This is a genomic window from Antarctobacter sp., from assembly GCF_965277915.1.
Classification (GTDB): Bacteria; Pseudomonadota; Alphaproteobacteria; order Rhodobacterales; family Rhodobacteraceae; genus Antarctobacter.
This window is the reverse complement of sequence record NZ_OZ255849.1, coordinates 2374626-2595000: the sequence shown is the minus strand read 5'-3', so window position 1 is coordinate 2595000 and position 220375 is coordinate 2374626. Positions and strand designations below refer to the sequence as shown.

Below are 220375 nucleotides of genomic sequence, written 5' to 3'. Positions count from 1 at the left end.
GCTCAAGCCATGAGCCGAAGCTTAGGATGCCGTAAGGCATGGTAGCGGAGCGTAGTGTGATATAGGACTTATCCTTTACTGCCGCCGGTCGTACGGAGCGTGGAAACGCGCTCAAGTAGCCGATAGGCGGTAGCGCAGGAGAAAGTCTTTTCTGTGAAGCCGGCCTGTGAGGGATCCGGTGGAGAGATCACTAGCGAGAATGATGACATGAGTAGCGACAAAGAGTGTGAGAGACACTCTCGCCGAAAGTCCAAGGGTTCCTGCTTAAAGCTAATCTGAGCAGGGTAAGCCGACCCCTAAGGCGAGGCCGAAAGGCGTAGTCGATGGGAACCAGGTTAATATTCCTGGGCCAGGAGGATGTGACGGATTGTGGCGGCGTGCGTGCCTTATCGGATTGGCACGTATCCAAGACAGTCCCAGGAAATAGCCCTCCATGAGATCGTACCCTAAACCGACACAGGTGGACTGGTAGAGAATACCAAGGCGCTTGAGAGAACGATGTTGAAGGAACTCGGCAAAATACCTCCGTAAGTTCGCGAGAAGGAGGCCCGGTACACGACTACCGGGGGCACAAACCAGGGGGTGGCGACTGTTTATTAAAAACACAGGGCTCTGCGAAGTCGCAAGACGACGTATAGGGTCTGACGCCTGCCCGGTGCCTGAAGGTTAAAAGGAGGGGTGCAAGCTCCGAATTGAAGCCCAGGTAAACGGCGGCCGTAACTATAACGGTCCTAAGGTAGCGAAATTCCTTGTCGGGTAAGTTCCGACCTGCACGAATGGCGTAACGACTTCCCCGCTGTCTCCAACATCGACTCAGCGAAATTGAATTGCCTGTCAAGATGCAGGCTTCCCGCGGTTAGACGGAAAGACCCCGTGCACCTTCACTACAGCTTCGCACTGGCATCAGGCACAACATGTGCAGGATAGGTGGTAGGCTTTGAAGCAGGGACGCCAGTCCCTGTGGAGCCTCCCTTGAGATACCACCCTTGTTCTGCTTGATGTCTAACCGCGGCCCGTTATCCGGGTCCGGGACCCTGCGTGGTGGGTAGTTTGACTGGGGCGGTCGCCTCCTAAAGCGTAACGGAGGCGCGCGAAGGTTGGCTCAGAGCGGTCGGAAATCGCTCGTTGAGTGCAATGGCAGAAGCCAGCCTGACTGCAAGACTGACAAGTCGAGCAGAGTCGAAAGACGGCCATAGTGATCCGGTGGTCCCAAGTGGGAGGGCCATCGCTCAACGGATAAAAGGTACGCCGGGGATAACAGGCTGATACTGCCCAAGAGTCCATATCGACGGCAGTGTTTGGCACCTCGATGTCGGCTCATCTCATCCTGGGGCTGGAGCAGGTCCCAAGGGTATGGCTGTTCGCCATTTAAAGAGGTACGTGAGCTGGGTTTAGAACGTCGTGAGACAGTTCGGTCCCTATCTGCCGTGGGTGTAGGATACTTGAGAGGAGTTGCCCCTAGTACGAGAGGACCGGGGTGAACGATCCACTGGTGGACCTGTTGTTGCGCCAGCAGCAGTGCAGGGTAGCTATGATCGGACAGGATAACCGCTGAAGGCATCTAAGCGGGAAGCCCCCCTCAAAACAAGGTATCCCTGAGGACCGTGGAAGACCACCACGTCGATAGGCCGGAGATGTAAGCACAGCAATGTGTTCAGTTGACCGGTACTAATGGTCCGATAGGCTTGATTTGATCCAGTAACAGCAAGGTTCCAAAACCATGTTACGGACATCAAGGCATACACCATAGGTGTACTGACGCGGACAACGATGTTGATTGACGTTGCGCCAGGATTGGAAAGGCGTGGCAACGCGGTATCGCTTCGCGAAACGCTGCCTGCCACCAAACCCAATCCCCGCAGCGATGTGGTTTTTCCTCGGTTTGGTGGTCATAGCGTGAGCAAAACACCCGGATCCATTCCGAACCCGGCCGTTAAGTGCCACCGCGCCAATGGTACTGCGTCTCAAGACGTGGGAGAGTAGGTCGCCGCCAAACCTAGTAAAAACCACACCTCTCTATGCAGTCAGCCAGTACCGACCAATGGTGCCCCAACAACGGGCGCACAAGATACCGGAAAACAAGTCCGGAATTGGCGCGGGGTGGAGCAGCCCGGTAGCTCGTCAGGCTCATAACCTGAAGGTCGCAGGTTCAAATCCTGCCCCCGCAACCAGCTTTAGCGAACAGGCCGCACCCGAAAGGGTCGCGACCTTTTTGCTGTCTCCGAAACTCAACAGTTCCAACAGCTTGCCACGGATCTCCGGCGTGTGGCGGTCCGCTTCCTCGTCCCAAGACACGACCACCGTCTCGACCAGCGTGTGCAACTCGTCAGCCGCCGGGCCTGCAACGGCCGCGTCCGTGAGCTTCCCCACCAGATCCTCGACATGGTCCCGGTAGAGTGCGGGAATATCATCTGGCAGTTCGATTGGCGCAGGGATGAGCGTCTCGCGCTCGGCCCGGAGTGCCGTGAGTTCAGCGTCGGCGGCGTTCAGGCGCCTGATGACCGGGGGCGAATAGTCGCCGTTCTCCACGGCAGCCATCATCTTGTCGTATGTCTTCTGGACCTCGCGGATGCGGGCGTCGTGTCTCTGGAGCACTTGCCCGCTTTCCTGCTCGTCAGCCTGCATCCTGGCGATGTAGCTCGACCGGAATTGCTCGTATTCCTTCTCTTGCATCAGCCCCTCGCGCAGGCCACCGAGGATCGTCTCGGCGGCGTCGGCCTCCGAAAGACCGGGCATGCCGGTGCAGACGGCCTCGCCCTTCTCCTTGGCATTGGCGCAATAGTAGCGCCGCCGGGCACCTTTGCCGGCCACGGTGAGATTGCCGCCGCACTGGCCGCAGGTCAGCAGCCCCGAGAGCAGATACTTGCGCCGCCGCGCGCTCTGTGCCGCTCCGGCGCCGGTCTTGCCACCGGCCTCGGCCCGGGTGCGCGTGGTGTCGATCAGGTCCTGCCGCGCTTTTACCTTGTCCCACAACGCCTCGTCGATGATCCGCAAGTCGAGCTTCTCGGTGGTGAGCCATTCTTCGGGTGGGTTGGGCTTGGAGACCCGGCGTCCTGTCTCGGGATGCTTGGAGTAGCGCTGCCGGTTCCAGACGTGCCGCCCGATGTAGAGTTCGTTGTTGAGGATCCCGGTGCCGCGCGCACGGTGGCCGTAGATCGTGTTGGCCTTCCAGTGACCGCTTCCTTCGCCGCGTCCGCGCGGGGCAGGGACCGCGGCCGCATTGAGATCGGCAGCGATCTGTCGCGGCGATTTGCCGGCGGCGTATTCCTCGAAGATAAGGCGCATAATCGCAGCCTCTTCCTGGTCGATCCGCATGATGCTGCCGTCCGACTTTCCGTCTCGAGGCGGTAGGGCCTCGGAGCGATAGCCGTAGGTCCGCCCGCCGGTGTTCTTGCCGGCCTGAACGCGGCCGACGAGGCCGCGGCGTGTCTTGTGCGAAAGCTCTTCCAGGAATAGCTGTGCGAAGGTCCCGAGGATCCCGATATCGAAGATCCCCAGCTTGCCGCGATGGAGCTGGTGCATCTCGACATAGGCGTAGTTGGCCTTCTTGTAGAAGAGCATCAACAGCTCGAGGTCGCGCGCCAGCCGGTCGAGATGTTCGAAGAGCACGATGTCGCAACCGTCCTCCGCGATGAAAGCCTGCAATGCCTCGAAGCCAGAGCGGCCGCGCGTCGCGCCGCTGATCGCCACGTCTTCGAACACCTGCACGACGGTCCATCCATCCTGTCGCGCCGCGTGCTGACGGCAGAGCCGCACCTGATCCTCGATCGAGGTCGGGTTCTGCAGATCGCTGGAATATCGCGCAAAGATGGCGACGCGGACGGGCTTGGCGGCTTGGATCATTCGAAACCTTCAACGGCGAGCGAGCGACAGAAGTTGACGCATTCGTCACGCGCTGTCCCGTCTCCCTCCAAACACTGAAATCCGGATGAAAATATGACGGGCGTTCCATAAATCGGCCCGAATCGACCGGCACAACGCGACTACTGCGTCCGGAGTGCCCGCCTTCGTATTGCCCTCCCGGGCAGTCCGCTTGGCGGCAACTTCGGCGATGAGGTCGATCAGGTTCGCGAGGGCCATGCGCTTCTCCTTCGGCTGTGGACACCGAAAACTGACAGACTGGCGAGAGCCGAGCCCTCGTGTGTGATTGACGAGCCCGTGCAGGCAGGACCTGCACGGGCTTCTCTTTGGCGGGCGCGCCGACATCTGTAGCAGCAGAAGGTTCGCCGGCGCGCCCTGACGCGGGTGTTCCGGCCCGCGTGTCTCATCAGGCTGCGGCGCGCAGCCCCTCCGGGGCCTTCTCGGCGCGCAGGATGTCGTGCACCGCCGAGAGGGTGGCGTAGAGCTCGATCAGCACCGCCAGGGCGTTCGAGAGTCGGTCAGCCTCCGGCGTGAGCCGTTCCTGGCCCCAGGTCTTGTAGTCGGAAACGTTATCCGGGCTGAGGTCGTAGCGCGTCTCGACATAGGTGCCCTCGGCGATCTCGGCGTCGAGGACGCCGACCAGCTCGTGCAGCATCGCCAGGATGCCCTTGTCGAAGATCTTGCCTGTCAATCGGCAGGCAATCTTGCCCCCTTATCGGCGCCGAAAATTGATCCCCTCGGAGCTGAGCTGGCCCGGCGCTGCGTAGTCCTCACACAGCGCAGCCGTATCGGGCCAGCGGGTTCTCGGTCATTCACGGGTCTTGAAGCGCCAACTCTCGTTGCCGGTTTCGACGATGTCACAATGATGGGTCAGCCGGTCGAGCAGCGCAGTGGTCATCTTGGCGTCGCCAAAGACCGAAGGCCATTCGCCGAAGTCGAGATTGGTCGTCACGATGATCGAGGTGCGCTCGTAGAGGCGGCTGATGAGATGGAACAGCAGCTGGCCGCCGGTCTGGGCGAAGGGAAGATAGCCGAGTTCGTCGAGGATCAAGAAGTCGAGGCGGCACAGCAGGTCTGCGGTGCGCCCCTGTCGATCGGCACGGGCTTCGGCATCGAGCTTGTTTACCAGGTCTACGACATTGAAGAAGCGCCCCCGCTTGCCGCGCCGGATGCAGGCCCGGGCGATGCTGACGGCAAGGTGGGATTTGCCGGTCCCTGTGCCGCCGATCAGCACGACATTGCGTTGATGCTCAAGGAACTCGCCGGAGGCCAGGTCGCGCACCAGCGTTTCGTTGACAGGCGTGCCCTCGAAGTCGAGCTCCTTGACCTCTTTCGCCAGAGGTAGCGTGGCGATCGTCATCTGGTATTTGATCGACCGGGCCTGCTTCTCGCTGATCTCGGCGGCCAGGAGGTCGCCAATGATCTGTTGTGGCTCGTACTGGCGCTTGATCGCCGTGGTGATGATCTCGTCGTAGGCCGTCCTCATGCCGTAGAGCTTCAACTGGCCCATGGCGTCCAGCACCTGTGATCGTTCCATCGGTTTTTCTCCGGAGACTGTCATGGCGATCGCAATTGGCAGCAGGCTCGCAGGCCAGCTTCAGCGCATCCGGCGTCGTGATTGTCAACGGCGGTGGCGGTTCGCGGTGGCGCGCCAGAATGTTCAGAACGACCGGAATAGACGTTGTGCGCCAGCGCCTCCGAGCAGGCCGCTTCGACGGCTTCGATGCCATCACTGAGCACGGCACCGAGGATCTCGACCAACTGGCGGTCGCCACCGGGCTGGTGCTCCAGCTTGCGCCGCACACGGCGCAGTGCCGGCGGCAATTCCCATTCTTTGAAGGGCGCGCCGTTGCGCAACGCGCCAGGTTTGCGCGCCAGGACGGGTACGTAATGCACGGGATCGTAGACGGTGGTGTTTCGCCCGAAGACCCGATCATGGCGAGCGACAACCTGCCCGTCCTGCCAGCATTCCAAACGGTCGGCGTAGGCCCTGATCTCGACCGGCCGCCCAACAGTCCGAGCATCGACCGAGTAGAGGTTCTTGTCGAAGCGCACGAGGCAGGGTGAAGGGCGTCCAGGAATTGGTACAGTGGACCAATTCAGCCCTGAACGGGCGGAGCCCCGGGCTTGGACACCGATGCCGGCACCGCGTGGAAGCCATCGAACGGGCCGACATAAGGGATCAGGCTCGGCCGCTCGGCTTGGGACACCTCCCAAACCGTCTTCTCCGGTATGTCGGGATGTTTGTTCGCTTTGGCGTGGGCCATACACGGTCCTCGAGCCAGGCGTTCAACTCGGCGAGGGATTTGAACTTGGGGCGCGGTACAAAGAAGCGCTGCCGGAGGACGCCGACCTGGTTCTCGACCTGGCCCTTCTCCCAGCCCGATGCGGGCGTGCAGGCGACCGGATCGACCAAGTAGTGCCCGCACATCTGCTGGAACCGGCGATTGTAGGCGCGGTCCTTGCCAACAAAGATCGTGTCCACCGCCGTCTTCGCGTCCATTGTCCTCGGACCATGTATGGATGGCCCCTTGGCAAGAGCTTTGTTCGGGTCCGGCAATCTGGTCGGTCGCGGCCATGTATTCGGCGTCTGTGTGCAGCGGTTTTACGGCTGCGCGCCCTGATGAAGTCAGCCGGCGGGCGGGTCCCGATCAATGGCACGCACTTCGAGGTGCTCCGGTCCGAACTGGGTATCCCGTTCCGCTTCTTACCGTCCCTGTGCCATCACCTCACGCTGCGCCTCACCATCTCTGGGCCTGCCGGTTCGCGACCGGCTTGGCCGTTCTTTGCCTGGCCGTTCTTTATCGTCTCAAGCCATGGTGTTCCGGTAGCTGTCGCCCCGCCTTATCAGCGCCCAGATCGTCCGGGCCATGCGGTTAGCCAGTGCGATAGCGACCACCTTTACGGGCTTGCGGGCGAGCATCCGGTCGATCCAGTCCGGCACCCGGCCTGATGCACCCTCTCTACGTCCGCGCCGCGCACTGATCTGGGCCATGGCGCCGAGGTAAAGCAGCCTGCGCAGGTACCGATTGCCAGCCTTGGAAATCCGCCCGAGCCTCTCTTTCCCGCCACTGGAATGAGCTCGCGGCGTCAGGCCGAGCCACGCCGCGTAGTCGCGCGCGCTGCGGAAGGCGGCCACATCGGGGGTGGTGGCCGCAAACGCGCTGGACGAAATCGTACCCACCCCGGGTACCGTCGCAAGTCGACGCGCCAGCGCGTCTTCGCCCTGCATCTCCCCGATCCGCGCAGTGACCTCTTCGATCCGGGCCTGTGTGTCGCGCAGTTGACCGGCCAGCATGTCCAGCGCCGGACGCGCCGTAGAATGCACGTCGCGGGCTGCGTCGAGCAGGCGATCGACGTGATGGATTCCCTTCGGCACGACGATCCCGAACTCGCCGAGGTGCGCACGGATCGCGTTTACGATTTGCGTTCTCTGCCGGACGAGGAAGTCCCGTGCCTTGTGATCGAGCAGGGCCGCCTGCCGCTGCGCCGACTTCACCGGCACGAAGCGCATCGTCGGGCGGGTCACCGCCTCGCAAATGGCCTCGGCATCAGCGGCATCAGTTTTGCCCCTCTTCACGTAGGGCTTCACATAGGCGGGCGGCATGAGACGGACTTCATGGCCAAGGGTTGCCAGTTCTCGCGCCCAATGATGGGCCCCCGCGCAGGCTTCCATGCCAACGAGGCAAGGGCCCAGCCGGGCAAAGAACACCAGGACCTGCGACCGCCGCAACTGACGGCGGCAGATGACCGTGCCTTCCGTGTCCACTCCGTGAACTTGGAAAACGTTCTTGGCCAGATCGAGGCCGATGGTGTTAGGTTGGTCCATGGATGGCTCCTCTCAGGTGCGGGCTTTCACAGACCCACCTTGGCACAACGCGAAGCCGCTGGTGGAGCCATCCACACCATCAATGGCTTTCCAATGGCTCAATCCTGAAAATACGCCCGACGGATCTTTGCAATCGTCTCCACGACCAACATCCCACACTGTGCTCCCCGATGACCTCGGGGGCATCATCCACATCAGTGTAAGGGGGTCATTTTTGGACGCCGATAACCCCTCTAAAGGGTCAAAATTGCACGCCTGTTCACACCCCGCCGCCTTCGAACGGAAAGTGGCCTAAACGAGCACCTGGGGCGGCACGAAAAAGGGACAGGTCCAGACGTATGTCACCGAAAGATCGAATTTCGTACCCGTTCTCCTTCGCAAGAGGTGACATGAATCGCTCCGCGATCAAGCCAATGGCAATGACCACCGGTGACGCCGCCCGAAAAACATGCGGTCTATAACGACGCTTTCTGTCAAGTCCTGCCCGCTTTCCCGTGCGGGCTATCAAGGCTGGCCTGCGTCAGTTGCGCGCTCTTCTCGCGAACAGGTCGAACAGGCTCCGGCGGTCTGCTGCGAGTCGAGCGATCTCTGTCTGCAGTGCCTCGATGCGGTCGGGGTCGGTTGTGCAGACGTCCGAAACCCTGCTCAGGCCGCGGATGCGATGGTCGGCCTCTTCGGGGGACATGGCGGGCTGGCCAATTTCGGGAAAGCGGAGGCCGAATGTCCGTTCCAGCCAGTCGAGGTCCAAAGCCCGGGCTTCGATTGCCTCTTTCAGTCCCTTGCGCAGACGCGGCCGCGAAAAGCCACTGCACTTGCTGTCGGCCTCTTGCACCAGCGCTTTCATCCTTTGTGTGCGTCTCGCGTGGTACCGGGTCGGGGCCTCGATCTCGCCGCGTAGATAGCGCTGCATGATCTCCATCGCTTCAGGGCTGAGGCTCGTGTTGTCCTCGGTTGCCGAGCGTCGTGCGCTGGCGGGATCCACCCCGACAAAGCGTCGGCAGAAATCGGTGACGACGTCCTGGTCTGCCAGTTCGGATCGGGCAAAGCGGATACAGGTCAGAGGGCCCGGGCCGTGAAGGCTCCAGGGTTCCAGTGTGTCACGGAAATAGCTGCGCGACGGGATGGTGAAATCGGGACGTTTCTTGAGGTCCTGCTGGGCGGACGACAGGAAGTGTGACGCCGGGTCGCGCAGGTAGGCACAGACGTCGATGCGGCTGAACAGGGGGCGCAGTTCATCTGTCAGGCGCTGAAGCGCCGCAGGCGCAAAAGGGCGGAACTGGTTTTCGCAGGACAGGACCACAAGCCGCGGGTTGGTCTTGTCCATTGTGTCGCGGGCCGCGTGCCAGAACGTCTTGCCCAAGGCCCGTTTGCGGTCGTCGGCCCGGGTCCCGCGCAGCCGGGGATCGTGCTGTTTCACGTCGTCGGTGAGATAGGAAAAGATGTCCTGGTGATTGGTGTGCTTGCCGGTCTCTGGGAACAGCACGCCCGCGTCGCGAAGCATCTCGGGGTTGGTGCGCAAGAAATTCTGGATCGAGGTCGAGCCGGTCTTTCCCTGGCCGATGTGGATCAGAAGATTGGGCATCCTGGACTCGCCTGACGACAGAGGAAAAATCGCTTGCCGGCAACGGAAAGCCGCCGCCGTGAACTGATACACGGCTGTGCGGTCGGCTGCAAACCGCGCCTTTGCCTCCCGCGTGGGCCGTCTTGGGCGTGGTCTCCCTCGTACACTGGTGGTCGGGACCGCGTGTGGCTTATCCCCACTTGTCGAGTGAGGCACGCAACTCGGGATGCTCCCGCGCCTTGTCCTGCAGCGACAGACCTTCGGCTGCGGCCTCCCAGGCCTGCCGGATCGCCTGAACGCCCGCGGCGGCGCCCATCGGGTGGCCGTGAATACCGCCGCCGCCCAGGTACATCAGGTCCAGTGTCTGACCGGTGCGGGTGTAGGTCTCGACCGCCTGTCCGCCCCATTGGCCGGAACAGACGACCGGCAAAGGCCTGTCATCCTCGGAAAAGATGGGGGTCATCACGTCGTGAAAGCTTTTGACGAAACTCTCGTCCGGCTCCCAGTACTTGGCCGCGAGTCCGTTGATCTGGAACTGGTCGACGCCCAGCAGGCGCCAGATCTTCTGGTAGGCGCGAAATTCCATTCCCAATGCCGGGTGGCGAGTCAGGATATCCCAGCCGTTACGATGCGCATGCAAACACAGTTGCGAGCGTTTGCGCAGGAAACTCATGCCGCCTGGCCCGATCGAATTGATGTTGATCACCGCCGCATTGCCGCCGCGTTTCAAGACGTAGTCATGTCCATGCATCATCTGGTCGGGGTCGGCCGAGGAAATGCCGAAGGCATACATCACCCGCTTGCCGGTCCTTTCGGCATGGGCGTCGATCACGGGCATGATGGCGTCGACCCGCGCCTTCAGCGGGGCGTAGCCGGGGTTCATCATCTTCTCGTCGTCCTTGATGAAATCGACCCCGGCGGCGCAGAGCTCTGCCACCACCTTGGCGGTATCCTCGGGCGTCAGCCCCAGAGAGGGCTTTATGATCGAGGCGATGATCGGCCCGTCGTCCACCCCGGTCAGGCGTCGTGACCCCTTGATGCCGAATTGCGGACCGGGATGGCAGGACCACGCCTCGGGCAGGTCGAAATCCATCACCCGCACCCCGGTCAGCCCGCGCGCGGCATAGACCCCGCCGACCGTCACCGTAAGCAGCGCCGCGATGTCCGTGCCGATCGCTTCCAGCGGATAGGCAATCACTGCGTCGCCACGGTTGAAGGGACCATGCGAGTCAGTGGGAAGTCCGGGCCGGTCCGCAGGGGGCAGGGCGGTCACGCTTTCCACACGCGCCGCGCAGCGTTTGCGCACCGCGTCGGTTTCGCCGGGCAATTCGGTGAAGGTCCCGGTGGACTGGTCCGAGGCGATCTTGGCCGCCATCGCCTCGACGCTGCCAGGACATTCGATGCGATAGGTCACACGGATGAAATCTTCGGTCATGGGCTCTCCTGTTGTAGTCGCACTGTAATGCTCATCATACCTGTTGACAATCATGTAATCATATCACAGGCTGGCGGCGATCAGGGAGGTAGAGCCCGTAACGGGCCGACTGATCTTTGGAGGAATGATTCATGAGCATTACACGTCGTCTCTTTGTATCCGGTCTGGCCATCACGGCGGTCCTGCCGACAGTCCGCGCCGCCTGGGCGCAAGACAAAGGCCTGATCGCGATCATCACCCCGAGTCATGACAACCCGTTCTTCAAGGCCGAAGCCGTGGGCGCCGAGGCGCGGGCGCGTGAACTGGGCTATGAGACCCTTGTGCTGGTGCATGATGACGACCCCAACAAGCAGTCCGAGATGTTCGACACCGCCATCGCGCGCGGCGCGGTTGCGATCATCTGCGACAATGCAGGGGCCGATGCATCGGTTGCACCTGTCCGGCGGGCCAAGGAGGCGGGTATTCCGGCCTTCCTCATCGACCGTGAAATCAAGGAAAGCGGCATCGCCATCAGCCAGATCGTGTCGAACAACTACCAGGGCGCACAGCTGGGGGCCGAGGAATTCGTGGCGCTCATGGGCGAAGAGGGCCCCTATGTCGAGCTGCTGGGCCGCGAGGCGGACACCAACGCGGGCATCCGCTCTGCCGGGTATCACGATATCATCGACCAGTACCCTGATCTTCAGATGGTCGCACAGCAGTCCGCCAACTGGTCGCAGACCGAGGGCTACGAGAAGATGGAAACCATCCTGCAGGCCAACCCGGGGATCAAGGGCGTGATCTGCGGCAACGATACGATGGCGATGGGCGCCTGGGCCGCGCTCGAGGCGGCGGGCCGAACCGACGTGATCGTGGTCGGCTTTGACGGTTCCAACGACGTGCGGGATTCGATCCTGGCCGGCGGGATCAAGGCGACCGTGTTGCAGCCGGCCTATCGCCAGGCGCAGCTGGCGGTCGAGCAGGCGGACGAATACCTGCGCACCGGATCGACCGGCCAGCCGGAGAAACAGCTGATGGATTGCGTGCTGATCACGCCGGACAACGCCGCTCGGCTGGAAACCTTTGCCCTGGCGGACGCAAGCTGATTGATCCCGGCGGCCCGGGGAGCCGGGCCGCCCCATCCCGAACAGAACCGGAAGTCCTATGCGCCAAGCGATCCTGTCGGGCGCACTGGTCTGCGTGTTGCTGCCTGCGGCGGCGTGCAAGATCGTGCCCAATCCCGACCCAAATGACCAATCCGAAGCCCTGGCAAGCCAGACCGACGAGGCCCGCATGGCGGCCTATGCCGACGCGAACTGGGAGACCAAGGTGCTGCCGGTCATCGCCGAACATACGGTGGAATACGACATCTGGCGGCAAGCGCTGTCACAAGGGCTGGACGCGGCCGGCGAGGCGCATGGCCTGCGCCCGGAAGGTGAGGCCAATCCCTGGAACTTCGTCGTCTCCGGTACGGGGACAGTGACCGAAGCCAAGCTCGACAGCCGCGCCGCCAAGATGCAGGTGGACATGGATGGCGACGGCGCCGCCGACGTGGTGCTGCAACTGGGCCCGATCATTCGCGGCACCGCCATGCGCGACGCCATGCCATTTGTCGTCTTTACCGATTTCCGCGACCAGATCGAATTCGCCAAACTGGCCCGTGCGATGAACGAACGCGCCAGCGACGGGCTGAACCGGCCCGAGGGCGACGTGATCGGCCATACGGTGAGTTTCACCGGCGTCTTCACTCTGCGCGCCGCAGGTGACACGCCCGAGGTCGTGCCAGTCGAAATCGAGATGGGGGCCGCCCCATGACTCTCTATCCCGAATCCGGCAGTCCTCATCCGATCGGGCTGTCGATCCGCGGTGGCACCAAGGTCTATCCCGGCACCATCGCCCTCAAGGAGGTCGATTTCGACCTGCGCATGGGCGCGGTCAACGTGCTGGTGGGGGAAAACGGCGCCGGTAAATCCACCATGATGAAGGTTATCGCAGGGGTCGAACAGTTGACCTCCGGCACTGTGACCATGAACGGCGAAGCGGTGCATTTCACCTCGACCGACGATGCCGAACGGCATGGCATCGGCATCGTCTTCCAGGAGCTCAACCTGTTCCCGAACCTGACCGTGGCCGACAATATCTTCATGGCGCATGAAAAGACCCGCGGCGGCATCGACATCGACATGTCGGCGCAGCGCGAGGCCACCCGCGCCCTGATGCAACGCCTGGAACATGACATCGACCCGGACACGCTGGTGGGTGATCTGAAGGTCGGGCAGCAGCAGATCGTCGAGATCGCCAAGAGCCTGTCACGCGACGCCCGCATTCTCATCCTGGACGAGCCGACCTCGGCCCTGTCCAACGCCGAGGTCGAGATACTCTTTCGCGTGATCGAGGAACTGAAGGCCGAAGGTGTCGGCATCGTCTACATCTCGCACCGGCTCGAAGAACTGATCCGCGTCGGCAACTACATCACCGTCCTGCGTGACGGGATGATCACCGGGGCCCAGTCGATGGAAGGCGTCGATATTCCTTGGATCGTACGCAACATGATTGGCGACAGCTCCAAGGATTTCGCCAAGGAGATCGAACATCCCTTCGGCGACGAGGCCCTGCGGGTCGAGAACATGCGCCTGGCAGACACCAGCGGCGGCTTTGCGGTGGACGGTGTGTCCCTGTCGCTGCGCGCGGGCGAGATCCTGGGGATCTACGGGTTGATGGGCGCCGGCCGGACCGAGCTGCTGGAAGGCATCATAGGCCGGCACCCCCATGCCGCCGGGGATGTCTGGGTACAGGGGGACAAGATGGGACGGCCCTCTGTCTCCGACCGCATCGCCAAGGGGCTGGCCCTGATCCCCGAGGACCGCAAGCACGACGGGCTGGTCCAGATCCTGTCGATCCGCGAGAACATGACGCTCTCTTCCGTCGGCAGCTTCACCCGGGGCGTGCACATGGACCTGGGAAAGGAACGCTCGCGCGTGGCGGATTTCGTGCGCCGCATGGTCATCAAGATCGTCTCGCCCGAACATCCGGTGTCCGCGCTCTCGGGCGGCAACCAGCAGAAGGTGGTGATTTCCAAGGCGCTGATGACCGGGCCCAAGGTGCTGTTGATGGACGAACCCTCGCGCGGGATCGACATCGGCGCCAAGGCCGAGGTCTTTCGCGTGATGCGCCAGCTGGCGGCCGAGGGGCTGGGCATCGTCTTTGTCACATCCGACCTCGAAGAGGTCATGAGCCTGTCGGACCGCATCATCGTGATGTCGGACGGACGGATCACCGGAGAATTCAGCAGGGAGGAGGTTACGGAAACGGCTCTGGTCAGCGCTTCCGCCGTGGGCCACGCCCCCCTGACAGAGCAGGACGCGGAAAGGGAGACCGCAAAATGACCGACATGACCGCAAACGGTGCCGGAGCCTCCAGCCCCAGTGCAACGCTGCTATTGATCCTGAAGGCGCGGACCTTCATCGCGCTGATCCTTGTCTTCGTATTCTTTTCCATCTTCGCCCCGAATTTCCTGTCGGCGGCGAACATGGTCATCATGTCGAAACACGTTGCCCTGAACGCTTTCCTGGCCATCGGGATGACCTTTGTCATCGTCTCGGGCGGGATCGACCTGTCGGTCGGGTCCATCGTCGGGCTTTGCGGGATGGTGGCAGGCTACCTGCTGCTCAACGGGATCGACATCGGGCTTGGCTGGTCGATCCAGTTCAACACATTGGAAATCTGCCTGATGGTCGCGCTGGTGGGGATTGCCATCGGGGCGCTGAACGGGTTCCTGATCACCAAGCTGAACGTGGCGCCCTTTATCGCCACGCTGGGAACGCTTTACATCGCACGCGGGGCGGCGATGCTGTCGAGCGACGGCAAGACCTTTCCGAACCTCTCGGGCAATGCGGAGTATGGATCGCAAAGCTTCCGGATGATCGGGTCGGGCGATTTCCTGGGCGTGCCGATCTCGATCTGGATGCTGATCGCGGTGGGTGTCCTGGCCGCCTATATCGCGCGCCGCACGCCCCTGGGCCGGTTCATCTATGCCGTCGGCGGCAACGAACGCGCGGCGGGGCTGTCCGGCGTGAAAGTCACCCAGGTCAAGTATTTCGTCTACATGTTCTCGGGTTTCTGCGCGGCACTGGTGGGGATCATCATTTCCTCGCAACTGGTCGCGGCCCATCCGGCCACCGGCGACACCTTCGAGCTGAACGCCATCGCGGCGGCGGTTCTGGGCGGCACCTCCATGTCCGGCGGGCGCGGGCGCATCGGCGGGACGATCGTCGGCGCCTTCGTGATCGGGGTGCTGTCCGACGGTCTGGTGATGATGGGCGTGTCAGCCTTCTGGCAGACTGTTATCAAGGGGCTTGTCATCATCGCGGCCGTGGTCATCGACCAGGCTCAACAAAAGGTCCAGGCAAAGGTCGCGCTGCAGGCCCAGGCCGCGTTGGGCAAATAAGAGGAGAGACAGTATGAAAGGCGCACTCATCGGCTGTGGCTTCTTTGCCCGCAATCAACTGCATGCATGGGCGGATGTGACCGGGGCAGAGATCGTGGCGATCTGCGATCGGGACGAAACCCGCCTGGCCGAGGCTGGCGAGGCATTCGGCATCGCCCGCCGTTACACCGACGCCGCAGTGATGTTCGCGGATGGCGGGTTCGATTTTGTCGACATTGCCACCACTGTCCCCTCGCACCGCCCGCTGGTCGAAATGGCGGCAGGGGCGGGCGTTCACGTCATCTGCCAAAAGCCCTTTGCCCTGAACATGGACGATGCCCGCGCCATGATCGCGGCGGTCGAGGCCACGGGCAAGACCCTGATGGTGCATGAGAACTTTCGCTGGCAATCGGCGGTGCGCGCGGCCATCGAGGCGCTGCGCGCCGGCGCCATCGGCACGCCCTTCTTTGGCCGGGTGAGTTTTCGGTCCGGCTTTGACGTCTTTTCCGGGCAGCCCTACCTTGCGGAAGGAGAGCGATTCATCATCGAGGATCTGGGCATTCACATCCTCGATATCGCCCGCGCTTTGTTCGGCGACGTCGAGCGGATTGCGGCCACCACCAAACGGATCAACTCGAATATCCGGGGCGAGGACGTGGCCACCATGCTGTTGTCCCACGACAGTGGCGTGACCTCGGTGGTGGATTGTTCCTATGCCACGCGGCGCATGCCTGAAACCTTTCCGGAAACCCTGCTGGAAATCGACGGCAGCGAGGGAACGTTGCGGTTGGATGCGGGTTATCGGCTGACGATCCAGCGCGGCGGGCAGGAAGAGGTGCGCGATGTCTCTCCGCCGGTGCTGCCCTGGGCGGAACGGCCCTGGCACAACATCCAGGAAAGCGTGGCGCTGATCCAGCAGCATTTCATCGATTGCATCGTCGCGGATCGCGCGCCCGAGACCTCGGGGGCGGATAACCTGCGGACCTTTGCGCTGGTCGAGGCCGCTTACCTGTCGGCTGCGGAGGGGCGCAGCGTCGCGTTGTCAGAGCTGTGAGCCCGGCGCTTTATGGCACCGATCAGCCGCCTGCAGCTTCCGGGGAGATCCAGCATGGCGATGTAACCCTGCACCTGCAGGACGGGGCGCTGCGCCACATCCGCGTGGGCGGTGTCGAGATCATCCGCTCTGTCGCCTTTCTGGCGCGGGATCGCGATTGGGGCACTATTGCGCCGACCCATGGGGCGTTGACCCGCGACACCCGGGACGGGGCGCTGCACCTGACCATGCCGATGCGTTTCGATACCGCGACAGCGCGGTTGGAGGCTGTCGTGGCCATGACGCTTGGGGCAGGGCGGCTGACGGTCCATGCCCGGGGACGGGCCTCCGGGGACTTCGAAACAAACCGCGCCGGGTTTACCCTTTTGCACCCGATCGACGGTATCGCGGGCTGCCCGGCGCGCGTGACCCATACTGACGGGCAAGTCGAGGACAGCCATTTCCCCGAGTTGATCGACCCCTGGCAGCCCTTCATGGACATCGCCGCGCTGGAGCATCAGGCCAACGGGTTGCGCGTATGCTGCGCCTTTCGGGGCGATACCTTCGAAATGGAAGACCAGCGCCAGTGGGGAGATGCCTCCTACAAGACCTACAACCGACCCTTGGCCTTGCCTTGGCCTTACGTTATCGCGGATGGCGAGGTGCTGGAGCAATCCGTCGAGATCACCTGGGAAGGCTGCAAGACGCGGCCTATCGCCAGTCGTCCCGCGCCAAAGGACGCGCGGTTTCCGGAAATGGCTTTGGTGCTGGATGCGGCGGACGCGACGCGGATGTCGGACAACCCCGGCGATCTGGACATGGTGCGCCCGCAGCGGATCTTGTGCCATGTGGATGCGGCGTCTGGGCCTGTTTCGCCTCAGATCGAGGCCTTTGCCAAGGCGCAGGCGGCGCGGCCCGACGTGGCCTATGACCTGGAACTGATCTGCCGGTTCGACGGCGAGCAAACGCCCGACGCCGAGTTGCAGGCGCATGCCGACGCCGTCGCGACCAGCGGCTTTGCCCCGGCCTCTGTCCTTGTCGTGCCTTCGGTCGATCGGCAATCGACGCCGCCAGGATCGGAATGGCCCGAATGCCCGCCACTCGCGGAAGTTCATGCCGCTGCCGCGCACGCCTTTCCCGGCCTTGTCCGGGGAGGCGGGATGGCAAGCCTCTTTACAGAGCTCAACCGCAAACGCCCGCCGCTGGAGATGCTGGATTTCGTCAGTCACGGGCTTTGCCCCATCGTGCATGCTGCCGATGACCTTTCGGTGATGGAAACGCTGGAGGCAGTGCCGTATATCGCCCGGTCTGCCCGCGCCATCATCGGGCAAGCCGAGTACCGCATCGGGCCAGCGACCATTGCCATGCGGCAGAACCCCTATGGGTCGCGCACGATCCCCAACCCGGACGCCGGGCGCGTCTGCATGACGGATGATGACCCAAGGCACCGCGGTGCCTTTGGCGCGGCCTATGCGCTTGGGCTGGCGGCGGCCCTGGCGCCCTTCGACATCGCGGTCTGGACACCGGCGGCGCTCTACGGGGCGCGTGGCGTGGTGGGCAATCCCGGCCCCTTGCCGCAGGCCCTGCGCGCCCTGGCGGGGATCGCGGGGCAGCCCGTCAAAGAGGCCACTGTCCGCGATGGGCTGGCGGTGCTGGAGGTCGGGCCCACGCGGCTGTGCGCCAACCTGACCCCGCAGGAGCGGCAAGGGCTGTCGCCCTTTGGCTGGTCCGGCGGAATGGATTGAGGCGCCCGGATGAAACGGCTACTTATCATGTTACCTGACGAGTTCGCGCCGGAGCCCAAGACATGGAGAGCCCATTGAAATCTGCACCCGACAAGATTGTCCGCCGCAAATTGTCGGAACAGGTGCTTGAGCGCCTGCACGAGATGATCCGGACGCGGGAGCTGAAACCGGGCGACTACATGCCCTCGGAGCGGGCCTTGATGGAACGGTTCGGCGTGGGCCGCCCGGCCGTGCGTGAGGCCCTGCAATCGCTGCACAACAGCGGGCTGATCACCATCAGCCACGGCGAACGCTCGCGGGTGAATGAACTCAACGCGTCCAGCGTCCTGACCCAGTCGGATGAACTGGCGCGGCTGGTATTGGATTCCGCGCCGGCCAACCTCGACCACCTGAAACACGCCCGTCAAATGTTCGAATTGGGCATGGTGCGCGTCGCCGCCGAAAACGCGACAGCCGACGACGTGGCCGAACTGCGCGCCCTGATCGACTTGCAGCGCAGCCAGCTGGGCGATGCCAATGCCTTCATCACCACCGATATGGCCTTTCACCGCAAGCTGGCCTCGCTGACGGACAACCCGATCATCCTGTCGGTGTCGGATGCGATGCTTGGCTGGCTGTTCGAATACCATGTCAGCCTGCTGCACCGGTCCGGCAGCGAGGACGTGACCCTGGCCGAACATGCCAAGATCGTCGATCACATCGAGGCGCATGACGCCGAGGGCGCGGTCGAGGAGATGCGCCGCCACCTGGAACGGTCACGCGTGTCCTTCGGACCGCACGGTTAACGCGGCCCGCCGCCGTCGCGAATCCAGCCGAAGTAGTCCTCGCTGCCCATCTGTCCGCCCTTGAGGGCGATTTGCAGCCCGTCATGCGCGCTGCCGCCAAAGCCCTGGCAAAGCGCCGCGCCCGGAATGGTCGGGGCCAGCGCCTGCAAAGCCTCCAGCCCCAGCGCCCGCATTCCGTGCCCCGAAGTGTCGCCGCCCGAGATGACGGCGCGGCGCAGGCCGGTCTGCCGCAGGGTGCGGTCCAGAATGCGCCCCAGCGACTGGCCGATCCGGGCGTTTGCCGTGTCCGCCGACACGCCGCTGGTGGCCAGGGCGTCGCTGAATGCCGCGACACGAGAGTCGTCGGGGCCTTGGGCCGAGGTGACAAGTGGGCTGGCGCCGTTCTGGGCGGCCTCGGTTGCTGCCGTGGCGCAACGGTCGATTTCTGCTTCCAATGCGCCGGGATCGCCCAGCACACAAACGGTCTCGAAAGGGATCACCGCAAAGCCATGCGCGGCGGACCAGTCCAGTTGACGCGCCGTGCTGGGCGAGACAGAACCGGAAACGGCGGCGATCTGCGCCACCTTGCCGGCGCCTTTCACCGGCGGTGCCGGTGGCAATTCGCCGGTTTCTTGCCAGTGGCGCACCAGCGCGTATTCCAATCCCTGAGAGCCTGCGGCCACGCGCAAGCGGTCGCGGTTTTCCCAGATCAGTTTCCCGACGGCGGTTTCGCTGACTGGTTCCATGCTGTCGCAGGACAGGATCCGCGCGCCCTGATCCAGCGCATGATCCAGCGCCGCCTGGGCCGAGCCCGACCAGAGCGCTTCGAGGTCCAGCAGGGCAGAGGGCAGGTCGGTCTGCGCCGAAAGGTGGCGCAAGAGGTCGGATTCCGTCATCGGCGTGACCGGGTGCCGGGACATCACCGGATGACGATCCAGCCGAAAAACACCGTCGAAGGTGCCCGCGAACAGGTGCCCAAACGCCTGGTAGCGCCGCATCTGCGGGGCCGCCGTGACTAGCGGCACACCTTTCGAGGCGCGCTGGGCCAGGCACAATTCAATGGCCGTGCCGATGTTGCCGCTGTGCGGTGCGGAATCGAAGGTGGAACAGACCTTGTAGTGCAGGATCGGCGCGCCCGTTGCATCCAGCCAGGCCAGGGGAGCGGGCAGGTTGGCCCGCATGGCGTCAGGGCTGTCGGTGCGTGCGGTGGTGGCGATGCCGACAGCGTCGACATCGGAAAACCGGGCGGTCAGAGCCTCGGACGGTGGGGCGGAATACAGGACCGTCCGCAGGCCGGCAAAGGCCAGCACCTCCATCACGGCAGCCGATCCGGTGAAATCGTCGCCCAGCCAGGCCAGTCGTGGCGTCATGAAATGTGGTCCTTCCTGTGGCAAGGGGCCTGTCGCCTGTTGACATTGTTCTCATGATATTATCTGATCATACCAGTTAAGCAAGCCCTACCGGAGGAATACACAATGACCAAAGTCGCGCTTTTCGGAGCTGGCGGCAAAATGGGGGTCCGTCTGTCGCTGAACCTCGCGAAGACGGATTTCGACGTCAGCCACATTGAAATCAGCGACCCCGGAAAGGCGCGCCTGAAGACCGAGGTCGGTGTCGAGGCCGTCGATGCCGAAACCGGGTTGCAGGGGGCAGACGTTGTCATCCTTGCGGTACCGGACACGGTGATCGGCAAGGTCGCGGCGAACGTCGTGCCGACGCTGGCACCCGGGACGATGGTGGTCATTCTCGACGCGGCGGCGCCCTATGCCGGGCACCTGCCGGAACGCGAGGACATCACCTATTTCGTGACCCATCCCTGCCATCCGCCGATCTTCAACAATGAATCCACCGAGGCCGGTCGCAAGGACCATTTCGGCGGCGTGGCGGCGCAGCAGGGCGTGGTGAACGCGTTGATGCAGGGGCCGGAAGAACATTACGCCCTGGGCGATGCCGTCGCCCGCGCGATCTATGCCCCGGTTGCCCGGACCTACCGCGTGACAGTCGAACAGATGGCCTTGCTGGAACCGGGCCTGTCCGAAACCGTCTGTGCCTCGCTGCTGGTGGTGATGCGCGAGGCGATGGACGAGGTCGTGAAACGCGGTGTCAGCTATGACTGTGCGCGGGATTTCCTGCTGGGGCACATGAACATTCTCGGCGCGGTGATCTTCGACGAGGTCGAGGGTCAGTTCTCGGACGCCTGCAACAAGGCCATCGAGTTCGGCAAGCCGGCCCTGATGCGCGACGATTGGAAAAACGTGTTCGAGATGGACGAGATCGCCGCCAGCATCCGGCGCATCACCTGACCTGAATGGGCTGCCCCGGTTCGGGGCGGCCACCTTGGCGTGACGGGGTCACACCTGTATCTGGCCTGCCAGTGCGATCAGCGCCCTGTCGCTGCCGCGCGGTCCGACAAGTGACAGACCGACAGGCAGGCCGGCGCGGGTGTGCAACGGCAGGCTGACTTGCGGCAAACCGGCATGACCCGCAAGGGAAAGAAGCGTCAGCGCGCGATTGCGGTAGTCTTCCATTTCCTCGCCCTTCACGGACAGCAGGGGCGCTGGACCCGGAGCCGTGGGCAGGATGAGGACGTTCCGCTCTGCAAGACTGGCGATCAGGTGGTCCTCGATCCGGGCGCGGTTCATGCGCGCCTGCAAGATCTCTTGGCCGGTCAAAGTTAGCGCGCCCTCGAACCGCTGCTGGATGCCGGGGCCGAAGGCGGGCGCGGTCTCTGTGATCCAGTCGCGGAAATTCGCGGCCACCTCCGCCCCCTGGCAGATCCGGAAGGTCGGCAAGAGAAGGCTGCGCAGTTCGTCGGAAAACAGCGCGGGGCCCAGGCTCTGACCAGGTGGCAGCAGCGCTTCTGCGGTCTCTGTGTCTGCCAATTGCCAAAGGTCACGGGGATACAGGATTGGACCATCCAGAGGGGCGGCTGTTGGCGCGAACTGGTCTGCCAAAAGGGCAAGCGTGTTCGCGTCCCGCGTCATGAATCCCGGCACGTCATAGCTCTGGGCCAGCGGCACCAGTCCCTCTGCCGGCAAAAGGCCGTGCGTCGGGCGCCAGCCAAAGACACCGCAAAAGGCCGAGGGCAGGCGGACGGACCCGCCGGTGTCCGTGCCCAGCCCGATTTCCACCGCACCGGAGCCCACCGCCACGGCAGAGCCGGAAGAGGAGCCGCCGGGCATCCGGTCCGGCGTGATCGGGTTCACGGGGGTTCCGTACCGCGCGTTCTGTCCCATCAGGGAATAGGCCAGTTCGTCCATCTGGGTCTTGCCGACGGCCTCGGCCCCGAGGTCCAGCAGGCGCGCGACAAGCGGGGCGGTCGTCTCGGCGGCCTCATGGGTCGCCGCCCATTCGGGGTTGCCGCAGCCGGTGACATGCCCGGCGACGTCAAAATTGTCCTTCACCCCGAGGCGCAGCCCCGTCAGCGGCCCCTGGCCCGACGACAGCGGCGGGTCGAAGATCGAAACGAAGGGCGCGGCGCTGGACTGCATCACGATCCGTCCTGCATCAGCGAGACGTGGGCCGCGATCACGCGCCAGCCGTCTTCGGTGCGGACCCATGTCTGGCTCTGGCGGCCCACGCGGGTCGAGCCGACGCGCTGGAACTGAAGGTTGCAGATGCCCACATCAGGCCCCAGTGTCGTGATCTCGCGCCGGATGACCTCGCGCTGGGGCGATCCGCCAGTGCGGCCCTTGCGGAAGGCGCGGATCTCCTCGATCCCATAGAGATTTTCGCCCACCCCGTACCGCAATGTATTGGGATTGTCCCAGAACAGCCCGTCCAGCACTTCCAGGTCATTCTCCATAAGGGCCTTCTCGTAGAGGTCACAGGCGGCGGTCAACTCTGCCAGCGCCGCCGACTGGTTCAATGTCACGGTCATGCGCCGTCTCCGATCGCTTTGAGGATGTCCTTGCTGTCGCCGACAAAGCCGAAACATTGGCGCACGTTGTACAGCGTCGCATCCATGCAATAGGCGGGCGAGGTCGTGCCCGAGCAGTCCTCGAGCATGATGACGTCGTAGCCGAGGAAATTGGCGTCCTGCAGCGTGCACAGCACGCATTGGTCGGCGTTGACGCCTGCGAACAGCACGGTGGTGATGCTGAGGTTGCGCAGGATGCTGTCCAGTTCCGTGTCCTGGAACCCGGACATGCGGTACTTGGATACGGCGATGTCGCCCGCTTCCGGTGCCAGTTCATCGACCACGGCGGCGGCCCAGCTGCCTTCCTCGAGGACATGAGCGCCGTTCGAGGGCAGCGGCTTGCCGATGCCGGTCGACCGACCGTCGGGATCGTAGACATGCAGCACCGAGGGCGGCAGGTTCATGCGGTCGGGCCGGTTTCCCCAGTTGAGCCAGATGACCGGAACATCCTGTGCCCTGAGTTCCGGCAACAGCGCCTGCAGCGGCGCAATCTGGGCCCGGGCCGGTGCGACGTCGACGCCAAGGTGGGCCAGCCAGCCGTCGCCGTGGCAAAAGTCGTTCTGCATGTCGATCACGATGATCGCCGTGCGCGACAGGTCGATGGTGACGGCACGGTCGCGGTCGCGCAGGGTGACGGGACGCACCGGCGGCAGGCTGCGGGTCATGTCGACGCTGGACTCGCTGACATGCCATGCGTTGCGCGGCGTGGCCCCAAGGGGCAGGGGGGTGTCGGGGGAATGTTCCGTCATCTCAGGCCTCTGTCAGGACACGCAGGTCTTCGTCGTCCAGTTCCACCCGCTCTCCCGAGCGGATCAACTCGGAGAAATCCTGGTTCGGGGTCATGACCGTCAGGGTATAGAGCTTGCCCGCGCCGGTGTTCTCGACGACGTGGACAGAACCGGGGTTCAGCAGCAGCGCGTCCCCTTTCGCGATGGGCAGGCGGTCGCCATCGGACGAGGCAAAGCCCTCGCCTTCGATGACATAAAAGAACTCATGCGCCTTGGAGTGGCTGTTCGGCGGTGTCGCGCCGCCCTTGGTGAAGATCTCGACGACGTAGATGTTGTCGGTGGGCGCATTTGCGGGATCGAAGAGCATCACGAAGTAGTTGCTGTCCGTGGGCGCGATCTTCCAGGCCTCCGCCTTGGCGACCTGTTCATGTGAGAAGGATTTGATCATCTGGGGAAACCTCTTGTCGGTACGCGGTCTTGCGGGATGGAGATGAAGTGGCAGACGTGCCATGAATGGCACCGAAAGCCGGGGTTTCGATGACGGATTGGCAACGGAGAGGCGGATGCACGCGAGGGTTCTGACCTATGTGGACGAAGTGGCGCGGCAGGGGTCGATCCGGGCGGCGGCGGACAAGCTGAACGTCGCGGCCTCGGCGATCTCGCGGCAGATCAAGTCGCTGGAGGATGACCTGGGTACGCCGATCTTCAACCGGGCGCCCCGGTCGCTGACGCTGACCGCGGCGGGGGAAATCCTGCTGGTCCATATCCGCGAAACCCTGCGTGAGATGGATCGCAACCTCGCGCTGATCGAGGACCTCAAGGGGCTGCGCCGGGGCGAGGTTTCGGTCGTCCTGATGAGCGGACTTGCCTCGAACATCGTGCCACGCGTGGTGATGCAGTTCCGCAAGGCGAACCCCAAGGTCGCGGTGCGTCTGCAACTGATGACCGACCCGGACGAGATGATCGCCGCCGTGGCCGAGGGGCAGTCGGACCTTGCCATCGGCTTCGACTTTCCGCAGCGCCCCAACGTCCGGCAACTGGCTGTGGCGATGGTCAACCTTGGCGTTGTCGTGCCGCCGGATCATCCTTTTGCGGGGCGTTCCAGCGTCCGGCTGGACGAATGCGCCGACTACACGATGGTGGTGGCGGATTCGAGCATGGTGATCCGCCCGCACCTGGAAAAGCTCTTTGCCCGTTCCGGCGGACGGCCCAGCGACCTGATCGAGACCAACTCGATCGAGATGATGCGCCACCTGACACGGCTGGGGGGCTGCATCACCTTCCTGACACCCTTCGACATCGAGACGGAGGTGGCCGCCGGCCAGCTTGCCTTTGTCCCGGTCGAGGAATTCGCCCGCGAGACGCAGCGGCTCATCCTGCTGGGACCAGAGCGAAACCCCTCCGCGCTGGGCAGCGTGCTGGCAGAGCATTTCCGTGCGGCCCTGGGCTGAGCGAGGCGCCATCGGGGTCACCTCGAATACAGCCGGTCAAGGCGTACGAACTTGCCCAGCAGCGCCAATGCCACGGTGGTGACGACGATCAAGAGGGCCGAGATCGCATGCGCCGTGGGTTCCAGCGCAAAGGTCGCCTCGGAATAGATCCGGACCGGCAGTGTCGTCAGGCGGGCGGTGGTCAGGAAGCTGGTCACCGTGACTTCGCCGAAACTCATCAGGAAGCCGACCAGCGCCGCCGCGAAAATCCCCGGCGCCATGCCGGGCAGCGTCACCAGCAGGAAGCAGCGTATCCTGTTCGCGCCCAGGCTGGCGGCGGCCTCTTCCAGGGACCGGTCGAGGGACATGGCAGAGGTGGTGAGCAGGGTGATGATGAAGGGCAGGATCACGACGACGTGGATCGAGACCAGCCCGGCAAAGGGCGGGATGATCAGGTAGACCTGCAGCAGCTTCAGCATGCCAACGGCGATGGCCACGCCGGGCAGCGACAGCGGCAGCATCCAGAAGGCGAGCAGAAGCGGGCGCATCCGGAAGGGATAGCGCGCAAGGGCAAAGGCGGCAGGCATCGCCAGCGTGACCGCGATGGCAACGGCCACCAGGGCCAGCTTGACCGACACCATGAAATTTGAGGTGTAGTCGCCCTCTACCAGGACGCGGCGATACCATTCCAGGGTAAAGCCCCTGAACCCGGCCGCGGTGGCAAGCGGCACGTCGTTGAAGCTCTGGACCATGACCAGCACCAGCGGCAGGATCAGCAGCCCGATCGAGCAGAACAGCAGCAGGTAGCGGATCGGCGCCCCGACGGTGTCGACCAGGGTCGCCACCCAGGCGGGGATCGTCCAGGGAGAGGACGGTACGCCTTGGCGCCAGCGCATGAAGCGGTTCAGCCAGAGGGTCGCCAGTGCGATGAAGCCCAGTCCGACCGTCGTCATGACCAGCGACAGGGCCGAGGCCATCGTCGCGTTGAGGTTGCTGATCGCCTCGTTCAGCACCAGCATCCCCATCGTCCAGACCTTGCCGCCGCCCAGCAACGTGGCCGAGACGTAGGAGGTGGTTGCCATCAGGAAGACCACGATCACGCCCGACCGCAGCCCGGGCAGCGACATCGGGAAATCGACGGTCAGGAAACGCATCCCCGGCGAGGCGCCAAGGCTTTCGGCGGCCTCGTGAATACGGGGCGAAGTGTTCTGAAGGTTGTCATAGAGCGCCAGTACCATGAAGGGCATGAAGACCTGCGCCAGCGCGATGATGACCGCCCCGTGGTTGAACAGCATGGTTTCCACGGGCGGAATGCCGAACCAACCCGTGAAGGTGTTGATCAGTCCCTGCGGCGACAGCAGCAGCATGATCCCCAACGACCGGACAACCACGTTGGTCAGCAGCGGGATGAGGATTACCGCGAAGGACAGCGCACGCCATTTCGATGGCATGCGCGCCAGCCAGTAGGCCAGGGGGTATCCGAGGAGAGCCGAAATGGCGGTCACGGCCAGGCCGAGCAGCACCGTTTCGGCGATCACCGAAAGATAGAATGGATCGGTCAGGATCTTGATGAATTGTACCAGGGACGGGCTCTGGATCACCGGGCCGAAGGGGCTGGGGTATTCGTGCAGCGACAGCAGCACGACCACGATCATCGGCGCCGCGAAGGCCAGAAGCAGCCAAGCGGTTACGGGAAAGGACAGAACCGGACCGATCCAACGTTTCATCCGGCGATCTCCCGGTCGTATTTCGCCTGCCACTCGGCGCGGTGGGCGTTGATGTAGTCCCAGTCGAAATCGACGAGGCTGTCGACATTGCCGGAGGTGATGACCTTGCCCTGCAGTTCGGGCGGGATCTCGACGTTGTTGACCGTGGGCGAGTAGTAGATCTCGTTCGCGTAGGCGAGCATGGTCTCGGGGCTGAGGTGCAGGTTCACCCATTCCTCGGCCAGCTTCTGGTTGCGCGTGCCCTCGGTGATGCAGGCCACGTTCATCGTCACGGCCTGGCCCTCGACGGGCGTTGCGATGGCGCAGTTCGGGTTGCGGCTTTCTGCGTACATCCGGGTGAACGAGGCGAACTCGACCGACAGGTCGGCGACGTTCTGGTCCAGCATGTCGAACAGTTGCGCCTGGCTGCCCTGGATGCCGGCAAAGGGTTTCAGTTCCTTGACCTTCTCGACAACCTTGTCGAACTCGTCGATGCCATAGCCCCAGGCCTTGGCGGTCATCATCAGGGCCGAGATGCCCTCGGCGCCCAGGCCGTTCGGCCAGGCGATCCGGCCTTTCCATTCCGGGTTCCACATGTCCTTCCACGAGGTGATCGGCGCCGAGGCGGCGGTCTTGTCGTAGATGATTGTGCAGGGGTTGAAGGCCACGCCGTAACCGCCCTTTCGGGCCAGCGGGTAGAGGTATTCGTAGTTCGGCACCGCCGGGCTTGCGGGCTGGGTCACGCCATCGGCGACGGCCTGACGGCTTTCGTAGATGTTCAGGTACAGCACGTCAAAGCTGGGCCGGCCACGTTCCGCGTAGGCGCGCGCGCGGCGTTCGCCGGTGCCGCCAAGGACGTAGGACACCTTGCAGCCGTATTTCTCGACCAGCTGGGGTTCGATGTGCTTTTTGACGATCTTTTCCTGTGCGCCGCCCCAGATGCCGACGACCAGTTCGTCACCGGGTTTGGGCTGGGCGTAGGCCGGGCGGATGATTGACGCCGGGGCGGCAAGGCCCGCGGCCATCAGGCCGGTAAACTGTCTGCGGTTCATAGCCATGTTTGGCACTCCTGTTGGTTGGTGGTTGGGTCGTTCAGATGAAGGTCACGGCGCCGGGCAATGCCTCGACAGAGGCGGTCGCGCCGGCGGGCGGGGCGGCCAGGTCCGAGGGGATGGTCAGCCGGACCGGGCCGCTGGCCGAGGCGAGGTCGATCTCGAATGTCTCGCCCAAGTAGTTGACCGAGGTGACTGTGCCCGAAAGGGACAGCGGCCCGGAGGGACTGTCGCCAAGGCGCAGGCGCGAGGCGCGCAGCACCATCTTGGTCGCGCCATCCGGCGCGCCTTCGCAGCGCACGCCCTTGGTCTGGAAGACGCCGTTGTCGACACTGCCGTTCAGCACCGTGCGCGCACCCAGGAACCTGGCCGTGAAAGCCGATGTCGGCGCATCGCAAAGCTGTTGCGGCGTGCCCAACTCCGAGATCAGACCGCCGTCCATCACGGCGATGCGGTCTGACATCGACAGCGCCTCTTGCTGGTCGTGGGTGACGAAGATGGTGGTGATGCCCAGGCGCTGTTGCAGGGCGCGGATCTCGTCCCGCATTTCGGACCGCAGGTTGGCGTCGAGGTTCGACAGCGGTTCGTCCAGCAGCAGGACCTCGGGTTCGATCACCAGCGCGCGGGCCAGGGCGACGCGCTGTTGCTGGCCGCCGGAGAGATTTCCGGGCAGGCGGTCGGCAAAGGCGCCCAGGCCCACGGTGTCCAGCGCCGCGCGGGCGCGTTCGTGCCGCTGGGCCTTGGGGATGTTGCGCATCCGCAGGCCGAAGCCCACGTTTTCCAGCGCCGAAAGGTGCGGGAACAGCGCATAGGCCTGAAAGACCACGCCGATGTTGCGCTTGTGCGGCGGCAGGCGGGTGATGTCCTGCCCGTTGACCATGATGTGCCCGGAGGAAGGCTGGATGAAACCGGCGATCATGCGCAGCGTCGTGGTCTTGCCGCAGCCCGATGGCCCCAGCAGGGACAAGAGCTCGCCGCGGGCGATTTCCAGCGTCAGCTGGTCGACCGCGACCGTGTCTCCGTACATGGCGGTAATCGCGTCCAGAATGAGATAGTTGCGGTCACGCATGGGGTGGTTCCTGATCTGCGGTAAAGACGAAAAGCCGGCTGGCGCGGTGGTCGATGGCGATGGTCGTGGCACGCAAGCCGGGATCGGCCAGTTCGGTGGCCGGATAAGGTTGGAAATCCGGTAAGGGGGCGGCCTGCAGGGACAGCCGCAGAGAGTGGCCCGGGCGCAGGCTGTGAAAGAGCCCCTCGAACACCAGGCGCAACGTGCCGCTCTTCAGGCGCGTGACCGTCGTGGCCAGCGCGGTGGCGGTGCCGTTTCGGTCCACCTCTGCCAAGGTGGCCGCCAGCCCGGGGTGGGGGCCATCGACGTCCAGCGCGATCTCGGCCTCGACCCGGTCGCGCAACTGGACGCACCCGGCCATGGGGGCGGTGGTATAGCAGGCCACATCCGACCGGTCGTGCAGAGGGCCAAGATCGACCGGGCCGCTGAAGGCGCCCCCGCACAGCGGCGCCTGCCGGGTCGGGTCGAGAACCAGCATGTCGCTTCCCGGCGTCGCGGGGGCGGTCGTCAGGCGGCCATCCGTCACCATCTGCGCCGCAAGGCCGTCCGACGCCAGGTGATAGACCCTGGAGCCGGTTCCTTCGAGGGTGTCGGTGTCATGCCAGCTGTCGGTGCCCGCGTCGTAGGCGGTGATGGCAGCGGGGCGCGGGCCACGGCCCTTTAGGTAGTGGTCGAAAAAGGCGAGCTGCGCCCGGTCGACAGAGAATTCTGCCCCCGATGCCAGCCGCGCCGCACCGGCGGAACGGTTCCAGCCGATGTGGCCCCAGGGACCAAGGACAAGATGCGTGGAGTCGGGCGAGACAGCGCGAAAGGCCCTGTCCGCGGCAAGTGTGCCCCGGAGGAAGAAATCGGCGGTTCCGGCGGTCTGGATCAGCGGCACGGCGAGGGGCGGGGCCAGGTCGGCGGCGGGGTCGGCGCCCGGCTCGCCCTTGGCCCAGCGGGACAGATGCGACAGGTCCGGACGCGTCATGAGAAAGTCGAAATGCGCCTGCCACCCCCGCTCTGGCGCCAAGGCCGCCAGCGCCGCTGAATCGCCCATCCGGCGGGCCTTCAACCGGGCCATCTGCGCCGCCCAGGAGGCCGACATCCGGCAGCGGAACAATCCGCCTTCGGAGAGCCAGTCGGTCAAGGGCGACCACGATGCCATCGAGACGGCCATCGCGTCGGGCCGCACGCCGCCGGCAAGCATCAGGAACTGCGTCGTGCCCTGGTACGAGAACCCGTAAGTGCCAACCTTGCCGTTCGATCCCGGCAGGTCGCGCGCCCAGTCCAGGGTCTCGGCGCCGTCCTCGGCCTCGTTGACCAAAGCGTCGAAATCGCCCTCGGAGTCGCCTGTGCCGCGCACGTCCTGGACGGTGACGACATAGCCGCGCGCCGCGTACCAAGCGGGATGGGCTAGCGTCACGGTCGAGGCGATGGCCCTCCCGTAGGGCTGACGCATCAGCAGCACCGGCAGAGTGTCCTGCGTGTCCGGCCTCCAAGTGTCGGCAACAAGCAGGGTGCCGTCCTTCAGGCGCAGCTCCTGCCGGACGGGGGCCTGTACAGGCAGGAGGGGCCGTAGTGGACTGTCCACCATGTCACGCATCGTTGAACATGGTTTTCTGGGTCACGCGGTCGATCGGGAAATCCCGGACCTCTTTCAACAGGGCGACAAACCGGTCGGCGGAGCGGTCCAGCGCGATCCGTCCCCGGTCCGCATCGGCGGTGGCGGCATTGCCGCAGGCGCCGGAAGGATGCAGGTCCTGCGTCTGCCAGCCATACCCGATGCGGCCTTCTGGGGTGAGGATGCCGCCGGCCTTTTCCATCTCGACGGAAAGCGGCTCGAAATCTTCGGCCAGGGTCATGTCCACGAGTTCGGGGTGCAGTTCCAGCAACAGGGAGGTTTCGAATTCGCCGCCGTGGATGCCGTGCTTCATCTCCCGGCTGTCGAAGAGGTCCGAGACATCGAGGTCCGCCGAAGCATTGGCGCTGACCGCGAACATGCCCAGCTTGACCCGCAGTTCGCGGCAGACGATCTCGACCACCTGCGGCTGGCCCCCGTGCCAGTTGGCAAAGACCAGCTTGCGGCAACCGGTGCGCGCGACGCTTTCGCCGATTTCGTACCAGATCCGGGCAAGGGTCTCGTAGCTGTGCGTCAGGGTGCCCGGGAATTCCAGGTGTTCGACCGATTTGCCCACTGCCTGCATCGGCAGGATCAGGGCGTGCAGGTCGTCAGGAATGCGCTGGGCGACACGTTCCATGATGCCGGCATTGATGGCGCTGTCGACGCGAACGGGCAGGTGGGGGCCGTGCTGTTCCACTGCGGCCGTGGGCAGAACGGCGACGACCTTGCTCATGTCCAGTTCGGCAAAATCCTTGGTGGAGAGATCCCACCACCAGTTCGATTTGAGCTTCATTTGCGCCGTCTCCGTCAGGTGTTCGAGTGATTCACCTGACTGTTGTCGAGGTTTTCGATGCGGTAAAAGCGGCGTTTTTAGAGGTTTGTGTTGCCTTAATGGCAACGAAGTATGAAGGCGCGCCCTCAAATGCCGGGACTGATCGCTGTCCAGACGACCGGGTTTCGGCATCCCAGCCGGCCAGGACGGCGCCGCTGTCCTAACTGTCCTGAGCGCAATATTGGCATGTTTTCCAAGCGGCTACGGGCCGTGGATATAAGAGGGCGCCATACCGTGGGGCCGCCTGCCTTCGGCTCGTTTTGAGGGTGTCCACAGTGTGCGCCGACCGCCTGAAAGGGCCTGTTCGGGCCGGGGCCGGCTCATGGGGGCCATTGCAAGTGGAATGCGGTGCTGACGCATTGCTGGGCGGAAAGCTCCGAGTTGCATAAAATCAGAGCGGAAGCGGGACGTGCCCCAAGGCGGTAGCAGGATGCGAAGCGAACTTTGCAGGACGTGTCGCGCTGCAGCGTGCCAGGTATCCCGAGATGTGCCGCAGAACTGGGCGAACCGTGGCACATGTCGAAAATCAAAAGACCCGCGACCGAAGCTTTTTGACTCTTCCGTAAGCTGTGCCAAAGTGACCGCAGCGAACGACCGTCAAAAAAACCGTTCGACGACAAGGGAGATACACATGAAACGATTTATCACGACAGCGCTTGTGACCTCGACTGCCTTGGCCCCGCTGAGCCTGGCAGCACAGGAATGCACCAACGATACCTGGAAAAAGGTCATGGAGAGCGGCACGCTCACCGTTGGGGTCAAGGCCGACTACAAGCCCTGGGGCTATCGCGACACGGACGGGACCATCATCGGGATGGAGCCGGACATGGCGCAGATGGTGGCCGACACGATGGGCGTCGATCTGGAACTGGTCGCCGTGGTCAGTTCGAACCGGATGCAGTTCCTGGAACAGGGACAGATCGATCTGATGATCGCCACCATGACCGACCGGCCCGACCGGCGCGAGATCGTGGGCATTGTCGGACCCAACTATTACACCTCTGGCACCAATGTCATGGCGCCCAAGCAGCTGGGCTTTACCGAGTGGAGCGACCTGACGGGCAAGCCGGTCTGCGGCATCCAGGGCGCCTTCTACAACCAGATCGTCGAAGACCGCTATGACGTCGAGGTCGTGGCCTTTGGAGGCACTGCCGAAGCCAAGCAGGCCCTGCGTGACAAGAAATGCGTCGCCTTCGTCTATGACGACAGCTCGATCGGGTCGGATATCGCCAGCGGAAACTGGGACGACTTCGAAATGCCGCTGCCCTCCGAGGACGACAGCCCCTGGGGTCTTGCCGTTCCCAAGTCCGAGGAAAACTGCGTCTTCGGCGCCTTCATGAAGGGCATGCAGTATCAATGGCATCTCGACGGCACGCTGGTCGAGCTGGAGGAAAAGTGGGGGATCAAGCCCACGGCTTTCCTGGCCAAGCAACAGGAGCTGATCCAGCAGACGACGCCGATGCCGGAATAACATGAGCGGATTCGAGGAGTTCTTTCGCGAGCTCGCCGCCGAGCATGTGCGGTGGAACTTCATCTGGCTCTACGACGAGAAACAGGCCGGGCGGATTCTGTCCGGCCTGTGGATGACCGTGAAGCTCAGCATCGCCTGTGTGCTGCTTTCGGTCATCATCGGCGTGCTGGGGGCCTGGGCGCAGGGCGCCCAGAACCGCGTGCTGCGCGGCGCGGTGCAGGGCTATATCCAGTTCTTCCGCAACACGCCGCCGCTGGTGCAGCTCTTGTTCTTCTACTTCGCGCTGGGCCAGTTCACGCCGTCCTACAGCCCCGACGGCTGGCTGGAGGTGCCGATCATCTCGAATGTCGGCTGGGCCATCATTTCGCTGTCCTTCTTCGCGGGCGCATTCAACGTCGAGATCTTCCGCGCAGGCATCGAGGCGGTGCCGGACTCCACCGTCGAGGCGGCGGAATCCCTCGGCATGACGCGCACGCAGACCTACCGCGAGGTCGTCTTTCCACTGGCGCTGCGGGTGTCGATCCCGGCGCTGAACAACAACCTGGTGAACCTGGTCAAGACGACGACGCAGGCCTATGCCATCGCCGTGCCCGAACTGCTGTATGAAAGCGTCTCCGTCTGGAACGATTTCCCTTCGGCCCAGAACCCCACGATGCTGCTGCTTTTCGTGACCTACATCCTGCTGGTCGGCATCCTCGTGATGGGCATGAACCGTTGGGAACGCAAGATGAGGATCCCCGGCTATGGACAGTAGGTTGCACGGGCAGACCGACCTGCCGGTCATGAAACCCTATGTCCTGCGCGGACACCAATATGACGAGATGTTCCTGGTGCGCTGGCTGGGAAGTCTGCCACCGTGGAGCTTTCTTGTCCTGCTGGCGCTCTGGCCCGCGGCAGCCTTTGCGCAATCGGCCACGTTCGGGACCGTGGATGCCTTTGCCGCGCTCTGGCGCTGGATCCCCTTCCTGACCTTCCAGGGGTTCCTGTTCAACGTGCTGATCTCGCTCTTTGCCATGCTGATCGGCACCACGCTGGGCGCGGTTCTGGGCCTTGCCCAGGTGTCGCGCAACAAGGTGACGCGCGGGTTTTCCTGGGCGATCACGCAACTTTTCCGCAATTCGCCCTGGCTGGTGCTGCTGTTCGTGGTGCTGCTGGCCTTTCCTTTCGAGATCACGATCCTTGGCCTGACCATCCCGATCCCGGCCTGGGTCAAGGCGGTGATCGGGCTCAGCCTGCCGGTCATGGCCAATATCTCCGAGATCGTGCGCGGGGCCGTCAACTCCGTGCCTTCGGCCCAGTGGGAGGCCGCGGAAAGCCTGTCCTTCACCCGCACCCAGACCCTGTGGCAGATCATCCTGCCGCAATGTTTCAAGCGGATGATTCCGCCCTGGATGAACTGGTACGCGATCCTGACGATGGCAACGCCGCTCTGTTCGCTTCTGGGCGTGGGAGAGATCATCACCTTTTCCCGCCAGGCGATGGAGGCCGAGAACAACCACCCCGAGCTGCTGATGCCCTTCTACGGCTTCGCGCTGGTGCTGTTCTTTGCCTATTGCTACCCGATCGCCCGGCTAACCATCGCGCTGGAACGGCGCTATTCCGTGAAACTCTGAGGCCGCCATGTCCGATCCCCACGCCATCGCCACCCGCGAAGACCTGCGCGCCATCACGGGCGAGCCCGGCGACAGGCCGGCGCAAAAGGTGATCGACCACATAGACCCGCTTTGCGCACGTTTCATCGCGGCCTCACCCTTTGTCGTGCTGGCGACACGGGGGGCGGACGGGTTGCTGGATCTTTCGCCGAAGGGCGATCCGGCAGGGTTCGTGGCCGTGCTGGATGAAAAGACGCTGGCGCTGCCAGACCGGCTGGGAAACAAGCGTTTCGACAGTTTCGAGAATGTGTTGCACGGCCCCGAGGCCGCGCTGATCTTTGTGATCCCCGGCCACAACGACACGCTGCGGGTTGCGGGCAAGGCCCGGCTGACCCGCGATCCCGATCTGTGCGACCGGCTGGCGGTCAACGGGCGCCCGGCGCAGTTTGTGCTGCTGCTGACGGTCGAGGAGGCCTACCTGCATTGCGCGAAATGCATGATCCGCTCGCGGATGTGGCAGCCTGACCACTGGCCTGACACCTCGGACGTGCCCAGCCTTGCAGAGGCCATGGTCGCCCACGGCAAGCTGGTCGAGAAAAATCTGGTCGCCGATGTCGACGAAATGGCGCAGATCATCGCCGACGACGCCAAGAACCGCCTCTACTAGGAGAGACAGGCATGAGCTGGACCCCCGATTTGCCCATCGTGTCCCTCAAGGACGTGCACAAGAGCTTTGGCGATTTCGAAGTGCTGAAGGGCGTCAGCCTGGACGTAATGAAGGGCGAGGTGATCTGCATCATCGGGCCGTCTGGCTCGGGCAAATCCACCTTGATCCGCTGCATCAACGCCCTGAACGACATCCAGGGCGGGTCGATCACCGTCGAGGGGCAGGAGGTCAGCGACCCGAAACTGGACAAGCTGGCGCTGCGCAAGAAGGTCGGCATGGTGTTCCAGCAGTACAACCTGTTTCCGCACAAGACGGCGCTGGAAAACGTCATGATGGCGCCGTTGAAGGTGCTCAAGGAAGACCCCAAGACGGTCGAGGAACGGGCGCGTTCGCTGATCAAGAAGGTGCGGCTGGAGGGGAAAGAGGACAATTACCCCGGTGAACTCTCCGGCGGCCAGCAACAGCGCGTGGCCATTGCGCGCAGCCTTGCGATGCGGCCCGACGTGATGCTGTTCGACGAGGTGACGGCGGCGTTGGACCCCGAGACGGTGAAAGAGGTTCTGGTTACGATCAAGGACCTGGCCGCAGAGGGGATGACCTGCATCCTGGTCACGCATGAGATGGGCTTTGCCCGCGAGGTGGCGGACCACATCTATTTCACCGACCGTGGCGTGATCGTGGAACACGGACCGCCCGCCACCTTCTTTGCCGAGGCAAAGGACCCGCGCACCAAGGAGTTCCTCAGCCAGATCCTGTAGAGGCTCAGCGCCCCTGGATCTGGATCGAGAAGCTGCGCCTTGCGCCGCTGGGCGGCTGCGGGAAAGGCGCCGCGCTGCGCACCACGCCCAGGGCCGCGCGATCCAGGGCCGAGGACCCGGAACTGCGCGCCAGCGAGACGGAGGCCAGGCCGCCGCCAGAAGAAATCGAGAAGGCAACGACCGCAGTGCCGCGAGCGTTCACCCGGGGCCTGCCGGCGCGGGACAGCTTGCGCATGACAAGCCCGGGATAGTTGCTGGCCGCCGAGTTTCCGGGGGCAGCCTTGCGGCCTTTGTTGCCGGTGTTGCGCGCCTTGGCGGCGGCGTTGCCGGTGGGGTTGCCGGCACGCGCGTTGCGGGTGGCGCCGCCGCCCTGGGGGGCGGGTTTCGTTCGTGGCTTGGCCACCGGCTTGGGTTTGCGGGCTGGCTTGTTTGCTTCCTCGAATTCCGGCGTGCGCATCTGCGGCCGAAGCGAGCGGGAGACCGCCGCGCTCTTCGGAGCTTCGCCGGTCACCCGTTCCGCGGAGGCGCTGTCCGGTGTGACGGGTGAGATCGTGGGCGCGGGCTCTGCCCGTTCCGGGGTGATCCGTTCCGGCGCGGGTGCCAGGGCGGCAAGTTCCTGCGTTTCGGGTGTATCGGGTTTCAGGGGCTCAAGGCGGGGGCCAGTATCGGCCTTTTCGGGTTCGATCGCCGCCAGAAGGCGGGCTGCCGGTTCCTGCGGCGCGGGATCGGGACGCGCGGTTTCGGTGGGGTCCCTGGGGCGTTCCACTGCCGCCGTTTCGGGGGCGGGGCGGTCCGCACTATCCGTTGTCCGGTCTGGTGGGGTCCGATCCGGTCTTGCCTGCTCGACGGGATCCTTGGCCCGCTCTGCCGTCAACCGATCCGGTTCGGCCTCCTCTGCCGGGGTCTTTGTCGGTTCGGGTTGGACCCGGCCCGCTGACATGTCGGCGAAGGATGATCCAAGCCGCACTTCGGCCCCGCCCGAGGCACCTTCGATCCGAGCTCCATCGGGGCTGGCAAGGGTCAGGGCAAGGGCGCCGTGGGCCAGCAGCGCCAGCGAAACGGCGGAAGTCTTGGCAAGTCGGGACGAGGAGATCATTCAAGGGCCTTCTCGGTAACGATGACGACGTTTTCTGCTCCCGCCCCGCGCAGGGCGCGGCCAATCCGGACAAGCTCGGCGGCGTTCAACTCCCGGTCCGGGATGAGGCGGACGCGGGCGCGGGCCTCTTCGGGCAGCTGCGCCATGAAGCCTGCGGCGCTGTCCTGCGGGACACCGCGCCATGTCATGCGCCCGTCCGCGTGGATGACCAGCGCATCGGCAGGCGCGGTCGTGTCCAGCTCTGCCGTGCGGACCAGCGTCAGGTCCTTGTCCAGCGGACGCGCCAGCGTGCCCGCCACGAGGAAGAAGATCAGCATCAGGAAGACGATGTTGATCAGCGCGATGGTCGGTTCACGCTCGGTTTTCTGGCGGCGCGCTCTCATGAGGTCTCCAGTACCGTAAGCCTGAGGCCGGGCAGGGCGCGGATCGTCACCAGCAGGTCGGTCAGTCGTTGGGCCGTGACCTCGCCGTGCAGGCCGACGACAACGGGCAGGTCGGTTTCCGCGTCGGTTCGATGCTGGCGCAGCGCCTCGGGCAGGGTGGACAGCTCATGCGAGGTGCCGTTGAGGCTCAGCCCGTCTGGCGCCAGCCGCAGGAACACCGGGCGCAGACCCGAAGCATCGCCGTTTCCCGCGCCGCCCGCGGCCAGTTCGACCTCGGCAAAGCGCGAAAAGGTCGAGGAAAGCATGAAGAACAGCAGCAGGAGAAAGATCACGTCGATGAGCGAAGTCATCGACAGTTTTCGCCGCCGAAGCCGCCTACGCATGGGCCGGCGTCGGGTTGGCTGCGGGGGCGAAGCCCTGGGCCTGACCGGAAGGCGCCAAGATCGTGCGCAGGGCTTTCTGCGCCAATACCCGCTCGGCATCCATCCGGCCTTCGAACCAGCTCAGCACAAGCGCGGTGGGCATGGCAACGGCCAGCCCCACGGCGGTCGTGAGCAGTGCGACCCAGATACCGCCTGCGAGGATCGAGGGATCGACCTGTGTCCCGGCCTCTTGCAGCGCCTGAAAGGCCGAGATCATGCCCAGAACCGTGCCGAAGAGCCCCAGCAGGGGCGCCAGCTGCGCGATGGAATCGAGCAGGCGCAGCCCTGACTCCAGCCGGGCAAAACGCGCTTCTGCTTCGGCTTCCAGCCGTTCGGCATCGCCTTGGCCGTCCAGCGCCATCGCCACCACCGGGCGCAAATAGCTGCGCGACAGGTCCAGGTGGCGGCGCGCTGCCAGCCGGTTGCCCATGTCCCAGGCCTCGACAGCCTCGCGCAGCGCACGGTGGCGCCCGACGCCTGCGGCGGTGAACTGCCAGAGCTTGTACAGCACGACCGCCGAGACGACGATCGACAGCGCACCCAGCAGGATGACGACAGGGCCGCCAAGATCAAAGATCCGTTGAACGGCTTCTCGCACTGTCTCGATCATCCGATGATCTCCACCTCGGTGCGGCTGCGCAGGTCGAGGTCCTGCGTGCAGGCGCCGGGGCTGGCGGCCTCGCAGGTTTCGGCACCGTTGATCAGCAGGCGGCCCAGTTTTGAACAGGCGAGGCCGGAGACGAGGAATTGGCGCACGCGGGGGCGGGCGGCAGGCAGGTCCCCGAAATCGAACAGGGTCATGCGGTCCACGCGGCCCTCGGTGTCGAACAGCACCGCCTCGTAGACGGCCTGCGCGATGTCGCTGTCGTGGCCGTTCTGGATCAAGAAGCTGATGCGGCAGGCGCCGTCGACCGGCTCCAGCGCGTTGAGTTCCAGGGAGACATGCGGGCCCTGAACGGTTTCTGCCCGCGCGGGCGTCGTAAGGGTCAAGGCAAAGGCGCAGAGCGCCGCAATGCCAAAGGACGGAAAGTTCATGAATCCAGCCCCCATCGGTGGGTTTTCGTGTCTGGCTGGGGTGGGACACCCTGGCTGGTTGGGAAAGTGCCTAGCAGGCAGAATTGGGTCAGGCAATACCTGACAGAAAGAATTGGCTACTCCGCATGGCGCGGGTCGGTACCCGGTCCGACCGCGCGTTGCAGGTCGATCAACTGTTCCAGCGCCAGGCCGGTGTCGGCAGACGGATCCGTGCCGGAGTTCAGCATCTCTCGCCAGCAGACCGTGCGAAAACGGTCCTCCTGATCCTCGCGGGGGGCGCTCATGCCGCCCGTGCCTCGATGCTCTGGATCGAGGTGAAGCCCTCGAACCGGGGTGCGCCCTCGAACAGCTTTCGGGTCTGGCCGGCGCGGGTGTGAGCCGCGCGGAATTCCTCGCTGCGGGTCCAGGCGCGGAAATGCGCCTCGGTTTCCCAGACGGTGTGCGAGGCATAGAGGATCTTGCCGTCCTCCTCGGGGCTGCGCAGCATGTCGAAAGCGACAAACCCCGCCATGTCGCGCAGATGGCTTTCGCGCGACAACCACAGATCCTCGAACTCGGCCGCGTTTTCGAGCAGGACGGTAAAACGGTTCATGGCCAGGTACATGGTGGTCTCTCCTCAGTTGGTCTGCAGGCTGGCGCAGGGATCGTCGCGCTGCGCCTCGGGAACGATGATCACGGTGTCGAAGGGCGTGTCGGTCTGCGTTTCGACAAAGCCCGTGGCATGGGTCGTCACCTCTGGCGCGGCCCGGGCGATCATCGCGGGAATGCCCCAGTCGGTGCGCGCATGGCCGTTGCCCGCGATCACCGCGACGGGCGGGCCGAAGGTATCCAGTGCCTCAAGCGCGGCGCGGGCAAAGACGGCGTCGCGATAGCGCTGGACCGCGACCATGCCCGCCATCATCTCGCGCGGCATGGCCTGACAATGGGCGTCGAACTGCATTTCTTCACGCAGGCTCTGCTGTGCCTCGGGCAAGGGGACATCCAGGCCGAACCGCGGCGCATCACTGCCAAAGAGCGCGGCGGCACCCTCGCCGTAGACCGTCCGCACCGTCTCTCGCGGCGCGGCAGCACCGACTATGCGCGCCACGCCCATGGCGTCAAAAATCGGTGCGTACAGGCTGTAGTCAGGCCAGCCGCCATTGTCCCAGATCTCCGGGATCAGGTCGCGATCCTGATTGGCGCGGAGCGCGTCTTCGGCGGTCAGCATTTCAAAGACCACGGCGGTGGGTTTCAGTGCGTCCAACGCCTGCGCCTGCCCGATGTGGGCATCGGGATTGTCGTGGACCTCTCCGAGGATGACGATGTCGGCCACGGGATCGGCAAGGGCCGGCGTGGCAAGGCAGAACATGAGGGTGGCTAGACGCATGAGTGATCTTTCAGGCCGATGCCGCGTGCGGCAGGATAAAGGGAATGTCCGCCGGTGGCGGGGCGGAAACGCGCAGCGCACAGCCATAGGCGCGCGACAGCGTATCGTCGGTCAGGACGTCGGCAGGGGTGCCAAAGGCCACGCGCTTGCCTTCTGCCAGGACGGCGATCCGGTCGGCAAACAGCGCGGTCAGGTTCAGGTCATGCATGACGGCCAGGACACCGCCGCCGCCGCGCGCAAAGTCCCGCGCGATTTCCATCACCTGCAACTGGTGCGCGATGTCGAGGCTGGAGACGGGCTCATCCAGTAACAGCCACCGGGGCGCATCGTCCTCGACCGGCGCCCAGACCTGCGCCAGCACCCGCGCCAGCATCACGCGCTGCGCCTCGCCGCCGGAGAGGTCCTGGAACAACCGGTCGGCGTAATGCGCCAGCCCGACCCGCGCCAGAGCCTGCATCGGCACCTCTGGCCGGTCGCCCGCCGTGCCTGCCTGCAAGCCGATGCGCACGACCTCGATCACCGTGAAAGGAAAGGCCAGCCGCGACGCCTGGGGCAGGACCGCGCGGGTGGCGGCCAGTTTCCAGGCCGGTTGCCCGGAAACGTCCTCTCCGTTCAGGCGTACGTGACCCTCGTGGGGCAGGGTGCCGTCGATGGCGCCCAGCAGGGTGGATTTGCCCGATCCGTTGGGGCCAACGATGGCCGTGACCTCTCCGGGGTGCGCGGCGAGGCTGACGCCGCACAGCGCCTCGCGGCGGCCATAGCGGACCCGGATATCCTGTGCTTCCAGAGTCATAGTTCGACCATCCCCCGTCGTTTCAGCAGGATCCACAGAAAGACCGGCGCGCCCAGCACGGCGGTGACGATCCCGATGGGCAGTTCGGCGGGGGCGATGATGACGCGGGCAATCACATCCGCCAGGATCAGCAGGCTGGCCCCGAGAAGCGCCGAGTTCAGCAAGAGCGTGCGGTGATCCGGACCTGACCCCAGCCGCAGCAGGTGCGGCACGACGATCCCGATGAAGCCGATGCCGCCCGAGACGGCGACCGCCGCTCCGGCAGCGCCCGCCACGGCAAGGATGGCAATGTTCTTCATGCGCTGGACGTTGATGCCGATATGGGCGGCGGTCGCCTCTCCGAGTGCCAGCGCATTCAATCCGCGCCCCAGCATCAGGGCCGCGCCGATGGACAGCAGGATCAAAGGGCCGGCGGCGACCACCTTGGCCCAGCTTGCCCCGGCCAGCGATCCCAGCCCCCAGAAGGTCAGGTCGCGCAATTGCCTGTCATCGGCGATATAAACGAGAATGCCCGAAAGTGCCCCGGCCAATGCCCCCAGAGCGATGCCTGCCAGCAGCATTGTCGCGACAGAGGTGCGTCCGTGTCGGGTGGACACGCGATAGAGCAGCAGGGTCGAGCCCCAGCCACCCAGGAAGGCCGCGAAGGGCGTCAGCTGGTTGCCGGTCAGTTCTTGCACCCAAGCGGGCAGCAGCGCGCCCAGCACGATGGCCAGGATCGCGCCCAGCCCGGCGCCTGCACCGACGCCGACGATGCCCGGATCGGCAAGGGGGTTGCGAAACAGCCCCTGCATCGCCGCGCCGGACACGGCCAGCGCGGCGCCGACCAGGATACCCATCGTCAGGCGTGGCAAGCGGATATCGAACAGGACAACCCGTTCCATCTGGGTCAGGGGCTCTCCGCTGACCAGTTTGCCCAGCAGGGCGGTCAGGGTCACGTCCGCGGCGCCAATCTGCAGGCTGGCCAGCGCGCAGAGCAGCAGGAATGCGGCCAGCATCCAGTGCAGAACGCGCGCGAGGGCAAGCCGGTCGCGCGGCGGGACAAGAGGGTCGGTGATCGCGGTCATCGGATCAGTTCGGCGTCCCGTAAAGCGCCGCGTTCAGCGCCTCGACCGCCTCTGCGGTGCGCGGACCGAACCCCAGCATCAACAGCCCGTCCATGCGCACGACGGACCGGGTTTTGGCGGCCGGGGTCAGGCGGATGGCGGGCATGTCAAACAGCTCGTCGTCCGCAGAGGCGTGGTCGCCCGTGCGGTCCATCATCAGGATCACGTCCGGCGCGGCTATGCCCACGGCCTCGTCGGTCAGTTGCTTGTACCCGGTGAAACCGTCGACGGCGTTCACGCCGCCGGCCATCCGGATGATCGCATCCGCTGCCGTGCCGGTGCCCGAGGCGTTGATCTTGCCGCCATCGGTGGACAACACGAACAGCACGCGCTTGCAATCCTCGGCGGGAATGTCCGCGCGGGCCTGCGCCGCGTCCAGTGCGGCACCGACCTCTGCGGCCAGGCCCTCGGCCCGGTCCGGAACGCCCAGGGCGCTGCCTATGATCTCGATCTTGTCGAGGATGCCGGCGGCGTCCAGTGCGTCGGGCACCTCGACATAGTCCACGTCGGCGGCGCGGATCACCTCCAGGGCCTCGGGCGGCCCGGCGCCTTCCTCGGAAAGGATCAAGCTGGGGCCGACCGAAAGCACGCCCTCAGGAGACAGCGCGCGCATGTACCCCACGTCCGGCAGGTTGGTCACCGCCGGGGGGTAGGTCGAGGTCGTGTCACGGGCCAGCAAACGGTGCTGCTGGCCCAGGGCCACCACGATTTCCGTGACCGCGCCGCCGATCGACAGGACATCGGCCTGTGGATCGGCGGGGGCGGGTTGCTGGGCAGAGACGGTCAGCGCCACAAGCCCGCCGAACATCGCGGTCGACAGGCCGGTGAACAGGGCCAGCCCGTTGGAAGATTTGCAGGCTGTCATGCCGGCACCACGTCGGCTGCGGGCAGGGCCGCAACGATCCTGCCCCATGCGGGCCGCGAGTCACGCCCTTCCTTGCCGACGCCGAACACCTGGAAGATCAGGGCACCTTCGGCATCGAACGCCTCGACAGAGACGGCGGGTCCGCGCTGGGTGGGCTTTTCCACGGCCCAGACCTCGGCCACCTTGTCCAGCCGCAGGTGCAGGTTGAAGCCGGGGTCCATGACGTTCTGCCAGGGGCCCATCGGATGTAGAAGGTTCACCGGGCCGGAATGGATCTGGATGCAGCCACGGTTGCCGACAAAGATCATCACCTCGATACCGGCGTCACGCACCGACTCCAGCATGGCGTTGACGGCCTCTGGCGCCAACGCGCGGACAAAGGGTTCGCCCGCGATCCGGTAGGCGCCAAGGCGGTTCATCTTGAGCTTGGAACACAGGCGCAGGAACTGGTGCGTGTCGGTCAGGCGCGCCCATTCCTCACGCAGGATGTCCAGCTTGTCGGGCCGCGATTTCGCGGCCTCGACGGGCTTGCGCGGTTCGACCGCCTGGCCGGGTGCCTGGTCGGGCAGGGCCAGTTCCGAGACCAGACCGACCCAGGCGTCATGGTTCGAGGTCTCGCGCAGGTGGATCTTGTGGATGGCATCGCCTGCGGCATCGAAAATCTGCAGGGACCGGCGCGGCGCGGTGCCGTCCTGGCCGGGCGTTTCGACCGCGTAGGCATGCACCCAGTGCGATGGGAAGATTCGCAGGTCGATGTCCTCGGCCAGCACCATCGCGGCATGTTCGCCGGGATGGTAGTTGGCATAGCCCCCGACCTTTTCATGCACGCAGGCCTCGACACGTGTCAGGGCCATGACTTCGCCCAGGCGCTCGGCCCCGGGCATGATCCAGTCGGGGTGGGCGTCGATCCGGGTTGTGCCGTCACCGACGCGGGCGGCCACAAGCTGGGCCTCGGTGATGCCCAGTTGCGCGGCAAGATCCCGCGCCCGCATTTTCGGGTTGTCTGCCTCGGCGGCACGGATCTGTTCTGGTGACGGCGTAAGCTGCTCGGTCATGACGTCCTCGGGTCAGGGAATGTCTGCTGGCTTCGCCGGGACCAGGCCCGACGTGGCTTACGGTATTTACTTGACTGTTTTAGTCTGGATAACCTAATGCTGCAACCCGTCACGATAAGTTTTATCGCCTAGGCAACAATCCGCCCGCGCCAGCCTTCGCAAGCCACGGCACCCAAACGGACACGAAGGAAGGCGCATATGCTCACTCACCTCCTGCGCGGGACCACCGCGCTTGTCTGCATGTCGCTGGCTTTGCCAGCGAGTGCACAGGACGCCCCCGGGTTCCTCGGGACCCTCATCCTCACCGGCGGCAAAAGGGATCTGACATTCGGGACGGCGCTGTCGCGCACTGTCATCGACGAGGAAGAAATCCAGGATCGGCAGGCCGGCACCGTCGCGCAGCTGATCGACTCGGTGCCCGGCGTGACGCTGGTCAACGGAACCACGCCGCAGGGGTCGGGGATCAACATCCGCGGGTTCGGTGCGAACACCACCTATGGCTCGGACCAGAAGATCGCGGTGCTGGTGGATGGTGCCGCCGTCGGGTCGGAGGAACTGTACCGCATCGGCACGCAGCTTTTCACCGATCCTTTGCTCTACAAGAACGCCGAGGTCCTGCGCGGCACGATCGGCAGCTTTGCCTACGGGTCGGGGATCGTCGGCGGGGTGGTCAAGCTGGAAAGCAAGGACGCCTCGGATTTCACCGGCGGTGTGCCGGGCTTCGCGGGCGCCCAAACCTTTGAATTCAGCTCTAACGGGGCGGGCACGGTCAGTTCGACGACGCTGGCCTGGCAGCCGACGGACCGCGCCGAGTTCCTGCTCAACTACACGATCCGGGACCAGGACGACCTGACCTCGGGCGACGGGCGGACCATCGGCAACAGCGCCTTCCGCACGCCTTCGGGACTGGCAAAAGCCAAGTTCACCTTTGGACAGGACGACGCGCATGAGCTGACCTTCAGCTATTCGCAGACCGTGGCCGACGACAAGGACGTGCCCTATGACCAGTTCGCCACCACGGGCGGCAGTTTCGGCAATGTCGACCGGTTGACCGACACCCGGCAGGCGGTAATCGACTACCGTTTCAACCCGGTCAACGACCTGGTGGACATGCGGGTGAACCTGTCCTTCGCGGACCAGGCGATCGAATATGACTACGTTCCCGGCTCTTCGCCGCTGGAGGGGACGCCGACCTTTCCATTTCTCGTCAGCACGGTCAACGCAGACCAGCGCTATCAGACGACCAAGTTGACCCTGTCGAACCGGGCCCTGTTCGGGTCGGATGCCATCGATCATGACCTGCTGGCGGGTGTCGAGTTCATTCACCGGGACCGCAAGGACAACGACGCCGCCGGCGCCCCCGGCGGGTCCGACCGGCGCATCGCGCTGTTCCTTGTTGATGAGATCTCGATGGGCGCATTCACCGTGACGCCGGCGCTGCGCTACGAGACCTCGACCGTCGAGAGCGCCACAACCTATGGCAAGTTCACGAACGATGCGCTGATGGGCGGGCTGGCGCTGTCCTATGACTTTGGCAACGGGGTGTCGGTCTTTGGCAGCGCGGCATACACCGAGGGCCTGCCGATCATCGACGACCTGGGCGCCAGCGCCACGGCGCTTGCCCGCATGGATACAACGGAAAAATCACATACCTTCGAGCTCGGCGCGGAATACACCGGTTCTGATGTCTTCGGCACGGGGGATACCTTCACCATTCGCGGCAACCTCTACGCCACCACCATGTGGGACATCACCAGCTACACCGCCACCGGATCCATCTCGACCAATCTCGACCGGGTCGAGACCCGCGGGCTGGAACTGGAGGCGTCTTACGGCCATGCCAGCGGGGCCTATGTCGATTTCGCGGGCCACGTCGGTTCGGGCGAGGAATTCGCCCCGGGCGCGGATGGCATCACCTGGCGCAACACCGCCGCCGACCGTGTGCAGCTGACGCTGGGCAAGAAATGGGATGACGGTTTGGACTTGAGCTGGGAGGTCGTGCATTCCGCCGACCGCCGCGATGCGCTGGGCGGCGATCTCGACAATGTCACCCTGCACAACCTGCGGGCCACCTGGCGGCCGGAGCAGGTGGCCTGGTTGACGGGCACCGAAGTGCGGTTCGGGATCGAGAATGCCTTTGACGTCGATTACGTCGGCCACCTGTCCTCGCCCACGCGCAAGGCACCTGGGCGGACCTTCAAGGTCAGCCTGACCAAGACGTTCTGAGCCATTCCCTCTGGCAAGGCACGGGCGGGCGGGTCCGGGGACATCTCCGGGACCGCCCGTTTTCCGTCGGGCTCATTTCTTGCGGGTGCCGTCGATGATGCGGACGCGGGTTGCGGCGCCTGCAAGTGGCCCGGCATCGCGCAGGATCGCCAGCAAGGCCAGGCGGTCGGCTGGGGCAAGCCGCGCGCCATCCAGTCCCTGCAAGGCCTGCACCAGGTCGGCGGGCAACACGGGGTAGATCAGGCAGCCCAGCAGAGTCTCCGCCGGTGGCCCCATCGCGGGCCAGTAGACACGGTTTCCGCCGGGCAGCGGTGGCAGGTCGTCCGGCAGGATGAGCCGTTGACCGGCGGCAAGGCGCAGGTCAGGGGCGTAGTCGGCGGGCAAGACGATGTAGAACTGGCCGTGTTCATCCAGCGACAGGCAAAGCAATACCCCGGCCCGGTCTGTCCTCAAGGTCAGCCGCATCAGGCTGTCGGTGCACTCGGTCGGCACGCGGGCTGGGTCCGTGGCGCGGCAGATCGGGTAGTGCCCGTCCCGTCCGCCGGAGGCCGTCAGGGACAGATGGCCCTTGCCCATCGCTGTCAGTGCTTCCGCGATGCCGTCCAACCCGGTGCGCCGCACCGTGGCGGTCGGGTCAAGCAACGCGCGCAGATGCGCCGGCATCCGCAGCGAGGACAGGTCCAGCGTGCGCGAGGCCCGCAATGCACCGTCCTGCGACAGTCGCAATACCAGTTGAAAGCGGTTGCGGTCGATCGGCCGGACGGTCCCGCCAAGGTAGTAGCCGTTGGCGGGCACCGGACCGCGCCGTACGCGGGCCGGCGGCGCATCGCGCAGCAGGGCGGTGACGGAATTGGCTGTGTCCAACCAGGCCTCGACCGCCATATCGGCCAAGGCCCGACCGAGGGGCGTTTCAAGCCCCGAGGTCTCGTTCGCGAAGGCGCCGACCGTGATCTCGGCCCGCGCGTCAGGCAGCATGTCCAGGAACTGGCGGATGGCGGCGCTGATGGCGGCGCGCGGGTCGCCTCCGGCCTGGCCTGTCAGCCCGGTCAGCGGCCTGTCCGAGGTCTTGACGATCACCCGCCCGTCGCTGAGATCGACCAGCGTGAGCCGCAGGGTCACGTCGCCGGCAACGATGCCGGTTTCCCCGACCAGCACGAAATCCGCCTCTTGCCGCAGGGTGGATTGCACGGTCTCCTGCCAGGCGGCAGTGCCCTGTCGGTTCAGCACCAGGGCCAGCGAGGCGCGCAATTCGGCACTTCCGGCCAGGATGCGTGGTTTGGCGGGCCAGTCTGCACACATCTCCTGCGCGGCGCGGCTCATGATTGCCTCGACCTGCGGCACGGGCAGGGGTGTTTCCGAGGCCAGCGGCGCCGCAAGCGCGATGCTGGCGCCTGCCGGGATCTGCCCCTCTGCCATGCGGCAGAGCTCCGCGCCCAACGCGGTTTCTGCCTGCGCCAATGCGGGGCGGGGCAGGGCCAAGGTCAGCGAGAGAAGGGCAGACAGGAGGGCAAGGCGCAACATGGGTCAGTCTTCCGTGACATATTCCGCCAGCACGTTGTCCTCGCTCCCGGGCAACAGGCTGGGTGATTGGCGCAGGTCCTGCTGGGCCAGTCTCTCGTCGATATGAGCGCGCAATTCCGACAGGCGAATACGCCCGTCTCCGTCGGCATCCGCCGCCCCGCGCAGCCCCTCCAGCGTGTAATAGCTGAAGGCGCCCTGTTGCTTGTCATCCAGCCAATGGGCGAACTGCGGCGTGCGGAAATCGGTGGCGGTCAGAACCGAAACGCGCGCCTTTTCCTGCGGCGGCGCTATCGCGACCCCAAAGGCGCCCGAGACGCCGGGCACCAGGCTGCCCTGCGTCGACAGGCCGGAAAAGCAGGCGTCCAGCAGGACCGTGACTGATTTCACCGGCAGGGCTTCCAACTGGCGGATCAACATGTCCAGCGGGTAGGCGCCAAAGCCCGGTTCGGCGGCGGGCACGTCAACGGGCAGAAGGTAGCCGCTGGGCAGGCCCTCTTCGTGGAAGACAGGGACACCGTGACCCGAGTAGATGACCACGATCTCATCGACGAACCGCGCGCGGCGGGCCAGCCGCCCGTCCGGTACATCATCTGTCCCGAACCAGCGCGCCATGCCGATCGAGTTCAGGTCCTTCTCGATGATGATGTTGTCCTGCGGGACACGCAGGATATCGCGGAAATAGCGGGCAAAGGCATCGGCGTCGTTATGGGCATAGGCGACAGGAGGCGCCTCGGCATAGCTGCGGTTGCCGATGATCAGGACCAGCGTTTCGGGGCGGGCGACGGCCAAGGTGACGGGGGCCTTTGGAGCGGGTCGAGGTGCCGCGATCACCGGCTGGCGTTCGGGCAGATCGGGCCAGTGCGTCTCTGGCAACGACCATAGCCGAACCGTCCCGTCCCAGCTGGCGGTCAACAGGCTGCGTCCGTCAGGGGCAAAATCAACCGCGTCGATCGAGGCTCCGTGGCCGTCGAAGACCAGCAGTTCCTCGCCCGTCTCGACATTCCAGAGATAGGCCTTGCGGTTCCATTCCCCGGTCAGCGCCAGCGCGCCATCCGGGCTGAGATCGACAGCGCGGATCGCGGCCTCGTGACCGGGAAACCGTCGCAGGACCTTGCCGGTGTCCACTTCCCAGAGGATCGCGCTCTTGTCCCAGCTGCCGGTGATCGCGCGCTTTCCGTCCGGGCCGAAAGCCACCGAGAGGATCAGCGCCTCGTGCCCGTCAAGGCGGCGGATCTCCTCGCCGCTGGCCATGTCCCAGAGCCGGGCGGTGCGATCGGTGCTGCCGCTCAGCAGGCGTGTTCCGTCCGGGCTGATCGCAAGAGAGGTGATGGCCTCCCCGTGGCCGGCAAAGGTCCGCAGTTCGGCGCCGCTGCGCAGATCCCAGAGCCGGGCGATGCCGTCATTGCCGCCGGTCACCGCTTGCCGTCCGTTGGGGCTGTAGGCGGCAGAGTTGAACCGCCCGCCATCCTGCGTCAGCTTCAGCACCTCCTGGCCCGTGGACAGGTCCCAGACCCGCGCCGTGCCATCCGCGCTGGCGGTCAGTGCGCGGGTGCCATCGGGGCTGAAGGCGACGCCGCTGACCCGGTGTTCGTGACCTTCGAGGATCGCCAGTCCGCGCTGGGTCGAGACCTCCCAGAGCTCGGCGGTGAAATCGGCGCTGCCCGTCAGGACATGCCGCCCGTCCGGGCTGAAGACGGCGGCGTCGATGGCGCCCTGGTGACCGGTCAGCACGGTCGAGGTCGGGTCGTCGGCCCAGAGTGGGCCGGTCGGGCCAAGCGCGGTCAAGGCAATCGCAAGGGCGAACCGGGGCAGGGGCGGGGTGCGTCGCATGTTGGTGGCTATCCTGTATGTCTCACCAGGTGATGGTGATGTTGCCGTCCTTGTCCTTTTGCAGCGTACCGGGCAGGGGCTGTTCGGGCGGCGCAACCGGCTCGACGCTTTCGGCAGGCGGCGGAGCCGTCGGCGCGGCTTTGGGGGCGTTCGCCTCTGGTCTTGCGGGCAGCAGCAGCGTCACCTCGACCCTTCGGTTGATTGCGGCGGTCGGGCTGCCCGGCGTCTTGAGCCGCGTCTCGCCAAAGCCCACGGTCACCAGGCGTTGCGGGTCGATTGGGAAATGTTCGACAAGGAAGCGCGCGACGCTTTCGGCGCGGCGTTCCGACAGCCAGAGATTGTAGGCGTCATCGCCCGAAGTGTCCGTGTGGCCCGCGATCAGGTAATGGTGCGGGCGCAGCGCCGAGGAGGCCAGCGCGTGCCCGAGCGCCGCCAGGTCCTCACGCGCGCGCCAGGTCAGCTCGTAGCTGTCGAGCGCGAAGTAGACCTGCAGGTCGATGCTGTGCTGAGGCACCACCCAGACCGTGCGTCCGCCGATCTGCACACCGCGTGCGGCCTCCTCTGCCGGGGCGGTGCTTTCCTGCTGGACCGGCGCCAGAGAGGTGATGATCTTCTGGATGTCCTCGGCTTGGTCTGCCTGCGCGGGGATGGCCGTCGCAATGGCCAAGCCCAGTCCGGAGAGCCATTTGGGGGCTTTGAGGTTCATGGGTTTTCTCCCTTCGATATGGCGGCGCGGGCGTCAGTTGCCGCGCAGGATGTCGGTGACGCCGCCGGAACTTGGCCCGTCGCCTGCCGGGGCGGGATGGCTTTCCACGGGCAGGGTGGCGGCGGGGTTGACGGGCGTTGCGACGGGTGTTGCCGCAGGCGCGGCGCCGGTGATCTCGCGCAGCAGGCCGGACTGTTGCAGGATCGCGCTCAACCGGGTGCTCCTGTTGAAGCTGCGGTCGTCATTTGGCGTCATGCCGCCGGAATGGTGCAGCGCGACGGGGCGCAGTTCACGGTCGAAGAGGATCGAGCCGGAACTGCCGGGCTGGGTGTCGCAGCGGTGGCGCAGGATGGGGCCGTCGTCCTGTTCGCGCAGGGCGAAACAGCGGAACCGCGTCATGACCTGTGGGCGGCCCAGCGGGTGATGGATCACCATGAGCGGATCGCCCGGATCGACGACGACACCCTCGATCAACAAGGGCAGGATATTCTGCGGCATGTCGGTCATCCGCACGAGGCTGAAATCCAGCACCGAATGCCAGTCAGCGGGATCGACGGAGAGATTGTAGCGTCGCGTGTCCCTGTCCCCCTGCACGAGGTAGCCGGTCAGGATCGAGGCGGCGAGCAGTTTGTGCGCACCGTCCTCGGGAATGCAGTGATGGTTGGTCAGGACCCAGCCACCGGGCAGGATCGCGCCGGTGCAGGTGACGAGGTCCCGCCCGCCACGGTCATTCTGTTCCAGCAGGTCGACGCGGCCGATGGCACCGGCCAGACGGCGGATCGGATCATCGGCGGGCAGTTCGCGGATCGGCTCGAACGCGCCGTCCTGTGCCGCGATATAGGCGCTGGCATTGCCGGTGCTTTCCAGGAAGACGAGATCGGTCTTGCCGTAGTCATCGGCGGAAAAGGTCGCCACCTGGGCCAGTGCCGGCGTCGTGGCCAGCGACAGTGCAAGGGCGCATGCGAGACGGAACATCCTGTGGGTCTTTCGATCTGCGGGAAATTGGGATGCGCCGAGGCACGGCGCATCCCTTTCGGCGACTGGGATCAACGGTTGCCCATCAACCCGATCTTTTGGATCTCGAAGCGGTTGCCCGACATCGCGATCCGGGCCTGAACGCCCATCGACTCGGCCATCAGGCGCAGGTTGCGGTTGAGCCGCGCCACGTCCGAGCAGGTTTCGTACCAGTAGTCCGCAGTGGTCATGGTCACGCGCACAGGGCGGTGGTGGTCATATCCCTTGAAGCCGGCCAGGTAGCCCTCGATCAGGGTCATTTCCTGCGGCTGGAACCCGGTGAAGGCCAGCGTGTAGGCGGTGGTCAGGCCGGTGCAGCCCGCGGGCGCCGGGACGACCGGCTGCTGCGCGACGGGAGGAGTCACGACAACCGGCTGCTGCGGCACGGGCTGTGGGCTGGCAGGCGAAAGCACGTCGAGTTTGGTGGCCAGGACGCGGCCCACCTCGGCGCCGATGGTCTTGGCCTCTTTGCCCACATGTTCCAGAACGCAGTCGCGGTTGCAGACACGCGGCAGCGAAGCGACCGGGATTTCGCCCGCGCCGGGGCCAAAGGCGACCTCGAAGTTGCCGAGGCTCTGCATGGTCTGAGCGTGCAGCATGCGGCCCGTGACCCGGATGCGCAGATCCAGCACGTCGGGGATATAGGGGTTCTGGTCGGCCGAGGCGTAGATCTGGATCGGCAGGATCACGTCGATCGGCACGTTGGGAACGCGCTGGGCCAAGGCGATCAGTTCGGCATCCGACCGGCGCACCCGGTTTGGATCGGTAAAGCCCATGATGACGCCGGTCTGGTCGTAGACGCGAAAGCCCATTGTCTGCATCTCGGTGATGACGGCGCGCAGCACGCGTTCGAACACGCGCGAATTGCCGGGCACCGTGTCCAGATCTGCGTCTTCGGGCACGGGCAGGATGTTGGGCTGGTCTCCGGCGTGGCTCGGAGCCGGAGCAAGGGAGAGCGCCAGAACAAGCGCAAGGCTCGCGAAGGCGCCCATCAGGGTCGTGGTCAGGGTTTTCATGTAGGGACTCCTCCAATGTGGTCCGGATTCCGCGCCGCGCCCGGAAAGGCGTGGCGCCAATTTTTCAGTGAAGAACGATGATGCGGCCGTCGGGCTGGACGATCACGCGGCCGGAGACCGGCAGGGCCGGGTCGCAGTCGATGCCCGGTTTGGGCGAGAAATCGTCGAGGTCCAGCGCCTTGCCGTCCGGGCTGACGACACCGGCGGGGCAGGGCGGCAGCGGCGGAACGTATTGCGCGCCGGTCCGGGGCGGCAGCACGGGTTGCGGTGACGGCTGCTTGTGCAGGTCGCTGGTCTGTGGCGCCGGTTGCGGCATGGGAACGGGCCGCGGAACCACCGGCTGCACCGTGTCGATCAGCGTGATCTCGACCCGCCGGTTTTCGGCGGCATGGGGATCGGCGGGATTGCGCGGATAGCGCTCGCCCCAGCCGACCACCTCCAGCCGCCACGAGGGGATCGAGTGATGACGCATCAGGTAGCGCTTGACCGCCCAGGCCCGGCGATAGGACAGGTCGACGTTGTAATCGTCCGGCCCGCGTGCATCTGTGTGACCGGCGATCAGGTAGCGGTTGTTCATCAACTGCGCCGACTGCAGCGCCTGGCCGATCAGGTCCAGGTCTCGCCGCGCGGGCGGCGTCAGGAAGGCGCTGTCATGGGCGAAATACACCGTCACGTCCAAGCTGTAGCCGTAGTTCAGGACGATGGGCCGCCGATCGATGATGATGGTCGTGGGCCGCCCAAGGATCACCGGCGGCAGGAACACATCCGGCAGGGGGTGCGTGACCACGGGTGGCGCTGCTGTCGGCGGTGTGGCGGGCTGACCGGCCATCGGCGCCAGCGACTTGATGATCGCGGTGACGCTGTCGGCCCGCGAGGTGTCCAGTTGCAGGGTTTCGGTATTGGTTTGCGCATGGGCCGCGGAAAAAGCTCCGACCGCGACGGCAAACAGAATGGATAGTCGTTTTCGGGTCTTGTGCATGTCGTCTCCCCCACGGCAATGCGTTGGACACCCGTCAAGGAAACCGTCTGATACTCGTACTGCACTGAAACCTGGGTGCCTGTGAGGTCAGCCTGTGCCAATCGGGACAGGGCGACCTTGAGGGAGATCAAGAAGCATGCGAATTTTGGAATATTGATGGGGTGCGGGCGGTTTCGGCCGAGGCCTCAGCTTCCGACGCCGTCCAGCCGTCCGGGCGGCCGATGAGGCAGCTACGGGGCCAGCAGCGCCTTGAACCCGGCGCGTGTCTTTGGCGCGTCGAAGGCGGCAAAGGTCTGCATGACACGGGCGCGTTCGGCATCCTGCCGCTGGTGCAGAACGGTGGTCAGCGCCCCTATGCTGCGGGCGATTTCCAGCTGACCATCATGATCGGTGTCCGCCAGCCTGCCGATGACGGCGGACAGGGCCTCCTGCTGGACGACGCTGTCGTTGAAATCGCCCAGGTTGTCCTGAAGTTTCTTCAGCGCCTTGATGAGGCGTTTCATCTCTGACTTGCCAAAGAGCGGGGCAAAGAACTCCATCAGGTAGCGCAGTTTCTTGCACTGGATGCGCAACTGGTGGATTTCCGCGTCCGGCGTGTCCGCGTCGATCGCACGCGCGATCTTGCGAACCTTGCGATAGCGCTTCCGGATCAGGCGCTGAGCGTAGTCCCTGGCGGGGTGATCAGCCTCGTCTCCCTGGGCCAGACGCTCTTGCGGATTGGCAAAGAGATCCTGCAGGGCCGTAATCTCGGCGGCGTATGTCTCGCTACGGAGATGGTGGCAGAGCGCGTCATGGGCGGCATGGCGTTCCTTTGTGAAATGGTCGAACAGGAGGCCGACGCCGGGGCGCAGGCTCTCGGGAACCATCTGAATGTAGCGGGGGCGTTCGATCAGGTAGACGTCCAGGTCACGCAGGGGACCCGTGACAGACATGAGGGCCGAAAACCGCGCCTTGAGGTCCGCGACCTGTTCGGGGCTGTAGACGCCCTTGAACAAGGACAGGACAGAACGGATCTTGCGCAGGGCGACACGGTAGTCATGCAGGAACTCGCTGTCGTGATCGTCGATGATGCCCGGTTCGTTGGCGCGGGCAACAGGCAGGTGCGCGGCGATGATCGCCGAAGCCGCGTCAAAGGCCGGCGTGTCCGGCGAGAACGGGACATCCGGTTTGGGCTGATAGGCGGTCACGCCGGGGGCAAGTGTTTCGAGCGCCTCGCGCGGTGTACAGAAGGACGGCGCGGATCGCAGGTGTTTCAGAATCCGCTTGTAGTGGCCTTTCTGGCCGGACAGGGGGCGCAGCCTTATCAGGCTGACCTGGCGCCCGCCCTCCGCTGTCAGGAGGCGAATATGGCCGTGACACAATAGCCTGTCCTTGGCGTCGCGCAGGGCAACGTCCTGTGCCCCCATCTCTGCCGCAACAAGCTCGAGGAGTTTGCGCAGCGGCGATATGTTTTTGGCAAGAATGCCGGTCACGGCACCTCTTGGCATCTCGTCGATGAAGCCGTGCTGCGCGCTGTCCTGCCGAGTCTCGGTTCCACTAGCGTCCAGCAGTGTCAGGGTGTCCTCCGCCGCAACAAGAAGCATCCCGCCATGCGCCAGTTCCGTGTCGAAGGTGTCGGCCAGCACGGCTGGTGCCCGTGTCTCGTGGCCGAGGGCCGAGACGCGGCAATCACCGGCCAGCGTGGCGCGGAGATCGCCCTGGAACAGCAGGGTTTTCGGTTCGGTCTTGCTCATCGCGCCCCGGTGGTCTGGTTTTGGGTTTTGTCGGTTGCTCTTGTGGTGGACAGACTGACACAGAAGCGCGTCCTGGTGAACGGGGGGCTGCGCCAGGGTTCAGAATTGGGGTCGATGTGTCTAGGTCTGCGCACCGGGCCGTTTCTGGGGTTTTATCGGATTGCCCTTGCCCGCGGCCTCTGCAAACCTCTGCAGCGGGGCGACCGACGACGCGTGCCCCGGCTTTGGGCACCCGGATTGGATTGCGGTGGTCGGGAGAAAGGAACCTGGTGAATGATGATCTCGCCCGAATACTGCCTTGTCATGGCGCGCTACAACGCCTGGCAGAACCGGCAGGTGAAACATGCCTTCGCAGCGTTGGACGAGGCAGAGCTGGGCCGGGACCGCAAGGCGTTTTTCGGGTCGATCCTCGGGACGGCGAACCACCTGCTGTGGGGCGACATGATCTGGATGTCGCGCCTTGCCGGCACCGCGCGCCCCGAAGGCGGGATCAAGGAAAGCCCGAGGTTGACCGCCTCACGGAGTGAATGGGAAATCGCCCGCTTCCGCACGGATGCCGAGATCCTGCTTTGGGCGGAACGGCTGCGGGCGGTGGATCTGGCGGGGGAACTGTCGTGGTACTCCGGCGCGGTTGGGCGCAACGTGTCGAAACCCATGTCGCTCTGTGTGACGCATATGTTCAACCACCAGACCCACCATCGCGGCCAGGTTCACGCCATGCTGACCGCAGCCGGTGTCGCGGCACCGGTGAGCGACCTGGCCTTCATGCCGGAAGAGGGCCCCTGGCTGTGACGGGCGGGCCGGACGGACGCTGTTTCGCCTGACGGCGAAAGACGCCCCGCCCGCCGTCCCGGAGGGGCGGTGCGAAACGAGAAACAGGGAAGGGAGTGACCCATGTTCAAGGCGATGGTTGTCGACAAGGACGAAGAGAGCGGCAAGACCACCGCTGCGGTTCGGGAGATCGGTCTGCAAGACCTGCCCCATGCCGAGGTGACGGTGGCGGTGGAATATTCGACCGTCAACTACAAGGACGGGCTGTGCATCGGGCCGGGCGGCGGGCTGGTCCGAAAGTACCCGCATGTGCCGGGTATCGATTTCGCCGGCACGGTCGAAGAGTCGTCGGACGATCGCTACAAGCCGGGTGACAAGGTCGTTCTGACCGGCTGGCGTGTCGGAGAGGCGCATTGGGGCGGCTATGCGCAAAAGGCGCGGGTCAAGGCCGACTGGCTGGTGCCGCTGCCCGAGGGGCTGGACACGCGCGCGGCGATGGCAGTCGGCACCGCCGGGCTGACCGCCATGCTGGCGGTCATTGCGCTGGAGGATCACGGGCTGGAGCCGGGTCACGGGCCGGTCCTGGTGACGGGCGCCGCGGGCGGCGTGGGTTCTGTTGCGACAGCGATCCTGGCGCGGCTGGGCCACGAGGTGGCCGCTGTCACCGGGCGTCCCGAACAGGAGGAGTACCTGCGCGGCCTTGGCGCGACGCAGATCGTCCCACGCGACGACTTGTCCGAAGTCACCCGCAAGCCGCTGGAAAGCGAGCTATGGGCAGGCTGTGTCGATGCGGTGGCGGGCGCCATGCTGGGCCGGGTGCTGAAACAGATGAAATACGGCACATCCGTCGCGGCCATCGGCCTTGCCGGGGGCGCGGCGATCGAAGGGGCGCTCATCACGCCCTTCATCCTTCGGGGTGTCAACCTTTTGGGGATCGACAGCGTGATGCAGCCCTATGACAACCGCGTCCGGGCCTGGCAGCGCATTGCGCGCGATCTGCCGATGGACAAGCTGGAGACAATGGTTCAGCCTGCGACCCTGTCGGATCTTCCGCACCTGGGCCGCGACATTCTCGAGGGCCAGGTCAAGGGACGCGTAGTGGTGGACGTGAACGCATGAGCTATGACGATCAGAACATCTTTGCCAAGATCCTGCGGGACGAGATCCCCTCGACCCGGGTCTACGAGGACGCGGAAACGCTATGCTTCATGGACATCTTTCCGCGGGCCGACGGTCATTGCCTGGTGATCCCGAAGACACCCTGCCGCAACCTCCTCGACGCCTCTGGCGAGCAAATGGCCAGCGCCATGGCGACGACGCAGAAGGTGGCAAATGCCGCGATGTCGGCGCTGGGCGCGGATGGGATCACTGTCCAGCAGTTCAACGAGGGGCCGGGCGGGCAGGAGGTCTTTCACCTGCATTTCCACATCCTGCCGCGGTGGGAAGGTGTCGCGCTGCGGCCTCCCGGTCAGCAGGGGGACATGGCGAAGATCGCGGAAATCGCCGGGAAACTGCGCAAGGCCCTGAATTGAAGCGCATGCCATGAGCCGCGCACGCCTGGGCTTGCGCTGCCCGTTACAGCCCCGCCTCCGGATTTCGGTGGCGGGGCTAATTTTCTGATTTGGCATCATTTTTTCGACCCCGGATGTCGCTTTTGGTCCGTCGAGTGTCTTGATGATTTGTCCTCACCTGTGTTTCCGGGTTAGGCTTTGAAGGTCGAGACGCCGTGCAGGTTGTCATGGACGTGCAAGTGCCGGATGGCCGTTCCGCTCAGAACGCGCGCTTCCGGCAAAAAATCAAAGGGAGTGGGACGTGTTCAAACGGATCATGGTGCCGGTCGACCTCAAGCATGCCGATCGCCTCGAAAAGGCGTTGGGCTGCGCGGCCGATCTGGCACGACACTACGAGGCGACGCTGGTCTACGTCGGCGTGGCGGCGGCGACGCCAAGTTCCATCGCGCATACGCCGGAGGAATTCGCCAAGAAACTGAAGGAGTTCGCCGAGGATCACGGCAAGGACTACGGCATCGCGGTCGAATCGCATGCCGTGACCAGCCATGATCCCACGATCGACCTCGATCCGACGCTGTTGCAGGCGGTGGACGATACGGGTGCGGACCTCGTCATCATGGCGAGCCACATTCCGAACATCACCGACTACATCTGGCCGTCGAACGGCGGAACAGTCGCCGGGCACGCCAAGGTGTCCGTCATGGTGGTGCGTTGAGCGTCCGGGGACGACGCCGACGCACGCTCGTGAAGAAGGAAACGCAAGAACAGGGAGCCAAACATGGCTGATACCACAGAGGGTCAGGGGATACCCGAACCGGAGGGTGCCTCTGACATCATCGAGACCGATTACGAAATCGGTCAGGACAACATCGAGACGCAGGTCGGTCCATTTCCGATCGACATTCACAACCCGGTCTTCATGATCTCGGGTCTGAGCGTCGTCGTCTTCGTGATATATGCCTTGCTGGCGCCGACACAGGCGGGCGAGTTCTTCGGCTGGTTGCGCCCGGCGCTGACCAGCACCTTCGACTGGTTCTTCCTGTCGGCGGCCAACATCTTCGTCATCTTCTGCCTCCTGCTGATCGTGACGCCCCTAGGGTCGGTCAGACTGGGCGGTGCGAACGCAACGCCGGACTACGGCTATCCCGGCTGGTTCGCGATGCTGTTTGCCGCCGGCATGGGCATCGGGCTGATGTTCTTCGGCGTTCTGGAGCCGGCCTACTACTTCGGCACACCCTGGGGAGACGAGCCTCTGGGTGTGGTCCGGCCGTTTGCCGAGGATGGGACCCTGATCCAGGAAAACGTGCAGGAAGCCCGCCGCATGGCGCTGGCTGCCACGTCCTATCACTGGGCGTTGCATCCCTGGGCGATCTACGCGGTCGTGGCCCTGTCGCTGGCGCTGTTCTCCTACAACAAGGGTCTGCCGCTTTCGATCCGCTCGGCCTTCTACCCGATCCTCGGTGATCGTGTCTGGGGCTGGTGGGGCCATCTCATCGACACGCTCGCGGTCTTTGCCACGCTGTTCGGCCTGGCGACCTCGCTTGGCCTGGGCGCGCAGCAGGCGAATGCCGGCCTGGAATTCGTCTATGGCGTTCCGAACAACATCACGGTGCAGGTGATCCTGATCTGCGGCATCACGGCAGTCGCCCTCGTGTCGGTCCTGCGTGGCCTCGACGGCGGTGTGAAAGTGCTGTCCGAGATCAACATGGTCATCGCGGCGGCCCTGCTTGTCTTCGTGCTGTTCGCGGCGGGTGCGGTCAGCATCCTCGGTGAATTCGTCTCGGGCATCGGCGCCTATTTCCGCGAGGTCATTCCGCTGTCGAACCCGATCGGGCGGACCGATGACGGCTACCGCGAAGGCTGGACCGCCTTCTACTGGGCCTGGTGGATCAGCTGGTCGCCCTTCGTCGGCATGTTCATCGCCCGCGTGTCGCGTGGCCGCACGGTGCGCGAGTTCATCACCTGCGTCCTGATCATCCCCAGCTTCGTCTGCGTGTTCTGGATGGCCGTGTTCGGCGGCGCCGCGATCAACGACATGATCGCCAACGTCGACGCTTCGGCGGTCAAGGCGAACGTGATCGACAACTACGCACCTGAACTGTCGCTGTTTGCGATGCTGGACAGCCTGCCGCTGGCGGCGGTCACCTCGACCATCGGGATCATCCTGGTGATCGTGTTTTTCGTGACCTCGTCGGACTCGGGTTCGCTGGTCATCGACACGATCACCGCGGGCGGCAAGGTCGACGCGCCGGTGCCGCAGCGGGTGTTCTGGTGCACCTTCGAGGGGCTTGTCGCGATCGCGCTGCTGATCGGCGGGGGCCTGACGTCCTTGCAGGCGATGGTGATTTCGACGGGTCTGCCGTTCACCATCGTGCTTCTGCTGATGTGCTTTGCCATCTGGAAGGGTCTGAGCTCGGAACGGGCCAACACCTGATCCGGACATCGGACGACGGAAAGGCCGCGGCATCGCCGCGGCCTTTTTCGTTTCGGCATCACCCGGGGCGGGTTGACGCCGGGCGCCGCAGGCGATTTCTGTCGGGGTCCAGAGGCTGGAGAGTATCATGCTGGATATCGATTTCGTGCGGGCGCAGTTCCCCGCCTTTTCGGAACCTTCGTTAAAGGGGCTCGCCCATTTCGAGAATGCCGGCGGGTCCTACGCCTGCCAGCAGGTGATCGACCGGCTGACGCGGTTTTATACCGAACGCAAGGTGCAGCCCTATGGCCCCTTTGCCGCCAGTGCGGCGGCGGGCGCCGAGATGGACGAGGCCCGCAGCCGGTTGGCCGCGCTTCTGGGCATCGACACCGACGAGCTGAGCTTCGGCCCCTCGACCACCCAGAACACCTACGTCCTTGCGCGCGCCTTCCGGCAGTTCATGCAATCCGGAGAGGCGATCGTCGTCACCAACCAGGACCACGAGGCAAATTCAGGGCCTTGGCGGCGGCTGGAGGCCGAAGGCATCGAGATCCGTGAATGGAAGATCGACCCGGACACGGGGCACCTCGATCCCGAGGCGCTGGAGCCGCTACTGGACGAGAAGGTGCGGCTGGTCTGTTTTCCGCATTGCTCCAACGTCGTCGGAGAGATCAACCCGGTGACGGAAATCACCGCCCGCGCGCATGCGGCGGGGGCCTTTGTCTGCGTCGACGGGGTCAGCTATGCCCCGCATGGCTTTCCGGATGTGGGCGAGCTGGGGCCGGACATCTACCTGTTTTCCAGCTACAAGACCTATGGACCGCACCAGGGGATCATGGTGATCCGCCGCACACTGGCCGAGGCGTTGCCGAACCAGGCGCATTTTTTCAACGGCGATGTGCTGACCAAGAAGTTCACGCCCGCGGGGCCAGATCATGCCCAGGTGGCAGCCTGTGCAGGCATGGCGGACTACGTCGATGCTCTGGCGGCGCATCACGGCTGCACCGCGCATGACCTGCATGACCTGATGCGCGGGCATGAAACCCGGCTGCTGCAGTCCCTGCTGGACGCGGTTTCGGGGCGCAACGGTATCCGCCTGCTGGGGCCGCGCGACGCGACCAACCGCGCGCCGACAGTGGCCTTGGCCCTGCCAGGTCCGGCCGACGCCGTGGCCGCAGAACTGGCCAAGCACGGGATCATGGCCGGGGGCAGCGATTTCTACGCGGTGCGCCCCTTGCAGGCGATGGGGATCGACCCGGCGCGCGGGGTTTTGCGCCTGTCCTTCGTCCATTACACCAGCGAGGAAGAGGTGGCCAAGCTGATCGAGGCGCTCGACGCGGTTCTCTGATCCGGGGGTTGCCCTTTGGCGGTTCGCGCTATGTCGCATCCGGCAAGCCAGTGAAGGAGCGCGCCTTGTCCGACACCTCTCCCGTCCTCCTTTGGATCCGGCGCGACTTGCGCCTGTCCGATCATCCGGCACTGGATGCCGCCTGCAAGGCCGGGCGTCCGGTGATCCCGGTCGTGATCCGCGATGCGGTGATGGATGGCTTGGGCGCCGCGCCGAAATGGCGGATGGGACTCGGCATCGATCACCTTGCACAACGGCTGGAGGACAAGGGGACGCGGCTGGTGCTGCGGTCGGGCGATCCGGTGAAGGTGCTGAGGGCTCTGGTGGAGGAAACCGGGGCAGGGGCGGTCTACTGGATGCGGGCCTATGACCCGGCCAGCGTGGATCGCGACAAGGCCGTGAAATCCGCGCTGCAGGAAACCGGTATCGAGGCCACCAGCTTTGCCGGACACCTGATGTTCGAACCCTGGACCGTCGAGACGAAACAGGGCGGCTTTTACAAGGTCTTCACGCCGTTCTGGAAGGCGGTTCGGGGGCTGGATGTGGCAGCGCCTCTGCCGACGCCGGGCCGGATCCCGGCGCCGGATACATGGCCCAAGGGCGAAGACCTGGAGGATTGGGCTCTGGGCGCGGCCATGCGGCGCGGCGCGGATGTGGTGCGCCCCTGGGTACAACTGGGCGAAGACGCCGCGCAGGGCAGGCTGGGGGCCTTCATCGCCGAGAAGGTGTCCGCCTATGGCGAGACCCGCGATCTCCCATGGACCGACGGCACCTCTTGCCTGAGCGAGAACCTGGCTCTGGGCGAAATCACCCCGCACCAATGTTGGCACGCCGGGCGGCGTGCGATGGAGGATGGCAAGAAGGGCGCCGAGATCTTTCTGAAGGAACTGGTCTGGCGCGAATTTGCCTACCACCTGATGTGGCACACGCCACATCTGCTGGAGAGCAACTGGCGCGAGGAATGGGAGGCCTTTCCCTGGAACGAGGACGAGTCCCGCCCCGAGGTCATCGCCTGGAAGCAAGGGCGCACGGGCATTCCCTTTGTGGATGCGGGCATGCGCGAGATGTACGTTACAGGACGGATGCACAACCGTGCCCGGATGATCGTCGCCTCTTACCTGACCAAGCACCTGCTGACGCATTGGAAGATCGGGATGCGCTGGTTCGAGGATTGCCTGATCGACTGGGATCCGGCGTCCAACGCGATGGGCTGGCAGTGGTCGGCCGGGTCCGGGCCGGATGCCACGCCCTATTTCCGGGTCTTCAATCCCGTCACCCAGCGCGACAAGTTCGATCCGAAGAAAAAATACATCGAGCGCTGGATCGCGGAAGGCCGCCGACACCCGTCCGAAGAGGCGTTGAGCTATTTCGATGCCGTTCCGGTCAGTTGGGGGCTATCGAATGATGACCGCTATCCCGATCCTGTGGTGGCGGTTGACGAAGGGCGCAAACGCGCCCTCGCGGCCTACGAAAACCGCGGGTTCTGACGCGGTGCCGGGTGTCTCAGTTTGTCACGCCGCCCATGCGGTCCATTTTGACCCAGCCGCTGGAATTGCCGGCATAGGCGATCTTGCAGACCGGCTTGGCATCGGAACATGTCTCGACATAGCCGCCCTCGCCAGGGGCGAGCGTGCCCACCTTCTGCGTGAACTCGACATCGCTGTAGACCGCGATGGGCAGGGCGGACATGTTGAAGTAGGGGATGTCGCGCGCCACGTTGCGTTCCCAGGATCCACCGGAAACCGGCTTGGGCTGCACTTCGCGGACGGGTTCGGACAGGGTCATGGCGGGTCGCGCCTGCGGAGCTTTGGTCTCTCCCTTTTCGAGGCCGACCATACTCATCATCTTGCCGCATCCAGAGGCTGCGAGGACCATGAGGCACACCACCACCAATTGATTCTTCATCTGTCATCTCCCGTTTTGAGGGAACGTATCGCTCCGGACTGATACCAGAAAACACCATGTTGAAGAAAATCCAAAGCACAAATCCTTGCCACAGGTGGTTTGGGCCATAAACTTCGATAAAATATCGGCTTCTCGAAAGAAACTTATGCTGTTGACAGACTTCCAGGGGCAGGCGGGGTTGCCCAGGTATTTCGCGCGGGTCTTCGACATGGCCCGTGGTATGGGCTGCGGCCGGCTGGATTTCGTGCTGGGTGACGGGCGCGTGTTTCGCGCCGAGGGACGTGTGCCTGGCCCGGTTGCCGAATTGCACCTGCACCACGACGATATCTTTGCCCGCCTGATCCGCGAAGGCGACCTCGGGTTTTGCGAGGCCTATCTTGACGGCTGGTGGTCCACCCCGGACCTGATGGCCTTCCTGGACCTCGTGCATGCCAACGAAGAGATGTTCGACGGCTATCCCGGCGGCGGGGTGGTACGCATGTGGGAGCGGTTCCGGTTCTGGCTGCAATCGAATTCCAGGCGGCAGGCGAAAAAGAACATCGCCCACCATTATGATCTGGGAAACGAATTCTACGGCCTGTGGCTGGACGATACTATGACCTATTCCTCGGCCCTGTTCCGCACCGGGCAGGAGAGCCTGGAAAAAGCGCAAGAGCAGAAGTACGCCTCGATGATCGACCAGATGGGGGCACAGCCCGGCGATCATGTTCTGGAAATCGGCTGTGGCTGGGGCGGTTTCGCCGAATACGCCGCCAAGGAGCGCGGACTGCGCGTGACCGGGCTGACCATCAGCCAGGAGCAGTATGCCTATGCGCGTGAACGGATCGCCAAGGCCGGTCTGTCTGACCGCGTGGAACTGAAATTGCAGGATTACCGGGACGAGCGCGGCCGCTATGACGGCATTGCCTCGATCGAGATGTTCGAGGCCGTGGGCGAGAAATACTGGCCCACCTATTTCGAGACCGTGCAGGCGCGCCTCAAGCCCGGCGGCCACGCCACGCTGCAGATCATCACCGTGCAGCACAAGCGGTGGGAGATCTATCGCCGGGGTGTGGACTTCATCCAGAAATACATCTTTCCCGGCGGGATGCTGCCCTCTCCCGAGGTGCTGCGCGCCGAGGTCGAGCGTGCCGGCCTGCAGGTGGTGCGCAGCCTGGAATTCGGCGAGAGCTATTCCCAGACCCTGCGCCGCTGGCACGAGACCTTCAACGACCGCTGGGAAGAGATTGCCGAAATGGGGTTCGATGCGCGGTTTCGCCGGATGTGGAATTTCTACCTGGCCTCTTGCGCGGCGACCTTTCACAGCGGTAACTGTGACGTGACCCAGATCACCATCGCAAAGCCCGCCTGACTGATGCCCAACGCCGCGAAACTGATTGCCGCCCTTGGCCTCGCGGCGCTGGGTTGGATCGTCTCGGACATGATCAAGCCGCTGGTGCCCTTCAGCGTCAATTTCGGCTGGTTCAACTACGTCAACGCAGCGATCGGTGTGCTGGTCGGCTGGATTTTCCTTGGACCCCGCTCGGGGCAGGGCATCACATCGGCGATCAACAACGGCATCACCGCCGCCATTGTCATGGTGATCGTGGGCCTGTTCGTGCAGGGCGTGAACGAGATGGTGCGCTTGTCCTTCGCCCGCCGTTACGACTCGCCCTTCGAGGCCATAGCGGCGATTTTCGAGATCAGCCTGGACTACGGGATGATCCTTCTCGACATGCAGGTGGTCCTGGCGCTGCTGGTCGGCGGTATCGTCGCCGCGCTTTTTGCCGAGACCATGGGCAGACGCTGGAGTTAATCTTGTCAGACCTGTTTTTTTACGGAACGCTGCGGCACCTGCCGCTGCTGGAATTGGTTTTGGGCCATGCGCCCGAGGTCGAACCGGCGCAATTGCCGGATCATGCGGTGCTCTGGGCCGATGGACAGGCCTTTCCGATGATCGTGGCCCAGCCGGGCGCGCGGGCCGAAGGGGTGCTGTTGCGCGGGGTCAGCGACGCGGACCGCGCCGCGCTGGATTACTACGAGGGCGGCTTTGCCTACGAGTTGCGCCCCGTGACGGTCGAAACCGCGGCGGGCCCTTGCGCGGCAGAGGTCTTTTTCCCTGTATCGGAGGACCGCTGGCAACCGGGGGCGCCCTGGTCGCTGGACGATTGGCTGGATCGCTGGGGCGAGGTGACAATGCGCGCCGCGCGGGAGGTCATGGACCGGCGCGGTGCCTACGCAGCGCAAGAGGTGGCGGGGATGTTGCCATTCTTCCGCGCGCGGGCCTGGGCCAATGAAATCGCGGCAGAGGGTGCGCCACAGACGCTGCGCCGGGCAAGCGGTCTGGAGGATATCGATTACCAGGGGCTGCGCGGGCAGCCCTTTCGCGGTTTTTTCCGGATCGATCCGTTCCGCTTGCGCTATCGCCGGTTTGACGGCGAGTGGAGCGCGCCGCTGGAACGGGAGTGCTTCATTGCTTTTGACGTTGCCCTTGTGTTGCCCTACGACCCGGTGCTGGACAAGGTGCTGCTGATCGAACAGATGCGCTTTGGCCCGATCCACCGGGGCGACCCGGCCCCCTGGGTGCTGGAGGCCGTGGCCGGCGTCGTCGACGCGGGCGAAAGCCCCGAGGAGGCGGCCCGGCGCGAGACCATCGAGGAAGCCGGGCTGGAGGTGAGCGCCCTGCTGCCGGCCTGCAAGGGCTATGCCTCACCCGGGTACACGACGGAATTCTACCACGCGTTCGTGGGGCTTTGTGACCTGTCCGGTCGTGAAAAGGGGATCGGCGGGCTGGACGAAGAGCACGAGGACATCCGCAGCCATGTCGTTACCTTGGATCACGCGATGGAGTTGATCGAGACCGGCGAGATCAACGCCTTGCCGCTGGCGATGCTGGTCAACTGGGTTGCGGCACGGCGGAGCGACCTGCGCGCGGGGCAGGTTGCACAAGCGTGAGGACACGCGGAGTGGCCCGGATTCAACGGGTTACAGGGGGGAATTGCGGAGGGCTGCCTTCGGCTGGTTGCCATGCTCCGACCTCGGTTCCAGCCGCGCGCCTTTGGTGTGCCGCCAGCCATGGCCCCGGCGCCGGCTGGCGCGGCTGTGATCAGCGCGCCGCTGCGTCTTGAGTTCCCCCGACCTCGGCCCTACACCAATGGGAACACGTTTCGGAAAGGACACGTCATGCGCAAATCGCAGGACCTCGCACAGGCTGTCGGGCAGACGCCGCTGATCAAGCTTCGCAAGGCATCGGAGCTGACTGGGTGCGAGATCTGGGGCAAGGCGGAATTCATGAACCCGGGCCAGTCGGTCAAGGATCGCGCGGCGCTCTACATCATCAAGGACGCCATCGCGAAGGGCCAGCTTGCGCCGGGCGGCACCATCGTCGAAGGCACCGCCGGCAACACCGGGATCGGCCTGGCGCTGGTGGGCGCCTCGATGGGGTTCAGGACCGTCATCGTCATGCCAGAGACGCAGAGCCAGGAAAAGAAGGACATGCTGCGTCTCGCAGGGGCCGAGCTGGTGCTGGTCCCCGCCGCTCCCTACAAGAACCCCAACAACTATGTCCGCTACTCCGGCCGGCTGGCCGAGAAGCTGGCCGCCAGCGAGCCCAACGGTGCGATTTGGGCCAACCAGTTCGACAACGTGGCCAACCGCCAGGCCCATATCGAGACCACCGGACCGGAAATCTGGGAACAGACGGGCGGCAAGGTCGATGGCTTCGTTTGCGCGGTGGGCTCTGGCGGGACGGCCGCGGGCGTCGGCATGGCGCTGCAGCCCAAGGGCGTGAAATGCGGGATCGTAGATCCGATGGGGTCGGGCATCTACAGTCTCTACAAGACCGGCGAGGCCAAGCCCGAAGGCAGCTCGATTTCCGAAGGGATCGGCCAGGGGCGGATCACCGCCAACCTCGAGGGGTTCAAGCCCGATTTCCTGACCCAGGTCAGCGACGAAGAGGCCCTGCCCATCGTGTTTGACCTGCTGGCCGAAGAGGGCCTCTGCATGGGGGGATCGACGGGCATCAACGTTGCCGGCGCGATCCACATGGCCCGCGAGATGGGGCCGGGGCACACGATTGTCACCGTGCTTTGCGACTATGGCACGCGCTACCAGTCTAAGCTGTTCAACCCGGATTTCCTGCGCGACAAGGGCCTGCCGACCCCGCCCTGGATGACGCGTGGACCGTCCAGCATTCCCGGTGTATTCGAGGACGCATGACCTCTACTTCCCGTTTCTTGATGCGGGCGCTGACTGCGCTCGCCCTATCGCTTTTCCTGTGGACAACCGCGGCGCTGGCCCAACAGGCCATCACGCCCGACTATTCCGCATGGGACACAATCGCCACCCGTGCCGAGTCGATGATCGACGCCGAGCGCGCCTCTGATGACCGGCTAGAGACGCTGCGCGCGCAGGTGGCTGACTGGCGTGAGCAATTCCTGGCCGCGCAGAACGCCAATGCCTCGCGTATCCAGACCCTGGAGGCCCAGCTCAACGCGCTCGGCCCTGAACCGGAAGATGGTACCGAGACGGCTGAAATCTCGGAACAGCGGGCGCTGCTGAACCAGCAACTTGCCCAGCAGCGGGCGCCGGTCCTGAGGGCCGAGGCCGCCTATTCCCGCGCCGACGCTATCATCGGTGGGATCGACCGGATCATTCGGGAACGACAGGCTGATGAGCTGCTGGAATTCGGGCCGTCACCGCTGAACCCGGTGCACTGGCCCGGGGCTCTTCAGAATGTCCAGACCACCTTTGTCACGCTTTGGCAGGAGATCGTGCAGAACGTCAGCACCCCTGCCAACCGCCGGGCGGCGCTGCAGAATGCGCCCAGCGTGCTTTTGTACATGGTGATCGGCATCATGCTGATCGCGCGGGGCCAGTACTGGGCGCGCGCCGGCGTGGACAAGCTGCGGGCAGGCACGCGGCGCGGCACCGGGGTGTTCCGGTTCCTCGTCTCTCTCGGGCATATCCTGCTGCCCTACCTGGGGGTTGTCGCCCTGTTGCAGGGTGTTGCCGCAACGGGTTTCGCCATCGACGAATGGAACGTGCTGCTGAACAAGCTGCCGCTCTGGGCGGCGATGCTGTTCGGCATTCGCTGGCTGGCAGACCAAGCTTTCAACAAGGATGACGAGGTGGCGGCGGTGCCGCTCCCGGCAGAGGAACGGCCCAAGGCACGGCGCCTGTCGAACCTGCTGGCCGTGCTCTACGTTCTCGAATCCCTTGTCGCCACGCTGATCGAGCTGGACGGCTATTCGCCCGAGACCACGGCCGTGGTGCAATTCCCGGTCCTTGTTCTGGCGGGCTTTCTGCTGTTCCGCCTTGGCCGCTTGCGCAACGACGCGGCAATGGTCGGATCCGAGGCGGCCCGCGACGAAGGCGCCGGGGATTTCCGCCTGCGCTTTGCCAAGCTGCTGGGCCGGATCACCCAGATCGTGGGTGTCGTCGGCCCGATCATGGCGGCCATCGGCTATTTCAAGGTGGGCGAGGCGCTGGTTTACCCGACCATCGCGACACTGGCCCTTGTCGGCCTGGTCATCGTTCTGCAGCGTTTCATCAACAACCTGTACGAACTGATCCTGGGCCGCCAGCCGGACCACTCCGAGAGCCTGCTGCCGGTGCTGGCAGGATTCGTACTGTCGCTGGCCGCACTGCCTCTGCTTGCGCTGATCTGGGGCGCACGCGTGGCCGACCTGACAGAGATCTGGGCCCGCGCGCAGGAGGGGATTTCCCTGGGCGACACCCGCATCTCGCCGACCTCGATCATCGTTGTGGTGCTGGTCTTTGCCGCCGGCTACATGCTGACCCGGCTGATGCAGGGGGCGCTGCGCTCCTCCGTCCTGCCCAAGACCAAGATGGATCAGGGTGCGCAAAACGCCATCGTCTCCGGCGTGGGCTATGTCGGTGTCTTCCTGGCGGTCATCATCGCGGTTACGGCCGGGGGGCTGGACCTGTCCTCGCTTGCGATCGTCGCCGGTGCGCTGTCCGTCGGTATCGGTTTCGGCCTGCAGAACATCGTGTCGAACTTCGTTTCGGGGATCATCCTGCTGATCGAACGTCCCATCGGCGAAGGAGACTGGATCGAGGTCAACGGCACCCACGGGATCGTCAAGGACATCTCTGTCCGCTCGACCCGGCTGGAGACCTTCGACCGCTACGACATGATCATCCCGAATGCGGATTTGGTTTCCGGAACGGTATCGAACTACACTCGTGGCAATTCCCTGGGCCGGATCATCATCGACGTGGGCGTGGCCTACGGCACCGATACGCGCAAGGCCGAGCGTATCCTGCTGAACGTCGCGCGTCAGCACGACATGGTCCTGATGAACCCGGCGCCGGCGGTCGATTTCATGGGCTTTGGTGCGGACTCGCTGGATTTCCGTATCCGGGCGATCCTGTTCGACGTCGGGCAGGGTCTGGCGGTCAAGACAGAGATGCGCCACCAGATCGTCGAGGAATTCGCCCGCGAGGGTATCGAGATTCCCTTTGCGCAGCGCGATCTGTGGTTGCGCAATCCGGAGGTTCTGGCCGATGCGGTCGAAAGCCGCTGGACCGCATCGCAGGACCGGGATGCTCAATCGGGACAGCACCGTTCGTCAGAGCGCAAGTCCAACGCCGTCATGGGGGATGAACGCGCGGACGACGACGGAGAAGATGCATGAGCGAGGATCTGCTCTACCGCGAGGACCCTTACCTGCGCGATGCCCCCGCCGAGGTCGTGTCCCTGACCGACGAGGGTGGCATCGTGTTGTCGCGGTCTCTCTTCTATCCGACCGGCGGTGGCCAACCCGGCGACAGCGGCTGGCTGGAATGGGATGGCCGCACGCTGGAGATCGCGACCGCGGTCAAGGGCGAGGGGGGCACCTCTGTGCTTGTGCCTGCCGAACCTGCGAAATTGCCGGCGGTCGGGACGAAGCTCGTGCAGATGCTGGACTGGGAAAGGCGCCACAAGCACATGCGCATCCATACCGCGCTGCATCTCTTGAGCGTGGTGATCCCCTTGCCGGTGACAGGCGGGCAGATCGGGGCCGGGACCGGGCGTCTTGATTTCAAGATGCCCGAACCGCCACAGGACCGCGACGCGGTCGAAGAGGCCTTGAACCGCCTGGTGGACCGCGACCTGGAAGTGACGGAGGGCTGGATCACCGAGGCGGAACTGGACGCACGACCGGAACTGGTCAAGACGATGTCCGTGCAGCCTCCGCGCGGTGCGGGCCGGATCCGGCTGGTCCGGATCGGGTCGGGCAGCGAGCAGGTGGACCTTCAGCCCTGCGGTGGCACCCATGTCGCGCGCACCGGGGAGATCGGCGCACTGAAGCTGGGCAAGATCGAGAACAAGGGAAAGCAGAACCGGCGCGTGGCCATCGCACTGGCGTGATTGCGCGTGTGCGCGGTTGCGGAAATGACCGCTTCAGCGCGTTTCCACTTGGCTTTGGTCCGGTTGTCGGCGGTCCGGGGCGGGGCGCCGTCAGCGTTTCTTGATCGGCACGCCGTATAGCTCCATGCGGTGCCCCTTGAGCCGGTAGCCCAGCTTTTCCGCGATCTTCTCCTGCAGAGCCTCGATCTCCGGGTCGACGAACTCGATCACCTCACCACTGCTGAGGTCGATCAGGTGATCGTGGTGTTCGCGTTCCGCGTCTTCGTACCGGGCACGGCCATCGCCGAAATCCACCCTTTCGAGAATCCCGGCTTCTTCGAACAGCTTGACCGTGCGGTAGACCGTGGCAATCGAGATATTGGGATCGCGCGCCGAAGCGCGGGCATAGAGATCTTCCACGTCCGGGTGATCCGTTGCGCGTTCCAGCACCTCGGCGATGGTCCGGCGCTGGTCGGTCATGCGCAGGCCCTTGGCGGTGCAGCGGTCTGAAATGCTATCGGTCATGGGCCCGGAGTCGTTGGTCTGGCGCCCGTTTTAGGCAATGCGGCGGGCGAGGCCAAGCCTCGAACGCGGCGCGCACGTGCGACGTAGACGGCCAGAGTGATGATGACCACGGCGCCTCCCAGCAGCATGCGGCGCGAGGGGGCCTCGCCAGTGCCGAGCCAGACCCAGAGCGGGGCAAGCACGGTTTCCAGAAGCAGGAGCAGGCTGACATTGGCGGCGGCGGTGTGACGGGACGCCTGGCTGAGGGCGAAAAAGGAGAGCGGGAGCACGAGGATGCTGGCCACGAGGATCGCCCAGAGCGTTCCTTGCGCCATTGCTCCGGGTCCGGTGACCATCCAGCCAACCGTGCCGGCGATCAGCGCACCGAGGCCGATGGCCAGCAGCAGCGGCATGTCCGGATTGTAGCGCAGGGTGACGAAATTGAGCGCCAGAGCAAAGGCCACGCCAAGACCACAGGCAGCGCCCGTCAGCGCGGCCGCGTCCAGCGCCGCCGCGCCCTTGTCGGTCACCGCGATCGCCAACCCGCCCAGCACCAGCACGATGGCGGTCCATGTGGCGCGCGAGGTCGCCTCGCCATGCAGGAGGCGTGCCAGCAGAGCGGACCAGACCGGAACCGTCGCCACGCCCAGGAGGACCGGTGCCACAGGCGACACCGCGATACCCACCGGGAACAGCATGGCGTTCACTGCGTGGCAGGCGATCACCATCAGCGCGGCCGGCGCGACAACACTATTCAGGTCGGCTCGGTGGGTCCGGCTGGTCAGGGTCCAGGCGGCGAAAAAGATGATCGCCATGCAGATCCCGCGCCAGCCCAGCATCTGGAATCCGGACATGCCTGACAGGCGCATCAGCAGGGCGTCGGGCGTCAGGATCAGCGCCCCGGCCAGCGCAAGGCCGAGGCCGAAGGCCGGGGAACGTGTCATGGATTTCCTAGCCGTAGAGCGGTTGCATTCCCATCTGCATGTGCAGCATGTTCACCACCGCCTCGTCGAGTTGCATGGCCTTGGCAAGACTGTCGAGGTAATCGGCCTCGGCCTGGGTATCGACCCGGATCGTCATCAGCGAGGCGGAATAGACCTGCATACGCTGCGCTTCGGGGACATCCGCGGCCAGTGCTTCGGGATCGACAGGGGCCTTGAGCTGCTGCTGGATGAAGGCGCGGTCTTCGGGATCTGCATCCTCGCCCAGGGTTTCAAGGATCTTGGCCTGCTCGGCTTTGTCGATGCCGCCATCACTCTTGGCGGCCTGAATCATGGCGCGCAGCATCAGGGCGGCGGCGGCTTCGGCCTCTGGCGCGGTGGACTGGGCGTTCATGGCGTCCATCAGACCGGCCGCGCCCTTGCCCTGTGCTTCGGCCGTGGTACCTGCAAAGGCCGCAAGCATCCCCGCCATGCCGGTGCCGCCTTCGCCCAGCTGTGACAGAAGCCCGCCGCCTTTCGTTGTCCCCGCCTGCCCGGTGAAGGCCGAGAAATCCATGCCACCGGTCTGCATGTTCTTCATCATGTCTGCCAAGGGATTTGCCCCTGCGCTACCGGCGCCGGGCATGCCGGGAAAGCCGCTTTTCTGCGCCGCTTCCATCATCTCCTGCCAGCCGCCGCCCTGGGGCGCCTGTCCACCCATCAGCTTGCCCATCTGCGCCTGCAGCGTCGCAGTCGGCGTTTTTGCCGGAACCTGCGCGCCGCCGCCGAGGAGACCGCCAAGGCCTTGACCTCCGGACAGTTGGTCGACCCCGCGCGCGGCGGCATACCCGATGGCGAGTTTTGCCAGTGTTCCCATCAGACCCATGTGCTTTCTCCTCTCAGCCGATGATCTCCCTTGGCCGACTGTGACAGATGTTCGCCTCCGCGCACAGGGGGAGCGTCCGCTTTGGATTGACCTTGCCCGCGTCCGGGTGTCCAAGACGGCATGGAACGCAAGCAACAGATGGACCTCGCCGGTGCGGTGGGGATGGTGGTTTTTGCCAATCTCCTGGCCTTCAACCAGGTGGCGATCAAGCTGACCAACGCCGGGATCGGACCGGTTTTCGCGGCGGGGCTGCGCTCGGCCCTGGCGCTGGTGGTGCTGGGGATCTGGCTGTGGGTCAGCGGGCGCCGGATCAAGGGGTTGCGGCGCACGCTATGGTCGGGGTTGGTGCTGGGCGGGTTGTTCAGTCTCGAGTTCATCCTGCTGTTCAACTCGCTGGACCTGACAAGCGTCTCGCGGGCCTCGATCACCTTTTACGCCATGCCGGTCTGGCTGGCCCTGGTGGCGCATTTCACCTTGCCGGGTGAGCGCCTGTCACCCAGACGACTGTTGGGGCTTGTGCTGGCGATGGCGGGGGTGGCCTGGGCACTGGCCGATCCGCAAAGCCGTGGGGCGGGGAACATCCGCGGCGACCTCTTGGCGCTACTGGCCTCCTGGGCCTGGGCCGGGATCGCCTTGACCGTGCGCCTGACGCGGGCCTCGGAACTGAACGCCGAGGGGCAACTGTTCTGGCAACTGGCGGTTTCGGCGGTGGTGCTTTGCGTGTTGGCGCCGCTCTTCGGGCCGCTTTGGCGCGGGGCCGACGTGCTGAGCATCTTCGGTCTTGCCTACGGCACCTTGGTGGCCTCGCTGGGGTTTCTGTTCTGGTTGCGGCTCATGGGGATCTACCCGGCGTCGGACATTGCCTCTTTCAGCTTTCTGTCTCCGGTCATGGCCGTGGTCTTTGGCTGGCTGGTCTTCGACGAGCCGCTGGGGCCGGATTTCCTGGGGGCATTGGCGCTCACGGCGGTGGGGATCGTTTTGATCAACCGCCGCCGCAAAACCCGGGGAGAGGTCCCGCCCGGACCCGGGCAGGAGACATTGCGCAAAGAAGGTTAGGCCTGGAGAAAAGGCCCCGGGACTTGCCCGGGGCGCTGGGGCTACCCCCGTTGTCTCAGGTGCCGCAGAAGGTGGCACGGACCTTTTCGCCGCTCGACGGCGGACGGCGCAGATCCGCATAACTGTCGTCCACGTCGAATGGTGCCGAAAGCGCGGCATTCAGGCGCTGGAAGGGCGCGTCGTCACCGGCGACGGCGGCCTCGATCATCTGTTCGATCCTGTGGTTGCGCGGAATCAGGACCGGGTTGACGGTCCGCATCAAGGCCTGCGGGTCGTCCTCCTGTTCCAGCCGGGTCTGCCAGCGTGCCTCCCATTCGTCGAAGGCCGCGCGGTCCGTGAACTGGTCGCGGGCGCCGCCATCCGACAGGGCGCGGAAGGTGTTGGTGAAATCCGCGCTTCCCTCGTGCATCATCGTCAGCAGGTCACCGATCAGGGACAGGTCTTCCTGTGTCGGGGCGGAAAGGCCTATCTTGGCGCCAAAGCGGGCCAGCCAGAGCGCACGCAGCCGGTCGGGCATGGCATGCACGGCCTTGGTGAAATCCTCGACGGCCTTGTCCGTGTCGGGCATCAGCGGGACCAGGGCCGTGGCCAGCTGGGCCATGTTCCAGACGATGATGTCGGCCTGCGCCGCATAGCCGTAACGGCCAAAGCGGTCGATCGAGGAAAACACCGTGTCCGGGTCATAGGCATCCATGAATGCGCATGGCCCGTAGTCGATGGTTTCGCCCGAAAGCGCGCAGTTGTCGGTGTTCATGACCCCGTGGATGAAACCGACGCCCATCCATTGCGTCACCAGCTGCGCCTGCCGTTCGATCACGGCGTTCAGCAGATCCAGTGGATCCCGGGCATCCGGGTAGTGGCGGTCCACCGTGTAGTCGTAGAGCGTTTGCAGGCGGTCATTGTCCTGGCGCGCTGCAAAAACCTGGAAGGTGCCCACCCGGATGTGGCTTTGCGCCACCCGGGTCAGGACGGCGCCGGGCAGGGGGCGTTCGCGGATGACTTCCTCACCCGTGCGGATCGCGGCAAGGGCGCGCGTGGTCGGGATGCCAAGCGCATGCATGGCCTCGGACACGACGTATTCGCGCAGGACCGGTCCAAGCCAGGCCCGTCCGTCACCACGGCGCGAGAAGGGCGTCGGCCCGGAGCCCTTGAGCTGGATGTCCCGCCGGACGCCATCGGTGCCCACGACTTCGCCCAGCAGCAAGGCGCGCCCGTCGCCCAGTTGCGGGTTGAACTGGCCGAACTGGTGGCCGGCGTAAAGCTGGGCCAGCGGCTCGGCCCCCTCGGGCAGGCTGTTGCCGCCGAATTGGGCCGCCAGCGCAGGATCATCTGCACCGGTGATGCCAAGGAGACCGGCGAGATCGTGGTTGAAGGCCACGGTCTGGGGCGCCTTGACCGGGGTCGGGCCGAGACGGGCAAAAAAGCCCTCTGGCAGGCGGGCATAGGAGTTGTCGAAAGGGATGTGCAGGGTCATGCCCGAGATATAGGGGCGCGATCACGGTTACGCCAGAAGTCTTGCCCCCGCCGCTCGAGGGCTAGGGTTGTTCGGGACGCAACAGACAGGAGCAAGACGATGCAAACGGAAAATGCCTACGCGATGCGCCTCATGGATCGGCCCGAGTTCGCCTCGAAGCCGCGCCCTCTGACGTTTTCGCCGGATACCACGGTGACGGCCGCCGCGCAGGCGATGGACGAGCGCAATTTCGGTTCCGTCGTCGTGGTTGATGCGGAGGACAAGGTGCTGGGCGTGGCGACGGAACGCGACATCCTGCGCAAGGTCGTGGCCCGGAACGGCGATGCCGCCAGCCTGACGCTGAAAGACATCATGACCCGAGATCCGCGCGTGGCGCGGGAGACCGACGAGGTCATCGACTGGCTGCGCATCATGTCGAACGAACGGTTCCGCCGTCTGCCAGTCGTGGACGAGGACGAGCGGATCAAGGCAGTCTTTACCCAGGGCGATTTCGTCAGCTACACATGGCCGGACCTGATCTACCAGGCCAAGGAACTGGCCAAGGCAAGCGTGGGCCGCAACTATCCGATCTGGCTGATCGGCGGAGGCATCATGCTGTACTCGATCCTGATGGTGATCGTCGTGAGCGCGATGTGAGGAGCGCTCAGAGCACCCTGCTCATGAAGATATAGCGATCCCGGGGCTCGAAACGCGCGCGGCCATAGAAGCGCTGCGCGCGTTCGTCCTCTCGGTCGACTTCAAGGTGCAGGGCGCGCACGCCTGCCTCGCGCATGGCCTTGGCAATGCCGTCCAGTGCCTCGAGCCCCATGCCGCGCCCGCGCACGGCGGGGCGGACGTATAGCTCATCAACGATGGCATCCAGTCCGCCAAACTCGACCGACCAGCCAAAGGTCAGAACGATATATCCCACCGGCGCGCGGCGCGGTCCGATCAGCCAGGCTGCACCGTGGGGCGATCCCTGCAGCAACGGCGAGATGGCGGCGGCACGGTGCTCGTCGTCGGTGCCATAGCCCATTTCGGTATGAAAGGCGGCCACGAGCGGCAGGAGTTTGTCGGCATCCGCCGCGCCAGCAAGATGGAGGGATTTCATAGCCGTGCCAGCCTTTCGGTCAGCAGTGAGAAAAAGCCGTCGGCGTCCAGGTCGCCCATGAACATCGCGTTGGGCGTCCGGTCGGTGACACGCCACCAGTCGGCCACCGTCATGCCGCGGGTCAGGTCCGAGCGGGTCTCGATCTCGACGTTGATGAACCGGCCCGAGAAGAGATCGGGTTGCAGCAGGTAGGCGGTGACGCAGGGATCGTGCAGCGGGGCGCCGTTCGAGCCGTATTTCTCCTTGTCGAAACGTTCGAAGAAATCGGTCATCTGGGCCACGGCGATGCCGACCGGTGTGCCGAGTGCGCGGAAGGCTTCGTTGCGGGAGGAAGTGACCAGCGCCTTGTGGGTGACGTCCAGCGGCATGACCGTGATCGGCGCCCCGCATTTGAACACGATTTCAGCGGCTTCCGGGTCGACGTAAATGTTGAATTCGGCGGCGGGCGTGATGTTGCCCACCTCGAAATAGGCACCGCCCATCAGGACGATTTCCTGGATGCGCGCGACTACGTCGGGCGCGCGTTGCAGGGCTGCAGCGATGTTGGTCAGGGGACCAAGCGGACAGAGCGTGACGGTCTTTTCCGGCTGGGCGCGCAGGGTTTCGATGATGAAGTCGACGGCATCGCCATCCTGCAGGGGCATGGATGGCTCGGGCAGGTCGGGGCCGTCCAGGCCGGTCTTGCCGTGGACATGTTCCGCGGTGACGAGGTCATGTGCAAACGGCCTGTCACATCCCGCGAAAACAGGGGTCTCCGGCTTGCCGGCCAGTTCGCAGACCATGCGGGCATTCCGTGCGGTGAGTTCCAGCGGAACGTTTCCGGCGACGGCCGTGATTCCCAGAACCTCAAGCTCTTCAGGCGATGCAAGGGCCAGGAGGATGGCCACGGCGTCGTCCTGGCCCGGATCGGTGTCGATGATGATCTTGCGCGCTGGCATCTGTCTCTCCTGCTCGGTGCCGGAGGAGTGACACGGGGCACGGGGCGGCGCAAGGTGGATCGCCGGCTCGGCGGGGGCTTGCCGGCGCGTCCACTTGAACTGTCAGGCGGAACAGCTGGCCCCACCCAGGACGCAGAACTTGGCGCAATGGGGGTGGTTCAGCGAGACGTCCTGTTCTGCCGCCTCCAGCGTTTCGCCCAGCTCGAACTCCTTCTCGTAGGGGAGCAGCGTGCAGGCCACGACGGAGGGGCGCGCCGCGCCCTTCCGCTTGACCACCATCCGCGAAGACGAGCACATCACCTCGGTCGGTTGCTTGCCGAGGATGCCCCAGCAAGCCGTGGTGATTTCCGGCACTTCCACGTTGACGTCCATTTCCGGGAACAGGACCGTCATGCCCGGATCATGTGCATTGATGTCGAACCCCTCGGCCCGGTACAGGCGGTCGAAGCCTTGGCGCGACTGCTCTTCGGTTTCGTCCCACATGGTTCGGCCGGCAACGGCCATGCGAATGCCGGTGTCGCGCAGCCAGCGCATGCCTTCCAGTGATTTCTCGAAGGTTCCCGCGCCGCGTTCGGCGTCATGGTGGCGGGCCGACCAGTGATCCAGGGAAATACGCAGTGTGAGGCGGTCGCCGTATTCCGCCTGCAGCGCCTGCAGCCCCTGGCGCACGGAGGGACGCATCATCGGGCGCATGGCATTGGTCAGAATCAGGACGTCGTAGCCCCGTGCAAGGCTGCGACGGGTCATTTCGAGCATCTGGGGATTCATGAAGGGCTCGCCCCCGGTGAAACCGATCTCGGCCACACCCCAGTTCCGCGCCTCGAGCTGGTCGAGATATTCGGTGACCTCGTCCGCGGTTATGTAGACCAGCCGGTCGTTTTCAGGCGAGCTTTCAATGTAGCAGTTCAGGCATTCGATGTTGCAGAGCGTGCCGGTGTTGAACCACAGCGTCTGCGGATCGGTCAGCGCCACATGGGCGCGCGGCTCACCCTTTGCGGTGCGGGCCGGGTTCTTGAACTTGTCGATATTGGCGGTGGAAGCGTCTTTCATTTCCGGTCCTTCAATTCGTCACCCAAGGCGTAAGCAGTAGGCAAAGCCGGTTCCAGTCACAAGATTCCGCCTGACGCCATTGTGATGCATCAATTGGGTGTTAGACTTTGAAACGAACATGGGGTATGCGGAACGCGAACAGGATGCGTTAGCGCTAACGGCGCAGTGCCGAAGGCAAGAGGCGGCCCGCTCCGCCGAACAGGAAAGGCAGGGGACTCATGGTTTCACGCGTAATTCCGGTCGACCCTTTCGATCTGGTGATTTTCGGGGCAACGGGCGATCTGGCCCGGCGCAAGATCCTGCCTGGGCTGTACAGGCGCTTTTGCAGCGGCCAGATGCCCGAGGACGCAAGGATCATCGGCGCCGCGCGCAGCGACATGGAGACCGAGGACTTTCGCCGCATGGTGGCGGAGGCCACACGCGAGTTCGGCGGCGGCCGTCATTGCGAGGATGGCACGCTGGAGCAATTCCTCGAGCGTATCGACTACGAGGCGGTCGACGCGATGGGGGATGGCGGCTGGGAGGCGCTGAAAGCGCACCTGCGACCAGGCACGGTGCGGGCCTTTTACTTCTCGGTTGGTCCGGCGCTGTTCGGTACGCTGGCGGAACGACTGCGGCATTTCGGTCTGGCCGACGATGAAAGCCGCGTTGTTGTCGAAAAGCCCTTCGGTCATGACCTGGACAGTGCCAAGGCCCTGAACGCGACCCTGCGACAGCATTTTCACGAAGACCAGATTTATCGGATCGACCACTATCTGGGCAAGGAAACGGTTCAGAACCTGATGGCGGTCCGGTTTGGCAACATGCTGTTCGAACCGCTATGGAACGCACAATACGTCGATCATATCCAGATCACCGTGGCCGAGACCGTCGATGTGGGCGGTCGTGGCGGCTACTATGACAAATCGGGTGCGATGCGGGACATGGTGCAGAACCACCTGATGCAGTTGCTGTGCCTGATCGCGATGGAACCCCCGGCACGGTTCGAACCGGATTCGGTAAGGGACGAAAAATTGAAGGTGATCCGGGCGCTGGACCCGGTGGATTACCACCATATCGTGCGCGGCCAGTACGATGCGGATGATGACCAGCCGGGCTATCGCGCCCACGTCGAAAATCCGCGCTCCACCACCGAGAGTTTCGTGGCGATGAAATGTCATATCTCGAACTGGCGTTGGGCCGGGACACCCTTCTACCTGCGCACCGGCAAGAAACTGCGGGCACGGGCCAGCGAGATCGCCGTGGTGTTCAAGGATGCCCCGCATTCGATTTTTGGCCCGGAAGCGGGCACACATCGAAACGTGTTGGCGATCCGGTTGCAGCCGAACGAAGGCATGACACTGGGCGTGACCATCAAGGAGCCGGGGCCAGGCGGCATGCGGCTGGTGGACGTGCCGCTGGACATGAGCTTTGCCGAGGCGCTGGGGCCGGAGGCGGAAGAGGTGCCCGACGCCTACGAACGGTTGATCATGGATGTGATCCGGGGCAATCAGACCTTGTTCATGCGCGGTGACGAGGTCGAGGCCGCCTGGGCCTGGACCGATCCGATCATCGCCGGTTGGCAGAGCCGGGGCGAGGTGCCCAAGCCTTATGATCCGGGTTCGGCCGGGCCGGACGACGCGCTGATGCTGATGCATCGCGACGGACGCCGCTGGCGCGACATCCGCGCATGAGCCTGGCAAGGCAAGGGAGGCCGGGAGCATGAGTTACGAATTCATCGAGTACCAGGATCGGGAGATGCTGGTCATCGACCTGGCAAATCAACTGGCCGGCGATTTGCGGCAGGCCCTGTCCCAACGGGACCGGGTCGGGTTCGCGGTGCCGGGCGGGACCTCGCCCGGGCCGGTCTTCGACGATCTGAACACCGTCGACCTGGATTGGTCGCGCGTGGACGTCTTGCTGACCGATGAACGCTGGGTGCCAGAGGACAACCCGCGGTCGAACACCGGGCTGTTGCGGGAACGGCTGCTGATCAACCGCGCGCAGGCGGCGCGTTACCTTCCGCTGTACGCTCCGGAGGCAGAGCCGGAAGGGGCGCTTGATGCGTTGCAGGCGCCGATTGCCAAGGAACTGCCACTGGCGGTGGTTCTACTGGGCATGGGAACCGACCTGCACACGGCGTCGATCTTTCCGGGGGCGGATCGGCTGGAAGAAGCCCTGTCACCCAAGGCGCCCGTGCTGTTGCCGATGCGTGCGCCGGGAGCGCCGGAACCGCGTATCACGCTGAGCGCGCCGGTGCTGAATGGGGCGCTGTCGAAACACGTCCTGATCTTTGGCGAGGAAAAGCGCGCCGCTCTGGAAAGCGCGCGCGGCAAGCCGGTCGCAGAGGCGCCGATCAACGCGGTCCTGTCCGAAGCGCGGGTGCACTGGGCACCCTGAACAAGGCGCCGGGGTCGCACGTCTGTCATTTTCCACCTGCTATGAGGTGGGCACATGTTCAAAGGGCCGCATCACGGGCGGCGAGGGGGATGGAATGTTCGAAGAACTGAAGACACTGGCGGCAGGCATCGGCGAGCGCCGGATCGAAGCGCTATTTGAGGATGAGGGCCGGGCAGGGGCGTTCTCGCTTTCGGCAGAAGGCATGCTCTTCGACTATTCCAAGACGCAGATCGACGCCGAGGTGCGTGCGGGCCTGCTGACCCTTGCCGAGGCGCGCGGGGTGGCAGCCCGGCGGGACGCGATGTTTGCCGGGGAAAAGATCAACGAGACCGAGGGACGCGCGGTGTTGCACACGGCGCTGCGCAATCTGGACGGGGCCGAGGTTCTTGTGGATGGCGAGGACGTGATGCCGCCGGTTCTGGACACGCTGGGGCGGATGGAGGCGCTGGCGCGCGAGGTCCGGGCCTCCGGCATCGCGGATGTGGTCAACATCGGCATCGGCGGCTCGGACCTTGGGCCGGTCATGGCGACGCTGGCCTTGGCGCCTTATCACGACGGGCCGCGCACGCATTTCGTGTCGAATGTCGATGGCGCGGATATCGCGGACAAGCTGGCGCTTTGTGACCCCGAGACGACGATGTTCATCGTCGCCTCCAAGACCTTCACCACCATCGAAACGATGACCAATGCACGCACGGCCAAGACCTGGCTTGCCGAAAAGGGCGTGTCGGACGAAGGGCGTTTCATCGCCTTGTCGTCGAACCAGGAAAAGGCAGCGGAATTCGGGATCCCGGCGGACCGCGTGTTCGGCTTCGAGGACTGGGTTGGCGGGCGGTATTCCGTCTGGGGGCCGATTGGCCTGTCGCTGATGCTGGCGATTGGACCGGATGATTTCCGTGCCTTCCTGACCGGCGGCATGAAGATGGACCGCCATTTCCAGTCGGCGCCCCTGGCCGAGAACCTGCCGGTGCTGCTGGCGCTGGTGGGGATCTGGCACAATCAGGTGCTGGGTCATGCCACGCGCGCGGTGCTGCCATATGACAACCGCCTGTCGCGGCTGCCCGCCTACCTGCAACAGCTGGAGATGGAGAGTAACGGCAAGGGCGTCAGCATGGATGGCGCCGATCTGCCCTATCACTCCGGCCCGGTGGTCTGGGGAGAGCCGGGCACCAACGGCCAGCACGCCTTTTACCAGTTGATCCACCAGGGCACGCGGGTGATCCCGGCGGAGTTCCTTGTCGCCGCGAAAGGCCACGAAGCAGATCTGAAGCATCACCACGAGCTGTTGGTTGCCAATTGTCTGGCCCAGTCCGAGGCGCTGATGCGCGGGCGCGATCTGGACGAGGCCCGCGCCAAGGTGGCGGACAAGTTCGAGGGCGACGAACTTGAGCGGCAGGCGCGGCACCGGGTCTTTCCGGGCAACCGTCCGTCCACAACGCTGATCTATCCGCTGCTCGACCCCGAGACGCTGGGCAAGATCATCGCGCTGTACGAGCATCGGGTCTTTGTCGAGGGCGTGATCCTTGGGATCAACTCCTTCGACCAGTGGGGGGTGGAACTGGGCAAGGAGCTTGCGACCGCGCTCGGGCCGATGGTGACGGGCGCAGCGCCTGTCGACGGCAAGGATGCGTCGACGGCCCAGTTGTTGAAGTTCGTGCATACGCACGGACGCGGCTGAAGTTCCCGCAAATGAAAAAAATTTCGTGAGGAACAGGAGCGGAAAAAGGCGCGTTCCCTAGGCAGATAGAACGGAAAAACAGAAGGAGTTCAACATGAAACGCTTCATGACAACCGTCGCTGCAACCGCTCTCATCCCCGCCGTCGTGCTGGCGGAAAGCCACGAAACCGGCGATGCAATGGACCCGGCCGCAGAACCGGCACCGATGGAACAGGCCGACACCGCCGATCCTATGGTCACCGACAAGGACATGGCCGAAGGCGATGATCCGGCCGCTCCCAAAGCGGACGTCACGGATATGGCCAAGTCGGACACCGGTCTGACCGCGCCGGTCAAGGCGTCGGTCATTGTCGGCGCGCCGATTTACACGCTGTCCGCGAACGAAAGCGTCGATTGGGACGTGAATGTGAACTACGATACCGTGGCCGACGAATGGACACGCATCGGGTCGATCGACGACTTCATCGTCGATGAGAACGGCGAAGTCATGGGCCTCGTGGCAGAGGTCGGCGGTTTCCTGGGCGTCGGTGACAAGTACGTCATGCTGCCGATGGACGAGACCAAGATGATCATGGTGAGCGAGGCGGATTACGCTGTCGTCACGCCGTTCACCAGCGATCAACTGTCCGATATGGAACGGGTCGAGTAACCTTCGGCAGAGACGAAGAAATTGCGCCCGGGGCCCAGTGCCCCGGGCGTTTTTGCGTGTATCATCCCGGGATGTCGAAATCGGGCGGCGCCAGTTCGAAACCGTCGAATTGGAAACCCGGGGAAACGGTGCAGCCGACCAGGGTCCAGTCCCCCAGCGATTGCGCAGCCTGCCAGTGACCGGGTTCGACGATGCCTTGCGGGCGCTGCCCCTGTGCCAGATCCGGCCCCAGCACCATGTCGTCGCGCGGGCCTTTGTCGTTTGCGGCGCGCATCAGACGCAGCGGGCTGCCGGCGTAGAAATGCCAGATCTCGCCGGCATCCACCCGGTGCCAGTGGCTGCGTTCGTCTCCTTTCAGCAGGAAATAGATACAGGTTCCGGGTGCGCGTTCGCCGCTGTCGGCGGCGGCCACCCATGTCTGTCGATAGTGCCCGCCTTCGGGGTGCGGCGACAGGCCCAGCAGGGTGATGATCTCGTCAGCGGTCATGCAACGTACGGTCCCGTGAGGATTGGTTAAGAGCTGGGTCGCACCCTCTGGCCATCGAGAGTGAACCGAGCAGGAGAGACTGGATGTCGACTCTGACCCCCCGCGTCCGCAGGATGGCCGAGGAAATCGTTGCCCGCGAGGGCGGATATGTCAACGACCCGGACGATCCGGGCGGTGCCACGAAATACGGTGTTACGATTCACACGATGCGTCGTCTGGGTCTGGACCTCGACGGCAACGGGCGCGTCGATGCCGCCGATGTGCGCCAGATCACCCGCGAACAGGCGGTGACGATATTCCTGACACATTACTTCTTGAAACCGCGTATCGCGGAACTGCCGGAGTCTCTGCACGCCACCGTTTTCGACATGTATGTCAACGCGGGCGGCAACGCAGTGAAGATTCTGCAACGATTGCTGAACCAGATGGGCGAACAGGTAACGGTGGATGGCGCCATTGGCCCACAGACCATTGCCGCGACGGCGCGCGCCTACTCCAAGGCGCCGCATCACATGGCGGATGCCTACGGGATCGCGCGGCGCAACTATTACTTCCGCATCGCTGACAACCGCCCGGCGTCGCGCAAGTACGCGCGGACCCGCGCAGGCGGGAAGGGCGGCTGGATCAAGCGCGCCGAGGAGTTCATCGCGCCCAAGTACCACATGTCAGAGGCCGAGTTTCGCGCCCGGGTGGCAGCATGGGACTGATCGGTCAGCTTTTGAATGCCCTGTTCGGCTCTGGCCGCAACGTGGTGACAGAAACGGCGGAAGTGTTCCGCGTCAATGCTGAAGCACAGGCGCAGCGCGGCCACGAGGCCCAGGCCGCAGCCCTTGCACAAATGGCGGGCGAGTTCCGCATTCGTCGTCGCGGCTGGTTCGACAGGCTGATGGACGCACTGAACCGCGTGCCGCGTCCGGCTATGGCGCTGGGGACGCTGGGCATGTTCGTGGCGGCGATGGTCGACCCGGTCTGGTTTGCGGCGCGCATGGCGGGCATCGCGCTGGTGCCAGAGCCTCTGTGGTGGTTGTTGGCGGCCATCGTCAGCTTTTACTTCGGCGCGCGTCACCAGGCCAAGGGGCAGGATTTCCAACGCGACCTCGCGGTGACGATGGCGGCGGTCCCAAAGGTGGTGCAGACGGTCAAGGACGTCGAGGCGCTGCGGGATGTCACGCCCGATGCCGCCGCCCCCGTCGAGACTGAAATGTTCGAGGTGCCGTCGGACAACCCGGCACTGGCGGACTGGCGCCGAACCGCCGGCTAGCGGACGTCCTGAATTTGTTGCGAATGCCGCGCCCCTTCTAGGGAGCGCGGCTTTTTTTGGGGCAGGGCAGCACGCATATCATTGCGACAATGTGATCTGCACATCCGGGCGAAAACGATTGGCCCGGAAGGGCGGCGCAACTATAACTCCGGACATGATTACAGAGCTCGGACACTTCGCCCTGATCCTCGCCTTCCTGGTATCGCTGGTTCAGATGGTCATGCCCCTGGTGGGCGCGCACAAGCGATGGCCCGGGTGGATGGCCGTGGCGGAACCGGCAGCAACGCTGCAATTCCTGCTTGTGGCCAGCAGTTTCGCGGCGCTGACCTATGCCTTCGTCGTCTCCGATTTCTCGTTGAAGCTGGTCTACGAGAACAGCCATTCGGCCAAGCCGATGATCTACAAGATCTCGGGCGTCTGGGGGAACCACGAGGGGTCCATGCTGCTCTGGGTTCTGATCCTGGCGCTGTTCGGGGCCTGTGCAGCTTGGTTCGGTAGCAATATCCCACCGACACTGCGTGCCCGCGTGTTGGCTGTCCAAAGCTCTGTCTCGGCGGCGTTCTATGCCTTCATCATCTTCACTTCGAACCCGTTCACGCGTCTCAGCGTCCCGCCGATTGATGGCACGGACCTGAACCCGTTGTTGCAGGACCCGGGGTTGGCGTTTCACCCGCCGTTTCTCTACCTGGGGTACGTCGGTCTCTCGATCTGCTTCAGTTTCGCGGTCGCCGCACTCATCGAGGGACGGGTGGACGCGGCCTGGGGTCGGTGGGTGCGCCCCTGGACCCTGGCAGCCTGGATCTTTCTGACGATCGGTATCGCTCTGGGGTCCTGGTGGGCCTACTACGAACTGGGCTGGGGCGGGTTCTGGTTCTGGGATCCGGTCGAAAACGCCAGCTTCATGCCCTGGCTCTTTGCAGCCGCCTTGCTGCACTCGGCCATCGTCGTGGAAAAACGCGAGTCGCTGAAAAGCTGGACCATCCTGCTTGCGATACTGGCCTTCGGTTTTTCGCTGATCGGCACCTTCATCGTGCGGTCCGGCCTGCTGACCTCGGTCCACGCCTTCGCCAATGACCCGGTCCGCGGCAAGTTCATCCTCTACATCCTGCTGTTCTTCACCGGTGGCGCGCTGACGCTGTTTGCTGCGCGGTCGAACGTGATGGAATCGAAGGGCGTCTTTGGTGTGGTCAGCCGCGAAAGTGCCCTGGTGCTGAACAACATCCTGCTCGCGGTTTCCAGTTTTGTCGTCTTTGTCGGGACCATGTGGCCCTTCGTGGCCGAAATGCTGTTCGAGCGGAAACTCTCGGTGGGTGCGCCTTTCTTCAACATGGCATTCACGCCCTTCATGGTGGTACTGGGCCTGATCCTGCCGGTGGGCGCGATGATCAGCTGGAAGCGCGGCAAGCTGGATCGTGTGCTGCGGTCTCTGGCGCCTGCCTTCGTTCTTGCTGTCGCCTTGATGGGACTGGTCTGGGCGATGCAGACCGGACGCAGCCTGATGGGGCCGATCGGCGTGTTCCTGGGCACCTGGATCGTAGCCGGCGCCGTCACCGACCTGATCGGGCGCACCGGACAGTCGCGCGATTTCTCGCGGCTGCTGCGATTGCCGCGCGCGGAATGGGGCAAGGCCGTCGCCCATGCGGGCCTGGGGATCACCATGCTGGGCATTGCCGGGTTGCTAGCCTGGCAAGAGGAAGACATCCGTGTCGCCCAGATCGACGAGCCCTGGACTGTTGGCGATTTCGAATTCACCTTGTTGAGCGTGAACAGGGTGCAGGGGCCGAACTACAACTCCACGATGGGCGAGGTTCGGGTCACGGCCAATGGGCGCGAGATAGCCGTGCTGAACCCCGAGAAACGGGTTTACCCGGTGGCCCAGATGCCCACGACCGAGGCGGCCATCGACTATCGCGTCATGCGTGACGTCTACGTCGTGATTGGCGATCCGCAGGACAACGGCGGATGGGTCATGCGGGTCTATATCAAGCCGCTGGCCAACTGGATCTGGGCCGGGGCGATCATCATGGCCCTGGGCGGCTGCCTCAGCCTGTCCGACCGCCGGTACCGGATCGCCGCCGGGGCTCGGAAAACGACCCCGGCACAGGGAGTGCCCGCGGAATGAAGGGGATCACCATGCAGCGGGAAGGAACGACGTCCTGCATTCTTGGTATGCTGTTCGCCCTCATGGCCACCGTGGCCCTGGCGGTTCAGCCGGACGAGATACTGGATGACCCGGCGCTGGAGGCCCGTGCGCGGGATATATCCGCCGGGCTGCGTTGCCTCGTTTGCCAGAACGAGAGCATCGACGAAAGCAACGCCTCGCTGGCGCGGGACCTGCGCATCCTGGTGCGCGAGCGGATCATGGCGGGCGACACGGACGAGGAAGTTGTGGCCTTCATCGTTGACCGCTACGGCGAATTTGTCCTGCTGAAACCCACGACGGGCGGCTGGAACTGGTTGCTCTGGGCGTCGGGCCCGGGGTTGTTCCTGCTGGCGCTGGTCGTGGGCATTGCCTACGTGCGGCGCCGGTCACTTGCGTCCGGGGCAGGGGATGAAGGGCTGTCACCGGACGAGCAGAAGCGCCTGGACGAATTGTTGAAGGGCGAGGAAGGCTGAGGCCCTCCGGGCGGGGTCACGCCGGCGCGCCCATCTGTTTCGCGACGAACCACTGCGTGCCGCAGGGGGTGCGAAACCCGCCGCGACGGTCACCGTCGCCCTTGTCCATCATCGGCTGGATTTCTTCCGCCCCAAGTTCCATTGCCTTGGTGAATGCCGCGTCGGGGTCTTGCAAATAGAGATGGACGAGCGCACCTGCGGCGCTTTCCGCCCCGCCCATCATCAGCACGGAATCCCCGATCCTGCACTCGGCGTGCATGATCCTGTCACCATCGTGAAAGACCCGCAGTCGGCTGGCGCCAAAGACAGCCTCGCAGAACTGCAGGACAGCTTCGGGATCGGGCACGACGAGATAGGGCGAAAGATCTGTATAGCCGTCCGGTTTGTAGCTCATGGTCCCAAGATGACAGGCCGGGGGTGCCAGGGTCAACGGCGATGGACCCGGTCCCGACTTTCTGCTAAGCGGCTTTCACGGGTCCGCAGTTCACCCAGGCGCCGCCTTTCGCTAAACCTGCGATAGCATGATCCCGTGGATTGCCTTCGCGATACCCCTGGACAAGGGCGGCCCTCCTTTCCCCGACACAGGGGATGCGGTATCGGTGACGGAGGATACACATGTCTCGTGTTCCCATTTCCCTGACCATTCCCGACCTGTCGGCCTTTGCCAAGTCCCTGCGCGCGGGACTGGACAGTCCGCCCTCGCACCTCGAGATGCTGGGGCTGATTGCCCGCGCCGCGGGGTATCGCAACTACCAGCACATGCGCGCGCGGCTGGGGGACAGCCCGGCAGAGCCGCTGGACGACCGTGCGGTTGCCCGCGCGGCACGGTTCTTTGACGATGCGGCCCGGTTCACGGACTGGCCTGGGCGTACCTCGGTGCAGGGCCTCTGTCTCTGGGTGATCTGGGCGCAATTGCCGCCGGACACCACCTGGACGGAACGTGAGATCAGCGCCCGGATCGACACCCTGTGCACCTTTCGCGATGCGGCACAGATCCGCCGGGCGATGATCGAACACGGGCTCTTGCGGCGCGAACGGGACGGCAGTGCTTATGCTCGTCTGGAACGGCGCCCCAGCGCCGAGGCGCGTGCCCTGATTGCCCGTGTGTTGCGGCCGTGACGCGGCGTTTGGCTTTGCCATTCGCCCGCCTGCGATGTTTGATGCCGCCAAGGTTACAGGGAGCATACCCATGCAGTACGACATGATCACCTACGCGGTGGCCGAGGACATCGCCACCGTGACGCTGAACCGGCCGGACGTGATGAACGCGCTGAACACCCAGATGCGGGCCGAGATCACCGACGCGGTCGAGCGCGGCGGGCGCGAGGCGCGGGTCGTGGTGTTGACCGGCTCCGGCCGTTCCTTCTGTTCGGGACAGGACCTGGGAGATGGCGGCAATGCCGCCAACCTGGATCTGGAGCGGACACTGCGCGACGAATACGTGCCGATGCTGAGAGCGATCTATGACTGCCCGGTGCCGACGATCAGCGCGGTCAACGGCGCGGCGGCAGGGGCAGGGGCCAACCTGGCTCTTGCGGCCGATGTGGTGATCGCGGCGGAATCGGCCTTTTTCCTGCAGGCCTTCACCCGGATCGGGCTGATCCCGGATGCGGGCGGCACCTGGCTTTTGCCGCGGCAGATGGGGCTGGCCAAGGCCATGGGCGCGGCGCTCTTCGCCGAAAAGATCACCGCGGCGCAGGCGGATGCCTGGGGCATGATCTGGGAGGCCGTGGCCGACGATGTCTTCGGCGCCCATGTCGCGGCCCGCGCCCGGCACCTGGCGCAGGGCCCCACGGCGGCCTATGCGCGTGTGAAACAGGCTCTGCGGGCCTCGTACGACAACGACCTGGAACGGCAACTGGGTGTGGAGTCGAAACTTCAGGGGGAATGCGGCAAGACGCGGGACTTCAAGGAAGGCGTGGTGGCCTTTCACGAAAAGCGCCCGGCGGTCTACGAAGGGCGGTGAGCGGGCAAAGGGGGCTCTGCCTCCCGCCTTCGGCTCCCCTCGGAGGTATTTAACGGCCCAAAGAAACACGAAGACGGCGGACCGGCACGATTTCCGAGGCGCATGGAGGCTCAAACGGAAAAGGCCCGGGCGGTGTGCCCGGGCCTTTCGCGTCCGTGAAATCCGCGTTCAGCGGTTTTCGATGTCGACGTAGTCGCGCAGGGTCTCGCCCAGGTACAGCTGGCGCGGGCGGCCAATCTTGTTCTGCGGATCGTTCAGCATCTCTTTCCACTGGCTGACCCAGCCGACGGTGCGCGACAGCGCAAAGATCGGCGTGAACATCGAGGTCGGGAAGCCCATCGCCTCGAGGATGATGCCCGAGTAGAAATCGACGTTCGGGAACAGTTTTTTCTCCGAGAAGTAAGGGTCCGCAAGCGCCTGCTTTTCCAGTTCCTTCGCGGTGGCGAGGATCGGGTTGTTCTCGACGCCCAGAAGGTCCAGCACCTCGTCGGCGGACTGCTTCATGACCTTCGCACGCGGGTCGAAGTTCTTGTAGACCCGGTGGCCAAAGCCCATCAGTCGGAAGGGGTCGTTCTTGTCCTTTGCGCGGGCAATGTACTCGGGGATGTTCTCGGGCGAGCCGATTTCCTTGAGCATTTCCAGGCAAGCCTGGTTGGCGCCACCGTGCGCCGGACCCCAGAGGCAGGCGATGCCGGCGGCGATACAGGCAAAGGGGTTCGCGCCCGAGGACGAGGCGAGGCGCACCGTCGAGGTCGAGGCGTTCTGCTCATGGTCCGCGTGCAGGGTAAAGATCCGGTCCATGGCACGGCTCAGGATCGGGTCCACGACATATTCCTCTGCCGGAACCGAGAAGCACATGTGGAGGAAGTTCGCCGCGTAATCCAGGTCATTGCGCGGATAGACGAAAGGCTGGCCGACCGAGTACTTGTAGGCCATGGCCGCGATCGTCGGCATCTTGGCGATCAGGCGGTGGCTGGCGATCTCGCGCTGGCGCGGGTCGTTGATGTCGGTCGAATCGTGGTAGAAGGCCGCCATCGCGCCGACCACGCCGACCATGATCGCCATCGGATGCGCGTCGCGCCGGAACCCACGGAAGAAGTTGTACATCTGTTCGTGGATCATCGTGTGGCGGGTGATCGTGTTCTCGAACTGCTCCAGTTCTTCCGCCTTGGGCAGGTAGCCGTAGAGCAGCAGGAAACAGACTTCGAGGTAATGCGACTTGGACGCCAGCTGGTCGATCGGGTAGCCGCGGTGCAGCAGTTCACCCTTGTCGCCGTCGATGAAGGTGATGGTCGAATCGCAGGAGGCGGTCGAGGTGAACCCGGGGTCATAGGTGAAGACACCGGCCTGGCCATAGAGCTTGCGAATGTCGATCACGTCCGGACCGGCGGTCGGCGAGTGCATCGGCAGTTCAAATTCCTTGCCGTCGATCGAAAGCGTCGCGGTCTTGCTGGTCTCAGCCATGCTAGTCATCCCTCTTATGTCGTGAAGCGGGGCCGTGAGACGGCCCAGCCGGTTGAAGTCACATGGCCGGTCCGGGGCCTCAGCCCTCTTCTTCGGCCGCGGCCCGGGCCAGCCGTGCAAGGCTTTCGTCGCGGCCCAGGACGAGCATCATGTCGAAGACCGAAGGGGTCACGGCGCGCCCGGCGAGCGCCGCCCGCAGCGGGCCGGCCAGCTTGCCGAACTTGGTCCCCTGATCCTCGGCGAAACGGTTGAGAACCGCCTCCAGTTCGTCTCGAGACCAGCTAGCATCTTGCAGGTGCGGCGTCAACGCGGCCAGTATACCACGGGATACCGCGTCAAGGTTCTTTGCCGCCTTCGCATCCGGCCGAACCGGGGTATCCGTCAGGACAAAGTGCGCCTTTTCAAGAAGTTCGGGAAATGTCTTGGCCCGGTCTTTGAGGCAATACATCGCACGATGCAATCCGTCGCGCTGAGCCTTTGTCAGGGCGGTTTCACCTGTGGCTGCTAGAAACGCCTCGATTTCTTGCAGCAGTGCAGCATCCTCGCTGATCGCGATGTGCTGGCCGCAGAGGTTTTCGAGCTTCTTGAGATCGAACCGGGCCGGCGACTTGCCGATCCCGCCCAGCCCGAACCAATCCCGCGCCTGCGCATCGGTAAAGAACTCGTCGTCGCCGTGGCTCCATCCCAGCCGCGCCAGGTAGTTGCGCATGCCGGCCGCCGGGTAGCCCATCTTCTGGTATTCGTCGGCGCCAAGCGCGCCATGACGCTTTGACAGTTTCTTGCCGTCCGGCCCGTGGATCAGGGGGATATGGGCGTAGACCGGCAACGGCCAACCCATCGCCGTATAGATGCCCATCTGGCGCGCGGCGTTGTTGAGGTGATCGTCGCCCCGGATCACATGGGTCACACCCATGTCGAAATCATCGACCACGACGGCCAGCATGTAGACGGGCGAGCCGTCCGAGCGCAGCAGCACCATGTCATCAAGCTGGTCGTTGCGGATGGTGACGCGACCCTGAACCTGGTCCTCGATCACCGTCTCGCCGTCCTTCGGGGTCTTGAGGCGCACAACGTAAGGCGCGTCCGGGTGCGTCGCCGGATCGGCGTCGCGCCACGGGCTCTGGAACAGGGTCGAGCGGCCATCGGCCCGCGCGGCCTCACGGAAGGCCTCGATCTCTTCTTGTGTCGAGAAGCACTTGTAGGCTGCGCCCTTGGCGAGCAGTTCATGGGCAACCTCGGCGTGACGGGGGGCGCGTTCGAACTGGCTGACGACCTCGCCGTCATGGTCCAGACCCAGCCAGTCCAGCCCGCGCAGGATCGCCTCTGTCGCCTCGGGTGTCGACCGTGCGCGGTCCGTATCCTCGATCCGCAGCAGGAACTTGCCGCCACGGCCCCGGGCATAGAGCCAGTTGAACAGCGCGGTGCGCGCGCCGCCTATGTGCAGGAAACCGGTGGGTGAGGGGGCAAAGCGGGTGACGACCTGTGCGTCGGACATCTTGGTTAACCTTTTCATAACGGCATCGGGGCTAGGCTTTGCCGTTCCTTAACGAGCCGCCCAACGGGGGGCAAGCATGGGTCAGGTCGTGACGTGGCTGGCCGCCCTTCTCCTGGGGCAACGCGGTCATCTCTTTCCCTGGGCGCCGGTCTGCCTGGCAACCGGCATCGGGGTTTATTTTGCGCTCCGCGCCGAACCTTCGGCGACGGTGCTCTGGGCCTGTGGCGGGATTGGCTGTCTTGCCCTGGTGCAACACCGCGCCGGACCGCTCTGGGGGCCGTTGCTGGGCGCGGTTGCGCTGGCGGCGGCGGGGTTTGCGCTTGCCGGTGTGCGGGCGCAGCAGGTGGCCGGGCCGGTCCTTGATTTCCGGTACTACGGCGCGATCGAGGGGCGAGTGATCCAGATCGACCGCTCGGCCTCGGACGCGCTGCGGTTGACGCTGGACCGGGTGGTGCTGGAACGCATGGACCCGGACGAGGTGCCGCTGCGTGTCCGCGTTTCGCTGCATGGTCAGCAGGGCTATCTTGACCCGCGCCCGGGGCAGGTGGTGATCCTGACCGGGCACCTCTCCCCACCCGGTGGCGCGGTCGAGCCGGGCGGTTTCGATTTCCGCCGCCATGCCTGGTTCCTGCGACTCGGTGCGGTGGGCTACACGCGCAGTCCGGTCCTGCTGTTGCAAGAGGCCGATGACAGCCTGCCCGTGGCGCGGTTGCGGCTGTGGCTGTCGGCCCGGGTTCAGGCGGCCCTGCCGGGAGAACGGGGTGCCTTTGCCGCCGCCATCATGACCGGAGACCGCTCCGGTATGGGACAAGAGACGCTGCATGCCTTGCGGGACAGCAACCTTGCGCATCTGTTGGCGATTTCCGGGCTGCACATGGGGCTGTTGGCGGGCTTTGTGTTCGCGGCCCTGCGACTGATCCTGATCCTGCCGCGCCACGCCCGCCATCACTGGCCGGGCAAAAAGCTGGCCGCTCTTGGCGCGCTTTTGGCCGCCGCAGGCTACCTGGCGCTCTCCGGCGGCAACGTCGCGACCGAGCGCGCCTTCATCATGGTGGCGGCGGCGCTCTGCGCTCTGATGCTGGACCGCCGGGCCTTGAGCCTGCGCAGCGTGGCCATTGCGGCGCTGGTTGTGCTGGTGATGCGGCCCGAAGCGCTGCTTGGCCCGGGGTTCCAGATGTCCTTTGCCGCCACCACCGCGTTGGTCGCGGTCTTTGAACAGGTCAGCCTGCTTCAGCGCGACCGCAAGTGGCCACGCTGGATCGCGCCGATCCTTTCGGTGGTCGTGTCCTCGGCCGTGGCGGGGGCGGCGACGGCGCCGGTGGGCATGGCGCATTTCAACCAGGTTGCGCATTTCGGCTTGGTCGCCAACCTCGTGGCCGTGCCGGTCATGGGGATCTGGGTGGTTCCGCTGGCGGTTCTGGCGGCGCTGCTGATGCCCTTGGGTGTGGACTGGATCGCGCTGGAACTCATGGCGCTGGGACTGGGCTGGATCCTTGGCGTCGCGCATACGGTGGCGGATTGGGAGGGCTCCGTCGGACATGTCGTTGCGCCCGGTCCTTGGGTGTTGCCGCTGATCGCCTTTGGCGGGCTTCTTATGTGCCTTTGGCGGGGCCGTGGGCGGCTGGCCGGACTGGTGCCTTTGGGGCTGGCGGTGGCGCTCTGGGTCGGAACCGACAGGCCCGGAGTGCTGATCTCGGACAGCGGGACGCTGGTCGGGATCATGTTGCCGGAGGGGCGGGCTCTGTCACGCGACCGCGGGTCGGGCTTCGTGGCGGGCGTCTGGCTGGAAAACGACGGACTTGGTCATGTCCAGCCCGAGGCGGCGGCGCTTTGGCCCACGCCGGTCGAGGGGCGCGTGGCGCGGGCAATCATCGGGGACCTGGAGATCCTACACCTGCAGGGCAAGCGCGCCGCGCGCGGTGTTTCCGGCTGTCATTCCGGACAGATCGTGGTGTCCAGTGTGGCGTTGAGCCTGCCGGGCGACTGCGAGGTCTTCGATCCGCCGCGCCTGAAGGAAAGCGGATCCGTCGCGGTTTGGCTGAAGGATGGTGTGAACCTGGTGACCGACCGTGACCTCTCGGGTCACCGGCTCTGGCATGGCGGCGCGCCGGAACCGGTGCGGCTGGCGCGTTCTGCGGTAGCTGGTCAGTAGGTGCGGATCAGGCCGACAAGACGCCCCTGCACGGTGACGGCCCCCCGGGGCAGTACCCGCGGTTCGTAGACCGGGTTCGCGGCCTCGAGGACGATCATCTCCCCCTTGCGGCGAAACCGCTTCAGCGTGGCCTCGTACCCTTCGATCTGGGCCACGACGATGTCGCCGTCCGAGGCGTCCGAAGTCTCGCGGATCACCACCACGTCGCCGTCGTTGATGCCCGCCTCGATCATCGAGTCACCCTTGACCTCGAGCGCGTAGTGACGCCCCTGGCCGTGCAGCATCTGGCCAGGCACCGAGACACCGGGCGCGGGGTCATTGATCGCCTCGATCGGCCGGCCGGCGGCGATGCTGCCGACCAGCGGCAGTTCGGCCAGATTCGCCGGCCCAAGGTCAAAGGCTTCCGAAGGCCGGTTGTCGGGACGGTCGCCCTCGATCACCTTGGGAGAGAACCCGGCAGGCTGGCCGCCAAGGCTTTCGGGCAGTTTCACGATCTCGATTGCCCGCGCCCGGTGGGCCAGGCGACGGATGAACCCGCGCTCTTCCAACGCGGTGATCAGGCGGTGAATGCCGGACTTGGACCGCAGGTTCAGCGCGTCCTTCATCTCGTCAAAGCTGGGAGGGACACCGTCACGGGTCATCCGCTTGTTGATGAAATCGAGAAGGTCGAGTTGTTTTTTTGTCAGCATGCTCAGCCCCGCAGTTGTTAACTTTTGTTCTACGGCTGTTCATGTTTTGTGTCAACGATCATGTGGATAAGCCCTGCGTCCTGTTGCGCATTGGCGTCAACAGGACGCAGGGCGCAACCTGACCGTCATGGGGCGTTTCGTGCGGCGCGACGGCCGTTATAGCGGCAGGTAGTCCACCATTTCGCCGGTCTTGCGTGCCGCATCGCCTACGGGGCGCACCAACAGCGCGTTCGCCTTGCCCAGAACGCTGAGCAGACTGGAATCCTGCCGGTCCAGCGCCCGGATCCCGTCGCCGTCCAATTGCGCGCGCATGTAGTGTTCGCGAGGTCCGTTCTGCATGAGCGGCGCGCTCAACCGGGCTTTGAGCCGTGGCGAGGCTGCGGTGCCCAGTCCCAGCATTGCCCGGATCACGGGCGCCAGGAAGACATGACCACAGACCATCGCAGACACCGGATTGCCCGGCAGGCCCACCATCATGGCACCGTTCAAGCGGCCCGACATCAGCGGTTTGCCGGGGCGCATGGCAACCTTGTGAAAGGCCCGCTCCATCCCGAGTTCGCCCGCCACACGCGCCACCAGGTCATGGTCCCCGACCGAGGCCCCCCCGATGGTGACAACCAGATCCGCGTCGTCGACCAGCGAGAACCCGTGGATCAGCGACTCTGTCGTATCGCGGGCGATGGGCAGGATGCGGGGCTCTGCGCCCAGGTCGCGCAAAAGCGCATGCAGGCCAAAGGTGTTCGAGGCGATGATCTGGTCCGGGCCGGGCGTGTCGCCCGGCATCACCAGCTCATCCCCGGTCGAGATCAGCGCAACGCGCGGTCTCCGGGTGACGGGAACCTCGGCAATGTTCATCGCCGCCAGCAGGGCCACGTCCTGCGGCGTCAGGCGGCGGGGTGCCTCGACCGTCTGGCCGACGCGGAAATCGGTGCCCGCGGGCCGAATATAGGGGTTGCCGTCCAGATCCTCATTGAGGGTGATGGTCTCGCCGTCGCGTGTCACGTCCTCTTGGATGATGATGCGTGCGGCCCCCTCCGGGACGGGGGCGCCGGTAAGGATGCGCACCGCTTCGCCGGGGCCGACACTGCCCTCGAAACGGGTTCCGGCGGCGCTTTCGCCGATAACGGTGAACCGCTGGCCCGGCGCAGCCTCCGGCACGGCGTAGCCGTCCATCGCCGAGGCGGGAAAGGGCGGTTGATCGCGCCGCGCGGTCACCGGCTGCGCGAGCACACGGCCCGCCGCCTGGACCAGCGGCACGGTTTCCACCGGCAGCGGTGCGGCAAGCGCGAAAAGCTGGTCGAGGGCCTCGGAAACGGAGATCATTTCGCCTCGTAACGCCCCGATTTGCCACCATCTTTCAGCAGGACGCGAATGCCGCCGATCTGCATGTTCTTGTCCACCGCCTTGACCATGTCATAGACCGTCAGTGCGGCGGTCGATACGGCGGTCAACGCCTCCATCTCGACCCCGGTCTGGCCCGAGGTCTTGACGGTCGCCGTGATGCGCAGGCCGGGCAGGTCGGGATCCTGGGTCAGGTCGACGGTCACCTTTGTCACCGGCAACGGGTGGCAAAGCGGGATCAACTCGGGCGTCTTCTTGGCGCCCATGATGCCCGCCAGTCGCGCCACGCCGATCACGTCGCCCTTTTTCGCGCGGCCCTCGGTGATCATGGCAAATGTCTCTGGCGCCATTGTCACATGGCCTTCGGCGGTGGCGATGCGATCCGTCACCGGCTTGTCCGAGACATCGACCATATGGGCGTTGCCTTGGTCGTCGAAATGGCTCAGCCCGCTCATGCCGGCACCGGGTTCTCGAGCAGCGCCTGCGTGGCCGCCGCGACATCGGCCTGCCGCATCAGGCTTTCACCGATCAGGAAGGCGCGGGCGCCGTAGCCGGCCATATCGGCCAGGTCGGCGGGCGTGTTCAGGCCGGATTCGGAAATCAGGAAACGGTCGTCGGGCAGGCGTTTCGACAGTGTCCGCGTCGTGTCCAGCGTGGTCTCGAAGGTCTTGAGATTGCGATTGTTGACCCCGATCAGAGGCGAGTTCAGCGCCAGTGCGCGGTCGAGTTCCTGACCGTCGTGCACCTCGATCAGCGCATCCATGCCCCAGCTCTGCGCGGCCTCCTCCAACTCGGCGGCCTGCGCGTCGCTGACGCTCGCCATGATGATCAGGATGCAGTCGGCGCCAAGCGCGCGGGCCTCGGCCACCTGGTAGGTGTCATACATGAAGTCCTTGCGCAGTGCCGGCAGCGAACAGGCGGCGCGGGCGGCGGTCAGGAAGGGCTTGGCACCCTGGAAGCTGGGCGTGTCGGTGAGCACCGAGAGACAGGTGGCGCCACCCGCCTCGTAGGCTTTCGCCAGCGCCTCGGGGTCGAAGTCCTCGCGGATCAAACCCTTGGAGGGAGACGCCTTCTTGATCTCGGCGATCAGGCCGTAACCGCTCTCGGCGGCCTCCATCAGCGCACCGGCAAAGCGGCGCACCGGCGGCGCGGCGCGGGCTTCGTCCTCGACCGTGCTCAGCGGCTTGGCGGCCTTGTCGGCGGCGATCTCTTCCAACTTGTAGGCCTTGATCTTGTCGAGAATTGTGGTGGTCATCACGGTCCCTTGGGCGTCGTCCAGTTGATCGGCGTCTGGTCCTTGTCCTTAAGCCAGTCGTTGATGCGGGAAAAGGGGCGCGAGCCGAAAAAGCCCCGGCGCGCCGAGAGGGGCGAAGGATGGGCGCTGGTCAGGACAAGGTTGTCCGCGCCGACAATATGCTTGGCAAACCCCTGGGCATGACCACCCCAGAGCAGGAAGGCGCGGGGACGGTCCGACAGCGCGGCCAGCACCTGTTCGGTCAACCGCGCCCATCCCAGTTTCGCATGGGCCCCGGCCTTGCCCGCCTCGACCGTCAGTGCCGTGTTGAGCAGCAGCACGCCCTGGTCGGCCCAGAAGTGCAGATCGCCATTGTCGGGACAGGCGCCGAGATCGTCCGTCATCTCCTTGTAGATATTGTTCAAGGAGCGGGGCAGGGGCCGCACGTCCGGTTCTACGGAGAAGGCAAGCCCATGTGCATGGCCCGGTGTCGGGTAAGGGTCCTGGCCCAGGATCACGACGCGCGTGGCCTCAGGCGGGCAGGCGTCGAGCGCGGCAAAGACCTGATGGGCGGGCGGCAGCACCTGCGCGCCGCTTTGTGCAAGTTGCCCCGCGATCCGGGGCAGATCCTGCACGAAAAAGGGCAGGTGCCGCCAGCTGTCGGGCGGCGTCAGGGCCGCGTGGGTCACGTCGCCTGCGTCGCCTTGGCCAGCGCCTGCACCTTGCCGAGCGCTGCACCGCTGTCGATGCTTTGCCGGGCCAGTGCCGCACCGTCGCGCAGGTCTGCCGCCTTGCCCGCAATGGTCAGCGCCGCGGCGGCGTTCAGCAGAACCGCGTCACGATAGGCCGACTGCGCGCCATCGAGCAGCGCGCGGAAGGCGCGTCCGTTCTCCTCTGGCGTGCCGCCGACGATCTCTTCGAAAGGATGCACGGGCAGGCCCGCGTCCTCGGGGTGCAGTTCGGCCTCGCGGATGCTGCCGTCCTCTTCCAGCGCGGCGATCCAGCTGACCCCGGTGATGGTCAGTTCATCCGTGCCGTCCGAACCATGCACCAGCCAGGCGCGTTCGCTGCCCAACTGGCCCAGGGTCTCGGCCATCGGGCGGATCAGCATGCGGCTGAAGGCCCCGGTCAACTGACGTTTGACGCCTGCCGGATTGGTCAGCGGCCCGAGGATGTTGAAGATCGTGCGCGTGCCCAGCTCTGCCCGGACGGGGCCGACATGGGCCATCGCGGGATGGTGCATGGGCGCCATCATGAAACAGATCCCGACGTGGGCCAGCGCCTTCTCGACCCTGTCGGCGGGGATCATGACCTCGATCCCCATCTGTCCCAGCGCATCCGCCGCGCCGGACTTGGACGAGAGGTTGCGATTGCCGTGCTTGGCCACCGGCACACCGGCGCCCGCGACGACAAAGGCGGTGGCGGTCGAGATGTTCAGCGTGCCCTTGCCGTCACCGCCGGTTCCGACGATGTCCATCGCGCCCGCGGGGGCGGCAACCTTGTTGCATTTGGCGCGCATGACCGCGGCGGCGGCGGCATATTCGTCCACCGTTTCGCCGCGGGTGCGCAGAGCCATCAAGAGCCCGCCGATCTGGGCCGGGGTCGCCTCACCGTCGAACAGGATCTGAAAGGCGGTCTCGGCTTCGGCCCGGGTCAGGGGACGATCGGCGCTGGTGCCTATGAGGGGGCGAAGATCGTCGCTCATGCCGGCACCTTCATCGCGTCGAGGAAGTTCTGCAACATGGCATGGCCATGTTCCGAGGCGATGGATTCGGGGTGGAACTGCACGCCGTGGATGGGCAACTCGCGGTGCATCAGGCCCATGATTGTCCCGTCCGCCAGCTCTGCCGTCACCTTGAGGCTGTCGGGCAGGTCGGACCTCCGCACCACGAGGCTGTGATATCGGGTGGCTTTCAACGGTGAGGGCAGGCCCGCGAACACGCTTTCGCTCTGGTGATGGATCTCGCCCATCTTGCCGTGCACGATCTCGTCATGGCGCACAACCGTGCCGCCAAAGGCCTGGCCGATGGTCTGGTGCCCAAGACAGACGCCCAGCAGGGGTATGCGCACCTCGGCGGCGGCCGCGGTCAGGGCAAGGCAGATACCGGCCTGGTCCGGGTCGCAGGGGCCCGGGGACAGCACGATGCCCTCGGGCTTCAGTGCCATGGCCTCCTGCACGTTCAGGGCGTCATTGCGCCAGACCTGTACCTCTGCGCCCAGCTCGCCCAGGAAATGGACGAGATTGTAGGTGAAACTGTCGTAGTTATCGATCAGGAGCAGCATGGCGCGGGTCGCCTTTGGACTAACGTTTACAGGTCTATAGAGCGGGGACGTGATCGGGGGCTGGCGGCCCGGGGCCACGTCGCGGTATACATGCGCAGGCCCTCCCGGTGGCGTCAAGCCCGCCAGGGGGACCGGACTGCAGGACAAAGGCGCCGGGACAGGCGCGCAAGGGGTCGGAGAGAGCAGCATGGCACGGGGATTTCTGTCTGGGGCGATCTGGGGCGCGGTCTTTTCGGGGGCCGGGCTGGCGGCGGTATCGCTGAACACGCCATTGCCCGAAAATCCGGCCATCGTGCCGCCGCCGGGTGGGGCGATGGACAGCAGCCTGCTGGACAAGGCCCCCGATGCGGAACCGGACGCGGAGCCGGACGACGAACCTGTGGCCCAGCCCGACCCTGTTGACCCGGTTCCCGATGCCTCGAAGCCGCGCGTGGTCGAGACGCCCGAGGCAGGCGACGTGGCAGATCCGAAACCGGACCTCTCCGAGCCGGGGCGCCGCCCGGTGCCCGAAAGCGGTGTCGACCGGCCCGCCGCGCCGGGTGGGGCGCCCGCCGCACCCTCGGGGCCCGTGGCGGTCGGGGCGGATACAGCGCCGCCCGCGGCCCCGCGTGTCGGGGGCGCACCGGATGCGCCTGAGGGTGCAACTCCCGCGCCGGACGGTGCGGCGCCGGTTTCCGTCGGGCGTGATGCACCGGTCAAACCCGGGGCAAAAAGCTCGGCCCCCGGCGCACCCCGTCCCGAAGCGCAGCCGATCATCATCACCGGACCGGCCCAGCCGCCGGCCCCGGCGGTGCCCGACGGCGACAGCGCGCTGGTCACCGAACGTGCGGACGGGCCCGATGCTGTCGATCCCGCGCCGGTTGACCCGGCCCCCGTCGATCCTGCGTCCGAGGCCCCCGAACCCGGCTCATCTCCGGACGCTGATGTGCCCGCATCGGATCCCGATGCCTCCCGTGCAGCGGCCCCCGTTCCCGATCCGGCGCCGGCACCCGTGCTGGAGGCGACGGAACCGGCGCCCGCCCCCGGGGGGCCGGCCATCGGCACGCCCGCGCGCTCGCTCGTGGATCGCGCGACGCCAACTGCGCCAGACCTCACCCCAGAGCCGGAAGACACCGGACCGGCCGCGACATCCTCTGCATTGGCAGCGCTGCCGGACGACAGCCCGCTGGTGCGCTTCGCCGCGCCGGTCGAGGTGGACGGGGATGTGCCGCGTATGGCCATCGTGCTGATCGACGACGGCAGCGGCCCGCTTGGGCCCTCCGGGCTGGAGGCCTTTCCCTTCCCGGTGAGCTTCGCGATTTCTCCGAACCATCCGGACGCCGCCGCCGCCGCCCGGGGCTATCGCGACCTTGGGTTCGAGGTGCTGGTGCTGGGCGACATGCCCGATGGCGCGCAGGCCGCCGATGTCGAAGTCGCGATGGAGGGGTTGATGGGCGCGGTGCCCGACGTGGTGGCCGTGCTAGAGGACCCGGATGGCAGCCTGCAGGAAACCCGGGATGTGTCGAGCCAGGTCGCGGCCTTTCTTGCCGACAGCGGACACGGTTTGATCTCGCAACCCAAGGGGCTGAACACGGCTCAGAAACTGGCGCTGAAGGACGGCGTCCCCTCGGTCACGTTGTTCCGCGATTTCGACGGCGAAGGGCAGGACGCGACGATGATCCGCCGCACCCTGGACCAGGCCGCCTTTCGCGCCCGGCAGGAGGGCGGGGTGGTCATGATGGGGCGGCTGCGCGCCGACACGATCTCTGCGCTGGTGCTCTGGGGGCTGCAGGATCGCAGTGGCAGTATCGCTCTGGTCCCGACCTCACTGGTCCTGGCCGAGTCTTTGGCGACGGACTAGGCGTCAGGCTGTGGCCGGTGCGCCGGCCCAGCCCTCCAGAACCCGCGCCAGATCGCCGTAGCCGGTAAAGCGACGCTCAAAGGCAAGACCCATGCGGGAGGCGCAGGCCTCTGCCCGGGCGGTCAGCTCGGCATCTTCGGTCTGGGCGAGATAGACCAGCCGATCGTAATTGCCGAAATACATCTCGCGCAGCTGCGGGTGACGGTCGAGGCCGAGGGGCTTCCAGACGAAGGCGTCGAACTGGCGGCAGAGGAAATCGGTGAGGTAGAAGGCCGTGACCTCGTCGCGGGTCTCGAATGTGGCAAGCCCGTCGAAGAAGGCATAGCAATGCGGGCCGGGCACCATCTCGATCCCCATCTCGTCGCAGGCGGCCTGCAACAGCCCGCCAGTGCCACAGTCGGCGTAGACCACGCAGATCCGCGCATAGTTGGGGCGGTGCTTTTCTACGGCTGCGCGCACGGCATCGGTGATCTTTTCCGGGTGGTTGTGCAGGATCGCTGGCAGGCAGGCCAGATCCATTTGCCCCCAGCCATTGAGCCGGATCAGCGCCAGGATCTCTCGGGCAAGCGCGCCGCAGGCCAGCAGCAATATACGGCCCTCACCTTCAGGGCGCAGGCCGTTTTCTGTCAGCGCACGGTCGGAAAGCGCGTCAGGTGCGGCTGTCGTCATAGGGAACATGGGCAAGCGCCCAGCGGGCCAGCAGTGCGATCGCCAAGAGCACCGGCACCACCGTAAGAACCCCGAAGGAAGACACCGCCCAGACGGTCAGGCCGGCGGCCATGATCACGGCGCATACAAGCAGGGCAAAGGATGTGACGGGCATTGGGGTCTCCTTCCTACTGTCTAATATGGGCCAAAGGTTGCGAAAGAAAAACCCCATTCGCGCACTTGCGGCATCAATACGCGCCGGGCTGCCTACTGCGACAGCTTGACCGCGGTGCCGTAGGCGACAATCTCGGAGGCCCCGCGCGTGATGGCAGAGGTCTGCATCCGCATCGCGACGATGGCATCGGCGCCAAGTGCCTCGGCCTCGGCGGCCATGCGATCCAGCGCCTGTTCCCGGGCGCCAGCCATGAGCGAGGAATAACCCGTCAGCTCTCCGCCGACGAGCATCTTGAGCGCGGCGACAATGTCCGTTCCCAGATGCTTGGCCCGCACGGTAGCGCCGCGCACGAGACCAAGCGAGGCGATGATTTCGCGCCCGGCAACTTGTTCCGAGGTGACGATCAGCATCAGTGTTTCATCCCGTCGTAATGGTCGTCTTCGGCATTGCCGACCCGCTCGGCAATTACCCTGTAGAGAATATAGCCCACCAGTGCCGCGGGCAGCAGGGCCAGCCATGCGAAGGGCACACTGAGCGAGGCGAGGAGCAGCATCCCGAGCCAGAAAGTCACGGCGCTGCCGGCCAGGACGCAGACGATGATCAGTACCAGTCTGTCGAGTTTCATGGCAGCCCCCCCCTGCGTCCACCCTGACCGCCGGGCGCGCAAAAGAAACGAGGCGGGACCGAAGCCCCGCCTCGTTGACCGGCAGCAAGGTCAGCCGGCCGCCATCTGGTTGTGCTTGCGCGAGATGAATTCCTTGGCGGTTTCCACCGCCACGGCGGCGTCTCGGCAATAGGCATCGGCGCCGATGGCCTTGCCGAACTCCTCGTTCAGGGGAGCGCCGCCGACCAGCACGACATAGTCGTCGCGGATGCCCTGTTCGACCATCGCGTCGATCACCACCTTCATGTAGGGCATGGTGGTGGTCAGCAGGGCGGACATGCCCAGGATGTCGGCCTCTTCCTTCTGGATCGCCTCGATGTAGTTCTCGACCGGGTTGTTGATCCCGAGGTCGACCACCTCGAAACCGGCGCCTTCCATCATCATGGACACCAGGTTCTTGCCGATGTCGTGGATATCGCCCTTGACGGTGCCGATCACCATCTTGCCCTGCTTGGGCGCACCGGTTTCGGCCAGCAGCGGTTTCAGGATGGCCATGCCACCCTTCATCGCGTTGGCCGCCAGCAGCACCTCGGGGACGAACAGGATGCCGTCGCGGAAGTCGTGGCCGACGATGGTCATGCCACCCACCAGCGCCTCGGTCAGGATCTTGTACGGGGCCCAGCCGCGCTCGAGCAGGATGTTCACGCCTTCCTCGATCTCTTCCTTGAGACCGTCGTAAAGGTCGTCGAACATCTGCTGGACGAGTTCCTCGTCGTCGAGTTCGGAGAGGATGATGTCGTCTTCTTCATCGGACATGGCGCGGTTCCCTTGGCTTGGCATGGCATCGCATGCCGTCGTTTAAACGACTATTCGTCGTTTTCTGCGGATTTCAATTGGCGGATTGCGACATTGGGTAAAGCTGGACCGACCTGCGACACCCAAGTGCCGCAAATCTTGCCAGTGTTCCTGTTGTGTTCTATGTGTTCGGCATGAAACCTCCATCCCGTCCCGTTGATCCCGACCGCGCTCGTGGCCGCGCCGCGACGAGTCGCGACTGTGGCCGCTACGAACGGCTGCGGCGCGAGGACGTGCATGATGGATGGGACCTGCCGGAAGAGGGCGGGGTGTACCGGACCGAGGTCAGCGAGGAAGTGCCGCGCAAGGTCATTACCTATGTCCGTTCGCCGGACCTGCCGTTCGACAGATCGCTGAACCCGTACCGGGGCTGCGAACATGGCTGCATCTATTGTTTCGCGCGGCCCACCCATGCCTGGCTGGGGCTTTCGCCGGGTCTGGATTTCGAAACGCGACTGGTGGCGCGGCCGACCGCGCCCGAGGTGCTGGCCCGCGAATTGCGGAACAGGCGCTACGAGGTGGCGCCTCTGGCCATCGGCACCAATACCGACCCCTACCAGCCGGTCGAGCGAGACCGGGGCATCATGCGCGCCTGCCTGGAGGTGCTGCGCGATTTTCGGCACCCCGTGGCCATCGTGACCAAGGGCGCGCTGATCGAACGGGACATCGACATCCTGTCGGACATGGCTGCACAGGGACTGGCGCGCGTGGGCATATCCGTGACCACGCTGGACCCGGTCCTGTCGCGAAGGATGGAGCCGCGCGCACCTGGACCGCAGCGGCGGTTGCAGGTCATCCGGCGGCTGACAGAGGCGGGTATCCCGGTGCGCATCATGGCCTCTCCGATGATCCCGGCGCTGACCGATCCCGAACTCGAGGCGATCCTGAAGGCGGGCGCCGAGGCGGGGGCGGATGCGGCCAGCTGGATCATGCTGCGCCTGCCTCTGGAGGTTGCCGATCTCTGGCAGGATTGGCTGCACCAACACTATCCCGACCGCGCCGCGCGCATCATGGGCCATCTGCGCGACATGCACGGCGGCAAGGTCTATTCGGCGAAATGGTTTTCCCGCATGCGCGGAGAGGGGCCCTATGCCGACCTGCTCGCAGCGCGTTTCCGGCGCGCGGCGCGTGCCCTTGGGCTGGACCGTGACCAACCCGCGCTGCGCTGCGATCTCTTTGAGCCGCCGGTTCGGAAGGGCGATCAACTGAGCCTGTTCTAGCCGGCGGTTGTCGGGTCGATGCGGGTCTTGATCTCGGTAATCGTATCCGCCGGGAACCCGCTCAACTGTGCGTGTTCGCGGATCGCATCCTCGTCCTCGGCCAGGTAGATGCAGAAGGTCTTGTCGCCGGCGACGTAGGAGTGGTTCCACTGCACCCGCGGTGCCAGTTTCGCCAAGGCCGCATTGGATGCGCTGGCCGCGCCGCACAGTTCTTCCTGTGACATGGACCCGGCGCCGGGAATGTTGCGTTCGATCACGTAGGTCTTCATCTGGGCCTCCCTGGTGGACAAGCGTTTGTTGTCTCATCCCCAGTAGAGCGCAGTTCTGTCCCGCGATCATTTGAGTTATTCTATCCGTCGGGTGACAGAATGTTGTCGAGGGAGCATGCCGCTTTCGCATCTGAATGCGTGGAGGGCGGTGGATGCCGTTCTGAACGAAGGCTCCGTGGCGCGCGCGGCCGGAGAACTGGGCGTGACGCAGGCCGCGGTCAGCGCACAGATACGCCGGTTGGAAGAACGGTTGGGCCGGACACTCTTCCGGCGCACCCCGGGCGGGCTCATACCGGTCGAGGACCTCTCCGGTCTGGCTCATGCACTGCGCAGCGGGTTCGCGGGCATTGCCTCGGTTCAGGATGCCCTGTGCTCCGGGCAGGTCGAGCGGCGGGTGGCGTTGACGGTCACCCAGACCTTCGCGGAAAGCTGGCTGCCGCATCACCTGCCGGATCTCTTTGCCAAGGTCGGTGCCGTGGACCTGCGCATAGACACCAGCTGGGATGTCGTCGACCTCGCCAGTTCCGATCTGCATTTCGCCATCCGTTTCATGCCGCCGCCCGGTCCGGGCTACGGCGCGATCGACCTGTTGCCCAGCGGCGTGGTGCCGGTCTGCACGCCCGATTTCGCCCGCCGCTACGGATTGGCCCCCGGACAGACGGAGCTGGGAGGCGTGCCCATCGCCCATATTGATGTCCCGACCTCGGACGCCGCCTGGCTGGATTGGCAAGGCTGGAGCCATGCCACCGGCATCGACATCTCCAGCGCCAGCGGCGGGCCGCAGTTCGCGTTGCAGGGCAGCGGAGCGAGGATTGCCCGGGCGGGGATCGGTCTTGTGCTGGGGGGGCTGTCGGACGTCGTGCATTCGGTGGACAGAGGTGCGCTTGTCATGCCCTTCGGGGCAGGCTCTGTCGTGCCGGCAAAGTACTGGCACCGGCTGTTGTGGTACGAAAAGCGACCGCTGGGACCGTTTCAGCGCAGGTTTCGCGACTGGATCGCCGCCCGTGCGGCGGATGACCGTGAGCGGATGCGCGTTCTGTTCGGAGTCTGACCGCGACGTGGCCGACCCTGCAGTTACGTCCGCGGTCGCCCCCAGCGTCATGCAGGCCCTCTGTGTCCATCGCGACACGTCATGCACCGCGCAGGGCTGCGCTTGTCGCTTGTCCGCCATTGACCCGAATACGCCTTTCAAGATCGCTTGGAATATCCGCGTTCCATCTTTGATCCGCAATAATTCTCCCTTTCCTGCCAACGGTTTCCACCCTGTGGCGTCAGAAGGAAAAGGGAGTTTGACCCGGCCCGGCCTTGATGGGAGGCACCGTGGCGGATGTGAAATCCGCCACCGCCCGGTCAGCCGCGCCGGCGCCGTCCCCGACGCTCGCGGGTGGGGCCGTCGTCACCCGTGCCGTCGCTGTCGGACGAGAACCCGCCCAGCATGCCGGTGATCTGTTCCAGCGTCGGGCGCGGGCCTTTTTCGCGGGTTTCCAGGGCTTCGCGCATGGCCTTGAGGTGTTCGGGCATCGTGCCGCAGCACCCGCCGATGATGCGGGCGCCGGAATCGCGCGCCATGACCGCATATTCGGCCATCAACTCGGGCGTGCCGTCATAGTGGATGTGACCGTCGACATACTTGGGAATGCCGGCATTGCCCTTGGCGATGATCGGACGTTCCGTCCCCTGCGCGGCAAAGCCCAACACCGTGCGCAGCAGGTCAGAGGCGCCGACGCCGCAGTTGGCCCCGAAGCCAAGCGGCGGGGTCGGCAGGCTTTCGACCATCTTGACCATGTCGGCCGAGGTCATGCCCATCATCGTGCGCCCCGCGGTGTCAAAGCTCATGGTGCCACACCAGGGCATGCCGACGTTGGCAAAGGCTTCGGCGGCGGCCTTGTATTCCTCGGGGGCCGAGATCGTCTCGACCCAGAGCACGTCCGCGCCGCCATCCTTGAGGCCCGCGGCGGTTTCCTCGAACATCTCGACCGCGCGTTCGTGGGTCAGGTTTCCGGCCTCGCCCATGATTTCGCCCGTCGGACCGACAGAGCCCGCGACGATCACCTCGCGGCCCGCGCCATCGGCAATCTCGCGTGCCAGTTCGGCAGCAAGTTTGGACAGTTCGTAGGCGCGGTGCCCGGCATCGTGCAGTTTCAGCCGCGAGGCATTGGCGCCGAAACTGTTGGTCAGGAAAAGATCCGATCCTGCCTCGACCGCGCCGCGATAGAGCGCGCGGATCTTGTCCGGCTCATCCTCGTTCCAGAACTCCGGGGCATCCCCGGATTGCAGCCCCATGTTGAAGAGGTTGGTACCCGTCGCCCCGTCCGCCAGCAGCCAGTCGCGCTGAGCCAGGGCCCGGGAAAGTGCGTCGCTCATCGTTCTTGCCTTATCCGGACGTCGTTGATTGCGTGTTTCACATCTGCCGACTGGAGGCAAATTCATAATCATCATCATTGTCATGAGGGTTGTTTGCCTCGCAACGAGGCGAATGCCGGCCCGATCAGATCAGCAGGAACTGGGGCAGGCGGGTTTCCAACCCCATCGCCCGGCCGATTGACCACGCCCCGGCGCGCAGGATGTTGGCGCCCCAGGCCGCGACCTCGCGTACAAGGTGGAGGGTCCGGTGGGGCAGGCGCCGGTCGGGGTCGGGGCTGGCGCAGATCGCAGCCGGCCGCCCGGCCCAGACAAAAGAGGCCTTGGCGCGCCAGGCGTGGAATGCCTCTGTCACAAGGATCAGGTCCGCTTCGGAAGGGAGGTAAGGGCGCGAAAACAGAGCGTTCTGCAATGTCGACAGTGAGCGGGCCTCGGTGCTGAGAACCGTGTCCGGCAGTCCCTTGTCCCGGGCCAGCCGGGCCAGCAGGGGCGCATTGCTGCTGCGGCCATCGGGACCGCCTCCGGTCAGATGCAGGTGCTGCACAAGACCGCGCCGGTAGAGGCGAACCGCTGAATGGACGCGGCCCGTTTCCGCCTCCTGCACCGCCTTGCGCAGTTCTTCCCCGCCGCCAAGAACGACGGCAATGTCGTAAGGCTGCTCGACCGTGCTGCAGGCCGGGGTCAGCAGCAGCGACCCCAGCGTCAAAGCCACGCAGGCAAGGGTATAGATGACCGCTGCGCGGACCAGCCAGCGCAGCAGCCTTGTCATTCCCACTCGATCGTGCCCGGGGGTTTCGAAGTGACGTCGTAGGTGACGCGGTTGATCCCCTTGACTTCGTTGATGATCCGGGTGGCGGTTTCGCCCAGGAAATCATGGCTGAACGGATAGTAATCCGCCGTCATCCCGTCGACAGAGGTCACCGCGCGCAGGGCGCAGGCATAGTCATAGGTGCGCCCGTCGCCCATCACGCCCACGGTGCGGACGGGCAGGATCGCGACGAAGGCCTGCCAGATCTCGTCGTAAAGCCCGTGCTTGCGGATCTGGTCGATATAGACCGCATCTGCCTTGCGCAGGATTTCCAGCTTGTCGCGGGTGATCTCTCCGGGGCAGCGGATGGCAAGGCCGGGGCCGGGGAAGGGGTGACGCCCGATGAAACTTGCCGGCAGTCCCAGTTCATGGCCAAGCGCGCGCACCTCGTCCTTGAACAGTTCGCGCAGCGGCTCGACCAGTTTCAGGCCCATCTTTTCCGGCAGACCGCCGACGTTGTGGTGCGATTTGATCGTTACGGAAGGCCCGCCGCTGAAAGAGACGCTTTCGATCACGTCCGGATACAGCGTTCCCTGCGCCAGGAACTGCGCCCCCTCGATCTGATCGGCGTATTTCTGGAACACGTCGATGAACAGCTTGCCGATGGTCTTGCGCTTGACCTCGGGGTCGCTGACGCCCTCCAGCTCACCCAGAAAGAGATCCTGTTCCTGCGCGTGAATGACCTGAAGGTTCATGTGATCGCGGAACATGCCCACGACTTCCTCGGCCTCGTGCAGGCGCAGCAACCCGTGATCGACGAAAACGCAGGTCAGCTGGTCGCCCACCGCCTCGTGGATCAAGGCCGCCGCCACGGAGCTGTCGACACCGCCGGACAGGCCGCAGATCACCTTGGCGTCGCCCACTTGTTCGCGGATCTTGGCAATGGCCTCTTCACGGTAGGCGCCCATCGTCCAGTCGCCCTTGAACCCGGCGGCCCGCACGAAATTCTCGTACAGCGTCTTGCCGTTGGGCGTATGGTGTACCTCGGGGTGGAACTGCACGGCGTAGAAATTGCGCGAGACATCCGCCGTGATCGCAAAGGGCGCGCCCGGCGAGGTGCCGTAGACCGCAAAGCCCGGCGCGATTTCCGAGACGTGGTCACCGTGGCTCATCCAGACCTGCTCGCGGCCCGAGCCGTCCATGAACCAGCCGTTCAGCATGTCGATCCGCGTCTCGCCGGGGACGACATAGGCGCGCCCGAATTCGGCGGTGCCTTCGCCCGCCACGACCTTGCCGCCCAGGTCCTGCATCATGACCTGCTGGCCATAGCAGATGCCGAGGATCGGCACGCCCAGGTCATATACGCCCTTGGGTGGGCGCGGGCTGCCCTCTCGGGTCACCGAATCGGGCCCGCCCGAGAAGATCACGGCTTTCGGCGCGAAGTCGGCCAGGAAAGCTTCGGTGACGTTCTGGTAAGGGTGGATTTCGCAATAGACATTCAGCTCGCGCAGGCGGCGCGCGATCAGCTGCGTCACCTGGCTGCCAAAGTCGATGATGAGGAGGCGGTCGTGCTGGGTCTCGGTCATGCCTTCCCTTAGGCAGGGCTGCGGAAAAGTGCAATCGCGCTGTCAGCCTTCGGCCAGAAAGGCCTCTGTCCGGGAAAGAACCTGTTCCCACATCGGGTCCTGCGGCAAGAGCATGTGACTGCGGCTGTCCAGCCGGATGAATTGTGCACCTTTCAGATGTGCGGCCAGTTTCAGACCCTGGCTGACCGGGTGGATCGCATCCTGTTCGGCGTGAAAGATCAGCGCCGGAACGTCGACATGGGTCAGGTCCTCGGTCACGTCGAAACGGTCGATCACCGTGCGAAGGGTAACGGCGGTCTCGGGGCTGGCGCTGGACAGCTGCATCCGTACCAATTCGTCGCGCTGTTCGCGCGTGGCGTCCGGCGCAAAGAGCGTTGAAAAGGCCTGCATGAAAGGGCTATCGGCCTTGCCCCAGCCTGCGCGGATCATGGCCAGAATGGTTTCCTCATCCACTTCCCCGGTTCCGGTGGCGCGGTGCACGCGGCCCTGAACATAGCCCCCGACGATCACCATGCGCCTGACCCGGTCGGGCCAGCGTGCGGCGAAGCGGATGGCGACGGGCGCGGCCTGCGAGGCGGCAAACAGATCGAAGTGCTCAAAGCCTGCGGCATCGGCCACTGCCGCCATGTCCTCGGCAAAGACGTCGATGCCGGTCAGCGGCGCATCCCGCGCCGACAGTCCGGTGCCACGCAGATCATAGCGCAACAGCCGGTGGTGCTGCGACAGGCGGTCGATCAAAGGCCCCCAGATCGTGCCGGCCCTGTCCATTTCCAGGTGCGACAGCCAGTGTCCGATTCGCATCAGGGGTGGGCCGTCGCCGGTCAGGCTCCAGGCGATGGCGCTGCCGTCCTGCGACAGGGCATAGGCGACGTCGGTCGCGGTAGCCGTGGGGGGATGCGCTGTTACGGAGCTGTCCCGCAATTCGGCCACGAAGGCCAGGCCACGCCGGGGAATAGTGCGGAGAACGCCCTGTTCCTTGCCGGAATCGCCCACCGCCGCCCGTGCCGCGCTGATCCGCGCCGCGATGGTTGCGTCCGAGACGGCAAGGCCTTTCCAGACCACCTCGACCAACCTGTCCTTGGACACCACCCGCCCGCCGGACTGTGCCATAAGCGCCAGCAGGTCAAAGACCTGCGGTTCCAGGTGCACCTCTTGCCCGCCCCGGACCAAAGTCCGGCGGTCTAGGTCGAGCGCACAGTCGTTGAAGGCAAGGATCATGCGACCAGTGTCCGGCAAGCCCGGCGCCGTTGGCAAAGGTTTTCGCAAGGGAAAGTCGAATGACAAGGGTTTCTGAAGACAAGGACAAGACCGCCTTCAAGCGCGGTGGGCCGCGGTCGGTTCAGATGGGGCATGACAGTCCAGACACGGAGACAGACCATGACCCAGCAGAACGACAGGATCCGCACCCGCCCCGATGGTTCCATCGACACGGCCTATTACATGGCACGGGGTCGCCACATGCGTTCGCAGGCGGCCCATGCCATGTTTTCTCCCGAACCCGCCAAACCCCGCCACCGCCGTGGGTTTGCCCGGTTGTTCGGTGCCGCCACGGCCTGACGCGCCGGGCCAGCCGTCAGGACCGGCCCCGCGTGCCGAAAAGGGCGGTGACCCTTCTCCGGCGCGCGGGGCGCCCTCTCAGCCCATCGAATAGGATTTGACCCGCCCACGCTGCCGGGCCCGTTTCACGTCCGACCGCCACGACCAGAGCGCCATGCCGGCGGCAGCGCCGACATAGATGACGCCGGTCACGATCAGGACTTCTCCCGCCACGGGCCCGACATCGGCGCGCGAGATCGCCTCGTCCCAGGTCTTCACCGGGGTGGGATGCACCGCCAGTTTCCCGGCAAACGCCAGCGACTGGATCAGCAGGATCCACAGGTAGTTCGACCGGATGCGACGCCCCACGGCGGTCATCAACGTGACGTGATAGGTGGGACGCCGGTAGTCGGCGGCCAGCGTCTTCTGCCAGTTTTCCTCCAGGTGCAGGTCGCCATCGTCCAGCATGGGCGCGTAGAAATGCTGTTCCATCCAGCGGCAGCGCGCGCGCCAGACGTTGAAATAGCGGTAGCGCCGCGCCTCCAGCATCAGGAAAAGCAGGATCAGCACCCCCACCAGCACCAGCGGCAAGGGCGAGGCCCCCGGCGCCGAAAACGAGATCGACAGCGCGACACCCAGTGTCACCACTGCCCAGTTGGTCGTCGTGTCCAGCCGGGTGCGCCAGATCGTGCTGCGATAGACCTCGCCGCGATAGAGATGCGCGACGGCGGTGATTTCGGACGAACTCAGCGTCTTGCGCTCCAACTCTGGCGCTTCTGCTTCGGCCTCTCCTCCCATGATGCCGGTTTCCCTTCCCTTTTCGTTCACTCTGCCGCGTCTCTGCGCAGAGGTCAAAGTCACATCGGAGTTTCGGCGCTTGACCCGGGGGCGTCGGTCTGGCTCCTCTGAGGCGACCGACGCGATGGAGGGCACATGCAGGTATTGACGGAATTTGGCCTGGGCACGTCGCTCCGGCGGGGCGATTACACCGAGGCCTCGGCCCGCGCGTTGCGCGATCTGTTGTGGAAGGCCTCGATCAATGCAGCCGAATGGCTGGGACGCGAAAAATCCGAGATGCGGCTGGCCGTGCGCGTGGCGGTGCAACAGCCAGAGGCGGTGGACAGGGCCGAACTGCAAAAGGTCTTTCCCTATGGCGAGGCACGGATCGAGGTGGTCTTTGGCGGGCTGGACGTGCCGCGCCCCGAAGGCCACGGCAATCCGACGGTCATGGCGCTGGCCGCTCTGACCGTATCCTTCGAGGAGGCGGCGGCATGAGACAGAGGCTGATCGTGCAAATGGGCATGGGCGTCGGCGCAACCGCCGGTCAGGCGGCCGAGCGCGCCATCGCGGCGGCGCAGGCGCGCGCGGTCCTGCATGTGGACGTGGATTGCGCGGTGCATGTCACTCTTGGCGTGCCCGAGGCGGCGGATCTCGACACCAGCGGCGTGAACCATGCCTTCGGCGCCGGCGAGGTAGAGGTGCGCGTGGTGCCTGGCGGTATGGTCGTGCCGCAACCGTGTGGGTCCGCGCTGATCATGGTCAGCGCAGCGATCGAGGTGTTTCCGCTGGGGTCCGCGGACTGACGGGAAACGGCCCGGTCTGCCGGCGATGGGGCGGCGCCGTGGCTCATGGTCGTGTACCGGCCTTGCTCCAGAGGGATCGAGGCCACGGCGACATTCCCATCGAGGCGCCGCAAACCCCGATTGAGAAATTGCCGTGCTTGGCCCTGCCGGCCCCACTTCGGCTTTGGGAGGTCCGCTGGTCATCACGGGCCGGGAATTGCGTCCCGGAGACGCGAACTGGTTTTGCGAAGCGCAATCCTACGCCTACGTTCCTTCTTTGTGTCATCAAATGCCGCGCCGCGATTCCCGGCCGGTGGGTCACGTGGGCGCTTGCATGGCACAGAGCGGCGTAGGAATGTCGCTTTTTCCCCGCACCTGCCGGAAAAGACCGATGGGCCCTCTGCGCGACGCGTTAGAACGGGGAATGATCCGGTGGGCCGATGACGGCACCGCCCCCGCAGACAAGGGCTGAAACAGATGGCAGAAGCAGCAGCGCGCAAACGGTCCAGAGGTGGCGGCGGTGCCGCGCGCCGCGCCGAACGGACCTCGGTCCAGGTGGAGACCGCCCGCTACATCGAGCGTAACATCCCCAACATGGAGCTGTTGGACGACGCCGCTCTGGAAATGATCGAGGATCACGCCGAACAGGTGCTCGAAGAGGTCGGCGTCAACTTCGTCCAGAATCCCGCCGCGCTGGAGCGTTGGCGGGCGGCAGGTGCCAATGTCGATGGCGAACGCGTGCGTATCCCGCGCGGTCTTGCCCGCGAGCTGATCAAGACGGCGCCGTCGCGGTTCACCCAGCACGCCCGCAACCCGGCCAAATCCGTCGAAATCGGTGGCAACAGCCTTGTTCTGGCCCCGGTCTATGGCCCGCCCTTCGTGCGCGACGCTGACGGCGGCCGCCGCTATGCAACGATCGAGGATTTCCGCAAGTTCGTGAAGCTGGGCCAGATGTGCAAATGGCTGCACCATTCCGGTGGCACGGTTTGCGAACCGACCGACGTGCCGGTGAACAAGCGTCACCTGGACATGCTGCTGGCCCACATGACGCTGTCTGACAAGCCCTTCATGGGGTCCGTGACCGAACCCAGCCGCGCGCAGGACAGCGTTGACATGGCGGGCATCCTGTTCGGCAAGGAGTTCGTGCAGGACAACACGGTGATGACCTCGCTCATCAACATCAACTCGCCGCTGACCTTCGATGACGTGATGATGGGCGCGCTGGAAATCTACGCGGCCAACAACCAGGCCTGCATCATCTCACCCTTCATCGTGGGTGGCGCGATGGCGCCTGTCTCGGTCGCGGGCACGCTGGTGCAGGTGCTGGCGGAAACGCTGGCCGGTGTGGCCTATGCGCAGCTGGTGCGCCCGGGCGCACCGGTCATCATGGGCGCCTTCGTGACCTCGATCGACATGAACTCGGGCGCGCCCACCTTCGGCACGCCGGAAGCGTCGCAGGTCACCTACGGTGCCGGTCAGCTGGCTCGGCGTCTCGGGCTGCCCTTCCGGTCGGCCGGGTCGTTCTGCGGCTCGAAGCTGCCGGACGCACAGGCGGCCTACGAAACGGCGAACTCTCTGAACATGGGGCTCTTGTCCGGCGTGAACTTCATGCTGCATTCCTGCGGCTGGCTCGAAGGCGGGCTCGTCGCCTCGTTCGAAAAGTTCGTGATGGATGCCGACCAGCTGGGCACGCTGCACAAGATGGCGCAGGGCGTGACAGTGAATGAGGAAACGCTGGCGATGGATGCGATCCGCGAGGTCGGCCCGGGCGGACACTACCTTGGCTGTGCCCACACTCAGGCCAACTTCAAGACCGCCTTCTGGCGTTCCGAGGTCTTCGACTACAAGCCGTATGAGACCTGGTCCGAGGAAGGCGCCCGGGACACCGTGGCATTGGCGACGGCGCGGGTGCAGAAACTTCTGGATACCTACCAGCAGCCGATGCTCGATCCCTCGATCAACGAGGCGCTCAACGCCTATGTGGCAGAGCGCAAGGCCTCGATGCCCGACGCCTTCTCCTGAGGGTCGGGCCGGAGGAACGCGGGCGGTCTCAGTAGGCCGCCTCGCGCAGGATACGGGCTTCGCCCATCATTGCGGTCAGCACCTCGACATGGCGGCTGACCGAATAGGCGGCGTCATCGGCATGGCGCCGCTCGTTCAATTCGGCCTCGATCTCTACCAGCCGCATCAGCGCGGCGCCGGGGCGGGGCAGGGCGCCATAACCCAGTAGACGGTTGAGGTGCGGATTGCGCCGATAGTCCTGTGCGCCGATGCGGGCTGCGCGGATCAGCAGGCGCGGGCGGCGCAGGTCGTTCAGCAAACCAAGAATGTCTTTCATCGTCTCGCTCCATGCAGTTCGCGTCATGCGAATTCCGGCTGACTATGCACGGTCTGGGCGAGTGTTGCGTCGGGGGTGCACGGTCCGAACGCAGAGTTCAGAACTAGTTTAACTTTCTTATAAACAATCACTTTTGCGGTGTTTCATTAACTGTCCAGTAAGGAACACACGTTTAGGTTGCTCAAGTTGCCACTGGGGATAAGTCTGTGGAAATAACCCCTTTTTCAGTATGCGCCCATGCGTGACGCGCGGATCGACATCCCGGCGGATCAACTGCCGAACTGGGTGCCCGATGCGGCGCGCGTCTACCTCGCGCACACTGAACAGGGGTGCTCGATCCGGGAACTCGCGCGGCAAGCTGGGTGCCACGCGTCGACCGTCTTGCGCCAGGTGCGCAGGATCGAGACCCGCAGGGACGATCCTTTGGTTGATGCGGCTTTGTGCAACCTGGGGGCTGCCGGGGAAACGGTTCCGGCACAAGAGACCAGAAAGGACATGGACCCGATGAACGCTGCCATGACACCCACGCCGCCGGACGAGGCCACGCTGGCCCGCGAGGCACGGCGCGTGCTGCGCCGCTTGTGCGAGAGCGGCGCCGTGCTGGCCGTCGCGGTAGAGATGGACAAGGCCGTGGTCGTGCGCGACACCGGCGACGGCGGCAGTACGCGCACCGCCGTGGTGGATGTCGCCGTTGCCCAGGCAATGGGGCTCAACGACTGGATCGCCTGTGATGCGCCGGGGCGGATCTCGCGCTATCGCATCACTTCTGCGGGGCGCGCGGCGCTCAACCGCTTGGTGGCCGAGCAGGAAAGCCGCGTCCGCGGCTTTGCCGAGGCCCAGGCCGGGTTCGAGACCGGGCGCGATGCCGAGGCCGCACTGGACGAGGTCGAGCGTGACCCGCGCGCGCGCAAGGGGCGCTACATGCTGGCCGAGAGCCCGCTGACCGCCCTGGGACGCCGTCGCAGCAAGGATGGCGAGCCGTTCCTGTCGGAAGAGTTGATCGCTGCGGGCGAGCGTCTGCGCGAGGATTTCGAACTGGCCCAGATGGGGCCGCGCACGGCCCAGAACTGGGACCAGTTCTTGACCGCCGGTGTTGTCACGGCCCCCAGCGGGCAGGAGGAGAGCGGATCAGCCGCCGCGCAGGCCCGCCTTCAGGCGGCGCTGCGCGACCTGGGCCCCGGCCTCGGGGACGTTGCGCTGCGTTGCTGCTGTTATCTCGAAGGCCTGGAAACCACCGAGAAACGGTTGGGGTGGTCGGCCCGGTCGGGCAAGATCGTGCTGCGTATCGCGCTGCAGCGTCTGCGCCGCCACTACGAGGAACGCAGCAAGGGGGGCGGTGACCTGATCCGCTGATCCAGTCCTGCCAACAAGGCAACCCTGACAGACACCTCTTGCATGGCCCCGGGGCGGCATCACGCCGCCCCGGGGCCTAAGTTTTTGAAACACCGGGGAAAGGTGCAAGGGGAAATCGTTAGCATCGGGGAAAGGCCACAGGGACTGCGGCCGGGTGCACTGGAAACGCCCCCTGCAATACGATACTAAGGAAAAGGTCCTTGTCAGGAGAGGGGAAATATCCGTGCGCGATCTCAAAATGCCCGCCGAACGCCACCCGGAAAAGGCGCATCGCCCGGACAACGCCCAGCCGAAGAAACCGGATTGGATCCGGGTCAAGGCGCCCGGCGGAAAAGGCTATGCCGAGACCCGCCGCATCATGCGAGAGCACAACCTGGTCACCGTCTGCGAAGAGGCCGGCTGTCCCAACGCGGGCGAATGCTGGAACCAGGGCCATGCCACCATGATGATCATGGGCGAGATCTGCACCCGTGGCTGTACCTTCTGCAACGTCGCCACCGGGCGCCCGGACACTCTGGACGTGTTCGAACCCGGTCGCGTGGCCGATGCGGTGCAGAAGCTGGGGCTGAACCACGTCGTCATCACCTCTGTCGACCGCGACGACCTGGAAGACGGGGGAGCAGAGCATTTCGCCCAGACCATCCGCGCCGTGCGCCACCGCGCGCCCGGCACAACCATCGAGATCCTGACGCCGGATTTCCTGAAATGTGGTCCCGAGGCGCTGGAAGTCGTCGTGGCCGCAAAGCCCGATGTCTTCAACCACAACCTCGAAACCGTCCCCGGCCTGTACCCGACCGTGCGGCCCGGCGCGCGCTATTTCCACAGCCTGCGCCTGTTGCAGCGGGTCAAGGAGATCGACCCGTCGATCTTTACCAAGTCCGGGATCATGGTCGGTCTCGGCGAGGACCGGCAGGCGGTCACGCAGATCATGGACGATATGCGGGCGGCGGACGTGGACTTCCTGACCATCGGGCAATACCTGCAGCCGACGCCGAAACACCACCGCGTCGACCGTTTCGTGACGCCCGAGGAATTCGCCTCTTACGAGAAAACCGCCTATGGCAAGGGGTTCCTCATGGTTTCGGCCACGCCCCTGACGCGGTCGTCCTACCACGCGGGGGATGATTTCGCGCGGCTGCGCGCGGCCCGCGAAGCAAAGCTGGCGAACTGAGACGCGCGCTGCGTTGACGGGGATCTGAAAGGAAAAGCACCGGCCGAAACGTCCGGTCCGGTGCGGGTTCGCGGCAATGTAAGTACTGGGGGCGGCTGAACCCGGCGCGCGGGTTCAGCCAAAGCTCAGATTATCGGCGTCACTCGCCCAAGGGCGGCAGGGCCTTGATGTAGGCGGCGACCGCCTCGCGGTCTTCTGCCGGAAGGGCGGCGAAATTCTCGACCACTTCGGCCATGTGGCCGCCCACCGCGTCGAAGGTCGGCGTGAAGCCCGATTCGAGGTAATAGGCCACGTCGGCGGCGGACCAGTCCAGCTTGTCCGGTGTCAGCGCCGGAATCGTGCCGCTTCCAGAGGGATTCGGCGCGCCGCCCATCCACCGGGCCGTGTCCAGCGCCCCCAGAGGATTGCGCGGGGTGTGGCATTCGGCGCAATGCGCCAGCGTTTCCACCAGATAGCGGCCACGCTCGTTGTCGGCGGCCTCCATCACATAGTCATCCGACATGAAGAGGAACTTCCAGCCGCCGACGGAGCGGCGGATGTTGAAGGGAAAGCCCACGTCATGCGGTTTGCTGGCCACGTCGCTGGGCTCCAGCGTCTGCATGTAGGCCCAGAGATCGCTCAGGTCCTGGTCCTGCATCTTGGTGTAGGCGGTGTAGGGGAAGGCCGGGTAATAGTGCTGACCTTCCGGGGACACACCGCGCGTCACCGCGTTGGCAAAATCCTCGAAGCTCCAGCCGCCGATGCCCGCCTCCGGATGGGGCGAGATGTTGGGCGCATAGAAAGTGCCGAAATCCGACACGAATTCCATTCCGCCGGTCAGCAGCAGCTTGTCCTCGGCCCCCTTGGCATGGTGGCACGAGGCACAGCCCGCCGCGGTAAACACAGTCTCGCCGCGCGCGGCATCGCCGGTCAGCCCGTCGAAACGGGCCGCGTCCACGCGGCTGGGGGCCGTCACCCAAAGACCGATCCCGGCGCCGACAATCGCCGCCAGGACCAGAAGTTTCAGAAAGCTGCGCACCGCGGCTTACTCGGGCACGCGGTAGCTGTCGTGGCAGGCCTTGCAGGCATTGCCGAGCGCGCCCATGTTCGGGCCCAGTGCGTCGCGGCCGGTGCCAGCGGCGGCTGCCATCGCGGTGGCTGCTTCGCCGAAGTCGGCCCACTTGGACGTGAAGTCATCCATGTTGCCCCAGATGTCGGCCTTGGCGCGGGTGCCGGCAATCGATCCGTCGTCGGTGCCGTCCGGCCACATGGCGCCCTGCGACAGCGTCGACACGGCCACCAGCGAATCGGCTGCGGCCTGCGCCGCCTCGGCGTCATACTCGACCGTGCCACGCGCCATGCCACCCAGAACACCCAGGTTCAGCGCCATGATGTTGAACTGGCCCTGGCGCGCCTTAACCGGCTGCGGAAGGTCCTGTGCGAGGGCGGGGGTGCCTAGAACGGCCAGAAGCGCCAGTGCGGCAAATGGAGTTTTCATGGGTATCTCCCTGTGTTGAATACCTGCAGCATAATATCGCAGGCCAATGTGACAATCACATTCTTGCCTGCCGGGTACCATGTGCTCTCGCGCAGGTGTGATCTGCAAGCTTGCGCAGCGCCCTTGGCGTTTGACCGGCGGACAACCGCCTGACTATCCTTTCAACAGATAACGTCTTTTTTAAACGGAGCCCTTTGCCATGTCCCGATTCCTTGCCGCGCTGATCGCGCTCTGGCCGTTGGCCGTATCCGCCCAGGGCACTCTTGACCGAGAGATATCTCCGGCGCTGGCCGAGGCGCGCGAAGCCTGGCTGAACGGGCGCTACGAGGGGATCTGGGATACCGTGCGCGCGGCGGCAGAGGCCGGCGATCCGGTGGCGCAGAACATCCTTGGCGCCAGCCTGACCGAAAAGGACGGCGGCAAGGGGCTGGCCTATGACCCCGCCGCCGGGCTGGACTGGTACCGGCGTGCCGCCGACCAGGGATTCGCCCGGGCGCATTTCAACATGGCGCTGTTCTGGCAGAACGACCACGACGGATTCGGCATCGATCATGACAAGACCCGCGCCTTGGCCGAAGAGGCCATCGCGCTGGACTATCCGCAGGGCTGGAACCTGCTGGGCGACATGTATTTCCACGGTCGCGGCGTCGAGGCGGACAAGGTCAGGGCGCTGGAAATGTACCGCAAGGGCGCGGATGCGGGCACGTTCAACGGGCTGCGCGAGGTCGGCTATGCCTATTACCACGGCAATGGCGTGGCGCGGGACGTGGACCTCAGCCGCGTCTACCTGGAACGGGCCGTGGCCGCCGGCGACAAGAAATCGATCCCCGACCTCGCCTGGCTGTACGAGGGCAACGACGGCATCGCGCAGGATCTGCTGAAATCCTACCTTCTCTACAGCATGGGTGTCGAAAAGGGCGTGGCCAAGGCGGCCTTTGAACTGGGCCTGTTTGTCGCCTGGGAGGACTACGAGGGCTTCTGGCACGACCCGGTCAAGGGCTACGGCTATTGCCTGCTGGGTCTCGACTGGGGGCACAGCCTTGAAAAGGGCGATGCCGCCGCCGATTGCGAGGAGATCGCCCAGGACTTTGACCAAGGCCAGCGCGCCGCGGCCCGCGCCTTTGCCGACAGCCACAAGCGCTGAGAGCGGCGCGCCGCCCGTGCCCGATCAGTCGGTGAAGCGCACCTTGCCGATATAGGGCAGGTTGCGATTGCGCTGAGCAAAGTCGATGCCGTAGCCCACGACGAATTCGTCCGGGATCTCGAAGCCGGTCCAGTCCGCCTTGATCTCCACCTCGCGCCGCGTGGGCTTGTCCAATAGGGCAATCACCTTCAGTTTGCGCGGCTCGCGCCCGCGCAGCATGTGAAGGACGTGGCTCATGGTGAACCCGGTGTCGATGATGTCCTCGACCACCAGCACGTCGCGCCCCTCGATCCCCGACCGCAGGTCCTTGAGGATGCGCACCTCGCGGCTCGATTCCATGCCGTCGCCGTAAGACGAGGCCTCGAGGAAATCCACCTCGACCGGCAGGTGCAATTCCCGCACGAGATCGGCAATGAACACGAAACTGCCGCGCAACAGGCCGACAACCACCAGCTTGTCGGTGTCCGCGAACTCGCGGTCGATCTCCTGCGCCAGGGCCTCGATCCGTGCGGCGATGGACTTGGCCGATATCATCTCGTCTACGACATAAGGACGCTTTGTCATGGCTTTCCCTTGAAATTCCCGCCCGACAATACGAAATCCCGCCGCATTGTTCAGTCCCGAAAAGAGCGACATGCCGACCCACTCAGAAACCCGCAAGCTGCCCTATACCGCCCAGCAGATGTATGACTTGGTGGGGGACGTGGCCTCCTACCCGAAATTCCTGCCCTGGACGGCGGCGGCGCGCATCCGCTCGCGCCACGACGAAGGCGATCACGAGGTGATGCTTGCGGACCTGGTGATCTCGTTCAAGGTCTTCCGGGAAAAGTTCGGCAGCCGGGTCACGCTCTGGCCCGACGACATGCGCATCGACACGGAATACCTCGACGGGCCCTTTCACCACATGGTGTCCAAATGGGGGTTCAAGGATGTCGAGGGCGGCTGCGAGGTCTCCTTCTTCGTCGATTTCGAGTTCCGAAACCGCATCCTGCAGGGGGCGGCGGGCATGTTCTTCTACGACGCGATGCAGCGCATCGTGCGCGCCTTCGAACGCCGCGCCGCAGAACTGTACGGTTGACCCCGTCCCGGGGCATTGCAGAGACCTGACCCGGGCCGCCGCGTCCCTTGCGCAGGGTTAACCAGATTGCGCGATTCCCCCTTTGGCGGCGGGCTTTGCCCGCAAATCGCCCGATTTCGGGCGTATCTCCGAACAGGCCGTTACCCTTGTTTCGGAGCCGCTGATGCCAGCCGTCTTCAACATTGCCGCGCTGAAACTGCCTTTGGTGCAGCTGATCGGCCTGCCGCAGGCGGCCAAGAACGCGGCCCAAAAGGTGCCGCCCGGACAGGCGCCACAGTCCGTCGCCCAGGGCGCGCCCTCTGGGGCCGCGCCGAATGGCGCCGGGGCGCCGATGGCCACCGGTGCCGTTCTGCCCCCCTCGGCGCAGCTGCCGGTTCCCGCACCGCCGCCTGTCGTCTCGACCAGCCAGACCGGCAGGCTTGCAGCGGCGGCGATCAACGGGCTGGACCGGCATCCAGAGGACCGCCATGGCAGGGACCAGCAGGGCGACCGGCGCCGCCGCGACCCGTCATCGCAACAGGCGCCCGACCAGACCGCCGTCGAAGGCCCGTCCCCCACCGCCGCCCCGGCGCCGTCGGAGGGCTTGCCCGGCGGTCCGGCCCCTGCGCACGCTGCCCGGCACAGGGCCGCCCCGGCCTATGCCGCCGCCCGCAGCGTGACCGGGGCCGACCCGGCAGAGTGACTTTACCTCGCCCGGCATCCGGCTAGTCTGCGCCGCGGACCACAGCCGGAGGCGCCTCATGACATCCCCGTTTACCCCGATCATCGAGGCCGCCCGCGCCGCCGACACCGAGACCGCGCGCGCCATCATGGCGCTCTCGGCGCTCGACTGGGCGGCCTGCGGCATCGCGGGGCAGGGGGAACCGGTGGCGCAACTGACCCGCGCCCTGTCCGAGGACGAGGGTGGCACGCCGCAGGCCACGCTGTTCGGCGGGGGACGGGCCCCGATGCGGACAGCCGCGCTGGTCAATGGCGCCGCCTCGCACGCGCTGGATTATGACGACACGCATTTCGCCCATATCGGCCACCCTTCCGTGGCCGTCCTGCCCGCGGCGCTTGCGGTGGGCGAGCGGTTGGACAAGCCCCTGTCGGACATTTTGGCCGCCGCGCGCCTGGGGGCAGAGGCCTCTGTCCGCTTCGGTCTGCGCTTTGGCCGGTCGCACTACCAGGCGGGCTATCACCAGACCGCGACCGCCGGGGCCTTTGGCGCCTGTCTTGCCGCCGCCGAGCTGATGGACCTGACCGGGGACCAGGTCCTGCATGCGCTCGGCCTCACCGCCACCCGCGCCTCCGGGCTAAAGTCGCAATTCGGCACGATGGGCAAACCCTTCAACGCCGGGATGGCCGCCGCAAACGGGGTCGAGTCGGCCTTCCTCGCCGCGCGTGGCTTCATCTCCAACCCCGACGCGCTCGACTGTACCAACGGTTTTGTCCAGACTCACGTCTGCGACGGCACCACACAGCAGTCCGCCGGTGCCCTGCTGGAAACACTCAGCCACAAGTTCCACGCCTGCTGCCACGGGCTGCACGCCACGCTCGAGGCGCTGGCAACGCTGCCCGATCTGGACGCCGACCGGATCACCGAGATCACGGTCTTCACCCATCCGCGCTGGCTGACCGTCTGCCACCAGCTGGCGCCGACCACGGGTCTCGGCGCCAAGTTCAGCTATCGCACCGCCGTCGCGCTGGCCTTGCTGGGCCATGACACTGCCGCGCTCGACACCTACAGCGATGCGCTTTGTGCCGATCCGGCGGTGATCGCCCTGCGCGAGCGGGTCAAGGTGGTGGGCAAGGACGACCTGAAAGAGACCGAGGCGCTGGTCACGATCGACGGGCACGGGAATGGCCGCAGCGCCAGTTTCGACCTCGAAAGCCCGATGACGCTGGAAGCACGCCGGGACCGGCTGCACGCCAAGGCCGCGGCCCTTGTCGGAGAGACCCGCGCACGCGCCCTGTGGCAGGCCGTAGACCGTGGCGACCGCGCGGGATTCTGCGCCCAACTGGCCGCCTGAGCGACCCGGTCCCGGGCCAGCTCCGGCCCATTGTCGCAAACGAAAACGGGCCCCGCAGGGGCCCGTTCGTCGTCACATGTCAGCCGCCCTTAGCTGGCGTGGTCATAGGCCCGTTCACCGTGCACCGAGATGTCCAGCCCATTGACCTCGCTTTCCTCGTCGACCCGCAGCGGCACCACCGCCTTGACCACGAAGATCAGCACCACCGTCACGACCGTGGTAAAGACGCCGACCACCACCAGCGACCCCAGCTGCGCCGCCCAGGACCCCAGGCCAAAGACCGCGATCATCACCGTGCCGAAGATCCCGCCGACCCCGTGCACCGCAAAGACGTCCAGCGTGTCGTCGATCCGCAGCTTGTTGCGGATCAGGTTCACCGCCTCCTGGCAGAGGATGCCCGCCACCGCGCCGATGATCAGCGCCTGCACCGGCCCGACAAAGCCCGACGCCGGCGTGATCGAGGCCAGCCCCGCAATCGTTCCCGTCACCATGCCCACCATCGAGGCCTTGCCGAACTTCACCTTCTCCCAGAGCGCCCAGGTCAGCGAGGCCGCCGCCGCGCTCAGATGCGTGACCGTCAATGCCATCGCCGCGCCCCCGTCGGCTGCCAGTTGCGAACCGCCGTTGAAGCCGAACCAGCCCACCCAGAGCATCGCCGCCCCGATCATGACATAGCCCGGGTTGTGCGGCGGGTGGGTCTGCGTCCGGCGCGGCCCCAAAAAGACCGCCAGCAGCAGCGCCGCCAGACCGGCGGTCTCATGCACCACGATGCCGCCCGCGAAATCCTTGACCGCCTCGCCGAACAGCGGCGCATCACCCGCCAGCAGTCCGCCGCCCCAGACCCAGTGCACCACCGGCGCATAGCACAGCAGCATCCACAGCCCCGAGAAGATCAGCACAAAGCCAAAGCCCACGCGTTCCACGTAGGCGCCCACGATCAGCGCCGGGGTGATGATGGCAAAGGTCATCTGGAAGGCAAAGAAGAGCACCTCGGGCAGGGTGCCCGCCAGCGTGTCCGCGTCGATGCCGTTCAGAAAGGCCTTGTCCAGGCCGCCCCAGAACGCGTTGCCCTCGCCGAAGGCGATGGAATAGCCCAGGGCAAACCACAGCACGCTCATCAGGCAGGCGATGGCATAGCAATGCATGAAGACGCTCAGCACGTTCCGTGCCCGCACGAGGCCGCCGTAAAACAGCGCCAGCCCCGGCAGCGTCATGAACAGCACCAGGGCTGTTGCCACGATGATCCAGGCGGTATCCGCTCCGTTCATGTCTCTTGTCCCTCCTCTTGGATTGCGGGGCAGAAAGACGAATTCGGATGCGGAAAAAAGCGGCATCAGGGCTGAGGGGCGCGCAAAACAGGCGCTCTTTGCAAAGAGCCTCAAGAGTGGGCTTAAAATTTGGATAATGCCCAAAAAATGGGCAAGTTAAGGAAGCTTCTAACACGGTGCATGATGGCTTACCCGGGCGCACGGTCGTGGGCGACGGATTCGTTAAAATGCCTGTTTTCTGGGCAAATCGTGACGTCTTCGGGCCAGGCAAGGCGGGATGCGGCCCCGGTACGGCTTGGTCAGCGGCTCTGTCAGGCGTCCGGGGGCACTTTGTACAAAATGCTGGAATCAACGTACGTTTCGTACGTTTTGTACAAACTGAAAGGCCCCGTCACAGTGCCGAAAGGATCAGTTCCAACGCGTGTTGGGTGGCCGCGGCACGCACTTCTGCGCGGCCTATGGCGCCATGTTCGATGGTCTGAGTGGTCACGCCATTGGCGTTGACCAGTCCGTAGCAGACGCGGCCTTCGGGCTTGAACTCGGATCCGCCGGGCCCGGCGATCCCGCTGACTGCCACTGCCACATCCGCCCGCGCCGCGGCGCGGGCACCCAAGGCCATCTCGCGCACGACCTCCTCGGACACCGCGCCATGCGCGTTCAGAGTGGCGGGCAGGACCCCCAGCATTTCGGCCTTGGCGTCGTTGGAATAGGTGACAAAGCCGCGTTCGAAGGCCGCCGAAGATCCGGCAATATCGGTCAGCGCGGCCGACACCATGCCGCCGGTGCAGCTTTCCGCAGTCGTGATCTTGAGCCTCCTTTCCAAAGCCTTTTCAATGATTTGCTTTGCGATGCTCACATCAGGACTCCATGTGACAGGCCGGCCAGGGCAATTGCGACAACGGCGGCGAACAGGCCCGCCAGCACATCGTCCAGCATCACGCCCAGGGGTGTACCCATCCGGTCGATGCGGCCGATCACCCAGGGCTTCCAGATGTCAAAAAGACGGAACAGCACAAAACCCGCAACCCAGCCGGGCCACAGCCGCCAGATGTCCACGCCCATGAACATGGCGCCATAACTCACTGGAAAAATTGCAATCCATTGCCCGGCCAGCTCGTCGATCACGACCCAGGACGGGTCTTCTCCGTGGCCCTGCGCGGTCAGGCTCTGCACGGCCCACCAGCCAAGGCCGAAGGCCAGCAGCGTCAGCACCAGCAAGAGCCAGAACCCGCCCAACTGGTGAATCCCGTAGGCCAGCGGCAGGGCCGCCAGGGATCCCCAGGTGCCCGACGCGGGGCGCAGGTAGCCGACCCCGCCGACAGAGGCCAGCCACTTCATGCCGACACCAGTGTCGCGGTGGCCAGTGCCGCGATCCCCTCTTCGCGGCCAGTAAACCCCAGTCGTTCCGAGGTGGTGGCCTTGATCGAGATCCGTCCTGCATCCAATGTCATGATATCCGACATTTTTTCTGTCATTTCAGTTGCATGTGGGCCAATCTTCGGGTTCTCACAGATCAGGGTCAGGTCGATGTTGCCGATCGCGAAACCGCGTGATCGGGCAAGTTCGACCGCATGGCGTAGAAATATCTCGCTGGCGGCGCCTTTCCACTGTGGGTCCGACGGCGGGAAATGCCGCCCGATGTCGCCCTCGGCCAGCGCACCATAGAGGGCGTCGGTCACGGCATGCATCCCCACGTCCGCATCGGAATGGCCTTTCAGCTTGCGACTGTGGGGAATCCTGATTCCGCAAAGGACGACGTGATCGCCCTCTTCAAAAGCGTGAACGTCAAAACCATTGCCCAGGCGAATATCCATTTTTCCTCGCAAGTAACTGTCTGCACGGGAGAAATCCCCGGCCGTGGTGATCTTCAGGTTGGCCTCGTCACCCTGTGTGATGGCCACGTGCAACCCGGCGGCGCGGGCCACGGCCACATCGTCGGCGGCTCCGCCCGGATGCGCGCGATGGGCGGCCAGGATCTCGGCAAAGCGGAACCCTTGCGGCGTCTGTGCGCGGTATAGCCCCTCGCGGTCGCGGGTGCCGGTCACGCGGGTCCCGTCGCCAGTCCAGAGCGCATCGGTCACGGGCAAGGCCGGCGCGGCGCCGGGGTGATCCTCCAGCGCCGCCAGGACCGCGTCGATGACGGCGGGCGTCACGCAGGGGCGGGCAACGTCATGGATCAGCACCCGTTCCGGCCCCTGCTGCGCCAGCGCCTCCAGCCCCGCACGGACCGAGGCGGCACGGTCCGCGCCGCCGGTCACGATCCGCAGGTCCAGCCCTGCGGCGACAGCCTGCGCCTGTGGCATGTCGTCTGGGTGCACGACCAAAACCAGCGGTCCGCGCCCGGCAAAGGCCTCGAGCGTCCAGCGCGCCACCGGTTTGCCCGCCACGCGCCGCCACTGTTTTGCCAGCCCGCCGCCGGCCCGCGTCCCGCGACCGGCCGCAACGATGATGATCCCTGTCTGCATGGTCCGTCCGATCATTGCCGTTCTCTCATAGGCGCAGGCATCGCGTTGCGCAATCAGGCGGGGGTTGTGATTAAAAAATAGGCGTGCGGCTGTGGTGCGCCCTAGAATTGGGCCGGATAGATTGAAGAAAACAAAGCTCTCCCATAAATCTCGGTCCAAGAGGTTACTTCCACGCCATCGCACAAGGACTGGGCAATTGGGCTTTGATCTTGGAGACCGGCGGATCACCGTACCCGTTTTGCTGGCTCCGCTTGCGGGAATCACCGATCTGCCTTTTCGCACGCTTGTTTCGCGCTTTGGCGCGGGTCTGGTCGTGTCCGAGATGATCGCCAGCGGCGAGTTCCTGACCGAACGCCCGGGAACCCGCGAAAAGGCGGAGCTGGGGGCGCAGATCGAGAATACCAGCGTGCAGATCGCGGGGCGCGAACCCGGGCCGATGGCCGAGGCGGCGCGCATGGTCGCCGACATGGGCGCACGGGTTATCGACATCAACATGGGCTGCCCGGCCAAGAAGGTGACGGGGGGGTGGTCAGGGTCGGCGCTGATGCGGGCGCCGGACCATGCCTTGCGCCTGGTCGAGGCGGTGGTGGAGGCGGTCGATCTGCCGGTGACGCTGAAAACGCGCCTGGGCTGGGATGACGACCACCTGAACGCACCGCAGATCGCCCGAAGTGCCGAGGCGGCGGGAGTGAAGATGATCGTCATTCATGGCCGCACACGCTGCCAGTTTTACAAGGGCAAGGCCAATTGGGACGCGATTTCGGAGGTAAAGAACGCGGTGCAAGTACCTGTAATCGCTAATGGAGACATTGTTGACGCTGAAGCCGCGCGTCAGGCGCTGAATCGCTCTGGCGCAGATGGTGTGATGATCGGGCGCGGGGCGCAGGGTGCCCCCTGGCGGCTGGCCGAGGTGGCTCACGCGCTTTATGGCACGCCGGCGCCGAAGGTACCCGAGGGCGCGGCGCTGATCGACATGGTGTCGGGTCACTACGAGGCCATGCTGGATTTCTACGGCAAGACGCTGGGTAATCGCGTCGCGCGCAAGCATCTGGGCTGGTACATGGATGCGGCCAACACGCCGGCGGCGCTGCGCAAGCGTCTGTTGACCGAAAGGGACACGCAGAAGGTGCTGGATCTTCTGCCAGAGGCGCTGAGCGCCGAGGCGGAGGCCGCGTGATGAGTGAAACGGATCCCAACATCTGGTCCTCCTTGCCCGTGCCGGCCATCCTGATCGACGAGAAAGACCGGATCGCCGACCTGAACCCGGCCGCCGAAGGGTTCATGAACAACTCTTCCAAGTGGCTGACAGGCCAACCGATCTGGGATCGGCTGGCCGTGGATGCCCCTTTGGAAGAGAGCTTTGTCCGCGCCCGTAGCCAAGGCACGCCGCTCTTCGTCAATGATGTCGACGTGGGCACGGGCGCGCGTCCGCCACTGGTCTGCAACCTGCAGATCGCGCCGTTGTCCGGTCGATCTGGCTGGATGGTGATGTTGATCTCGCCACGCGAACTGGCCGGGCGCATGACGCAGAGCCATTCGGTGAAATCCGCCGCGAAATCGGCCATCGGCATGGCCGAGATGCTGGCGCACGAGATCAAGAATCCGCTGGCCGGGATCGCCGGTGCGGCCCAGCTTCTCAGCATGAGCATCGGTCAGGATGATCTTGAATTCACTGATCTAATCGTGGCCGAGACCCGTCGCATCGTGAAGCTGCTGGAGCAGGTCGAACAGTTCGGCAATCTCTCGGCGCCGGAATTGCGCGAGGTCAATATACACGATGTCCTGGACAGGGCGCGGCGGTCGTCGCTGTTGGGCTTTGGCGCCCATATGAAGATCATCGAGGATTACGACCCATCGTTGCCGATGGCGCTGGGGGATCCGGATCAGCTGCTGCAGGTGGTGCTGAACCTGATCAAGAACGCCTCGGAGGCGGCTGATCCCAAGGAAGGCGGGACGATCCGCCTGCACACCTTCTACGAACACAGCTTCCGGCTGCGGCGCGCGGATGGATCCGGCCAGACGCTGCCGCTGCAGGTCGAGATCATCGACGACGGTCCGGGTCTGCCGCCGGATATCAAGGGCGACATCTTCGATCCCTTCGTGTCCGGCAAGGAGAACGGCACCGGCCTTGGACTGGCGCTCGTCAGCAAGATCATCTCGGACCATGACGGTTGGATTTCCGTCGACAGCGTTCCGGGCAAGACGGTTTTTCGCATTTCGCTGCCGCGGGCACCTGCGGCGCCAAAGGAGAGCACGTAAATGGATGGCACAATTCTGGTCGCCGATGACGACCGCACGATCCGCACGGTTCTGACGCAGGCGCTGACGCGCGCGGGCTGCAAGGTGCATGCCACGTCCAGCCTGACCACGCTGATGCGCTGGGTGAGCGAGGGCAAGGGCGACGTTGTGATTTCCGACGTCGTCATGCCCGATGGCAACGGGCTGGAGATGCTGCCCAAGATCTCCGAGGACCGGCCCGGGCTGCCGGTCATCGTGATTTCGGCGCAGAACACGATCATGACCGCCATCCAGGCGGCCGAGGCCGAGGCTTATGATTATCTGCCCAAGCCCTTTGACCTGCCGGACCTGATGAAGCGTACGGCACGGGCGCTGGAAAACCGCAACAAGACGCCCAAGCGCGAAGAGCCGGTGGTGGGCGCGGATGAGCCTGACGAACTGCCGCTGGTGGGCAAGACACCGGCGATGCAGGGGCTGTACCGTCTGGTCGCACGGGTCATGAACACGGACCTGCCGGTGCTGATCACCGGCGAAAGCGGCACCGGAAAGTCCCTGATCGCCCGCGCGCTGCATGACTTCAGCGATCGGCGCACGCTTCCCTTCATAACCGTGACCGGATCGGACCTGTCTGATCTGGACGGTCCGGCGCGAGTGCTGGCACGGGTCAAGGGCGGGACGCTCCTGATTGACGAAATCGCCGACATCAGCGACGAGATACAGGCCCGCGTGGTGCGGATGATGGATGTGCCGGGCGACCACGTTCCGCGCTTCCTCGCCTCGTCCCAGCATGATCCGCAGTCCCTGATCGAGGACGGCAAGGTGCGGCAGGACCTGTTCTATCGCCTAGACGGCGCGGCCATCGCGGTGCCTTCCCTGCGTGAACGGGTCGAAGACATCCCGCTTCTTGCGGAACACTTCCTGAACCGGGCCGAACGCGAAGGCGCGCCGAAACGCTGGCTGTCGGAAGGGGCGGCGGACCTGTTTCGCGTCTATTCCTGGCCCGGCAACGTGCGGCAGCTGGAAAACGCCGTGCGGCGTCTGAGCCTGACCAGCCGCGCCGAAGAGATCACGCGCAGCGAGGTCGAGGCGGTGCTGGGCAATCAGCCGGAAACCGGACCCGTGCTGCGGGGGGGCGACAGCGACAAGCTGGGCGAAAGCGTGGGTCGCCACTTGCGGCGCTATTTCGACCTGCATGGCGCCATGCTGCCGCCGCCGGGGCTTTATGGCCGGATCATCCGCGAGGTCGAGGCCCCGCTGATCGAGATTGCGCTGGAAGCGACAGGCGGCAATCAGGCCAAATGCGCGGATTTGCTTGGCATCAATCGCAATACTTTGCGCAAGAAGATCACCGATCTGGATATTCGCGTGACACGCCGCCGCAAGTTGATGTAAAAGGGCCACATAAGTGTGGCCCCGCCGCCTCGGCGTGGTGAGAAGGCCACAAAATATGGCGGTCGCCGGTCTCCGGGCATCCAGAGTCGGCACATTGGCGAGGGTAGGCTGTGGCCACGCGGGCACGCTCATTGTATTGGTTGCCGACTTGGGGGTCGTTCACACGCCTGCGTCGGACAAGACTTTTCCAGAATATCGTTGCGCTGTTCCTGGTCGCACTGGGACCGGTCCTGGCCTTTGCCACCTTCATGGTGCTGGGACCGCTGGACCAGGGGGCCGGCGCGTTGTCGCTGCGGCTCGTCCTGCTGGCCGACCTTGTCTACGTCCTGCTTCTGGCGGCGCTGCTGCTGGCAAGGGTGGCCCGGATGGTGGCCGACCGGCGGGCGCAATCGGCGGGGTCCCGCCTGCACCTGCGGCTGACCGCGGCTTTTGCGCTGATGGCGCTTTTGCCGACGGTAACGGTGGCCGTGTTTGCCGTGCTGACCATCAACATCGGTCTCGAAACCTGGTTCTCGAGCCGGGTGCAGAACGTGGTTGGCGCCTCGCTCTCGGCCGCTGAGGCCTACGAGGAAGAAAGCCGTGCCGGTCTGATCCAGGATGCGCGCGCCCTTGGGGCCTTTCTCGATGCCAACCGGCGGCGCAACTTCGTCATGGACGACGGAGAGTTGCGCCAGGTTCTCAGCCAGGGGCAGGCCCAGATCCAGCGCGGACTGCGCGAGGCCTTTGTGATCGACAGCGCGGGCAGCATCCGCGCCCGCGGTGAACGCTCCTACCTGTTCGATTTCGAGGAGCCGTCAGAGGCGGATTTCCTGCGTGCCGATGCCGAGGGCGTCACCGTGATCCCGGACTGGGACAACAACGAGTTTCGAGCCCTGCTGCCGCTGGAGGCCTTTGCCGATCGTTACCTTTACGTCAGCCGCGAGGTCGACGGTCAGATCCTCAACCTGCTGGACGAAACGCAGGAAACCGCTCGTTTCTACCAGCAACAGGAAAGCGAACGGGGCCGGCGCTTGTTCGACTTTGCACTGCTGTACCTGGGTTTTGCCCTGCTGCTGATCCTTGCGGCGACATGGGCGGGGCTGTGGTTCGCCGAACGGCTCAGCCGCCCGGTGGGGCGCCTGACCGGGGCGGCGCAGCGGGTCGGGTCGGGCGATCTGGACGTGCAGGTGCCCGAGGAAGAGGGCGACGACGAGATTTCCATGCTGGGGCGCTATTTCAACCAGATGACGCGCCAGTTGAAAGGCCAGCGCGAAACCCTGCTGGAAAACACCCGGCAGATCGAACGCCGCCAGCGGCTGTTCGATTCCGTCCTGTCCTCTGTCACTTCAGGGGTGGTGGGCCTTGATGCCGAGGGCAAGGTGACGTTCGTCAACCGCTCGGCCGAGCGGCTTCTGGGCTGGCACGAAACACATCGGGCCGTGCCGCTGGGGGTTGCCGTGCCGGAATTCGGGGCGCTGTTTCAGCGGCTGCGGACCGAGGCGCTGGAAACAGCGCAGGAAGAGGTCAAGGTCAGCCGGGAAGGGCGTCTGGAACACCTGCTGGTCCGCTTGTCCACGCGGCGGCGCCAGGATCGCTCTCTGGAAGGCTACGTTGTGGCCTTTGACGACGTGACCAACCTGGTCAGCGCACAGAGGATGGCCGCCTGGGGCGACGTGGCCCGCCGCATCGCGCATGAGATCAAGAACCCGCTGACGCCCATCAAGCTGTCTGCGGAACGCATCCAGCGCAGCTTTGCCAAGCGGCTGGATGGGCCGGACGCGGAAAAGGTGGCGGACCTAACCGAACGGATCGTGCGCCGCACCGACGATCTGCGCCGTATCGTCGACGAGTTTTCCAAGTTCGCGCGGATGCCGGAACCGGAGCGCCGCCCCGAGGACCTCTGCGAGATCCTGCGCGGCGAGGTGCTGATGCAGGAAACCGGCCAGCCCGGTGTACGCTTTGTCACCGACCTGCCGGAGGAGCCGATGCCCGCGGAACTGGATTCCACCATGATCGGGCAGGCGCTGACCAACCTGATCAAGAACGCAGGGGAGGCGGTCGAAAGCCTGCAGGAAAAAGGCGCGCCCGAGGACTATCAGCCGGAAATCCGCGTGATGGCGGAGGCGCAGGACGGCCGGGCAGAGATCCGCATCATGGACAATGGCATCGGTCTGCCGGAGGACCGCGCGCGGCTGTTCGAGCCCTACGTCACGACACGCGACAAGGGCACGGGGCTTGGCTTGCCGATCGTCAAGAAGATCATCGAGGAACATGGCGGGACGCTGGTGCTGGAAGATGCACCCGCCTTCGCCGAAGGCGCCCATCAGGGCGCGATGGCAGTTGTGCGGCTGCCGCTGAACCGCGCGGCAGACCTGCCGCGGGCGGCGGCCCTGGAAGATGTTTGAGCACGAAGGAATGAGAGGGCAGAGACAATGAGCGACATCCTGATCGTCGACGACGAACGCGATATCCGGGAACTGATCGGGGACATCCTCGAGGACGAGGGCTTTGCCACCCGGCTTGCCGGCAACAGCCAGGAGGCAATGAACGAGATCAACGCCGAACCGCCGGCGCTGCTGATCCTCGACATCTGGCTGAAGGACAGCAAGATGGACGGGATCGACATCCTCAAGACCGTCAAGCGCGACAACCCCGATATTCCCGTGGTCATCATTTCCGGCCACGGCAATATCGAGATCGCCGTGGCCGCCATCAAGCAGGGCGCCTACGACTTCATCGAGAAGCCTTTCAATATCGACCAGTTGCTGGTGGTGATCCGGCGCGCGATGGAAACCTCCAACCTGCGGCGCGAGAACGTGCAGCTGAAACGCGGCGAGGTGAAGTCCGCCGAGATGATCGGCGAAAGTGCCGCCTTCCGTGCGTTGTTGGGGCAGTTGGAGAAGGTGACCAAATCCAATGGTCGGGTGATGCTGACCGGTCCGGCCGGGGCGGGCAAGGAAGTGGCCGCGCGCTATATCCACGCCCAGTCGAACCGGGCCAAGGCGCCCTTCGTGACCGTCAACTGCGCGGGCGTGGAACCCGAGATGATGGAAGCGATGCTCTTTGGCCGCGAAACCGCCAAACGCGGGATCGAGCCCGGCTTGTTGGAGCAGGCACATGGAGGCGTGGTCTACTTCGACGAGGTTGCCGATATGCCCACGGGCACCCAGTCCAAGATCCTGCGCGTGCTGGTGGACCAGCAATTCACCCGGGTCGGCGGCAACGACAAGGTGCGCGTCGACCTGCGCGTGATCTCCTCGACCAACCGCGACCTGCAGGACGAGATCGCAGCTGGCCGTTTCCGTGAGGAACTGTACCACCGGCTGAACGTGGTGCCGATCGCGGTGCCCTCGCTGGCCGAGCGGCGCGAGGACATCCCGGTCCTGGCGGGCCATTTCATCAAGCAGTGCAACCAAGCCCAGGGCCTGCCGGTGCGCGAACTGACAGAAGAGGCGGTGGCGCTGATGCAGACCATGACCTGGCCGGGCAACGTGCGCCAGCTCAAGAACCTCGTCGAGCGTGTGCTGATCCTGGGTGACGGCACCGGGCCGATCGAGGCGCGGGAACTGCCGCAGGAAACTGCCCCGGGCGAAGATGCCGAGGGGCGCGTTGTCCTGTCGGGCACGCTGGCGACCCTGCCGCTGCGCGAGGCGCGTGAGGCCTTTGAACGGGAATACCTGCTGACGCAGATCAACCGGTTCGGCGGCAACATCTCTCGGACCGCGTCTTTCGTGGGGATGGAGCGTTCGGCCCTGCACCGCAAGCTGAAGTCGCTGGGCGTGGTCACCTCGGCCAAGTCCGGCGCGCGGGTGGCGCGCGTGGACGAACAGATCACGGAAGCCTCCTGAGCGGCAGGCCGATATGGAACTGACACGACGGGCAGCCATCGGGGTGGGGGCGCTGGCCTTGGCGGGCTGTGCCGCACCGCCGGGTGCCAGGGCGCCGGACGAGGGGGCGGCCCTTGTCGAGGTTCCGGAGACCCCCGCCGAAAAGATCGCGGTTCTGGAACGGGCCGTGCTTGCCCTGGGACCGGGGGTGGACCCGGCAGAGGCGGCGGCTGTGGCGCGGATTGCGGTGCGTGAGCCGCTGATATGGGCCGAACGCTGGGACGCCGTGGACCCGCCGCTGATCCACAACATCCAGGTGAACACCGGGCGCAAGCCGCGCGGGCTTTGCAAGGACTGGGCCGATGATCTTGAGGCGCGATTGAAGAACGAAGGTCTGCGCAGCCTGTCCCTGCATCGGGCCATTGCCAATGCGGACAACCTGCGGATCGAACATTCGACGGTGATCGTCTCGACCCGGGGCGCGGCGATGGACCAGGGGCTGGTGCTGGACCCGTGGCGGCTAGGGCAGGGGCGGCTGTGGTTCGGCCCGGTTGCCAGCGACCCGAGATACCGCTGGGTGCCACGGGCCGAGGTCTTTGCCATGAAACGGGCCCGCCGGGCGCGCCGCGAGGGCCGATAGGGCCTCAGGACGTCGTCGGGACGGGACTGTTTGCGGCTTTGCCGCAAAGGCACCCGCCCGCCGACCCCGTTGAGCGCCTTTTGTACCAGCGGTCATCAGGGAACGGCGGTTTGGGCCCCGGGACGCACCCCATTGACGGCGCTCCCCCCGCGTGCGAGGCAAAGAGGTCAGAGCCGGGACGCGGTGCAGATCGGGGCGCAGGGCGCATGAAGGTCATCATTTGCGGGGCGGGCCAGGTTGGCTGGCAGATCGCCCGCCATCTTGCCGGAGAGCGCAACGACGTCACGGTGGTGGACAACAATCCCGATCTCGTGCGCCGCGCCACCGATACGCTGGACGTGCAGGGGATCGCGGGCTTTGCCTCTTACCCCGACGTGCTGGACAAGGCAGGCGCGCGCGACGCCGACATGGTGATCGCCGCCACCTATTCCGATGAGGTCAACATGGTCACCTGCCAGGTGGCGCATTCGGTCTTTGCGGTGCCGCGCAAGATCGCGCGGCTGCGCGCGGAAAGCTACCTGACCGCGATCTATTCGGACCTTTACCGGCGCGATCACATGCCCATCGACGTGGTGATTTCGCCCGAACGAGAGGTGGCGGACGCGGCCCTGCAACGGCTGGCGGCGCCGGCCGCCTTCGATACCGAGAGCTTTCTGGACGGCAGGACCCAGCTGATGGGGCTGACGATCGACGCGGGCTGTCCGATCGTGAACACGCCCCTGCGGCAATTGACCGACCTGTTTTCCACCCTGCGATCCGTGGTGGTGGGGGTGAGGCGCGACGGGGTGCTCTTTGCGCCGGAATCCGGGGACCAGCTGTTCGAGGGCGACAGCTGTTACGTCATGGTGCACGCGGATGACGTGCAGCGCACGCTGGAGATCTTTGGCAAGTCGCTGCGCAAGCAGGAACGCGTGGTGATCGTCGGCGGCGGCAATGTTGGTTTGTCGGTGGCGCGGCGGCTGGAGACGGGTAAGATCCGAGTGCGCGCCAAGATGATCGAGCGCAACCGGAAGAACGCCGAACGGGCTGCCGAGGAACTGGAGCGCACCATCGTGTTGCACGGCGACGGGCTGGACGCGGGGCTCTTGGTCGAGGCCGGGGTGGCCCGCGCGGATGCGGCGCTGTGCGTGACCGATGACGACAAGGTCAACATGCTGGCTGCCGTGCGCGCCAAGGCCGCCGGCTGCCCGATGGTGATTGCGTTGATCAACGACCCGACGCTGGTGCCGCTGATGGAGCCGCTGGGGATCGATGCCTATATCAACCCGCGCTCGACCACGGTCAGTTCGATCCTGCGCCACATCCGTCATGGCCGCGTGAGCCAGGTCTATTCCATCGGCGATGCCGAGGCCGAAGTGATCGAGGCCGAGGTCCTGTCGACATCGCCGATCTCGGGCAGCCGGATTCGTGAGATCGACTTTCCCGAAGGCGTTCTGGTAGGCGCCGTGCGCAAGGGAGACAAGGTGGTCAAGCCCACCGGCTCGCTCAGGATCGACGAAGGCGACAAGATCGTCATCTTTGCACTCGCGGGCGATGTCCCGGAGGTCGAGCGCCTGTTGCAGGTCTCGATCGATTACTTCTAGGCGCGGTGTTGTGAGGCGCGTGGGGGGCAATGCCGGTTGTGGCGGTCGGAAAGGGGGCGTCAGCCGATGAAGGCCATCGCGCGATTGCCATTGTTCCTGCTTCTGACCGGGCTCGGGTCATTCTCGATGCTGTTGCCGGCGATCTTTGCCTACCTGATCGAGGAGCACCACGATGCGCGTACCTTTTTCTACGGGGCGCTGTTGGGGCTGATCCTGACTGCCCTCGTGGCCTTGGCCCTGGGCAACCGGCACCACAACCAAAGCGCGCTGCGCCAGCTGGTGGCGCTGGCGGCGGGCTTTGTCGTGCTGCCGCTGATTTTTGCCGTGCCCTTCCACGAGGCAGTGCGGACCACCGGATTCGGCAATGCCTATTTCGAGATGGTGTCGAGCTTTACCACCACCGGCGCCACGATGTTCGATGCGGCGCGCCTGTCGGGGCCGGAACACCTGTGGCGGGCGCAGGTCGGTTGGATGGGCGGCCTGGTGATGTGGATCGCGGCCTCGGCGATCCTGGCGCCGCTTGCGCTGGGGGGATTCGAGGTCACGGCCAGCGGAGAGCCCGGGCAATCCTTCGCGCAGGGGGCCATGAACACCGGCCCGACAAGCCCGGCGGAACGGTTGATGCGCAGCACCCACGTCCTGTTCCCGATCTATAGCGGGCTGACCCTCGCGCTGACGGTGATGCTGCTGGTTGCGGGCGATCCCCCGCTTGTGGCGGTCAGTCACGCCATGTCGGTCATGGCGACCTCTGGGATCACGCCGCTGGCCGACCTGGGGGCTGCACCCAGTGGCCTTGCGGGAGAGATGATCCTTTTCTGCTTTCTCTTTTTCGCCCTGTCGCGGCTGACCTTTTCCGCCGATACCCGTCAGGAACGGGGCCTGTACTACGATCCGGAATTCCGCCTGGGCCTGCTGATCGTGGTGGCCGTGCCGCTGGCCATGTTCCTGCGCCATTGGGTCGCCTCGTTCGATGTGGGCGAGGAGCAGAACTGGGTCGCGGGGCTTCGGGCGCTCTGGGGTGGGCTGTTCACGGCGGCCTCTTTCCTGACCACGACGGGTTTCGTCAGTGGCGACTGGGATACGGCGCAGGACTGGTCGGGTCTGCCGACACCCGGGATCATCCTGATGGGGCTGGCGCTGGTGGGAGGCGGCGTGGCGACAACCGCAGGCGGCGTCAAGCTGTTGCGGGTCTATGCCCTGTACCTCAACGGAAAACGCGAGATCGAGCGCCTGGTACATCCGCATTCGGTGGGCCGCGCGGGGCTGCTGGGGCGCCGGATCCGGCGCGAAGGCGCCTTTATCGCCTGGGTCTTCTTCATGTTCTTCGCCCTGACCCTGGCGGCAATGACGATGATCCTGGGGGCTTACGGGGTGGATTTCGAGCGGGCCACGGTGCTGACCATTGCCACGCTGTCGAACACCGGGCCGCTTGTCGACACTGCCGCTGCGATCGACCTGACGATGATCCCCTGGGACGCGCAATTGATCCTGTGCCTGGCGATGGTGCTGGGCCGGCTTGAACTGCTGGCAATCATCGTCATGATAAGCCCCGAGGTCTGGCGCGAATAGTTGCGCAGAGACATCCACCGGGGGCCGGCTGCGCGGATTCGGGGATTTTCGGCTGGAAACTCCCGTCTCCGCATACCATACTCACCCAGACGAGGGCAGCCCGGCGCGCGGGCACGGCAAGAATAAAGGCAATTCAATGGCTTCTGATAGACAGAACCTGCAGGACGCGTTTCTCAACCACGTCCGCAAGACAAAGGTCCCGGTGACGGTCTTCCTGATCAACGGGGTCAAGCTGCAGGGTGTCATCACCTGGTTCGACAATTTCTGCGTTCTGCTGCGCCGCGACGGCCAGTCGCAGCTTGTCTACAAACATGCAATTTCGACCATCATGCCCAGCCAGCCGATCAACCTGTATGACGGCGAAGGGGACGCGTGAGAGAACACGCGCCGCCTGTGACCCGGGCGTGGGTCCTGCATCCTGACATCAAGAGCGACCCAGAGCGCCGCGATGCTCAAATGGCCCTCGAAGAGGCCGTGTCCTTGGCTCATGCGCTGCCGGGGCTTGAGGTCGTGGGGTCACAGATCGTGCCGCTCCCGCGGCCGCATCCCGGTGCGCTGTTCGGGTCCGGCAAGATCGATGAACTGCGCGCCAAGCTGAAAGCCGAGGAAATCGACCTTGTCCTGGTCGATGGGCCGGTGACGCCGGTACAGCAGCGCAACCTTGAACGCGACTGGAAGGTCAAGCTGCTGGATCGGACCGGGCTGATCCTCGAAATCTTCTCGGATCGCGCGGCCACCCGCGAAGGTGTGCTGCAGGTGGAAATGGCCCACCTGAACTACCAGCGTACGCGGCTTGTGCGGGCGTGGACCCACCTGGAACGCCAGCGGGGCGGGCTGGGCTTTGTCGGGGGCCCCGGCGAAACCCAGATCGAGGCCGACCGCCGGGCCATCGACGAACAGTTGGTGCGCCTGCGTCGGCAACTCGACAAGGTCGTCAAGACGCGTGAATTGCACCGCAAGGCGCGCGCCAAGGTGCCTTATCCGATCGTGGCGCTGGTGGGCTATACCAACGCGGGCAAATCGACGCTGTTCAACCGGCTGACGGGCGCCGAGGTCATGGCCAAGGACATGCTCTTTGCCACGCTGGACCCGACGATGCGGGCGGTGCGCCTGCCGACGGGGGCGGACGTGATCCTGTCGGACACGGTGGGCTTCATCAGCGATCTGCCGACCGAACTGGTCGCCGCCTTCCGTGCAACGCTCGAAGAGGTGCTGGCCGCGGATGTGATCGTGCATGTGCGGGACATCTCCCACCCCGAAACGGAAGAGCAGGCCGAGGACGTGCGCAGCATTCTCGACAGCTTGGGCGTGGCAGAGGACACCGCGCAGATCGAGCTGTGGAACAAGCTGGACCAATTGGGGCCGGAAGAGCTGGAAACCGTGCGCATCCGCGCCGCGCGCAACCCGGATGTCCATGTCACCTCTGCCCTGACGGGTGAGGGGCTGGACGCATTCCTGGAGGCCGTGACAGAGGCGCTTGGCGCGGAACGTGTCGAAGAGGATCTTGTCCTCGGCTTTGCAGAGGGCAAGCGCCGGGCCTGGCTCTTTGAAAAGGGCTTGGTCGAGGAAGAGCGCCAGGAAGAGGACGGTTTTCATCTGCGCGTCCTCTGGTCGGCGCGCGACAAGGCGCGTTTCCAGACCCTGGGGTGATCCGACGCCTGGTCGATGGAACCAAGTGGACATGCGCCCCGATTCATGCGATTCGGGGCGCATGATGATCCATGTTCAGACCAACGGCGGCCTGCGCCGCTTCCGAATTACGGTCCCGGCCTGAATAGCCGGGCCGGGTAATTCCTGTTCTGAACGTCAATGGCGCGGGACGCGCCGCACAAGGATCACTGTCATGTCTCCTGAATTGCCGACCCTGCACATGATGTGCGGGAAAATTGCCGCTGGAAAATCGACGCTTGCGGCGCAACTGGCCGGTCCCAAGGGCACGGTGCTGATCACCGAAGACGCCTGGCTTGACGGTTTGTTCGCGGATCAGCTGGCCACCCCGCGCGACTATCTTCGCTGCACGGCGAAACTGCGGGCCGTCATGGGGCCGCATGTTGCGGCGCTGCTGGATGCCGGGGTTTCTGTCGTGCTGGATTTCGCCGCCAATACCGTGGAGCAGCGCGCCTGGATGCGCGGCATCCTCGAGGCGACGGGTGCGGCGCATCGGCTGCACCTTCTGGCACCGCCGGACGAGGTCTGCCTCGATCGGCTGCACGGGCGCAACGCCTCGGGCACGCATCCCTTTGTCGTGACGGACGAGCAGTTCCACCAATTCTCGCGCCACTTCGTGCCGCCGGGGCCGGAGGAAGGGTTCAACGTGGTGAGGCACGAGTCATGAGGGAACAGGGTCAGATCACGGCGCTCTCACGTTCCAGCAACGCGCGGGCAATCTCCCAGCGCCGACGCTGCCTCTTCGAGGGCGCCTCCGGCGTATTGGCCCAGACGCTGATCGCAAAACAGCGCTGAAGGAACAGTCTGACCTCGGGCGCGGTGACATCGTCGCCATAGCCTGCGCGCAGCGTTGCCAGAGCGGTTTCGTCCCCGGCGAAGTCAAGAACGTCCAGGGCGAGCGAAAAGACGTCACGCAGCGGCTCGTCCTCTCTCGCGTTCTCGAAGTCGATCCCCCAGACCGAACCCTCGGGGCCGCTGACGAGGTTGGAGAGCGTCAGGTCGCGGTGTGTGATGGCACGGGTGGCGGGCAGGCCGCGCACCGTGGCGCGTGTCTCCTTGAGCGCGCGCGCCGCAGAGACCAGCCCCTTGGCCTCTAGCGGGCTGCGCTCGCCTGCCTCGACCGCATCCACCAGCCGGGTCAGCCAGTTGACCTGTCCCTTGGGCAGGAATTTGCGTTCACGCAGGCTGAGCCCGTGGTAGGCGGCCAGCCATTCCCCGGCGGCCCGCAACAGCGGACCGGGGGCTTCGCTTTCCAGCCGGTCGCGGAAATCCGGCCCGCCCGCGTCCTGCATGACCAGCGCTCCCTTGCCGAACCACAGAACGCGCGGCACGCGGTAGGGGCCATGTGACAGGACCGCCGCCAGTTCGGCCTGCCGCAAAGCCTGACGCGAGGCCTTCGCCTCGGCCTTGCGTGGCCAGAGCTTGACCACCGCCGGCACACGTCCGCGCGACGGGCGGTAAACCCATGTGTCTGGTCCGTCACGCAAGACCTCCAGCCGTCCCGACCATTCAGGCCAGAGCTTTTTCAGCACCTCGGTCGCGCGCTCTTCGCTCATGGTTTGACCAGCCGGGTGATCCCGACGGAGGCGGCACGTGCCAGGCCCACATCCAGCGACATGGGGATGTATTCCCCGCGTCGCCACAGCTGCCCGAGATCGTCGTAGTGGCGGGACAGCGGGTGACCCGACTGGCCGGTCGCCGAGACAAAAACCGAACTGTCGGGATCGGCAAAATCATAGACGCCGCGATAGCCTGCGCCATGCACGTTGGCGAAGGGATCGGGATCGCGTCCCGAGGTCACACCCCGTTGCAGCGTATGATCCCCGCCCGAGGTGGTTTGCCGGATGTTGACGAAATACCGAAGGATCGGCACCTGGCCCAGGACCGGGTGTTCGTGCGTCGCCAGGTGTTCATCCCCCCAGCGCAGCGATTCCAGCGCCTTGCCGGAATGTTCCTCGATCCAGATCAGCGCGTCATCCAGCGCCAGCCGCGCGATGTCGGTGCAGCTTTCCACCGCCGCTGACCGGATCACGTCGCACCAGGCGCTGGCCCCGTCCACGTCGCGAAAGACGCGTTCGATGAACAGCGGCTCTACATGGTCGAACTCTTCGGCCAGCGGGCCCAGGTCGTCGCGGATCAGTCGGGTCTGCAACGCCCTCAGCCAGGCGGAATAGAGCAGCGGTTCGGGCAGGTGCTCGTTCATTTCGCCGTTCCAGTTGGCCAGCAGGTCCAGCGCGCGCTGGCGGCGGCGTTCCGGCGTGCCTTCGGGCGCGGCCTCGGAGGTATACCAGAGATCCCTCCCGATCAGCGGCAACAGGGTGCGCGCGGCAGGCGATACCGTGTCCAGCTGGGCCTCGACGAAACTGTCGCGGGTATGGACCTTGCGCCCCTGCATCATGGTCTGCCAACGCTGCACCCGCTGGCTGTCACCCCAGTGAAAGCTGACGTGATCGGGAAAGGGCCGGTCGACCAGCTTGTTGTTGGTGTTGCCGACGATACCGCCCTGGGGGGCCAGGAATTCGGGGTTTGCCGAAAAGGGAAAGATCCCCTGCCAACGGTTCGCCGCGATCCAGCCGCGCGCGGGCAGGCGGCCCAGGCTTTCATGCGCGGGGTCGCGGCGTGGCATGGCGCCGACCAGCTTCATCGCGACGGTATCTTTGTCGATCAGGGTCAGGTTCTGCGACGGTGCGACGTAGAGGCGCGAGACTTCCATCGCCTCTTCGACCGATTGCGACATCATCAACCCGATGGCGGCCGAGGCCGATGTGTCCTCGTGGCTGAGTGCGGTCCAGGCCAGCGACACGAGGTGCCCGGGCGGCGTGATCTTGTCCAGGTCGAACTGCGAGGCGGGCAGGATCGGTCCGTTGTCCGTCCACAGCAGGTTCAGCGTGACGGGTGCCTCGTCCTTGATGCGGATGATCGACTGGCGGCTCTCGAAGGGCTTGAAACCGTCGGGCGTGCGGTACTCGCCGGGCGCATCGGGGTTCAGTTCCTCGAAATACAGGTCCTGATCGTCGAGGTAGGACGAGGTGATTCCCCAGGCCAGTTGCTCCGACCGGCCCACCATCAGCGCGGGAATGCCGGGAATCGAGGCGCCGATCACGCTGCCGGATTTCAACTGCATCCGGGCGAGATACCAGTAGGTCGGCGCGGTGAAACCAAGATGCGGGTCATTGGCCAAAAGCGTTCCGCCCGAGGCCGACCGGTCCGGCGCGGCGGCCCAGACGTTGGACGCACCCGCCAGCCCGCGCCGCGGTACAGGCCAGAGGAAATCGCCCCCCACGGGCGCGGCATTGGCCTGGCGCGTGCCGCTGCCCTGTGGCAGTTGCGCGACGCGGGGTAGGGCGGCGACGCCCTTGCCGGGCATGTCGGGCAGGATGTCTGCCAGGCGTTTTTCATCGCCCAGCAGCAGCGAGGTCCGGGCGCGCAGTACCTCCTCGCCAATCTGACCCGAGAGTTGCAGCGCCATCAGCTTGATCACCGCCAGCGAATCCGCCGGTTGCCAGGGCGCGATCTCGGCGTTGAAAAGGAAAAACTCGGGCGCACCGCGCCCAAGGCTGTTGGCGTTGATCTCAGCAATGCGCGCGTTGATGCCCGCGGCATAGGCCTCCAGCGCGTCGAGCGTTCGGGGGTCCTGATGTTCGACAGAGGCCTTGGCGGCGGTGTAGATGTCCAGCCGGCGCAGCAGCGTGTCGGTGCGCAGGGTGCGGCGGCCAAAGAGTTCCGACAGGCGGCCCTGCGCGGTGCGACGCATCATCATCAGCTGCCACAGCCGGTCCTGCGCGTGCACATACCCCAGCCCGAAGAACGCATCCCGGTCCGAGAGGGCCATGATATGCGGCACGGCGGAATTGTCGCGCACGATCTCGATATCCGCGGTGATCCCGGCAACGGGCAGGGTCTTGTCGTAGTCCGGCAAGGAGCGGGACCCGAGGTAGTAGACCAGCGCCACGCCGATGACGATCAGGGCGACCGCCAGGCTGGCCAGCCGCAACAGCCATCGGAACACAACCGCCATTTCGTTCTCCGTCCATATGGGCTAGGTCAGATCGCAACGGGATTAACTTGCCAGCCCGGGCTTGCCAAGGGCAGGCTGGCTGGCGCGACGAGGGGAGAAGACGATGGCGAAAACGGCATTTCTGGGCCTTGGGGTGATGGGCTACCCGATGGCGGGCCACATGGCGAAGGCCGGGCACGAGGTCACGGTCTACAACCGGACCGCCGCCAAGGCCGACAAATGGGTGTCCGAATGCGGTGGTACGGCGGCGGCGACCCCGCGTGAAGCCGCGCAGGGCGCGGATTTCGTCATGGCCTGCGTCGGCAACGACGATGACCTGCGCGGGATCTGCACGGGCGAGGACGGCGCTTTTGCCGGCATGTCCTCGGGCGCGACCTTTGTCGATCATACAACCGTGTCCCAGCAGGTGACGTTGGAACTGTCCTCTCTCGCCGCCGAGCGCGGCCTGGGATTCGTCGATGCGCCGGTGTCCGGCGGGCAGGCGGGGGCCGAGAACGGCCAGCTTGTCATCATGTGCGGCGGCGATCAGGCAAAATACGACGCTGCAGAGCCGGTCATGCAATCCTATGCCAAGCTGTGCAAACGCCTGGGCGAAAGCGGCGCCGGGCAACTGTGCAAGATGGTCAACCAGATCTGTATCGCCGGCCTCGTGCAGGGCCTTTCCGAAGGGCTGCACTTTGCCGAGAAGGCGGGGCTGGACGGCGCGGCTGTGGTCGATGTGATCGGCGGCGGCGCGGCCGGGTCGTGGCAGATGGTCAACCGCTACCAGACCATGCTCGCCGACGAATTCGAGCACGGCTTTGCTGTCGACTGGATGCGCAAGGATCTGGATATTTGCCTGCGCACCGCGAACGAAAACGGCGCCTCGTTGCCTGTGACCGCGCTTGTGGACCAATTCTACAAGGACGTGCAGAAAATGGGCGGCGGACGCTGGGACACCTCGTCTCTGATCAAGCGTCTGCGGGCGATGGGGTAAGGCCGAAAGCCCGTTACACCACCCTGCAAACTGCCCGGCAGCCCCTGGAAACGCTAAATCGGCCTGTGATCGAAAGTGACAGCAGGCGTTATGCCAGGGCCGTTGCCGGGCGGTAAGGTGAATGATGTCATCCACTTGAAGGCCATACTTCTGATTTTGATGGAACTTGCGCTGCTTGAAAGACAGTGCCAGCGCGCCGGACCGCTGCCGAGTGTTGCCATCAGCTTCGGTTGAGCTTGTGTCGGACCGTCGGGCCGCAAGGCCTGTCGGCACAGGTGAGCCGGATCCGCTCGATCTCGATCGTGGTCGTTTGCTGCGGCAGAGGTGCAAGGCATCACCGCGCTCACGGGCCAAGCGGCCTGACGCTGCGAGAGGCCTTTGAAACGCGCCGAGAGCGGTGCGGGGAGCCTCGCGCGTCGCAATCGCTATTGTCATTCCCATCCCGCTGGCCTTATGTTAGCGGTTAGGTCGCGCGCAGAACATGCCGCGCCGAAGATTTCGCTGACCGTGGACCCTGACATATCGGACCCGGCCAGACCGATCGGGCCGCAAGGCCATAGTCCCTGCCCGGACCGCCACAAGCGACGGGCGCAATGAATGGGCGCCGTCCCGGCCCAATGCCGTAGACGCGCGTCGGAGAAGAACCGCGATGAAGCGCGCGACTGACATGAGGCATGAGGCAGGGACATCGGTTTCCCGCCATGCCATCGCGCACCATCTCGCCCAGACAAGACACGCTTCAACCGCCGCGCGCCCCCCGGGGCCGGCGGTGCGTTGGGTGTGCAAACGGATAACATGGCAAAGAAAATGCTCATCGACGCCACCCACGCGGAAGAGACCCGCGTCGTGGTGGTGGACGGAAACAAGGTCGAGGAATTCGACTTCGAGTCCGAGAACAAGCGGCAGCTCGCCGGCAACATCTATCTAGCCAAGGTCACACGGGTCGAACCCTCGCTGCAGGCGGCGTTCGTCGATTACGGCGGCAACCGTCACGGTTTCCTGGCCTTCTCGGAAATCCACCCCGACTATTACCAGATCCCCATCGCCGACCGTCAGGCGCTGATGGAAGAAGAGGAAGAGGCCGCGCGCGCCGCTGCCGAGGAAGAGGATAAACCCAAGAAGTCCCGCTCGCGCTCGCGCAAGCGGTCGACGAAGGCATCCGAGAAGACGGACAAGGCAGAAAAGGCTGACAAGTCGGCCGAGACCGCCAAGGAGACCAAGCCGCGCGAACCCAGCGGCATGGAAACCATCGACCTGAACGACGACCTTGAAACCGGTGCGCCGGGTGAGGGCCTGTCGCCGATGGAAACCGTGCACGAGACCCCGGTCGAAGAACCGGACGCTGCCGATCCGGCCCCTCAGGAAACGCCGGTCGAACCCGATCCGGCGCCGGAACCCGCGCCCGTGGAGACCCCGGTGCAGCCTGATCCCGAGGCCGATCCGGCCCCGGCCGAGGTGCCCGAACCCGCCGAGACCCCCGAGGTGCCCGGCTCCGAAACCGCTGCGGACCCCGTTCCGGCGACCGAGGCGCTGACGCCGCTGGACACCGACCCTGCCGCAGAGCCTGTGCCGACCCCGGAAAGCGAAGACACCGCCGAAGCTGCGGAGCCCGAGGATGCACCCGACGGCGAAACGCCGCCGCGCCCCATTGCCGAAGGCACCAAGGACGAGGCCGCCGTCGTCTCGCAGGACCCGGAAACCGGCGACGATCCTGTGGCGCCGGAAGAGAGCGAAACACCGGAAGCCGCCGAAGTGGCCGAGACCGATGCCGCCCCGGTGGCTGCAGAGACCGCCGAGGACGACGGTGCTGACGAGGCCTCTGAGGAGCTTGACGACGAGGATGAGGCGGACGCCAAGGACGATGCCGCGGCGCGTGACGCCTCGATCGAGTCCGTGGCCGACGACGACACTGAAGAGGACATCCGCCCAGTTCGCAAGCCGCGCCCGCGCCGCTACAAGATCCAGGAGGTCATCAAGGTCCGCCAGATCATGCTGGTGCAGGTCGTCAAGGAAGAGCGCGGCAACAAGGGCGCCGCGCTGACCACCTACCTGTCGCTGGCAGGCCGCTACTGTGTGCTCATGCCGAACACCGCGCGTGGCGGCGGCATCAGCCGCAAGATCACCAATGCGACCGACCGTTCCAAGCTCAAGGAAATCGCTCAGTCGATCGACGTGCCCAAGGGCGCGGGCCTGATCATCCGGACGGCAGGGGCCAAGCGCACCAAGACCGAGATCAAGCGTGACTACGAGTACCTTCAGCGTTTGTGGGAACAGATCCGCGAGCTGACTCTGAAGAGCATCGCGCCGGCCAAGATCTACGAGGAAGGTGACCTCATCAAACGGTCGATCCGGGATCTTTATTCGCGCGAAATCGACGAAGTCCATGTGGAAGGCGAACGGGGATACCGGGTCGCGAAGGACTTCATGAAGATGATCATGCCGTCCCACGCCAAGAACGTGAAGCACTACACCGACCAGATGCCGCTGTTCGCGCGCTATCAGGTGGAAAGCTACCTTGGAGGTATGTTCAACCCGACGGTGCAGCTGAAATCCGGCGGTTACATCGTGATCGGCGTGACCGAGGCGCTGGTGGCCATCGACGTGAACTCTGGCCGCGCGACCAAGGAAGGTTCCATCGAGGAGACCGCGCTCAAGACGAACCTGGAGGCCGCCGAGGAGGTGGCGCGCCAGCTGCGCCTGCGCGACCTCGCGGGCCTGATCGTCATCGACTTCATCGACATGGACGAGCGCAAGAACAACGCCGCCGTCGAGAAGAAGCTGAAGGACAAGCTGAAGACCGATCGCGCCCGCATCCAGGTGGGCCGCATTTCCGGCTTTGGCCTGTTGGAAATGTCGCGCCAGCGTCTGCGTCCCGGCATGATCGAGGCGACCACGCAGCCCTGCGCGGCCTGCCACGGCACCGGGTTGATCCGTTCGGATGACAACATGGCGCTGCAGATCCTGCGCCAGATCGAGGAAGAAGGTGTGCGTCGCCGCTCGCGCGAGGTGCTGGTGAAATGCCCCATCGGCATCGCCAACTACCTGATGAACCAGAAGCGCGAGCACGTCGCCATGATCGAGGCGCGCTACGGTATGTCCGTGCGTGTCGAGGGGGACCCCCACCTGGTCGCGCCCGACTTCTCGATGGAGAAGTTCAAGACCGCGACCCGCGTCGTGCCCGAGGCCACCGCGCCCGTGGTGTCGGTTGACACCTCGTTGATGGACCAGGTGGACGAGGACACCGAGGCCGAACCGGAAGAAGAGGCAGAGACGCCCCAGGCCGAAAAGCCGGAGACGCCCTCTGACGACAACGGCGACGAGGGCAAGCCCAAGAAGCGCCGCCGCCGCCGCCGCCGCAAGTCGAAGTCCAAGGACAATGGCGAGGGGTCGGATACGGGCGCCGAGGGGAACACCGACAAGGACGACTCGCCGAAGGAGGCCGAGAAGCCTGCCGAAGTTGCCGAGGCAGCGGATGAGGCCAAGACCTCTGAGGCCGTAGAGGCGGATGCGCCCAAGGCCGACGAGGGTGAGGAAGCTGCCAAGCCCAAGCGGACCCGCACACGGTCGCGCCGCTCGCGCAGCAAGCCTGCCGAAACCCAGAGCGAGCCCGAACAGGACAAGGCGGCAGACGCCGAGGCTAAAACGGCCAAGCCCGAAGTGACTCCGGAGCCGACGCCGGAAGTGACCGAAGCGCCCGTCGCCGAAGCGGCGGAAACGGCTGCCGAGGTCGCGCCCGTGGCAGAGACAGCGAAAGCGCCCAAGGCCGAAGTGAGCGAAGCCCCGGCCGAGGCCTCAGCCGAAACGGTCGAGGACAAGCCCAAGCCCGCGCGCACCCGTCGCAAGGCGTCTGACGTGATTGCCGCCGTGGTCGGGACTCCGGTCGCGGAAACCACTGCGGCTCCGGCCGCGGCATCCGAGGACGCCGTCGAGGACGCCCCGGAAGCAGAGGCCGCGTCGGAAACCGCCGAAGCGCCAGCGGAGCCTGTGGCCGAGGAGGCGCCCGAACCCGTGACTGAAACCGCCGAGGCCGAGGATAAGCCCAAGCGGCGCGGATGGTGGTCCCTGGGTCGCTGATCCGGACTTGCTGAAACAGAAAAGGCCCCGCCGAACCGGCGGGGCCTTCTTCGTTCTGGAGGGGGCTGCGGCTCAGGCGCTCAGACGGCGCGCCTCGATCGCGCGGTCCAGCCGGTCGCGGATCTCGGCGGGCACCATGCGCCGTGACGAGACGCGGGGGCGCTGCATTTCGGGAATGACCCGCTCGGCCCCGTAGAGACCCAGGTATTCCTGGAAATTGTCGAACTGGCTGCGGGCGACCGCGTCCACAAATGTTTCGGCCGGGGCGCCGTTGGCCAGGATGACCTCATGTGCCGCGGTCTCGACATGGTAATAGGTCACATGCTCGGGCAACTGCGAGAGCGGCACAAATGCGATGCTGTCGCCGTTCACCAACGCCGCCGCGTTGATCACATGGCCGTCCACGATCAGCCCGTGATCGGCGGTGACGATAAGATCGCTGTGGGGCAGGCCGCCGCCAAGGGCTCCGGCTTGGACGCAGACGGCCTGCAGGGCGTTGCCCGCGACCGCCGTTGGCCGTGTCACGACACCGATCCAGACGACCTCTGTTGTGCCTTTTTCCTCTGTCGCGACCCGGTCGCCGATCTTCAGTTGCTCCACAGCGGTCTCGCCTTCGGGCGTTGCGATCAGCGTGCCGGGGGCAAAGCAGGCGCCGGTGAAGGTCGCGCCATTGTCAGTGTAGGTGGCCGGTGGGCCAACAGGGACCTCGTCCATGAAGACGACGTCATAGGTCGGATCGAAGTCCCAGTTGAACACCGGCCAGACCTTGCCGTTCACGACCGCCGTACCGACGTAGGTATAGTCATATGAGAACGCGTTGACGCTGTCGCCGATCTCGAAACTGGTGTCGGCGTCGCCATCCGTCAAAACCGTGTTGAACGGCCCCTGGACCGCGGCGCCCGTCAGGGCACCGTTCTGATAGGTGACGGAGTATGTAGCCGTGAAGCTGCCCATGATCGTATCCTTAGAAACAAACTGAAAAGTGGCCAACCACACGCGGGCAACCAAATAGTTCATTCGTTATACAGGCAATCTCTTTCTCACCAAGCGAGATGTCCGCCAGCGCAGCACTGAAACCGACGCAAAGGGCGGATTATCCCTTGCGAATGCGCCAGGTGATGGTCCCGGCCTCTTCCTCGTGCCCCTCAAGGACATGCCCGGCCTCCGCACAGAAATGCGGCACATCCACCACCGCCGCCGGATCGTCGGTCATCAGAACCAGCACCTCGCCAGCGGCGATGCCTTGCAGACGTTTGCGGGCCTTCAGGACGGGCAGGGGGCAGAGAAGGCCGAGGGCGTCTAGTTCATGGGTCATGCACCTGATCTAGCGGCTTGTCACGGCAAAGAAAAGCGCCCGCGCGCCATGCCGAAGATGTGACAGAGAGGTCAGGTGACGCCGTCGCGCCGATGGCCTATGTCGGGCACATGTTCGGAATCGAGATCATCGACGCATCGCTTTTGCCCGCCATGTTCGTGGCGCTTCTGGCCGGTGTCATTTCCTTTCTCAGCCCCTGCGTTCTGCCGGTCGTGCCGCCTTACCTCGCCTACATGAGCGGTGTGTCCCTGACAGATCTTGGCGACCGCGAGGGTGAGACGCGAAACAAGGCACTGATGCCGGCGCTGTTCTTCGTGCTGGGCCTGTCGACGGTCTTTCTGCTGATGGGGTTCGCCGCTTCGGCGGTGGGGGCAGCCTTTCTGCAGTACCAGGAGTGGTTCAACACCGCTGCGGGCATCACCGTCATGGTCTTTGGGGCCCATTTCGTCGGCGTCTACCGGATCGGGTTTCTAGACCGCGAGGCGCGGCTGGATGCGGGCGACCGGGGCGGTTCGGCCTTTGGCGCCTATATCCTGGGTCTTGCCTTCGCTTTTGGCTGGACGCCCTGCATAGGCCCGCAACTGGGCGCGATCCTGAGCCTTGCGGCCTCCGAGGCTTCGGTGACGCGCGGCACGCTCCTGCTGGCGGTCTACGCGGCGGGTCTGGGCATTCCCTTTCTTCTGGTCGCGGCGTTCCTGCCGCGTCTGGGCGGTGTCATGGGCTGGATGAAACGGCACATGGAACAGATCGAACGGGCGATGGGCCTGCTTCTGTGGACCATCGGTCTGCTGATGCTGACGGGCGGGTTCTCGGCACTGTCCTTCTGGCTGCTGGAAACCTTCCCGGCACTGGCGACCCTAGGCTGAGGCGGGTAGCTGCCTTACTCTTGCCGGAAAGCCTCGTTACCATTGTCGCAACAATGAGGTGCGGACGATGGGCATTGACCAGGCCGAAACATCGCAGGACGTCAGAAGTCGCCGGGTCTTCTACATTCCGGGCTATGACCCGATTCACCCTCGCCGTTACCGCGAACTCTACCGCAAGGAGGGCGCCGCGCAGGCGGCGATCTCCGGGTATGAGATCGCGCTGAATCCCAAGCGCACCGGCGGTCTCTATGGCTGGCACGTCGCATGCGATACGGCAGGCCAGCGGGTCACGACAGATGTCGAGGTTCTGGTCTGGTCCGACATCGTGCGGGACAGCATGTCGACCTCCATCCTCGCCACCTATGGTCAGCTTGTCCGCACCGCATGGGAGTACATGGCCACCGGGGCGCTGTTCCGGTTGATGCGGCTGCGAAAGGGGCCGGTGATTGCCGCGCTTTACCCAATCGGAATGCTCCTGCTGCAGTTGGTAATGGCCCTGTTGGCGGGGTGGGCGGTATTTGCGCTTTTCGGATTGCTGTCGCTTTGGCTGGGCATCGGCGCAACCGTTCTGGGCCTTGCCGCCTGGATCGGCACCGCCTTGGGCCTTTTGCGCTGGTTCAAGGAGAAGGACGGCAAGCTATTCGCCTATTACCTGATGCATGACTACGCTTTTTCGGCCCGTTTCCGGGGGGCAAACCCGCCCGAGCTGGAGGCGCGTATGGGCGAATTTGCCACGATCATTGCCGGCGCGCTGCGTGATGACGTGGACGAAGTGCTGGTGGTCGGCCATTCCTCCGGTGCACATCTTGCGGTTTCGATCCTGGCCGATCTGATCCGCGACGGACGCGTGCCCGCCAACGGGCCGAAACTGGCCTTTCTCAGCCTTGGCCAGGTTGTGCCGATGGTGTCCTTCCTGCGCGACGCGCACCGGCTGCGGGCGGACCTGCGCTTTCTCAGCGCGCGTGAGGATGTCACCTGGGTCGATGTGACGGCGCCGGGTGACGGCTGTGCCTTTGCGCTTTGCGATCCGGTCAGCGTTTCCGGCGTGGCGCCAGAGGACAAACGCTGGCCGCTGGTCTTTTCGGCGCAGTTCACCCGTTCGTTGTCGCCAGAGCGGTGGAAGCAACTGCGGTGGAAGTTCTTCCGCCTGCATTTCCAGTACCTTTGTGCCTTTGACCGGCCGCTGGACTACGATTATTTCCAGATCACCGCCGGACCGATCAGCCTGGGCGCGCGTTTTGCCGGGCGTCCGCCTTCGGCCAGCCGAATCGACGTGGCGGTGTCGAAATACACGAGCATTGCCGCATGACCCCACCGAAACCGGCGGCGCGGCCTGACAGGGTCTCGCTCTGGCGCTACGTCAAACTTTTTCGACAGGACATCCTCTCGGCCCAGCCCGCGCGACTGTACCGTGCCAAGATGGCCGAGTTCCGCACGCCCTTCTTCCGGTCCTACCTGCTGAACCAGCCGCAACTGGTGAAGACGGTGCTCAAGGACCGCCCGATGGACTTCCCCAAGTCCGACCGCATCGGCGAGGGGCTGCGGCCGCTGCTGGGCGAGTCCGTCTTCCTGACCAACGGTGACACTTGGCAGCGGCAAAGACGCATCATCGACCCTGCCTTCGAGGGCGGGCGCCTGCGCGAGACCTATCCGGCCATGTGGGACGCCGCGCAGTCGGCATTGGCGCGTCTGACGGCGCGGGCCGGGGAAAAGGTGGAAATCGAAGAGATCGCCAGTCACGCGGCGGCGGACGTGATCTTTCGCACCCTGTTTTCAATCCCGATCGAGGATGAGATCGCGCAGGAGGTCTTTCACGAGTTCCGTGCCTACCAGCGCAGCCAGCCGATCCTGAACCTGGCCGCCTTCGTCCCCGTGCCGCGCTGGATGCCAAGGTTTTTCCGGCGCGATACCAAGTCCGCCGCACTGCGGATTCGCGCTCTCATCACCCGCCTGACCGAAGACCGGCAAAGGGCCATCGCCGCCGGGACCGCGCCCGACGATCTGGCCACCAAGATCATGACGACACGCGATCCCGAGACAGGCCAGACCTTCAGCGCAGAAGAGATGGTCGACCAGGTGGCGATCTTTTTTCTTGCCGGTCATGAGACCAGCGCCTCGGCCCTGGGGTGGGCGCTGTACCTCTTGGCCACGCATCCCGACTGGCAGGATCGCGTCGCCTCAGAAGCACAGGTGCTGAACAGTTGCGATTTCGCCGACATCTCGAAATTGCGCATGTCGCGCGAGGTCTTCCGCGAGGCGCTGCGTCTCTATCCGCCGGTCCCGATGATGGTGCGCGAAACCACCTGTCCGGAACGGTTCCGCGACCGCGACATTGCCAAGGGATCGCAAATGGTGCTCAGCCCTTGGCATCTGCACCGCCACGAGGCGTTGTGGGACAACCCGGACGGGTTCGATCCTGCCCGCTGGCAGACCGAGAACGGCAAGCGTTGCGGGCGCGTGGCCTACATGCCCTTTTCCGCCGGGCCGCGTGTCTGCACCGGGGCAGGGTTCGCGATGGTCGAAGGTGTCTTGCTGCTTTCGCTGATCCTGCGTGACCTCCGGGTGGATCCTGTCGACGGGCGCGAACCGGTGCCAGAGGCGCATCTGACCGTTCGGTCGCGCGACGGGATCTGGCTGCGGGTGACGCGTCGCTGAGGCGAAAAAACCGCGAAAAACCGTCTGTGGGTCGCAGTTAGCGATAACCCTTGTCGTGGCCACTATACCCATCGCACCGCCTGCGCTATCGAAGCAAATAAACGCCTTTCTTCTCATCACACGAGGATTTCATGGGACAGGACGCCGCCACCTTTGCCAAACAGGTCGAACAGATGCGCACCGGAGCGGGATTCATCGCCGCGCTGGATCAGTCCGGGGGGTCGACGCCCAAGGCGCTGCGCCTCTATGGCGTGACCGAAGACATGTATGACGGCGACGACGCCATGTTCGGCGAGATCCACAAGATGCGCAGCCGAATCATCACGGCTCCGGATTTCACCAATGCCAAGGTCATCGGTGCCATCCTGTTCGAGCGTACAATGCGCGGCGAGGTCGAAGGCCGGCCGACGCCGCAGGCGCTCTGGGACGTGCGCGGGATCGTGCCTTTCCTCAAGATCGACAAGGGGCTGGAGGACAAGGCAAACGGCGTCCAGATGATGAAGCCGATCCCGGGGATCGAGGAAACCCTGGAAGAGGCGGCCGAGTTCGGGATCTTCGGCACCAAGGAGCGCTCTGTCATTCACGAGGCGAACCCCGAAGGCATCAAGGCGATCGTCGCGCAGCAGTTCGACCTGGGCAAGACCGTCGTTGCGGCGGGCTTGGTGCCGATCCTGGAACCCGAAGTCGACATCAACTCGGCGACCAAGGTCGAGGCAGAGGCGCTGCTCAAGGCCGAGATCAAGGCGCATCTTGATCAGCTGGACGAGGGGCAGGACGTGATGTTGAAACTGACGATCCCCTCCGAGGATGGCCTTTACGACGACTTGGCCGACCATCCCCGCGTGATCCGCGTGGTGGCCCTGTCCGGGGGGTATTCCACCGAGGAAGCCTGTGAGCGCCTTGCGCGCCAGCCCAAGATGATCGCCTCGTTCAGCCGCGCACTGGCCGAGGGGCTGACCAAGCAGATGTCGGATGCGGAATTCAACGCGGCGCTGGCGGCGAACATCGACAATATCTACCGGGCCTCGGCCTGATCCACGGCAAGGCCAGACGGTCAAGATCAGCCCCGCGTCCACACCGGACGCGGGGCTTTTTTCTGTTCAATCGCGATTTTTTTGGGGATCTTCTTTTTGATTTCAGAGGCTTGTCGGAGAGCGGGGGTTTTCCACACCTGCGCGCCCCAAGGATCGCCGCCTATCTTGCGTCTCATATTCGACGTTCGGACCAAGGCAGGCCGCAACCGCCCCCGGACGGACCAAGGACCCAGGACCAAGCACTTTATTCAAAGGAACAGACCCGTGAAAAACTTTGCCAAGATCGCCTTCGCCGCCCTCGCCCTGACCGCCACTTCCGCTGCCGCAGGGCAGGGGGACAAGATCACCGCGATGGGCTATGGCCATTCCCAGCAGCAGGCCAAGATCGTGACCATCCAGACATGGACCGCCGCGGCGCATGAAAGCTACGGCTATGCCGACTGGAACACCGCCTATGTCGGGCAGATGGAATGCGTGCAGAATTACGCCAAGACCACCAACGAGTTCTCGACCTTCTCCCGCGAGATCATCAAGATCGGCGGCGACCAGAGCGCACCCTGGACCTGCATCGTCAGTGGCTACCAGGACGTCAAGACCGGCTACAACGGCGGCCATGACAGCTACAAGCCGGCCACGGGCCACGGCTACAAGGCGCCCGCTTATGGCAGCCACAAGAAGGTGCCGACCCTGGGCTATGGCGGTGGCTATGCCGGTCATAGCGGCGGCTATACCGGGGGCTACTCGGGCGGCTACGGCGGTTCGGCCTACAAGTACTGATTTCGGGCTGGTCCAAGCGCGGTCATCCCCATTTTCTCCCGACCGCGCCTGACCAGAAGACCCCGGTGCCGTTCCACGGCACCGGGGTCGCTTCATGTCCGGCTCACCTGGATGTGCCGCGCCGCCAGTCGGCCAGCGTCTTGCCCGGTTCGTCCACGAACAAGCCGGGCAGCGGCGTGAGATCGTCGATCCGGTCGACGCGGAGGCTGAGGAAGCGCGCCTCGGTTTCGTCCCAGCCGACACAGGTCCAGACACGGCCGAAGTAGTCCAGGTGCAGGGGGCGGATGTCGTGGCTCTTGCCAGCGGTGTTCACCTGCAGGCGCTGACGTGCGCGGATCGCGGCGCGGATCACCGGCATATGGACGAAACCGCGCGCCGCCTCGGCAAAGGATTCCGTGGCAAATCCGAAAGGGGCGGGCGCGGGGCCCGCATCCTCGGGCAGGACCGCCTCGATCTTGGCCGCCAGGGAACGCGCCGCCCCGGCCTGTTCCGGCAGGTCGGAGGCCCCCAGCGCGGCCAATGCGAGGTGCAGCGCCTCCAGCTCATCTTCGGTCAGGTTCAGCGGTGGCAGGGTGATCGCCGCCTGCACCGTGTAGCCGTATCCGCGCGCGCCCTCGACCGGCACCCCGGAGGCGGCCAGTACTTCCATGTCGCGGTAGATCGTGCGCACCGAGACGCCAAGATCCTGTGCCATCGCCTCGGCGGTGTGCAGCTTGCCGTCGCGCAGGCGCTGGGTCAGCGCGTAGAGCCGGTCCTTGCGGTTCATCCGCCTGCGTCCTTTCGCTTGTCCAACCGGTCGGAGACGCCGGCACACGGCCCTGTCGGCCCGTATCCGGGCACCCGATTCCGGGCAAATTCCTCCGGACATACTGACAAAATCCTGACAGCTGACAAGCTCATGACAAAACGAGTGCGCGAGCACTGCGCTTTGGCCCTTTTTCGGGACTGAAAGTCCCTTTAGATAGCCGCAGTGGCATTGATGCGCGGAGCCGGTGCGGCCTCCGCCGACCTGAGGAGAGATATCATGGGTATCGGAAACATCGGCCTTCCCGGCCTTCTGCTGATCGCCGTTGTCGTGCTGGTGCTGTTCGGCCGCGGCAAGATCTCGTCGCTGATGGGCGAGGTGGGCAAAGGCATCACCGCCTTCAAGAAGGGCGTGAGCGACGGCCAGCAGGAGCTGGAAGACCAGAAGGCCGAAGAGGCCAAGGACGTCACGCCCGAAGAGGAAGCCAAAGACAAGGACAAGGTGTAAGTCACCATGTTCGATCTCGGCTTCGGCGAACTGCTGGTCATCGGCATCGTTGCGCTGATCATCGTCGGTCCCAAGGACCTGCCGGTGCTCTTTCGCAACGTCGGCCGGTTCATGGGCAAGGCGCGCGGCATGGCGCGCGAGTTCAGCCGCGCGATGAACGACGCGGCGGATGAAACCGGCGTGCGCGACGTGGCCAAGACTTTCAAGACGGCCACGAACCCGGTCAGCAGCGCGATGGACGGCGTCAAGGATGCCGCCAAGTCCATGACCAACCTGGACCCGGACAGCGAGACCGGCAAACTGGCCAAGGAACGCGACGAGGCCAAGAAGAAGATCGAGGCCAACGCCGCGCGCAAGGCCGCCGAGCGCAAGCAGCGCGAGGCCGAAGAGGCCGCGCGCCGGGCCGAGGAACTGGAGGCTTCTCTGCAGGCCTCCGATGAGGCGGCCGCGCCCAAGGCGGCCCCGGACGAAGGGGACAAGACGGCATGAACAATGCCCAGGACGAGATCGAGGACAGCTCGGCCCCGCTGATCGAGCATCTGGCAGAACTGCGCACGCGGTTGATCCGGTCGGTGGTGGCACTGCTGATCGGTATCTGCATCTGTTTCATCCCGCTGGGCGGCGATTTCATCGCCGAACACATCCTGCGGTTCCTGCTGGTCCCGATCGAGACGACGTTGCGCGCGCTGGGGGACCCCTCGCCGACGTTGCAATACACCAGCCCGCAGGAATACCTGTTCGTGCTGTTCCGCATCGGCTTGGTCTTTGGCTTCGCGATGGCCTTTCCGGTCATCGCGCACCAGATGTGGCGCTTCGTGGCGCCGGGCCTCTACCGGTCCGAGAAAAGCGCCTTTCTGCCCTTCCTCGTTGCCTCGCCGGTCATGTTCCTGCTGGGGGCGAGCTTTGCGCATTTCGTTGTGACGCCGCTGGCGATGGCCTTTTTCCTGGGCTTCACCGATGCGCCCTCGGTCTTTGCCAATCTCATGTCGGGCGCGGTCGACCCGGACGGGATCGCGGCCGCCGTGGTGCCAGAGACCACCGAGGGGCTCAAGATCACCTTCTTCGGAAAGGTCAACGAGAGCCTGCAGACATCACTGGTTTTCATCATGGCCTTTGGCCTTTGCTTCCAGTTGCCGGTCCTGCTGACGCTGATGGGGAAGGCCGGGCTTGTCTCGGCCGATGGCCTGGGCAGCGTGCGCAAATACGCGATGGTCGGTATCTTGGTGCTGGCTGCGCTGGTGACACCGCCGGACGTGGTCACGCAGGTGATCCTTTTCACGGTGGTCTACGGTCTCTACGAGATCTCGATCATCCTGGTGCGCCGGGTCGAGAAAAAGCGCGAGGCCGATCTCAAGGCGCAGGGCCTGTGGTTCGAGGAAGAACCGGACACCGAGAACGATCCGCTGATGGACGAATTCGACGAGGAAGAATTCGATGAAGGCGAGGGCCGCCAGAAATGAGCGGTATGAAAGGCAAGAGAACCGTGGCGCTGGAACGCATCGCCGCGGCACTGGAACGGATGTCGCCCGCACCGCAGGCGGAGCCTGAATTCGACGGGGCAGAGGCCTTTGTCTGGCATGTGGAACCCGACCGGCTGGTGCCGGTGCCACAGGTCAACCGCATCCCGCTGGAACTGCTGGTCGGCATTGATCGCTCTCGTGACACGCTGCTGGAAAACACCCGCCAGTTCGCGCGCGGTCTGCCTGCCAACAACGCGCTCCTCTGGGGGGCGCGGGGCATGGGCAAGTCGAGCATCGTCAAGGCGATCCACGCCGCCGTGCGCGCCGAGGGGCATGACTTGAAACTGGTCGAACTGCAGCGCGAGGATCTGGCCTCTGTCGGTCGGCTGCTGAACGTGCTGCGGGTCACCGAGCATCGCTTTGTTCTGTTCTGTGACGACCTGTCGTTCAGCCACGATGACGAGCACTACAAGAGCCTCAAGGCGGTGCTGGACGGCGGGATCGAAGGGCGGCCCGAGAACGTGCTGTTCTATGCCACCTCCAACCGCCGCCACCTGATGCCGCGCGACATGATCGAGAACGAACGGTCCACGGCCATCAACCCGTCAGAGGCGGTCGAGGAGAAGGTCTCTCTCTCGGATCGTTTCGGATTGTGGCTGGGCTTTCACCCCTGTTCGCAGGACGAGTACCTGGAGATGATCCGGGGCTATTGCGATGCCTATGGTGTCAGCGTGGCCGAGGAAGAACTGCGCGCCGAGGCGGTCGAATGGCAGGCGACGCGCGGGGCGCGGTCGGGCAGGGTGGCCTGGCAGTTCTTTACCGATCTGGCGGGTCGCAAGGGCGTGTCTCTGGGCTGAGCTTCCGGGCCTCGTCGTCGCGGCGTGAGCGGATCTGTGTCAGCGGACCTAGGTTGAGCCAGTCGGTGAAATGCGCCCGGGCCCAGCCGTCCCCGAGCACCTCCAGCCGCTGGGTGTCGATTGCCTTGCCGGGGGTGATGTCTCCGCGCAGGAGGTATATTGCATCCGGCAGGGTACAGGCCAGGTAGAGGTTCACCTCGCCGCCCGGGTCCTCGACGCAGAGTTCGCAGGTGCCTTTCTGGTTTAGGAACCACCAGTAGCGCTTGGCAGTGATCTGGTCGGTCAGGTCGAGCCGGATCAGGCAGCGCCTGCCGCCGAATGCACCGGGATCGGTGCCGCTTTCGAGCCCCCAGACAAGCAGGCCAAGGTCGATTTCGTGGTCTTCGAGCGCCCGGCGGGTCCAGCGCTGGCCCCAGATGCCAAGGGCCTCGACCAGCGGTATGAACTCGGCCCCGGCTTCGGTCAGGCGGTAGCCGGCGTGCTTGTCTCCCAGCTCGCAGCGTTCGATGACGCCTTCCTCGATGAGCCATTTCAGGCGGGAGGACAGCAAGGAAGGGGACATCAGCGGCACACCGCGTTGCAGCGCGCTGAAGCGGCGCGGGCCGGCGGCAAGATCGCGAATGATCAGCGCATTCCAACGCTCGCAAAAGAGCTCTGCCGCCTTGGCGACCGGACAGAACTGGCCGTAGGTTTTCACGCCGGCCCTCCTTGCTACAGATCTTGGACTATACCGGACAGGGGCGTCTACGTCACCTTAGGGATGTGTTCCAACAGCCTCGGAGGGGGAGCCATGACCACATCCACTGCAACAGCCGGGCAATTGTCGACCTCGGCTGCCGAAATCTATGACGCCTTCTTTGTGCCGGCCCTGTTCGGCGCCTGGGCCGGGCCTTTGTGTGATGCGGCCGGGATCGCGAAGGGCAATCGCGTTCTGGACGTTGCCTGCGGAACAGGGGCCACGACCCGAGAGGCGGCGCGCCGGGCCGGTGACGCGGGACATGTAACAGGGATCGACCGCAACGACGGCATGATTTCCGTGGCCCGCTCTCATGGAGATGGCATCACCTGGGAGGAAGGCCGGGCCGAAGAACTGCCCTTTCCGCCGGAGAGCTTTGACATCGTGCTGTGCCAGTTCGGCCTGATGTTCTTTGACGATCGCGTCGCGGCGCTTGGCGAAATGCGGCGCGTGCTGCGGCCCGGCGGCAGGATTGCCCTGTCGGTCTGGGACCGCGCAGCGAATTCGCCGGGTTATGCCGCCATGATCGCGCTGATCGAAGAAATGTTCGGCGCCGACGCCGCCGGGGCGCTGCGCGCGCCCTTTGTTCTGGGCGACCTGACGGCCTTTTCAGAGGTGCTTGAGGCGGGCGGCTTGGGCGGAGCGCGTGTCACGACCCCGACCGGGACGGCGCGCTTTGCCTCGATCCGGGATTGGGTACGCACGGATGTACGCGGATGGACCCTGTCGGAGTTCATCGATGACGCAGGGTTCGAGGCGCTGGTCGCGGCGGCGGAGCAGCGGTTGAGCCGGTTCGTCGACGCGGATGGCAGCGTGCGTTTCCCGGCACCCGCGCATGTCGCACTTTGGTCCAAAGGGCCGGAACCGGATTGAAACCGTCGGGCTGTGAATAGACAGGCCCCGTCGCTGAGCAGCGGGGCCTGTCTTGCTGTTATGAAATCAGCGCAGGTAGGACATCGGGTCTGCGCTGTCGAGGCCCTGGCGCACCTCGAAGTGCAGGAAGCCGACCTCGCCCGGGGCGACGCGGGCGATCTGTTGGCCTCGGCTGACAGAATCGCCGACACTGACGCTGATGTCGGCCACGTTCAGGTAGACGGTGTTCACGTTGTCCGGGTGACGGACGATGATGAAGCTGGACCCGTTGGTCTTTTTCGACACGCTGATGACCGACCCGGCGGCTGCGGCCGAAACCGGCGTGCCGGGCGATGCGCTGATGTCGATACCCGGGTTCGAGCCGGGGTTGTATTCCCGGATGATCGATCCCTGCACCGGCATGGTCATGCTGGCCTTGGCCTTAGCCTTGTTCTGGCCGATGTCGGCCACGGGTTCCTCGGGCTTGGGCGTCGGATCTGCTGTGCCGCGGGGTTCCGGTGTCTCGGCAGGCAGGGGCGCTGCCGCCGAGGGGGGCACCGGCGTGGGCGAACCCGACCCCGGGGGTGTGGTCGCGCGGTCGCTGCTGCGCGGCTCCGTCGGCTTGGCGACGGGGATCAGCAGGAACTGACCCTCCCGGATCGAGAAATCCCGGTCCAACCCGTTCCACTCGGACAGGGCGCGTGGCGACACGTTGTAGAGCCGGGCGATGGTAAAGGCGGTCTCGCCGCGGGCGACCTTGTGACGGACGGGTTCGACGCCGGTCTGCGGGTCGGCGGAGCGGCGCGAGGTATCCGGCGCGCCGTCGATGGCGTTGGAGGCCAGGGTGGTCACGTCCACGCTGGACGGCGGGCGGATCGGGCCGGTGGTCGTCGCGCCGGTAGAGGGCGAGGGTTCGGCCACGCGACGGGGCAGGGCGACGATTTCGCCCCGGCGCAGCGGATCGTTCGGGCGGATGCCGTTGTAACGGCCCAGCTCGTCCGCGGGCAGACCGATGCGCGCGGCCACGTCGGCCAGCGTGTCACCCCGCTGGGCGACGGCGACCTGGTAGCTGGGGTAGGAAATGATGCCGCGGTTGTCCGGCTCGGGCCGGTCTGTGGTGGCCTTGAGCGCGGCATCGGTCGTGTCGACGCCGCCACCGATCCCGCCGCGCAGGTCGAAATCGAGCCCGTCGGAACAGGCGGAAAGCATGGCAACAAGGGCAAGCGCCGTCATGGGGCGGGAGGCAAGTCTCATCTCGATATCCTCACATGCACCCCTTGTCTCCGGGGCGTCACAGGTTGGCGGCGCCTGTCCGACACCGCGCCACGCGGTCAGTCCTTGCCAAGCCCTTCGACCAGCGGAACGAAACGCACCGGGCGCATCTCGTGATACTCGTACCCGCTGTCCGTCCGCGTCACGCGGATCAGGCTTTGCACGGCGTCGGACTGGCCCACCGGCACGACCATGATACCGCCAATCTTCAGTTGCGCCAATAGGGGGCCTGGCGGGTCTTCGGCGGCTGCGGTCACAATAATGCGGTCAAACGGTGCCTGGTCGGGCAATCCGAAGGACCCATCGGCGGTGAAGGCGGTGATATTGGACAGTTCCAGCGCGTCGAAAACCGCCCGCGCCGCATGGACCAGCCGTCGGTGCCGGTCGACCGTGTAGACCCGCCGTGCCAGCTGGGACAGGATCGCCGCCTGGTAGCCGGAGCCGGTGCCCACCTCCAACACCTTGTCGCGCGGCCCGATCTTCAGTGCCTGGGTCATCAGGCCCACGACCGAGGGCTGAGAGATGGTCTGCCCACAGGCAATGGGCAAGGGCATGTCGTCATAGGCGCGGTCGGTGAAATAGCCCTGGATGAACCGCCCGCGGTCGACGCGTTCCATTGCGTTCAGCACGGCTTTGTCCGTCACGCCCTTGGAGCGCAGCGCAAACAGGAATTGCATCTTGGCTTCGGCGTCGAAGCTCATGAAAAGGCGTCTTTCAGGCTGTTCAGCGCGGCGTGGTCGGTCAGGTCGGCCAGCATCGGCGTGACCGTGATCCAACCCTTGAGGTTCATGTTCGCGTCGGTGCCGCTGTCGGTCGGGGCCCGTTGGTCGCCGCCGCGCACCCAGAGGAATCGCCGGCCGGACGGGGAATGTGTCGCCTCGACCGAAAAGCGAGTGTCGCGGCGCAGGCCCTGTGGCGCGACGGCGGTGCCTGCCACGTCGGCGGCCGGAACCGGCGGGAAGTTCACGTTGTAGAAACGGCGGTAGCCACCCGCGTGGGCCGGATCGGCGGCCAGAATGGCACGCACCGTGGCGGCGCCATGCTTCGCCGAGGCCTCGAAAGGATTGTCGGCCTGGGCGTTTGCGGGGCCGTAGTATTGTGACAGCGCAATGGCGGGCAGACCCTGCAGTGCGGCCTCCATCGCGCCGCCCAGCGTGCCGGAATAAAGCGCGTTTTCGGCAGAGTTGTTGCCCCGGTTCACGCCCGACAGTACCAGGTCCGGCGGATTGTCCTTCAGCACGTCGTGCAACCCGGCCAGCACGCAGTCCGCGGGGCTGCCCTCGGCGGCATAGGTGCGTTCGCCCAACTGGGCGATCATCGTCGGGTGGCTGTATGAGATGCAATGCGCCACGCCCGATTGTTCAAAGGCGGGGGCGACGGTCCAGACCTCGCCCGAAGGTCCGGCCAGGTCGGCGGCGATGTCGGAAAGAACCTTGAGACCCGGCGCGTTGATGCCGTCGTCGTTGGTGATGAGAATGCGCATGAAAGGCGTGCCCGTGCTGGTTTGTTCTTCTCTAGGGGCTGGGGCGCCTGCGTTGCAACCCTATGATGGCCGGTTGCGTCCGGCACCTCACGGGCGAGGTGCCGAAGCCACGAATTGTCAGGCCAGTGTGGCCAGCAGGCGCGCGGCCTCTGCCTCTGGCGTGGCCAGGGCGTCGCGGTTTTCACCCGGATGAAAGCGGGCCCGGACGGCGGTGGCCATCGGGCGCGGTTCCAGCACATGAACCCGGGGCCCGGTGCGTTCGGATTCCGCGGCCCAGCTGCGGGCCAGGGCGATCTGCGCGGCCTTTGTGGTGCCGTAGAGACCGTAGAATTTTTGCCCCTTCACGGGATCGTCGAAGAACAGCGCCTGCCCGGTGGCGCCCAGCAGGGGCGCGACGAAGGGCACCAGGTGGCCCATTGCGTCGGCATTTGTGGCCAGCGACTTCTGCCATTCCTTCGGATCGATATGAATGGCAGGGGTCAGTGCGCTGGCATGGACCGCCGTATGTGCCCAGAGCGCCAGCGTGCCCTCGCCCTCGGGCGTCTGGGGCGACCACCGGTCGTGGATCGAACGGCACAGGTGGGCCATCGCGTCGCGATCGGTGACATCCATCGGCGCCAGGGTGGCTTGTCCGCCCTTTGCCTTGATGCGGTCGTCGAGCTCTTCGAGCCCGCCAACGGTACGGGCCAGGGCGATGATGTGATGATCGGGCGCAAGGGCCTCGGCCAGGGCAAAGCCCAGGCCACGAGAGGCGCCGGTTATGAGGGCGAGCTTGGTCATGGCACGGCATGTGCCGGGCTTTCGCGGGCGCGTCAAGCGCGGCGCGTTGCCTCAATCTGCGGCGAGATGTGGGCGGATGTCGTCGCCGCAGGCGGCGTAGATCTCCAACAGATCATCAAAGGAGAGTCCCATCGCCTGTGCTTCGGCCAACGACCCGTCTGCCGCCGTCACCTGCGGGCGCTGCGCCGGATCGGGCAGGGCCAGCGTGACCGCACCTTCGGCGTCTTCTTCGAACAGGGGCAGGGCATTGGCCAGAAGCCCCTCGGCGGGGCCGAAGGGCTGGGCCGGGTCGTCGACAGTTGCCAGATAGGCGCGAAACACCGGCTCGGGCACCTCGACCCAGGGGCCGAAGGAAAACCCGTCATCGCTGCCGCGCAGGGGCAGGGTCAGCACGCCACGCAGGAAATAGCGTTTGCCGATGCGGCAGAATTCCGGGCCCAGCCGGTCGTCGCCGATTTGCAGGTCGTCGTCGCCGGGACGCGGTCCGTGCGGCCAGTCGTCCGGCGCGTCGAAACCGATGTCGTAGATGCCCGAGAAGTGCCGCCCGCAACAGGGGCAGGCTCGGTCGGGATCGTTGAAACGGCGCCAGCGGCTGTCGAGGGCAAGGAGGCTCATGGGCTTGGTCTGCGGGGCATCTGGCCCGGGGTCAAGGGGCCATCCGCTTCCGGCTATTGCGCGACCGGCTGCGTCAGCCAGCGGGTCTCACCCTTTTGCAGCAGCGCGATGCGGCCATCCTCGATCGCGACAATCGGGGCGCGGCCAATCTTGTCGCCTGCTTTCAGCGTGACGATCTTGCCGCCCGCGGTGCGCACTAGCGCCTTGCGGGCCTCGCCGCCGCCGGTCGTCCCCAAGAGGATCAGCGTGTCGAGGTTGCCCGTCGCGGGTGTGGTGGCCGCCGCGATGACGGCCTGCGGGGTTGCGGTTTCCTGTGCCATGTCCTGGTTCCGTTTTGAACAGATCAGGGGTCATACTGCGGTGCAGCATCAGGTGGAAGCGGGCGTAAATGGCATTCGCCAAAGGCCGCCGAAAGCGCAGGTGTACCGGCAAAACATTGCCGGTTTTGATTGGCGGCGTGATACGCTGGTCAATCCACGCGTGAAAGCGCGAGGTTGGTCAGGCTCTGGATCGCCGCCTGCAAATGTTCGGGGGACGCCGGCCAACTGGCCTGATCCGAGACCTCGAACGAAGGCCCCCAAACTTGGTAGAACTGCATCACCAGAGTGTCCGACCCGGCCAGCCTGTTCATGTCGACGATGGCGATCTCGCCTTTGTCCGGCATTTCCTTGAGGCTGGAACAGAACAGTAGTGCCATTGCCCGCGTCTCGGACTTGATGAGGTCCTGAAGGACGGCATCGGTGCACGCCGCGCCATACTTGTTTATCTCGCCGTTGAGATAGCCTTGGGGAGGGCCCGGACGTTTGTCCTGACCCATGATTCTATATAGTTGCGAGGGATCAGAAAAACTGTCCTCTTCCGGGACAACATCATAGCCATACAGCGCGCTGCCGTCGCCCAGTTGGGTGTCGATGATCTGCGTTCTTGTCAGCGCCTGAAGTCGCTCTGGATCGGAAACCCCCGCGGCCCATGGGGGCGGTTGGTGGGTGGCATTGATGTCGAACAGGTTCAGGTCAAGGCCCGCATCCTGTGCGGCGCCAAGGCTGGGCCAGAGGGCCAAGAGAACGATTATTTTCTTCATTTCCGCAGATTAGAGCGCGGGAAACCGGGTGTTCAAGGTGGAAAGCGACGCGCGCCGCCGTACGAATCCGGCAGGGAAAGGCCGGTTTCGTTTGGCGTGGTCATCCAGGCAGAGGTGACAGGCGGGGAAGCGCGTAGTCACCCGGCGCATCCGGGTCGAGCAAAAGAAAGGTGTCCTGCCCGCGTGACCAGCGGTCAAACCAGTCAAAGAGGGTCAGGCCGGTGTCGAAGAGCGCCGTGCCGATAACCAGATTCTCGTCCCAGGCACTGGGTTCCCAGGTGAGCATCCGGTCACGGGTGGTATCGATGCAATCGTACATCGCGCAGCCAAGGTGGCAGATGGGCAAGAGTCCCTGCGGCCAGAGCCAAGTCGGCCTCTGCGGATCACGCGCGCGGAGGGCATGGTAGCGTCGGTCGGCAGTGGCGTCCTGATCATCGGCAAAGCCATCGCCGATGCCAAGCAGACCGTAGCCGGGACCGAAGCCGCCGTTGCCGATCTCTTGCCAGACGCGGACAAGCACGGGCGGCATCTCAAAGTCCAGTTTTGTCCGGACCTGCTCCAGCGTGGCCGGGTCAAGAGACGGGGCCGGATCCGGTTCCGGCAGGCGCATGTCGTGGAAGGCGTCGACCCGGGGCAGGCGGGCGCGCAGCCGATCCAGCAACGCGCCGACCGGATCGGTCACTCGGCGGCCTTCATCTGAAAGCCCTTCTCGATCATGTCCGCCGGTTCCACCGGGTATTCACCCGAGAAGCAGGCATCGCAATACTGCGGGCACTTGGTGTCGCGGCCCTCGGCCTCGCCCACGGCGCGGTACAGCCCGTCGAGTGAGATGAACTTCAGGCTGTCGACGCCAAGATGGGCACACATTTCGTCCTCGGACATGGTGGCGGCCAGCAGCTTTTCGCGCTGGGGCGTATCCACGCCGTAGAAACAGGGCCAGGCCGTCGGCGGGCTGGCGATGCGGAAATGCACCTCTGCCGCGCCGGCATCAAGGATCATCTCCTTGATCTTGCGGCTGGTGGTGCCGCGCACGACAGAGTCATCGACCAGGATCACCCGCTTGCCTTTGATCAGCGCGCGGTTGACGTTGAGTTTCAGGCGCACGCCCATGTTGCGGATCTGCTCTGTCGGCTCGATGAAGGTCCGGCCCATGTACTGGTTGCGCACGATGCCCATGCCGTAGGGGATGCCCGATTCATGGGCAAAGCCGATGGCAGCGGGGGTGCCGCTGTCGGGCACGGGGCAGACCAGGTCCGCGTCCACCGGGGCCTCTCGTGCGAGTTCCACGCCGATCTGGCGGCGGGTCTCGTAGACGGAGCGCCCGCCGATGATCGAATCCGGGCGCGAGAAATAGACATGTTCGAAGATGCAGAACCGGGATTTGGCCGGGCGGAAGGGATAGTGCGATTGCACGCCGCCCTCTGCGGTGATGACCACCATCTCACCCGGTTCGATCTCGCGGACGAATTCCGCACCGATGATGTCCAGGGCGCAGGTCTCCGAACTCAGGCACCAGCCGTCGCCCACCTTGCCCAGCACCAATGGGCGCACGCCCAGCGGGTCGCGCACGCCGATCAGCTTGGTCCGGGTCATCGCGACGACGGAAAAGGCGCCTTCGACCCGGCGCAGCGCGTCTTCCATGCGGGCGGGAATGTCACGCTGCAACGACCGCGCCATCAGGTGGATGATGCATTCGCTGTCCGAGGAGGACTGGAAGATCGAGCCGCGCTCGATCAACTCGCGCCGGAGCGCCTCGGCATTGGTGATGTTGCCGTTGTGCGCGATGGCCGCGCCGCCCATGCTGAACTCGCCGAAGAACGGCTGAACATCGCGGATCTGGGTCTGGCCCTTCGATCCGGCGGTGGAGTAGCGCACATGCCCGATGGCCAGCGGGCCGGGCAGGGTGTCCATCAGCGATTGCCGGGTGAAGTTGTCGCGGACGTACCCGAAACGGCGGGCGGAGTTAAAACCTCCCTTGTCCGGGTGATGGGCGACGATACCGCCGGCCTCTTGTCCACGATGTTGCAGGGCGTGCAGGCCAAGGGCCACGAAGTTGGCGGCGTCGGTCACACCGACAACGCCGAAGATGCCGCATTCCTCCTTGAGCTTGTCGCCATCGTCCGGGTCGCGGACGGCGTCGAAATCAAAAGGATGGGCGGGCGGAAATTTTGGGTCGGACAAGAGGGGGGCTCCGAATCCGTGTGCAGACGCAGCATGGTTTAATCTGCCGGTCCCGGAATGTCACGAAACGATTACAAGCGATCCATGGCGGCCTATCCGGTCACACCCAAGCGTCAGGTCACGAGTCCCAGCGCCCACCCGTTGCGCCGCCGCCTTCGTTGACCGGGCGGCGATACGGGGCGGTCTACCTGCTGGATGAGGGAGGTCTTTGCAGGGCCGACCCGCGCCCGGGCCCAAGCGCTATGTGCACCGTTTCCGGCGGACTGGACCGCCAGGACAGAGATGTTCACACCGCCTGCCACCGGACCGTAGGTGTGGCGAGGCTCAGGGGGCCGCGCAGACGCTGACCAGTTCTTCGTATTGCGCGGTGATCCAGCCGAGCGCCTGTTCGGGGTTCTGTTCCTCGATCTGGTCGGTGAACTGCGCGAATACCGCAGCCGACCGCGAGTCGTTGATCATTGGAATGTCCTGCGCGGTGATCACCACCTCGTAGACGAAGAAGGCGATGGCCACCAACAGGATACCGCGCGCCACGCCGAAGAAAAAGCCAAGCGCCTGGTCCAGGCCGCCAAGCGCCGACCGCTTGATGATCGAGGAAAACAGAGGCGTGAACAGGGAAACGACCACCAGCGCCAAGGTGAATATCGCGGCAAAGCTGGCAATGACCGCCAGTTCGCAGCTGTCGGCCAGGAATTCGCCGATGACCGGGATTTCCTTGACCAGCGGTTGCAGTTGATCGGCAAAGAGAAAGGCCACGATGGCCGCGGCGACCCAGCCGAGGATGGCCATCGTCTCGCGCACCAGGCCACGGGAATAGGCCAGCAAGGCAGAGAGCAGGATGACGACGCCCACCACGCCATCGACGATTGTAAAACCTTCCATCTGCCGCGTCCGCCTCTTCTGCTCGGGCCCTCCGGCCCGTTGTCGTGTCTGTTACCGTGGTTTCATCCGGTCCGCTATCCCGCACCGAAGACATCGCCGACAAAAGCGGTCAGATCGGGCATCCGTGTCAGCGCCATGCCGCCGGATGCCGCGGCCTTTCCGCCTTCCGGCAGAATCGCCTTGGAGAAACCAAGTTTGCGCGCCTCTTTCAATCGGTTTTCGGACTGCCCGACGGGGCGCAGGCTCCCTGATAGGCTGATTTCGCCAAAAACGACAGTATCGGGCGGCAGGGGGGCGTCCTCACGGGCGGAAAGTAGCGCAGCGGCCACAGCCAGATCCGCCGCCGGTTCGCCGACGCGCATGCCACCCGCCACGTTCAGGTAGACGTCGAGCCCGGCAAAGGGGATGCCACAGCGCGATTCGAGCACGGCCAGGATCGTCGCCAGTCGCCCCCCGTCCCAGCCCACGACCGTCCGGCGCGGCTGGCTGTGCGGGCTGGGGGCGACAAGCGCCTGGAATTCCACCAGAACGGGCCGCGTGCCCTCGATCCCGGCAAAAACCACCGAGCCGGGCGCCGGCTGGCCGCGTTCGGACAGGAACAGGGCCGAGGGGTTGGGCACCTCGGACAGGCCGCCGCCGGTCATCTCGAAGACACCGATTTCATCCGTGGGACCAAACCGGTTCTTGACCGAGCGCAGGATGCGGAACTGGTGCCCGCGCTCGCCTTCGAAGTAGATCACGCTGTCGACCATGTGTTCGACCACGCGGGGGCCCGCCAGCTGGCCCTCCTTGGTCACATGGCCGACCATCATGACGGCGCTCCCGGTGCGCTTGGCAAAGGTGGTCAGCTCATGCGCGGCGGCGCGCACCTGGCTGACGGATCCCGGTACACTGTCGACATTGTCCGCCCACATGGTCTGGATCGAATCGATGATCGCCAGATCGGGGCGGCTTTCGTCCAGCGTGGTCAGGATATCGCGCAGGTTGGTTTCCGTCGCCAGTTTCACCGGCGCCTGTTCAAGGCCCAGTCGCCGCGCGCGCAGCCGCACCTGTGCGCTGGCCTCTTCGCCCGAGATATAGACAACCTTCAACCCGGCATTGGCAAAGGACGCCGCCGCCTGCAACAGCAATGTCGACTTACCGATCCCCGGATCGCCGGCCATCAGCACGGCGCTTGCGGGCACCAGCCCGCCGCCCAGCACACGGTCGAACTCGTCAAGCCCGCTGGCGGTGCGTGGCGGCGGATCTTCCTTGGTGGACAAGTCGCTCAGCGCCACGGCGCGGCCACGCGAGTTGCCCAGGCTCTTGCCCGACGGGCCCTGGCTCAGGGGCTTCTCCTCTGCGATGGTGTTCCATTCGCCGCAGGTTTCGCAGCGGCCGGCCCACTTGGTGCCGGTGGCGCCGCAGGACTGGCAGACGAAACGGGTCGAAGCTTTGGCCATGTGGTCTCCGCTGGCAGGTCACGGAGGGCTTATGCCGTATCCCGCCGCCGGGGCCAATGGGGCGGCGGATGCTTGCGCTGCGCCTTTGTTTCTTTGGGCCGAAAATACCTCCGAGGGTGAATGGACCGCAGGTCCAGAGGGGGCAGCGCCGCCTGCCTCGGATGGATCAACCCGCCGGCCGGGACTTTTCAACGAGGCCCAGCACGACCGACCCAAGGATGCAGCCGGTGAAAAGGTACAGCCCCCAAGCGGTTTCCACCCGGCCCACGCCCATGCCTTGTGCCAGCGTGATATAGAGCGCGATCAGAAAGACATCCGCCATTCCCAGCCGCCCGATCACGTTCAGCGCGGGCAGGGTGCGCCGGTCCAGGACATCGAACTGCACCAGCGCCAGCCCCAGCGTCTTGATCAGGGGCGCCACCAGCGCAAACAGCGTCACCAACAGCGCCAGGAACACATCGGTCTCCCAAAGCGCTTGGAGGCCCGAGACCAGGCTGATCTCGCTCATGCCGAAGAGCGGCAGCAGGCCGGCGCGCATCAGCGGCGCGAACCAGGATATCGGGTAAAGCAGGAACAGCGCAAGGTTGAGCCAGCGCAGGTGGTGGCGCCAGCCCGCGGCCCCGGTGGCCTCTGTCACGAGGTCCACCACCACAAACCCAGAAGCGCGGCCAGCATCAGACCGTGCACCAGGTCGATCCAGCGCCAGCGCGCGCCGGGCGTGACGCTGCTGATCAGGAACAGGCCAGAGGGCACCAGAAGCGCGGTGATGCCTCCATTTTGCGCCATCGTGCGCGCGGCAGAGGCATAGACCATCCCGTCGTTCAGGCCGACGGCGGGCGCAAGCACGGTCGCGACACCGGCCAGCGACAATGCCAGCGCCGCCAGCGCGGGCCAGCGTGCCAGACCCTGCCCCTTGATCACGCGGATCGCCGCGAGGATCGCCAGGACTTCCAGGTAGAGGAATTTCTTGGCGAAGAGAAAGAATAGGACCACCGGGTCGGGCTGAAAGATACCGTTCATCGCACCGCCTCGATCGGGCCTTCGGCACGGCCCGAAATGAACTGGTCGACATAAGGATCGCCGCTGTCGTCCAGCTGCGACACGGGGCCGCTCCACTGGATGACGCCGTCATGCAGCATGGCCACGCGATCGGCGATGGCGCGCACGCTGGTCATGTCATGGGTGATGGTCATGGCGGTGGCGCCCATCTCGGTCACGATCTCGCGGATCAGCTCGTTGATGACACCCGCCATGATCGGGTCCAGCCCGGTGGTCGGTTCATCGAAAAAGATGATCTCGGGCTCGGCGGCGATGGCGCGGGCCAGCCCGACGCGCTTCTGCATCCCGCCCGACAACTCTGCCGGAAAACGGTCGGCGACGTTGGATTTCAGGCCCACGCGGCGCAGTTTGTCGATGGCTATGGCGCGGGCCTCGTCGCGCGGTTTTTTCAGCGAACCGCGCAGCAGCCGAAAGGCCACGTTCTGCCAGACCGGCAGGCTGTCGAACAATGCCGCGCCCTGAAAGAGCATCCCGAAGCGCGCCAGAAAGGCATCGCGGTCGGCTTTGGTGACGTCCTGCCCGTCCAGCGTGATGGTGCCGCTGTCCGGCGTCACAAGGCCAAGGATGCTTTTCAGCAGGACGGATTTTCCGGTGCCCGAGCCGCCGATGATGACCATCGAACTGCCCTTGTCGATAGTCAGGTTCACATCGCGCAAGACATGATTTTCGCCAAAGGATTTTGCCACGCGGGTCAGGTCGATCATGCGTCACCTCCGGATTTGGAGAGTGCGCCAACATGAGGCGTCAACGTATTGAGACCTTTGAGTGATTGCGGCCAGGACGGGGCGTGTTTCGTCATTCCTGTCATAGTGAGAAAAACGCCCCAGTCAGCAGGAAGTTCGCAGCCAGGATCAGCACCGCCGCCGCTTCGACCGAGCCCTTGGTTGCGCGGCCCACGCCCTGGGCACCGCGCCCCGAGGCCATGCCGAAATAGCAGCCCATCAGCGCCGCCAGCCCGCCAAAGGCGCAGCCCTTGACCAGCGAGGAAATCACGTCGAGCGGTTCGAGGAAATCCATCGTGTTCTTGAGATAGGCCGCCGGGTTGAACCCCAGAGAGCCGGTCGCCACCGCATAGCCGCCAAAGATGCCGATCACGTCGCCCACCGCCACCAGGAGCGGCACCACGATCAGCCCGGCCAGCACGCGCGGCGCGACGAGGTATTTCATCGGGTCGGTCGAAAGCGTCACCAGCGCGTCGATCTGTTCCGTCACCTTCATGGTGGCGATTTCTGCCGCTATGCTGGAGGTCACGCGGGCAGCGATCATGAGGCCCACCAGCACCGGGCCAAGCTCGCGCACCATGCCGATGGCGACGATCTGCGGTACCACGGCCTCTGCGTTAAAACGCGCGCCACCGGAATAGATCTGCAAGGCCAGGGCCGCGCCGGTAAAGATCGCGGTCAGGCCAACGACGGGCAGCGACAGCCAGCCGATGTTCAACAGCGCCAGGCCCAGTTCGCGGCCATAGAAGGGCGGGCGCAGTAGATGGCTAAGCGCGGTCAGCGCAAAGAGCGCGACACGCCCGACGACGGCCATCAGCGCCAGCGTTGCCCGCCCCAGCGCCCCGAATGGCGACAGCAGAATCACGCGCCGGTGTAGGTGCGGGCGTAACGCGCACCAAGCGAGGTGAGGATCTCGTAGCCGATGCTGCCGGCCCAGTCTGCCAGCGTGTCGACGCTCTGGTGACGGCCCAGCAATTCAAGGCTCTCGGGCGTCTCGGACACGGCGGTAACATCGACGCCGATCAGGTCCATCGAGATGCGGCCCAGCACCTCGCACCGGGTTTCCCCGGCCCAGAGATGGGCCTTGTGGCTCATGGTGCGCAGGATGCCGTCGGCGTAGCCGGCGGCGACGGTGGCGACCCGGGTCGGACGTTCGGCGGTCCAGGTGTTGCCATAGCCCACGGTTTCCCCCGGTTCGACGTCGCGGACCTGAATTACCGGCAGGTCGACAAAGGCGACGGGCCGTGCATCGACGAAAGGCAACCCGCCATAGACGCCGATCCCGGGGCGGGTGACGTCGAAATGATAGTCCGGGCCCAGCAGCACGCCGCCGGTGGCCGACAAGGAGCGGGGCGCTTCTATCCCGTCGGTCATCTGGCGGAAGGCCCGCAGCTGGTGGGCATTCATCGGGTGATCGGGTTCATCGGCGCAGGCAAGGTGGCTCATGATGAGCGCGGGGTGCTGCGACAGCGCGATGTCGCGCAGCGCGCTCCATTCGGCGGGTTCCATGCCCAGCCGGTTCATGCCGCTGTCGAGCTGGATACCAAACCCATGTCCCGGCAGGCTTTCCACATGGCGCAGCATCTGGTCGATGGAATTGATCATCGGGGTCAGGTGCGCGTCGCGGATCAGCTCGGCATCGCCCGCCATGTGACCGGAAAATATGCAGATTTCCGGACCCGGCCCAAGGATGCAGCGCAGTTCTGCGCCTTCCTCGGCGATGGCGACAAAAAACCTTCTCGCGCCTTCGGCGGCCAGGGCCGGCGCAACCTGGGACAATCCAAGGCCATAGGCGTCCGCCTTGACTACGGCGCCGGCCTCGGCCTGGGCCATTTCGGCAAGTGAGCGCCAGTTGGCGCGCAGCGCCGCGAGATCGATGGTAAGACGTGCCTGAGCCATGTCCGCTGTCTTTCTCAGGTTCTGGGCGAGCGTCAAGCGCGAAATCGCCGCGCGTGCGGGCTGGACGGCGGGCGCTTGCCGCTTATGCTGGGCTTCCGGACATCGAGGGAGGGTCAGGAATGTTCTCGGCACTGCGGCTAGAGGGGCTGCTTTTCCTCCTGGCGCTGCGCTATCTGACCCGAATTCCGATGCCGAGCGGGCTGCCGGTGTCGGACGACCTGATGGTCCGGGCGGTGAAATACCACCCCGCCGTAGGCGCGTTGGTGGGCGGAATCGGGGCCTTGGTGCTTTGGTCGGCGTCGCCCGCTCTGCCCTGGGCCACGGCGCTGCTCCTGTCGCTGGCCGCGACCCTGCTTGCCACGGCGGGATTTCACGAGGCCGGGCTGGCCGACGCGGCCGAGGGCCTGTCCGTGGGCCGTGACCGGGCCGAGGTCCTCAAGATCATGGATCACACCCGGCTGGGCACCTACGGCGCCCTGACGCTTGCCGTGGTCCTTGGGTTGAAACTGACGCTATTGGCGGGGTTTTCGCCGGGCCAGGCCTGTCTGGCCCTGATCGCTGCCCATGCGGTGGGTCGCATGGCGGCGGTGCATGTCACGCTGACCACCGTGCACGCCCGTAGCGAGGGGATGCAGAAATTTGTCCCCAAGGTCACGCCAGACGGCTATCGTGTCGCGCTGGCCTGTACGCTGGTGGTGCTGGCGCTGGTCTTGAAGCCGTTGAGCCTCGGCGCGGTGCTGTGTGGCTTCATCGGGGCAATCCTGCTGGCCCAGGCCTTCCGGGCGATCTGCGTGGCGCGGATCGGAGGATATACCGGCGATTGCCTCGGTGGGTCCGTCCTGTTTGGAGAACTGGGGTTCTACCTTGGGGTGGCTTTCTGGTTATAGGCGCAATATCAAATCGTTACAGCCCGATCTTCAACCGGCATGGAAAAGGTATGCCTTTCGGGTTTCGGCAACCCGGACCTGCGGAACCTGTCCCGGGCCGGATTGCCGGTCTGCCTGATGATGCTTCCGTTACACCTGTCCCGCATCGCCGTTTTGCCACGGCTTGACGAGGTTGCCGAAGCGCGTGAATTGGCTTTCGAAGGACAGTTCGACCGTGCCGATGGGGCCGTGACGCTGCTTGCCGATGATGACCTCGGCCTTGCCGTGCAGTCGGCTCATGCGTTCCTGCCAGGCGGCCATTTCGTCCAACCGGTCGTCCGAGGGCTTTTCCCGTTCGACGTAGTATTCCTCGCGGAACACGAACATGACAACGTCCGCGTCCTGTTCGATCGAGCCCGATTCCCGCAGGTCCGACAGCTGCGGCCGCTTGTCGTCGCGGCTTTCGACCTGGCGTGACAACTGTGACAGCGCGATGACGGGGATATTCAGTTCCTTGGCGATGGCCTTGAGCCCCATCGAGATTTCCGCGATCTCCTGCACCCGGTTGTCGGCGGTGCCGCGCAGCAGTTGCAGGTAGTCGACGATGATCAGGTCCAGCCCGTGTGTCCGTTTCAGGCGGCGCGACCGCGCGGCCACCTGGCTGATCGGCAGGGCGGGCGTGTCGTCGATGTAAAGCGGGCAGGCCTCGAGGTCCTTGGCAGCCTGGACAAAGCGGCGGAACTCGGTCTCGTCCATGTCGCCCTGGCGGATCTTGTGGCTGGAGATTTCCGAGGCCTCGGCCAGGATCCGGCCCGCCAGCTGTTCGGCGCTCATTTCCAGGCTGAAGAAGCCGACCACGCCGCCGTCGATCGCGCCGGTGCTGCCGTCCGGGCGTTCACCCTTCCTGTAGGCCTTGGCGATGTTGAAGGCGATGTTGGTGGCCAACGAGGTCTTGCCCATCGAGGGGCGTCCGGCAAGGATCAGAAGGTCGGAGGGGTGGAGGCCCCCCAGCTTCTTGTCCATGTCGATCAGTCCGGTCGAGATGCCCGCAAGGCCGCCTTCGCGCTGGTAGGCTGCGTTGGCGACATTAACCGCCTCAGTTACTGCCTTGAGAAAGCTTTGAAAACCGCTTTCCGTCTGGCCCTGTTCCGCCAGCTTGTAGAGCGCCTGTTCGGCCTCGACGATCTGTTCGCGCGGCTCGGATTTCACGTCGACCTTGGCGGCCTTGTCCGAGATGTTCTTGCCCAGGCGGATCAGGTCGCGGCGCACCGCCAGATCATAGATCATCTGCGCATAGTCGCGCACCGCGAAGGTCGAGACGGCAGAACCGGCAAGCCGGGCGAGATAGGCGGTGCCGCCCAGTTCCTTGAGTCCCTCGTCGTCCTCCATGAAGGCCTTGAGCGTGACCGGCGAGGCGAGGTTGTTCTTGGCGATCCGCGCGGCGGCGATCTCGAAGATGCGGGCGTGCACGGGATCGTAAAAGTGCTGCGCGCTGATGATGCTGGCAATGCGGTCGTAGATGTCGTTCTCGGTCAGGATCGCGCCAAGCAGCTGTTGCTCGGCCTCGATCGAGTGCGGCATGGTTTCGGCGGACTGGACTTCGATGCCGGTCGGATTGATTGTGGCGATCTCGTTCATTTTTCTCCCCCACTGCTCGGGATGGCGGCATAACAAGCGCAGCCGCCGGGGTGCAAAATGTATGTTTCTGGGGATAAGCCGGGGACGCTCTCCACCACATCATATTGCCAGCCAAGGCGCCGTTGCGTCAACATCTTGACATCGCGACTCTGGGCTGTGGTGAAGGCGCCACAGGCAACGTTCTCTTTGCAGAGCTTGACGCCGGGTTATCCCCCGGCGCGGGCCGCGCGCCAAGCGTGCGGATCCTTGAGGAACGACTCGACCTCGGCCAACACGCCCGCGTGTTTCGCGGGGGCCTCGGCCAACACTTCCCACCAGGTGCAGAGATGGTGCAATTCGACACCGTGGTCACCCAGGGTTTTGATCGTCTCGGGGAAGATGCCGTAGTAGAAGATCACCGCCGTGTGGCCACAGGTGGCGCCGGTGTCGCGGATGGCATCGACAAAGGACAGCTTGGAGCCGCCGTCGGTGGTCAGATCCTCGACCAGCAGCACGCGCTGGCCTTCGGACATGGCGCCCTCGATCCGGGCATTGCGCCCGTAACCCTTTGGTTTCTTGCGGACATATGTCATGGGCAGGCCCATGCGCTCGGCCACCAGCGCGGCAAAAGGAATGCCTGCCGTTTCGCCGCCGGCGATGTTGTCGAAGGCCTCGAACCCGGCGTTGCGCATCACGGTGACGGTCAGGAAGTCCATCAGGGTACTGCGGATGCGCGGGAAAGAGATCAGCTTGCGGCAGTCGATGTAGACGGGCGACAACTGGCCGGAGGCGAGTTTGAACGGTTCGTCGGTCATGAAGTTGACCGCCTCGATTTCCCAGAGCATCCGCGCGGTCAGGCGGGCCATTTCTTCGGCGGTGGGATAGGTCGAGGGGATCATGGGACGTGCTCCGGCTGTCAGGGTCGCGCCGGATTAGCGCGTTGCGCGCCGGTTTTGAAGGGCATTTTACCGGCTGAGCGTTTTGTACAAAACGTACGTTTTGTACGCCGAAATCCGCATTTTGTACAAAACGCCGGATGGCCAGCCGCGCGCGCGAATGGCCACGCGGCAACCGGTAGGTTCACCTGTCGGGCTTGCGTGCCGCTCAGCCCACGCGCCAGTGCAGCGGCATCATCGGGTTGAAGACCGTCACCGGGCCGTCCCCGGTTTCGATCTTGTCGGGGTAGCTGACGGGTTCGCCCCTGGTCAGGGTCACGCGGGTCTCGTTCGGGGGCAGGCGGTAGAAGGCCGGGCCGTTGAGCGAGGTGAAGGCCTCCAGCTTGTCCAGCGCGCTTTCCTGTTCAAAGACCTCGGCGAGGATCGACAGGGTGTTGGTGGCAGTGAAACAGCCCGCGCAGCCGCAGGCGTTTTCCTTGAGCGGGTCGATATGCGGCGCGCTGTCGGTGCCCAGGAAGAACGAGGCATCGCCCGAGGTGGCTGCCGCGCGCAGGGCTTGCCGGTGTTCCTCGCGCTTGGCGACGGGCAGGCAATAGTAATGCGGCTTGATCCCGCCCACGAGGATGGCGTTGCGGTTGATGACCAGGTGGTGCGTGGTGATCGTGGCGCCAAGATCATCGCCGCCGGAGCGGGCGTAGTCGGCGCCCTGGCGGGTGGTGATGTGTTCCATCACGACTCGCAGGCCGGGGGTGGCCCGGCGGACCGGGTCCAGGACGCGGTCGATAAAGACGGCCTCGCGGTCGAAGATGTCGATGTCTGCATCGACCACTTCGCCATGTACGCAAAGGGGAATGCCCGCCTCAGCCATCGCCTCGAGCACGCCGCGCACCTTGTCGAAGTCGCGCACGCCGGAGGCAGAGTTGGTGGTGGCGCCCGCGGGGTAGAGTTTCACCGCCGTCACGATGCCGTCCGCATGGGCACGGACCACATCATGCGGGTCGGTCTCTTCGGTCAGGTAGAGCGTCATCAGCGGCTTGAAATCGGCGCCGTCCGGCAGGGCGGCCAGGATGCGGTCGCGGTAGGCGGCGGCCTGGTCGCCGGTCACGACGGGCGGCACCAGGTTGGGCATGATGATGGCGCGGGCGAAATCGCGGGCGCTTTCGGGGGCGATACCCTGCAGCATGGCGCCGTCGCGCAGGTGCAGGTGCCAGTCGTCGGGGCGGCGAATGCTGATCTGTTCCATGCCGGAGCGGTTAGCATGCGGACCCGCGCCGCGCCAGCCTGTCTTGGGAGGTCTCAGGCGCTGTCGCGCTCGGCCTCGATCTGGGCCAGCCGCCGGCGGAAACGGGGGGCATGCATCCGCGACACCACGTTCTTGCACAGGGCACGCGTCAGTTCCGTTCGCCCATCGGCTTCCAGCCTGTGCAGGAGCCGGCGCAGGTAGGGCGGGTGGTCGCGCCGGGCGCGCAGCATCGAGGCAAAGAGCGCCGGGGTCAGGCGATCCTCGGCCGCGGCGGAAAGCAGGCCGGGCAAGAGGTCGAGCGAACGGAAGTCGGCCTGCAGCGCGCTGCCCATGAAGGGGGTGCGGAAGCGGGCGACATTGCGTTTCTCGAACAGCGCGGCATGCATCGCGTCCAGCCGTTCACGCGGGTCGTAGATCACCCAGGCCTTTGCGGCGGCGTCGATCATCTCGGGCGCGAACCCATAGCGCGAGGTGAAGTCGCGGCGGCGTTCCTCGACAAAGCGGTCGTCCCATTCGGCAACGCGCGGGTCCAGCGTGGCCTGCGGTTGCAGCATCAGGACGCGCGCGCCGGGGGCGGTGACGGAATAGGCGCCGGCGGCATAGCCGCAGGGGCCGGCACCGTAGAAGAGGACCGTCTCGAACTCGTCGAAGAAACCGTCATCCAGCAGTTGGTCGAAAAAGGCATAGACGCGCGGGTCGCGGAACCATGTGTCGCCGTGGCTCAGCAGCGAGAGCGAGGACCATCCCGCGCCACGCACCATGTCAAAGCCGATGGGCGTGCGGGTTTCCGACAGGGCCTCGATCCCGGACATGCTTTCAAAGCTCACGATCAGCGTGTCGCCGTCCTCGACGAAGATGGCGGCATGGGTCTTGCCCAAGGGCTCGGCAAACCCATGCTCCTCTCCGATACGCCGGAGCGCCCCCAGCCAATCGCTGCGCGAGAGCTGGCTGAGATCTGGGGCAAAGCTGCCTTGATGAGCTTCCATACCGGACGATCCTCGTGTTCCGCGAAAAAATAGACACGGATTTGAGCGAAACCTACCCTGTATTTTCGGCAGGATTATGGTCGGTCGATGGCAAAACGGTGTGGCAGACGCGCCATGCGAAAGCGCCGCCCGGTGGGGGCGGCGCGGTGTCCGGTTGCCGGGGGCGGATGTGTCAGGCGGCGCGGCGGCCCGCCAGGCGCGCCTTGAGCGCGGGTGGCAACAGGCGGCGCGAACTGACACGGGGCATGGGCATCTCGGCCAGCGCGGGCTCTGTTCCGAACCGCGCGACATAGTCGGCGTAGTTGTCAAAGCTGCGGCGGCCAACGTGGTCGATATAGGTTTCCGTCTGCGTGCCCTCGGCCAGGATGATCTCGTGGCCCTCGGTCTCGATGTGATAAACGGCAAAGCTGTCGCCAAGCTCGGACAGCGGCACCCAGTCGATCGTGTCGCCGTTGACCAGCGCGCTTGCGTTGACCAAGAGCCCGTCGATCACCAGCGCATGGTCCGCGGTCAGCACCAGGTCGCGCCGCGGCAGGCCATCGCCCAGGGCACCGGCGCGCAGGCGCACCGGCTGCAAGCGGTCGGCAGGACCGAAACGGGTCGAGACCTCCTGCGTCCAGATCCATTTCACCGGCACGACACGGCCATCGGGGGTGAGAACCGGGTCGCCCATGGACAGGGTTTCCACCGCCCGCTCGCCCTCGGGCGTCGCAATCAGGGTGCCCTTGCCGAAACACAGGTAGACGTTGCTGTCGCTGGTTTCGGACTGAAAGGTGTTGGACGTTCCGGACGTGGCGACGAGCGTCTGCGTGGTCGCATTGGGAATGACCAGCGCGTAGGTGCCCGCGCCGTCGGTGAAGACGGGATATTCGACGCCGTCGCTGCCCGAGATCGTGTAGCCGGTAAACGTGGCCGCGCCGCTGGCAAAGGTGTCGACGCCCGCGTCGAGCCTGCCGTCTTCGTCCTGGTCGACGATCGTGGCCGACGTGTCATCGGCGGAAAACAGACCGGTCCAGTTCAGGCTGCTGCCCGAGTCGCCCTCGGTGCCGTTGAATGTGACGCCGGACAGCAGGACGTTGCCTTGCGGTTCGTAGTTGGTCGGCATGGAAATCTCCTGGAGAATGGTAAATCGGCTTAACCAATTGAATTGGTAAGCGTTCAGGCCGGGAATTCAACCGACCGGCGGCAAAAGATGCATAGAAAGATGATAATTTATTCTTGCCGTGGGGGTCCGGGGACGTCCTGCGACGGGGCGATGTCAGTCCCGGTCGCCGGACTGCCTTGCGCGGCTGGCATGGTGGGCCAGAAAGCGAGCGGCCTGAATCGGAACGGGGCGCGACGGCGGGGTCATCAGAAGCCGCGCGAAAAGCGCGCGGTAGGGTGCCCGGGTCAGCAAGGTCTCCAGCCTGTGGTGACGCCATGCGACGGCCTCGGCGTGCAGACGGGCCAGTTCCGGGTCGGCGGCCAGATCGGCGCGCCGTTCGGCCACGCCGGGCAGCGTCAGGATGCTGCGATCCTCCTCCTGGCTCCAGTTGCGTTCGACCCAGTAGTCCATGCCGAGCGCGTGGTCCGAATGCACCGCGCGACCCCTGTCGGCCTTGAGCAGGTAGCTTTCCATCGCGCCGAGCGCGTAGTGGTTCAGTTGGGCCAGCGCATAGTTCGATCGCCCGTACTGGGAAAAGATGCGGCGAGTGCGGAACTGTTCGTCCAGCTCGCGGCCCTCGCCGTCGAACCAGCGGGCAGCGCCAAGGCGAGACGTGTCGGGCGCGCGCGGACGGTGAACGCCCAGCCGGGCATAGGTGCCGTCGTTGCGGTAGAGCGTCTTGAACATGGCCGCGCGCCAGGGCCAGTGCATGACCACGGGTGCTGCGGCGGTGAATTGTTCCGTCACGGGAACGTCGGCATAGCGTACGACCCCAGCGTTTCCGAACAGCCGCCAGGTGAGCGTGATGGCCGTGGCCTGTGGCAGGGCGGCGATCAGGGCGGGCAGGGTGCGGTCGCCGGTGTGGATGTTGACGTATTCGTCGATGTCCAGCGCCAGAAGCCAGTCGGCATCCCGGACCGCCTCTGCCTTGTCGGCCAGTTTCAACCCGGTGAATTGAATGCCGCGGTCGTTATATGGCCCGTCGTTGCGGATATGGGTGAGAGGCGCGACCTGCGCCAGCCGGTCCAAGAGCGCATCGGTGCCGTCCTGGCAATCGTTGGAGAGCGCGACCACATGGGTCACGCCGCAGGCAAGGTGATGCGCCAGCCAGTCAAGGAGAAAGGCGCCCTCGTTGCGGACACAAAGGACTGCGGTGATCTTCACTTGGCGCCCCCTGCGGGGTGGCGACGTTTCAGCAAAACGACCTGCGGCACGATCACCAGTCCTTGCGGAAGGTGACGACCTTGGCCTCGGACGCCTTTGGGAAATAGGTCAGCCCGGCGCGGTGCATGGCGTCAAAAACGGCCTGCACCCCGGATTGGCCGATCCATTGCGGGTGCAGCTCGATCACCGCCGCGCGCAACCCGGTCCAGTCGCCGGCGGGCAAGAGATCGGCCTCGGCGCCCTCGATGTCGCAGACGAGGACATTCGGCCTTTCCGCCTCCAGCACCGGGGCGATGGCGTGCTGCATGATCGCCACCTCTTCGATCACCGTGTCGGGATCGGCGGCGCGGTCCATCGAGGAGGCGAGGAAGTTCTTGCGGACGTAGAAGGGGACGGGATCGCCTGCCTGCGGCGACAACAGCGCGTTGCGCAGATCGACGTTTTTCACCCCGTTGGCCGCGTGGACAGAGCGGATGTAGGGGATCAACGCCGGGTTCGCCTCGTAGCTGACAACGCGGGCGACCTGTTTTTTCACCGACAGCAGCGTGGACATGTAGCCAATGCCGCCACCCAGTTCCAGCACCCGGTCACCCGGGCGCACGACACGCATGACCGCGTCGCATTCCTTGCGCTCGTAGGTGTCGGATTTCAGCGCGCCGCGGATGTGGCCGCGGGTGATCTGGGGATGCTTGGGGATCTTCAGCCCCCGCGAATACAGGTAGGGATCGCGGGGGGCGGGCCCGGCGGCGCCGTCCATCTCAGGTCTCCATGTCGAGGGCCAGCGCATAGGCCACGCGTTCTGTTTCCGTCAGGTCCAGTGCCAGCGCCTGCCGATAGAGTTCCTCGAACTCGGGCATGCCGCGCAACTCGGCGGCCTTGGCGCGGTGCCATTCCAGCGCCCGGTGATGCGCGGCGCGCAGGGCGTCATCGCGCATCAGTCGGTCGTACTCGGCCCGGACGCGGGGGATGTTGCGCTTGATGGTGATGTCGCGGTGCACCGACCAGTCCATGCGAATCCAGTAGTTCAGCCCGATGTTGCGGTCGACATGCAGGGCGCGGCCCCTCTGGCGCTTGATCAGGAAACTCTCGGCCGACCGCAGCGCGTAGTGGTTGAGCTGGATCAGGTCATAGCCGATGGTTCGCTTGGAACTGCGCCAGCCGTTGCGGATCGCCGCCTCCGTCATGTCGTGGCCCGAGCCGTTGACCCATTTCACCTTGTCCTCGAACCCTTCAGCCAGCTTGTTGGGCCTGTGGCACGAGATCTTTTCATAGGCGCCGATGTTGCGGAACATGGTCTTGAAGCCCCAGGCGGTGTGCGGCTTGGGGCAGTATTTCGGGGCGCAGGTGTCGAATTGCTCGATCACGAAACGGTCGTCGAGACGGTGCACGCCGTTGTGCCCGAACAACCGCCAGGTCATCGCGATGTTGGTGGCGTCGGGCACCCGCTGGAACAGGTCCGACAGGGTGCCGTTGCCGCAGCGGATGTTGACGAATTCATCGACGTCGATATGGGCGATCCAGTCGGCCTGCTTGATCACATCCTCGTTCAGCGCTGCATCCAGCGCGTGCTGTTGCGGAGATTTGCCGGACCATGCGTTGTTGTCGCGGTGATGGACGATGCCCAGCTGGTTCAGCCGGTCGAGGATCGCGACCGTCCCATCTGAACAGTCATTGGTGTAGATCAGGAAATTGTCGAAACCGACCGCGCGGTGATAGGCGATCCATTCCAGGATATAGGGGCCTTCGTCCTTCATGCAGGCGACGATGACATTGCCTGTCGACCCCTTGGGCAACAGGCGGCGCGGCGCCGGGGCAAAGGCGGCGGCCAGGTCTTCTTCGTTGATGCGGCCCAGCCGGTTGTGCGGCGCATAGGGAGAGCCGTGCAGGCGCGCGAAGTTCCGTTTCGCCTGCGCGGGCAGGGTCTCTTTGGCCGCATCGGTCAGTGGCGGTGTGTCCGGCTCTGCCGGGGGGGCGCCGGTCAAATGCGCCAGTTCCTCGGCCCGGGCGGCGCGCTCTTCCTTGTCGCCGCGGGCGATGCGCCAGCGGAAGGCCATCAGGTATTGCGTCGCGCGGAACCCGCGCGTCGGGTCTGCCTCTGTCCAGTCGCCGCAGATCGGGTCGGCCTCCATGTCCTCGGGCGACATGCCGGGGTGATCGGCACACAGCGCGGCGATGTCCTCCTCGAAGCGCATGGACAGCGCCGAGAGCCCGCCCGCGAGGATCGCGCCGCCCGGCACCTTGATCTCTGCCAGCAGCTTGCGCCAGAGCGGACGGGGCAACAGGATGTCCTGCCGGTCCAGAAGGCGCAGCACCGCGTCGTTGAACAGCCGTGCACGGGTCAGCCAGGCGGCCGAGGGCAGGCGGGGCAGCTCTTCTGCCTCGGCCTTGCCGATCTGCGCGGAAATGCCGAAGGCGGCGCGCAACTCATCCGTCGCCGCGTCGGACCAGAGCCGGTCGCGGTTGATCGAGCGGAACTGCACCGTCTCGGCGCCAAAGACCGCTTCCCATTCCTCTTGCAGGCGGGTGTAGTCCAGCCAGTGATTGGCGCCCTGTACCTCGCCGAAAAGCCCGGCCAACGGGGTGGTCTCGGGCCGGGTATCAAGCGCTGCCTGCCAGAAATCCGGCGCCTCCAGTAGGCCCAGTTCCAGATCCAGCGCGCGCGCTCGCCCATCCAGCACCTGCGCGCCATAGCGGGCGACCAGCGCGCGGGCGGGGTCGTCCAGCCAGGCGACGATGCGGATATCCGTCGAGATCGGCGCCAGCAGGTCGAGCAGGCGTTCCAGCTCGGCCCGGGTGCTCAGCGAGGTGCCCAGCTGATGCGCCGAGAGGATCAGCGCCTGCGGGGTTTCGCGCGCGACCTCCTGCGCCAGTTGGCGGGCCACCTCGTCGCGCAGGGCCTGCTGCTTCTCGGGCAGCATCAGCCCGCGATTGAAGCGCAGCACATCCGGACGGTCCGGGTCGCTGACGGCCATGAACAGGCGGGTGTGATTGCGGGCGCCGGGGCTGCGGGCAAAAAGCACGCCCTCGTCCCTGAGCCGTCCGCGCTTGGCGTCGAGGACCCTTTGAATCCGGTCACTGGACGGACCGTCCGGCCCGATATGTAGATAGATCCGCATCACGCTGCCCCTCGTGCCGTTTTGGTCTTGTCGTTCTTGCCTGTCGTCCCCGTTTCGGGGTTCTTGTTCCGTGTGCCCCACCAGGGCAGGTCGATCCTGATATGCGCCGCAAGCCGCTGCCGCGCATCCTTGGCGCCCACCGGCAATTCAAGATAGCGCGGATCCTCGCCAAAGAGGTCACGCAGCATGGCGTAATGCCCCTCGATCCAGCGGATGCGCTGATCATCGGTGGCGCCATAGCCCTCCGGCAGGCCGGGGATCGCCCCGCCGGGCAGGCGGTCCTGCCCGAGGTTGCCCCAGCGGCGCATGCTGTCCGAGATATCCGCCGCCGGACGCCAGGTGGCCACGAACAGCATGTCGGGCCGCGCCAGGCGCATCGCCTTGATCATGGCGTAATCGCATTGCGGCCAGAGCGAGGCGGCGGGGTTCAGGACACTGATTTCCGTCAGTGCGTCGTAAATCCCGTCGAGAAAGGCGAATGGGTCGCCCTTGTCGAAGTAGCCGTTATAAAGCTGGCGCGCGATGTAGGTGCCGCCCAGGCCAGCCCTTCGGCAATGTACGCGGCGGACCTTGTGATCCGCCGCCCGCCAGCCGCCTTCGGTCAGCGCATGGGCCAGCGTCGTTGTGCCCGTCTTGGGCAGGCCGAGGTTCACCAGCTTGACGTGCAGGTTGCTCATAGCCCCAGCGCCTCGATCAGTTCCGCCTCGCCCGGGGGCAGGGCGGGAAGGGCGGCCAGATGGGCATACATCCCGGCGTAATCCGCCCGCGCCATCAGCGCATCGCGCCGTTCGCGGTGCAGGCGCACGCAGTCGCCGTGCAGGCGGGCAATGTCCGGGTCCGCTTTCAGCGAGTCCAGCGCCGCCTCCAGCCGCGGCAGGTAGCGCTGGATCGAACGATCCTCGACGGCGGCATCGTTGCGTTCGCGCCAATAGGTGTCGTCAAAGACACGCCCATCACGGTTCACGTCGCCGCGGTCGTTCTTGACCAGGTAGCTGTCGAGCGAGCGCAGTGCATAGTGATTGAGCGTGGCGAACTCGCGTGCGCCCCTGGCGGGAAACTTGCGGATCCGGCGCGGGTTGGCGGCGGTCAGGAACCTGGGCGGCACGCGGCGGCCAGAGGCATCGGTCCAGACCGGATGCATGTCCTCTGGCAGGGACTTGCGAAAAAAGGGCCGGTGCGCGCCGAAATACTGCAGCGGGAAATCCCGTCGGACGAGGCTTTTGACCTCGATCGCGGTTTCGGCGCACCAGAGGTCGGGATTGTGGGACCGGGTGAACTGGGCGATCACCGGGCGGTCGGTGAAATCGGTGATGCCGCCGTTGGCAAAGAACTGGAAGTTGACGGAAATCGCCTGCGGATTGCGGCAGGCGGCGATCAGCGCGGGGATCGTGTGATCCCCCACATGCACGTTCAGGAACTCGTCGACATCGGCGATCCAGACCCAGTCGGCCCCGGTCACCAGCGGGTGTTTCGCGGCGGCCTTCAGCGCCTCCATCTGGTAGTTGCGCCCCTCGGCGGGATTGGGCAGATGGACGACGTGGCCGGTCTCTGGCCGATCATAGGCGGCCAGCGCGTCCAGCAGGGCATCGGTGCCATCGGTGCAGTCGTTGGAGTAGAACAGGAAATCACTGATCCCCAGAAGACGATGAAAGGCAATCCATTCCAACAGGAACGGGCCCTCGTTCTTCACGCAGGTGACAGCGGTGATGCGCCGCGCGGCGCCCGCCTTGATCTCGGCCATGTCTGCTCGTCTGCCAGAACTCCGGGTTTCCTCCCGGGTTTTATACTCCGAATCATGACATTCCGTGAGCACCCCGTCAATCCGCGCCGTCGTCAAGGGCCTCGGGGCGTGACTTCCGTCCTATTGACGCCCCTCGCGGGGCTTGGGAAACCGGGGGCAGGAGGACCGCCATGACATTGCCTGCATCAATCGACGAAGTTCAGGAAACGCTGGGCGCCACAGGCTATGTCTGTGGCCGGGCGTTGGCCACCGTCGTGTTCCTGTCGCTGCGCCTTGGCCGGCCCCTGTTCCTCGAGGGCGAGGCCGGGGTCGGCAAGACCGAGATCGCCAAGGCGCTGTCCGCTGCGCTGGGTCGGCGGCTGATCCGGTTGCAATGCTACGAGGGGCTGGATGCCTCCAGCGCGGTCTACGAATGGAATTTTCCGGCCCAGATGATCGCCATCCGCACCGCCGAGGCACAGGGTAGTGCTGACCGCGACGTGCTGAACCGCGAACTTTTCGGCCCGGACTTCCTGATCGAACGGCCCCTGTTGCAGGCGATGCGCCCGGATGAGAATGGCGCGCCGATCCTCTTGATCGACGAACTGGACCGCACCGACGAACCCTTCGAAGCCTTCCTGCTGGAGGCGCTCAGCGATTTCCAGGTGACCATCCCCGAAATCGGCACCATCGCCGCACCGGAGCCGCCCATCGTCATCTTGACCTCGAACCGTACGCGCGAGGTGCATGACGCGCTCAAGCGGCGCTGCCTGTATCACTGGGTCGACTACCCCGGCTTCGACCGCGAGGTGGAAATCCTGAACGCCCGCGAACCGGATGTCTCCGAGACACTGAGCCGCGAGATCGTGGCCTTTGTGCAATCCCTGCGGACCGAAGACATCTTCAAGAAGCCGGGGGTGGCGGAAACCATCGACTGGGCGAAATGCCTGCTGGCGCTGGACGTGGTGGACCTGTCGCCAGAGGTGATCAGCGACACCCTGGGTGCGATCCTGAAATACCAGGACGACATTGCCAAGATCGAGGGCGGCGAGGCGAAACGCATCCTGGACGAGGCCAAGGCCACCATCGAGGCGGCGTGACCGCAGGGCCTAGTCGCCGGGTGGCGGGGCCGGTTCCGGGTCATCCGGCGCGGGCTGCTTGGCCCTGAGGGCGACCAGGGGCGGAACGACGATCACGAGTGTCAGGGCGGCGGCGGCCACGAGAAAGACGACCAGCATGAGGGTGAAATAATTATCGACGAAAAGGGCGGTCAGACTGCGGGCGTCGAAGAGAAGCAGCGCCTCCGGCGCGGTTTTCGAGGCGGTATAGTAGAACTCCAGCGGCACGCCCTTTGCCGCCGGGGTCTGACGTACCGAAAGCGCAACCACGGCGCCGGGCACCAGGTTGGCCCTGATCGTGGCCTCGCGCGGGCTGGCTTCGAGCGTGACATTCGTGGGCGAGACCGGGGGCGTCCGGTCAATCACGGCAAAGGTGCCGGAGGGGTGTGCCATGAGACAGTCCTCGCGCCCATCGGTGCAGGCGATTTCGAACCGGGCATCCGCCACCACCTGCGCCAGCGAGACGTTCTTGAGCCGCAGTTTGGCGGTGCCGTCTGTGGACTGGCCGAAATGATAGGTCACGACCGGCTGGCTGCGAATCTCCGCGATGACGGTCGAGATGTAGAAACCGATGACCGACAGGATGACCGCGAGGATGGCCGGCGCCTGTTGCGAGGTAAAAAGGTTCATCGAACGTCTCCTGACAGGGCCCGGTCCCCGCGGGCCGAGGCTATCACCGCAACGTCGCCTTGTCTTGGGCGGACAGACAGCGAAGAGACCCGCCATGCCTGAATACCTGCCGCTCGAAATCCCGGAAAATCCGCGCCTGGCGCAGAACATCATCCATTTCGCGCGCGCGCTGCGGCGGGCGGGCCTGCCCGTGGGGCCGGGACGGGTGATCGACGCCATCCGCGCGGTCGAGGCCGCAGGCTTTACCGAGCGGATGGATTTCTACTGGACCCTGCATGCCTGTTTCGTGAACCGGCCCGAACATCGGACGGTCTTTGCCCAGATCTTTCGCCTCTACTGGCGTGATCCGCGCTTCCTGGAACACATGATGTCGATGATGCTGCCCGCCATCCGCGGCGTGCAGGAAGATCGCTCTGCCGTCGCTGCCGAGAAACGGGCGGCGCAGGCTCTGTTGGCCGACCAGATGCCCGAGACCTCCGTTCAGGACGAGGAAGAAGAGGAAGGCACCCAGATCGAGGTTGACGCCTCGATGACCATGTCTGCCGAGGAAAAGCTGCGCAGCCTCGATTTCGAACAGATGTCGACAGAGGAAATCGCCCAGGCCAAGCGGATGCTGGCGCGGCTGACCCTGCCCGTGAAACCGATCGAGAGCCGCCGCCTGATGGGATCGCACCTTGGCCACCGGATGGATGCGCGCAAGACGATCCGCGACGCGCTGCGCAAGGGGGGAGAGATCCAGTCCATCGCCCGTGCCAAGCGGCGCCCGCGCTGGCCGAACCTTGTGGTGCTTTGCGATATTTCCGGCTCGATGAGCCAATATTCCCGCATGGTACTGCATTTCCTGCACGCGGTGGCGAATGAAAAGGGGCAAGGCTGGGCCAAGGTCCACGCCTTCACCTTCGGCACGCGGCTGACCAATATCACCCGGCACCTGGCCACCCGCGACGTGGACGCGGCGCTGAAGGCGGCCGGCGCCGAGGCGCAGGACTGGGAGGGCGGCACGCGGATCGGCGCCTGCCTGCACGACTTCAACCGCGACTGGTCGCGGCGGGTTATGGGGCAAGGGGCGGTGGTACTGGTCATCACCGACGGGCTGGATCGCGACGATGCGGGCGCGCTGGCGAAGGAGATGGAACGGCTGCATCTCTCGGCGCGGCGCCTGATCTGGCTGAATCCGCTGTTGCGCTGGGACGGGTTCGCGCCCAAGGCGACCGGCATCCGGGCCATGCTGCCCCATGTGGACAGTTTCCGCGCCGGCCATTCCATCGCCTCGCTGGAGGACCTGGCCGAGGCGATCTCGCGGCCCGACGACCTGGGCGAGAAGGCGCGACTGATGAAGCTGCTCTAGGCGGGTTGCCGCCTGTCCTTGCGATCCGGGGGAACCCGGGACCGGGCATCGTGCGTTTCCTGTCCAAGCCCCGTGTGGGCGCAAGGAAAGGAGACTGCCATGACCCCCATTCGCAACGCCACGGCGCTGGCCGGAGCGCTGACGCTCGTCTTTGGAGGGAGCGCGATGGCGCAGGGGCAGGACGGTGCCAATGCCACCAAAGGTCTGCCCCCGGCGCAATTGGAACTGCTGAGCGGTATCTGCCAGGTCGGTGGCAATCTGCCGGACGGTCTGACCTGCGAGGATGTGGCCGCAGCCCTGCAAGACAAGGACGGCGGCAAGGACAAGTCGGATCAGGCCGACGCGGACCGGGCGGCTGACCCAGCCGATGCACTGAAACCGGCCCAGCCCGCGCCGCCCGAGACGGCCGACGTCCCAAAGGCGCCTGAAGCGGCAGAACCGGCCGAGACGCCGGAGCCCGAGGTTGCAGAGCCGGCGGACACACCGGAACCCGAGGCCCCGGAAACCGCGGATGTGCCGAAAGACCCGGCCCCCGAGGCAACAGAACCGCCCGAAACAGCCGATCCCGGCGATGTCCTGGTGCCCGAAGAACCCGAGACGCCAGAGGCCGCGCCCGAGGCCGCGGAAACGCCAAGGGACCCGGCCCCCGAGGCGCAGGATCCGCCCGAGGCCGCCGAGGCGGCGCCCGCCCCGGAGCGGCGTGATCCGCAGGCCCAGGTCGATGCCCTGCGCCGCCTGCTGGAAGGTCCTCCCGCCGCGGCGGCTGCCAATCCGCGTGACGATGGCGAATTGGTCGAGGAAAAGGTCGACGAGGACGATGTGCGTCGCTCGGACGAGGATTTCCGCACCGGGCTGGACGGCACGGTGAAACCGGGCGCCGAGGCGCGCAAGGACGGGGATGACGACGACGGGCTAGAACCCTGGGCCAAGGCGGCCCTGCTGGGTCTTGGCGCCGTGGCCCTGTCCGAGATCCTCGACGAGGACGATCGCGTGGTTTCGAACTCGGGTGACCGGGTGGTCGTCGAGCAGGACGGCCAGTTCCGCGTCCTGCGCAACGACGACGTCCTGCTGCGCCGCCCCGGGGCCGAGGTCGAGACGCGCCGGTTCGACGATGGATCGACCCGCACGCGTGTCCGCTACGAGGACGGCTCTGTGGTCGAGACCATCCGTGCCGCCGACGGTCGCGTCCTGCGCCGCGTGCGCAGCTTGCCCGACGGTACCGAGGTGGTTCTCTTCGATGACACCGAGGCCAGTCCCAGGGTGGAGGTAAGCGAACTGCCCCGGGTGACCGAGCGCAATCGCATCGACTATCGCGACACCTCGGCGGATTCGCTGGCGCGGGCACTGGCGGCGACCGGGGCCGATGGCGTGAACCGCAGCTTCTCGCTGGCACAGGTGCGCAACATCGACGCCGTGCGTCACCTCGTCCCCGAGATCACCGTGGACACGATCAACTTTGAGACGAACTCGGCGGCGATCCGTCCCGAAGAGGCACAGGCGTTGGCGGCACTGGGCGAGGCCATGCGCCGGGCCATCGCGGATAACCCCGGCGAGGTCTTTCTGATCGAGGGACACACCGATGCCGTGGGCAGCTTTGCCTATAATCTGGCGCTGTCGGATCGCCGGGCGGAATCCGTGGCCCTGGCCCTGACCGAGTATTTCGCCGTGCCGCCTGAGAACCTGGTCCTGCAGGGCTATGGCGAGGGCGACCTGCTGGTGCGCACGGATGAGGCGGAACGCGCCAATCGCCGCGCGGCCGTTCGTCGGATCACGCCGCTGCTGTCGGCGCGCTGATCCGCATACCGCACCCAAGTCAGGACCCCCGGCAGAGCCTCTGCCGGGGGTCTTTTGTTGCGGGTCTGGAATACCTCCGTTGTTCGAAAGCGCCGGACGCGGTTTCATGACGCCACGTCACCAGACCCGCTGCCGGGAGTATTTTTTCCATCGCTGGCCGCCCCGCCGGGCAGGGCCGCGCATTCGGTGCAGGGACTGGTTCGACAAAGACTTTGTGTCCGTCCACGCCTTTGCTGGAAAGGAATTGCCGAATGAAACGCCTCCTCCTCGCCTCGGCTGCGCTTGGCCTGCTGTCGGTGATCTTTGCCGGACCTGCTGCGGCCCAGAATTTCGACCTCAAACAGCTGTGCAATCCCGCGCTGGGTATCAAGTGCGGCACTGGCAGCGGCACCGTCCGCGGGGTGCCGCAGGTCAAGAAGACGCCCCAGGCGATCGTGCAGCCGCCGAAAAAGACCGTGCGCACCCCGAAAAAGACCATCCGGGTGCCGCAGGTCATCGTGACCCCGCAACAGAAAAAGCGCCCGGCGCAGGTCGTCATCCCCAAGCAGGTGAAGCCGAAGGTGCGGGTGCCCGACGTCCAGATCGTGCGCCCGAAGGGCAAGACGCCGACGATCCGCGTGCCCATCGGGGTCATTGCACCAGGCGTCAAGGTGCCGGACGTCAAGATCGCCGTCCCGCCCAAGACCCGCCAGCCGGGCATCAAGGTCGCGCCCGGTGGCAAGGTCAAGGTCAAGCCCGGTGCGGTGGACCTTGACGCGCTGCGCAAGCAACTGGCCAAGGACATCGTCGGCGGCAAGCCCTCCGGCGGGGTCAAGATCGTGACGCGCCCGGGCAAGACCGTGCGCCTGCCGGTCGGCCGCATCGACCTTGGGTCCAGTCAGCGGCAGGCCGATATCGTGGCCCTGCGCGATGTGGCCAAGGTGGCTGCCGCCGTCGGCATCGCAGCCGGTGCGGTCAAGGTGCTGGACCGGACGCTGACCCCCGAGGACGTGCGTCGTTCGTCCGAGGATTTCGACAAGGTGGCCCGCCAGATCGGCATCCGGACCGGTACGCTGGATTTCCGAAGCGTGGATCTGGGCAAGGTCCTGCAGAACGGCGACCGCGTCATCACCAACAGCGGTGACCGCATGGTGGTGCAGAACAACGGCGTCATGCGCGTGTTGCGCAACGACGACGTTCTGTTGAACCGCCCGGGCACCAATGTGCAGACCTTTCAGTACAAGGACGGGTCCACCCGCAACGTGATGCTCTACCAGGATGGCAGCCAGGTCGAGACGGTGCGCGCACCGGACGGGCGCGTGCTGCGCCGGTCCTCCATCGCGCCGGACGGGACCGAGGTCGTGCTGTTTGACGACACTCAGCAAAGCGACCAGGTCGTCGTCACCAACCTGCCAGAGGTCAAGGGATCCAGCGTGGTCGCCTACCAGAGCGACAGCGACGTGAACGGGGCGCTGGGCGCCGAAACCACCGTCGACGCGGGGCGCCAGTTCTCGTTGGCGCAGGTGCGCGACATCGACGCCGTGCGCAAGATGGCACCGGGGATCAACATCGACACGATCCACTTTGCCTCGAACTCTGCCGCGATCCGTCCCGACGAGGCCGAGGAACTGGCGGCGCTGGGATATGCCATGCTGGAGGCGATCGCGCTGGACCCGGGCGAGGTCTTCCTGATCGAAGGGCACACGGATGCGCGCGGGCAGGAGGCCTATAACCTTGCCCTGTCGGATCGACGGGCTGAATCGGTCGCCCTGGCCCTGATCGAGTATTTCGGTGTGCCGCCAGAGAACCTGGTGCTGCAGGGCTATGGCGAAAGCGACCTGCTGGTCGTGACCGACCAGGCGGAACAGGCCAACCGCCGCGCCGCCGTCCGCCGGATCACCCCGCTTTTGACCGACACCTGATCCATTCCGATCCCCTGTTCAAAGCCCTTTCCTTGCGGAAGGGGCTTTGGCGCTGCCGGCTTTCCCTCATGGCCGATCGTGCTTCGACGGACGACATTTTGTCGCCTTTGACTTGCATCAACGCGATTCCCTGCAATTTCCTGCAGAGTTCTCCCGACCGATAGGGAGGCCGTCATGTCGTTCTGGAGAATCGTGAAGTCGTTCCTGAAAGGGTATGAAAAGGGTCAGGAGTTCGACGAGAAATACGACGCTTCCGGCAATGTTGCCGATTGGCTGTTCAAGAAGACCCACCCCGACGATCCGCGCAGCAAGGGCGAGGCCATCTACAAATATGGCGAGACCGAGATCCACGGTCCGCACACGCCCCAGACCTACGACAAGGCGCGGCTGACCCCAAAGAGCGGGCGCGACACAGCCGGGATGCAGGAAATGGTCGACGGGCCGGATGAGGCCGCCGGGGCGCGCAGGGTCGACCCGAGGCCGCCGGAAGGCCCCTATGTCTCGGCCACGGACGGGTTGCCGTCATCGACCATCACGCCCGTCGCGGACATGGACGCATCCGAAGGTTTGGAGCTTGCGGTCGATCCTGAGGCAGGAGGGGATGCGGATTTGCCCTCGTCGACGATCACCCCGGGTGCCGACCTGAACTACGGCATGGTCATGCGCGCGCTCAACGATGCCGGATACGACCTGGACCTTGATGATGTCGACGACGGCGGCGCAATGATCGCGGCCGCGAACCTGCGGGGCGGCGCGACGCCCTTCGGGCGCGGCGCCGTTTCCGGGCGCCAGCCGCTGGACCCACTCGTGGCCGAGGCTGTGTCCTGGGCCGCGTCCCAGCAGCGTGCGGAAGGCGTCTACGGAACCGCCGACCTGCTCGAACGGACCGAGCAGCGTATCCAGACCCTGATGACCGCGGGCGAGTTTCCCAGCGTGGATCAATTGCGCTCTCTCGGGGACATGCTGCGCGAAAATGGCCCCGATGCACAGAACCGGCTGCCCAATGACATGATCGACGCCGAGATGGCAAGGAGGCTCGGGCCCGGCCCGCTGATCCCGGCTGGACCCGAGGCCGATGACGCACCTGATGCGCCACAGCAGCCGGACGCGATGCCGAACTTCGAAGCGCCGCCCGACTTTTTCCGGAAGTGAGGAGCGCAGAGGATGAGCACACAGCGAACGCATGACACTGCCGACCTGTTGTTGGGCGCCCATGAATGCCTGATGGCCGATGACCTCGCCGGTGCGGATGCCGCCATTCAACAGGTCTTTCGCCGGGATCCTACGAACCTGAAGGCGCGGGCGCTCTTCGGCCTTTGCGCTGCGCGCGCCGGGGATCCGGAAACGGCCCGGCAGAATGCCGAGTGGGTGCTGGCCCAGGCGCCGGATGACGCGATTGCAGGGCGTACCCTGGATCTGTTGCGGCAGCGGACCGCGCCCGCGCAGTCGGCCGGACCGGTCCGCGCGGCGGGGGCGGCACGGCCCGCACCCAAGCACCAAAAGCCCTCTCGGACGGGGCCCGGCTGGCTGCGCAGCATCATTTTTGTCCTGCTGGGGGCGATGATCTTTCCGGTCCTTTTCATCGTTGCCGTCAATCTCACGAGCGAGTTGCACGGCGGTTACATCCGCGAAAGCGATATCGGCGGACTCATCCTTGTGCTGGTCGTGGTGGGCGGGGTGATTGGTCGCTGGCTGGCCGGACGGGGCCGCAGAGCTGCTCCCCGGGGGCAGGTGCGCACCGTCAAGCGCGCAGGGTCGGGATTTATCCGGGGGCTGTTTCGCACCATCCTCTGGCTGGCGCTGTTGGCGGGGGGCGCCTTTGCCGGCTGGTTCGTTGCTTCCGGAGGTGGCCGCGAACCGGATGCAGGTGTGATCGGTGCCATTGTCGGCCTGCTGATTTCCCAGGCGATCCAGGTCGTCCTCACGCCACGCCGTCGCTAGGACCGCCGCGATTGCAAGGAGCATTCTGAAATCCGCTTCTATTTGATCCCGCCTTGGTCTGGATCATCCGCAGATCTGGCAGTCCAATTTCAGGGCCACTCCATGGAAACGCCATGCCGTGGCCTTCCTTGGCGGCTTCGTCGTGCTCTGTGGCGCGCGTCTGTACCTAGGGGCATATGATGTCGAGGCTGGTTCAGACCGCGTTCAGCGGCCACATCATCCACGGGGCGGCGGTCTTCAGTCGATCAGAACGCCTTCGGTGACAAAGACCGCGCGATAGGTTTCCGGGCTGTCGTCGAAGTTCAGGGTTCCGCGCACGGTGACCTTTGTCGCCTCGGGAACGTCGGGCATGGGGCGCTTCATGCTGACTTCGAGCGAGGGGCCATATCCGTTCTGTCCGCAGAATGGACAATCGGCGGGGTCCGGCACCAGCAGGAAGGTCGAGACATAGGCCTGCGCCTCGACCGGGACGTAATAGCCCGTGACCTCGAAGTCCTGCGCCTGGGCGCGCAGAGCGTCCGGAATGGTCTTGGCCACGGACCACGAGGTCTCTGTCTCGGTCTCCTCGTACTCGATCGCGCTGATCAGGTCCCAGGGGTTGGCCTCGGCCGTACAGGGGGCGGACAGGCAGAGCGTGGCGGCGTGGAAGCCGGCGATGAGATTCATCATGGTCATGGGGCGGAAGATAGGCCATGTGCCGCGCCCACGCCATGCCGTTCACCCGCCGTAGCAGATGGTTTGGCAAAGAATTGCGCGTTGCCGCCTTTCATGACCCGGTTCGCCTTGTCTATAGCTTGGACAAGCTAGGAGGGTGAGGCAGGGCATGAAGGCATCGGAACTGACACGGCGGCAGGCGACGCGCACAATCGACGGGCTGTCCTTTCCGGTGATCCAGAGGATCGGCGACTATCACCTCGTGGACATGACCGTTTTCGAGGACGGGCTGATCGAGGCGCCGGACTTGATGGACCTGGCCATGTTCGAGGAGGACGTCCGCAGGGGGCGGGTCCGCACCTCGCTCCCGGATGGAGAGCCGTTGCGCCTGGGACGGGCTGGCCTGCTGGACCTGGAACAGGGGAGCTGGACCCTGACTTCCGATGCGCTGATCGCGCAGGTCTACGGCCTTTTGGCCGAACTCAATCCCGCCCTGGACAACCTGACGGACCTGCAAGGCAGTGCCAGCCATGTCGTTGACGGGCGGCTGCGCTGGAAACAGAACCGCACCCGTGGCGCGCCCTGGTGCGAGGCAGAGCCGGACAGCGACAGTGACCGGTATCCGGGCAAGTGGCTCTGGGCCTTCGAGAGACGCGCGGAGAGCATCGACCTGGTGCAGTTGATCCTGTTCCGGAACGATGCGCTGACGGTCACGGGCAGCGGCGGCACACGTGCCGTATCGCTTGAGGATTTCGAGGTGGAACTGGGGCAGGGCCGGTACGATTTCCCGCGCGAAGGCGACAGGGTGACGATACGGGGCCTTGGGTCTGCCACCTGCGCCTATGCAGCGCCGGGGCCCTGTTCGGGTGAGGCGCTGATCGGAGAATTGCGGGAAAGCGGGCGCGAACTGCGGGGAGAGCCGACGAGTTTCCATGTCTGCCGCGCGGCCGCGGACGCCTATTGGGCGGACCCCACAGAAGCAAACCTGGAAACACTGAGGCGGACCTACGAGGCCGTGCCGCCCCACTTGCGCCGTTACTGCGGAGACATGGACGAAAAGGACATCCCGATCCGCAAGCTGCTGTATGGCGATAGTGCGGTGTGAAGGTCCGCGCCCCGGGAATGGAGAGGTGTGGGCGGTGATCCTTCCCTGACGGAAAGGACACCTTTGCCCACCGTAACTTTCGCGATGGGACGCGAAAGTTACACCATCATCTCCTTGGTCGCGCTCAGGGTCACGTCGGGGTAGTCGCGCTCGATCCGGTCGATGTCCCATTGCAGGCGCGTCATGTAGACCACGTCGCCATCGTTGTCGTAGCTGATGTGCTGCTTGTTGGCGTTGATGAATTTCTCCACCGCCGCCTTTTCGCCCGTCACCCAGCGGGCGCTGGTGAACTGGGACGGATCGAACCGCACCGGCAGGCCGTATTCCATCTCGATCCGGCTGCCCAGCACCTCGAATTGCAGGGCCCCCACGACGCCGACGATGAAGCCCGAGCCGATCATCGGCTTGAACACCTTGGCCGCGCCTTCCTCGGCAAACTGGAACAAGGCCTTTTCCAGGTGCTTGGCCTTCATCGGGTCGCCTGCGCGCACGCCCTGCAGCAGTTCAGGTGCGAAGCTGGGGATACCCGAAACCTTGAGCATCTCGCCCTCGGTCAGTGTGTCGCCGATGCGCAACTGGCCGTGGTTGGGAATGCCGATGATGTCGCCGGCCCAGGCCTCTTCCGCCAGTTCACGGTCCGAAGCGAGGAAGAGAACGGGGTTGGAGATCGCCATCGGTTTCTTGGTGCGCACATGGGTCAGTTTCATCCCGCGGGTGAAATGCCCCGAGGCAAGCCGGACAAAGGCCACGCGGTCGCGGTGCTTGGGGTCCATGTTGGCCTGCACCTTGAAGACGAACCCGGCGACCTTCTTTTCCTCCGGCGCAATCTCGCGCGGGGTGGCGTTCTGGACCTGCGGTTCCGGACCGTAGGTGCCGATGCCGTCCATCAGTTCCTTGACCCCGAAAGAGTTGATCGCCGAGCCGAACCAGATCGGGGTCATGTGCCCCTCAAGCACCGACTGAGGGTCCAGCGCGGGCAGGAGTTCGCGCGCCATCTCGACCTCTTCGCGCAACTGTTCCAGCAGGTTGGCCGGGATATGTTCGTCCAGCCTCGGGTCGTCCAGCCCCTCCATCGCGATGCTTTCGGCCACCTTGTTGCGATCGGCACGGTCCATCAGTTCCAGCCGGTCGTTCAGCATGTCGTAACAGCCGAGGAAATCGCGCCCCATGCCGATGGGCCAGCTTGCGGGCGTCACGTCGATGGCCAGGTTCTCCTGGATCTCGTCGATGATCTCGAAAGTGTCGCGCGCCTCGCGGTCCATCTTGTTGCAGAAGGTCAGGATCGGCAGGTCGCGCAACCGGCAGACCTCGAACAGCTTGCGGGTCTGGCTTTCGACGCCCTTGGCCCCGTCGATCACCATCACCGCCGCGTCAACCGCCGTCAGCGTGCGATAGGTGTCCTCGGAAAAGTCCGAGTGGCCGGGCGTGTCCACCAGATTGAAGCGAAAGTTCCGGTCCTTGCTGGCAAAGTCGAAGGACATGGCCGAGGCCGAGACGGAAATGCCCCGGTCCTTCTCCATCTGCATGAAGTCCGACCGTGTGCGCCGCGCCTCGCCCTTGGCACGCACCTGTCCGGCCATCTGGATGGCGCCGCCATACAGCAGAAATTTCTCGGTCAGGGTCGTCTTGCCGGCATCCGGGTGCGAGATGATCGCAAAGGTGCGGCGGCGGGCGATTTCCGCGGGCAGATCGGGGCGGTTCGAGGGCGTGTCCAACATGGGGGCGGATATAGGCGAGGCGCGAGGCGGGGGCAATCGGGCGCGCGCGCCGGTGCCTGCGTTTTCCCACCAACTGGGCTCTGACCGGGTGCGCACCTTTGCCTCTTGCCATTTGGGGGCAGTCGGCGCGTCTCGTGTCATTTGCACTGCGACAAATTTTTCGGGGGGCTGATCGCCTCCGTTGCGGAAAGCGCCCGGGGCTCTAGCGCGGCAACGGAAAACCCGGATCAGTTCGGCATCTTGTCGCGACACCGGCCAAATGCAGCGCGAGGCCAAGCGTGACCCGGTGCCGGAACTGCAGCGATTTGTCTTGCTCCGATTACATTGACGTGTCAGTGTGAACGTATGGTGAACACCTGGGGGGGGTGACATGGATTTCAAGACAATTGCTCAGGAACTCGTCGCGGGGTGCCGCGAGGGGCGCGAACTGGAGAACCTCGACAAACTCTATGCCGCCGACGCCGTTTCGGTCGAGGCCATGACGATGCCGGGTGCCGACAGCGCCGAAACCCACGGGTTGGACGGGATCAAGGGCAAGCACGCCTGGTGGTCCGAGAATTTCGAGGTGGTCGAAGCGGTTGTCGACGGACCTTACGGCCACGGCGATAGCAGTTTCGCGGTCATCTTCGACATCAAGGCAAGGAACAAGGCCACGGGCGAAGTGGACCCCATGAAGGAGGTCGCGATCTACACCGTGGCCGGGGGCCGGATCGTGCGTGAGGAGTTCTACTACGACACCGGCGCCTAACCGCCGGACGACTTGCGCAGCACCTCGGCCGCGTCGGGGCGGGCCAGCAGTTGCTCCTCGACCTCCAGCGCCCGGGGATCGCTGCGGCGATGTCCGGGCAACAGGTCGGCAACTTCGAGGTCCTTGGGCAGGGCGGCGCGGGTGCGGGTGTCCACCAGCATGGATTCCGCAGCGATTCCTTCGGCATAGATGATCTGATGCGCGTCAAAGAGCATCTTGTAGTAGTCCACGAAACCGCCCTCGCGGCGGGCCACGGTGTCGCCGTTCACCAGGTGGCGCGCGCGGACCAGCAGTTCCGAGCGACCGGCGCCCAGGTTGTCGCGCCGCTGGTAGATGAAAAGCCGGTGATCGGGGGACACGAGCAAATCACGGGTGTTGTTCAACACGCCTTCGCGGATGCAGATCGGGGCAAAGGCGCCCACGGCGCGCACCGTCTGGTGGCCGATCCAGCGGATCGGCTGGGGGCCGTCGTCGCGGGTCAGGATGCGGTCGCCGACCGTCAGGTCTTCGACCGCGCGCTGTGCACCATTGGCAAGCGTGATCATGGTGCCGGCGGTGAAGGAAACGCAGGAAACCTGGGCATAGCGTTGCAGGGCGCCTTCTCGGTCCACGCCGACCAGCACATAGTCGGCCCGCGCGGTCATCGGCGCCAAGGGCATCAGGTAGACCTCTGCCGCATGGCCCTCGGCATCTGTTTCGACCAGCACAAGCGCCTCTGTCGTCTGGCCGTCGCCGGACATGAAGGTCACGCAACAATCCAGGTGCAGGTCGGCCCCGGCGGACCCCAAGACGCTATTGGCGGAGATGCGAAAAGGCGGTGTCGCCCCGGTGTCCACGCCCAGCGGTTTCAACGCCGCAAGCGGCGAGAGACGATAGATGTCGTCATGGACCAGTTCCTCGGCAAAGCAGATGGCATCGCCGAGGTTGGCACCGTTCACCACCCGCAGCGCATCGGCGCGGTAGACCTGCAGGCTGTGCGTGGCGCGGTCGGGATCGGTCTCAGGCATGGGTCCTTCGCAAGCGGATGGTCACTGGATAGACGCGGTCGGCCATTGTATGCCAGCACAATGTGTCTTCAAATGGCCGCATCTCCGGCCTTTTGTCGACAAAAGGGAAACAGGAACAGGGAACAGAACATGGATCTGGGAATTCGCGGCAAGCGGGCGCTGGTGTGCGCCTCGTCCAAGGGCCTGGGGCGCGGCTGTGCCGAGGCATTGGCAGAGGCGGGCGTCGACCTTGTGATGAACGCACGCGGCGCCGATGCGCTGGAGGAAACCGCCCAGGACCTTCGGGATCGCTACCAGGTTTCGATCAAGACGGTCGCGGCGGACATCGTGTCGGAAGAGGGCCGCGCACGGGTGCTTGAAGAGGCGGGGGACGTCGACATCCTGGTGACCAACGCGGGAGGCCCGCCGCCGGGCATGTGGTCCGACTGGGGGCGCGAGGATTTCATCAAGGCGCTGGACGCCAACATGCTGACGCCTATCGCGTTGATGACCGCGATGATGCCCAAGATGATCGACAAGGGCTGGGGGAGGGTGGTCAACATCACCTCCGTCTCGGTCAAGGCGCCGGTGGCGGTTCTGGGCCTGTCCAATTCCGCCCGCACCGGGCTGACCGGCTATGTCGCGGGCACCGCGCGGCAGGTGGCGCCCGACGGTGTGATCGTCAACAACCTGCTGCCGGGGTTCCATGCCACCGACCGTGCCGATGCACTGGACGGCGCACGCGCCAAGGCGGCGGGGATCTCGATCGACGAGGCGCGGGCCGAACGCTACGCCACCGTCCCGGCGGGCCGCTATGGCACGCCGGAGGAATTCGGCAAGATGTGCGCCTTTCTCTGCTCGCAGCACTCCGGGTTCATCGTCGGCCAGAACATCCTGCTGGATGGCGGCGCCAGCAACATGACCATGTAACCACATGGCACGCGGACCGGACGGGCAGGGCGGCGGCGCGGGGTTTTCCCTTGCCGATCAATTGTTCAACGCGGACAGCTTGCGCGATCTCGCGCAGGACTATGCCGTCTTGCCCGGCTTTGACGCCGATCGTTTCCACGAAGAGGCGGTCGGCGGATTGGATGGGCGCGGCCTGCTCGAGCGGCTGGACTGGATCGCCACCTGTGTCGAGCGGCAGTTGCCCGGACCGTTCCCCGCAATGGCCGATGCGCTGGAGGCGGCCATGCCGCCACCCCTTGACCCGGCACTGAGCGATGATGACTTTGGCCGGTTCATCCACGCGGTGCCGGGCATCCTGGCCGTGCGGCATGGGCTGGAGGACCACCGCGACCGCGCGCTGGACCTGCTGTACGAGGCAACCAAACGGTTCTCGATGGAATTCTATATCCGGCCCTTTCTGAACCGTTGGCCGGACGAGACCCTCGCCCGGCTGGACGCTTGGGCGGGGGACGACAACTATCACGTCCGGCGACTGGTCAGCGAGGGCACGCGCCCGCGCCTGCCCTGGGCTGCGAACATCACGCTGGACCCGGCGGTTCCGCTGCGCTTCCTTGACCGGCTGCACGCGGACAGGACGCGCTATGTCACGCGGTCGGTGGCCAATCACATGAACGACCTGTCCAAAGTCATGCCGGACCGGGTGGTGGCGCATCTGCGCGACTGGCAATCGCAGGGGCGGCAGGACACCAAGGAAATGGACTGGATCATCCGTCACGCCCTGCGCACGGCGGTCAAGCGGGGCGAAGCGCCGGCGCTGGAATTGCTGGGCTATCGCCCGGGCCAGGTCCGCGCGCGGATAGAGGGGCTGTCGGAAAACGTGCGGATCGGTGACGCGCTGGAATTCGACGTGCTGCTGGAGGCGGACGAGGCGCTGCCGGTGCTGGTGGATTACCGCCTGCGGTTCAACCGTCCAAGGGGCGCGGCGGAAAAGGTCTACAAGCTGAAGACCGGCAAGCTGCTCCCGGGACAGACACTGCGCCTGTCCAAGCGCCATACGCTCAAGGGCAATGCCACCACCTATACCCTGCATCCCGGCCTTCACCGGATCATCGTGCAGGTCAACGGGCAGGATGTGGCAGAGGCAGAGTTCGACCTGACGGCCTGAACAGGCTCAGCCCTGGTCCCAGCGCGTCTCGAGCACTTCCAGTGCCTTGATCCGTTCGGATGTCTTCGGGTGTGACATCAGCCATGCCGGCACGGCGCCGGCACGCGACCTGGTCAGATCCTCGAGCTTGCCGAACAGCGACTTCTGTGGCGCCACACCGATGCCGGCCTTGGTCAACAGGGCGGCCGCATAGGCGTCGGCCTCGTATTCGTCAGTGCGCGACAGACGTGCCGCCAAGAGCGAGGCCAGTCCGTTGGCAATGAAGACGCCGATGCCGGGCAGGATGCGCCCGAGGACCATCGCCAGGGCAGTTCGCAGGGCGTTCTGCCCGGAAAAATCGATCATTCGCCGCCGTGTGTGCCCGAGGGCAACATGGCCCAGTTCGTGGGCGATCACGCTGGCCAATTCCTCGGCGCTGACCTCGCCCTGTTGATATTTGCGATAGAAGCCGCGCGTGATGAAGATCCGCCCGTCCGGCGCTGCAAGCCCGTTGATCGGGTCGATCTCGTAGATGTTCACGCGGATGCGGGGCAGGTCCAGCGCGGCGGCCATGCGGTCGGTCAACCGCTTCAGCTTGGGGTCGGCCAGTTCCGTTGACTGGGAATCCAGCTCCTTCGCCGTGCGCCAGGCGGAAAAGCGGTAGTAGATCAGCCCATAGGCCAGGGCGAGCAGGATCGGGGTCAGCTTCAGCATGAGGGGAATATGGGGCGGAACGCCGCCCTCGGAAAGGTGGCGTTTCCCCGTTTTCCGTCATTTGCCGCAGCTCAGCCGAAATGCTGTTCCAGCGCCCCCTTCGACAGGTCAACCAGTTCCGCCAAGGGCGCTTCGGATTTGCCGAAGCGAACCTTGTCGCCGGTAAAGCGGCCCACGGCGGTGATCGGCACCCCGGCCTGGCCTGCGGCGATCATCAGTGCCTCGGCCGAGTCGAAGTTGCAGGCGATCAGGTAACGGCCCTGATCCTCGCCGAACAGGGTGGCCGTGTCATCCGTGTCCAGGTGCAGACCCACGCCCGAGGCTGCGGCCATTTCGAAAGCCGCAAGGGCCAGCCCGCCATCCGAGAGGTCGGTACAGCAGCGGATCCAGTCACGGTTGGCGCGGATGAATTCACCGGTCGCCTTCTCGGCGGCAAGGTCGACCGCAGGCGCGTCACCTTCCTCGCGGTTGAACACCTCGTAGAGCAGGGCGGATTGACCAAGGTGGCCTTCGGTTTCGCCGAGCAAAAGAGCGACATGGCCGTCGCGCGCGTAGTCGAGGATCGGTTCCTCGTCCGCCGCGATCAGGCCCACCGCGCCGATGGTCGGCGTCGGCAGGATGCCCTGACCGTCGGTTTCATTGTAAAGAGAGACGTTGCCCGAGACGATCGGCATGTCCAGTGCAAGGCAGGCCTGCCCGATCCCGTCCAGCGCGCCGACGAACTGGCCCATGATCTCGGGCTTTTCGGGGTTGCCGAAGTTCAGGTTGTCGGTTGTGGCCAAGGGCTTGGCCCCCACCGCGCAGAGGTTGCGATAGGCCTCTGCCACCGCTTGCTTGCCGCCCTCCACCGGGTTGGCCTTGACGTAGCGGGGGGTCACGTCACTGGTGAAGGCTAGCTGCTTGTCGGTGCCATGCACGCGGATGACGCCGGCGCCAAAACCGGGCACGCGCATGGTGTCGGCCATGACCTGGCTGTCGTATTGTTCGTAAATCCATGACCGCGCGCAGTAATTGGGGCTGGACACCAGCATTTTCAGCGCGTCCACGGGATCGACCTGCGGCACGTCCTCGAGGGGCGCCGGCGGTTCGATCGGCTCCCAGGGGCGGTCGTATTCCGGGGCAGAGGACGACAGGCGCGACAGGGGCATGTCCGCCTTGCATTCGCCGTTGTGCATGATCAGGAAGCGATCCTCGGGGATCGTTTCGCCGACGATGGCAAAGTCCAGGTCCCACTTGTCGAAGACGGCCTTGGCCTCGGCCTCTTTCGCGGGGTCCAGCACCATGAGCATCCGCTCCTGGCTTTCGGACAGCATCATCTCGTAGGCGGTCATGTTGGTTTCGCGCTGGGGCACGTTCTCCAGGTCCAGCCGGATGCCCAGTTGGCCCTTGTCGCCCATTTCGACCGCGGAACAGGTCAGGCCCGCCGCGCCCATGTCCTGGATGGAAATGACGGCGCCGGTCTGCATCAGTTCCAGCGTCGCTTCCATCAGACGTTTTTCGGTGAAAGGGTCACCGACCTGGACGGTGGGGCGCTTTTCCTCGATCGACTCGTCGAACTCGGCGCTGGCCATCGTCGCACCGCCGACACCGTCGCGGCCCGTCTTGGCGCCCAAATAGACCACCGGGCGGCCGACGCCGCTGGCGGCGGAGTAAAAGATCTTGTCCGCATCGGCCAGCCCGGCCGCAAAGGCGTTCACCAGGCAGTTGCCGTTGTAAGCGGGGTGGAACCGGGCCTCGCCGCCGACCGTGGGCACGCCGAAGGCGTTGCCGTAGCCGCCGATCCCTTCGACCACGCCATGTACCAGCTGGCGGGTCTTCGGGTGGTCCTTTTCGCCAAAACTGAGCGAGTTCATCGCCGCGATGGGCCGTGCGCCCATCGTGAAGACGTCGCGCAGGATGCCGCCCACGCCGGTGGCCGCGCCCTGGTAGGGTTCGATGTACGAGGGGTGGTTGTGGCTTTCCATCTTGAAGACCACGGCCTGACCGTCGCCGATGTCCACGACGCCAGCGTTCTCACCCGGGCCGCAGATCACCTGCGGGCCGGTGGTCGGCAGTTTCTTCAGGTGGATCTTGGACGACTTGTAGGAACAGTGTTCGTTCCACATGGCCGAGAAGATGCCCAGCTCGGTAAAGCTGGGTTCGCGATTCAGGATACGCAGGATCTCGGCGTATTCGTCGGGCTTGATCCCGTGCGCCTCGATCAGCTCTTCGGTGATGGCCGGTTCCTGCATCGTTTTTCCCCCGTCTGCACTGTCGAGCGGTCTTTACGTGATGGCTAGACGCAGGGAAAGGGGGCGCATGTGCGCGGATGCCGTTCATGCTGCAGGTGCGAAGGGAGAGGAGGGCGCAGCCCTTGGGCTTGGGTCCTTCAAGCGAACCCTTGGCGGAGCGAATTTTCCGCCACTCTCCCTACGCGTGCAACGACGAAATGTGCCGAGATGTGAATTTTCGGCCATTTGTCAGAGCGGGTGATGAAAAAGATGGCAATTTTCACTGACCGCTACTGATTGACGTTTGGTCACCTGTTGGCCTGCGATCCAGATCAAGCGACCGTCGTGTCATGCGCCACAGGATCTGGTGGAAATTCAGACACCAACGGTTGGGCCAAAAAAAAGGCCGAGCACAAAGCTCGGCCGAAGTCCAACAGGGAGGTATGAAGATGAACCGCGATTGAGCGTTTCATCGTTCGTCTGCCGAATATGTCATCACGACTGACTCGATCAAGTCATTTCACGTCGCAGTCGCAGCATTCCCGCTATGCGTGATGCGCATACCACAGTGATTCATGCGCGTTTAGGGCGAGTTCAGTCGTCTCCCATCGCGCGAACCTGGCGGCGATGGGCCATGATTTCTTCCTGAACGAAGTCGCGGAAAGCGGCTACACGCTTGGATTGTCTCAACTCTTCCGGGTACGCGAGGAAAACCGGCACTTCGACCGACTCGACCTCGGGCAGGACGCGCACGACATTGGGGAAGTCCTCGATGATGTAATCGGGCAAAACGCCGATTCCGAGGTTCGAGATCACGGCCTGCAACACGCCGAAATAGTTGTTCACGGTCAGCGTGGCCGGCAATTCGTAGGTCAGCAGTTCCTGGACCAGCGCCTTGCCCGAGGCGACCTGCGCCGAATTCGGGTTCTGGCAGATCAGCCGGTGGGCCTTCATGTCCGCCAGCGCCTTGGGCTCGCCGTGTGCCTCAAGGTATTGCGGCGATGCGTATAGCCGCATCCGGATGCTCATCAGCCGCTTGCGGATAAGATCGGCCTGGCTGGGTTCCTTCATGCGGATGGCCACGTCGGCCTCGCGCATGGGCAGGTCCAACACGCGTTCCTCCAGCATCAGGTCGATGTTCAGCTCGGGGTACTTCTCGTACAGCTTGGTCAGTCGCGGTGCCAGCCAGAGCACGCCGAAGCCATGCGTGGTGGTCACGCGCAGCTTGCCAAAGACCTCTTCCTCGCTGTCGCGGATGCGGGCGGTGGCCGCGTCGATCCGCTTGATCATGGCAATCGTCGCGTCGAACAGCAATTCACCCTGTTCCGTCAGGATCAGCCCTCGGGCGTGACGGTGGAACAGGGTGGTGTTCAGCGATTCCTCGAGCGCACGGATCTGCCGCGACACCGCCGATTGGGACAGGTGCAGCGTATCGCCCGCGTGCGTGAGGCTGCCTGCATCAGCAACAGCGTGAAATATTCTGAGCTTATCCCAATCCATGTCACCACAGTCTTGTTTGTCTGTCTCCTTATACGACAGAATGCGTTTGTTAAGGGCTATACAGGACTAACACGTCATTTTGGCGTTATTTTACCTGTTCAGGTCATACTTTCTGACCTATATTTCATCGTGAATGCACATATCTTCTGCGTTAGGAGGCGCGCGATGAGCAAGCACCAGATTACGCTGAACGACCGGTTCGACCTGGACAAGGACAAGGTTCTGCTGAACGGGACCCAGGCCCTTGTCCGACTGATGCTGACCCAGAAGGCCCGCGACCGGGCCGCCGGGCTCAACACCGCAGGCTATGTCACCGGTTACCGGGGGTCCCCGCTGGGCGCGGTCGACATGCAGATGCGCCGAGCCGAAAAGCACTTGCGCGCCGCCGATGTGAAATTCGAGGAAGGTTTGAACGAAGACCTTGCCGCGACCGCGCTCTGGGGCTGCCAGCAGGCGGAATTGCGCGGCGAGGGCAAGTTCGATGGTGTCTTTGGCCTCTGGTACGGCAAGGGGCCGGGCGTAGACCGCTCCGGCGATGCCATGCGCCATGCCAACATGGCGGGCACGTCGCTACATGGTGGTGTGCTGATGGCGATGGGGGACGACCATACCGGCGAATCCTCCACCGTGCTGCACCAGTCCGAATGGGCCTTGGTGGATGCCTACATGCCCGTCGTCTCGCCCGCCGGCGTGCAGGAAATCCTGGACTACGGCCTTTACGGCTATGCCTTGTCGCGCTTTTCCGGCCTCTGGGTCGGCCTCAAGACGATGAAAGACACGATCGAGGCGACGGCGGTCGTCGATGGCCGGCCCGACCGGGTGCAACTGGTCATGCCTGACTTCGACATGCCCGAGGGCGGGCTGAACATCCGCCTCCAGGACACCCCGCACGCGCAAGAGGCGCGGATGATCGACTACAAGCGCTTCGCCGCCGAGGCGTTTTCCCGTGCCAACGGCATGGACAAGCGCATGTGGGGCAAGCCGGGCGCCAAGATCGGCTTGGTGGCGGCAGGCAAGAACTGGCTCGACCTGCAACACGCCATGTCATTGCTTGGCATCGACGAAGGTGAGGCAGAGCGGCTTGGGATAACGACCTACAAGGTGGGGCAGGTCTTTCCGCTGGACATGCAGGGGTTCTACGACTGGGCCGAAGGGCTCGACCTGATCGTGGTCATCGAGGAAAAGCGCAAGCTGATCGAAGTGCAGATCAAGGAGGCCCTGTTCGACAACCGTCAGGGCCGCCGCGTCTATGGCTGGTACAAGGGCGGGGCAGGCGGGATGCATCGGGATGAGCTGTTCCCGACACGCGGCGCGCTGGACCCCACCTGGATCGCGCGCAAGCTGGGCGAGATCTTTGTTGAAGAGGGCCGGGGCACCGACCGGATCAAGGCCGGGCTGACGCAGATCGAAGAGGCAGCGCGGGCGGACAACCTGCCCGAGATTGCCGCCCGTCTGCCCTATTTCTGTGCCGGGTGTCCGCACAACAGTTCGACCAAGGTGCCCGAGGGCAGCCGCGCCTACGCCGGCATCGGCTGTCACTACATGGTGCAGTGGATGGACCGCGAAACGTTGGGCTTTACCCACATGGGGGCCGAGGGCGCGAACTGGATCGGCGAGGCACCGTTTTCCAAGCGTCCCCATGTGTTCCAGAACCTGGGCGATGGCACCTATAACCACTCCGGTGTGCAGGCGATCCGCGCCGCGCTCGCCGCAGGCACCAACATCACCTACAAGATCCTGTTCAACGATGCCGTCGCCATGACCGGCGGGCAGAAGAACGAGGGCGGGCTGACGCCGCAGCGCATAGCCGCCGAGGTCAAGGCGATGGGCGTCGAATCCGTCGCCGTCGTCTACGACGAAAAGGAAGAGGTGAACCCTGCCTCTTTTCCGGACGGCGTGCAGACATTCGAGCGCGCAGAGATGGAGACCGTGCAGAAACGGATGGCGCAGACAGAGGGTGTCACCGCCATCATCTACGTCCAGACCTGCGCCGCCGAGAAACGTCGCCGCCGCAAGCGCGGAAATTTCCCGGACCCGGATCAGCGCGTCTTCATCAACACCGATGTCTGCGAGGGCTGCGGCGATTGCGGGGTGCAGTCGAACTGCGTGGCCATTACCCCCAAGGAAACCGAACTTGGGCGCAAGCGCGAGATCGACCAGAGCGCCTGCAACAAGGACTTTTCCTGCCTCAAGGGCTTTTGCCCCTCCTTCGTGACCCTCGAGGGGGCGAAGGTCAAGAAATCGGCGACCACCGAACTCCACCTGCCTGATATGCCCGCGCCAGAGCTGCCCGCGATCGACGGCACGCATAACGTCGTCATCACCGGCGTCGGTGGCACCGGCGTCGTGACCATCGGCGCCGTATTGGCGCAGGCGGCGCAGATCGACGGCAAGGGCGCGGCAATGATGGAAATGGCGGGTCTCGCGCAGAAGGGCGGGGCGGTGCATATCCACCTGCGGCTGGCTGAACAGCCCTCGGACATCAGCGCCGTGCGCGTCGCCACCGGCGAAGCCCATGCGCTGATCGGTGGAGACCTGGTGGTCTCTGCCGGGTCCAAGACGCTGGGCCTGACCCGCACCGGCCAGACCGGCGCGGTGGTCAACAGCCATGAGATCATCACTGGCGATTTCACCCGCGACACGGAATTCACCCTGCCTACCGACCAGTTACGCCTTGCGCTGGAGGCGCGCCTGCAGGAGCGGGTGGCGTTCTTCGACGCCTCGGAACTGGCCCGCGCGACGCTGGGCGACTCGATCTTTTCCAACATGATGATCCTGGGTGCGGCGTGGCAGCAGGGCCTGATCCCGCTGGGCCACGAGGCCATTGCCGAGGCGGTCGAGCTGAACGGCGCGGCTGTGGACAAGAACCTGCGCGCCTTCGAGATCGGCCGCTGGGCCGTTCTGCACCCGCAAGAGGCCCGCGAACTGCTGACGCCCAAGGTTGTGGCCAAGCCGAAAAGCGTGGATGAAAGGATCGCCTTCCGTGCCGACCACCTGGTGAAATACCAGGGCAAGGGGCTGGCGAAACGCTATCGCAAGCTGGTCGACGGGATCGAGGACAAGCGCCTGAAAGAGGCCGTTGCCAAAGGCTATCACAAGCTGCTTGCCTACAAGGACGAATACGAGGTTGCTCGGCTGCTGCTGGAAACCCGCGACAAGGCTTCGGGCACCTTCGATGGCGATTTCAGGATGACCTTCCATCTTGCGCCGCCGATCCTGTCGAAGACCGGCGCGGACGGGCGCCCGGTGAAAAAGACCTTTGGCGAAGGCATGTTGCGCTGGTTCCGACTGCTAGCCCGCTTGAAGGGTCTGCGCGGCACGCCGCTGGACATCTTTGGCCGCAGCGAAGAACGCCGCATGGAGCGCGCGTTGATCAAGCAGTACGAGGCCGACATGGCCGAATGGCTGCCCAAGGCGCGCCCCGAGACGATGGATGCGCTGGTTGCCCTGGCAGAACTGCCGCTGCAGATCCGCGGTTTCGGCCCGGTCAAGGCCCAGAACGAAGCCAAGGCCGCCAAGCGGCGCGAGGAGCTGCTTTCGGTCCTGCGGCAGGGCGGAACCCCCTTGAAGGAGGCGGCGGAGTAAGGGAAAAGGCGCCCGCGCCAGGTCACGAAAGCTTCATCGGAATGTCACAAATTCTGGTCACAACGGTCGAACGACAGTAAAATGGCAATCGATACCAAGAAGGACCCGTTGCCGATGCCGAACCGGCGTCAGATCGCACGTGACATTTCGTACAGTTATTCCGCCAGTACGCGGGGCGGGCGTGCCATGATCCGGCTGATGGAAAACGCCACGGGCCGGATCGGCCTGATCCGGCGCGCCGAAGGGTACGAACACGAGGTGGCGCAGGGGCGGGATTTCTGGCAGGTCATGGTCGAACGCTATGGCCTTGGCCTCGAGGTGATCGGCGGTAGCCTCGACAATCTGCCCAAGGACGGGCCCCTGATCGTCATTGCCAATCACCCCTACGGCATCCTCGACGGGCTTATGCTGGGCCATATCCTGTCTGTCGTGCGCGGCGATTTCCGCATCCTGGCGCACAAGATCTTTCGCAAGGCGCAAGAGTTGGACCGGATCGTCCTGCCTGTCAGTTTCGAAGAGACGAAAGAAGCGGTTCAGCAGAACCTGGCGACCCGGAAGGAGGCGTTGGACTATCTCGCCGGCGGTGGCTGCATCGGGATCTTTCCGGGGGGCACCGTGGCCACGGCGGGCAAGCCCTTTGGCCGGCCGATGGACCCGGGCTGGCGGACCTTCACCGCCCGGATGATCGCCAAATCCAACGCAACGGTTGTCCCGATCTATTTCGACGGACACACCTCGCGGCTGTTCCAGTTGGCCAGCCACCTGCACACGACCTTGCGGATGGGCCTGCTCATCAAGGAATTCCGCAAACGCGTGGACACACCCGTGCGCGTCGCCATCGGCGAGGCGATCCCGCGCGCGGAAATCGACGCCCGGGCCAAGGACGCGCGGGCGATGATGGATTTCCTGCGCAAAGCGACTTATGAGCTTTCTCCGACTCCCCTGACGTCTTACGACTACGGGTTCGAGTTCGAAGCGAAACACAAGGAAAAGCCGAAGGCGCGCCACTGACAAGACGCGCCGCAGGGCAGGCGGGAGCGCAAGAGCATGGCGGTAGGGATCTTCGACAGCGGGCTGGGCGGGTTGACGGTGCTGGATGCGGTATCGAAACGCCTGCCGGATGTGCCCTTTGTCTATTTCGGTGACAACAGGCACGCGCCCTACGGTGTGCGCGATGCCGATGACGTCTACAACCTGACCTGCGCGGCGACGGAACGGCTGTGGGAGGCGGGCTGTGACCTGGTGATCCTGGCCTGCAACACGGCCTCGGCAGCGGCGCTGCGCCGGATGCAGGAAAGCTGGATCCCCCGTGACAAGCGCGTGCTGGGCGTCTTTGTACCGCTGATCGAGGCGCTGACCGAACGTCAGTGGGGCGACAATTCCCCCCCGCGCGAAGTGGCCGTCAAACATGTTGCCTTGTTCGCGACGCCCGCCACCGTCCGCAGCCGTGCCTTCCAACGCGAGTTGGCCTTCCGCGCCATCGGCGTCGATGTCGAGGCGCAGGCCTGTGGCGGGCTTGTCGATGCGATCGAAGAGGGCGACATGATCCTGGCAGAGGCCCTGGTGCACAGTCATGTCGATGCGCTGAAACGCAAGATGCCGGACCCGGAGGCCGCGATCCTTGGCTGCACCCATTACCCTCTCATGCAGAACATCTTTCAGGAAGCACTGGGACCGGACGTGTCGGTCTATTCGCAGGCCAACCTGGTGGCGGAATCGCTCTCGGACTACTTGCAGCGGCATCCGGACATGATGGGCCCTGGTACGGAAAGCGGTTTCCTGACCACGGGAAATCCGCTGAAAGTCTCGCAGAACGCCACGCAGTTCCTGCGTCGCAAGATCACGTTCGACGCCGCCTGAGCGGGGGCGAGCGCCCTCTGCCGGGCTAGTCCGACGTGCCGGGCCGTTCGCCTACGTCGCCGGACCACCAGGCGCGCTTGATCCCCTGGTAGACTGTGATTTCCTGACCGGGCTGGTAGGGGCTCAACTGGTGTTCCTTATAGGCAAGGCTTTCGCCGTGGCGCCCGTCTTGCTCTTCCCAGGTCAGGCGATAGCGATAGCGGTTGTTGACGCGGTAATTGGTGCGCTTGGTGCCCGTCACGCGCGCGGTTTCGCGCGTGCCGTATCGTCTTGCCCGTACGGCGGCCACCGCCTTGCGTCCGGGGAACCACATGGCCACCAGGGCCGCGATGCCAAAGACCAGCGCAATCCACCGCGTGATGATCGACGCGGTCCGGTTTTCGCCACGCCGCAGTTCGGTCGTCTCGGGCTCGCTTTCCAGGTACCAGATCGGCACCCGATCCCCGATGTCACTGTTGCGATAGAGGCTGGAGCCGACAGAGCGCGTGAGATTGACCGTTTCTCCTCTGTTGGTTTCGAAGCGGAGCTGGAAGTAGTAGGTGACTTCGCGGTCGCCGTCGCTGTCGGTGGTGACGCGCTGGTACTTGTCTAGCAGGTCGGCGGCCGTCTCGCGCCCCTCGGCGTCGAACCGATGTGCCAGATTCAACGAGATGTGGCTGATGAAGGTCAGGATCGAGAGGATCAGCACGAAGATGAGCGTGAGCCATCCGCCCATGCGCCAAAACAACCACCAGAGCGGTACGGGTCTGTCACCTGCAACCTGTGCCATGTCGGCATATTGGCGACGCTCGTGCTGCGGATCAACAGTACAGGTCGGGTTTTCGCCATTGATTGCAGGAAAGCGGGCGGCTATAGGCTTTGATCAAAGGAGCCCCGTCATGATCGCCTTTCACGCCCCGCGCCTGCGACGATGACCCGACTGCCGTCTCAATCGGCGGCGCTTCCCTCCTTTGCTTCCCGCATTTCGCGCGGTGCGACCCGTGCGCCCCTTGCTGCAGGTGACCTGACATGACCCATTCCATCGCCATCATCGGTGCGTCCGGCTATACCGGGGCCGAGCTGATCCGGTTGATCGCCACACATCCTTCGTTCGAAATCAATGCATTGGCCGCCAATTCCAAGGCCGGGCAAAGCATGGCGCAGGTCTTTCCGCACCTGCGCCATCTGGACCTGCCGGACCTGGTAACCTGGGAGCAGATCGATTTCGCCGAGATCGACCTGTGTTTCTGCGCCCTGCCGCACAAGACCAGCCAGGAGGTGATCTCGCAACTGCCGAAATCGGTGAAGATCGTCGACCTCTCGGCGGACTTCCGGCTGCGCGATCCGGCGGATTACGAGAAGTGGTACGGCAACGCGCATGTGGCCGTGGAGACCCAGGCAGAGGCGGTCTATGGTCTGACCGAGTTCTACCGTGAGCAGATCAGGGGCGCGCGGCTGGTGGCTGGCACCGGCTGCAACGCGGCAACCGGGCAATACATCCTGCGGCCGCTGATTTCGGGCGGGTTGATCGACCTCGAAGAGATCATCCTGGACCTGCAATGCGGCGTCAGCGGCGCGGGCCGGTCGCTGAAGGAAAACCTGCTGCACGCGGAACTGTCGGAGGGCACCAATGCCTATGCGGTCGGCGGGACGCACCGGCACCTGGGCGAGTTCGACCAGGAGTTCAGCGCGCTTGCGGGCCGCCCGGTCGAGATCCAGTTCACGCCGCACCTTGGTCCGTTCAACCGGGGCATCCTGGCGACCGCCTACGTCAAGGGGGATCCGCAGGCGATCCATGCCGCGCTGACAACGGCCTATGCGGATGAGCCATTTGTCGAGGTTCTGCCCCTCGGCGAGACGCCGTCGACCCATCATGTGCGCGGGTCGAACTTTTGCCACGTCGGGGTCAGCGCCGACCGGCGCCCGGGGCGGGCGATCGTCGTGGCCGCGCTGGACAACCTGACCAAGGGCAGCTCCGGGCAGGCGTTGCAGAACGCCAACTTGATGCTGGGCGAGGTGGAAACCGCGGGCCTGATGCTGGCGCCCTGTTTCCCCTGATCCAATGGGGCGCGCGGGCCGCGCGCACAGGGTGTTTTGCGTTCAGGCCACGCAGGCCTTGAGGAGGGCGCTGCCCTCCTCAAACATCCTCCCGGATGTATTTGGGGCCCAAAGAAGCCGGGAGGCGCGGCAAATTGTGCAGGGGCCTCCCCAAGAGACCGCGGTTTCTCTATATTTGCGCAATAGCTTCGCCACGCGATGAAAGAGGATCCACATGGCCCTGAAGTCCCTCAAGAAACAAAGGCGGATCCAGATCGTTGCGCTGGCCGCGGTGGCGTTGATCGTCTCGACTGTCTTGATCGGCTATGCCATGCGCGACGGTATCAATTTCTTTCGCTCGCCCAGCCAGGTGATGGAGGAACCGCCTGCACCGAACGAGGTGTTCCGCATCGGCGGGCTGGTCGAGGAAGGGTCATTGGTGCGCGGCGCAGGCGAGCAGGTCCGGTTCAGTGTGACCGATGGCGGCGCGACCGTGCCTGTGGTCTACACCGGCGTGCTGCCGGATCTCTTCGAGGAGAACCAGGGCATGGTCGGCACCGGTCGTTACGTGGACGGCGTGTTCGAGGCCTCGGAGATCCTGGCCAAGCACGACGAAACCTACATGCCCAAGGAAGTGGTCGACGCGCTGAAGGAACAGGGCATCTACCAGGAACCCGAGAGCTGAGCGTCGGACGTGCCCGGCGTGTTGCCGTGCGCTTCGACGAGGTAGAGCACGACGCGCAACCCGCCGCGTAGCGGGCGGTCCAGCATCATGCCGCCGCCGGATTGTCGCGTGAAGCCGGCGACCGAGGACAGGCCGAGGCCGCGGCCTTCGTGCGGGGGCTTGGTGGTGTAGAAGGGTTCGGCCAGGCGCGGCAAGGCCTCTTCGGGTACGCCGGGCCCGTCATCCTCGACGATCAGCGCGACATAGGGCGGGGGGGCCTCGGGCGCGGGGGTCAGCCCCTTGGCGGAGCCGCGACGTTCCGCCGTGATCCGGATCGTCCCGTGTCCGCCCGTCGCCTCTTGCGCGTTCAGGCAAAGCTGAATGGCGCAGGTTTCCAGCATGTCGCGGTCGGCCAGAGCCACGAGCGGGTCGGTCGGGGGCGCCGTCTCGACCCGCATGTCGGGGCCGAGCATGTCGCTCAGGACCTCGGCCAGGTCGAAGAGGAACGCCTCCATCGGGATGGGGGCGGGGGACAGACGGGTGCGGCCGCTGGCGACCATGAGTTGGCGGACAGTGACTGCGGCGCGCCCGGCAGCGGCGCGGCTTTCCTCGATGGCGGCCTGACGTTCATGGGCATCGGGCAGGGTCTCGAACAGCTCGAGATTTCCCAGGATGACGGTCAGCTGGTTGTTGAATTCATGCGCGACACCGCCGACGAACTGCCCCAAGGCGCGGGCCATTTGGGCGCTGGCATAGCGTTTTTGAGCGGTGCGCAGATCGGCCTGCAGGCGCCAGCCCACGATCATCGACCCGATATAGTAGCCGAGCACTGCCAGGGTGACGAAGGCGACGAGCAGACGGTCGGTCCAGTCGTTCAACAGCGGTTGCAGCAGGACGACGAGCGACAGCATCATGATGGAGACCAGGGCACAGTCGGCGACCAGCAGACCGGATTCGCGCTGTGGCCGTTGCAGGGTATACAGCGCGTAGCCCACAAGACCCGCCGCGCCTGCGAAGGTCGTGCCGGGGGTCATTTGTTCGGCCACGAGGTAGAGTGGAAGCGCCAGAAAGCAGAGACCGGCCAGGACATAGCTGGCCAACGCGCCCCAGTAGCGAAACCGTGCCGGGCATTGTCTCAGCCGAAGCAGCTGGACGGCCAGCCCGCCTTCGAAGACCAGGTAGGCCGCGCCCCACGCCAAAGCAATCTGACGGTCGATAAAAAGCAGCAGAACGATGGCGGCCACGGCGATGACGGCAAAGCGGAGAACGATCTCGAGCGGCGACCCGAATTCGGCGCGTCGCATATCGTCCAGCCGGGACTGGTAGCTGTCACGGGAGGGGAGCCGGGCCATTTCCTGCGTCTCTCCACCGGGGCCGCGCGAACCTGCGGCTGTGATCACGATAAAACATGGCTCAGGGTACGCAATCTCCCGCGCCGCGTCACTTGCATTATTCGGAATGCTACCCGAATGAACAGGGCCTGAAGGCGTGCCTTGGGGCCCTGCTAAGATTATGAAACCAAAAGGTTGTCAGCGAAGGATGCTGCGTCCCGCATAGATTGCGGTGTCTTCCAGAATCTCCTCGATCCGGATCAGCTGGTTGTATTTCGCCAACCGGTCCGACCGCGCCAGCGAGCCGGTCTTGATCTGGCCGCAATTGGTGGCAACGGCAAGGTCGGCGATGGTCGCGTCCTCGGTTTCGCCGGACCGGTGCGACATCACGTTGGTCATGCGCGCCCGGTGCGCCATGTCGACCGCCTGCAGCGTTTCCGTCAGCGTGCCGATCTGGTTGACCTTGACCAGCATCGAGTTCGCGGAGCCGCGCTCGATGCCCATCGCCAGGCGGGCGGGGTTGGTCACGAAAAGGTCGTCGCCCACCAGTTGCACCTTGTCGCCTAGGGCGTCGGTCAGCATCTTCCAGCCGTCCCAGTCATCCTCGGCGCAACCGTCCTCGATCGAGATGATCGGGTATTCGGCGCAGAGCTTGGCCAGGTAATCGACGTTCTCGGCGGAGGTCAGCGACAGGCCCTCGCCCTTCATCTCGTACTTGCCGTCCTTGAAATACTCTGTCGAGGCGGCGTCCAGCGCGAGGTACATGTCCTCACCCGGCTTGTAGCCGGCCTTTTCGATCGACTTCAGGATGAAATCCAGCGCGTCGCGGGTGCCTTTGAGCTCCGGGGCAAAGCCGCCTTCGTCGCCGAGGCCAGTGGACATGCCTGCCGAGGACAGTTCCTTTTTCAGGGTGTGGAACACTTCGGAGCCCATGCGCACCGCTTCACGGATGTCGCTTGCGGCCACCGGCATGATCATGAATTCTTGGATGTCGATCGGGTTGTCGGCATGCTCGCCGCCGTTGATGATGTTCATCATCGGCACCGGCAGTGTGCGGGCCGAGGTGCCGCCGACATAGCGGAACAGCGGCTGGCCGGTGAATTCGGCGGCGGCCTTTGCCACGGCCAGCGACACGCCGAGGATGGCATTGGCGCCCAGGCGTCCCTTGTTCTCGGTTCCGTCGAGTTCGCACATGGCAAGGTCGATGGCGACCTGCTCGGTGGCGTCAAAACCCAGGATCGCCTCGGCCAATTCGCCGTTCACGGAGGCCACGGCATCCAGAACGCCCTTGCCCATGTAGCGGGCCTTGTCGCCGTCGCGCTTTTCCACCGCTTCGTGCACGCCGGTCGAGGCGCCCGAAGGCACGGCCGCGCGGCCCATCGAGCCGTCTTCGAGGGTGACGTCGACTTCGACGGTGGGATTGCCGCGGCTGTCGAGGATCTCGCGCGCGTGGATGTCGATAATGGTGCTCATGGATCTGGTCCCTCAAGGCTGTCCGTTCGCCGGTTTCATAACAGGCGCGCAGCGAAAGTAAACGTGAGTGATAGCGCTAACGACCCTTTGTGCCCGAGGGTGGCGCTAACGTCGCGCCGTGGCGGCCCGGGGCACGGCGAGCCGAAGCAAGTAGAAATGCTATCTTTGTAACCCCTTGAGGACGTTCCGTCACCCAAGAGCGTGCACGGAAGTGTCAGGCCGTTGCCGCGCGCGCCAGTCGCCGCTCGCGCAGGAAGGTATAAAGCCCCGCAAGGAGGATCAGGGCAGAGCCTGCCAGCGTCCAGAAATCCGGACGGTCACCGAAGATCAGCACGCCCAGCCCGGTGGTGAAGACCAGCCGCGTATATCGGAACGGCGCCACGATCGAAGCCGGAGCCAGCCGCATGGCCGAGGTGATGGCCAGATATCCCGAGGTCGTGACCACGACCGCGCCAAGGATCGGCCAGAGTGCCGCGGGTGTATAGCTGCTGTTGCCCGAGGCCATGAGCCACAGGATGCTGCCAGGCAGGAGTGTCACAAAGAACCCCCATGTCGATATGGCAAGGGCCGGGATATGCGAGGGCGACAGGCGCGTAACCAGATCCCGAGCGGACAGTCCGGCGATGCCCATCACGGCAAAAAGCTCCCACCCGGTGAAACCTGCGCCCATTGGGCGGATGACCATCAACATGCCGACGATGCCCACGCCTACGGCGGTCCAGCGGCGCCAGCCGACCTGTTCCTTGAGAAAGATCGCCGCGCCGAGGGTCACGATCAGGGGTCCGGCTTGCAGGATGGCCGCAAAGACCGGCAGCGAGACGTATTTCAGTCCAAAGACGAGGCCGATGGCACCGATGATCTCGAAGAGATTGCGCAAAAGGACCATCGGGTGCAGCGCGTCCCGCGTCCAAAGCGGCACCCGCATCACGGAGGCCATGGCAATGAACAGCATCGTTCCGCCAAGCCCGACCATGGTCATGACCTGACCGATGGGCGCGACCTGCGTTGCCAGCTTGAAAAAGGCATCGGCCCCGGCCAGCAGGGCCATGGACAGTATCATCAGGGAAATGGCGCGCAGGATCATGCTGGCGCCTTCGCGGGGCGGGTGCGGGTCATGCCGGGGCTTTCGGTGAGTGTCTTGTCCCGCAGGTATCGCCCGCGCGCGCAGGCGCGGCAAGGGCTTTGCCCAATCCTTTTGCACGCACTCTTGCGCGAATGGTCAGGCCGCCATGATCTCTGCCAGATGCGCGGCGCAGCCCCTGAGAGCGGCGTAGTCGTCGGTGACAAGGTGGACCGGGAACTGGGTCATGTAGGCGTTGAACCGTCCCTTGTCGGCAAAGGCCTCGGCAAAGCCGAGGTGGAGCAGGTGGGGGCCCAGGTGGCGCGTCACGCCGCCGACCAGGTAGATGCCGCCAAAGGGCAGGGTGACCAGCGCAAGATCTCCGGCGTAGCGGCCCAGGAAGCGCACGAAGAGACCTGTGGCCCGTCGCGCGCGCGGATCGCCGGCCTCGAAGGCGGCCATGATCTCGGCCGCGGGCAGCGGCAGGCCGTCGCCCTCGTCATGGCAGACCCAGGCATGGAGACGTTCCAGCCCGCGGCCCGACAGGATCTCCTCGAGACCCGGGTGCCCGGTCCTTTCGGCCACCCAGTCGACCAGCCGCAGTTCCTCGGTGTCCCGCGCCAGCAGCGAGACATGGCCGGCCTCCGCCGGGGGCACCAGCGTGCGCGCGCCTTGCGTGTAGACGGGCACGGCGTTCAGCCCGGTGCCCACGTTCACCACCAGCCGCACGGCGTCGGCCGGTGCCTCGCGCCCGGTCAGGATCGGCGACAGGCTGTCCTGGCCAAGGTGTGCGACGGAATAGCCTTGCGCCTGAAGGTCGTTCA

Annotated in this window: 210 protein-coding genes, 1 tRNA gene, 2 rRNA genes and 1 pseudogene (2 of these 214 only partly in view); 96 read left to right on the top strand and 118 right to left on the bottom strand. The window is 65.1% G+C overall.

Annotated features, from left to right (window positions below):
- The 3 genes from ACQY5B_RS13450 to ACQY5B_RS13440 all read left to right on the top strand — a co-directional run.
- Positions 1–1693 (top strand): 23S ribosomal RNA (locus tag ACQY5B_RS13450) (it extends 1162 nt beyond the left edge of the window).
- Between the two features lie 188 nt (positions 1694–1881).
- Positions 1882–1996, top strand: a 5S ribosomal RNA gene (rrf, locus tag ACQY5B_RS13445).
- A 98-nt stretch (positions 1997–2094) separates the two neighbouring features.
- A tRNA-Met gene (locus ACQY5B_RS13440) sits at positions 2095–2171 on the top strand.
- Here ACQY5B_RS13440 and ACQY5B_RS13435 read toward each other — a convergent pair.
- The 7 genes and pseudogenes from ACQY5B_RS13435 to oiaX form a co-directional block, all read right to left on the bottom strand.
- A complete protein-coding gene (locus ACQY5B_RS13435; RefSeq protein WP_420328643.1) occupies positions 2128–3843 on the bottom strand; it encodes a recombinase family protein in 1716 nt (571 codons plus the stop codon). The two genes, ACQY5B_RS13440 and ACQY5B_RS13435, sit on opposite strands and share 44 nt — an antisense overlap.
- A gap of 424 nt (positions 3844–4267) precedes the next feature.
- On the bottom strand, positions 4268–4552 hold the full coding sequence (locus tag ACQY5B_RS13430) for a hypothetical protein (RefSeq protein WP_420324889.1): 285 nt from the start codon (positions 4550–4552) through the stop codon (positions 4268–4270).
- A 117-nt stretch (positions 4553–4669) separates the two neighbouring features.
- Positions 4670–5398, bottom strand: coding sequence for an IS21-like element helper ATPase IstB (istB, locus tag ACQY5B_RS13425; RefSeq protein WP_420324890.1), 729 nt, complete (start codon positions 5396–5398; stop codon positions 4670–4672).
- Positions 5331–6355: pseudogene (locus ACQY5B_RS13420) on the bottom strand (Mu transposase domain-containing protein); the annotation flags it as partial. The gene istB and the pseudogene ACQY5B_RS13420, both read right to left, overlap by 68 nt.
- Before the next feature lie 315 nt (positions 6356–6670).
- Positions 6671–7690, bottom strand: coding sequence for an IS110 family RNA-guided transposase (locus tag ACQY5B_RS13415; protein WP_420324722.1), 1020 nt, complete (start codon positions 7688–7690; stop codon positions 6671–6673).
- 520 nt (positions 7691–8210) lie between these two features.
- A complete protein-coding gene (locus ACQY5B_RS13410) occupies positions 8211–9272 on the bottom strand; it encodes a hypothetical protein (RefSeq protein ID WP_420324891.1) in 1062 nt (353 codons plus the stop codon).
- Positions 9273–9441: 169 nt separating this feature from the next.
- Entirely contained in the window at positions 9442–10686 is a 1245-nt protein-coding gene (oiaX, locus tag ACQY5B_RS13405; RefSeq protein WP_420324892.1) for a 3-oxo-isoapionate-4-phosphate decarboxylase OiaX, read from the bottom strand.
- A gap of 131 nt (positions 10687–10817) precedes the next feature.
- On the opposite strand from oiaX, the gene ACQY5B_RS13400 reads away from it, so the two are divergent.
- The 7 genes from ACQY5B_RS13400 to nanR all read left to right on the top strand — a co-directional run bounded on the left by ACQY5B_RS13400 (position 10818) and on the right by nanR (position 18654).
- Positions 10818–11771 (top strand): D-ribose ABC transporter substrate-binding protein, encoded by a 954-nt coding sequence (locus ACQY5B_RS13400; RefSeq protein ID WP_420324893.1) that lies wholly within the window; start codon positions 10818–10820, stop codon positions 11769–11771.
- 58 nt (positions 11772–11829) lie between these two features.
- A complete protein-coding gene (locus ACQY5B_RS13395) occupies positions 11830–12480 on the top strand; it encodes a DUF2291 family protein (RefSeq protein ID WP_420324894.1) in 651 nt (216 codons plus the stop codon).
- Entirely contained in the window at positions 12477–14051 is a 1575-nt protein-coding gene (locus ACQY5B_RS13390; protein WP_420324895.1) for a sugar ABC transporter ATP-binding protein, read from the top strand. The genes ACQY5B_RS13395 and ACQY5B_RS13390 overlap by 4 nt, the downstream gene beginning before the upstream one ends.
- Positions 14048–15112, top strand: a complete 1065-nt coding sequence (locus ACQY5B_RS13385; protein ID WP_420324896.1) for an ABC transporter permease — start codon at positions 14048–14050, stop codon at positions 15110–15112. Before ACQY5B_RS13390 ends, ACQY5B_RS13385 begins: the two co-directional genes overlap by 4 nt.
- 13 nt (positions 15113–15125) lie before the next feature.
- Positions 15126–16145 (top strand): Gfo/Idh/MocA family protein, encoded by a 1020-nt coding sequence (locus ACQY5B_RS13380; protein ID WP_420324897.1) that lies wholly within the window; start codon positions 15126–15128, stop codon positions 16143–16145.
- Positions 16142–17869, top strand: a complete 1728-nt coding sequence (locus ACQY5B_RS13375) for a D-apionate lactonase family protein (protein ID WP_420324898.1) — start codon at positions 16142–16144, stop codon at positions 17867–17869. Before ACQY5B_RS13380 ends, ACQY5B_RS13375 begins: the two co-directional genes overlap by 4 nt.
- Before the next feature lie 74 nt (positions 17870–17943).
- Complete coding sequence (nanR, locus tag ACQY5B_RS13370; RefSeq protein ID WP_305968099.1) at positions 17944–18654, top strand: transcriptional regulator NanR; 711 nt, start codon at positions 17944–17946, stop codon at positions 18652–18654.
- On the opposite strand, the gene ACQY5B_RS13365 is transcribed toward nanR, so the two are convergent.
- On the bottom strand, positions 18651–20003 hold the full coding sequence (locus ACQY5B_RS13365) for a four-carbon acid sugar kinase family protein (RefSeq protein ID WP_420324899.1): 1353 nt from the start codon (positions 20001–20003) through the stop codon (positions 18651–18653). The genes nanR and ACQY5B_RS13365 overlap by 4 nt on opposite strands.
- Before the next feature lie 105 nt (positions 20004–20108).
- On the opposite strand from ACQY5B_RS13365, the gene ACQY5B_RS13360 reads away from it, so the two are divergent.
- The gene (locus ACQY5B_RS13360) at positions 20109–20936 is read left to right on the top strand and encodes a phosphogluconate dehydrogenase C-terminal domain-containing protein (protein WP_306043599.1); all 828 of its coding nucleotides are present in this window, start codon (positions 20109–20111) and stop codon (positions 20934–20936) included.
- Between the two features lie 48 nt (positions 20937–20984).
- On the opposite strand, the gene ACQY5B_RS13355 is transcribed toward ACQY5B_RS13360, so the two are convergent.
- Genes ACQY5B_RS13355 through ACQY5B_RS13340 form a run of 4 tightly spaced genes read right to left on the bottom strand, consistent with a single transcriptional unit; the run spans position 20985 to position 23728 of the window.
- A complete protein-coding gene (locus ACQY5B_RS13355; protein ID WP_420324900.1) occupies positions 20985–22124 on the bottom strand; it encodes an amidase in 1140 nt (379 codons plus the stop codon).
- Positions 22124–22513: an oxalurate catabolism protein HpxZ gene (hpxZ, locus tag ACQY5B_RS13350; protein WP_420324901.1), complete on the bottom strand. Its 390-nt coding sequence runs from the start codon at positions 22511–22513 to the stop codon at positions 22124–22126. The genes ACQY5B_RS13355 and hpxZ overlap by 1 nt, the downstream gene beginning before the upstream one ends.
- Positions 22510–23301 (bottom strand): cysteine hydrolase family protein, encoded by a 792-nt coding sequence (locus ACQY5B_RS13345; RefSeq protein ID WP_420324902.1) that lies wholly within the window; start codon positions 23299–23301, stop codon positions 22510–22512. The genes hpxZ and ACQY5B_RS13345 overlap by 4 nt, the downstream gene beginning before the upstream one ends.
- Position 23302: 1 nt before the next feature.
- On the bottom strand, positions 23303–23728 hold the full coding sequence (locus tag ACQY5B_RS13340; protein ID WP_305968105.1) for a cupin domain-containing protein: 426 nt from the start codon (positions 23726–23728) through the stop codon (positions 23303–23305).
- Between the two features lie 115 nt (positions 23729–23843).
- Between ACQY5B_RS13340 and ACQY5B_RS13335 the strand changes: the two genes are divergently transcribed.
- Positions 23844–24731 carry a LysR family transcriptional regulator gene (locus ACQY5B_RS13335; protein ID WP_420324903.1) on the top strand — a complete coding sequence of 296 codons (888 nt, stop codon included), beginning with the start codon at positions 23844–23846 and terminating at the stop codon, positions 24729–24731.
- A 17-nt stretch (positions 24732–24748) separates the two neighbouring features.
- Here the strand turns inward: ACQY5B_RS13335 and ACQY5B_RS13330 are convergent, their stop codons facing one another.
- Genes ACQY5B_RS13330 through ACQY5B_RS13310 form a run of 5 tightly spaced genes read right to left on the bottom strand, consistent with a single transcriptional unit; the run spans position 24749 to position 30933 of the window.
- Entirely contained in the window at positions 24749–26437 is a 1689-nt protein-coding gene (locus ACQY5B_RS13330) for an ABC transporter permease subunit (RefSeq protein WP_420324904.1), read from the bottom strand.
- Positions 26434–27474 carry an ABC transporter substrate-binding protein gene (locus tag ACQY5B_RS13325; protein ID WP_420324905.1) on the bottom strand — a complete coding sequence of 347 codons (1041 nt, stop codon included), beginning with the start codon at positions 27472–27474 and terminating at the stop codon, positions 26434–26436. The genes ACQY5B_RS13330 and ACQY5B_RS13325 overlap by 4 nt, the downstream gene beginning before the upstream one ends.
- A 34-nt stretch (positions 27475–27508) precedes the next feature.
- Positions 27509–28537 (bottom strand): ABC transporter ATP-binding protein, encoded by a 1029-nt coding sequence (locus ACQY5B_RS13320; protein WP_420324906.1) that lies wholly within the window; start codon positions 28535–28537, stop codon positions 27509–27511.
- Positions 28530–30122: a CocE/NonD family hydrolase gene (locus tag ACQY5B_RS13315; protein WP_420324907.1), complete on the bottom strand. Its 1593-nt coding sequence runs from the start codon at positions 30120–30122 to the stop codon at positions 28530–28532. The genes ACQY5B_RS13320 and ACQY5B_RS13315 overlap by 8 nt, the downstream gene beginning before the upstream one ends.
- A complete protein-coding gene (locus tag ACQY5B_RS13310) occupies positions 30115–30933 on the bottom strand; it encodes a creatininase family protein (protein WP_420324908.1) in 819 nt (272 codons plus the stop codon). Before ACQY5B_RS13310 ends, ACQY5B_RS13315 begins: the two co-directional genes overlap by 8 nt.
- 670 nt (positions 30934–31603) lie before the next feature.
- Here ACQY5B_RS13310 and ACQY5B_RS13305 point away from each other — a divergent pair.
- From ACQY5B_RS13305 to ACQY5B_RS13285, 5 genes are read left to right on the top strand one after another with little or no spacing between them, the layout of a single operon-like run.
- Positions 31604–32443, top strand: a complete 840-nt coding sequence (locus tag ACQY5B_RS13305; RefSeq protein WP_305968112.1) for a transporter substrate-binding domain-containing protein — start codon at positions 31604–31606, stop codon at positions 32441–32443.
- 1 nt (position 32444) lies between these two features.
- Positions 32445–33197 carry an amino acid ABC transporter permease gene (locus tag ACQY5B_RS13300; RefSeq protein WP_305968113.1) on the top strand — a complete coding sequence of 251 codons (753 nt, stop codon included), beginning with the start codon at positions 32445–32447 and terminating at the stop codon, positions 33195–33197.
- The gene (locus ACQY5B_RS13295) at positions 33187–34056 is read left to right on the top strand and encodes an amino acid ABC transporter permease (protein WP_420324909.1); all 870 of its coding nucleotides are present in this window, start codon (positions 33187–33189) and stop codon (positions 34054–34056) included. Before ACQY5B_RS13300 ends, ACQY5B_RS13295 begins: the two co-directional genes overlap by 11 nt.
- 7 nt (positions 34057–34063) lie before the next feature.
- Positions 34064–34702, top strand: coding sequence for a pyridoxamine 5'-phosphate oxidase family protein (locus tag ACQY5B_RS13290; RefSeq protein WP_420324910.1), 639 nt, complete (start codon positions 34064–34066; stop codon positions 34700–34702).
- Between the two features lie 11 nt (positions 34703–34713).
- On the top strand, positions 34714–35460 hold the full coding sequence (locus ACQY5B_RS13285) for an amino acid ABC transporter ATP-binding protein (RefSeq protein ID WP_305968116.1): 747 nt from the start codon (positions 34714–34716) through the stop codon (positions 35458–35460).
- Positions 35461–35464: 4 nt separating this feature from the next.
- On the opposite strand, the gene ACQY5B_RS13280 is transcribed toward ACQY5B_RS13285, so the two are convergent.
- The 12 genes from ACQY5B_RS13280 to ACQY5B_RS13225 form a co-directional block, all read right to left on the bottom strand.
- A complete protein-coding gene (locus tag ACQY5B_RS13280) occupies positions 35465–36556 on the bottom strand; it encodes a TonB family protein (RefSeq protein WP_420324911.1) in 1092 nt (363 codons plus the stop codon).
- Positions 36553–36939 (bottom strand): ExbD/TolR family protein, encoded by a 387-nt coding sequence (locus ACQY5B_RS13275; protein ID WP_420324912.1) that lies wholly within the window; start codon positions 36937–36939, stop codon positions 36553–36555. Before ACQY5B_RS13275 ends, ACQY5B_RS13280 begins: the two co-directional genes overlap by 4 nt.
- Complete coding sequence (locus ACQY5B_RS13270) at positions 36936–37289, bottom strand: biopolymer transporter ExbD (protein ID WP_420324913.1); 354 nt, start codon at positions 37287–37289, stop codon at positions 36936–36938. Before ACQY5B_RS13270 ends, ACQY5B_RS13275 begins: the two co-directional genes overlap by 4 nt.
- A gap of 25 nt (positions 37290–37314) precedes the next feature.
- Positions 37315–37971: a MotA/TolQ/ExbB proton channel family protein gene (locus ACQY5B_RS13265; protein ID WP_420324914.1), complete on the bottom strand. Its 657-nt coding sequence runs from the start codon at positions 37969–37971 to the stop codon at positions 37315–37317.
- Positions 37968–38396 (bottom strand): hypothetical protein, encoded by a 429-nt coding sequence (locus ACQY5B_RS13260; RefSeq protein WP_420324915.1) that lies wholly within the window; start codon positions 38394–38396, stop codon positions 37968–37970. Before ACQY5B_RS13260 ends, ACQY5B_RS13265 begins: the two co-directional genes overlap by 4 nt.
- Positions 38397–38512: 116 nt before the next feature.
- Entirely contained in the window at positions 38513–38680 is a 168-nt protein-coding gene (locus ACQY5B_RS13255; protein WP_305968122.1) for a hypothetical protein, read from the bottom strand.
- Positions 38677–39000 carry a heme-degrading protein HmuQ gene (gene hmuQ, locus ACQY5B_RS13250; RefSeq protein WP_420324916.1) on the bottom strand — a complete coding sequence of 108 codons (324 nt, stop codon included), beginning with the start codon at positions 38998–39000 and terminating at the stop codon, positions 38677–38679. Before hmuQ ends, ACQY5B_RS13255 begins: the two co-directional genes overlap by 4 nt.
- Positions 39001–39012: 12 nt before the next feature.
- A complete protein-coding gene (locus ACQY5B_RS13245; RefSeq protein ID WP_420324917.1) occupies positions 39013–39762 on the bottom strand; it encodes a ChaN family lipoprotein in 750 nt (249 codons plus the stop codon).
- Between the two features lie 10 nt (positions 39763–39772).
- Positions 39773–40555: a heme ABC transporter ATP-binding protein gene (locus tag ACQY5B_RS13240; protein WP_420324918.1), complete on the bottom strand. Its 783-nt coding sequence runs from the start codon at positions 40553–40555 to the stop codon at positions 39773–39775.
- The gene (locus ACQY5B_RS13235; RefSeq protein WP_420324919.1) at positions 40552–41619 is read right to left on the bottom strand and encodes a FecCD family ABC transporter permease; all 1068 of its coding nucleotides are present in this window, start codon (positions 41617–41619) and stop codon (positions 40552–40554) included. The genes ACQY5B_RS13240 and ACQY5B_RS13235 overlap by 4 nt, the downstream gene beginning before the upstream one ends.
- 4 nt (positions 41620–41623) lie before the next feature.
- Positions 41624–42523 (bottom strand): heme/hemin ABC transporter substrate-binding protein, encoded by a 900-nt coding sequence (locus ACQY5B_RS13230; protein WP_420324920.1) that lies wholly within the window; start codon positions 42521–42523, stop codon positions 41624–41626.
- On the bottom strand, positions 42520–43578 hold the full coding sequence (locus ACQY5B_RS13225; protein WP_420324921.1) for a hemin-degrading factor: 1059 nt from the start codon (positions 43576–43578) through the stop codon (positions 42520–42522). Before ACQY5B_RS13225 ends, ACQY5B_RS13230 begins: the two co-directional genes overlap by 4 nt.
- Before the next feature lie 198 nt (positions 43579–43776).
- Here ACQY5B_RS13225 and ACQY5B_RS13220 point away from each other — a divergent pair, with 198 nt between their 5' ends.
- Positions 43777–45804 carry a TonB-dependent receptor domain-containing protein gene (locus ACQY5B_RS13220; protein ID WP_420324922.1) on the top strand — a complete coding sequence of 676 codons (2028 nt, stop codon included), beginning with the start codon at positions 43777–43779 and terminating at the stop codon, positions 45802–45804.
- A 72-nt stretch (positions 45805–45876) separates the two neighbouring features.
- On the opposite strand, the gene ACQY5B_RS13215 is transcribed toward ACQY5B_RS13220, so the two are convergent.
- The 7 genes from ACQY5B_RS13215 to ACQY5B_RS13185 all read right to left on the bottom strand — a co-directional run bounded on the left by ACQY5B_RS13215 (position 45877) and on the right by ACQY5B_RS13185 (position 54603).
- Complete coding sequence (locus ACQY5B_RS13215) at positions 45877–47325, bottom strand: hypothetical protein (protein ID WP_420324923.1); 1449 nt, start codon at positions 47323–47325, stop codon at positions 45877–45879.
- Between the two features lie 3 nt (positions 47326–47328).
- Complete coding sequence (locus ACQY5B_RS13210) at positions 47329–49155, bottom strand: hypothetical protein (protein WP_420324924.1); 1827 nt, start codon at positions 49153–49155, stop codon at positions 47329–47331.
- A gap of 22 nt (positions 49156–49177) precedes the next feature.
- A complete protein-coding gene (locus tag ACQY5B_RS13205; RefSeq protein WP_305968132.1) occupies positions 49178–49861 on the bottom strand; it encodes an OmpA family protein in 684 nt (227 codons plus the stop codon).
- Between the two features lie 33 nt (positions 49862–49894).
- On the bottom strand, positions 49895–50836 hold the full coding sequence (locus ACQY5B_RS13200) for a trypsin-like serine peptidase (protein ID WP_305968133.1): 942 nt from the start codon (positions 50834–50836) through the stop codon (positions 49895–49897).
- 71 nt (positions 50837–50907) lie between these two features.
- On the bottom strand, positions 50908–51891 hold the full coding sequence (locus tag ACQY5B_RS13195) for a hypothetical protein (protein ID WP_305968134.1): 984 nt from the start codon (positions 51889–51891) through the stop codon (positions 50908–50910).
- A gap of 64 nt (positions 51892–51955) precedes the next feature.
- Positions 51956–52870, bottom strand: a complete 915-nt coding sequence (locus tag ACQY5B_RS13190) for an OmpA family protein (protein ID WP_420324925.1) — start codon at positions 52868–52870, stop codon at positions 51956–51958.
- Between the two features lie 230 nt (positions 52871–53100).
- Positions 53101–54603 carry a CHAD domain-containing protein gene (locus tag ACQY5B_RS13185; protein WP_420324926.1) on the bottom strand — a complete coding sequence of 501 codons (1503 nt, stop codon included), beginning with the start codon at positions 54601–54603 and terminating at the stop codon, positions 53101–53103.
- 273 nt (positions 54604–54876) lie between these two features.
- On the opposite strand from ACQY5B_RS13185, the gene ACQY5B_RS13180 reads away from it, so the two are divergent.
- The 7 genes from ACQY5B_RS13180 (at position 54877) to ACQY5B_RS13150 (ending at position 62133) form a co-directional block, all read left to right on the top strand.
- Positions 54877–55395, top strand: coding sequence for a DinB family protein (locus ACQY5B_RS13180; protein ID WP_420324927.1), 519 nt, complete (start codon positions 54877–54879; stop codon positions 55393–55395).
- Positions 55396–55497: 102 nt separating this feature from the next.
- Positions 55498–56493, top strand: a complete 996-nt coding sequence (gene acuI, locus ACQY5B_RS13175) for an acryloyl-CoA reductase (protein ID WP_420324928.1) — start codon at positions 55498–55500, stop codon at positions 56491–56493.
- On the top strand, positions 56490–56906 hold the full coding sequence (locus ACQY5B_RS13170; protein ID WP_420324929.1) for an HIT family protein: 417 nt from the start codon (positions 56490–56492) through the stop codon (positions 56904–56906). Before acuI ends, ACQY5B_RS13170 begins: the two co-directional genes overlap by 4 nt.
- A 280-nt stretch (positions 56907–57186) precedes the next feature.
- Positions 57187–57600, top strand: a complete 414-nt coding sequence (locus ACQY5B_RS13165) for a universal stress protein (protein WP_420324930.1) — start codon at positions 57187–57189, stop codon at positions 57598–57600.
- A gap of 63 nt (positions 57601–57663) precedes the next feature.
- Positions 57664–59319, top strand: a complete 1656-nt coding sequence (locus ACQY5B_RS13160) for a BCCT family transporter (RefSeq protein ID WP_420324931.1) — start codon at positions 57664–57666, stop codon at positions 59317–59319.
- 127 nt (positions 59320–59446) lie between these two features.
- On the top strand, positions 59447–60646 hold the full coding sequence (locus tag ACQY5B_RS13155; protein WP_420324932.1) for an aminotransferase class V-fold PLP-dependent enzyme: 1200 nt from the start codon (positions 59447–59449) through the stop codon (positions 60644–60646).
- Between the two features lie 65 nt (positions 60647–60711).
- Complete coding sequence (locus ACQY5B_RS13150) at positions 60712–62133, top strand: cryptochrome/photolyase family protein (protein WP_420324933.1); 1422 nt, start codon at positions 60712–60714, stop codon at positions 62131–62133.
- Between the two features lie 16 nt (positions 62134–62149).
- Here the strand turns inward: ACQY5B_RS13150 and ACQY5B_RS13145 are convergent, their stop codons facing one another.
- Complete coding sequence (locus ACQY5B_RS13145) at positions 62150–62551, bottom strand: hypothetical protein (protein ID WP_420324934.1); 402 nt, start codon at positions 62549–62551, stop codon at positions 62150–62152.
- A 145-nt stretch (positions 62552–62696) separates the two neighbouring features.
- On the opposite strand from ACQY5B_RS13145, the gene ACQY5B_RS13140 reads away from it, so the two are divergent.
- From ACQY5B_RS13140 to ACQY5B_RS13115, 6 genes are all read left to right on the top strand, one after another.
- Positions 62697–63902, top strand: a complete 1206-nt coding sequence (locus ACQY5B_RS13140; protein ID WP_420324935.1) for a class I SAM-dependent methyltransferase — start codon at positions 62697–62699, stop codon at positions 63900–63902.
- A gap of 3 nt (positions 63903–63905) precedes the next feature.
- Positions 63906–64346 (top strand): TrgA family protein, encoded by a 441-nt coding sequence (locus tag ACQY5B_RS13135; protein ID WP_420324936.1) that lies wholly within the window; start codon positions 63906–63908, stop codon positions 64344–64346.
- 2 nt (positions 64347–64348) lie between these two features.
- Positions 64349–65485, top strand: a complete 1137-nt coding sequence (locus tag ACQY5B_RS13130) for a gamma-glutamylcyclotransferase (protein ID WP_420324937.1) — start codon at positions 64349–64351, stop codon at positions 65483–65485.
- Between the two features lie 228 nt (positions 65486–65713).
- Entirely contained in the window at positions 65714–66748 is a 1035-nt protein-coding gene (locus tag ACQY5B_RS13125; protein ID WP_420324938.1) for a cysteine synthase A, read from the top strand.
- A 20-nt stretch (positions 66749–66768) separates the two neighbouring features.
- Positions 66769–69189, top strand: coding sequence for a DUF3772 domain-containing protein (locus tag ACQY5B_RS13120; protein WP_420324939.1), 2421 nt, complete (start codon positions 66769–66771; stop codon positions 69187–69189).
- Positions 69186–69905, top strand: coding sequence for an alanyl-tRNA editing protein (locus ACQY5B_RS13115; RefSeq protein WP_420324940.1), 720 nt, complete (start codon positions 69186–69188; stop codon positions 69903–69905). Before ACQY5B_RS13120 ends, ACQY5B_RS13115 begins: the two co-directional genes overlap by 4 nt.
- A 90-nt stretch (positions 69906–69995) precedes the next feature.
- Here ACQY5B_RS13115 and ACQY5B_RS13110 read toward each other — a convergent pair whose 3' ends face one another.
- From ACQY5B_RS13110 to ACQY5B_RS13100, 3 genes are read right to left on the bottom strand one after another with little or no spacing between them, the layout of a single operon-like run.
- Positions 69996–70409, bottom strand: a complete 414-nt coding sequence (locus tag ACQY5B_RS13110; RefSeq protein WP_305968151.1) for a Fur family transcriptional regulator — start codon at positions 70407–70409, stop codon at positions 69996–69998.
- Complete coding sequence (locus tag ACQY5B_RS13105; RefSeq protein WP_420324941.1) at positions 70406–71332, bottom strand: DMT family transporter; 927 nt, start codon at positions 71330–71332, stop codon at positions 70406–70408. Before ACQY5B_RS13105 ends, ACQY5B_RS13110 begins: the two co-directional genes overlap by 4 nt.
- Before the next feature lie 7 nt (positions 71333–71339).
- Complete coding sequence (locus ACQY5B_RS13100; RefSeq protein WP_420324942.1) at positions 71340–72194, bottom strand: DUF533 domain-containing protein; 855 nt, start codon at positions 72192–72194, stop codon at positions 71340–71342.
- Between the two features lie 120 nt (positions 72195–72314).
- Here ACQY5B_RS13100 and ACQY5B_RS13095 point away from each other — a divergent pair, with 120 nt between their 5' ends.
- The gene (locus ACQY5B_RS13095) at positions 72315–73250 is read left to right on the top strand and encodes a DMT family transporter (RefSeq protein ID WP_420324943.1); all 936 of its coding nucleotides are present in this window, start codon (positions 72315–72317) and stop codon (positions 73248–73250) included.
- 55 nt (positions 73251–73305) lie between these two features.
- Here ACQY5B_RS13095 and ACQY5B_RS13090 read toward each other — a convergent pair whose 3' ends face one another.
- The gene (locus tag ACQY5B_RS13090; protein WP_420324944.1) at positions 73306–74724 is read right to left on the bottom strand and encodes a protein adenylyltransferase SelO; all 1419 of its coding nucleotides are present in this window, start codon (positions 74722–74724) and stop codon (positions 73306–73308) included.
- A 99-nt stretch (positions 74725–74823) separates the two neighbouring features.
- Between ACQY5B_RS13090 and ACQY5B_RS13085 the strand changes: the two genes are divergently transcribed.
- Positions 74824–75360, top strand: coding sequence for a CBS domain-containing protein (locus tag ACQY5B_RS13085; RefSeq protein ID WP_305968156.1), 537 nt, complete (start codon positions 74824–74826; stop codon positions 75358–75360).
- Between the two features lie 7 nt (positions 75361–75367).
- Here ACQY5B_RS13085 and ACQY5B_RS13080 read toward each other — a convergent pair whose 3' ends face one another.
- From ACQY5B_RS13080 to ACQY5B_RS13070, 3 genes are all read right to left on the bottom strand, one after another.
- Entirely contained in the window at positions 75368–75814 is a 447-nt protein-coding gene (locus ACQY5B_RS13080; RefSeq protein WP_420324945.1) for a GNAT family N-acetyltransferase, read from the bottom strand.
- Positions 75811–76752, bottom strand: coding sequence for a nucleoside hydrolase (locus ACQY5B_RS13075; protein ID WP_420324946.1), 942 nt, complete (start codon positions 76750–76752; stop codon positions 75811–75813). The genes ACQY5B_RS13080 and ACQY5B_RS13075 overlap by 4 nt, the downstream gene beginning before the upstream one ends.
- A 102-nt stretch (positions 76753–76854) precedes the next feature.
- A complete protein-coding gene (locus tag ACQY5B_RS13070) occupies positions 76855–77802 on the bottom strand; it encodes a radical SAM protein (protein ID WP_420324947.1) in 948 nt (315 codons plus the stop codon).
- A 218-nt stretch (positions 77803–78020) separates the two neighbouring features.
- On the opposite strand from ACQY5B_RS13070, the gene zwf reads away from it, so the two are divergent.
- From zwf to ACQY5B_RS13050, 4 genes are all read left to right on the top strand, one after another.
- A complete protein-coding gene (gene zwf / locus ACQY5B_RS13065; protein ID WP_420324948.1) occupies positions 78021–79475 on the top strand; it encodes a glucose-6-phosphate dehydrogenase in 1455 nt (484 codons plus the stop codon).
- Positions 79476–79503: 28 nt separating this feature from the next.
- On the top strand, positions 79504–80181 hold the full coding sequence (gene pgl, locus ACQY5B_RS13060) for a 6-phosphogluconolactonase (RefSeq protein ID WP_420324949.1): 678 nt from the start codon (positions 79504–79506) through the stop codon (positions 80179–80181).
- Between the two features lie 94 nt (positions 80182–80275).
- The gene (gene pgi / locus ACQY5B_RS13055) at positions 80276–81859 is read left to right on the top strand and encodes a glucose-6-phosphate isomerase (protein ID WP_420324950.1); all 1584 of its coding nucleotides are present in this window, start codon (positions 80276–80278) and stop codon (positions 81857–81859) included.
- Between the two features lie 94 nt (positions 81860–81953).
- The gene (locus tag ACQY5B_RS13050) at positions 81954–82508 is read left to right on the top strand and encodes a PRC-barrel domain-containing protein (protein WP_421917655.1); all 555 of its coding nucleotides are present in this window, start codon (positions 81954–81956) and stop codon (positions 82506–82508) included.
- 61 nt (positions 82509–82569) lie between these two features.
- On the opposite strand, the gene ACQY5B_RS13045 is transcribed toward ACQY5B_RS13050, so the two are convergent.
- Complete coding sequence (locus tag ACQY5B_RS13045) at positions 82570–82995, bottom strand: cupin domain-containing protein (RefSeq protein WP_420328644.1); 426 nt, start codon at positions 82993–82995, stop codon at positions 82570–82572.
- A gap of 83 nt (positions 82996–83078) precedes the next feature.
- Between ACQY5B_RS13045 and ACQY5B_RS13040 the strand changes: the two genes are divergently transcribed.
- From ACQY5B_RS13040 to ACQY5B_RS13025, 4 genes are all read left to right on the top strand, one after another.
- Positions 83079–83702 carry a holin-associated N-acetylmuramidase gene (locus ACQY5B_RS13040; protein WP_420324951.1) on the top strand — a complete coding sequence of 208 codons (624 nt, stop codon included), beginning with the start codon at positions 83079–83081 and terminating at the stop codon, positions 83700–83702.
- Positions 83693–84256: a holin family protein gene (locus ACQY5B_RS13035; RefSeq protein ID WP_420324952.1), complete on the top strand. Its 564-nt coding sequence runs from the start codon at positions 83693–83695 to the stop codon at positions 84254–84256. The genes ACQY5B_RS13040 and ACQY5B_RS13035 overlap by 10 nt, the downstream gene beginning before the upstream one ends.
- 154 nt (positions 84257–84410) lie before the next feature.
- On the top strand, positions 84411–86378 hold the full coding sequence (locus ACQY5B_RS13030; RefSeq protein WP_420324953.1) for a heme lyase CcmF/NrfE family subunit: 1968 nt from the start codon (positions 84411–84413) through the stop codon (positions 86376–86378).
- Positions 86375–86872 carry a cytochrome c-type biogenesis protein gene (locus ACQY5B_RS13025; RefSeq protein WP_420324954.1) on the top strand — a complete coding sequence of 166 codons (498 nt, stop codon included), beginning with the start codon at positions 86375–86377 and terminating at the stop codon, positions 86870–86872. Before ACQY5B_RS13030 ends, ACQY5B_RS13025 begins: the two co-directional genes overlap by 4 nt.
- A gap of 16 nt (positions 86873–86888) precedes the next feature.
- Here ACQY5B_RS13025 and ACQY5B_RS13020 read toward each other — a convergent pair whose 3' ends face one another.
- Positions 86889–87266, bottom strand: coding sequence for a VOC family protein (locus tag ACQY5B_RS13020; RefSeq protein WP_420324955.1), 378 nt, complete (start codon positions 87264–87266; stop codon positions 86889–86891).
- 221 nt (positions 87267–87487) lie between these two features.
- Between ACQY5B_RS13020 and ACQY5B_RS13015 the strand changes: the two genes are divergently transcribed.
- Together ACQY5B_RS13015 and ACQY5B_RS13010 are read left to right on the top strand one after the other, a co-directional pair.
- Positions 87488–87991: a DUF2087 domain-containing protein gene (locus ACQY5B_RS13015; protein WP_420324956.1), complete on the top strand. Its 504-nt coding sequence runs from the start codon at positions 87488–87490 to the stop codon at positions 87989–87991.
- Between the two features lie 70 nt (positions 87992–88061).
- Entirely contained in the window at positions 88062–88838 is a 777-nt protein-coding gene (locus ACQY5B_RS13010) for an enoyl-CoA hydratase-related protein (RefSeq protein ID WP_420324957.1), read from the top strand.
- Between the two features lie 168 nt (positions 88839–89006).
- Here ACQY5B_RS13010 and gltA read toward each other — a convergent pair whose 3' ends face one another.
- Together gltA and gltX are read right to left on the bottom strand one after the other, a co-directional pair.
- Positions 89007–90302, bottom strand: coding sequence for a citrate synthase (gene gltA / locus ACQY5B_RS13005; protein ID WP_305968171.1), 1296 nt, complete (start codon positions 90300–90302; stop codon positions 89007–89009).
- Between the two features lie 79 nt (positions 90303–90381).
- On the bottom strand, positions 90382–91797 hold the full coding sequence (gene gltX, locus ACQY5B_RS13000) for a glutamate--tRNA ligase (protein WP_420324958.1): 1416 nt from the start codon (positions 91795–91797) through the stop codon (positions 90382–90384).
- A gap of 76 nt (positions 91798–91873) precedes the next feature.
- Here gltX and ACQY5B_RS12995 point away from each other — a divergent pair, with 76 nt between their 5' ends.
- Positions 91874–93949 carry a ComEC/Rec2 family competence protein gene (locus ACQY5B_RS12995; RefSeq protein ID WP_420324959.1) on the top strand — a complete coding sequence of 692 codons (2076 nt, stop codon included), beginning with the start codon at positions 91874–91876 and terminating at the stop codon, positions 93947–93949.
- On the opposite strand, the gene lexA is transcribed toward ACQY5B_RS12995, so the two are convergent.
- The 7 genes from lexA to ACQY5B_RS12960 all read right to left on the bottom strand — a co-directional run bounded on the left by lexA (position 93943) and on the right by ACQY5B_RS12960 (position 99496).
- Positions 93943–94638, bottom strand: a complete 696-nt coding sequence (gene lexA / locus ACQY5B_RS12990; protein ID WP_420324960.1) for a transcriptional repressor LexA — start codon at positions 94636–94638, stop codon at positions 93943–93945. The genes ACQY5B_RS12995 and lexA overlap by 7 nt on opposite strands.
- A gap of 156 nt (positions 94639–94794) precedes the next feature.
- Positions 94795–95961 carry a molybdopterin molybdotransferase MoeA gene (locus ACQY5B_RS12985; RefSeq protein WP_420324961.1) on the bottom strand — a complete coding sequence of 389 codons (1167 nt, stop codon included), beginning with the start codon at positions 95959–95961 and terminating at the stop codon, positions 94795–94797.
- Positions 95958–96434, bottom strand: a complete 477-nt coding sequence (gene moaC, locus ACQY5B_RS12980) for a cyclic pyranopterin monophosphate synthase MoaC (protein WP_305968176.1) — start codon at positions 96432–96434, stop codon at positions 95958–95960. The genes ACQY5B_RS12985 and moaC overlap by 4 nt, the downstream gene beginning before the upstream one ends.
- On the bottom strand, positions 96431–97234 hold the full coding sequence (trpC, locus tag ACQY5B_RS12975; RefSeq protein WP_305968177.1) for an indole-3-glycerol phosphate synthase TrpC: 804 nt from the start codon (positions 97232–97234) through the stop codon (positions 96431–96433). Before trpC ends, moaC begins: the two co-directional genes overlap by 4 nt.
- Positions 97234–97887 carry a uracil-DNA glycosylase gene (locus ACQY5B_RS12970; protein WP_420328646.1) on the bottom strand — a complete coding sequence of 218 codons (654 nt, stop codon included), beginning with the start codon at positions 97885–97887 and terminating at the stop codon, positions 97234–97236. Before ACQY5B_RS12970 ends, trpC begins: the two co-directional genes overlap by 1 nt.
- Positions 97888–97898: 11 nt before the next feature.
- Positions 97899–98918 carry an anthranilate phosphoribosyltransferase gene (gene trpD / locus ACQY5B_RS12965; protein ID WP_420324962.1) on the bottom strand — a complete coding sequence of 340 codons (1020 nt, stop codon included), beginning with the start codon at positions 98916–98918 and terminating at the stop codon, positions 97899–97901.
- Entirely contained in the window at positions 98915–99496 is a 582-nt protein-coding gene (locus ACQY5B_RS12960) for an anthranilate synthase component II (protein WP_420324963.1), read from the bottom strand. Before ACQY5B_RS12960 ends, trpD begins: the two co-directional genes overlap by 4 nt.
- A 187-nt stretch (positions 99497–99683) precedes the next feature.
- On the opposite strand from ACQY5B_RS12960, the gene ACQY5B_RS12955 reads away from it, so the two are divergent.
- Entirely contained in the window at positions 99684–101336 is a 1653-nt protein-coding gene (locus ACQY5B_RS12955) for a divergent polysaccharide deacetylase family protein (protein WP_420324964.1), read from the top strand.
- 3 nt (positions 101337–101339) lie between these two features.
- On the opposite strand, the gene ACQY5B_RS12950 is transcribed toward ACQY5B_RS12955, so the two are convergent.
- The 5 genes from ACQY5B_RS12950 to ACQY5B_RS12930 form a co-directional block, all read right to left on the bottom strand.
- Positions 101340–102005 carry a DUF1638 domain-containing protein gene (locus tag ACQY5B_RS12950; protein ID WP_420324965.1) on the bottom strand — a complete coding sequence of 222 codons (666 nt, stop codon included), beginning with the start codon at positions 102003–102005 and terminating at the stop codon, positions 101340–101342.
- The gene (locus tag ACQY5B_RS12945; protein WP_305968182.1) at positions 101986–102159 is read right to left on the bottom strand and encodes a hypothetical protein; all 174 of its coding nucleotides are present in this window, start codon (positions 102157–102159) and stop codon (positions 101986–101988) included. The genes ACQY5B_RS12950 and ACQY5B_RS12945 overlap by 20 nt, the downstream gene beginning before the upstream one ends.
- A gap of 92 nt (positions 102160–102251) precedes the next feature.
- On the bottom strand, positions 102252–102569 hold the full coding sequence (locus ACQY5B_RS12940; protein ID WP_420324966.1) for a YbjQ family protein: 318 nt from the start codon (positions 102567–102569) through the stop codon (positions 102252–102254).
- Positions 102569–102784 (bottom strand): hypothetical protein, encoded by a 216-nt coding sequence (locus ACQY5B_RS12935; protein ID WP_420324967.1) that lies wholly within the window; start codon positions 102782–102784, stop codon positions 102569–102571. The genes ACQY5B_RS12940 and ACQY5B_RS12935 overlap by 1 nt, the downstream gene beginning before the upstream one ends.
- A gap of 90 nt (positions 102785–102874) precedes the next feature.
- Complete coding sequence (locus ACQY5B_RS12930; RefSeq protein ID WP_305968185.1) at positions 102875–103579, bottom strand: corrinoid protein; 705 nt, start codon at positions 103577–103579, stop codon at positions 102875–102877.
- Positions 103580–103752: 173 nt separating this feature from the next.
- Between ACQY5B_RS12930 and ACQY5B_RS12925 the strand changes: the two genes are divergently transcribed.
- Positions 103753–104838: a PA0069 family radical SAM protein gene (locus ACQY5B_RS12925; protein ID WP_420324968.1), complete on the top strand. Its 1086-nt coding sequence runs from the start codon at positions 103753–103755 to the stop codon at positions 104836–104838.
- On the opposite strand, the gene ACQY5B_RS12920 is transcribed toward ACQY5B_RS12925, so the two are convergent.
- Complete coding sequence (locus tag ACQY5B_RS12920) at positions 104835–105107, bottom strand: DUF4242 domain-containing protein (RefSeq protein ID WP_420324969.1); 273 nt, start codon at positions 105105–105107, stop codon at positions 104835–104837. The two genes, ACQY5B_RS12925 and ACQY5B_RS12920, sit on opposite strands and share 4 nt — an antisense overlap.
- Positions 105108–105222: 115 nt before the next feature.
- On the opposite strand from ACQY5B_RS12920, the gene ACQY5B_RS12915 reads away from it, so the two are divergent.
- A complete protein-coding gene (locus tag ACQY5B_RS12915; protein ID WP_420324970.1) occupies positions 105223–106158 on the top strand; it encodes a LysR substrate-binding domain-containing protein in 936 nt (311 codons plus the stop codon).
- A 299-nt stretch (positions 106159–106457) separates the two neighbouring features.
- Here ACQY5B_RS12915 and bmt read toward each other — a convergent pair whose 3' ends face one another.
- The 4 genes from bmt to ACQY5B_RS12895 form a co-directional block, all read right to left on the bottom strand.
- The gene (gene bmt / locus ACQY5B_RS12910; RefSeq protein WP_420324971.1) at positions 106458–107471 is read right to left on the bottom strand and encodes a betaine--homocysteine S-methyltransferase; all 1014 of its coding nucleotides are present in this window, start codon (positions 107469–107471) and stop codon (positions 106458–106460) included.
- A gap of 124 nt (positions 107472–107595) precedes the next feature.
- Positions 107596–108237 (bottom strand): YdcF family protein, encoded by a 642-nt coding sequence (locus ACQY5B_RS12905; protein WP_420324972.1) that lies wholly within the window; start codon positions 108235–108237, stop codon positions 107596–107598.
- On the bottom strand, positions 108234–109802 hold the full coding sequence (gene guaA, locus ACQY5B_RS12900; protein WP_305968191.1) for a glutamine-hydrolyzing GMP synthase: 1569 nt from the start codon (positions 109800–109802) through the stop codon (positions 108234–108236). The genes ACQY5B_RS12905 and guaA overlap by 4 nt, the downstream gene beginning before the upstream one ends.
- A 42-nt stretch (positions 109803–109844) precedes the next feature.
- On the bottom strand, positions 109845–111020 hold the full coding sequence (locus tag ACQY5B_RS12895) for an alpha/beta hydrolase (RefSeq protein ID WP_420324973.1): 1176 nt from the start codon (positions 111018–111020) through the stop codon (positions 109845–109847).
- Between the two features lie 159 nt (positions 111021–111179).
- On the opposite strand from ACQY5B_RS12895, the gene ACQY5B_RS12890 reads away from it, so the two are divergent.
- Positions 111180–111359 carry a hypothetical protein gene (locus ACQY5B_RS12890; RefSeq protein WP_420324974.1) on the top strand — a complete coding sequence of 60 codons (180 nt, stop codon included), beginning with the start codon at positions 111180–111182 and terminating at the stop codon, positions 111357–111359.
- A gap of 78 nt (positions 111360–111437) precedes the next feature.
- Here the strand turns inward: ACQY5B_RS12890 and ACQY5B_RS12885 are convergent, their stop codons facing one another.
- Positions 111438–112136 (bottom strand): DUF2270 domain-containing protein, encoded by a 699-nt coding sequence (locus ACQY5B_RS12885; RefSeq protein ID WP_305968301.1) that lies wholly within the window; start codon positions 112134–112136, stop codon positions 111438–111440.
- Positions 112137–112271: 135 nt separating this feature from the next.
- Here ACQY5B_RS12885 and ACQY5B_RS12880 point away from each other — a divergent pair, with 135 nt between their 5' ends.
- From ACQY5B_RS12880 to ACQY5B_RS12870, 3 genes are all read left to right on the top strand, one after another.
- Complete coding sequence (locus ACQY5B_RS12880) at positions 112272–112613, top strand: Lin0512 family protein (protein WP_420324975.1); 342 nt, start codon at positions 112272–112274, stop codon at positions 112611–112613.
- The gene (locus ACQY5B_RS12875) at positions 112610–112921 is read left to right on the top strand and encodes a Lin0512 family protein (protein ID WP_420324976.1); all 312 of its coding nucleotides are present in this window, start codon (positions 112610–112612) and stop codon (positions 112919–112921) included. Before ACQY5B_RS12880 ends, ACQY5B_RS12875 begins: the two co-directional genes overlap by 4 nt.
- A 456-nt stretch (positions 112922–113377) precedes the next feature.
- A complete protein-coding gene (locus tag ACQY5B_RS12870) occupies positions 113378–114922 on the top strand; it encodes a trimethylamine methyltransferase family protein (protein WP_420324977.1) in 1545 nt (514 codons plus the stop codon).
- Between the two features lie 28 nt (positions 114923–114950).
- Here the strand turns inward: ACQY5B_RS12870 and ACQY5B_RS12865 are convergent, their stop codons facing one another.
- Positions 114951–115238 carry a DUF6477 family protein gene (locus ACQY5B_RS12865; RefSeq protein ID WP_043139790.1) on the bottom strand — a complete coding sequence of 96 codons (288 nt, stop codon included), beginning with the start codon at positions 115236–115238 and terminating at the stop codon, positions 114951–114953.
- Between the two features lie 237 nt (positions 115239–115475).
- Here ACQY5B_RS12865 and ACQY5B_RS12860 point away from each other — a divergent pair, with 237 nt between their 5' ends.
- Both ACQY5B_RS12860 and lipA read left to right on the top strand, forming a co-directional pair.
- On the top strand, positions 115476–116591 hold the full coding sequence (locus tag ACQY5B_RS12860; protein ID WP_420324978.1) for a DUF6456 domain-containing protein: 1116 nt from the start codon (positions 115476–115478) through the stop codon (positions 116589–116591).
- Between the two features lie 223 nt (positions 116592–116814).
- Positions 116815–117762, top strand: coding sequence for a lipoyl synthase (gene lipA, locus ACQY5B_RS12855; protein ID WP_305968198.1), 948 nt, complete (start codon positions 116815–116817; stop codon positions 117760–117762).
- Between the two features lie 139 nt (positions 117763–117901).
- Here the strand turns inward: lipA and ACQY5B_RS12850 are convergent, their stop codons facing one another.
- Complete coding sequence (locus tag ACQY5B_RS12850; protein WP_420324979.1) at positions 117902–118780, bottom strand: cytochrome c; 879 nt, start codon at positions 118778–118780, stop codon at positions 117902–117904.
- Positions 118781–118786: 6 nt separating this feature from the next.
- Positions 118787–119239 (bottom strand): c-type cytochrome, encoded by a 453-nt coding sequence (locus tag ACQY5B_RS12845; protein ID WP_420324980.1) that lies wholly within the window; start codon positions 119237–119239, stop codon positions 118787–118789.
- Between the two features lie 199 nt (positions 119240–119438).
- On the opposite strand from ACQY5B_RS12845, the gene ACQY5B_RS12840 reads away from it, so the two are divergent.
- Positions 119439–120383 carry a tetratricopeptide repeat protein gene (locus ACQY5B_RS12840; protein ID WP_420324981.1) on the top strand — a complete coding sequence of 315 codons (945 nt, stop codon included), beginning with the start codon at positions 119439–119441 and terminating at the stop codon, positions 120381–120383.
- Between the two features lie 24 nt (positions 120384–120407).
- Here the strand turns inward: ACQY5B_RS12840 and hpt are convergent, their stop codons facing one another.
- Positions 120408–120947 carry a hypoxanthine phosphoribosyltransferase gene (gene hpt, locus ACQY5B_RS12835; RefSeq protein ID WP_305968202.1) on the bottom strand — a complete coding sequence of 180 codons (540 nt, stop codon included), beginning with the start codon at positions 120945–120947 and terminating at the stop codon, positions 120408–120410.
- Between the two features lie 70 nt (positions 120948–121017).
- Between hpt and ACQY5B_RS12830 the strand changes: the two genes are divergently transcribed.
- The 3 genes from ACQY5B_RS12830 (at position 121018) to ACQY5B_RS12820 (ending at position 123473) form a co-directional block, all read left to right on the top strand.
- Positions 121018–121461, top strand: coding sequence for a type II toxin-antitoxin system RatA family toxin (locus ACQY5B_RS12830; RefSeq protein WP_305968203.1), 444 nt, complete (start codon positions 121018–121020; stop codon positions 121459–121461).
- Positions 121462–121624: 163 nt separating this feature from the next.
- The gene (locus tag ACQY5B_RS12825) at positions 121625–122143 is read left to right on the top strand and encodes a hypothetical protein (protein WP_420324982.1); all 519 of its coding nucleotides are present in this window, start codon (positions 121625–121627) and stop codon (positions 122141–122143) included.
- Between the two features lie 58 nt (positions 122144–122201).
- A complete protein-coding gene (locus ACQY5B_RS12820; protein WP_420324983.1) occupies positions 122202–123473 on the top strand; it encodes an MmgE/PrpD family protein in 1272 nt (423 codons plus the stop codon).
- Between the two features lie 89 nt (positions 123474–123562).
- On the opposite strand, the gene ACQY5B_RS12815 is transcribed toward ACQY5B_RS12820, so the two are convergent.
- The 4 genes from ACQY5B_RS12815 to ACQY5B_RS12800 form a co-directional block, all read right to left on the bottom strand.
- Positions 123563–124741 carry an ammonium transporter gene (locus tag ACQY5B_RS12815; RefSeq protein ID WP_420324984.1) on the bottom strand — a complete coding sequence of 393 codons (1179 nt, stop codon included), beginning with the start codon at positions 124739–124741 and terminating at the stop codon, positions 123563–123565.
- A gap of 391 nt (positions 124742–125132) precedes the next feature.
- The gene (locus tag ACQY5B_RS12810) at positions 125133–125597 is read right to left on the bottom strand and encodes a CinA family protein (RefSeq protein WP_421917656.1); all 465 of its coding nucleotides are present in this window, start codon (positions 125595–125597) and stop codon (positions 125133–125135) included.
- On the bottom strand, positions 125594–126079 hold the full coding sequence (locus ACQY5B_RS12805; RefSeq protein WP_420324986.1) for a phosphatidylglycerophosphatase A family protein: 486 nt from the start codon (positions 126077–126079) through the stop codon (positions 125594–125596). The genes ACQY5B_RS12810 and ACQY5B_RS12805 overlap by 4 nt, the downstream gene beginning before the upstream one ends.
- Entirely contained in the window at positions 126076–127206 is a 1131-nt protein-coding gene (locus ACQY5B_RS12800) for a bifunctional 2-C-methyl-D-erythritol 4-phosphate cytidylyltransferase/2-C-methyl-D-erythritol 2,4-cyclodiphosphate synthase (protein ID WP_420328648.1), read from the bottom strand. Before ACQY5B_RS12800 ends, ACQY5B_RS12805 begins: the two co-directional genes overlap by 4 nt.
- Before the next feature lie 196 nt (positions 127207–127402).
- Here ACQY5B_RS12800 and dusB point away from each other — a divergent pair, with 196 nt between their 5' ends.
- From dusB to ACQY5B_RS12745, 11 genes are all read left to right on the top strand, one after another.
- Positions 127403–128383 (top strand): tRNA dihydrouridine synthase DusB, encoded by a 981-nt coding sequence (dusB, locus tag ACQY5B_RS12795; protein ID WP_420324987.1) that lies wholly within the window; start codon positions 127403–127405, stop codon positions 128381–128383.
- Positions 128383–129465, top strand: a complete 1083-nt coding sequence (locus ACQY5B_RS12790; protein ID WP_420324988.1) for a two-component system sensor histidine kinase NtrB — start codon at positions 128383–128385, stop codon at positions 129463–129465. The genes dusB and ACQY5B_RS12790 overlap by 1 nt, the downstream gene beginning before the upstream one ends.
- Positions 129466–130836: a response regulator gene (locus ACQY5B_RS12785; protein WP_305968211.1), complete on the top strand. Its 1371-nt coding sequence runs from the start codon at positions 129466–129468 to the stop codon at positions 130834–130836.
- Positions 130837–130946: 110 nt separating this feature from the next.
- Positions 130947–133220: a sensor histidine kinase NtrY-like gene (locus tag ACQY5B_RS12780; RefSeq protein WP_420324989.1), complete on the top strand. Its 2274-nt coding sequence runs from the start codon at positions 130947–130949 to the stop codon at positions 133218–133220.
- A gap of 27 nt (positions 133221–133247) precedes the next feature.
- Positions 133248–134663, top strand: a complete 1416-nt coding sequence (gene ntrX, locus ACQY5B_RS12775) for a nitrogen assimilation response regulator NtrX (RefSeq protein ID WP_420324990.1) — start codon at positions 133248–133250, stop codon at positions 134661–134663.
- 13 nt (positions 134664–134676) lie between these two features.
- Positions 134677–135282, top strand: coding sequence for a hypothetical protein (locus ACQY5B_RS12770; protein WP_420324991.1), 606 nt, complete (start codon positions 134677–134679; stop codon positions 135280–135282).
- Positions 135283–135488: 206 nt separating this feature from the next.
- Positions 135489–136865: a Trk system potassium transporter TrkA gene (gene trkA / locus ACQY5B_RS12765; protein WP_420324992.1), complete on the top strand. Its 1377-nt coding sequence runs from the start codon at positions 135489–135491 to the stop codon at positions 136863–136865.
- Between the two features lie 66 nt (positions 136866–136931).
- Positions 136932–138434 carry a TrkH family potassium uptake protein gene (locus ACQY5B_RS12760; RefSeq protein WP_305968215.1) on the top strand — a complete coding sequence of 501 codons (1503 nt, stop codon included), beginning with the start codon at positions 136932–136934 and terminating at the stop codon, positions 138432–138434.
- Positions 138435–138570: 136 nt separating this feature from the next.
- On the top strand, positions 138571–138810 hold the full coding sequence (hfq, locus tag ACQY5B_RS12755; protein WP_023849333.1) for an RNA chaperone Hfq: 240 nt from the start codon (positions 138571–138573) through the stop codon (positions 138808–138810).
- A gap of 17 nt (positions 138811–138827) precedes the next feature.
- A complete protein-coding gene (gene hflX / locus ACQY5B_RS12750) occupies positions 138828–140084 on the top strand; it encodes a GTPase HflX (RefSeq protein WP_420324993.1) in 1257 nt (418 codons plus the stop codon).
- A gap of 193 nt (positions 140085–140277) precedes the next feature.
- Positions 140278–140769, top strand: a complete 492-nt coding sequence (locus tag ACQY5B_RS12745) for a P-loop nucleotide/nucleoside kinase family protein (RefSeq protein WP_420324994.1) — start codon at positions 140278–140280, stop codon at positions 140767–140769.
- A gap of 10 nt (positions 140770–140779) precedes the next feature.
- On the opposite strand, the gene ACQY5B_RS12740 is transcribed toward ACQY5B_RS12745, so the two are convergent.
- Both ACQY5B_RS12740 and ACQY5B_RS12735 read right to left on the bottom strand, forming a co-directional pair.
- Entirely contained in the window at positions 140780–141658 is an 879-nt protein-coding gene (locus tag ACQY5B_RS12740) for an aminoglycoside phosphotransferase family protein (RefSeq protein ID WP_305968217.1), read from the bottom strand.
- Positions 141655–144120 (bottom strand): penicillin acylase family protein, encoded by a 2466-nt coding sequence (locus ACQY5B_RS12735; protein WP_420324995.1) that lies wholly within the window; start codon positions 144118–144120, stop codon positions 141655–141657. The genes ACQY5B_RS12740 and ACQY5B_RS12735 overlap by 4 nt, the downstream gene beginning before the upstream one ends.
- 103 nt (positions 144121–144223) lie before the next feature.
- Between ACQY5B_RS12735 and ACQY5B_RS12730 the strand changes: the two genes are divergently transcribed.
- Both ACQY5B_RS12730 and ACQY5B_RS12725 read left to right on the top strand, forming a co-directional pair.
- Complete coding sequence (locus ACQY5B_RS12730; protein WP_420324996.1) at positions 144224–145096, top strand: NAD(P)-dependent oxidoreductase; 873 nt, start codon at positions 144224–144226, stop codon at positions 145094–145096.
- 795 nt (positions 145097–145891) lie between these two features.
- On the top strand, positions 145892–149170 hold the full coding sequence (locus ACQY5B_RS12725; protein WP_420324997.1) for an Rne/Rng family ribonuclease: 3279 nt from the start codon (positions 145892–145894) through the stop codon (positions 149168–149170).
- Between the two features lie 72 nt (positions 149171–149242).
- On the opposite strand, the gene ACQY5B_RS12720 is transcribed toward ACQY5B_RS12725, so the two are convergent.
- Both ACQY5B_RS12720 and ACQY5B_RS12715 read right to left on the bottom strand, forming a co-directional pair.
- The gene (locus tag ACQY5B_RS12720) at positions 149243–150124 is read right to left on the bottom strand and encodes a Hint domain-containing protein (RefSeq protein ID WP_420324998.1); all 882 of its coding nucleotides are present in this window, start codon (positions 150122–150124) and stop codon (positions 149243–149245) included.
- Positions 150125–150263: 139 nt separating this feature from the next.
- Complete coding sequence (locus ACQY5B_RS12715; protein WP_420324999.1) at positions 150264–150485, bottom strand: sulfurtransferase TusA family protein; 222 nt, start codon at positions 150483–150485, stop codon at positions 150264–150266.
- Positions 150486–150595: 110 nt separating this feature from the next.
- Between ACQY5B_RS12715 and ACQY5B_RS12710 the strand changes: the two genes are divergently transcribed.
- From ACQY5B_RS12710 to ACQY5B_RS12690, 5 genes are all read left to right on the top strand, one after another.
- Positions 150596–151351, top strand: coding sequence for a cytochrome c biogenesis CcdA family protein (locus tag ACQY5B_RS12710; RefSeq protein WP_305968305.1), 756 nt, complete (start codon positions 150596–150598; stop codon positions 151349–151351).
- 67 nt (positions 151352–151418) lie between these two features.
- Positions 151419–152660 carry a hypothetical protein gene (locus tag ACQY5B_RS12705; protein ID WP_420325000.1) on the top strand — a complete coding sequence of 414 codons (1242 nt, stop codon included), beginning with the start codon at positions 151419–151421 and terminating at the stop codon, positions 152658–152660.
- Positions 152657–154006 carry a cytochrome P450 gene (locus ACQY5B_RS12700; protein ID WP_420325001.1) on the top strand — a complete coding sequence of 450 codons (1350 nt, stop codon included), beginning with the start codon at positions 152657–152659 and terminating at the stop codon, positions 154004–154006. Before ACQY5B_RS12705 ends, ACQY5B_RS12700 begins: the two co-directional genes overlap by 4 nt.
- A gap of 131 nt (positions 154007–154137) precedes the next feature.
- Entirely contained in the window at positions 154138–155040 is a 903-nt protein-coding gene (locus ACQY5B_RS12695) for a fructose bisphosphate aldolase (RefSeq protein ID WP_420325002.1), read from the top strand.
- Between the two features lie 264 nt (positions 155041–155304).
- Positions 155305–155817, top strand: coding sequence for a hypothetical protein (locus tag ACQY5B_RS12690; RefSeq protein WP_420325003.1), 513 nt, complete (start codon positions 155305–155307; stop codon positions 155815–155817).
- A gap of 103 nt (positions 155818–155920) precedes the next feature.
- Here ACQY5B_RS12690 and ACQY5B_RS12685 read toward each other — a convergent pair whose 3' ends face one another.
- Positions 155921–156583: a helix-turn-helix transcriptional regulator gene (locus tag ACQY5B_RS12685; RefSeq protein ID WP_420325004.1), complete on the bottom strand. Its 663-nt coding sequence runs from the start codon at positions 156581–156583 to the stop codon at positions 155921–155923.
- A gap of 258 nt (positions 156584–156841) precedes the next feature.
- Here ACQY5B_RS12685 and tatA point away from each other — a divergent pair, with 258 nt between their 5' ends.
- From tatA to ACQY5B_RS12665, 4 genes are read left to right on the top strand one after another with little or no spacing between them, the layout of a single operon-like run.
- Positions 156842–157069 (top strand): twin-arginine translocase TatA/TatE family subunit, encoded by a 228-nt coding sequence (gene tatA, locus ACQY5B_RS12680; protein ID WP_305968228.1) that lies wholly within the window; start codon positions 156842–156844, stop codon positions 157067–157069.
- A 6-nt stretch (positions 157070–157075) separates the two neighbouring features.
- Positions 157076–157558 (top strand): Sec-independent protein translocase protein TatB, encoded by a 483-nt coding sequence (tatB, locus tag ACQY5B_RS12675; RefSeq protein WP_305968229.1) that lies wholly within the window; start codon positions 157076–157078, stop codon positions 157556–157558.
- Positions 157555–158529 (top strand): twin-arginine translocase subunit TatC, encoded by a 975-nt coding sequence (gene tatC, locus ACQY5B_RS12670; protein ID WP_420325005.1) that lies wholly within the window; start codon positions 157555–157557, stop codon positions 158527–158529. Before tatB ends, tatC begins: the two co-directional genes overlap by 4 nt.
- A gap of 5 nt (positions 158530–158534) precedes the next feature.
- Entirely contained in the window at positions 158535–159386 is an 852-nt protein-coding gene (locus ACQY5B_RS12665) for an ATP-binding protein (RefSeq protein WP_420325006.1), read from the top strand.
- Here the strand turns inward: ACQY5B_RS12665 and ACQY5B_RS12660 are convergent.
- Complete coding sequence (locus ACQY5B_RS12660) at positions 159346–160083, bottom strand: winged helix-turn-helix transcriptional regulator (RefSeq protein WP_420325007.1); 738 nt, start codon at positions 160081–160083, stop codon at positions 159346–159348. The genes ACQY5B_RS12665 and ACQY5B_RS12660 overlap by 41 nt on opposite strands.
- A 93-nt stretch (positions 160084–160176) precedes the next feature.
- On the opposite strand from ACQY5B_RS12660, the gene ACQY5B_RS12655 reads away from it, so the two are divergent.
- Entirely contained in the window at positions 160177–160995 is an 819-nt protein-coding gene (locus tag ACQY5B_RS12655; protein ID WP_420325008.1) for a class I SAM-dependent methyltransferase, read from the top strand.
- 66 nt (positions 160996–161061) lie between these two features.
- On the opposite strand, the gene ACQY5B_RS12650 is transcribed toward ACQY5B_RS12655, so the two are convergent.
- The 16 genes from ACQY5B_RS12650 to alr all read right to left on the bottom strand — a co-directional run bounded on the left by ACQY5B_RS12650 (position 161062) and on the right by alr (position 174390).
- Positions 161062–162228: a peptidoglycan DD-metalloendopeptidase family protein gene (locus ACQY5B_RS12650; protein WP_420325009.1), complete on the bottom strand. Its 1167-nt coding sequence runs from the start codon at positions 162226–162228 to the stop codon at positions 161062–161064.
- Positions 162229–162305: 77 nt separating this feature from the next.
- Positions 162306–162947, bottom strand: a complete 642-nt coding sequence (locus ACQY5B_RS12645) for a protein-L-isoaspartate(D-aspartate) O-methyltransferase (RefSeq protein WP_305968235.1) — start codon at positions 162945–162947, stop codon at positions 162306–162308.
- Positions 162944–163729: a 5'/3'-nucleotidase SurE gene (gene surE, locus ACQY5B_RS12640; RefSeq protein WP_420325010.1), complete on the bottom strand. Its 786-nt coding sequence runs from the start codon at positions 163727–163729 to the stop codon at positions 162944–162946. The genes ACQY5B_RS12645 and surE overlap by 4 nt, the downstream gene beginning before the upstream one ends.
- A 117-nt stretch (positions 163730–163846) precedes the next feature.
- On the bottom strand, positions 163847–164509 hold the full coding sequence (locus ACQY5B_RS12635) for an SDR family NAD(P)-dependent oxidoreductase (RefSeq protein ID WP_420325011.1): 663 nt from the start codon (positions 164507–164509) through the stop codon (positions 163847–163849).
- Positions 164510–164560: 51 nt separating this feature from the next.
- Entirely contained in the window at positions 164561–165124 is a 564-nt protein-coding gene (locus ACQY5B_RS12630; RefSeq protein WP_420325012.1) for a DUF2199 domain-containing protein, read from the bottom strand.
- 53 nt (positions 165125–165177) lie between these two features.
- On the bottom strand, positions 165178–165444 hold the full coding sequence (locus ACQY5B_RS12625; protein WP_305968239.1) for an amidophosphoribosyltransferase: 267 nt from the start codon (positions 165442–165444) through the stop codon (positions 165178–165180).
- Positions 165445–165593: 149 nt separating this feature from the next.
- Positions 165594–166205, bottom strand: a complete 612-nt coding sequence (locus tag ACQY5B_RS12620; RefSeq protein ID WP_420325013.1) for a hypothetical protein — start codon at positions 166203–166205, stop codon at positions 165594–165596.
- 100 nt (positions 166206–166305) lie between these two features.
- Entirely contained in the window at positions 166306–166887 is a 582-nt protein-coding gene (locus tag ACQY5B_RS12615; protein ID WP_420325014.1) for an SMI1/KNR4 family protein, read from the bottom strand.
- Entirely contained in the window at positions 166884–168386 is a 1503-nt protein-coding gene (gene purF, locus ACQY5B_RS12610) for an amidophosphoribosyltransferase (protein ID WP_305968242.1), read from the bottom strand. The genes ACQY5B_RS12615 and purF overlap by 4 nt, the downstream gene beginning before the upstream one ends.
- A gap of 324 nt (positions 168387–168710) precedes the next feature.
- Positions 168711–169268 carry a CvpA family protein gene (locus tag ACQY5B_RS12605; RefSeq protein WP_305968243.1) on the bottom strand — a complete coding sequence of 186 codons (558 nt, stop codon included), beginning with the start codon at positions 169266–169268 and terminating at the stop codon, positions 168711–168713.
- Positions 169269–169342: 74 nt separating this feature from the next.
- Positions 169343–170710 carry a DNA repair protein RadA gene (radA, locus tag ACQY5B_RS12600; protein WP_420325015.1) on the bottom strand — a complete coding sequence of 456 codons (1368 nt, stop codon included), beginning with the start codon at positions 170708–170710 and terminating at the stop codon, positions 169343–169345.
- A gap of 166 nt (positions 170711–170876) precedes the next feature.
- A complete protein-coding gene (locus ACQY5B_RS12595) occupies positions 170877–171347 on the bottom strand; it encodes a paraquat-inducible protein A (RefSeq protein WP_305968245.1) in 471 nt (156 codons plus the stop codon).
- Positions 171344–171730, bottom strand: coding sequence for a hypothetical protein (locus tag ACQY5B_RS12590; protein WP_305968246.1), 387 nt, complete (start codon positions 171728–171730; stop codon positions 171344–171346). The genes ACQY5B_RS12595 and ACQY5B_RS12590 overlap by 4 nt, the downstream gene beginning before the upstream one ends.
- Positions 171727–172473 (bottom strand): ABC transporter ATP-binding protein, encoded by a 747-nt coding sequence (locus tag ACQY5B_RS12585; RefSeq protein WP_305968247.1) that lies wholly within the window; start codon positions 172471–172473, stop codon positions 171727–171729. The genes ACQY5B_RS12590 and ACQY5B_RS12585 overlap by 4 nt, the downstream gene beginning before the upstream one ends.
- Positions 172474–172573: 100 nt before the next feature.
- Positions 172574–173305: an MlaE family ABC transporter permease gene (locus ACQY5B_RS12580; protein ID WP_420328650.1), complete on the bottom strand. Its 732-nt coding sequence runs from the start codon at positions 173303–173305 to the stop codon at positions 172574–172576.
- A 47-nt stretch (positions 173306–173352) separates the two neighbouring features.
- Positions 173353–174390: an alanine racemase gene (gene alr / locus ACQY5B_RS12575; protein ID WP_420325016.1), complete on the bottom strand. Its 1038-nt coding sequence runs from the start codon at positions 174388–174390 to the stop codon at positions 173353–173355.
- Positions 174391–174509: 119 nt separating this feature from the next.
- Here alr and ACQY5B_RS12570 point away from each other — a divergent pair, with 119 nt between their 5' ends.
- Positions 174510–175277 carry an adenosylcobinamide-GDP ribazoletransferase gene (locus ACQY5B_RS12570; RefSeq protein WP_420325017.1) on the top strand — a complete coding sequence of 256 codons (768 nt, stop codon included), beginning with the start codon at positions 174510–174512 and terminating at the stop codon, positions 175275–175277.
- A gap of 129 nt (positions 175278–175406) precedes the next feature.
- Here the strand turns inward: ACQY5B_RS12570 and ACQY5B_RS12565 are convergent, their stop codons facing one another.
- The 10 genes from ACQY5B_RS12565 to ACQY5B_RS12520 all read right to left on the bottom strand — a co-directional run bounded on the left by ACQY5B_RS12565 (position 175407) and on the right by ACQY5B_RS12520 (position 187163).
- Positions 175407–176894, bottom strand: a complete 1488-nt coding sequence (locus ACQY5B_RS12565) for a replicative DNA helicase (RefSeq protein ID WP_305968250.1) — start codon at positions 176892–176894, stop codon at positions 175407–175409.
- A gap of 206 nt (positions 176895–177100) precedes the next feature.
- Positions 177101–177772 carry an orotate phosphoribosyltransferase gene (locus tag ACQY5B_RS12560; RefSeq protein ID WP_305968251.1) on the bottom strand — a complete coding sequence of 224 codons (672 nt, stop codon included), beginning with the start codon at positions 177770–177772 and terminating at the stop codon, positions 177101–177103.
- A 205-nt stretch (positions 177773–177977) separates the two neighbouring features.
- Positions 177978–179012, bottom strand: coding sequence for a dihydroorotase (gene pyrC / locus ACQY5B_RS12555; RefSeq protein WP_305968252.1), 1035 nt, complete (start codon positions 179010–179012; stop codon positions 177978–177980).
- A gap of 53 nt (positions 179013–179065) precedes the next feature.
- On the bottom strand, positions 179066–179998 hold the full coding sequence (locus ACQY5B_RS12550) for a phosphoadenosine phosphosulfate reductase (protein WP_420325018.1): 933 nt from the start codon (positions 179996–179998) through the stop codon (positions 179066–179068).
- A 172-nt stretch (positions 179999–180170) separates the two neighbouring features.
- Entirely contained in the window at positions 180171–181103 is a 933-nt protein-coding gene (locus ACQY5B_RS12545; RefSeq protein WP_420325019.1) for a Hint domain-containing protein, read from the bottom strand.
- Positions 181104–181256: 153 nt separating this feature from the next.
- Positions 181257–182306 (bottom strand): glycosyltransferase family 2 protein, encoded by a 1050-nt coding sequence (locus ACQY5B_RS12540; protein WP_420325020.1) that lies wholly within the window; start codon positions 182304–182306, stop codon positions 181257–181259.
- A gap of 52 nt (positions 182307–182358) precedes the next feature.
- The gene (locus ACQY5B_RS12535; protein ID WP_420325021.1) at positions 182359–183063 is read right to left on the bottom strand and encodes an FkbM family methyltransferase; all 705 of its coding nucleotides are present in this window, start codon (positions 183061–183063) and stop codon (positions 182359–182361) included.
- A gap of 1 nt (position 183064) precedes the next feature.
- A complete protein-coding gene (locus tag ACQY5B_RS12530; protein WP_420325022.1) occupies positions 183065–185422 on the bottom strand; it encodes a glycosyltransferase family 2 protein in 2358 nt (785 codons plus the stop codon).
- Complete coding sequence (locus tag ACQY5B_RS12525; protein ID WP_420325023.1) at positions 185422–186099, bottom strand: sulfotransferase family protein; 678 nt, start codon at positions 186097–186099, stop codon at positions 185422–185424. Before ACQY5B_RS12525 ends, ACQY5B_RS12530 begins: the two co-directional genes overlap by 1 nt.
- Complete coding sequence (locus ACQY5B_RS12520) at positions 186096–187163, bottom strand: glycosyltransferase family 2 protein (protein ID WP_420325024.1); 1068 nt, start codon at positions 187161–187163, stop codon at positions 186096–186098. The genes ACQY5B_RS12525 and ACQY5B_RS12520 overlap by 4 nt, the downstream gene beginning before the upstream one ends.
- Before the next feature lie 170 nt (positions 187164–187333).
- On the opposite strand from ACQY5B_RS12520, the gene ACQY5B_RS12515 reads away from it, so the two are divergent.
- Complete coding sequence (locus ACQY5B_RS12515; RefSeq protein ID WP_305968260.1) at positions 187334–188242, top strand: AAA family ATPase; 909 nt, start codon at positions 187334–187336, stop codon at positions 188240–188242.
- Between the two features lie 9 nt (positions 188243–188251).
- On the opposite strand, the gene ACQY5B_RS12510 is transcribed toward ACQY5B_RS12515, so the two are convergent.
- Positions 188252–188890, bottom strand: coding sequence for a hypothetical protein (locus ACQY5B_RS12510; RefSeq protein ID WP_420325025.1), 639 nt, complete (start codon positions 188888–188890; stop codon positions 188252–188254).
- Positions 188891–188984: 94 nt separating this feature from the next.
- Here ACQY5B_RS12510 and ACQY5B_RS12505 point away from each other — a divergent pair, with 94 nt between their 5' ends.
- From ACQY5B_RS12505 to ACQY5B_RS12485, 5 genes are all read left to right on the top strand, one after another.
- Positions 188985–190238, top strand: a complete 1254-nt coding sequence (locus tag ACQY5B_RS12505) for a vWA domain-containing protein (RefSeq protein ID WP_420325026.1) — start codon at positions 188985–188987, stop codon at positions 190236–190238.
- Positions 190239–190337: 99 nt separating this feature from the next.
- Complete coding sequence (locus ACQY5B_RS12500; protein ID WP_420325027.1) at positions 190338–192032, top strand: OmpA family protein; 1695 nt, start codon at positions 190338–190340, stop codon at positions 192030–192032.
- 251 nt (positions 192033–192283) lie between these two features.
- A complete protein-coding gene (locus tag ACQY5B_RS12495; protein WP_420325028.1) occupies positions 192284–193933 on the top strand; it encodes an OmpA family protein in 1650 nt (549 codons plus the stop codon).
- A gap of 174 nt (positions 193934–194107) precedes the next feature.
- Positions 194108–195085: a hypothetical protein gene (locus ACQY5B_RS12490; RefSeq protein ID WP_420325029.1), complete on the top strand. Its 978-nt coding sequence runs from the start codon at positions 194108–194110 to the stop codon at positions 195083–195085.
- Between the two features lie 12 nt (positions 195086–195097).
- A complete protein-coding gene (locus tag ACQY5B_RS12485; protein ID WP_420325030.1) occupies positions 195098–195874 on the top strand; it encodes a tetratricopeptide repeat protein in 777 nt (258 codons plus the stop codon).
- Positions 195875–196111: 237 nt separating this feature from the next.
- Here the strand turns inward: ACQY5B_RS12485 and ACQY5B_RS12480 are convergent, their stop codons facing one another.
- A complete protein-coding gene (locus tag ACQY5B_RS12480) occupies positions 196112–196549 on the bottom strand; it encodes a hypothetical protein (protein WP_420325031.1) in 438 nt (145 codons plus the stop codon).
- A 148-nt stretch (positions 196550–196697) separates the two neighbouring features.
- Between ACQY5B_RS12480 and ACQY5B_RS12475 the strand changes: the two genes are divergently transcribed.
- Entirely contained in the window at positions 196698–197633 is a 936-nt protein-coding gene (locus tag ACQY5B_RS12475; RefSeq protein ID WP_420325032.1) for a DUF7638 domain-containing protein, read from the top strand.
- Positions 197634–197731: 98 nt separating this feature from the next.
- On the opposite strand, the gene ACQY5B_RS12470 is transcribed toward ACQY5B_RS12475, so the two are convergent.
- Positions 197732–199351: a peptide chain release factor 3 gene (locus ACQY5B_RS12470; RefSeq protein ID WP_420325033.1), complete on the bottom strand. Its 1620-nt coding sequence runs from the start codon at positions 199349–199351 to the stop codon at positions 197732–197734.
- Positions 199352–199721: 370 nt separating this feature from the next.
- Between ACQY5B_RS12470 and ACQY5B_RS12465 the strand changes: the two genes are divergently transcribed.
- A complete protein-coding gene (locus ACQY5B_RS12465; protein ID WP_420325034.1) occupies positions 199722–200099 on the top strand; it encodes a nuclear transport factor 2 family protein in 378 nt (125 codons plus the stop codon).
- On the opposite strand, the gene ACQY5B_RS12460 is transcribed toward ACQY5B_RS12465, so the two are convergent.
- On the bottom strand, positions 200096–201106 hold the full coding sequence (locus tag ACQY5B_RS12460) for a Hint domain-containing protein (RefSeq protein WP_420325035.1): 1011 nt from the start codon (positions 201104–201106) through the stop codon (positions 200096–200098). The genes ACQY5B_RS12465 and ACQY5B_RS12460 overlap by 4 nt on opposite strands.
- 129 nt (positions 201107–201235) lie before the next feature.
- Between ACQY5B_RS12460 and ACQY5B_RS12455 the strand changes: the two genes are divergently transcribed.
- Both ACQY5B_RS12455 and ACQY5B_RS12450 read left to right on the top strand, forming a co-directional pair.
- Positions 201236–202015 carry an SDR family oxidoreductase gene (locus ACQY5B_RS12455; protein WP_420325036.1) on the top strand — a complete coding sequence of 260 codons (780 nt, stop codon included), beginning with the start codon at positions 201236–201238 and terminating at the stop codon, positions 202013–202015.
- Between the two features lie 4 nt (positions 202016–202019).
- On the top strand, positions 202020–203159 hold the full coding sequence (locus ACQY5B_RS12450; RefSeq protein WP_420325037.1) for a YhaZ family DNA alkylation repair protein: 1140 nt from the start codon (positions 202020–202022) through the stop codon (positions 203157–203159).
- 6 nt (positions 203160–203165) lie between these two features.
- Here the strand turns inward: ACQY5B_RS12450 and ACQY5B_RS12445 are convergent, their stop codons facing one another.
- The 3 genes from ACQY5B_RS12445 to ACQY5B_RS12435 all read right to left on the bottom strand — a co-directional run bounded on the left by ACQY5B_RS12445 (position 203166) and on the right by ACQY5B_RS12435 (position 207562).
- The gene (locus tag ACQY5B_RS12445; RefSeq protein WP_305968274.1) at positions 203166–203852 is read right to left on the bottom strand and encodes a M48 family metalloprotease; all 687 of its coding nucleotides are present in this window, start codon (positions 203850–203852) and stop codon (positions 203166–203168) included.
- A 71-nt stretch (positions 203853–203923) separates the two neighbouring features.
- Entirely contained in the window at positions 203924–206083 is a 2160-nt protein-coding gene (purL, locus tag ACQY5B_RS12440; protein WP_420325038.1) for a phosphoribosylformylglycinamidine synthase subunit PurL, read from the bottom strand.
- 573 nt (positions 206084–206656) lie between these two features.
- Positions 206657–207562: a LysR family transcriptional regulator gene (locus tag ACQY5B_RS12435; protein WP_420325039.1), complete on the bottom strand. Its 906-nt coding sequence runs from the start codon at positions 207560–207562 to the stop codon at positions 206657–206659.
- Positions 207563–207727: 165 nt separating this feature from the next.
- Here ACQY5B_RS12435 and ACQY5B_RS12430 point away from each other — a divergent pair, with 165 nt between their 5' ends.
- The 3 genes from ACQY5B_RS12430 to murI all read left to right on the top strand — a co-directional run bounded on the left by ACQY5B_RS12430 (position 207728) and on the right by murI (position 213007).
- Positions 207728–211147, top strand: coding sequence for an indolepyruvate ferredoxin oxidoreductase family protein (locus tag ACQY5B_RS12430; protein ID WP_420325040.1), 3420 nt, complete (start codon positions 207728–207730; stop codon positions 211145–211147).
- 114 nt (positions 211148–211261) lie between these two features.
- Entirely contained in the window at positions 211262–212158 is an 897-nt protein-coding gene (locus ACQY5B_RS12425; RefSeq protein WP_305968307.1) for a lysophospholipid acyltransferase family protein, read from the top strand.
- 36 nt (positions 212159–212194) lie between these two features.
- Positions 212195–213007, top strand: coding sequence for a glutamate racemase (gene murI / locus ACQY5B_RS12420; protein WP_420325041.1), 813 nt, complete (start codon positions 212195–212197; stop codon positions 213005–213007).
- Positions 213008–213032: 25 nt separating this feature from the next.
- Here the strand turns inward: murI and ACQY5B_RS12415 are convergent, their stop codons facing one another.
- A complete protein-coding gene (locus tag ACQY5B_RS12415) occupies positions 213033–213776 on the bottom strand; it encodes a DUF3592 domain-containing protein (protein ID WP_420325042.1) in 744 nt (247 codons plus the stop codon).
- Positions 213777–214015: 239 nt separating this feature from the next.
- On the opposite strand from ACQY5B_RS12415, the gene argC reads away from it, so the two are divergent.
- Together argC and ccmE are read left to right on the top strand one after the other, a co-directional pair.
- Entirely contained in the window at positions 214016–215044 is a 1029-nt protein-coding gene (argC, locus tag ACQY5B_RS12410) for an N-acetyl-gamma-glutamyl-phosphate reductase (RefSeq protein WP_420325043.1), read from the top strand.
- A 214-nt stretch (positions 215045–215258) separates the two neighbouring features.
- Positions 215259–215708, top strand: a complete 450-nt coding sequence (gene ccmE, locus ACQY5B_RS12405; protein ID WP_305968281.1) for a cytochrome c maturation protein CcmE — start codon at positions 215259–215261, stop codon at positions 215706–215708.
- Here ccmE and ACQY5B_RS12400 read toward each other — a convergent pair.
- The 4 genes from ACQY5B_RS12400 to ACQY5B_RS12385 all read right to left on the bottom strand — a co-directional run.
- A complete protein-coding gene (locus ACQY5B_RS12400; RefSeq protein WP_420325044.1) occupies positions 215687–217039 on the bottom strand; it encodes a sensor histidine kinase in 1353 nt (450 codons plus the stop codon). The genes ccmE and ACQY5B_RS12400 overlap by 22 nt on opposite strands.
- Positions 217040–217216: 177 nt before the next feature.
- Positions 217217–218491: a phosphopyruvate hydratase gene (eno, locus tag ACQY5B_RS12395; protein WP_305968283.1), complete on the bottom strand. Its 1275-nt coding sequence runs from the start codon at positions 218489–218491 to the stop codon at positions 217217–217219.
- Positions 218492–218705: 214 nt separating this feature from the next.
- Positions 218706–219575: a DMT family transporter gene (locus tag ACQY5B_RS12390; protein ID WP_305968284.1), complete on the bottom strand. Its 870-nt coding sequence runs from the start codon at positions 219573–219575 to the stop codon at positions 218706–218708.
- A gap of 135 nt (positions 219576–219710) precedes the next feature.
- A protein-coding gene (locus tag ACQY5B_RS12385) for a glucokinase (RefSeq protein ID WP_420325045.1) crosses the window boundary here: on the bottom strand, positions 219711–220375 show its 3' portion. It continues 295 nt past the right edge of the window; 665 of the gene's 960 nt are visible here — the last part of the coding sequence; its start codon lies off the right edge, out of view — the gene reads right to left on this strand; it ends in the stop codon at positions 219711–219713.

What these genes read in the sequence shown, in the direction of transcription:
- ACQY5B_RS13435 (WP_420328643.1), bottom strand. Translation starts at nt 3,843, where the DNA reads ATGATCCAAGCCGCCAAGCCCGTCCGCGTCGCCATCTTTGCGCGATAT.
- istB (WP_420324890.1), bottom strand. Translation starts at nt 5,398, where the DNA reads ATGGAACGATCACAGGTGCTGGACGCCATGGGCCAGTTGAAGCTCTAC.
- ACQY5B_RS13415 (WP_420324722.1), bottom strand. Translation starts at nt 7,690, where the DNA reads ATGGACCAACCTAACACCATCGGCCTCGATCTGGCCAAGAACGTTTTC.
- ACQY5B_RS13410 (WP_420324891.1), bottom strand. Translation starts at nt 9,272, where the DNA reads ATGCCCAATCTTCTGATCCACATCGGCCAGGGAAAGACCGGCTCGACC.
- oiaX (WP_420324892.1), bottom strand. Translation starts at nt 10,686, where the DNA reads ATGACCGAAGATTTCATCCGTGTGACCTATCGCATCGAATGTCCTGGC.
- ACQY5B_RS13400 (WP_420324893.1), top strand. Translation starts at nt 10,818, where the DNA reads ATGAGCATTACACGTCGTCTCTTTGTATCCGGTCTGGCCATCACGGCG.
- ACQY5B_RS13395 (WP_420324894.1), top strand. Translation starts at nt 11,830, where the DNA reads ATGCGCCAAGCGATCCTGTCGGGCGCACTGGTCTGCGTGTTGCTGCCT.
- ACQY5B_RS13390 (WP_420324895.1), top strand. Translation starts at nt 12,477, where the DNA reads ATGACTCTCTATCCCGAATCCGGCAGTCCTCATCCGATCGGGCTGTCG.
- ACQY5B_RS13385 (WP_420324896.1), top strand. Translation starts at nt 14,048, where the DNA reads ATGACCGACATGACCGCAAACGGTGCCGGAGCCTCCAGCCCCAGTGCA.
- ACQY5B_RS13380 (WP_420324897.1), top strand. Translation starts at nt 15,126, where the DNA reads ATGAAAGGCGCACTCATCGGCTGTGGCTTCTTTGCCCGCAATCAACTG.
- ACQY5B_RS13365 (WP_420324899.1), bottom strand. Translation starts at nt 20,003, where the DNA reads ATGACGCCACGACTGGCCTGGCTGGGCGACGATTTCACCGGATCGGCT.
- ACQY5B_RS13360 (WP_306043599.1), top strand. Translation starts at nt 20,109, where the DNA reads ATGACCAAAGTCGCGCTTTTCGGAGCTGGCGGCAAAATGGGGGTCCGT.
- ACQY5B_RS13355 (WP_420324900.1), bottom strand. Translation starts at nt 22,124, where the DNA reads ATGCAGTCCAGCGCCGCGCCCTTCGTTTCGATCTTCGACCCGCCGCTG.
- hpxZ (WP_420324901.1), bottom strand. Translation starts at nt 22,513, where the DNA reads ATGACCGTGACATTGAACCAGTCGGCGGCGCTGGCAGAGTTGACCGCC.
- ACQY5B_RS13345 (WP_420324902.1), bottom strand. Translation starts at nt 23,301, where the DNA reads ATGACGGAACATTCCCCCGACACCCCCCTGCCCCTTGGGGCCACGCCG.
- ACQY5B_RS13340 (WP_305968105.1), bottom strand. Translation starts at nt 23,728, where the DNA reads ATGATCAAATCCTTCTCACATGAACAGGTCGCCAAGGCGGAGGCCTGG.
- ACQY5B_RS13335 (WP_420324903.1), top strand. Translation starts at nt 23,844, where the DNA reads ATGCACGCGAGGGTTCTGACCTATGTGGACGAAGTGGCGCGGCAGGGG.
- ACQY5B_RS13330 (WP_420324904.1), bottom strand. Translation starts at nt 26,437, where the DNA reads ATGAAACGTTGGATCGGTCCGGTTCTGTCCTTTCCCGTAACCGCTTGG.
- ACQY5B_RS13325 (WP_420324905.1), bottom strand. Translation starts at nt 27,474, where the DNA reads ATGGCTATGAACCGCAGACAGTTTACCGGCCTGATGGCCGCGGGCCTT.
- ACQY5B_RS13320 (WP_420324906.1), bottom strand. Translation starts at nt 28,537, where the DNA reads ATGCGTGACCGCAACTATCTCATTCTGGACGCGATTACCGCCATGTAC.
- ACQY5B_RS13315 (WP_420324907.1), bottom strand. Translation starts at nt 30,122, where the DNA reads ATGCGTGACATGGTGGACAGTCCACTACGGCCCCTCCTGCCTGTACAG.
- ACQY5B_RS13310 (WP_420324908.1), bottom strand. Translation starts at nt 30,933, where the DNA reads ATGAAGCTCAAATCGAACTGGTGGTGGGATCTCTCCACCAAGGATTTT.
- ACQY5B_RS13305 (WP_305968112.1), top strand. Translation starts at nt 31,604, where the DNA reads ATGAAACGATTTATCACGACAGCGCTTGTGACCTCGACTGCCTTGGCC.
- ACQY5B_RS13300 (WP_305968113.1), top strand. Translation starts at nt 32,445, where the DNA reads ATGAGCGGATTCGAGGAGTTCTTTCGCGAGCTCGCCGCCGAGCATGTG.
- ACQY5B_RS13295 (WP_420324909.1), top strand. Translation starts at nt 33,187, where the DNA reads ATGGACAGTAGGTTGCACGGGCAGACCGACCTGCCGGTCATGAAACCC.
- ACQY5B_RS13290 (WP_420324910.1), top strand. Translation starts at nt 34,064, where the DNA reads ATGTCCGATCCCCACGCCATCGCCACCCGCGAAGACCTGCGCGCCATC.
- ACQY5B_RS13285 (WP_305968116.1), top strand. Translation starts at nt 34,714, where the DNA reads ATGAGCTGGACCCCCGATTTGCCCATCGTGTCCCTCAAGGACGTGCAC.
- ACQY5B_RS13280 (WP_420324911.1), bottom strand. Translation starts at nt 36,556, where the DNA reads ATGATCTCCTCGTCCCGACTTGCCAAGACTTCCGCCGTTTCGCTGGCG.
- ACQY5B_RS13275 (WP_420324912.1), bottom strand. Translation starts at nt 36,939, where the DNA reads ATGAGAGCGCGCCGCCAGAAAACCGAGCGTGAACCGACCATCGCGCTG.
- ACQY5B_RS13270 (WP_420324913.1), bottom strand. Translation starts at nt 37,289, where the DNA reads ATGACTTCGCTCATCGACGTGATCTTTCTCCTGCTGCTGTTCTTCATG.
- ACQY5B_RS13265 (WP_420324914.1), bottom strand. Translation starts at nt 37,971, where the DNA reads ATGATCGAGACAGTGCGAGAAGCCGTTCAACGGATCTTTGATCTTGGC.
- ACQY5B_RS13260 (WP_420324915.1), bottom strand. Translation starts at nt 38,396, where the DNA reads ATGAACTTTCCGTCCTTTGGCATTGCGGCGCTCTGCGCCTTTGCCTTG.
- ACQY5B_RS13255 (WP_305968122.1), bottom strand. Translation starts at nt 38,680, where the DNA reads ATGAGCGCCCCCCGCGAGGATCAGGAGGACCGTTTTCGCACGGTCTGC.
- hmuQ (WP_420324916.1), bottom strand. Translation starts at nt 39,000, where the DNA reads ATGTACCTGGCCATGAACCGTTTTACCGTCCTGCTCGAAAACGCGGCC.
- ACQY5B_RS13245 (WP_420324917.1), bottom strand. Translation starts at nt 39,762, where the DNA reads ATGCGTCTAGCCACCCTCATGTTCTGCCTTGCCACGCCGGCCCTTGCC.
- ACQY5B_RS13240 (WP_420324918.1), bottom strand. Translation starts at nt 40,555, where the DNA reads ATGACTCTGGAAGCACAGGATATCCGGGTCCGCTATGGCCGCCGCGAG.
- ACQY5B_RS13235 (WP_420324919.1), bottom strand. Translation starts at nt 41,619, where the DNA reads ATGACCGCGATCACCGACCCTCTTGTCCCGCCGCGCGACCGGCTTGCC.
- ACQY5B_RS13230 (WP_420324920.1), bottom strand. Translation starts at nt 42,523, where the DNA reads ATGACAGCCTGCAAATCTTCCAACGGGCTGGCCCTGTTCACCGGCCTG.
- ACQY5B_RS13225 (WP_420324921.1), bottom strand. Translation starts at nt 43,578, where the DNA reads ATGACCGAGCAGCTTACGCCGTCACCAGAACAGATCCGTGCCGCCGAG.
- ACQY5B_RS13220 (WP_420324922.1), top strand. Translation starts at nt 43,777, where the DNA reads ATGCTCACTCACCTCCTGCGCGGGACCACCGCGCTTGTCTGCATGTCG.
- ACQY5B_RS13215 (WP_420324923.1), bottom strand. Translation starts at nt 47,325, where the DNA reads ATGTTGCGCCTTGCCCTCCTGTCTGCCCTTCTCTCGCTGACCTTGGCC.
- ACQY5B_RS13210 (WP_420324924.1), bottom strand. Translation starts at nt 49,155, where the DNA reads ATGCGACGCACCCCGCCCCTGCCCCGGTTCGCCCTTGCGATTGCCTTG.
- ACQY5B_RS13205 (WP_305968132.1), bottom strand. Translation starts at nt 49,861, where the DNA reads ATGAACCTCAAAGCCCCCAAATGGCTCTCCGGACTGGGCTTGGCCATT.
- ACQY5B_RS13200 (WP_305968133.1), bottom strand. Translation starts at nt 50,836, where the DNA reads ATGTTCCGTCTCGCATGCGCCCTTGCACTGTCGCTGGCCACGACGCCG.
- ACQY5B_RS13195 (WP_305968134.1), bottom strand. Translation starts at nt 51,891, where the DNA reads ATGAAAACCCTGACCACGACCCTGATGGGCGCCTTCGCGAGCCTTGCG.
- ACQY5B_RS13190 (WP_420324925.1), bottom strand. Translation starts at nt 52,870, where the DNA reads ATGCACAAGACCCGAAAACGACTATCCATTCTGTTTGCCGTCGCGGTC.
- ACQY5B_RS13185 (WP_420324926.1), bottom strand. Translation starts at nt 54,603, where the DNA reads ATGAGCAAGACCGAACCGAAAACCCTGCTGTTCCAGGGCGATCTCCGC.
- ACQY5B_RS13180 (WP_420324927.1), top strand. Translation starts at nt 54,877, where the DNA reads ATGATGATCTCGCCCGAATACTGCCTTGTCATGGCGCGCTACAACGCC.
- acuI (WP_420324928.1), top strand. Translation starts at nt 55,498, where the DNA reads ATGTTCAAGGCGATGGTTGTCGACAAGGACGAAGAGAGCGGCAAGACC.
- ACQY5B_RS13170 (WP_420324929.1), top strand. Translation starts at nt 56,490, where the DNA reads ATGAGCTATGACGATCAGAACATCTTTGCCAAGATCCTGCGGGACGAG.
- ACQY5B_RS13160 (WP_420324931.1), top strand. Translation starts at nt 57,664, where the DNA reads ATGGCTGATACCACAGAGGGTCAGGGGATACCCGAACCGGAGGGTGCC.
- ACQY5B_RS13155 (WP_420324932.1), top strand. Translation starts at nt 59,447, where the DNA reads ATGCTGGATATCGATTTCGTGCGGGCGCAGTTCCCCGCCTTTTCGGAA.
- ACQY5B_RS13145 (WP_420324934.1), bottom strand. Translation starts at nt 62,551, where the DNA reads ATGAAGAATCAATTGGTGGTGGTGTGCCTCATGGTCCTCGCAGCCTCT.
- ACQY5B_RS13140 (WP_420324935.1), top strand. Translation starts at nt 62,697, where the DNA reads ATGCTGTTGACAGACTTCCAGGGGCAGGCGGGGTTGCCCAGGTATTTC.
- ACQY5B_RS13135 (WP_420324936.1), top strand. Translation starts at nt 63,906, where the DNA reads ATGCCCAACGCCGCGAAACTGATTGCCGCCCTTGGCCTCGCGGCGCTG.
- ACQY5B_RS13125 (WP_420324938.1), top strand. Translation starts at nt 65,714, where the DNA reads ATGCGCAAATCGCAGGACCTCGCACAGGCTGTCGGGCAGACGCCGCTG.
- ACQY5B_RS13120 (WP_420324939.1), top strand. Translation starts at nt 66,769, where the DNA reads ATGCGGGCGCTGACTGCGCTCGCCCTATCGCTTTTCCTGTGGACAACC.
- ACQY5B_RS13115 (WP_420324940.1), top strand. Translation starts at nt 69,186, where the DNA reads ATGAGCGAGGATCTGCTCTACCGCGAGGACCCTTACCTGCGCGATGCC.
- ACQY5B_RS13110 (WP_305968151.1), bottom strand. Translation starts at nt 70,409, where the DNA reads ATGACCGATAGCATTTCAGACCGCTGCACCGCCAAGGGCCTGCGCATG.
- ACQY5B_RS13105 (WP_420324941.1), bottom strand. Translation starts at nt 71,332, where the DNA reads ATGACACGTTCCCCGGCCTTCGGCCTCGGCCTTGCGCTGGCCGGGGCG.
- ACQY5B_RS13100 (WP_420324942.1), bottom strand. Translation starts at nt 72,194, where the DNA reads ATGGGTCTGATGGGAACACTGGCAAAACTCGCCATCGGGTATGCCGCC.
- ACQY5B_RS13095 (WP_420324943.1), top strand. Translation starts at nt 72,315, where the DNA reads ATGGAACGCAAGCAACAGATGGACCTCGCCGGTGCGGTGGGGATGGTG.
- ACQY5B_RS13090 (WP_420324944.1), bottom strand. Translation starts at nt 74,724, where the DNA reads ATGACCCTGCACATCCCTTTCGACAACTCCTATGCCCGCCTGCCAGAG.
- ACQY5B_RS13085 (WP_305968156.1), top strand. Translation starts at nt 74,824, where the DNA reads ATGCAAACGGAAAATGCCTACGCGATGCGCCTCATGGATCGGCCCGAG.
- ACQY5B_RS13080 (WP_420324945.1), bottom strand. Translation starts at nt 75,814, where the DNA reads ATGAAATCCCTCCATCTTGCTGGCGCGGCGGATGCCGACAAACTCCTG.
- ACQY5B_RS13075 (WP_420324946.1), bottom strand. Translation starts at nt 76,752, where the DNA reads ATGCCAGCGCGCAAGATCATCATCGACACCGATCCGGGCCAGGACGAC.
- ACQY5B_RS13070 (WP_420324947.1), bottom strand. Translation starts at nt 77,802, where the DNA reads ATGAAAGACGCTTCCACCGCCAATATCGACAAGTTCAAGAACCCGGCC.
- zwf (WP_420324948.1), top strand. Translation starts at nt 78,021, where the DNA reads ATGGTTTCACGCGTAATTCCGGTCGACCCTTTCGATCTGGTGATTTTC.
- pgl (WP_420324949.1), top strand. Translation starts at nt 79,504, where the DNA reads ATGAGTTACGAATTCATCGAGTACCAGGATCGGGAGATGCTGGTCATC.
- pgi (WP_420324950.1), top strand. Translation starts at nt 80,276, where the DNA reads ATGTTCGAAGAACTGAAGACACTGGCGGCAGGCATCGGCGAGCGCCGG.
- ACQY5B_RS13050 (WP_421917655.1), top strand. Translation starts at nt 81,954, where the DNA reads ATGAAACGCTTCATGACAACCGTCGCTGCAACCGCTCTCATCCCCGCC.
- ACQY5B_RS13045 (WP_420328644.1), bottom strand. Translation starts at nt 82,995, where the DNA reads ATGACCGCTGACGAGATCATCACCCTGCTGGGCCTGTCGCCGCACCCC.
- ACQY5B_RS13040 (WP_420324951.1), top strand. Translation starts at nt 83,079, where the DNA reads ATGTCGACTCTGACCCCCCGCGTCCGCAGGATGGCCGAGGAAATCGTT.
- ACQY5B_RS13035 (WP_420324952.1), top strand. Translation starts at nt 83,693, where the DNA reads ATGGGACTGATCGGTCAGCTTTTGAATGCCCTGTTCGGCTCTGGCCGC.
- ACQY5B_RS13030 (WP_420324953.1), top strand. Translation starts at nt 84,411, where the DNA reads ATGATTACAGAGCTCGGACACTTCGCCCTGATCCTCGCCTTCCTGGTA.
- ACQY5B_RS13025 (WP_420324954.1), top strand. Translation starts at nt 86,375, where the DNA reads ATGAAGGGGATCACCATGCAGCGGGAAGGAACGACGTCCTGCATTCTT.
- ACQY5B_RS13020 (WP_420324955.1), bottom strand. Translation starts at nt 87,266, where the DNA reads ATGAGCTACAAACCGGACGGCTATACAGATCTTTCGCCCTATCTCGTC.
- ACQY5B_RS13015 (WP_420324956.1), top strand. Translation starts at nt 87,488, where the DNA reads ATGTCTCGTGTTCCCATTTCCCTGACCATTCCCGACCTGTCGGCCTTT.
- ACQY5B_RS13010 (WP_420324957.1), top strand. Translation starts at nt 88,062, where the DNA reads ATGCAGTACGACATGATCACCTACGCGGTGGCCGAGGACATCGCCACC.
- gltA (WP_305968171.1), bottom strand. Translation starts at nt 90,302, where the DNA reads ATGGCTGAGACCAGCAAGACCGCGACGCTTTCGATCGACGGCAAGGAA.
- gltX (WP_420324958.1), bottom strand. Translation starts at nt 91,797, where the DNA reads ATGTCCGACGCACAGGTCGTCACCCGCTTTGCCCCCTCACCCACCGGT.
- ACQY5B_RS12995 (WP_420324959.1), top strand. Translation starts at nt 91,874, where the DNA reads ATGGGTCAGGTCGTGACGTGGCTGGCCGCCCTTCTCCTGGGGCAACGC.
- lexA (WP_420324960.1), bottom strand. Translation starts at nt 94,638, where the DNA reads ATGCTGACAAAAAAACAACTCGACCTTCTCGATTTCATCAACAAGCGG.
- ACQY5B_RS12985 (WP_420324961.1), bottom strand. Translation starts at nt 95,961, where the DNA reads ATGATCTCCGTTTCCGAGGCCCTCGACCAGCTTTTCGCGCTTGCCGCA.
- moaC (WP_305968176.1), bottom strand. Translation starts at nt 96,434, where the DNA reads ATGAGCGGGCTGAGCCATTTCGACGACCAAGGCAACGCCCATATGGTC.
- trpC (WP_305968177.1), bottom strand. Translation starts at nt 97,234, where the DNA reads ATGACCACCACAATTCTCGACAAGATCAAGGCCTACAAGTTGGAAGAG.
- trpD (WP_420324962.1), bottom strand. Translation starts at nt 98,918, where the DNA reads ATGAGCGACGATCTTCGCCCCCTCATAGGCACCAGCGCCGATCGTCCC.
- ACQY5B_RS12960 (WP_420324963.1), bottom strand. Translation starts at nt 99,496, where the DNA reads ATGCTGCTCCTGATCGATAACTACGACAGTTTCACCTACAATCTCGTC.
- ACQY5B_RS12955 (WP_420324964.1), top strand. Translation starts at nt 99,684, where the DNA reads ATGGCACGGGGATTTCTGTCTGGGGCGATCTGGGGCGCGGTCTTTTCG.
- ACQY5B_RS12950 (WP_420324965.1), bottom strand. Translation starts at nt 102,005, where the DNA reads ATGACGACAGCCGCACCTGACGCGCTTTCCGACCGTGCGCTGACAGAA.
- ACQY5B_RS12945 (WP_305968182.1), bottom strand. Translation starts at nt 102,159, where the DNA reads ATGCCCGTCACATCCTTTGCCCTGCTTGTATGCGCCGTGATCATGGCC.
- ACQY5B_RS12940 (WP_420324966.1), bottom strand. Translation starts at nt 102,569, where the DNA reads ATGCTGATCGTCACCTCGGAACAAGTTGCCGGGCGCGAAATCATCGCC.
- ACQY5B_RS12935 (WP_420324967.1), bottom strand. Translation starts at nt 102,784, where the DNA reads ATGAAACTCGACAGACTGGTACTGATCATCGTCTGCGTCCTGGCCGGC.
- ACQY5B_RS12930 (WP_305968185.1), bottom strand. Translation starts at nt 103,579, where the DNA reads ATGTCCGATGAAGAAGACGACATCATCCTCTCCGAACTCGACGACGAG.
- ACQY5B_RS12925 (WP_420324968.1), top strand. Translation starts at nt 103,753, where the DNA reads ATGAAACCTCCATCCCGTCCCGTTGATCCCGACCGCGCTCGTGGCCGC.
- ACQY5B_RS12920 (WP_420324969.1), bottom strand. Translation starts at nt 105,107, where the DNA reads ATGAAGACCTACGTGATCGAACGCAACATTCCCGGCGCCGGGTCCATG.
- ACQY5B_RS12915 (WP_420324970.1), top strand. Translation starts at nt 105,223, where the DNA reads ATGCCGCTTTCGCATCTGAATGCGTGGAGGGCGGTGGATGCCGTTCTG.
- bmt (WP_420324971.1), bottom strand. Translation starts at nt 107,471, where the DNA reads ATGAGCGACGCACTTTCCCGGGCCCTGGCTCAGCGCGACTGGCTGCTG.
- ACQY5B_RS12905 (WP_420324972.1), bottom strand. Translation starts at nt 108,237, where the DNA reads ATGACAAGGCTGCTGCGCTGGCTGGTCCGCGCAGCGGTCATCTATACC.
- guaA (WP_305968191.1), bottom strand. Translation starts at nt 109,802, where the DNA reads ATGACCGAGACCCAGCACGACCGCCTCCTCATCATCGACTTTGGCAGC.
- ACQY5B_RS12895 (WP_420324973.1), bottom strand. Translation starts at nt 111,020, where the DNA reads ATGATCCTTGCCTTCAACGACTGTGCGCTCGACCTAGACCGCCGGACT.
- ACQY5B_RS12890 (WP_420324974.1), top strand. Translation starts at nt 111,180, where the DNA reads ATGACCCAGCAGAACGACAGGATCCGCACCCGCCCCGATGGTTCCATC.
- ACQY5B_RS12885 (WP_305968301.1), bottom strand. Translation starts at nt 112,136, where the DNA reads ATGGGAGGAGAGGCCGAAGCAGAAGCGCCAGAGTTGGAGCGCAAGACG.
- ACQY5B_RS12880 (WP_420324975.1), top strand. Translation starts at nt 112,272, where the DNA reads ATGCAGGTATTGACGGAATTTGGCCTGGGCACGTCGCTCCGGCGGGGC.
- ACQY5B_RS12875 (WP_420324976.1), top strand. Translation starts at nt 112,610, where the DNA reads ATGAGACAGAGGCTGATCGTGCAAATGGGCATGGGCGTCGGCGCAACC.
- ACQY5B_RS12870 (WP_420324977.1), top strand. Translation starts at nt 113,378, where the DNA reads ATGGCAGAAGCAGCAGCGCGCAAACGGTCCAGAGGTGGCGGCGGTGCC.
- ACQY5B_RS12865 (WP_043139790.1), bottom strand. Translation starts at nt 115,238, where the DNA reads ATGAAAGACATTCTTGGTTTGCTGAACGACCTGCGCCGCCCGCGCCTG.
- ACQY5B_RS12860 (WP_420324978.1), top strand. Translation starts at nt 115,476, where the DNA reads ATGCGTGACGCGCGGATCGACATCCCGGCGGATCAACTGCCGAACTGG.
- ACQY5B_RS12845 (WP_420324980.1), bottom strand. Translation starts at nt 119,239, where the DNA reads ATGAAAACTCCATTTGCCGCACTGGCGCTTCTGGCCGTTCTAGGCACC.
- ACQY5B_RS12840 (WP_420324981.1), top strand. Translation starts at nt 119,439, where the DNA reads ATGTCCCGATTCCTTGCCGCGCTGATCGCGCTCTGGCCGTTGGCCGTA.
- hpt (WP_305968202.1), bottom strand. Translation starts at nt 120,947, where the DNA reads ATGACAAAGCGTCCTTATGTCGTAGACGAGATGATATCGGCCAAGTCC.
- ACQY5B_RS12830 (WP_305968203.1), top strand. Translation starts at nt 121,018, where the DNA reads ATGCCGACCCACTCAGAAACCCGCAAGCTGCCCTATACCGCCCAGCAG.
- ACQY5B_RS12825 (WP_420324982.1), top strand. Translation starts at nt 121,625, where the DNA reads ATGCCAGCCGTCTTCAACATTGCCGCGCTGAAACTGCCTTTGGTGCAG.
- ACQY5B_RS12820 (WP_420324983.1), top strand. Translation starts at nt 122,202, where the DNA reads ATGACATCCCCGTTTACCCCGATCATCGAGGCCGCCCGCGCCGCCGAC.
- ACQY5B_RS12815 (WP_420324984.1), bottom strand. Translation starts at nt 124,741, where the DNA reads ATGAACGGAGCGGATACCGCCTGGATCATCGTGGCAACAGCCCTGGTG.
- ACQY5B_RS12805 (WP_420324986.1), bottom strand. Translation starts at nt 126,079, where the DNA reads ATGAAGTGGCTGGCCTCTGTCGGCGGGGTCGGCTACCTGCGCCCCGCG.
- ACQY5B_RS12800 (WP_420328648.1), bottom strand. Translation starts at nt 127,206, where the DNA reads ATGCAGACAGGGATCATCATCGTTGCGGCCGGTCGCGGGACGCGGGCC.
- ACQY5B_RS12790 (WP_420324988.1), top strand. Translation starts at nt 128,383, where the DNA reads ATGAGTGAAACGGATCCCAACATCTGGTCCTCCTTGCCCGTGCCGGCC.
- ACQY5B_RS12785 (WP_305968211.1), top strand. Translation starts at nt 129,466, where the DNA reads ATGGATGGCACAATTCTGGTCGCCGATGACGACCGCACGATCCGCACG.
- ntrX (WP_420324990.1), top strand. Translation starts at nt 133,248, where the DNA reads ATGAGCGACATCCTGATCGTCGACGACGAACGCGATATCCGGGAACTG.
- ACQY5B_RS12770 (WP_420324991.1), top strand. Translation starts at nt 134,677, where the DNA reads ATGGAACTGACACGACGGGCAGCCATCGGGGTGGGGGCGCTGGCCTTG.
- trkA (WP_420324992.1), top strand. Translation starts at nt 135,489, where the DNA reads ATGAAGGTCATCATTTGCGGGGCGGGCCAGGTTGGCTGGCAGATCGCC.
- ACQY5B_RS12760 (WP_305968215.1), top strand. Translation starts at nt 136,932, where the DNA reads ATGAAGGCCATCGCGCGATTGCCATTGTTCCTGCTTCTGACCGGGCTC.
- hfq (WP_023849333.1), top strand. Translation starts at nt 138,571, where the DNA reads ATGGCTTCTGATAGACAGAACCTGCAGGACGCGTTTCTCAACCACGTC.
- ACQY5B_RS12745 (WP_420324994.1), top strand. Translation starts at nt 140,278, where the DNA reads ATGTCTCCTGAATTGCCGACCCTGCACATGATGTGCGGGAAAATTGCC.
- ACQY5B_RS12740 (WP_305968217.1), bottom strand. Translation starts at nt 141,658, where the DNA reads ATGAGCGAAGAGCGCGCGACCGAGGTGCTGAAAAAGCTCTGGCCTGAA.
- ACQY5B_RS12735 (WP_420324995.1), bottom strand. Translation starts at nt 144,120, where the DNA reads ATGGCGGTTGTGTTCCGATGGCTGTTGCGGCTGGCCAGCCTGGCGGTC.
- ACQY5B_RS12730 (WP_420324996.1), top strand. Translation starts at nt 144,224, where the DNA reads ATGGCGAAAACGGCATTTCTGGGCCTTGGGGTGATGGGCTACCCGATG.
- ACQY5B_RS12725 (WP_420324997.1), top strand. Translation starts at nt 145,892, where the DNA reads ATGGCAAAGAAAATGCTCATCGACGCCACCCACGCGGAAGAGACCCGC.
- ACQY5B_RS12720 (WP_420324998.1), bottom strand. Translation starts at nt 150,124, where the DNA reads ATGGGCAGCTTCACGGCTACATACTCCGTCACCTATCAGAACGGTGCC.
- ACQY5B_RS12715 (WP_420324999.1), bottom strand. Translation starts at nt 150,485, where the DNA reads ATGACCCATGAACTAGACGCCCTCGGCCTTCTCTGCCCCCTGCCCGTC.
- ACQY5B_RS12710 (WP_305968305.1), top strand. Translation starts at nt 150,596, where the DNA reads ATGTTCGGAATCGAGATCATCGACGCATCGCTTTTGCCCGCCATGTTC.
- ACQY5B_RS12705 (WP_420325000.1), top strand. Translation starts at nt 151,419, where the DNA reads ATGGGCATTGACCAGGCCGAAACATCGCAGGACGTCAGAAGTCGCCGG.
- ACQY5B_RS12700 (WP_420325001.1), top strand. Translation starts at nt 152,657, where the DNA reads ATGACCCCACCGAAACCGGCGGCGCGGCCTGACAGGGTCTCGCTCTGG.
- ACQY5B_RS12695 (WP_420325002.1), top strand. Translation starts at nt 154,138, where the DNA reads ATGGGACAGGACGCCGCCACCTTTGCCAAACAGGTCGAACAGATGCGC.
- ACQY5B_RS12685 (WP_420325004.1), bottom strand. Translation starts at nt 156,583, where the DNA reads ATGAACCGCAAGGACCGGCTCTACGCGCTGACCCAGCGCCTGCGCGAC.
- tatA (WP_305968228.1), top strand. Translation starts at nt 156,842, where the DNA reads ATGGGTATCGGAAACATCGGCCTTCCCGGCCTTCTGCTGATCGCCGTT.
- tatB (WP_305968229.1), top strand. Translation starts at nt 157,076, where the DNA reads ATGTTCGATCTCGGCTTCGGCGAACTGCTGGTCATCGGCATCGTTGCG.
- tatC (WP_420325005.1), top strand. Translation starts at nt 157,555, where the DNA reads ATGAACAATGCCCAGGACGAGATCGAGGACAGCTCGGCCCCGCTGATC.
- ACQY5B_RS12665 (WP_420325006.1), top strand. Translation starts at nt 158,535, where the DNA reads ATGAAAGGCAAGAGAACCGTGGCGCTGGAACGCATCGCCGCGGCACTG.
- ACQY5B_RS12655 (WP_420325008.1), top strand. Translation starts at nt 160,177, where the DNA reads ATGACCACATCCACTGCAACAGCCGGGCAATTGTCGACCTCGGCTGCC.
- ACQY5B_RS12650 (WP_420325009.1), bottom strand. Translation starts at nt 162,228, where the DNA reads ATGAGACTTGCCTCCCGCCCCATGACGGCGCTTGCCCTTGTTGCCATG.
- ACQY5B_RS12645 (WP_305968235.1), bottom strand. Translation starts at nt 162,947, where the DNA reads ATGAGCTTCGACGCCGAAGCCAAGATGCAATTCCTGTTTGCGCTGCGC.
- surE (WP_420325010.1), bottom strand. Translation starts at nt 163,729, where the DNA reads ATGCGCATTCTCATCACCAACGACGACGGCATCAACGCGCCGGGTCTC.
- ACQY5B_RS12635 (WP_420325011.1), bottom strand. Translation starts at nt 164,509, where the DNA reads ATGACCAAGCTCGCCCTCATAACCGGCGCCTCTCGTGGCCTGGGCTTT.
- ACQY5B_RS12630 (WP_420325012.1), bottom strand. Translation starts at nt 165,124, where the DNA reads ATGAGCCTCCTTGCCCTCGACAGCCGCTGGCGCCGTTTCAACGATCCC.
- ACQY5B_RS12625 (WP_305968239.1), bottom strand. Translation starts at nt 165,444, where the DNA reads ATGGCACAGGAAACCGCAACCCCGCAGGCCGTCATCGCGGCGGCCACC.
- ACQY5B_RS12620 (WP_420325013.1), bottom strand. Translation starts at nt 166,205, where the DNA reads ATGAAGAAAATAATCGTTCTCTTGGCCCTCTGGCCCAGCCTTGGCGCC.
- ACQY5B_RS12605 (WP_305968243.1), bottom strand. Translation starts at nt 169,268, where the DNA reads ATGGAAGGTTTTACAATCGTCGATGGCGTGGTGGGCGTCGTCATCCTG.
- radA (WP_420325015.1), bottom strand. Translation starts at nt 170,710, where the DNA reads ATGGCCAAAGCTTCGACCCGTTTCGTCTGCCAGTCCTGCGGCGCCACC.
- ACQY5B_RS12590 (WP_305968246.1), bottom strand. Translation starts at nt 171,730, where the DNA reads ATGAACGGTATCTTTCAGCCCGACCCGGTGGTCCTATTCTTTCTCTTC.
- ACQY5B_RS12585 (WP_305968247.1), bottom strand. Translation starts at nt 172,473, where the DNA reads ATGATCGACCTGACCCGCGTGGCAAAATCCTTTGGCGAAAATCATGTC.
- ACQY5B_RS12580 (WP_420328650.1), bottom strand. Translation starts at nt 173,305, where the DNA reads ATGGCCGTCGTCGGGCGTGTCGCGCTCTTTGCGCTGACCGCGCTTAGC.
- alr (WP_420325016.1), bottom strand. Translation starts at nt 174,390, where the DNA reads ATGGCTCAGGCACGTCTTACCATCGATCTCGCGGCGCTGCGCGCCAAC.
- ACQY5B_RS12570 (WP_420325017.1), top strand. Translation starts at nt 174,510, where the DNA reads ATGTTCTCGGCACTGCGGCTAGAGGGGCTGCTTTTCCTCCTGGCGCTG.
- ACQY5B_RS12565 (WP_305968250.1), bottom strand. Translation starts at nt 176,894, where the DNA reads ATGAACGAGATCGCCACAATCAATCCGACCGGCATCGAAGTCCAGTCC.
- ACQY5B_RS12560 (WP_305968251.1), bottom strand. Translation starts at nt 177,772, where the DNA reads ATGATCCCCTCGACCTATCCCACCGCCGAAGAAATGGCCCGCCTGACC.
- pyrC (WP_305968252.1), bottom strand. Translation starts at nt 179,012, where the DNA reads ATGGAACAGATCAGCATTCGCCGCCCCGACGACTGGCACCTGCACCTG.
- ACQY5B_RS12550 (WP_420325018.1), bottom strand. Translation starts at nt 179,998, where the DNA reads ATGGAAGCTCATCAAGGCAGCTTTGCCCCAGATCTCAGCCAGCTCTCG.
- ACQY5B_RS12545 (WP_420325019.1), bottom strand. Translation starts at nt 181,103, where the DNA reads ATGCCGACCAACTACGAACCGCAAGGCAACGTCCTGCTGTCCGGCGTC.
- ACQY5B_RS12535 (WP_420325021.1), bottom strand. Translation starts at nt 183,063, where the DNA reads ATGGACGGCGCCGCCGGGCCCGCCCCCCGCGATCCCTACCTGTATTCG.
- ACQY5B_RS12530 (WP_420325022.1), bottom strand. Translation starts at nt 185,422, where the DNA reads ATGCGGATCTATCTACATATCGGGCCGGACGGTCCGTCCAGTGACCGG.
- ACQY5B_RS12525 (WP_420325023.1), bottom strand. Translation starts at nt 186,099, where the DNA reads ATGAGCAACCTGCACGTCAAGCTGGTGAACCTCGGCCTGCCCAAGACG.
- ACQY5B_RS12520 (WP_420325024.1), bottom strand. Translation starts at nt 187,163, where the DNA reads ATGGCCGAGATCAAGGCGGGCGCCGCGCGGCGCATCACCGCTGTCACC.
- ACQY5B_RS12515 (WP_305968260.1), top strand. Translation starts at nt 187,334, where the DNA reads ATGACATTGCCTGCATCAATCGACGAAGTTCAGGAAACGCTGGGCGCC.
- ACQY5B_RS12510 (WP_420325025.1), bottom strand. Translation starts at nt 188,890, where the DNA reads ATGAACCTTTTTACCTCGCAACAGGCGCCGGCCATCCTCGCGGTCATC.
- ACQY5B_RS12505 (WP_420325026.1), top strand. Translation starts at nt 188,985, where the DNA reads ATGCCTGAATACCTGCCGCTCGAAATCCCGGAAAATCCGCGCCTGGCG.
- ACQY5B_RS12500 (WP_420325027.1), top strand. Translation starts at nt 190,338, where the DNA reads ATGACCCCCATTCGCAACGCCACGGCGCTGGCCGGAGCGCTGACGCTC.
- ACQY5B_RS12495 (WP_420325028.1), top strand. Translation starts at nt 192,284, where the DNA reads ATGAAACGCCTCCTCCTCGCCTCGGCTGCGCTTGGCCTGCTGTCGGTG.
- ACQY5B_RS12490 (WP_420325029.1), top strand. Translation starts at nt 194,108, where the DNA reads ATGTCGTTCTGGAGAATCGTGAAGTCGTTCCTGAAAGGGTATGAAAAG.
- ACQY5B_RS12485 (WP_420325030.1), top strand. Translation starts at nt 195,098, where the DNA reads ATGAGCACACAGCGAACGCATGACACTGCCGACCTGTTGTTGGGCGCC.
- ACQY5B_RS12480 (WP_420325031.1), bottom strand. Translation starts at nt 196,549, where the DNA reads ATGACCATGATGAATCTCATCGCCGGCTTCCACGCCGCCACGCTCTGC.
- ACQY5B_RS12475 (WP_420325032.1), top strand. Translation starts at nt 196,698, where the DNA reads ATGAAGGCATCGGAACTGACACGGCGGCAGGCGACGCGCACAATCGAC.
- ACQY5B_RS12470 (WP_420325033.1), bottom strand. Translation starts at nt 199,351, where the DNA reads ATGTTGGACACGCCCTCGAACCGCCCCGATCTGCCCGCGGAAATCGCC.
- ACQY5B_RS12465 (WP_420325034.1), top strand. Translation starts at nt 199,722, where the DNA reads ATGGATTTCAAGACAATTGCTCAGGAACTCGTCGCGGGGTGCCGCGAG.
- ACQY5B_RS12460 (WP_420325035.1), bottom strand. Translation starts at nt 201,106, where the DNA reads ATGCCTGAGACCGATCCCGACCGCGCCACGCACAGCCTGCAGGTCTAC.
- ACQY5B_RS12455 (WP_420325036.1), top strand. Translation starts at nt 201,236, where the DNA reads ATGGATCTGGGAATTCGCGGCAAGCGGGCGCTGGTGTGCGCCTCGTCC.
- ACQY5B_RS12450 (WP_420325037.1), top strand. Translation starts at nt 202,020, where the DNA reads ATGGCACGCGGACCGGACGGGCAGGGCGGCGGCGCGGGGTTTTCCCTT.
- ACQY5B_RS12445 (WP_305968274.1), bottom strand. Translation starts at nt 203,852, where the DNA reads ATGCTGAAGCTGACCCCGATCCTGCTCGCCCTGGCCTATGGGCTGATC.
- purL (WP_420325038.1), bottom strand. Translation starts at nt 206,083, where the DNA reads ATGCAGGAACCGGCCATCACCGAAGAGCTGATCGAGGCGCACGGGATC.
- ACQY5B_RS12435 (WP_420325039.1), bottom strand. Translation starts at nt 207,562, where the DNA reads ATGGATTGGGATAAGCTCAGAATATTTCACGCTGTTGCTGATGCAGGC.
- ACQY5B_RS12430 (WP_420325040.1), top strand. Translation starts at nt 207,728, where the DNA reads ATGAGCAAGCACCAGATTACGCTGAACGACCGGTTCGACCTGGACAAG.
- ACQY5B_RS12425 (WP_305968307.1), top strand. Translation starts at nt 211,262, where the DNA reads ATGCCGAACCGGCGTCAGATCGCACGTGACATTTCGTACAGTTATTCC.
- murI (WP_420325041.1), top strand. Translation starts at nt 212,195, where the DNA reads ATGGCGGTAGGGATCTTCGACAGCGGGCTGGGCGGGTTGACGGTGCTG.
- ACQY5B_RS12415 (WP_420325042.1), bottom strand. Translation starts at nt 213,776, where the DNA reads ATGGCACAGGTTGCAGGTGACAGACCCGTACCGCTCTGGTGGTTGTTT.
- argC (WP_420325043.1), top strand. Translation starts at nt 214,016, where the DNA reads ATGACCCATTCCATCGCCATCATCGGTGCGTCCGGCTATACCGGGGCC.
- ccmE (WP_305968281.1), top strand. Translation starts at nt 215,259, where the DNA reads ATGGCCCTGAAGTCCCTCAAGAAACAAAGGCGGATCCAGATCGTTGCG.
- ACQY5B_RS12400 (WP_420325044.1), bottom strand. Translation starts at nt 217,039, where the DNA reads ATGGCCCGGCTCCCCTCCCGTGACAGCTACCAGTCCCGGCTGGACGAT.
- eno (WP_305968283.1), bottom strand. Translation starts at nt 218,491, where the DNA reads ATGAGCACCATTATCGACATCCACGCGCGCGAGATCCTCGACAGCCGC.
- ACQY5B_RS12390 (WP_305968284.1), bottom strand. Translation starts at nt 219,575, where the DNA reads ATGATCCTGCGCGCCATTTCCCTGATGATACTGTCCATGGCCCTGCTG.